This window comes from Tunturiibacter gelidiferens (genome assembly GCF_051013345.1).
GTDB lineage: Bacteria > Acidobacteriota > Terriglobia > Terriglobales > Acidobacteriaceae > Edaphobacter > Edaphobacter gelidiferens_A.
In genome coordinates this window covers 1,317,204-1,547,889 of record NZ_CP132939.1, presented here as the reverse complement: position 1 = coordinate 1,547,889, position 230,686 = coordinate 1,317,204, and the positions used below count along the sequence as shown (strand labels likewise).

General features: G+C 58.0%; 205 protein-coding genes, 4 tRNA genes and 24 pseudogenes (1 of these 233 running past the window's edge). 100 read left to right on the top strand and 133 right to left on the bottom strand.

The annotated features are described in order from the left end of the window. A protein-coding gene (locus tag RBB80_RS07585; protein ID WP_433967596.1) for a class I SAM-dependent methyltransferase crosses the window boundary here: on the top strand, positions 1 to 94 show its final stretch. Its footprint begins 656 nt before the window's first position; 94 of the gene's 750 nt are visible here — the last part of the coding sequence; its start codon lies off the left edge, out of view; the stop codon is at positions 92 to 94. Between the two features lie 38 nt (positions 95 to 132). Here the strand turns inward: RBB80_RS07585 and RBB80_RS07580 are convergent, their stop codons facing one another. The 3 genes from RBB80_RS07580 to RBB80_RS07570 are packed head-to-tail and all read right to left on the bottom strand — an operon-like array spanning position 133 to position 1,356. Then, positions 133 to 699 (bottom strand): PPC domain-containing DNA-binding protein, encoded by a 567-nt coding sequence (locus RBB80_RS07580; protein WP_433967595.1) that lies wholly within the window; start codon positions 697 to 699, stop codon positions 133 to 135. 4 nt (positions 700 to 703) lie between these two features. After that, positions 704 to 934 (bottom strand): hypothetical protein, encoded by a 231-nt coding sequence (locus RBB80_RS07575; RefSeq protein ID WP_433967594.1) that lies wholly within the window; start codon positions 932 to 934, stop codon positions 704 to 706. A gap of 59 nt (positions 935 to 993) precedes the next feature. Then, positions 994 to 1,356, bottom strand: a complete 363-nt coding sequence (locus tag RBB80_RS07570; protein ID WP_433967593.1) for a DsbA family protein — start codon at positions 1,354 to 1,356, stop codon at positions 994 to 996. A 97-nt stretch (positions 1,357 to 1,453) separates the two neighbouring features. Between RBB80_RS07570 and RBB80_RS07565 the strand changes: the two genes are divergently transcribed. The 3 genes from RBB80_RS07565 (at position 1,454) to RBB80_RS07555 (ending at position 5,258) form a co-directional block, all read left to right on the top strand. After that, the gene (locus tag RBB80_RS07565) at positions 1,454 to 2,953 is read left to right on the top strand and encodes a TolC family protein (protein ID WP_433967592.1); all 1,500 of its coding nucleotides are present in this window, start codon (positions 1,454 to 1,456) and stop codon (positions 2,951 to 2,953) included. 181 nt (positions 2,954 to 3,134) lie between these two features. Next, the gene (locus RBB80_RS07560) at positions 3,135 to 4,475 is read left to right on the top strand and encodes an MFS transporter (protein WP_433967591.1); all 1,341 of its coding nucleotides are present in this window, start codon (positions 3,135 to 3,137) and stop codon (positions 4,473 to 4,475) included. A 39-nt stretch (positions 4,476 to 4,514) separates the two neighbouring features. Continuing rightward, positions 4,515 to 5,258 (top strand): hypothetical protein, encoded by a 744-nt coding sequence (locus RBB80_RS07555; RefSeq protein WP_433967590.1) that lies wholly within the window; start codon positions 4,515 to 4,517, stop codon positions 5,256 to 5,258. Between the two features lie 93 nt (positions 5,259 to 5,351). Here RBB80_RS07555 and RBB80_RS07550 read toward each other — a convergent pair whose 3' ends face one another. From RBB80_RS07550 to RBB80_RS07535, 4 genes are all read right to left on the bottom strand, one after another. Further along, positions 5,352 to 5,528 (bottom strand): energy transducer TonB, encoded by a 177-nt coding sequence (locus RBB80_RS07550; RefSeq protein ID WP_433967589.1) that lies wholly within the window; start codon positions 5,526 to 5,528, stop codon positions 5,352 to 5,354. 38 nt (positions 5,529 to 5,566) lie between these two features. Continuing rightward, positions 5,567 to 6,178 (bottom strand): hypothetical protein, encoded by a 612-nt coding sequence (locus RBB80_RS07545; protein WP_433967588.1) that lies wholly within the window; start codon positions 6,176 to 6,178, stop codon positions 5,567 to 5,569. A 67-nt stretch (positions 6,179 to 6,245) separates the two neighbouring features. Next, a complete protein-coding gene (ppc, locus tag RBB80_RS07540) occupies positions 6,246 to 9,182 on the bottom strand; it encodes a phosphoenolpyruvate carboxylase (RefSeq protein WP_433967587.1) in 2,937 nt (978 codons plus the stop codon). A gap of 175 nt (positions 9,183 to 9,357) precedes the next feature. Continuing rightward, positions 9,358 to 9,924 carry a LysR family transcriptional regulator gene (locus tag RBB80_RS07535; protein ID WP_433967586.1) on the bottom strand — a complete coding sequence of 189 codons (567 nt, stop codon included), beginning with the start codon at positions 9,922 to 9,924 and terminating at the stop codon, positions 9,358 to 9,360. 72 nt (positions 9,925 to 9,996) lie between these two features. On the opposite strand from RBB80_RS07535, the gene murJ reads away from it, so the two are divergent. Beyond that, a complete protein-coding gene (murJ, locus tag RBB80_RS07530) occupies positions 9,997 to 11,649 on the top strand; it encodes a murein biosynthesis integral membrane protein MurJ (RefSeq protein WP_433967585.1) in 1,653 nt (550 codons plus the stop codon). Positions 11,650 to 11,778: 129 nt separating this feature from the next. On the opposite strand, the gene iscX is transcribed toward murJ, so the two are convergent. Beyond that, positions 11,779 to 11,994 carry a Fe-S cluster assembly protein IscX gene (gene iscX / locus RBB80_RS07525; RefSeq protein ID WP_433967584.1) on the bottom strand — a complete coding sequence of 72 codons (216 nt, stop codon included), beginning with the start codon at positions 11,992 to 11,994 and terminating at the stop codon, positions 11,779 to 11,781. Positions 11,995 to 12,073: 79 nt separating this feature from the next. Here iscX and RBB80_RS07520 point away from each other — a divergent pair, with 79 nt between their 5' ends. Both RBB80_RS07520 and RBB80_RS07515 read left to right on the top strand, forming a co-directional pair. Further along, positions 12,074 to 13,240 (top strand): PGN_0703 family putative restriction endonuclease, encoded by a 1,167-nt coding sequence (locus RBB80_RS07520; protein ID WP_433967583.1) that lies wholly within the window; start codon positions 12,074 to 12,076, stop codon positions 13,238 to 13,240. Between the two features lie 201 nt (positions 13,241 to 13,441). Continuing rightward, positions 13,442 to 15,199, top strand: coding sequence for a DNA/RNA helicase domain-containing protein (locus RBB80_RS07515; protein WP_433967582.1), 1,758 nt, complete (start codon positions 13,442 to 13,444; stop codon positions 15,197 to 15,199). A 7-nt stretch (positions 15,200 to 15,206) separates the two neighbouring features. Here RBB80_RS07515 and RBB80_RS07510 read toward each other — a convergent pair whose 3' ends face one another. Both RBB80_RS07510 and hscA read right to left on the bottom strand, forming a co-directional pair. Next, the gene (locus RBB80_RS07510) at positions 15,207 to 15,641 is read right to left on the bottom strand and encodes a 2Fe-2S iron-sulfur cluster-binding protein (RefSeq protein ID WP_433967581.1); all 435 of its coding nucleotides are present in this window, start codon (positions 15,639 to 15,641) and stop codon (positions 15,207 to 15,209) included. A gap of 3 nt (positions 15,642 to 15,644) precedes the next feature. After that, a pseudogene (gene hscA / locus RBB80_RS07505) lies at positions 15,645 to 17,590 on the bottom strand (Fe-S protein assembly chaperone HscA). A gap of 387 nt (positions 17,591 to 17,977) precedes the next feature. Between hscA and RBB80_RS07500 the strand changes: the two are divergent. Both RBB80_RS07500 and RBB80_RS07495 read left to right on the top strand, forming a co-directional pair. Beyond that, positions 17,978 to 18,478, top strand: coding sequence for a DUF6597 domain-containing transcriptional factor (locus RBB80_RS07500; protein ID WP_433969560.1), 501 nt, complete (start codon positions 17,978 to 17,980; stop codon positions 18,476 to 18,478). Next, complete coding sequence (locus RBB80_RS07495) at positions 18,460 to 18,798, top strand: helix-turn-helix domain-containing protein (protein ID WP_433969558.1); 339 nt, start codon at positions 18,460 to 18,462, stop codon at positions 18,796 to 18,798. Before RBB80_RS07500 ends, RBB80_RS07495 begins: the two co-directional genes overlap by 19 nt. A 221-nt stretch (positions 18,799 to 19,019) precedes the next feature. Here the strand turns inward: RBB80_RS07495 and RBB80_RS07490 are convergent, their stop codons facing one another. Continuing rightward, the gene (locus tag RBB80_RS07490) at positions 19,020 to 19,529 is read right to left on the bottom strand and encodes a GNAT family N-acetyltransferase (protein WP_433967580.1); all 510 of its coding nucleotides are present in this window, start codon (positions 19,527 to 19,529) and stop codon (positions 19,020 to 19,022) included. Between the two features lie 133 nt (positions 19,530 to 19,662). On the opposite strand from RBB80_RS07490, the gene RBB80_RS07485 reads away from it, so the two are divergent. The 3 genes from RBB80_RS07485 to RBB80_RS07475 all read left to right on the top strand — a co-directional run bounded on the left by RBB80_RS07485 (position 19,663) and on the right by RBB80_RS07475 (position 21,576). Further along, positions 19,663 to 20,157 (top strand): VOC family protein, encoded by a 495-nt coding sequence (locus tag RBB80_RS07485; protein ID WP_433967579.1) that lies wholly within the window; start codon positions 19,663 to 19,665, stop codon positions 20,155 to 20,157. 237 nt (positions 20,158 to 20,394) lie between these two features. Further along, the gene (locus tag RBB80_RS07480) at positions 20,395 to 20,892 is read left to right on the top strand and encodes a DinB family protein (protein WP_433967578.1); all 498 of its coding nucleotides are present in this window, start codon (positions 20,395 to 20,397) and stop codon (positions 20,890 to 20,892) included. Between the two features lie 150 nt (positions 20,893 to 21,042). Beyond that, positions 21,043 to 21,576 (top strand): hypothetical protein, encoded by a 534-nt coding sequence (locus tag RBB80_RS07475; RefSeq protein WP_433967577.1) that lies wholly within the window; start codon positions 21,043 to 21,045, stop codon positions 21,574 to 21,576. Between the two features lie 184 nt (positions 21,577 to 21,760). On the opposite strand, the gene hscB is transcribed toward RBB80_RS07475, so the two are convergent. The 6 genes from hscB to RBB80_RS07445 all read right to left on the bottom strand — a co-directional run bounded on the left by hscB (position 21,761) and on the right by RBB80_RS07445 (position 26,221). Continuing rightward, positions 21,761 to 22,372 carry a Fe-S protein assembly co-chaperone HscB gene (gene hscB, locus RBB80_RS07470; RefSeq protein WP_433967576.1) on the bottom strand — a complete coding sequence of 204 codons (612 nt, stop codon included), beginning with the start codon at positions 22,370 to 22,372 and terminating at the stop codon, positions 21,761 to 21,763. Then, positions 22,373 to 22,873, bottom strand: coding sequence for a HesB/IscA family protein (locus RBB80_RS07465; RefSeq protein WP_433967575.1), 501 nt, complete (start codon positions 22,871 to 22,873; stop codon positions 22,373 to 22,375). 105 nt (positions 22,874 to 22,978) lie between these two features. Beyond that, the gene (gene iscU, locus RBB80_RS07460; protein ID WP_433967574.1) at positions 22,979 to 23,395 is read right to left on the bottom strand and encodes a Fe-S cluster assembly scaffold IscU; all 417 of its coding nucleotides are present in this window, start codon (positions 23,393 to 23,395) and stop codon (positions 22,979 to 22,981) included. A 56-nt stretch (positions 23,396 to 23,451) separates the two neighbouring features. Continuing rightward, complete coding sequence (locus RBB80_RS07455; RefSeq protein WP_433967573.1) at positions 23,452 to 24,732, bottom strand: IscS subfamily cysteine desulfurase; 1,281 nt, start codon at positions 24,730 to 24,732, stop codon at positions 23,452 to 23,454. A 70-nt stretch (positions 24,733 to 24,802) separates the two neighbouring features. Continuing rightward, complete coding sequence (locus RBB80_RS07450) at positions 24,803 to 25,270, bottom strand: RrF2 family transcriptional regulator (RefSeq protein WP_433967572.1); 468 nt, start codon at positions 25,268 to 25,270, stop codon at positions 24,803 to 24,805. 378 nt (positions 25,271 to 25,648) lie between these two features. Beyond that, positions 25,649 to 26,221 carry a CDP-alcohol phosphatidyltransferase family protein gene (locus tag RBB80_RS07445; protein ID WP_433967571.1) on the bottom strand — a complete coding sequence of 191 codons (573 nt, stop codon included), beginning with the start codon at positions 26,219 to 26,221 and terminating at the stop codon, positions 25,649 to 25,651. An 80-nt stretch (positions 26,222 to 26,301) separates the two neighbouring features. Here RBB80_RS07445 and RBB80_RS07440 point away from each other — a divergent pair. Continuing rightward, positions 26,302 to 26,378, top strand: a tRNA-Val gene (locus tag RBB80_RS07440). Positions 26,379 to 26,407: 29 nt separating this feature from the next. On the opposite strand, the gene RBB80_RS07435 is transcribed toward RBB80_RS07440, so the two are convergent. The 8 genes and pseudogenes from RBB80_RS07435 to RBB80_RS07400 form a co-directional block, all read right to left on the bottom strand. After that, entirely contained in the window at positions 26,408 to 29,083 is a 2,676-nt protein-coding gene (locus RBB80_RS07435) for a glycosyl hydrolase 2 galactose-binding domain-containing protein (RefSeq protein WP_433967570.1), read from the bottom strand. A 108-nt stretch (positions 29,084 to 29,191) separates the two neighbouring features. Next, positions 29,192 to 30,718 (bottom strand): efflux transporter outer membrane subunit, encoded by a 1,527-nt coding sequence (locus RBB80_RS07430; RefSeq protein WP_433967569.1) that lies wholly within the window; start codon positions 30,716 to 30,718, stop codon positions 29,192 to 29,194. A gap of 6 nt (positions 30,719 to 30,724) precedes the next feature. Next, positions 30,725 to 33,856: an efflux RND transporter permease subunit gene (locus tag RBB80_RS07425; RefSeq protein WP_433967568.1), complete on the bottom strand. Its 3,132-nt coding sequence runs from the start codon at positions 33,854 to 33,856 to the stop codon at positions 30,725 to 30,727. After that, positions 33,853 to 34,652 (bottom strand): annotated as a pseudogene (locus RBB80_RS07420) (efflux RND transporter permease subunit); the annotation flags it as partial. The pseudogene RBB80_RS07420 and the gene RBB80_RS07425, both read right to left, overlap by 4 nt. A gap of 59 nt (positions 34,653 to 34,711) precedes the next feature. After that, a pseudogene (locus tag RBB80_RS07415) lies at positions 34,712 to 36,822 on the bottom strand (efflux RND transporter permease subunit). After that, positions 36,756 to 37,175, bottom strand: coding sequence for an efflux RND transporter permease subunit (locus RBB80_RS07410; protein WP_433967567.1), 420 nt, complete (start codon positions 37,173 to 37,175; stop codon positions 36,756 to 36,758). The pseudogene RBB80_RS07415 and the gene RBB80_RS07410 overlap by 67 nt, the downstream one beginning before the upstream one ends. Next, positions 37,172 to 37,324, bottom strand: coding sequence for a hypothetical protein (locus RBB80_RS07405; protein ID WP_433967566.1), 153 nt, complete (start codon positions 37,322 to 37,324; stop codon positions 37,172 to 37,174). The genes RBB80_RS07410 and RBB80_RS07405 overlap by 4 nt, the downstream gene beginning before the upstream one ends. Next, positions 37,321 to 38,424, bottom strand: a complete 1,104-nt coding sequence (locus RBB80_RS07400) for an efflux RND transporter periplasmic adaptor subunit (protein ID WP_433967565.1) — start codon at positions 38,422 to 38,424, stop codon at positions 37,321 to 37,323. The genes RBB80_RS07405 and RBB80_RS07400 overlap by 4 nt, the downstream gene beginning before the upstream one ends. A gap of 393 nt (positions 38,425 to 38,817) precedes the next feature. Between RBB80_RS07400 and rpmB the strand changes: the two genes are divergently transcribed. Next, positions 38,818 to 39,006: a 50S ribosomal protein L28 gene (rpmB, locus tag RBB80_RS07395; RefSeq protein WP_179640086.1), complete on the top strand. Its 189-nt coding sequence runs from the start codon at positions 38,818 to 38,820 to the stop codon at positions 39,004 to 39,006. 78 nt (positions 39,007 to 39,084) lie between these two features. Here the strand turns inward: rpmB and msrB are convergent, their stop codons facing one another. From msrB to RBB80_RS07380, 3 genes are all read right to left on the bottom strand, one after another. Continuing rightward, positions 39,085 to 39,495, bottom strand: a complete 411-nt coding sequence (gene msrB / locus RBB80_RS07390; protein WP_433967564.1) for a peptide-methionine (R)-S-oxide reductase MsrB — start codon at positions 39,493 to 39,495, stop codon at positions 39,085 to 39,087. A gap of 52 nt (positions 39,496 to 39,547) precedes the next feature. Then, positions 39,548 to 39,952, bottom strand: a complete 405-nt coding sequence (locus tag RBB80_RS07385; protein ID WP_433967563.1) for a RidA family protein — start codon at positions 39,950 to 39,952, stop codon at positions 39,548 to 39,550. Positions 39,953 to 40,040: 88 nt separating this feature from the next. Beyond that, on the bottom strand, positions 40,041 to 40,622 hold the full coding sequence (locus RBB80_RS07380) for a hypothetical protein (RefSeq protein WP_433967562.1): 582 nt from the start codon (positions 40,620 to 40,622) through the stop codon (positions 40,041 to 40,043). Between the two features lie 313 nt (positions 40,623 to 40,935). Between RBB80_RS07380 and RBB80_RS07375 the strand changes: the two genes are divergently transcribed. Then, on the top strand, positions 40,936 to 41,343 hold the full coding sequence (locus RBB80_RS07375; protein WP_433967561.1) for a YidB family protein: 408 nt from the start codon (positions 40,936 to 40,938) through the stop codon (positions 41,341 to 41,343). Positions 41,344 to 41,464: 121 nt separating this feature from the next. Beyond that, positions 41,465 to 41,857, top strand: coding sequence for a LysM peptidoglycan-binding domain-containing protein (locus RBB80_RS07370; protein ID WP_433967560.1), 393 nt, complete (start codon positions 41,465 to 41,467; stop codon positions 41,855 to 41,857). Between the two features lie 560 nt (positions 41,858 to 42,417). Here RBB80_RS07370 and RBB80_RS07365 read toward each other — a convergent pair. Together RBB80_RS07365 and RBB80_RS07360 are read right to left on the bottom strand one after the other, a co-directional pair. Further along, a complete protein-coding gene (locus tag RBB80_RS07365) occupies positions 42,418 to 44,262 on the bottom strand; it encodes a diguanylate cyclase (RefSeq protein ID WP_433967559.1) in 1,845 nt (614 codons plus the stop codon). Between the two features lie 132 nt (positions 44,263 to 44,394). Continuing rightward, positions 44,395 to 45,405 (bottom strand): VWA domain-containing protein, encoded by a 1,011-nt coding sequence (locus tag RBB80_RS07360; RefSeq protein WP_433967558.1) that lies wholly within the window; start codon positions 45,403 to 45,405, stop codon positions 44,395 to 44,397. A 432-nt stretch (positions 45,406 to 45,837) separates the two neighbouring features. Between RBB80_RS07360 and RBB80_RS07355 the strand changes: the two are divergent. The 3 genes and pseudogenes from RBB80_RS07355 to RBB80_RS07345 all read left to right on the top strand — a co-directional run. Then, a pseudogene (locus tag RBB80_RS07355) lies at positions 45,838 to 47,037 on the top strand (S9 family peptidase); the annotation flags it as partial. Further along, on the top strand, positions 47,017 to 47,871 hold the full coding sequence (locus RBB80_RS07350) for a prolyl oligopeptidase family serine peptidase (protein ID WP_433969556.1): 855 nt from the start codon (positions 47,017 to 47,019) through the stop codon (positions 47,869 to 47,871). The pseudogene RBB80_RS07355 and the gene RBB80_RS07350, both read left to right, overlap by 21 nt. Before the next feature lie 416 nt (positions 47,872 to 48,287). Next, positions 48,288 to 48,443, top strand: coding sequence for a hypothetical protein (locus tag RBB80_RS07345; protein WP_433967557.1), 156 nt, complete (start codon positions 48,288 to 48,290; stop codon positions 48,441 to 48,443). Between the two features lie 26 nt (positions 48,444 to 48,469). Here the strand turns inward: RBB80_RS07345 and RBB80_RS07340 are convergent, their stop codons facing one another. From RBB80_RS07340 to RBB80_RS07330, 3 genes are all read right to left on the bottom strand, one after another. After that, complete coding sequence (locus RBB80_RS07340) at positions 48,470 to 49,156, bottom strand: phosphoribosylanthranilate isomerase (RefSeq protein ID WP_433967556.1); 687 nt, start codon at positions 49,154 to 49,156, stop codon at positions 48,470 to 48,472. A 33-nt stretch (positions 49,157 to 49,189) separates the two neighbouring features. Next, positions 49,190 to 49,792 (bottom strand): indole-3-glycerol phosphate synthase TrpC, encoded by a 603-nt coding sequence (locus tag RBB80_RS07335; protein WP_433969554.1) that lies wholly within the window; start codon positions 49,790 to 49,792, stop codon positions 49,190 to 49,192. Between the two features lie 320 nt (positions 49,793 to 50,112). After that, positions 50,113 to 50,198: transfer RNA gene (locus tag RBB80_RS07330), tRNA-Leu, on the bottom strand. A gap of 257 nt (positions 50,199 to 50,455) precedes the next feature. On the opposite strand from RBB80_RS07330, the gene RBB80_RS07325 reads away from it, so the two are divergent. Next, entirely contained in the window at positions 50,456 to 50,713 is a 258-nt protein-coding gene (locus RBB80_RS07325) for a hypothetical protein (protein ID WP_433967555.1), read from the top strand. Positions 50,714 to 50,734: 21 nt separating this feature from the next. Here RBB80_RS07325 and RBB80_RS07320 read toward each other — a convergent pair whose 3' ends face one another. Beyond that, entirely contained in the window at positions 50,735 to 51,328 is a 594-nt protein-coding gene (locus RBB80_RS07320; protein WP_433967554.1) for a response regulator, read from the bottom strand. 240 nt (positions 51,329 to 51,568) lie between these two features. Between RBB80_RS07320 and infC the strand changes: the two genes are divergently transcribed. The 8 genes from infC to RBB80_RS07280 all read left to right on the top strand — a co-directional run bounded on the left by infC (position 51,569) and on the right by RBB80_RS07280 (position 55,046). Next, positions 51,569 to 52,216, top strand: a complete 648-nt coding sequence (gene infC / locus RBB80_RS07315) for a translation initiation factor IF-3 (protein ID WP_433969552.1) — start codon at positions 51,569 to 51,571, stop codon at positions 52,214 to 52,216. A gap of 457 nt (positions 52,217 to 52,673) precedes the next feature. Continuing rightward, positions 52,674 to 52,853 (top strand): hypothetical protein, encoded by a 180-nt coding sequence (locus RBB80_RS07310; RefSeq protein WP_433967553.1) that lies wholly within the window; start codon positions 52,674 to 52,676, stop codon positions 52,851 to 52,853. A gap of 66 nt (positions 52,854 to 52,919) precedes the next feature. Beyond that, positions 52,920 to 53,096, top strand: a complete 177-nt coding sequence (locus RBB80_RS07305) for a hypothetical protein (RefSeq protein WP_433967552.1) — start codon at positions 52,920 to 52,922, stop codon at positions 53,094 to 53,096. A 60-nt stretch (positions 53,097 to 53,156) separates the two neighbouring features. Further along, positions 53,157 to 53,333, top strand: a complete 177-nt coding sequence (locus tag RBB80_RS07300) for a hypothetical protein (protein ID WP_433967551.1) — start codon at positions 53,157 to 53,159, stop codon at positions 53,331 to 53,333. Positions 53,334 to 53,393: 60 nt separating this feature from the next. Continuing rightward, entirely contained in the window at positions 53,394 to 53,570 is a 177-nt protein-coding gene (locus RBB80_RS07295) for a hypothetical protein (protein WP_433967550.1), read from the top strand. A 60-nt stretch (positions 53,571 to 53,630) separates the two neighbouring features. Further along, positions 53,631 to 53,807: a hypothetical protein gene (locus RBB80_RS07290; RefSeq protein WP_433967549.1), complete on the top strand. Its 177-nt coding sequence runs from the start codon at positions 53,631 to 53,633 to the stop codon at positions 53,805 to 53,807. A gap of 60 nt (positions 53,808 to 53,867) precedes the next feature. Continuing rightward, positions 53,868 to 54,044: a hypothetical protein gene (locus RBB80_RS07285; protein WP_433967548.1), complete on the top strand. Its 177-nt coding sequence runs from the start codon at positions 53,868 to 53,870 to the stop codon at positions 54,042 to 54,044. A 96-nt stretch (positions 54,045 to 54,140) separates the two neighbouring features. Further along, the gene (locus RBB80_RS07280; RefSeq protein ID WP_433967547.1) at positions 54,141 to 55,046 is read left to right on the top strand and encodes a hypothetical protein; all 906 of its coding nucleotides are present in this window, start codon (positions 54,141 to 54,143) and stop codon (positions 55,044 to 55,046) included. Positions 55,047 to 55,154: 108 nt separating this feature from the next. On the opposite strand, the pseudogene RBB80_RS07275 reads toward RBB80_RS07280, so the two are convergent. Next, positions 55,155 to 57,163: pseudogene (locus tag RBB80_RS07275) on the bottom strand (30S ribosomal protein S1). A 359-nt stretch (positions 57,164 to 57,522) separates the two neighbouring features. Between RBB80_RS07275 and RBB80_RS07270 the strand changes: the two are divergent. Next, positions 57,523 to 58,182, top strand: a complete 660-nt coding sequence (locus tag RBB80_RS07270; RefSeq protein ID WP_433967546.1) for an HIT family protein — start codon at positions 57,523 to 57,525, stop codon at positions 58,180 to 58,182. A 417-nt stretch (positions 58,183 to 58,599) separates the two neighbouring features. Here RBB80_RS07270 and RBB80_RS07265 read toward each other — a convergent pair whose 3' ends face one another. From RBB80_RS07265 to RBB80_RS07250, 4 genes and pseudogenes are all read right to left on the bottom strand, one after another. Continuing rightward, positions 58,600 to 59,211 carry a nuclear transport factor 2 family protein gene (locus RBB80_RS07265; protein WP_433967545.1) on the bottom strand — a complete coding sequence of 204 codons (612 nt, stop codon included), beginning with the start codon at positions 59,209 to 59,211 and terminating at the stop codon, positions 58,600 to 58,602. Between the two features lie 176 nt (positions 59,212 to 59,387). Continuing rightward, positions 59,388 to 59,675 carry a putative quinol monooxygenase gene (locus tag RBB80_RS07260; RefSeq protein WP_433967544.1) on the bottom strand — a complete coding sequence of 96 codons (288 nt, stop codon included), beginning with the start codon at positions 59,673 to 59,675 and terminating at the stop codon, positions 59,388 to 59,390. A 15-nt stretch (positions 59,676 to 59,690) separates the two neighbouring features. Next, positions 59,691 to 61,000 (bottom strand): annotated as a pseudogene (locus RBB80_RS07255) (adenylosuccinate synthase). A gap of 194 nt (positions 61,001 to 61,194) precedes the next feature. Then, complete coding sequence (locus RBB80_RS07250; protein ID WP_433967543.1) at positions 61,195 to 62,289, bottom strand: VWA domain-containing protein; 1,095 nt, start codon at positions 62,287 to 62,289, stop codon at positions 61,195 to 61,197. A gap of 303 nt (positions 62,290 to 62,592) precedes the next feature. Here RBB80_RS07250 and RBB80_RS07245 point away from each other — a divergent pair, with 303 nt between their 5' ends. Together RBB80_RS07245 and RBB80_RS07240 are read left to right on the top strand one after the other, a co-directional pair. Beyond that, entirely contained in the window at positions 62,593 to 63,063 is a 471-nt protein-coding gene (locus RBB80_RS07245) for a hypothetical protein (protein ID WP_433967542.1), read from the top strand. Positions 63,064 to 63,200: 137 nt separating this feature from the next. Next, positions 63,201 to 64,628: a spermidine synthase gene (locus tag RBB80_RS07240; RefSeq protein ID WP_433967541.1), complete on the top strand. Its 1,428-nt coding sequence runs from the start codon at positions 63,201 to 63,203 to the stop codon at positions 64,626 to 64,628. A gap of 155 nt (positions 64,629 to 64,783) precedes the next feature. On the opposite strand, the gene RBB80_RS07235 is transcribed toward RBB80_RS07240, so the two are convergent. Then, entirely contained in the window at positions 64,784 to 65,797 is a 1,014-nt protein-coding gene (locus RBB80_RS07235; protein WP_433967540.1) for a cytochrome D1 domain-containing protein, read from the bottom strand. Between the two features lie 98 nt (positions 65,798 to 65,895). Here RBB80_RS07235 and mutM point away from each other — a divergent pair, with 98 nt between their 5' ends. After that, a complete protein-coding gene (mutM, locus tag RBB80_RS07230; RefSeq protein ID WP_433967539.1) occupies positions 65,896 to 66,729 on the top strand; it encodes a bifunctional DNA-formamidopyrimidine glycosylase/DNA-(apurinic or apyrimidinic site) lyase in 834 nt (277 codons plus the stop codon). A 46-nt stretch (positions 66,730 to 66,775) separates the two neighbouring features. On the opposite strand, the gene RBB80_RS07225 is transcribed toward mutM, so the two are convergent. After that, on the bottom strand, positions 66,776 to 67,672 hold the full coding sequence (locus tag RBB80_RS07225) for an ROK family protein (protein WP_433967538.1): 897 nt from the start codon (positions 67,670 to 67,672) through the stop codon (positions 66,776 to 66,778). Between the two features lie 33 nt (positions 67,673 to 67,705). After that, a pseudogene (gene sthA, locus RBB80_RS07220) lies at positions 67,706 to 69,105 on the bottom strand (Si-specific NAD(P)(+) transhydrogenase). Between the two features lie 164 nt (positions 69,106 to 69,269). Between sthA and RBB80_RS07215 the strand changes: the two are divergent. Continuing rightward, positions 69,270 to 69,905: a thiamine phosphate synthase gene (locus tag RBB80_RS07215; protein ID WP_433967537.1), complete on the top strand. Its 636-nt coding sequence runs from the start codon at positions 69,270 to 69,272 to the stop codon at positions 69,903 to 69,905. Here RBB80_RS07215 and RBB80_RS07210 read toward each other — a convergent pair. The 3 genes from RBB80_RS07210 to RBB80_RS07200 are packed head-to-tail and all read right to left on the bottom strand — an operon-like array spanning position 69,902 to position 71,877. Next, on the bottom strand, positions 69,902 to 70,525 hold the full coding sequence (locus tag RBB80_RS07210) for a hypothetical protein (protein WP_433967536.1): 624 nt from the start codon (positions 70,523 to 70,525) through the stop codon (positions 69,902 to 69,904). The two genes, RBB80_RS07215 and RBB80_RS07210, sit on opposite strands and share 4 nt — an antisense overlap. Positions 70,526 to 70,572: 47 nt before the next feature. Continuing rightward, complete coding sequence (locus RBB80_RS07205) at positions 70,573 to 71,103, bottom strand: hypothetical protein (RefSeq protein WP_433967535.1); 531 nt, start codon at positions 71,101 to 71,103, stop codon at positions 70,573 to 70,575. 54 nt (positions 71,104 to 71,157) lie between these two features. Beyond that, a complete protein-coding gene (locus tag RBB80_RS07200) occupies positions 71,158 to 71,877 on the bottom strand; it encodes an MBOAT family O-acyltransferase (protein ID WP_433967534.1) in 720 nt (239 codons plus the stop codon). Between the two features lie 302 nt (positions 71,878 to 72,179). Here RBB80_RS07200 and RBB80_RS07195 point away from each other — a divergent pair, with 302 nt between their 5' ends. Further along, entirely contained in the window at positions 72,180 to 72,503 is a 324-nt protein-coding gene (locus tag RBB80_RS07195; protein ID WP_433967533.1) for a hypothetical protein, read from the top strand. Between the two features lie 918 nt (positions 72,504 to 73,421). On the opposite strand, the gene plsX is transcribed toward RBB80_RS07195, so the two are convergent. The 4 genes from plsX to RBB80_RS07175 form a co-directional block, all read right to left on the bottom strand. Further along, positions 73,422 to 74,426 carry a phosphate acyltransferase PlsX gene (plsX, locus tag RBB80_RS07190; RefSeq protein WP_433967532.1) on the bottom strand — a complete coding sequence of 335 codons (1,005 nt, stop codon included), beginning with the start codon at positions 74,424 to 74,426 and terminating at the stop codon, positions 73,422 to 73,424. Between the two features lie 33 nt (positions 74,427 to 74,459). Next, the gene (rpmF, locus tag RBB80_RS07185; protein WP_125485089.1) at positions 74,460 to 74,645 is read right to left on the bottom strand and encodes a 50S ribosomal protein L32; all 186 of its coding nucleotides are present in this window, start codon (positions 74,643 to 74,645) and stop codon (positions 74,460 to 74,462) included. Positions 74,646 to 74,712: 67 nt separating this feature from the next. Next, positions 74,713 to 75,279 (bottom strand): YceD family protein, encoded by a 567-nt coding sequence (locus tag RBB80_RS07180; RefSeq protein WP_433967531.1) that lies wholly within the window; start codon positions 75,277 to 75,279, stop codon positions 74,713 to 74,715. Between the two features lie 290 nt (positions 75,280 to 75,569). After that, positions 75,570 to 76,511, bottom strand: a complete 942-nt coding sequence (locus tag RBB80_RS07175) for a catalase family peroxidase (protein WP_433967530.1) — start codon at positions 76,509 to 76,511, stop codon at positions 75,570 to 75,572. A gap of 161 nt (positions 76,512 to 76,672) precedes the next feature. Between RBB80_RS07175 and RBB80_RS07170 the strand changes: the two genes are divergently transcribed. Both RBB80_RS07170 and RBB80_RS07165 read left to right on the top strand, forming a co-directional pair. Continuing rightward, positions 76,673 to 77,077 carry an SDR family NAD(P)-dependent oxidoreductase gene (locus RBB80_RS07170; RefSeq protein WP_433967529.1) on the top strand — a complete coding sequence of 135 codons (405 nt, stop codon included), beginning with the start codon at positions 76,673 to 76,675 and terminating at the stop codon, positions 77,075 to 77,077. Positions 77,078 to 77,139: 62 nt separating this feature from the next. Next, the gene (locus RBB80_RS07165) at positions 77,140 to 77,661 is read left to right on the top strand and encodes a hypothetical protein (protein WP_433967528.1); all 522 of its coding nucleotides are present in this window, start codon (positions 77,140 to 77,142) and stop codon (positions 77,659 to 77,661) included. Between the two features lie 121 nt (positions 77,662 to 77,782). Here RBB80_RS07165 and RBB80_RS07160 read toward each other — a convergent pair whose 3' ends face one another. The 3 genes from RBB80_RS07160 to RBB80_RS07150 form a co-directional block, all read right to left on the bottom strand. Next, positions 77,783 to 81,886: a beta strand repeat-containing protein gene (locus RBB80_RS07160; RefSeq protein WP_433967527.1), complete on the bottom strand. Its 4,104-nt coding sequence runs from the start codon at positions 81,884 to 81,886 to the stop codon at positions 77,783 to 77,785. Positions 81,887 to 82,488: 602 nt separating this feature from the next. After that, on the bottom strand, positions 82,489 to 82,890 hold the full coding sequence (locus tag RBB80_RS07155; RefSeq protein WP_433967526.1) for a hypothetical protein: 402 nt from the start codon (positions 82,888 to 82,890) through the stop codon (positions 82,489 to 82,491). 146 nt (positions 82,891 to 83,036) lie between these two features. Next, positions 83,037 to 83,402 carry an aspartyl protease family protein gene (locus tag RBB80_RS07150; RefSeq protein WP_433967525.1) on the bottom strand — a complete coding sequence of 122 codons (366 nt, stop codon included), beginning with the start codon at positions 83,400 to 83,402 and terminating at the stop codon, positions 83,037 to 83,039. A 103-nt stretch (positions 83,403 to 83,505) separates the two neighbouring features. Here RBB80_RS07150 and RBB80_RS07145 point away from each other — a divergent pair, with 103 nt between their 5' ends. From RBB80_RS07145 to RBB80_RS07130, 4 genes are all read left to right on the top strand, one after another. Beyond that, positions 83,506 to 84,354, top strand: coding sequence for a winged helix-turn-helix domain-containing protein (locus RBB80_RS07145; RefSeq protein ID WP_433967524.1), 849 nt, complete (start codon positions 83,506 to 83,508; stop codon positions 84,352 to 84,354). Between the two features lie 95 nt (positions 84,355 to 84,449). Beyond that, a complete protein-coding gene (locus tag RBB80_RS07140) occupies positions 84,450 to 85,295 on the top strand; it encodes a hypothetical protein (RefSeq protein WP_433967523.1) in 846 nt (281 codons plus the stop codon). A 44-nt stretch (positions 85,296 to 85,339) separates the two neighbouring features. Further along, positions 85,340 to 85,756 (top strand): hypothetical protein, encoded by a 417-nt coding sequence (locus RBB80_RS07135; RefSeq protein ID WP_433967522.1) that lies wholly within the window; start codon positions 85,340 to 85,342, stop codon positions 85,754 to 85,756. A 332-nt stretch (positions 85,757 to 86,088) separates the two neighbouring features. After that, entirely contained in the window at positions 86,089 to 88,233 is a 2,145-nt protein-coding gene (locus RBB80_RS07130) for a TonB-dependent receptor (RefSeq protein WP_433967521.1), read from the top strand. Between the two features lie 795 nt (positions 88,234 to 89,028). Here RBB80_RS07130 and RBB80_RS07125 read toward each other — a convergent pair. The 17 genes and pseudogenes from RBB80_RS07125 to RBB80_RS07045 form a co-directional block, all read right to left on the bottom strand. After that, positions 89,029 to 89,355 carry a hypothetical protein gene (locus RBB80_RS07125; protein ID WP_433967520.1) on the bottom strand — a complete coding sequence of 109 codons (327 nt, stop codon included), beginning with the start codon at positions 89,353 to 89,355 and terminating at the stop codon, positions 89,029 to 89,031. A 242-nt stretch (positions 89,356 to 89,597) separates the two neighbouring features. Further along, positions 89,598 to 90,539 (bottom strand): ribokinase, encoded by a 942-nt coding sequence (gene rbsK, locus RBB80_RS07120; RefSeq protein WP_433967519.1) that lies wholly within the window; start codon positions 90,537 to 90,539, stop codon positions 89,598 to 89,600. A 36-nt stretch (positions 90,540 to 90,575) separates the two neighbouring features. Beyond that, positions 90,576 to 91,565, bottom strand: coding sequence for an AcrB/AcrD/AcrF family protein (locus RBB80_RS07115; RefSeq protein WP_433967518.1), 990 nt, complete (start codon positions 91,563 to 91,565; stop codon positions 90,576 to 90,578). 138 nt (positions 91,566 to 91,703) lie between these two features. Then, on the bottom strand, positions 91,704 to 92,165 hold the full coding sequence (locus tag RBB80_RS07110) for a hypothetical protein (protein ID WP_433967517.1): 462 nt from the start codon (positions 92,163 to 92,165) through the stop codon (positions 91,704 to 91,706). A gap of 4 nt (positions 92,166 to 92,169) precedes the next feature. After that, on the bottom strand, positions 92,170 to 92,643 hold the full coding sequence (locus RBB80_RS07105) for a hypothetical protein (RefSeq protein ID WP_433967516.1): 474 nt from the start codon (positions 92,641 to 92,643) through the stop codon (positions 92,170 to 92,172). A gap of 410 nt (positions 92,644 to 93,053) precedes the next feature. Beyond that, positions 93,054 to 93,371, bottom strand: a complete 318-nt coding sequence (locus tag RBB80_RS07100) for an IPT/TIG domain-containing protein (RefSeq protein ID WP_433967515.1) — start codon at positions 93,369 to 93,371, stop codon at positions 93,054 to 93,056. A gap of 28 nt (positions 93,372 to 93,399) precedes the next feature. Next, on the bottom strand, positions 93,400 to 93,732 hold the full coding sequence (locus RBB80_RS07095) for a hypothetical protein (RefSeq protein WP_433967514.1): 333 nt from the start codon (positions 93,730 to 93,732) through the stop codon (positions 93,400 to 93,402). A 50-nt stretch (positions 93,733 to 93,782) separates the two neighbouring features. Beyond that, the gene (locus RBB80_RS07090) at positions 93,783 to 95,684 is read right to left on the bottom strand and encodes a hypothetical protein (protein WP_433967513.1); all 1,902 of its coding nucleotides are present in this window, start codon (positions 95,682 to 95,684) and stop codon (positions 93,783 to 93,785) included. Beyond that, positions 95,641 to 97,098: an IPT/TIG domain-containing protein gene (locus RBB80_RS07085; protein ID WP_433967512.1), complete on the bottom strand. Its 1,458-nt coding sequence runs from the start codon at positions 97,096 to 97,098 to the stop codon at positions 95,641 to 95,643. The genes RBB80_RS07090 and RBB80_RS07085 overlap by 44 nt, the downstream gene beginning before the upstream one ends. Before the next feature lie 21 nt (positions 97,099 to 97,119). Further along, positions 97,120 to 97,185, bottom strand: a pseudogene (locus RBB80_RS07080) (hypothetical protein); the annotation flags it as partial. A gap of 1,019 nt (positions 97,186 to 98,204) precedes the next feature. After that, positions 98,205 to 99,776 (bottom strand): GH92 family glycosyl hydrolase, encoded by a 1,572-nt coding sequence (locus RBB80_RS07075; protein WP_433967511.1) that lies wholly within the window; start codon positions 99,774 to 99,776, stop codon positions 98,205 to 98,207. Positions 99,777 to 99,802: 26 nt separating this feature from the next. Further along, on the bottom strand, positions 99,803 to 100,585 hold the full coding sequence (locus RBB80_RS07070) for a hypothetical protein (RefSeq protein ID WP_433967510.1): 783 nt from the start codon (positions 100,583 to 100,585) through the stop codon (positions 99,803 to 99,805). Between the two features lie 35 nt (positions 100,586 to 100,620). After that, a pseudogene (locus RBB80_RS07065) lies at positions 100,621 to 102,881 on the bottom strand (GH92 family glycosyl hydrolase). Between the two features lie 215 nt (positions 102,882 to 103,096). Then, entirely contained in the window at positions 103,097 to 105,370 is a 2,274-nt protein-coding gene (locus RBB80_RS07060; protein WP_433967509.1) for a GH92 family glycosyl hydrolase, read from the bottom strand. 153 nt (positions 105,371 to 105,523) lie between these two features. After that, positions 105,524 to 105,883, bottom strand: a complete 360-nt coding sequence (locus RBB80_RS07055; protein WP_433967508.1) for a hypothetical protein — start codon at positions 105,881 to 105,883, stop codon at positions 105,524 to 105,526. Further along, the gene (locus tag RBB80_RS07050) at positions 105,795 to 108,188 is read right to left on the bottom strand and encodes a hypothetical protein (protein WP_433967507.1); all 2,394 of its coding nucleotides are present in this window, start codon (positions 108,186 to 108,188) and stop codon (positions 105,795 to 105,797) included. Before RBB80_RS07050 ends, RBB80_RS07055 begins: the two co-directional genes overlap by 89 nt. A 38-nt stretch (positions 108,189 to 108,226) precedes the next feature. Further along, a complete protein-coding gene (locus tag RBB80_RS07045; RefSeq protein ID WP_433967506.1) occupies positions 108,227 to 109,090 on the bottom strand; it encodes a carboxypeptidase-like regulatory domain-containing protein in 864 nt (287 codons plus the stop codon). Positions 109,091 to 109,429: 339 nt separating this feature from the next. On the opposite strand from RBB80_RS07045, the gene RBB80_RS07040 reads away from it, so the two are divergent. Both RBB80_RS07040 and RBB80_RS07035 read left to right on the top strand, forming a co-directional pair. After that, positions 109,430 to 109,774, top strand: coding sequence for a winged helix-turn-helix domain-containing protein (locus RBB80_RS07040; protein WP_433967505.1), 345 nt, complete (start codon positions 109,430 to 109,432; stop codon positions 109,772 to 109,774). Then, on the top strand, positions 109,729 to 111,804 hold the full coding sequence (locus RBB80_RS07035) for a tetratricopeptide repeat protein (RefSeq protein WP_433967504.1): 2,076 nt from the start codon (positions 109,729 to 109,731) through the stop codon (positions 111,802 to 111,804). The genes RBB80_RS07040 and RBB80_RS07035 overlap by 46 nt, the downstream gene beginning before the upstream one ends. Positions 111,805 to 111,850: 46 nt before the next feature. Here RBB80_RS07035 and RBB80_RS07030 read toward each other — a convergent pair whose 3' ends face one another. From RBB80_RS07030 to RBB80_RS07010, 5 genes are all read right to left on the bottom strand, one after another. Then, complete coding sequence (locus RBB80_RS07030; RefSeq protein ID WP_433967503.1) at positions 111,851 to 112,054, bottom strand: tetratricopeptide repeat protein; 204 nt, start codon at positions 112,052 to 112,054, stop codon at positions 111,851 to 111,853. Further along, positions 112,051 to 112,767 (bottom strand): tetratricopeptide repeat protein, encoded by a 717-nt coding sequence (locus tag RBB80_RS07025; protein ID WP_433967502.1) that lies wholly within the window; start codon positions 112,765 to 112,767, stop codon positions 112,051 to 112,053. Before RBB80_RS07025 ends, RBB80_RS07030 begins: the two co-directional genes overlap by 4 nt. A gap of 30 nt (positions 112,768 to 112,797) precedes the next feature. After that, positions 112,798 to 113,205: a transposase gene (locus RBB80_RS07020; RefSeq protein ID WP_433967501.1), complete on the bottom strand. Its 408-nt coding sequence runs from the start codon at positions 113,203 to 113,205 to the stop codon at positions 112,798 to 112,800. Between the two features lie 587 nt (positions 113,206 to 113,792). Then, a tRNA-Pro gene (locus RBB80_RS07015) sits at positions 113,793 to 113,869 on the bottom strand. Between the two features lie 100 nt (positions 113,870 to 113,969). Further along, positions 113,970 to 114,242 (bottom strand): oxidative damage protection protein, encoded by a 273-nt coding sequence (locus RBB80_RS07010; RefSeq protein ID WP_179581140.1) that lies wholly within the window; start codon positions 114,240 to 114,242, stop codon positions 113,970 to 113,972. Between the two features lie 240 nt (positions 114,243 to 114,482). On the opposite strand from RBB80_RS07010, the gene RBB80_RS07005 reads away from it, so the two are divergent. Beyond that, positions 114,483 to 114,722: a DUF1772 domain-containing protein gene (locus RBB80_RS07005; protein ID WP_433967500.1), complete on the top strand. Its 240-nt coding sequence runs from the start codon at positions 114,483 to 114,485 to the stop codon at positions 114,720 to 114,722. A 99-nt stretch (positions 114,723 to 114,821) separates the two neighbouring features. On the opposite strand, the gene RBB80_RS07000 is transcribed toward RBB80_RS07005, so the two are convergent. The 6 genes from RBB80_RS07000 to ychF all read right to left on the bottom strand — a co-directional run bounded on the left by RBB80_RS07000 (position 114,822) and on the right by ychF (position 121,085). Then, positions 114,822 to 116,951: a ribonuclease R family protein gene (locus RBB80_RS07000; RefSeq protein ID WP_433967499.1), complete on the bottom strand. Its 2,130-nt coding sequence runs from the start codon at positions 116,949 to 116,951 to the stop codon at positions 114,822 to 114,824. After that, the gene (locus tag RBB80_RS06995) at positions 116,948 to 117,514 is read right to left on the bottom strand and encodes a hypothetical protein (protein WP_433967498.1); all 567 of its coding nucleotides are present in this window, start codon (positions 117,512 to 117,514) and stop codon (positions 116,948 to 116,950) included. The genes RBB80_RS07000 and RBB80_RS06995 overlap by 4 nt, the downstream gene beginning before the upstream one ends. A gap of 33 nt (positions 117,515 to 117,547) precedes the next feature. After that, positions 117,548 to 117,991: a hypothetical protein gene (locus RBB80_RS06990; protein WP_433967497.1), complete on the bottom strand. Its 444-nt coding sequence runs from the start codon at positions 117,989 to 117,991 to the stop codon at positions 117,548 to 117,550. Continuing rightward, positions 117,931 to 118,371: a hypothetical protein gene (locus RBB80_RS06985; protein ID WP_433967496.1), complete on the bottom strand. Its 441-nt coding sequence runs from the start codon at positions 118,369 to 118,371 to the stop codon at positions 117,931 to 117,933. Before RBB80_RS06985 ends, RBB80_RS06990 begins: the two co-directional genes overlap by 61 nt. A 132-nt stretch (positions 118,372 to 118,503) precedes the next feature. Next, the gene (gene tyrS, locus RBB80_RS06980; RefSeq protein ID WP_433967495.1) at positions 118,504 to 119,760 is read right to left on the bottom strand and encodes a tyrosine--tRNA ligase; all 1,257 of its coding nucleotides are present in this window, start codon (positions 119,758 to 119,760) and stop codon (positions 118,504 to 118,506) included. Between the two features lie 227 nt (positions 119,761 to 119,987). Further along, positions 119,988 to 121,085 carry a redox-regulated ATPase YchF gene (ychF, locus tag RBB80_RS06975; RefSeq protein ID WP_433967494.1) on the bottom strand — a complete coding sequence of 366 codons (1,098 nt, stop codon included), beginning with the start codon at positions 121,083 to 121,085 and terminating at the stop codon, positions 119,988 to 119,990. 255 nt (positions 121,086 to 121,340) lie between these two features. Here ychF and RBB80_RS06970 point away from each other — a divergent pair, with 255 nt between their 5' ends. Then, positions 121,341 to 121,883 (top strand): DinB family protein, encoded by a 543-nt coding sequence (locus RBB80_RS06970; protein ID WP_433967493.1) that lies wholly within the window; start codon positions 121,341 to 121,343, stop codon positions 121,881 to 121,883. Positions 121,884 to 122,444: 561 nt separating this feature from the next. After that, entirely contained in the window at positions 122,445 to 122,981 is a 537-nt protein-coding gene (locus tag RBB80_RS06965) for a DinB family protein (protein ID WP_433967492.1), read from the top strand. Between the two features lie 9 nt (positions 122,982 to 122,990). On the opposite strand, the gene RBB80_RS06960 is transcribed toward RBB80_RS06965, so the two are convergent. Next, positions 122,991 to 123,356 carry a VOC family protein gene (locus tag RBB80_RS06960; protein ID WP_433967491.1) on the bottom strand — a complete coding sequence of 122 codons (366 nt, stop codon included), beginning with the start codon at positions 123,354 to 123,356 and terminating at the stop codon, positions 122,991 to 122,993. An 82-nt stretch (positions 123,357 to 123,438) separates the two neighbouring features. On the opposite strand from RBB80_RS06960, the gene RBB80_RS06955 reads away from it, so the two are divergent. Next, positions 123,439 to 123,897: a DUF1810 domain-containing protein gene (locus tag RBB80_RS06955; RefSeq protein WP_433967490.1), complete on the top strand. Its 459-nt coding sequence runs from the start codon at positions 123,439 to 123,441 to the stop codon at positions 123,895 to 123,897. 102 nt (positions 123,898 to 123,999) lie between these two features. Next, positions 124,000 to 124,746, top strand: coding sequence for a hypothetical protein (locus tag RBB80_RS06950; protein WP_433967489.1), 747 nt, complete (start codon positions 124,000 to 124,002; stop codon positions 124,744 to 124,746). A 252-nt stretch (positions 124,747 to 124,998) separates the two neighbouring features. Here the strand turns inward: RBB80_RS06950 and RBB80_RS06945 are convergent, their stop codons facing one another. From RBB80_RS06945 to RBB80_RS06915, 7 genes and pseudogenes are all read right to left on the bottom strand, one after another. Next, positions 124,999 to 125,958, bottom strand: coding sequence for an IS5 family transposase (locus RBB80_RS06945; protein ID WP_433964127.1), 960 nt, complete (start codon positions 125,956 to 125,958; stop codon positions 124,999 to 125,001). Positions 125,959 to 126,033: 75 nt separating this feature from the next. Continuing rightward, positions 126,034 to 127,884, bottom strand: a complete 1,851-nt coding sequence (locus tag RBB80_RS06940; protein ID WP_433969551.1) for an FG-GAP-like repeat-containing protein — start codon at positions 127,882 to 127,884, stop codon at positions 126,034 to 126,036. A 302-nt stretch (positions 127,885 to 128,186) separates the two neighbouring features. After that, positions 128,187 to 129,422 (bottom strand): hypothetical protein, encoded by a 1,236-nt coding sequence (locus RBB80_RS06935; protein ID WP_433967488.1) that lies wholly within the window; start codon positions 129,420 to 129,422, stop codon positions 128,187 to 128,189. Continuing rightward, a complete protein-coding gene (locus RBB80_RS06930) occupies positions 129,419 to 129,607 on the bottom strand; it encodes a twin-arginine translocation signal domain-containing protein (RefSeq protein ID WP_433967487.1) in 189 nt (62 codons plus the stop codon). The genes RBB80_RS06935 and RBB80_RS06930 overlap by 4 nt, the downstream gene beginning before the upstream one ends. A gap of 145 nt (positions 129,608 to 129,752) precedes the next feature. Beyond that, the gene (locus RBB80_RS06925; RefSeq protein WP_433967486.1) at positions 129,753 to 130,835 is read right to left on the bottom strand and encodes a DNA topoisomerase IB; all 1,083 of its coding nucleotides are present in this window, start codon (positions 130,833 to 130,835) and stop codon (positions 129,753 to 129,755) included. A 586-nt stretch (positions 130,836 to 131,421) separates the two neighbouring features. Further along, positions 131,422 to 132,946: pseudogene (locus RBB80_RS06920) on the bottom strand (asparagine--tRNA ligase). A gap of 29 nt (positions 132,947 to 132,975) precedes the next feature. After that, a pseudogene (locus RBB80_RS06915) lies at positions 132,976 to 133,865 on the bottom strand (sugar phosphate isomerase/epimerase family protein). Between the two features lie 94 nt (positions 133,866 to 133,959). Here RBB80_RS06915 and RBB80_RS06910 point away from each other — a divergent pair. After that, entirely contained in the window at positions 133,960 to 134,325 is a 366-nt protein-coding gene (locus RBB80_RS06910; RefSeq protein WP_433967485.1) for a hypothetical protein, read from the top strand. After that, positions 134,322 to 134,792 (top strand): GDSL-type esterase/lipase family protein, encoded by a 471-nt coding sequence (locus RBB80_RS06905; RefSeq protein ID WP_433967484.1) that lies wholly within the window; start codon positions 134,322 to 134,324, stop codon positions 134,790 to 134,792. The genes RBB80_RS06910 and RBB80_RS06905 overlap by 4 nt, the downstream gene beginning before the upstream one ends. Before the next feature lie 14 nt (positions 134,793 to 134,806). Here the strand turns inward: RBB80_RS06905 and RBB80_RS06900 are convergent, their stop codons facing one another. The 4 genes and pseudogenes from RBB80_RS06900 to RBB80_RS06885 form a co-directional block, all read right to left on the bottom strand. Next, the gene (locus RBB80_RS06900; RefSeq protein ID WP_433967483.1) at positions 134,807 to 135,529 is read right to left on the bottom strand and encodes a DUF72 domain-containing protein; all 723 of its coding nucleotides are present in this window, start codon (positions 135,527 to 135,529) and stop codon (positions 134,807 to 134,809) included. 64 nt (positions 135,530 to 135,593) lie between these two features. Continuing rightward, positions 135,594 to 136,937: a family 20 glycosylhydrolase gene (locus RBB80_RS06895; RefSeq protein WP_433969549.1), complete on the bottom strand. Its 1,344-nt coding sequence runs from the start codon at positions 136,935 to 136,937 to the stop codon at positions 135,594 to 135,596. A gap of 122 nt (positions 136,938 to 137,059) precedes the next feature. Then, positions 137,060 to 137,113, bottom strand: a pseudogene (locus RBB80_RS06890) (hypothetical protein); the annotation flags it as partial. A 110-nt stretch (positions 137,114 to 137,223) separates the two neighbouring features. After that, a pseudogene (locus RBB80_RS06885) lies at positions 137,224 to 137,586 on the bottom strand (beta-N-acetylhexosaminidase family protein); the annotation flags it as partial. Positions 137,587 to 137,892: 306 nt separating this feature from the next. Here RBB80_RS06885 and RBB80_RS06880 point away from each other — a divergent pair. Then, a complete protein-coding gene (locus RBB80_RS06880; RefSeq protein WP_433967482.1) occupies positions 137,893 to 139,167 on the top strand; it encodes an ABC transporter permease in 1,275 nt (424 codons plus the stop codon). A gap of 101 nt (positions 139,168 to 139,268) precedes the next feature. Here RBB80_RS06880 and rplI read toward each other — a convergent pair whose 3' ends face one another. From rplI to RBB80_RS06840, 8 genes and pseudogenes are all read right to left on the bottom strand, one after another. Continuing rightward, complete coding sequence (gene rplI / locus RBB80_RS06875) at positions 139,269 to 139,742, bottom strand: 50S ribosomal protein L9 (RefSeq protein WP_433967481.1); 474 nt, start codon at positions 139,740 to 139,742, stop codon at positions 139,269 to 139,271. 94 nt (positions 139,743 to 139,836) lie between these two features. Then, positions 139,837 to 140,187: a 30S ribosomal protein S18 gene (rpsR, locus tag RBB80_RS06870; RefSeq protein WP_433967480.1), complete on the bottom strand. Its 351-nt coding sequence runs from the start codon at positions 140,185 to 140,187 to the stop codon at positions 139,837 to 139,839. A gap of 166 nt (positions 140,188 to 140,353) precedes the next feature. Next, positions 140,354 to 140,842, bottom strand: coding sequence for a 30S ribosomal protein S6 (rpsF, locus tag RBB80_RS06865; RefSeq protein ID WP_433967479.1), 489 nt, complete (start codon positions 140,840 to 140,842; stop codon positions 140,354 to 140,356). Positions 140,843 to 140,974: 132 nt separating this feature from the next. Then, the gene (gene pth / locus RBB80_RS06860; RefSeq protein ID WP_433967478.1) at positions 140,975 to 141,604 is read right to left on the bottom strand and encodes an aminoacyl-tRNA hydrolase; all 630 of its coding nucleotides are present in this window, start codon (positions 141,602 to 141,604) and stop codon (positions 140,975 to 140,977) included. A 68-nt stretch (positions 141,605 to 141,672) separates the two neighbouring features. Then, the gene (locus tag RBB80_RS06855; protein ID WP_433967477.1) at positions 141,673 to 142,374 is read right to left on the bottom strand and encodes a 50S ribosomal protein L25; all 702 of its coding nucleotides are present in this window, start codon (positions 142,372 to 142,374) and stop codon (positions 141,673 to 141,675) included. 118 nt (positions 142,375 to 142,492) lie between these two features. Then, a pseudogene (locus RBB80_RS06850) lies at positions 142,493 to 143,454 on the bottom strand (ribose-phosphate diphosphokinase); the annotation flags it as partial. Positions 143,455 to 143,899: 445 nt separating this feature from the next. Next, positions 143,900 to 143,973, bottom strand: a tRNA-Gln gene (locus tag RBB80_RS06845). A 42-nt stretch (positions 143,974 to 144,015) separates the two neighbouring features. Then, positions 144,016 to 145,275, bottom strand: coding sequence for a 4-(cytidine 5'-diphospho)-2-C-methyl-D-erythritol kinase (locus RBB80_RS06840; protein WP_433967476.1), 1,260 nt, complete (start codon positions 145,273 to 145,275; stop codon positions 144,016 to 144,018). A 151-nt stretch (positions 145,276 to 145,426) separates the two neighbouring features. On the opposite strand from RBB80_RS06840, the gene ggt reads away from it, so the two are divergent. Then, positions 145,427 to 147,205 carry a gamma-glutamyltransferase gene (ggt, locus tag RBB80_RS06835; RefSeq protein WP_433967475.1) on the top strand — a complete coding sequence of 593 codons (1,779 nt, stop codon included), beginning with the start codon at positions 145,427 to 145,429 and terminating at the stop codon, positions 147,203 to 147,205. A gap of 44 nt (positions 147,206 to 147,249) precedes the next feature. Here ggt and RBB80_RS06830 read toward each other — a convergent pair whose 3' ends face one another. The 5 genes from RBB80_RS06830 to RBB80_RS06810 all read right to left on the bottom strand — a co-directional run bounded on the left by RBB80_RS06830 (position 147,250) and on the right by RBB80_RS06810 (position 156,460). After that, positions 147,250 to 148,266, bottom strand: coding sequence for an alpha-L-rhamnosidase C-terminal domain-containing protein (locus RBB80_RS06830; RefSeq protein ID WP_433967474.1), 1,017 nt, complete (start codon positions 148,264 to 148,266; stop codon positions 147,250 to 147,252). Then, positions 148,218 to 150,482 (bottom strand): family 78 glycoside hydrolase catalytic domain, encoded by a 2,265-nt coding sequence (locus RBB80_RS06825; RefSeq protein WP_433967473.1) that lies wholly within the window; start codon positions 150,480 to 150,482, stop codon positions 148,218 to 148,220. Before RBB80_RS06825 ends, RBB80_RS06830 begins: the two co-directional genes overlap by 49 nt. 115 nt (positions 150,483 to 150,597) lie before the next feature. Continuing rightward, positions 150,598 to 152,598: a beta-L-arabinofuranosidase domain-containing protein gene (locus RBB80_RS06820; protein WP_433967472.1), complete on the bottom strand. Its 2,001-nt coding sequence runs from the start codon at positions 152,596 to 152,598 to the stop codon at positions 150,598 to 150,600. An 88-nt stretch (positions 152,599 to 152,686) separates the two neighbouring features. Beyond that, positions 152,687 to 153,061 (bottom strand): hypothetical protein, encoded by a 375-nt coding sequence (locus RBB80_RS06815; protein ID WP_433967471.1) that lies wholly within the window; start codon positions 153,059 to 153,061, stop codon positions 152,687 to 152,689. A gap of 114 nt (positions 153,062 to 153,175) precedes the next feature. Beyond that, positions 153,176 to 156,460, bottom strand: a complete 3,285-nt coding sequence (locus RBB80_RS06810) for a TonB-dependent receptor (protein ID WP_433967470.1) — start codon at positions 156,458 to 156,460, stop codon at positions 153,176 to 153,178. A 516-nt stretch (positions 156,461 to 156,976) separates the two neighbouring features. On the opposite strand from RBB80_RS06810, the gene RBB80_RS06805 reads away from it, so the two are divergent. The 13 genes and pseudogenes from RBB80_RS06805 to RBB80_RS06745 all read left to right on the top strand — a co-directional run bounded on the left by RBB80_RS06805 (position 156,977) and on the right by RBB80_RS06745 (position 168,983). Then, on the top strand, positions 156,977 to 158,230 hold the full coding sequence (locus tag RBB80_RS06805) for a maltotransferase domain-containing protein (RefSeq protein ID WP_433967469.1): 1,254 nt from the start codon (positions 156,977 to 156,979) through the stop codon (positions 158,228 to 158,230). Then, positions 158,227 to 158,994: a hypothetical protein gene (locus tag RBB80_RS06800; RefSeq protein ID WP_433967468.1), complete on the top strand. Its 768-nt coding sequence runs from the start codon at positions 158,227 to 158,229 to the stop codon at positions 158,992 to 158,994. Before RBB80_RS06805 ends, RBB80_RS06800 begins: the two co-directional genes overlap by 4 nt. Before the next feature lie 116 nt (positions 158,995 to 159,110). Beyond that, positions 159,111 to 160,624: pseudogene (treS, locus tag RBB80_RS06795) on the top strand (maltose alpha-D-glucosyltransferase); the annotation flags it as partial. Continuing rightward, entirely contained in the window at positions 160,598 to 161,653 is a 1,056-nt protein-coding gene (locus tag RBB80_RS06790; RefSeq protein ID WP_433969547.1) for a maltokinase N-terminal cap-like domain-containing protein, read from the top strand. The pseudogene treS and the gene RBB80_RS06790, both read left to right, overlap by 27 nt. 63 nt (positions 161,654 to 161,716) lie before the next feature. Continuing rightward, entirely contained in the window at positions 161,717 to 162,025 is a 309-nt protein-coding gene (locus RBB80_RS06785) for a phosphotransferase (RefSeq protein ID WP_433967467.1), read from the top strand. Between the two features lie 5 nt (positions 162,026 to 162,030). Beyond that, entirely contained in the window at positions 162,031 to 162,399 is a 369-nt protein-coding gene (locus RBB80_RS06780) for a hypothetical protein (RefSeq protein ID WP_433967466.1), read from the top strand. A gap of 23 nt (positions 162,400 to 162,422) precedes the next feature. Then, on the top strand, positions 162,423 to 163,346 hold the full coding sequence (locus tag RBB80_RS06775; protein ID WP_433967465.1) for a hypothetical protein: 924 nt from the start codon (positions 162,423 to 162,425) through the stop codon (positions 163,344 to 163,346). Beyond that, a pseudogene (locus RBB80_RS06770) lies at positions 163,343 to 163,621 on the top strand (amidase family protein); the annotation flags it as partial. The gene RBB80_RS06775 and the pseudogene RBB80_RS06770, both read left to right, overlap by 4 nt. Further along, the gene (locus RBB80_RS06765) at positions 163,579 to 164,643 is read left to right on the top strand and encodes an amidase family protein (RefSeq protein ID WP_433969546.1); all 1,065 of its coding nucleotides are present in this window, start codon (positions 163,579 to 163,581) and stop codon (positions 164,641 to 164,643) included. The pseudogene RBB80_RS06770 and the gene RBB80_RS06765, both read left to right, overlap by 43 nt. Before the next feature lie 158 nt (positions 164,644 to 164,801). Further along, positions 164,802 to 165,833 carry a DUF1338 domain-containing protein gene (locus RBB80_RS06760; protein ID WP_433967464.1) on the top strand — a complete coding sequence of 344 codons (1,032 nt, stop codon included), beginning with the start codon at positions 164,802 to 164,804 and terminating at the stop codon, positions 165,831 to 165,833. Positions 165,834 to 166,038: 205 nt separating this feature from the next. After that, the gene (locus RBB80_RS06755) at positions 166,039 to 167,340 is read left to right on the top strand and encodes an FAD-binding oxidoreductase (RefSeq protein ID WP_433967463.1); all 1,302 of its coding nucleotides are present in this window, start codon (positions 166,039 to 166,041) and stop codon (positions 167,338 to 167,340) included. Beyond that, the gene (locus tag RBB80_RS06750; protein WP_433969544.1) at positions 167,244 to 168,278 is read left to right on the top strand and encodes an FAD-binding and (Fe-S)-binding domain-containing protein; all 1,035 of its coding nucleotides are present in this window, start codon (positions 167,244 to 167,246) and stop codon (positions 168,276 to 168,278) included. Before RBB80_RS06755 ends, RBB80_RS06750 begins: the two co-directional genes overlap by 97 nt. Before the next feature lie 144 nt (positions 168,279 to 168,422). Further along, positions 168,423 to 168,983, top strand: coding sequence for a (Fe-S)-binding protein (locus RBB80_RS06745; protein ID WP_433967462.1), 561 nt, complete (start codon positions 168,423 to 168,425; stop codon positions 168,981 to 168,983). Between the two features lie 12 nt (positions 168,984 to 168,995). Here the strand turns inward: RBB80_RS06745 and RBB80_RS06740 are convergent, their stop codons facing one another. After that, positions 168,996 to 169,436 (bottom strand): hypothetical protein, encoded by a 441-nt coding sequence (locus tag RBB80_RS06740; protein ID WP_433967461.1) that lies wholly within the window; start codon positions 169,434 to 169,436, stop codon positions 168,996 to 168,998. Between the two features lie 814 nt (positions 169,437 to 170,250). On the opposite strand from RBB80_RS06740, the pseudogene RBB80_RS06735 reads away from it, so the two are divergent. After that, positions 170,251 to 170,975 (top strand): annotated as a pseudogene (locus RBB80_RS06735) (aldehyde dehydrogenase family protein). Then, a complete protein-coding gene (locus RBB80_RS06730) occupies positions 170,869 to 171,768 on the top strand; it encodes an aldehyde dehydrogenase family protein (protein ID WP_433969543.1) in 900 nt (299 codons plus the stop codon). Before RBB80_RS06735 ends, RBB80_RS06730 begins: the two are co-directional and overlap by 107 nt. Here RBB80_RS06730 and RBB80_RS06725 read toward each other — a convergent pair whose 3' ends face one another. Continuing rightward, positions 171,769 to 172,248, bottom strand: a complete 480-nt coding sequence (locus tag RBB80_RS06725; RefSeq protein WP_433967460.1) for a hypothetical protein — start codon at positions 172,246 to 172,248, stop codon at positions 171,769 to 171,771. Positions 172,249 to 172,462: 214 nt separating this feature from the next. On the opposite strand from RBB80_RS06725, the gene RBB80_RS06720 reads away from it, so the two are divergent. Next, positions 172,463 to 173,413 carry a VOC family protein gene (locus RBB80_RS06720; protein WP_433967459.1) on the top strand — a complete coding sequence of 317 codons (951 nt, stop codon included), beginning with the start codon at positions 172,463 to 172,465 and terminating at the stop codon, positions 173,411 to 173,413. Between the two features lie 55 nt (positions 173,414 to 173,468). Here RBB80_RS06720 and RBB80_RS06715 read toward each other — a convergent pair whose 3' ends face one another. After that, on the bottom strand, positions 173,469 to 174,974 hold the full coding sequence (locus RBB80_RS06715) for a M20/M25/M40 family metallo-hydrolase (protein WP_433967458.1): 1,506 nt from the start codon (positions 174,972 to 174,974) through the stop codon (positions 173,469 to 173,471). A gap of 167 nt (positions 174,975 to 175,141) precedes the next feature. On the opposite strand from RBB80_RS06715, the gene RBB80_RS06710 reads away from it, so the two are divergent. Next, positions 175,142 to 176,623 (top strand): alpha-amylase family glycosyl hydrolase, encoded by a 1,482-nt coding sequence (locus tag RBB80_RS06710; protein ID WP_433967457.1) that lies wholly within the window; start codon positions 175,142 to 175,144, stop codon positions 176,621 to 176,623. Here RBB80_RS06710 and RBB80_RS06705 read toward each other — a convergent pair. From RBB80_RS06705 to RBB80_RS06655, 11 genes and pseudogenes are all read right to left on the bottom strand, one after another. Next, the gene (locus RBB80_RS06705) at positions 176,620 to 177,513 is read right to left on the bottom strand and encodes a DUF4097 family beta strand repeat-containing protein (protein ID WP_433967456.1); all 894 of its coding nucleotides are present in this window, start codon (positions 177,511 to 177,513) and stop codon (positions 176,620 to 176,622) included. The two genes, RBB80_RS06710 and RBB80_RS06705, sit on opposite strands and share 4 nt — an antisense overlap. A 150-nt stretch (positions 177,514 to 177,663) precedes the next feature. Further along, positions 177,664 to 178,896 carry a glycosyltransferase gene (locus RBB80_RS06700; protein ID WP_433967455.1) on the bottom strand — a complete coding sequence of 411 codons (1,233 nt, stop codon included), beginning with the start codon at positions 178,894 to 178,896 and terminating at the stop codon, positions 177,664 to 177,666. A 175-nt stretch (positions 178,897 to 179,071) separates the two neighbouring features. After that, positions 179,072 to 180,187: a hypothetical protein gene (locus RBB80_RS06695; protein WP_433967454.1), complete on the bottom strand. Its 1,116-nt coding sequence runs from the start codon at positions 180,185 to 180,187 to the stop codon at positions 179,072 to 179,074. Positions 180,188 to 180,442: 255 nt separating this feature from the next. Then, positions 180,443 to 181,428 (bottom strand): annotated as a pseudogene (locus tag RBB80_RS06690) (TIGR00730 family Rossman fold protein). Positions 181,429 to 181,465: 37 nt separating this feature from the next. Further along, positions 181,466 to 181,744, bottom strand: a complete 279-nt coding sequence (locus RBB80_RS06685) for a hypothetical protein (protein WP_433967453.1) — start codon at positions 181,742 to 181,744, stop codon at positions 181,466 to 181,468. Positions 181,745 to 181,924: 180 nt separating this feature from the next. Beyond that, entirely contained in the window at positions 181,925 to 183,586 is a 1,662-nt protein-coding gene (locus RBB80_RS06680; protein WP_433967452.1) for a hypothetical protein, read from the bottom strand. Between the two features lie 157 nt (positions 183,587 to 183,743). After that, positions 183,744 to 183,971: a hypothetical protein gene (locus RBB80_RS06675; RefSeq protein ID WP_433967451.1), complete on the bottom strand. Its 228-nt coding sequence runs from the start codon at positions 183,969 to 183,971 to the stop codon at positions 183,744 to 183,746. Between the two features lie 8 nt (positions 183,972 to 183,979). Then, positions 183,980 to 184,435 carry a hypothetical protein gene (locus tag RBB80_RS06670; protein ID WP_433967450.1) on the bottom strand — a complete coding sequence of 152 codons (456 nt, stop codon included), beginning with the start codon at positions 184,433 to 184,435 and terminating at the stop codon, positions 183,980 to 183,982. Then, complete coding sequence (locus RBB80_RS06665) at positions 184,405 to 184,836, bottom strand: hypothetical protein (RefSeq protein ID WP_433967449.1); 432 nt, start codon at positions 184,834 to 184,836, stop codon at positions 184,405 to 184,407. Before RBB80_RS06665 ends, RBB80_RS06670 begins: the two co-directional genes overlap by 31 nt. Positions 184,837 to 184,969: 133 nt before the next feature. Further along, positions 184,970 to 185,425, bottom strand: a complete 456-nt coding sequence (locus RBB80_RS06660) for a recombinase family protein (protein ID WP_433967448.1) — start codon at positions 185,423 to 185,425, stop codon at positions 184,970 to 184,972. A gap of 467 nt (positions 185,426 to 185,892) precedes the next feature. After that, a complete protein-coding gene (locus RBB80_RS06655) occupies positions 185,893 to 187,404 on the bottom strand; it encodes a DUF4139 domain-containing protein (RefSeq protein WP_433967447.1) in 1,512 nt (503 codons plus the stop codon). 318 nt (positions 187,405 to 187,722) lie between these two features. Between RBB80_RS06655 and abc-f the strand changes: the two are divergent. The 5 genes and pseudogenes from abc-f (at position 187,723) to RBB80_RS06630 (ending at position 193,608) form a co-directional block, all read left to right on the top strand. Then, positions 187,723 to 189,690 (top strand): annotated as a pseudogene (gene abc-f, locus RBB80_RS06650) (ribosomal protection-like ABC-F family protein). A 94-nt stretch (positions 189,691 to 189,784) separates the two neighbouring features. After that, a complete protein-coding gene (locus tag RBB80_RS06645; protein WP_433967446.1) occupies positions 189,785 to 190,105 on the top strand; it encodes a hypothetical protein in 321 nt (106 codons plus the stop codon). A 12-nt stretch (positions 190,106 to 190,117) separates the two neighbouring features. Beyond that, positions 190,118 to 190,813, top strand: coding sequence for an NF038129 family PEP-CTERM protein (locus RBB80_RS06640; protein ID WP_433969541.1), 696 nt, complete (start codon positions 190,118 to 190,120; stop codon positions 190,811 to 190,813). A 124-nt stretch (positions 190,814 to 190,937) separates the two neighbouring features. Beyond that, the gene (locus RBB80_RS06635; RefSeq protein ID WP_433967445.1) at positions 190,938 to 192,131 is read left to right on the top strand and encodes a glycoside hydrolase family 27 protein; all 1,194 of its coding nucleotides are present in this window, start codon (positions 190,938 to 190,940) and stop codon (positions 192,129 to 192,131) included. Positions 192,132 to 192,189: 58 nt separating this feature from the next. Continuing rightward, complete coding sequence (locus tag RBB80_RS06630) at positions 192,190 to 193,608, top strand: MBL fold metallo-hydrolase (RefSeq protein ID WP_433967444.1); 1,419 nt, start codon at positions 192,190 to 192,192, stop codon at positions 193,606 to 193,608. Positions 193,609 to 193,829: 221 nt separating this feature from the next. On the opposite strand, the gene RBB80_RS06625 is transcribed toward RBB80_RS06630, so the two are convergent. After that, complete coding sequence (locus RBB80_RS06625; protein ID WP_433967443.1) at positions 193,830 to 194,582, bottom strand: metallophosphoesterase family protein; 753 nt, start codon at positions 194,580 to 194,582, stop codon at positions 193,830 to 193,832. Positions 194,583 to 194,671: 89 nt separating this feature from the next. Next, entirely contained in the window at positions 194,672 to 195,484 is an 813-nt protein-coding gene (locus RBB80_RS06620; RefSeq protein ID WP_433969540.1) for an ATP-binding cassette domain-containing protein, read from the bottom strand. A gap of 111 nt (positions 195,485 to 195,595) precedes the next feature. Here RBB80_RS06620 and RBB80_RS06615 point away from each other — a divergent pair, with 111 nt between their 5' ends. Both RBB80_RS06615 and RBB80_RS06610 read left to right on the top strand, forming a co-directional pair. Next, the gene (locus RBB80_RS06615) at positions 195,596 to 197,266 is read left to right on the top strand and encodes a hypothetical protein (protein ID WP_433967442.1); all 1,671 of its coding nucleotides are present in this window, start codon (positions 195,596 to 195,598) and stop codon (positions 197,264 to 197,266) included. A 91-nt stretch (positions 197,267 to 197,357) separates the two neighbouring features. Next, positions 197,358 to 197,906, top strand: a complete 549-nt coding sequence (locus RBB80_RS06610) for a hypothetical protein (protein WP_433967441.1) — start codon at positions 197,358 to 197,360, stop codon at positions 197,904 to 197,906. Between the two features lie 27 nt (positions 197,907 to 197,933). On the opposite strand, the pseudogene RBB80_RS06605 reads toward RBB80_RS06610, so the two are convergent. After that, positions 197,934 to 199,594: pseudogene (locus tag RBB80_RS06605) on the bottom strand (acyl-CoA carboxylase subunit beta). 116 nt (positions 199,595 to 199,710) lie between these two features. Here RBB80_RS06605 and RBB80_RS06600 point away from each other — a divergent pair. Then, positions 199,711 to 200,025, top strand: coding sequence for a VOC family protein (locus tag RBB80_RS06600; RefSeq protein WP_433967440.1), 315 nt, complete (start codon positions 199,711 to 199,713; stop codon positions 200,023 to 200,025). A 45-nt stretch (positions 200,026 to 200,070) separates the two neighbouring features. After that, positions 200,071 to 201,390, top strand: coding sequence for a DNA polymerase thumb domain-containing protein (locus tag RBB80_RS06595; protein WP_433967439.1), 1,320 nt, complete (start codon positions 200,071 to 200,073; stop codon positions 201,388 to 201,390). A 101-nt stretch (positions 201,391 to 201,491) separates the two neighbouring features. On the opposite strand, the gene RBB80_RS06590 is transcribed toward RBB80_RS06595, so the two are convergent. Further along, the gene (locus RBB80_RS06590; RefSeq protein ID WP_433969538.1) at positions 201,492 to 201,974 is read right to left on the bottom strand and encodes an EamA family transporter; all 483 of its coding nucleotides are present in this window, start codon (positions 201,972 to 201,974) and stop codon (positions 201,492 to 201,494) included. 57 nt (positions 201,975 to 202,031) lie between these two features. After that, a pseudogene (locus RBB80_RS06585) lies at positions 202,032 to 202,402 on the bottom strand (EamA family transporter); the annotation flags it as partial. Positions 202,403 to 202,650: 248 nt separating this feature from the next. Here RBB80_RS06585 and RBB80_RS06580 point away from each other — a divergent pair. The 7 genes and pseudogenes from RBB80_RS06580 (at position 202,651) to RBB80_RS06550 (ending at position 207,793) form a co-directional block, all read left to right on the top strand. Then, the gene (locus RBB80_RS06580) at positions 202,651 to 203,607 is read left to right on the top strand and encodes an ATP-binding cassette domain-containing protein (protein ID WP_433967438.1); all 957 of its coding nucleotides are present in this window, start codon (positions 202,651 to 202,653) and stop codon (positions 203,605 to 203,607) included. A gap of 76 nt (positions 203,608 to 203,683) precedes the next feature. After that, entirely contained in the window at positions 203,684 to 204,481 is a 798-nt protein-coding gene (locus tag RBB80_RS06575; RefSeq protein ID WP_433967437.1) for an ABC transporter permease, read from the top strand. Between the two features lie 40 nt (positions 204,482 to 204,521). Next, the gene (locus tag RBB80_RS06570) at positions 204,522 to 204,941 is read left to right on the top strand and encodes a VOC family protein (RefSeq protein WP_433967436.1); all 420 of its coding nucleotides are present in this window, start codon (positions 204,522 to 204,524) and stop codon (positions 204,939 to 204,941) included. Between the two features lie 40 nt (positions 204,942 to 204,981). After that, a pseudogene (locus RBB80_RS06565) lies at positions 204,982 to 205,656 on the top strand (sensor histidine kinase); the annotation flags it as partial. A gap of 448 nt (positions 205,657 to 206,104) precedes the next feature. Continuing rightward, positions 206,105 to 206,401, top strand: a pseudogene (locus tag RBB80_RS06560) (response regulator); the annotation flags it as partial. 110 nt (positions 206,402 to 206,511) lie between these two features. Further along, a complete protein-coding gene (locus RBB80_RS06555; RefSeq protein WP_433969536.1) occupies positions 206,512 to 206,718 on the top strand; it encodes a response regulator transcription factor in 207 nt (68 codons plus the stop codon). Between the two features lie 427 nt (positions 206,719 to 207,145). Further along, on the top strand, positions 207,146 to 207,793 hold the full coding sequence (locus RBB80_RS06550; protein WP_433967435.1) for a hypothetical protein: 648 nt from the start codon (positions 207,146 to 207,148) through the stop codon (positions 207,791 to 207,793). Positions 207,794 to 207,856: 63 nt separating this feature from the next. Here RBB80_RS06550 and RBB80_RS06545 read toward each other — a convergent pair whose 3' ends face one another. From RBB80_RS06545 to RBB80_RS06535, 3 genes are all read right to left on the bottom strand, one after another. Next, positions 207,857 to 210,280 carry a DPP IV N-terminal domain-containing protein gene (locus RBB80_RS06545; RefSeq protein ID WP_433967434.1) on the bottom strand — a complete coding sequence of 808 codons (2,424 nt, stop codon included), beginning with the start codon at positions 210,278 to 210,280 and terminating at the stop codon, positions 207,857 to 207,859. A gap of 282 nt (positions 210,281 to 210,562) precedes the next feature. Then, a complete protein-coding gene (locus tag RBB80_RS06540; protein WP_433967433.1) occupies positions 210,563 to 211,306 on the bottom strand; it encodes an RNA methyltransferase in 744 nt (247 codons plus the stop codon). A 77-nt stretch (positions 211,307 to 211,383) separates the two neighbouring features. Further along, a complete protein-coding gene (locus RBB80_RS06535; RefSeq protein WP_433967432.1) occupies positions 211,384 to 212,442 on the bottom strand; it encodes a YXWGXW repeat-containing protein in 1,059 nt (352 codons plus the stop codon). Between the two features lie 486 nt (positions 212,443 to 212,928). Here RBB80_RS06535 and dnaG point away from each other — a divergent pair, with 486 nt between their 5' ends. Together dnaG and RBB80_RS06525 are read left to right on the top strand one after the other, a co-directional pair. Further along, entirely contained in the window at positions 212,929 to 214,566 is a 1,638-nt protein-coding gene (dnaG, locus tag RBB80_RS06530; protein WP_433967431.1) for a DNA primase, read from the top strand. After that, positions 214,559 to 214,732, top strand: a complete 174-nt coding sequence (locus RBB80_RS06525; RefSeq protein WP_433967430.1) for a hypothetical protein — start codon at positions 214,559 to 214,561, stop codon at positions 214,730 to 214,732. Before dnaG ends, RBB80_RS06525 begins: the two co-directional genes overlap by 8 nt. A gap of 576 nt (positions 214,733 to 215,308) precedes the next feature. On the opposite strand, the gene RBB80_RS06520 is transcribed toward RBB80_RS06525, so the two are convergent. Next, positions 215,309 to 215,494, bottom strand: coding sequence for a hypothetical protein (locus RBB80_RS06520; protein ID WP_433967429.1), 186 nt, complete (start codon positions 215,492 to 215,494; stop codon positions 215,309 to 215,311). On the opposite strand from RBB80_RS06520, the gene RBB80_RS06515 reads away from it, so the two are divergent. The 5 genes from RBB80_RS06515 to RBB80_RS06495 all read left to right on the top strand — a co-directional run bounded on the left by RBB80_RS06515 (position 215,485) and on the right by RBB80_RS06495 (position 221,746). After that, the gene (locus RBB80_RS06515; RefSeq protein WP_433967428.1) at positions 215,485 to 216,225 is read left to right on the top strand and encodes a lipopolysaccharide biosynthesis protein; all 741 of its coding nucleotides are present in this window, start codon (positions 215,485 to 215,487) and stop codon (positions 216,223 to 216,225) included. The two genes, RBB80_RS06520 and RBB80_RS06515, sit on opposite strands and share 10 nt — an antisense overlap. A 93-nt stretch (positions 216,226 to 216,318) precedes the next feature. Continuing rightward, positions 216,319 to 216,573, top strand: a complete 255-nt coding sequence (locus RBB80_RS06510; protein WP_433967427.1) for a hypothetical protein — start codon at positions 216,319 to 216,321, stop codon at positions 216,571 to 216,573. Positions 216,574 to 216,780: 207 nt separating this feature from the next. After that, on the top strand, positions 216,781 to 218,490 hold the full coding sequence (rpoD, locus tag RBB80_RS06505; RefSeq protein ID WP_183790495.1) for an RNA polymerase sigma factor RpoD: 1,710 nt from the start codon (positions 216,781 to 216,783) through the stop codon (positions 218,488 to 218,490). A 555-nt stretch (positions 218,491 to 219,045) separates the two neighbouring features. After that, positions 219,046 to 220,584 (top strand): hypothetical protein, encoded by a 1,539-nt coding sequence (locus tag RBB80_RS06500; protein WP_433967426.1) that lies wholly within the window; start codon positions 219,046 to 219,048, stop codon positions 220,582 to 220,584. A gap of 10 nt (positions 220,585 to 220,594) precedes the next feature. After that, entirely contained in the window at positions 220,595 to 221,746 is a 1,152-nt protein-coding gene (locus RBB80_RS06495) for a glycosyltransferase family 2 protein (protein WP_433967425.1), read from the top strand. 45 nt (positions 221,747 to 221,791) lie between these two features. On the opposite strand, the gene RBB80_RS06490 is transcribed toward RBB80_RS06495, so the two are convergent. Then, positions 221,792 to 222,001 carry a hypothetical protein gene (locus RBB80_RS06490; RefSeq protein WP_433967424.1) on the bottom strand — a complete coding sequence of 70 codons (210 nt, stop codon included), beginning with the start codon at positions 221,999 to 222,001 and terminating at the stop codon, positions 221,792 to 221,794. Between the two features lie 215 nt (positions 222,002 to 222,216). On the opposite strand from RBB80_RS06490, the gene RBB80_RS06485 reads away from it, so the two are divergent. Beyond that, positions 222,217 to 222,663, top strand: coding sequence for an NINE protein (locus tag RBB80_RS06485; protein WP_433967423.1), 447 nt, complete (start codon positions 222,217 to 222,219; stop codon positions 222,661 to 222,663). A gap of 117 nt (positions 222,664 to 222,780) precedes the next feature. Here the strand turns inward: RBB80_RS06485 and RBB80_RS06480 are convergent, their stop codons facing one another. Continuing rightward, a complete protein-coding gene (locus tag RBB80_RS06480) occupies positions 222,781 to 223,107 on the bottom strand; it encodes a hypothetical protein (RefSeq protein ID WP_433967422.1) in 327 nt (108 codons plus the stop codon). A 112-nt stretch (positions 223,108 to 223,219) separates the two neighbouring features. Next, complete coding sequence (locus tag RBB80_RS06475; protein ID WP_433967421.1) at positions 223,220 to 224,200, bottom strand: hypothetical protein; 981 nt, start codon at positions 224,198 to 224,200, stop codon at positions 223,220 to 223,222. A gap of 308 nt (positions 224,201 to 224,508) precedes the next feature. Between RBB80_RS06475 and RBB80_RS06470 the strand changes: the two genes are divergently transcribed. Then, on the top strand, positions 224,509 to 225,219 hold the full coding sequence (locus RBB80_RS06470; protein WP_433967420.1) for a PEP-CTERM sorting domain-containing protein: 711 nt from the start codon (positions 224,509 to 224,511) through the stop codon (positions 225,217 to 225,219). 214 nt (positions 225,220 to 225,433) lie between these two features. Here the strand turns inward: RBB80_RS06470 and RBB80_RS06465 are convergent, their stop codons facing one another. Further along, positions 225,434 to 226,069: a hypothetical protein gene (locus RBB80_RS06465; protein ID WP_433967419.1), complete on the bottom strand. Its 636-nt coding sequence runs from the start codon at positions 226,067 to 226,069 to the stop codon at positions 225,434 to 225,436. A 205-nt stretch (positions 226,070 to 226,274) separates the two neighbouring features. On the opposite strand from RBB80_RS06465, the pseudogene RBB80_RS06460 reads away from it, so the two are divergent. Next, positions 226,275 to 226,613 (top strand): annotated as a pseudogene (locus RBB80_RS06460) (alcohol dehydrogenase catalytic domain-containing protein); the annotation flags it as partial. A gap of 44 nt (positions 226,614 to 226,657) precedes the next feature. Here the strand turns inward: RBB80_RS06460 and RBB80_RS06455 are convergent. Then, the gene (locus tag RBB80_RS06455) at positions 226,658 to 227,122 is read right to left on the bottom strand and encodes a hypothetical protein (protein WP_433970147.1); all 465 of its coding nucleotides are present in this window, start codon (positions 227,120 to 227,122) and stop codon (positions 226,658 to 226,660) included. On the opposite strand from RBB80_RS06455, the gene RBB80_RS06450 reads away from it, so the two are divergent. From RBB80_RS06450 to RBB80_RS06425, 6 genes are all read left to right on the top strand, one after another. Continuing rightward, positions 227,102 to 227,254 carry a hypothetical protein gene (locus RBB80_RS06450; protein WP_433967418.1) on the top strand — a complete coding sequence of 51 codons (153 nt, stop codon included), beginning with the start codon at positions 227,102 to 227,104 and terminating at the stop codon, positions 227,252 to 227,254. The two genes, RBB80_RS06455 and RBB80_RS06450, sit on opposite strands and share 21 nt — an antisense overlap. A 150-nt stretch (positions 227,255 to 227,404) precedes the next feature. After that, positions 227,405 to 228,334, top strand: a complete 930-nt coding sequence (gene murQ, locus RBB80_RS06445) for an N-acetylmuramic acid 6-phosphate etherase (RefSeq protein WP_433967417.1) — start codon at positions 227,405 to 227,407, stop codon at positions 228,332 to 228,334. 42 nt (positions 228,335 to 228,376) lie between these two features. Continuing rightward, complete coding sequence (gene ruvX / locus RBB80_RS06440; RefSeq protein WP_433967416.1) at positions 228,377 to 228,871, top strand: Holliday junction resolvase RuvX; 495 nt, start codon at positions 228,377 to 228,379, stop codon at positions 228,869 to 228,871. 101 nt (positions 228,872 to 228,972) lie between these two features. After that, a complete protein-coding gene (locus tag RBB80_RS06435) occupies positions 228,973 to 229,317 on the top strand; it encodes a nuclear transport factor 2 family protein (protein WP_433969534.1) in 345 nt (114 codons plus the stop codon). 58 nt (positions 229,318 to 229,375) lie between these two features. Further along, the gene (locus tag RBB80_RS06430; RefSeq protein WP_433967415.1) at positions 229,376 to 229,576 is read left to right on the top strand and encodes a hypothetical protein; all 201 of its coding nucleotides are present in this window, start codon (positions 229,376 to 229,378) and stop codon (positions 229,574 to 229,576) included. Then, complete coding sequence (locus RBB80_RS06425) at positions 229,573 to 230,544, top strand: glycerophosphodiester phosphodiesterase family protein (RefSeq protein WP_433967414.1); 972 nt, start codon at positions 229,573 to 229,575, stop codon at positions 230,542 to 230,544. The genes RBB80_RS06430 and RBB80_RS06425 overlap by 4 nt, the downstream gene beginning before the upstream one ends. The last annotated feature ends 142 nt before the right edge of the window (positions 230,545 to 230,686 follow it).

The following is a 230,686-nucleotide window of genomic DNA, read 5'->3' as shown; positions in this document are numbered from 1 at the left end:
AGAGATGGGTCAGGCTGGGTACAAGCTGATTGGGACCTACGACTTTACCAAAGCCGACGGGCAGGACTATTTCCTGATCTTTCAGGTTCGGTGAGTTGACCAGTTCGGTGAAGTCGCCGAAGAGGGCCCGGGTTACTTCGCGGGGTCGATGAGCCTGAGGCCGCTTGGATCGTCGCGTTTGTTGAGCGGTGTGTCGTCGGCGGTGACGAAGACCTCCAGCGTCGGGTTGACCCACGCCTCGAAGAGATGACCGCCCGCTGTGGTTCCGTCTTGTTTTCCCAGGACGACGTGGGTGTGAACGATCGGCCTGCCCTGAAAAGAGGCGATGTCGCCGATCATGGAGAGGACCTCGACCTGCTCGTTGACAGGCAGCGGGTGGTAAAGTTTGCGATCTAGATCGAACCATGCGGTGAGGGCGCTGGAGACTGCTCCTATGCCGGTAAAGTGCGCGTCGCCTACGCGATATTGTTTGGCGAAGTCGGTCAGTCCGCTGAGTACCTCGTCGCCTTTGCTGAAGATGACAGCGTAGGTGCGCTCCCCGTTTTGCTGATTCACCAGCTTCACCTGCATGTGCGGTGCGAGGCCTGTCAGAACTGGCCGCGAGGGCTGAATGAACTCCGGGGAGCTTTTCTGGGCGTTCGTGATTGCGACCAAAGACGTCAACAGGAGGCCCAAGAGTGGAAGCTGAGCCCTGGTCATCGATCTACCGTTTCGCTGTCGTGGTCTTCGCTTTCGCCGCTGCGGGTGCAGGATTCTCTGCGATTGCAGTGTCGAGCATGGCGTAGAGCTGGGTGACGTCGTTGACTTCGACGAAGCCCTTGTGGGTGACGATGAAGATGGTCGGGGTCTTGGTGAGACCGACGCGCTCGCCCAGGGTCTGGTCGGCGTGTACCTCTGCAGCGAAGAGCCCGTTCGGGTCGATGACGAACGGCATCACACGGCCGTGAGATTGAAAGTACTTTTGCGTGAAGGCGTTGAGATCTTCTTTTGAGGCTATGGAGATCTGGCTGGCGAAGACGGCGCGGCGATACTCTTCGGCGGCCTGGGGGAGATCTTGTCCTGAATGTAGCGGGCGATCACTGCCGCGTCAAAGCTCCAGACGTGCATCCGCAGAGGGAAGTCGTGGCGAAGGAGAGGGATCTTATATTTGTCCACAGCCGCATGCACGATGGGGAAAGCGTGGGAGCAAGCCGGGCACTCAAGATCTTCAAACTCGTAGATGGCGACCGGAGATCCGGCGGGAGCGCGGAGCATGGAGGTATCTTTGAAGCCCTGAGCGAGGGCCGGGAGGGTGGCCGGAAGGGCGAGGAGCAGGGCGGCGGCGAGGACGATGCGGTTCATTGTTATAAGACGCATAGGATTATCTTTCCTATTTTATCTGAGGGAGGGAGGGGAGGACCGTTTTCTCGTGATTTCTGCATCGCGAGGGAGTGTGGCACTCTAATAAGAGAGCATGAAAGCCCCGATTGGAATTTCAGGAGAAGCGAAGGCGCGGCTGCGGGCTGCGGTGTGGCCTCTGGCGCTGGCTTTGTGGGTTCCCGTGGCGGGCGCGCAGGCCCAGAGTGCTCAGATCCCGAGTGCTCAGTTGCAGAGCGCGGATCTGCCGTCGGCCCCTATGCCCAATCCTGTGAAGCTGCCGGGTGGGGTGATGGTCGAGCAGGCGACGCCGGGTGCGTTGCCTCTGAGCCTCGATGACGCGATCGCTCGCGGAGAGAAGCGCAACCTGCAGATGTTGCTGGTCATCCAGAACGAGAGGCTGGTGCGTGGGCAGGTGTTGACGGTCGAAAATAGTCTGCTGCCGAGTCTAACCGCCAAGGGACAGATTGAGGCGCAGCAGATTAACCTCGCAGCGCAGGGGTTCAAAGGCCAATCGCTGGTGGGGTTGGGTTTGCCTCCGGGAGCGTTCAACGAGATTGTCAAGGTGAATACGGCTTCGGCACAGATGAGTTTGAATCAGCAACTCTTCAATGTACCTGCGTATTATCTGTTCCGGTCGGCGCAGCAGGCCGCAAAGGTGGCTAATCTAACGACGTTGAATCAGCTGGGTGGCGTTACTCTTGCGGTGGGTACACAGTATCTGCTGGCGTTGGCGGATGCTTCGCAGATTGCGAACGCGCAGGCTTTGGAGAAGGCCGACGAGGTGGCTTATCAGCAGGCCAAGGCGTCGCACGAGGCAGGCGTTGGGACCAATCTGGATGAGTTGCGCGCCAGGGTTCAACTCCAGACGCAGCAGCAGGCGCTGATCAATGACGAGAACGCGTTTGCGAAGGACAAGATTTCGCTGAACCGGCTGATCGGACTGCCGGCTGATCAGGAGATTACGCTGACCGATACGTCTCCCTATGCGGAGTTTGCGCAGCTGCCCCTGGAGGATGCGAAGAAGCTGGCGTACCAACGGCGAAAGGACCTGCTGAGTCTGCAGGCGCAGCTTGAGGTTGCGGCGAAGGCGCGGAAGGCGGTACGGGCAGAGCGTCTGCCGGTCGTTTCATTCGATGGATACTACGGCGTGCTGGGTGAGATCGGTTCGCTGTACCACGGCGTGTTTACAGCGACCGGCAAGGTGAGCGTGCCGGTGTTTCAGGAAGGACAGCTTCGTGGGGAGCGCGAGGTGGCGGACGCGCAGATCAGCGGCCTCACGCAGCAGATCGCGTCACTGCGAGTGACCATCGAGCAGCAGATTCGCGCGGCGATGCTGGATGTGCAGTCGTCGAATGACCTGGTGAAGGTGGCCAAGAGCAACGTGGACCTCGCGACCCAGGAGTTGCAGGATGCGACTGACCGCTTCTCTGCTGGGGTGGACGATAATCTGCCGGTCGTGCAGGCGCAGGCCACGCTGGCGGCGGCGCAGAGCAGGCTGGTGAATACGCTGTATCAGTACAATCAGTCGAAGCTGCAACTGGCGCGGAATACTGGAGTCGTCGAGACACAGTACAAGGTTTACCTGGGCCGGTAACGCGGCTTCGGCGCGAGAAACTCCAACGAAAATTCGGCCCGATTGCCTTGAGCCCTGCGGGTCCTGCGCGACGGCGTGTTTTGCTTACAGAGATTGCACAGCATTTCAAGAAGGTGATCGCAGGCACGGAGGTGCTGGGAGCAGGTGACATTTTCGTAACGGAAGTGTGAAAACATAGGGCATGGCGGATGGTTCGGAACGAGTAAAGCTGGCGGAGGAGAAGGATTACCGCTCGGCGTTTAAATCGCGGGACTTTCGGCTTTATCAGACGGCGCGGTTGATGGTGATTCTGGGGGCAGAGGCTCAGTCGGTCGCGGTGGCATGGCAGGTGTATGCGATCACACACTCTGCATTGGACCTTGGATATACGGGACTAGCACTTTTTCTGCCTGGATTGTTTGTGATGCTGGCTGCAGGACATGCGGCAGATCGGTATGACCGGCGCAAGATTATTCTGCTTTGCTACGGGCTGCAGGCTTGTTGTACGGCTGTGTTGCTGTGGTTGTCTTTGAGCGCGACGGCGTTGCAACATGGACGGGTTTGGCCGATCTACGCGGTGTTGGTAGGGATTGGATTGGGCAGAGCGTTCAGCGGGCCGGCGGCGAGTGCCATGCTGCCAAGCCTGGTGCCTAAAGAAAACTTTGTCAACGCGGTGACCTGGGGCGCGACGGTCTACCAGATTGCGAATATGTCCGGGCCTGCGGTGGGGGGAATCTTGTTTACGCTGCCACTGGCGGGTGTCGCAGCACTGTGTAACGGCGCTCCGCTCGTGTACGGCTTCACGCTCCTGATGTTGCTTGGGTTCATCGTGCTGGTCAGCATGATTCGGGCGAAGATGGTGACCACTGAAAAGAAGGCTTTCAGCACGAAGACGGTGCTGGCGGGGCTGGAGTATGTTTGGCGATCGAAGCTGCTGCTGGGGTCGATCTCGCTGGACCTGTTTGCCGTGCTGCTGGGTGGCGCGACGGCGCTGCTGCCGATCTTTGCGACGGATATTTTGCATGCTGGACCGCGCGGGCTCGGGCTGTTGCGGGCGATGCCGTCGGTAGGGGCGCTCGCGGTTTCGCTGGTGATGGTCCTGCGGCCGATCAAGCACAAAGCTGGGGCGACGATGCTGGTGTGTGTTGGACTCTTCGGTGCGGCGACGGTGGTATTCGGGCTGTCGAAGAGCATTTACTTGAGCGCGGCAGCGTTGGTGATCGTCGGTGCGAGTGACATGGTGAGTGTGGTGGTTCGGTCGAGCGTGCTACAGTTGGCAACGCCTCCAGAGATGCGTGGGCGCGTGAGTGCGGTGAACTGGTTGTTCATCGGAGCGTCGAATGAGTTTGGCGAGTTTGAGAGCGGCGTGACGGCGCAGTGGTGGGGCGCGGTGCGGGCGGTGGTAATTGGCGGGATCGGATCGATGCTGGTGACGGCCTCGGCTGCAGGATTGTTCCCGCAGTTGCGCAAGGCAGACGCTCTGACAGCAGACGCTTTGATGGGAGCGGATGAGGAGTTGAGTGTCGCGGAGCCGGTAGATTAGAGTGCAGAGGTTGCTATCTGAAGGGGTAAGGGAGAGTCGATGGAGAATGGGGCGAAGGCGGCGATCGGGGCGACTGTTGTGCTGGTGCTGGCGGTCGGCATTCGGGTTGGGTTGATCTACCGGGAGCGGAATGCTCCGGACAACTCGGTGAAGGCGCCGGCTCGTGAGGTGCTTCCTGAGGACGATCTTGTTTATCTTAAGCAGAAGCGGCCGGATTCCTTGAAGGACATCAAGGATCTGGTGGGGACGACGGTTTGGGTTTCGGCGGGCGGGCAGCTTGAATACTATCCTCTCGTCGGTCATGCGGCTCAGTATGGCAAGGCTGCCGGTACGTTGCTGGGCGCGGAGCCTCTGGTGGTGAAGGACGCGATGGAGCAGGTGGCTCCGAAGGCTGCGACGTTTCGAATTCCCGGCGGCGATAAACAAGTGCTGATGATCTTTACGCGGCCCGATGTTGCAGGCGATACGAAGGAATATGCCGTGCCCGTGGGGTATCGTCAAGGCGGTCAGTACAAGTTTTATACCGACGAGATCCTGTTCTACGACGATCCGCATCAGTTGTATAAGCACTGGGGGCCGGAGATCTGGAAGGCCGTGGATGCGCACCAGGTCATTCTTGGGATGAATGAGCGACAGGTCGAGCTTTCGCTGGGACAGGTCAGTAAGAGCACGAGCAACGACTACGGAAATCGCATGGTGGTGTTTGCGAACCTTGGAAAGCCGATGGCGGTAACTTTTGTTAAGAATAAAGTGACGGCGTTTCGAGCGGATCAGGGGTATTGATACTTCGCTTATGAACGGTTCAAGTTGAAAGGTGCTGCTTGCCGCCGAAACGGACACCGTGGCTTTCTGTAGGTTAACCCAACGTACGGACGGTTAGTGGGCCTCGAAGTTAACGTCAACGTTGAGTTCCACCTGCACAGGCTTACCGTCCTGCATAGCTGGTTTGAAGGTATACCGTAGTACTGCAACTAACGCATCTTCGTCCAGGCCCAGGCCTAACGCGCGAATGATAGCGGGATGGCTTATAGTTCCATCAGGTTCTACGTGCAAATTAACGAGAACGTGTCCCCCATAACTTTGGCTATGTGCTATTTCATTGATTTTTGGTTCAACATAACTAAGAAGTTTCGGCGGGCTGACTGCGCCGCCAATTTTTTTACCTTTGTGTCCCCCAATGTTGAATCAGAGTTTGCAGGAGTTGCCATCGGCGGGGTGACGGAAGCTGGCAAAAAATTCTTTTCCGCATAACTCTTCCAGTAAGTGTGCAACGATGGAACGAGCCTATCAAGACCGTCGGCAAAGATAGCGTCCAGTGCAGGTCCATAGTCGCCATTTGGGCTTGCCGCAATCTCAATATGCATATGCTTGTTAAGTGAGACGCGCTTTTTCCGGTCGCCGGATAATTCAAGACCGACACGGGTACCATCCAGAATGAGCTTGTCCAGCTTAAGATCGATTGCCTTCAGGCCGAAGCCGCAGATCGTAAAAGTGACTGTCCCGGACTTGCCGATGAGTTGGCCGGTGGAATCAAAATGTAGGTCGTCTTCGCGCCAAAATCCGCGCAAGTAAAGTGGCTTGTCTTTCAGCTTGGCTTTGATATCTGCTTCGGTCGATTGTGCGTGGAGGGATGGAAAGAGAGAGGAGGCGAAAATAACGGCAAAGATGTAACGAGCACGAGAAGAACGCAGGATCGGCAGCATGAGTTCGAATCTAGACGAGAAATAAGTCTTCCGAAACAACAAAGATCAGAGTGGCCCTACGGAGTTTTCAGCCCGTGTTGCGGAGGCCGGCGCTGATGCCGTTGATGGTGGCGGAGATGGCGCGGTCCAGATCGGGGGAATGGGTCTCTCCCTTTGCCAGGGCGGCTCGCTTGCGTCGCATCAGTTCGACTTGTATGAGGGACATTGGGTCGACGTAGGGATTGCGCAGGCGGATGGAGCGCTCGAGAACCGGATTGGTTTGCAAGAGCGATTTTTGCTTTGTGATCTCGAGAATCATGCGGTGCGTCAGGTTGAACTCAGCTTCGAGGGTCGTGAAGACGCGGTCGCGAAGGGCTTTGTCTTCGACCAGTGACGCATAAAGGCGGGCGATGCCGAAGTCTGCTTTTGCGAGGGCCATCTCGACGTTGCGGATGATGTCGAGAAAGAGCGGGAAGTCGCAGGCCATCGTCTGAAGCTGCCCGAGGCCGTCGGGTTTGGATTGGATGAATTGATGGAGCGCGTGACCCACGCCGAAGTACGCAGGAACCAGTTGGCGGGACTGCATCCAGCCGAAGACCCACGGGATGGCACGCAGATCGGCCATCGACTTCTTGCCGCTGCGTTTTGCGGGACGTGAGCCGAGGCGGGCGTGTTCGAGCTCTGCGACGGGAGTGGACTGCTCGAAGTAGGTAAAGGTGTCGGGGTTGTCGACGACGTGTTTGCGATAGAACTCGTAGGAGGTAGCCGAAAGCTGGTCGAGTGCGGCCTCCCATTCGGGAAGAATCTCGCCGGTGAGGTGGGGAGTCTCCGCGCCGCGCTGCAGCGTCGCATCAGGGCGGGCCAGTGCGTCGAGGCTTGCGGCGATCATCAGCTCGAGATTGCGTTCTGCGAGCACCACGTCGGAGTACTTCCAGTTGAGAACCTCGCCCTGCTCGGTGATGCGAAGTTCGCCGGTGAAACTGTCGACGGGTTGAGCAAAGATGGCGCGGTGCGTTGGTCCGCCGCCGCGACCGACCGTGCCGCCGCGACCATGGAAAAGACGCAGGTTCACGTTACACTCCCGAGCGACCTGGTGGAGCGCACGATGGGCCTTCCATATCTCCCAGGTGCTGGTGATCATGCCGCCATCCTTATTCGAGTCGGAGTAGCCGAGCATGACCTCCTGATGGCGGTTCCAGCTTGCGAGCAGTGGCACGTAGACTTCGCTCGTCCAGAGCTTGCGCATAATGGCGGGCGCGTTCTGAAGATCCTCGATCGACTCAAAGAGCGGAACGGGCTGCAGGCCTGGGTCATCTACTGTCCCGCCTGGTTGAGGTGTGGTGGCTTCCACCTTGACTCCACCGAGACGCGCAAGCCAGACGACCTGAAGGACATCTTCGGCGCTGGTTGCGCCGCTGATGACGTACTGGAGGATGGACTCCGGGGAGTAGGTCTGCTTGAGTTCAGCGATTGTGCGGAAGGTGTCGAGGACCTCGGCGGTCTGTTCGCTCAGTGCGGATGGGAGGTTGAGCGAATCAGTCGAGTTAGAAGGGCACCATGCGGAGACCTCCGCGACAGCGGCGGCGTGGACACGCGCGTGTTGGCGAATGTCCAATGTCTGCAGGTGCAGTCCGTAGGTGCGAACCTCTATCAGCAACGGGTCGATGAGCATCTCTGCGAGACGAGGGCCGCTATTGTCGATCAGCGAATCGCGAAGGATTGTGAGATCGGAGAGCATCTCGGCAGCGCGGGTGTATGGCTTGAGCGCTGGGTTGGCCGGAACTGGAACGGCGGATTGCGGAGTCGCTCCGAGCCGCATCATGATGCAGGCGATGAGCAGCCGGATGGATTCGTGAGGGAAGCGCTCCCCGAGAGCACTCTGGCCGGCGGTGCGGAGTTGACTGAGGTAGCGGTCGAGCAGCGCGTTTAGTTCTTTGGAGACCGGGACCTGTTGGGTAGAGCTTGCGAGCTGCTCGAAGATGTTTTGCAGGCGGCGGCGGTAGTGCGTGAACAAGAGAGCGCGGGCCATCGTGAGGGCGTCGCGAGTTGCCTGGGGAGTGACGAAGGGGTTGCCGTCGCGGTCGCCCCCGATCCAGGAACCAAAGCGGATCAGTTGAGGAAGATCGGCGATGGAGGATCGAGTTGCCGCAGATCTAGGTTGCTCCGATTTATTTGTAACTAAATCGGAGCTTATGTCGTTGGGGTATTCGGCGGCGAGCGCGGCGGCGACCTCCGAGTAGAGAACAGGGAGGGTGTCGAAGAGACTTGATTCGTAGTAGTCGAGCGCCATGCGGATCTCGTCGAGCACTGTAGGGCGCGCGCTGCGCACGTCGTCAGTCTGCCAGAGCGCTGTGATCTCGGCCAATATATTGCGTTCAAGAGATTCGAGGTGAGGTTCGGGGACAGGGATGCGGTCAAGCTGCTCGAGGAGGTCGGAGATGCGACGGCGCTTGAACATGACGCTGCGGCGGGCGACCTCGGTAGGGTGCGCTGTGAAGACCGGGGAGACGCAGATGCGCGCCAGCAGAGAGTGAACTTGCTCGGCGGTAAGGCCAGCCTGGCGGAGACGGCGGAGAGTTCCGCGCAGATCGCCGCGTTGGATAGAGCTGGACGAATTTGCACTCTGATTGAGCTGCAAGGAGAGGCGCCGGCGCTTGCGATGATTCGTCTCGGCAAGATTGATGAGCTCGAAGTAGAAGCCGAAGGCGCGAGCAAGCTGGTAGGCGGCGGGCAGATCCAGAGTGTGGACGCGGGCCAGAGCCTGCTGAAGATGGGCGGTTGCGACGGCCTGGTCGGCGGCTCCGGTCTGCGGGGCTTCGGCTTCGCGGCGAGCGATGGCTATGCGTCGGAGAGCCTCGACGGCGTCGTAGAGCGGTGCGCCGGCCTGCTCGCGTAGTACTTCGCCCAGCAGCATGCCGAGAGAGCGGACGTCGCGGCGCAGGGGAGCTTCTTTCAGCTCGCCGGTAGGGGCCTGCAGTTCGGCGAGACGCTGGGACCAGTCGGTTGGGGACCAGAGAGACGGCATCCATTGATTATGCCTTGTAAGGCTACGGGAGGGAGCGTCGGTTATTCTCGCCGGGTGCTGTACTCTTTTTAGAACCATATCCTGATGCTGAACTGGAACTGTTCGGCTGCCAGCAATATTCAACGGGGCCGGTACATGTGCTCTTCGGCTTGAAGGGTCGTCGGATCGCGAAGATCTAACGCTTGCGCCATGCGAATTTGAGCGCGGACCAGTCGTTATCAATCGAACACACCTTGTAGTCGACCAGACCTGCGGCGAGGGACTCATCGCGTACATGATTCTGGTTGAAGTCGACGTGGTGTTTGCCGGTGCGTTTTGGATGAACGATCCAGACTGAGGCCTGCCTGGGGAGACGAACCGTCAGTAGATCCAGCGTAGAGGCCAGGTCTGCGAGCGAGCGGATGAAACAAAACGCGAGACTGGTAGTCGGACGGAGGCGCGAGAGCAGAGCCGTCTTCTCTGGGAGATCGCCAAGTAGCTCTTCGAAGCCGTCTGGAGCGGCGATGAGAGCTACCTCCATCCTCGAGTTGATTCCTATTTTTTTAGGAGGGACGTGGTTGAGAAGTCGCGTGGCGGTGCGATGGCCGGAGTAAATGGTGAACAACTGCACCCCAGCCTCTTCCTCCAGCGCACGAATATGCTGACTCACTGCCGGTTGGCTCAGATGCAGCACCTTCGCCGCCTTTTGAAAGCTCATCTCCTCCGCCACCGCCCGAAACACCCGCAACCGAAAGTTCTCCAAACCTCTCTCCTAGCCACGAACCAGCCCCGCCATCCACCAGCATAAGCCCACCCGATAAAATCAAATCAACCCGTGTCCACCAACGAAGATCCCATCCCGGCCTTCAACCCCCTCGAATCCACCACTCTCGAGACCTCCATCGCAGCTTCGGGCAACGACCAGAAGCCCCGCCGCAGCCTACTTGCCCTCCTCCGCCCCTCCTCTTCGCAGACCGCCTTCTCCGCCACCCTCCTCCTGATGCTCTCGACCCTCCTCTCCGGAGTCCTTGGTCTCATCCGCACGAAGTACATCAACCGCATCTTCGGAGCCAGCCCCGAAACCGACGCCTACAACGCCGCCTTCCAGCTTCCCGACATGCTCGCCTACTTCCTCATCGGCGGCGTCGTCTCCATCTCTCTCGTCACCATCCTCAGCCGCTACCGCGCACAAAACGACGAAGAAGGCGCAGACCGCGCACTCTCCATCATCCTCAACGGCATGGCCGCCGTGCTGCTCCTCGGCATCGTCCTGGCCGAAATCTTCGCCCCCTACTACACCCACATCGCCTTCCGCGGCTTCGACCCCCATCGCGCCGCCCTCTGCACCGCCCTCACTCGCCTCTTGCTCCCCGCGCAGTTCTTCTTCTTCCTCGGCGGAGTTCTGGGCTCGCGCCTCCTCGTCCGCAAGATCTTCCTCTACCAGGCCATCAGCCCGCTCATCTACAACTCCGGCATCATCCTCGGAGCGATCTTCCTCCACCAACGCTTCGGCATCTACTCCCTCGCCATCGGCGTGCTCGCCGGAGTCATCCTCGGCCCCGCCGCACTCAATCTCTACGGTGCCTTCCACGGCGGCCTCCGCTATCACCCCATCCTCAACCTCCGCCACCCAGCTTTTCTCGAGTGGCTGCGCCTCACCTTGCCCCTCATGATCGGAGTCTCCCTCGTCACCGCCGACAAGTGGATCCTCAGCTACTTCGCCTCCAACGATGTAGGCGGCATCAGTCTCCTCACCGTGGCCAAGACACTCTTCACAGCCCCCATGGGCATTCTCGGACAAGCCGCCGGAGCAGCCTCCCTGCCCTTCTTCTCCGCCCTCTACAGCCAGAACCGGCTCAGCGACTTCGCCAACGCCGTCAACCGCTCCGTCTCCCGAGTTCTAGCCGCATCCTTCCTCCTCGGAGCATGGATGATCGCCCTCGCGAAACCGATCGTCGATCTCTTCCGCGGCGGCTCCTTCACACCCGAAGACGCCCACGCGACCGCGGTCTACTTCACCCTCTTCACCCTCTCCATCGCCTTCTGGGCCGCACAGGGAATCTACGCGCGCTCCTTCTACGCTGCCGGCAACACGGTCACTCCGGCCACCGCTGGCTGGATCGTCACCCTCGTCTCCATTCCCATCTACGCGCTTCTCTTCCACACCCTCGGCCTCAAAGGCCTCACCATCGCCTCCGACATCGGCATCGTCATCCAAACCCTGACACTAGCCATCCTCCTCAACCGCCGAAAGCTGGTCCGCCTCTCCGGCCTCGAACTTCGCGAACTAGCCGGCGCACTGCTCGCCGCAATCATCAGCTTCGCCGGAGCAGCCGTTGTCGTTCACCTCATCCCCCTCCACCACAGCCACCTCCGCGACGTGGTCATCATCGCCGCAGCCTCCGCAGTCTGGGCAGCGCTCTCAATCGCAACCCTCCATCTAACCGGCTCCAAGCTTCTCCAACAGATCCGCTCCCGAATAGCCTAGCCAGGCTCACTCCCAACCAACGGGAGGACCGCTCACTTGAACCAGCCACGACAAGGTATACAAGTCACGAAGTGACCGCCCCACGCGCAGTGGGCCCGTCCGGCAGGACATACCTTCCGGCCAAAGCATCTACTTCGCATCCTCATACTCTTCATTCCAGGCCGTCTGAATCGCCTCCAGAATCCCCTCATTCGACTTCGCGGGATCACCCACAAATCCCGGCAGCCCCGTCACATACTTATGCAGATCCGTAAACCGCACTGAATAAGGCTCGATCTCCGGATACTTCTCCTGCAACTGGATCCCAATCTCTTCCGAATCCGTCCAATCAAACTCAACCGCCATAGCGCCCCCCAATAAACTAATCTCAGGCGTCAAAGAACCGCCCCACTCGAAAGACTACAAGAAACCCCGCCACAGTTTTATGACGCGCAACCACCAAACCGCACTAATCCCCTGGTCCGCCTCGCTCCTGCGCCGCGATCTCAACGCCCGCGCCCAGCACCTCGCCACCACCAGCAATCTCCTCCACGAGCAGACCACAGGCTCCGAACCCAGCATCCTCTTCGGTCATGAAGAGCAAGCCGAGCAGTCCCGCCACGGCAACTTCCATCCCGCCAGCTACGCCGCCATCTGCGCTAACCCCGCCTGGTCACGCCGCCTCACCAAAGCCCACACCGCCCACCGCCGAGTTCGCGCCCGCGCCGACTGGCAATGGATGGAACTCGACTCCGCCAACAGCTCCGACGCCCTCTTGATGAACATCTTCTGCCATCCGGGAGTCTTCTCCAACGGCCGCCTCAACCCCACCGTCGCGAATCTTCTAGGCGTCCCCTCCGACACCCAACCAAACTTCGGCATTCACCCCGGCGTTCCGCTGAAAAAATCTCCCGCCACCAGAAAGAAAAAACGCGCTCCATCCACCAACAAGATATCGCACCGTCACTCTTCGGCGACGCCGGCATACTCACAGATCCACCACAACCGGACGAATCACTTCACCTCAAAGACCGCACCGAGATCGACCTCCAACTCGGCGCACTCTTCGTCGAAGCCAAGCTCACCGAATCCAACTTCCAGACCGCAAGTCCACGCCTCATCGGACGCTACCGTGATCTCGAAACCATCTTTGCCGTCGAGCGCCTCCCCCTCAAAATCATCACACCACCAGCGCACCCATTGGCAGAGGACTTCTCCGACCTCAAAGAGCTCTCCCCCATCCAACGCCACAAAATTCAAGAGCGACGCATTCCCGCACAATCATCCAGGGCTACCAACTCATCCGCAACGTCCTCGCCGCCTTCGCCTCCGACGCATCCTTCTGCGTCCTCTGCGACGCGCGCCGCCGCGACCTCATCGAGATCTGGTACTCAATCCTATCCGCCGTCCACTACCCCAGCTTCGCCTGGCGCCTGAAGCTCCTAACCTGGCAGGAACTGACATCCACCCTCCCCGAAGACCTGCAACAATTCCTCGAAGCAAAGTACGGAATCCTCCCCACCGTATAAGCTGTTTGGCTTTGGTATCCTGGCCAGACCTGCATGCCTTCTTATTTCCGAGCATCACTTGCAACGTTTTTGAAAACAGATGAGTCAACGATCCTCGCAGAACTCACCCTTGCGTACGCAAACGCCGGCTTTAGGCAGATGCAGACTGAAGCTCCCTCACATGGTGGGACGATCTGGCGTCTCTTCATCACATAGCTGCTGAACTCACCTCAATCAGGCCTTCCGCAAATGAATGGCAGCTACTACTTGAGTTTTCAGTTCCTCGAAAAGAACGAAGACTCGATGTGGTCCTCCTCACCGGCAGCGAAATCATCCTGCTCGAATGCAAGCGTGGAGCAGCCACGTCGGACGCCGTAAAACAAGTCGAAGAATACGCTCTGCTCTTGCATTACTTCCATAAACCCTCTGATAAGCAGCGTATCTGCCCTATTGTTGTTTCCTCTCACTCACACGCGGACCGCTCGGCAGATATCCGGCAAATTGAGCTTCTCTTCCCGACACTTCCTTCCTTTTGGATTGCTCCTACTCAAATCTCGACATGGCGAACGCTTCCAGCATTGATCCTCTCGATAGCCAAATCTTCCGCAGCTTCTCCAGAAGGGGCTCTATGGGACAATGGCCGCTACGTTCCAACACCGACCATCATCGAAGCAGCGCTCGCCCTCCGAACCGGTCTCAATATTAGGGAGATCGCTCTCTCGGAAGCCGCGGAGCACGATATTGGCAGCGTCACTGAAGAAATTCATAACATTATTCAACACGCGCAAACTCACCATCAGCACGCAATCTGCTTCCTCACAGGCGTTCCAGGCTCGGGCAAAACACTAGTCGGCCTAAGCCTTGCACACTTAAGCGAAAGTCGAGCCGACGCGATTCACTTTATGAGTGGCAACGGACCACTTGTACAAGTCTTGCAAGAACTCTTCCGGAGACAAGGAATGCGCGATGGTGTTCCCGCGGCACAGTCAAGCATTCAGGCAAAGACTCTTATTGAAAACGTACATGTGTTCGCCAAAACATACACAGACGAAGATCCCGACCGACCGCCTTCAAACCGTGTCGTCATCTTCGATGAGGCTCAACGTGCTTGGAATCTGAAACAAAACATGAGTAAATTCCGCCGCAATTACTCCGAACCCGAGATGTTGTTGCAAATCATGCAGCGTCACAAAGATTGGTCTGTCGTAGTTGCCCTCGTGGGAGGAGGACAGGAGATCAATAATGGAGAAGCAGGACTGGAGGAGTGGGGCAGAGCCCTTCAGGAGAGTCAATGCGATTGGCACATCTATGCGTCGCCAGAGGTGATCTCAGGAGGTATATCGACAGCCGGCCATAAGCTATTCGGCGATGCGGGTAAAAGCGAAAACATACATCAACGGTCCGCTCTTCACTTACGAACTTCAAATCGAAGCCTGCGTGCGGACGATCTCGCTCAATGGGTCAACTTTGTGCTCGACGGCCAATGGCAGCATGCGATCGAATTGAACATCACACGCCGCTATCCATTATTTCTCTCTCGTGACCTGCAACAAACGCGCTTAAGACTCAAAACCGTCTCGCTCAGCGATAGTAGATTCGGCCTGGCTGGATCTTCGGGATCTGCCAGACTTCGCGCCGAGGGATTGGAGCCTAGTTCCACTTTCCACGCAGACTACCCCTGGCACCATTGGTATCTGGCACCTCGGACGGACATAAGATCCAGCTATGCTTGTGAAGTCTTCGCTACAGAGTTCGAAATTCAGGGCCTTGAGCTGGATTGGGTAGGCCTCTGTTGGGGTGGAGATTTCATCTGGTCGGGCACGGAATGGGTTGCGCGCAATCTGCATCTCGGAAAACAAAGCAAATGGAGCCTCATCGGCAACGCAGATAAGCGAACTTATCGGAAAAACGCGTACCGAGTACTCTTGACTCGGGCTCGACAAGGCATGATCGTCTACGTACCTCGTGGAGACGCCGAGGATCCCACCCGCTTGCCCGAAGAGCTCGATCGCACTGCTAATTTTCTCTTACGGTGCGGAGTCGCCCCCTTGCAGTCTTCTTAGGCTTCGTTTAAGCCCCCGGCCCATGCGAAGGCTTACCTTCCTGCACATAGTTCCGATTCCACTTCGGAATCTCCACCACATACGTCCCCGGCTTCTCAATCACCGCCTGGCATCCCAGCCGCGAGTTCAACTGAATATCCGCCGCCGTCTCCATCCGGTCCAGCTCCAGATCCTCCGCCTCACTGATCCCCTGCGCCCCTTCTCTCACATGGAGATGGCACGTCGTACAAGCACAAACTCCACCGCACGCATGATCCAGAAAGATGTCATAGTTCTCCGCCACATCCAGAAACGACATCGGCAATCCATGCCCCTCATAAGGCAGCGTATCGAACGGGAACTCCACCGTCCTGCCCTCAGGCAAAAATGTCACGCGAACTATTCCCTCGCCCGCAGGCTTCGTCAGATCCACAGCTTCAGCAACCTTCTTCGTCTCACTCATTGTTCAGTCTTCCGTCGACTCTCCGGCCGTAGCCTCATCATGAATTGATTCTTCAATCTTCTTCGTCTCAGCATCAGCGTCTATACGCGAGCTGCTCACCTGCGCCTTCGCAAAAGGGTGCGGAGCCGTTGGTCCCTCTCCCATGCTCTCACCTGCAGCCTCCATCGTCTTGCCCTGCATCGCGCCCGAGACCGCGGTATCCATCATCAACTCCGCAAACCTCCGCGTCGCCGCGTCCAGCCGCTCAATGCCGTTGCGAATCACCTTGTACTCCCCACCCTGCACCGCGGCCTCCAGAAACGAAATCTCCGTCGCAATCTTCTCTATCTCCACGCCCGTCAGCATCTGCCACGCCGCATGACTCTTACCCTTGTTCACCGCACTCAGAATCGTCTCAGCCTCATTCTTCGCCTCGATCGTCTGCCGCTCCTGGATATCGGTCTCCGCGTGATCGAACGAGTCCAGAATCATCGTCTCCACCTGCTCATCCGTGAGCCCATACGTAGGCTTCACCTCAACCTCAGCCTCTTTCCCACTCCTCTGCTCCCGCGCACTCACATGCAGAATCCCATTCGCATCGATCAGAAACTTCACCTCGATACGCGGCAGCCCCGCCACCATCGGCGGAATCCCCTTCAGATTAAACCGCGCCAGCGACCTGCAATCCTTCGCCAGCTCCCGTTCACCCTGCACCACATGGATCGCAACATTCGTCTGCCCATCCACGCCAGTCGTAAAGTGCTCCGTCGCACTCGCCGGAATCGTCGAGTTCCGTTGAATAATCTTCGCCACCACGCCGCCCAGCGCCTCAATCCCCAGCGACAAAGGCGTCACATCCAGCAGCAACAGATCCTCCGTCGCCGCCGACCCACCCGCCAGAATCTGCGCCTGCACCGCCGCCCCCAGCGCCACCACCTCATCCGGATTCAACTCCGTATGCGGCTTCTTCCCCCGCGCCTTCATCTCAAACAGATCATCCACCAACGCCTGCACCGCCGGAATGCGCGTCGACCCGCCCACCAGCACCACCTCATCGATCTGCGCAGCACTCAAACCCGCATCCTTCAAAGCCTGTTTGCAAGGCCCCGCCGTCCGCGCAATCACACCAGCAATCAAGCCTTCAAACTGCTCCCGCGAGATCTGCCGCAGATACCTCTTCCCACTCGGCAGCTCAACATTCAACGTCGCGTTGTCCGCACTCGACAGCAGAATCTTCGCCTCGATCACAGCCTTACGCACCGCCTGCACCGCCTCGCCGTTCCCGCGAACATCCTCACCCAGATCACCGGCAATATCATCCAGCGCAATCGCAATCATCAGGTTGTCGATATCGTCTCCACCCAGGTGCGTATCCCCACCCGTAGCGACCACCTCGAAGATCCCCTCATGCAGCTTCAAAATCGAGACATCGAACGTCCCTCCCCCGAAGTCATACACGGCAATCAAGCCATCTTTGTTCTTATCCAGCCCATAAGCCAGCGCCGCCGCCGTAGGCTCATTCACCAGCCGCAGCACCTCCAGGCCGGCAATCCGTCCCGCATCCTTCGTAGCCTGTCGTTGAGCGTCGTTGAAGTAAGCCGGAACCGTAATGACCGCCTTCGTCACCGGCCCGCCAAAAATCTCTCTGCATTCTTCTTTAATTGCTGCAGCACATAGGCCGAGATCTCCGGCGGCGTCAGCATCAACCCACCCACACTCACTTTCAGCACCTCACCCGGCCTCAACCCCTCCGCCAACTTGAACGGAAACAGTTTCAGCTCCCCCTGCACATCCTCAATATCCCGTCCCATCAAGCGTTTAGCCGAATACACCGCGCTGGCCGAGTCCGCCATCAGCGTCCCGCGCGCCGCATTCCCCACCACCACCCCACTGTCGGTCCACGCCACCACCGACGGCACCAGCCGCTCACCGTCCTCTCCGGGAATCACCACCGGCGTCGCGCCCTCCATAAAAGCCACCAGCGAATTCGTCGTACCCAGATCAATCCCTACAACCCGCTCATCCGCCATCGTTCAAAATCCCCTATTCGTCCATCTTCTATTGTCCTACATCGCCACACGCCTTGCGGTTACGGTCTTTGGATGCGCTCGCTGTCCTGCCGGACGGGCCCGCTACGCGCGGGGCGCCCACTTCGTGGGGTGTATACCTCGGGGCGACAAATGATCCTCCCGTTGGTCGGAATCAAAATTTCAGCCGACCAACGGGAGGCCCTATGCATCTAACTCCACCCAGACCGGTAGACAAGTCACGAAGTGACCGCCCCGCGCGTAGCGGGCCCGTCCGGCAGGACATCCATCTTCTATCTGAGATAACATCAGGCAACCCGAGGCCGAAGCATGCTCTATCTCGAGCACAACCCTCATCCCGCCCTCTCCCCCTTCATCAAATCCCTCTGGTACGCCCGCGACCCTCACGCCGCCCACCGCCACGAGCGCGTTCTTCCCACCGGCAGAGCCCAAATCGTCCTCTCGCTCGCCCGCGACTACCTCACCGACGCCAACAATCCAGTCAGCCCTCTCGACCACTCCCCGCCGGCATCTTCCTCGGCATTTACTCCCACTACCAGCAGATCGACGCCATCGACTTCACCGAGCTCATCGGCGTTGTCTTCCACCCCGGCGGCACCCCCGCCTTCTTCCCCGAAGACGCCTGCGTCTTCACCAACTGCGAGACCTCCCTCGACGACCTCTGGGGACGCGCCTCCCTCAACCTCCGCAACGACCTCCGCGAAGCCCCCACTCCCGAACAAAAGTTCGCTCTCCTCGAATTCGCCCTCCTCACCCGCCTCTCCCTCAGCAAACATCAGCGCCGCGACCCCATCCTCGACTACGCCCTAACCCACCTCCACACCTCACCCGGCACCACGACGATCGCGGAGCTCACCCGCACCACCGGCCTCAGCCCCCGCCGTCTCTCCGAGCGCTTCAACCAACAGGTCGGCATCTCCCCCAAACTCTACTGCCGCATCCAACGTTTCCAGCAAGCCGTCCAACAGATGCATCGCGGCACCGACGTCCGCTGGGCCGAACTGGCCCTCACCTGCGGCTACTACGACCAGTCCCACTTCGCCAACGACTTCCGCGCCTTCTCCGGTCTCAGCGCCTCCGACTACTCCACCACCAACCGCATCTGGGCCAATCACATCCCCCTCGATTAGCGCAGTTCATCTTTAGTCCGTGTAAGAGGAAGTTTTTAAGAGGAAGTTCTAAAAGGAAAGCTTTTCAAAAAGCGAGTTTAGAAAGATCGCCAGCCCGTGCAATGACTCGCATCTCGACCGAAGCAACGAACAGTTTTATCGTTCCTTGCGCAGTGGAGAGATCCCTGTATTTCGTCTCTGCTCCCCACCATCCAACGTGAAAACAGCTTTAGCACCACTCTTCAACCCGCGCCAAGCTGCCTCCCCTCCAAACCACGTCGAAAGAACACCACATCCGCAATCGGATTCTCGTTATACCGCTCGACCCGCACAAATCCCATGGCCTCATACAGCCGGTTCGCCTCCGGCATCGCCGCTGGCACCGTATCCAGATACATCGCCTCAAACCCCGCTCCCTCAGCCCACTCAATCGCCTCCTTCACCAGCCGCCGCCCCAACCCGTATCCGCGAAACGCGCCATCCACCCAAAGGCGCTTCATCTCACATCCTCTCTGCTCGCCTCGCACACGACGCAGAGCCACACACCCTGCCGCCGTCCCATCAACCACCGCCAGCAACAGAACCACGTAAGCTCCCGGCAGTCCCTCCAACTCCTGCCCATACCCCTCAAGGCAGATATTCGCCGCACCCGCAGGATTCGTCGCCAGATACTCTCCATACGCCTGCATCAGCCGTCGCACCGCGGCAATATCTTCTACCCCAACCGCCTCTCGCACCACAATCTCGGCCATAACTCCAGTAGCCTACCACCCATCAGATCGTTCTCCCGCTTCACCGGAAACACGAAATCAAACCCCAAATAAATCTCTTGCACCGCCGAATTTTCCAAGACCACCCCGCCGCTCTCATGGCATCCTTCCAACCATGAACACCCCAGTCAACACCACCCGATCCTCCATCATCCCCAGCCTCCGCTACCGCGACGCGCTCGCCGCCATCGACTGGCTCGTCGCTGCCTTCGGCTTCACAAAACAAGCCGTCTTCGTAGCCAACGACAACAAGACCGTCCAGCACGCTCAGCTCACCTACGGCAACGGCATGATCATGCTCGGCTCCGTTGACAACGGTGGCGAAGCCGGCAGGTTCATGGTCCAACCCGACGAGATCGGCCTACGCGAAACCCAGGGCGCCTACCTCGTAGTCTCTGACGCCGACGCCGTCTACGCCACCGCGAAATCCGTAGGCGCCGAGATGGTTCTCGACATTCGCGACATGGACTACGGTGGCCGCGCCTTTACCTGCCGCGACCTCGAAGGCCACCTCTGGAGCATCGGCACCTACGACCCCTGGCAACCCGAATCATCGCAGCCCAAGCCCGACTCCGCTATCGAGCACGCTCAAGAAAGCGCAGGTCGATGACCGAAACATAGCCGTCGATCCGCAAACGCATCGTTGGCGCAACCGTCGACCTGCAGAGTCCTTTTCCGACCAACGGGAGGCCCCGCACTTCATCGTGCCAAGACCGGTAAACACGTCACGAAGTGACCGCCTCCCGCGCAGGGAGCCCGTCCGGCAGGACTAATTCCCATTCGAATTAACCCAGCGGCCGAAACCAAACTCTAGCCTGCACCCCCACCCCCGTGATACCGTCTCCAGATGGAATTAAACCCCTACGCAAAGTACCTCGACGGCCGCGACCCCATCCCCGTCCTCACCAGCACCGCCGAGCGCCTCCACACCCTCACCGCCAACCTCACCGGCGCGCAGATCAACACCCCGCCCGCCCCCGGCAAGTGGAGCATCTGCAACATCATCACCCACCTCGCCGACACGGAGATGGTCTTCGCCTTCCGCCTCCGCCAGACCGTCGCCCCCGCACCCGACCAGCCCCACCACATCATCCAGCCCTTCGATCAGGAAGCCTGGGCCCAACGCTACGCCGTCTACCACATCGAACCCGCACTCGCCCTCTTCCAGGCCACGCGCAACTGGAACCTCCTCTTCCTCGCCACCGTCTCCGAAGACGACCGCCACCGCACCGCCACCCACCCCGAGCGCGGCACCATGACCCTCTGGACCATCGTCGAGACCATGGCCGGCCACGACATCAACCACATCCAGCATCTGGAACGCCTCACCGCACGCGGTAACTAAACCCCGTTTCCTGGGAACTTCGACGTCAAGTTTTGGATCGTCGTTCGATGAGCGACTTGCCCGGCTGGCGATAGTAAGGCGTAAGATTCTGGTTGCACCTTGAGGTGCCTGCGGGTTCTACCAACGACAGCGATGGGAAGGAGATTATCCGTGATAAGGAAGAGTCTTCTATCGTTCAGCATTGCAGCAATGGTGATTTTGACTGGAATCTGTTGGAGTCAAAGTTCGGCGCAAACCCCGTCTGACAACTCTGCCCAGACCGCCACGGATCAGGATATCGATTTGTTACGGAAGGATGTTCGGTCACAGAAGAGGCGGATCATCGCTTCGAATCTTCAGCTGACTGATCAGGAGGCGTTGAAATTCTGGCCGCTGTATGACCAGTACACCGCCGATCTGGTCAAGATCAACGATGCGAAGTATGCGGCGCTCAAAGAGTTCGCGTCCAGCTACTCCACCTTGACCGACGATCAGGCAATGGGACTGGTACGCAAGATGCTTGGCGTCGATCAATCGGTTGCGGAGTTACGGCTGAGATACACTGCGCTCTTCAACAACGTGATACCAGGAAGGAAAACCGCGGTGTTTTTCCAGTTGGATCGGCGACTGGTGATGTTGATTGACCTGCAGCTGGCTTCGCAGATTCCGATGATCCTGCTCTCTGGCGGAAATCCCAGACAATAGTGCAGAGGCCTTTAGTTTCCGAGCTGCCACTTCTCAGACCCCGGCACCGCGGAAAGCCTGTTCCGTTTTCCTTGTGCCATAAACACCACCTTTAGAAAAATGATTCATATCAGATGGTGTTGCATCGACCGGTTGAGACCGCCGGACTAATCGCCGATTAGTCGACGCACCAACTGCCGGAGAGCTACAGACCCAGAGCCTCATTGACATCCCGCACCAGGTTCCGCAAGTAGCTCCGCTTGTTGAGCAGCACCACCATCGCATCCTTGGCCCGAGTCTTCGCCGCCTCATCCCCGGCGTCCACCCCGAAGTCCCAGACCGACCACAGCTCCTCCAACTCCGCCTGCGTCTCCACCATCTTTGCGTCGAAGGTGTCTTTCGCCGTCATTAGATCGCGCCGCAACTCCGGCTCATCCTCGCCCATCTGATTAGCCGCGCGCATCTCCTGGAGCTGCATATTCAGCTCGAAGACCTCCTCCAGCAACTCAGGAGGAACAATCTGTTTCTTCTGCTCGCCCGACACCCGCGCCGCATCGGTGGCCGCCTTCGACTGCTCTTCCAACTCGACACCCTCGAGCGTCAGCAGATACTGCGTCCGCAAAATCGGATCTTTGAGAGTTCGATACGCATCATTGAGCAGCGAACTCTGCGCCAGCGCTGCCTCCTGCTCCGCCACCGGCTTCGAAGCGAACCGATCGGGGTGCAGCTTGCGGCTGAGCACATAGAACTGCTTCTCCAACGCCACAACATCCAGCGTCAGCTTCCGCGGAAGATCGAAGAAGGAAAAATAATCCATCTACGCCGTAAAGCTCGACCCGCACCCACAGCTCTTGGTCGAATTCGGATTGATGAAGTTGAACCCCTGACGCATCAGTGTCTCTTCAAAGTCCAGCACCATGCCGTGCAGGTAGATAAAGCTCTTCGGATCGACAAAGATCCGTATCGCCGCACCATTCGTAGGATCGCCGGCGGTCGCCAGCCCCTCACCAAACGCATAAACGCGATCCCGTTCCCGAGGCTGCGTATCGAAGCGAATGTTATAGCTCAGCCCCGAGCAGCCGCCGCCCTGAATGCCCACCCGCAGGCCACCCTGCTCCGGCGAAACACCTTCCTTGGCCATCGCAACACGAATCCGCTTCAGCGCCTTCTCCGTAATTTGGATGCCCTTCTGACCCGGCTCCTGCCCCTGCGCAGTCAGCACATTCATCCCGGCCAGCGGATTCTTCGCCTGGCCGGATGTAGCGGCCTGTTGCGCCGTCTCCATCTCCGCCGCGGTTTGTAGTGTCACCATTGCCATATCGCCGTCCCTGCCGCTGCCACTCACTACCAACAGAACACGGTAGCAACGCGACTGAAAAATGCGCCGCTACCGTCGTCTCAACCCTGCACCGCCGCTCAAAATTTAGTGAGCGACAGCAACCGCTGCCGTCTCGGCAACGTTGTTCTTCTTCTTCCAGTCGCCGATCGCCGCGCGGATCGCGTCTTCCGCGAGCACCGAGCAGTGAATCTTCACCGGAGGAAGCGCAAGCTCCTTCACAATGTCCGTGTTCGAGATCGCCATCGCCTCGTCGATCGTCTTGCCCTTCACCCACTCTGTTGCGAGAGAGGAAGAAGCAATCGCCGAACCGCAGCCGAAGGTTTTGAACTTGGCATCTTCGATCACGTTCGTCTCCGGATTCACGCGAATCTGCAGACGCATCACGTCGCCGCACTCTGGCGCGCCTACAAGCCCAGTGCCAACCTCGGCAGCGCTCTTATCCAATGTGCCAACATTTCGTGGATGATTGTAGTGGTCCACTACTTTATCGCTATATGCCATCTTGTTTCTCCTGTCTCTAACTTATTCCAAATTTCCAAACTGCCAATGCCGCCGGATTAGTGCGCGGCCCATTCAATCTTCGTGAGGTCGATACCTTCCTTCACCATCTCATACAGCGGGGAAAGTTCCCGCAGCTTCGAAACCACACCGATCACCTTGTCCGAAACGTAGTCGACTTCAGCCTTCGTATTGAAGCGGCCAAAACCGAACCTGATCGAACTGTGCGCCACATCGTCGCCCAAACCCAAAGCCTTCAATACATAAGATGGCTCAAGCGTCGCTGAGGTGCAAGCAGAACCCGAAGAAACCGCAATATCGTTAATTCCCATCAAAAGGCTCTCGCCCTCGACATACACAAAGCTCATATTCAGGTTGCCCGGCAGATGATGGTCCATGTTGCCGTTCACGTGAACATAGTCCAGCGCCTTCTCGAACTTGGCCTTCATGTAGTCCCGCAGCTCCTGCTCGCGCTTCGCCTCGGCCTCCATCTCCTGGCCCGCAATCTCACAAGCAGCGCCCAGCCCAACGATGCCTGGAACATTTAGCGTACCGGACCGCATGCCGCGTTCATGACCACCACCATTGATCTGTTCCGAGATCTGCACCCTCGGATTGCGACGACGAACGTACAGCGCGCCCACACCTTTCGGCCCATAGATCTTATGTCCCGAGAGCGAGAGCACATCGATATTGTCCTTCTGCACATCAACCGGAATCTTGCCCACAGCCTGGACCGCGTCGGTGTGAAAGATCACGCCTTTCTCGTGGCACAGCTTGCCGATCTCGGCGATGGGCTGAATCACTCCAATCTCGTTGTTCGCATACATGATCGAAACCAGGATCGTCTTGTCGTCGATCGCACGCTTCAGGTCCTCAAGATCGATCAGACCATCCGCCTGCACCGGCAGGTAGGTCACGCGATAACCCTGCTTCTCGAGCTTCTTGCACGTATCCAGAACAGCCTTATGCTCGGTCACCTGCGTGATGATGTGGTTGCCGCGCTCACGATACATCTCCGCGATTCCCTTGAGTGCAAGATTATTCGACTCAGTCGCACCACTGGTGAAGATAATCTCCTTCGCCGTCGCGCCAATTAACCTGGCGATCTGCTCACGAGCCTTCTCAACCGCCTTCTCCGCCTCCCAGCCAAACACGTGGTTGCGGCTCGCCGCATTGCCAAACACCTTGCCAAAGTAAGGCAGCATAGCATCCAGAACCCGCGGATCCATCGGTGTCGTCGCGTGGTTGTCCATGTAGATCGGCAGCGTAACGCCGGCCGGCAATGGTGCTGAGGACTCGCTGATCACTACGCCGTTATTGCTCATCTCGTTGCTCATCGTATCTCCCAAACTGGTGCTTCTAACTCTTCACTAACTCAAACTCTGTCCATCGTCAGTCAGCGCGTGACTAAACCGCGATGCTTACCAGACCGCCGCCCACCGGGGCGCCCGATCCAACCTGTTCCGCATCCCCGGTTTCGATCAGGTCGGAGATACGGAGTCCATTCAGCAGATCCTTGATGCTGTCGTTCACTTTGCGCAATGGTTCTTTGATGGTGCAATGCCCTGCCAGGTCGCAGGTTCCGTGAATCGTAATGCAACTTGTAATGAAAAGCGGCCCGTCAATCGCCCGGATGACCTCAAACGCCGTCATCTCTGTCGCACTTCGCGACAGAGCATAGCCACCATTGGTCCCGGCATGCGAAACAAGCAGTCCAGCCTTCGCTAAAGTCTGTAGAATCTTAGCTAACAGCTGCGGCGGGATGTGATAGGCCTCTGCGATATCCTTTGCGCTGTGCGCGCTGCCGTCCGTCTGCTCCGCCAGATACTTCAGAGCCATCAGACCATAATCGGCTTTTTTGGTCAGACGCAGCATGTCGGCTTTGAGCTCCCGCTCCCTGAAAATTGAGGGTAAATCAGACAATTCCAGTCCTAGATAGTGTACGTCCAAAATTCGGTGCGTGCAACAGGGGTGAGGAGCCCTTGATTTCAGAGTCCCTCCAGAATTTCTCACCAGACAAAAGTCCAGAATCCAGGTTGACAAGGGGTCCGCGGACGCGCAAAATCCATACCATTCACATTTTTCTCCCCCAATGACTGCCATCTGCAAACATCCCATTGTCAAAATCGTCGCCCGCGAGGAAGACGCCGAATTCGTTGAGTGTCAGAAGTGCGGAGAAGTTTTCGATTCGGCTGAATACAGCGACATCGCCATCGAAGAAAAAACCGCCCTCGCCGAGATTCCCTCCGACGACTAAACGGTCTGCTCCGGCGGAGAACTCATCCTGCGCAGCACAATCCATGCATACTGCGCTGCAGAGAGTGGTGCCAGGACCGCGATCGCGCGCACCAGAATATCCCGCAGCGTCGCAAGTTGTTGCGACACAAACAGCTTCTGACAAATCACCGCAATCAGAGCGACGATCTGCACAAACGTGTTCAGCTTTCCAAACACGCTGGGCCTGAAGTCCCGCAGCGTTCCCGTCACAAACAGAAGCGTTGCTATCAACAGAATCCCCACATCGCGGCTGAAGACCAGCACCGTTACGTACAACGGAATCAGCCCAACATGCGTCAGCACCACAAACAACGAACTCAACAGCAACTTGTCCGCAATTGGATCCAGATACTGCCCCAGCGTAGTCTTCTGACTCAGCCACCGAGCCAGTAAACCATCCAGCGCGTCGCTGATCCCCGCAAGCATGAACAACCCAAACGCGACGCCATAGTGCCCATCGAGAATCTCAATCAAAAGGAAGGGGATAATAAAGAGCCGCATCAGCGTAAGCAGGTTCGGTGCGGCGCGAAATTGGCTCAGGAAGGGCACGTTGCGGGGTCAATCCATCCTATCCCAACCCCGTGAAGGTTGCCCCAACACAGATCTCCGTTTAGACTGAAAAGACGCACAGGCGCGTAGCTCAGTTGGTTAGAGCGCTACCTTGACACGGTAGAGGTCAGGAGTTCGAGTCTCCTCGTGCCTACCATCCCTTCAAAATCCATCCCTCGCACCTGGTCATGGTGCTGCCGAGATCATCGGCAGTCCGGTCACGGGCCAATGCTCCACAAGAGCTTCGCCGTTGGTCTCGATCCCCACTCCCGCCGCAGTCCCGGCAACGACCTTGGCATTCCATCCATCCACAACAACCAGCGCGTCCTCGCTCTTCAGGTCCGGCGTCGCCGCCTCAATCGTGATCGTCTTGCTCTCATTCGGCAGCAGAGACACATAGTTATCGCTGTAGTACACCGGCAGCACTCGCTCCCCCGAGCGCTTCCTCCGCAACTGAAGATGTGTCATCAACGCAATCTCTTTGTCGGGATTATGCAGCGTCACCGTGATCAAACTCTTTCCGTCAGCATCGCTACGGCCGACCTTCGCATCCAGCGCGATCGTCGGTAGACGATCAAGCGCCTTCAGATCGTCCTGATGTTCCGGCAGCGCACGCCAATAAAAGTTATCCGAAACCAGCTTGCCCGCGGCATCACGCAGCTCAAGCTTCACAAAGTGAACCACCGAAAGATCCGCGGGCCACGCCACGGATCCAAGCGTAGTCGCCAGGCTCGGGGCAGCAGTCACATCGAAATCGTGCTCATACTTCATTGCCCCATCCATGTTGTAGATCGCCAGATGAGCACGCGCATTTTCAAGTGGACTATCCGCGTTATTGATTACCTGGACCTCGCCGTTCGATTCATTCAGCTGAATATGAACCAGCTCGGCTGCCTTCTTCACCGCGAACAAAGCCGAATTCGGTTCGAGATCGTGGTGATAGATCTGCCACACAAAACTTGGCTGCGCAGGATTACTCATCCACGTGATCACGCCGGTCGTCGGATGAAACAACTTCGCATTGCGTCCCTCATACATCGCGCGGAACGCCTCGTAGTTCGCCAGCTGCGACTTCCGCACAAAGTCCGCAAGGTTCGCCACCTTGCCATACCGATCAGCGATCATCGCCGGATACGTGTCGCCATCCGCCGCGCCCTTGGCAAAGTCATGCTCCGCCCAGTCGTCATTGATCGTCTCCCAATCCTTCTCGGGCATCATGCCGTGAATCGACTCCAGCGTCGGAACCGACACACTTCCGATCTCCGTCTTGTACGCCTCGTCATAGACGTAGAACTCACGTGGCGTCCTCCAGTGATACGGCCCATGCGAATTCACCCCGCGCCCGTCTGCAGAGTTCGCCTGATACAACCTCGTCGGCTCCAGCTCAGTCATCAAAACGCGCAGCGCATCGTCGATCTTCTTCGGCGGATACCCTTCATTCCGAGCACACCACACAACAATCGCAGCATGATTCCGAAACCGCAGAATCTTATCGCGCACATTCGCCATGTACGTATCAAAGTCATCTGGATCTGGCCCGTCAGAAGGATTCGGCTGGAAAAACTCATCCCACACCAGGATCCCGTACTTGTCGCATAGCTCATAAAAGTCTTCGCTCGTACTCTGTCCCACCCAGTTGCGAATCATGTTCATATTCGCGATCTGATGCATCCGAATCTGCGCCTCCAGCCGCTCCCGCGGATTGCGCTTCATCGCTTCATCCAATCCCCAGTTCCCTCCGCGAATAAACACGCGAACACCATTCACCGAGATCGTCAGGTTCTCCGAATCCGGCACGGCATAGGTAAACTTGCGAACACCGAAGCTCACATCTTTGCTGTCCGACGCGTTACCATCCACCTCAAAACTCAAATGCAGCTTATATAGATTCTGCGGACCATAGCCATTCGGCCACCACAGCTTCGGATGCGCCACATGCATCGCCGGCGTACTCTTCGGATCGACCGTAACCGTCTGCGAACTATGCGCCGCCACCTCGACGCTCTGTTCGAACGTCACGTCTCCAAAACTCCCCTTCAACACACCCTTCTGCGGCGTGTCGGTCACGTTTTCAACCCGCGCCTGCACCGCCACATCAGCCGAATCCGTCTTGGGCAACGGAAGATCTGTCGTCACCAGTGGATCTTTGATCACCACCGGCCCACTCGCCGAGAGAAAAACCTTCTGCCAGATCCCCGTGTTCCGATCGCGAATCGCAGGAATCCAGTCCCAGCCAATTGTCGAAAGAAATGTCGGCCCATCAATCGCGGTGATGCCGCCGTTCCTGCCTACGCCATCCCGAATCGTATGTTCATGTGGGTCTCCGGGGTGAGGCTGCGGCGACACCAGCACGGCCAGAACCGCCTTCTTCCCCGGCTTCGTCTGCGCAGAGATGTCAAAGATCCCCCGCTTGAACGCGCCCTTCATCGTGCCCACCTGCGTCCCATTCACCCACACCTGGGCGGAGAAATTAATCCCTTCCAGGTTCAACCACACGTGCTTCCCGGCGTACGTCTTCGGCACCTCAAAGACCGTTCGATACCAGTACGGCGTGCGCGCCAGGCTATCGGGAATCTTGTCGGGCCGATTATTCTCCCCATACAGAGGCTCTGGGTAGACACCTGCATTCACCAGGCTCGTCAACACCGTGCCCGGCACCGTCGCGGAGTACCAACCTTGCGATTTGAAGTTTTTCGAAGCGATCGCATCACCGGATTGAGTCACCTTCGCTGCATCCTGCAACTGCCAGCCAGTTGAGAGCGTTACAGGTTGAGGAAGAGACGAACTAGCTGCCAAAGCCATCGAACCCAATCCCATGGAACCCACAGCAGCCAATGCCAATCCCCAAGCTTTCATTCGCATTCAACCGCACCTTTAATCGTTAGATCACAGAGATTTGCAGCGCGAAAATCACTCCGCGCCAGACATAGAAACCCTACACGATCCTCACGCAAAGGTCACACCTCAGCTTCACCGTTGAATCGTCGTCTCCGCCTTGGTCAGCTTCTCGGAGACCTGTGCCGGCGTAGGCAATTGCGACCGGTCCCATCCTCCGCCCAACGCCTCGATCAACTGCACCGAAGCGGTCATCTCCTGCACTCGCAGATTCGCTACAGACTGCCTATCCGTCAGCAACGTCGTCTGTGCCGTCACCACATTTACATACGGATCGATCCCAGTCTGATACCGCGCAGTCTCCAGCGTCAGAAACTCCTCAGCCGACTTCACTGCCTCTTGCTGCTGTATCTGCTGCTGCGAAAGAATACGCACCGAAGCAAGGGCGTCCTCCACCTGTTGGAATCCCGTAAGAACGGTCTGCCGATAGCTGGCGACATCGGCGTTATAGACCTCTCTAAACTGATTCACCGTTGCCCGCCGCAACCCAGCGTCGAAGACCGTCTCACTCACTGTCGGCCCAATCGACCAGACCCGGCTCGGCCAGTCAAACAGATGTTTGAAGGTAGAGCTCTCGAATCCGCCAGACGCGCTCAACGTCAGATTCGGATAGTACGCCGCAGTCGCAATACCAATCTGCGCATTCGCCGCCGCCATGTTTCGCTCCGATGCAGCGATGTCAGGCCGCCTCTCCAGTAGCGCCGACGGCAACCCAATCGGTATCGGTGGAGGAGTCACACTAGCAGCCCTCACCGGAATAGAAAACGTCGAAGCATTGGCCCCCACCAACAGGGCAATGGCATGCTCAAACTGCGCGCGCGCCACGCCAAGATTGATCGCCTGCGATTGCACATTCTGTAGCGTATTCTGCGCCTCCACCACCGAAATCCGGTCGCCGATCCCAGTCTCATACTGAGCCTGCGTGAACTCAAGCGCCTTCTTGTCCGCCTCCACCGTGTCGTTCAGAATAGCCTGCAAAGCATCCTGACCCCGTATCTCAAAGAAGAAAGTAGCAAGGCTCGCTTGTTCGGTCAGCTTCTCATTCTCAAGATCGGCGGCGCTCAACTGTGCGTTGTACTGCTGTTCGTGAATCGTGCTGCGGACTCTGCCCCAAAGGTCGGGCTCCCACGAAACGGATAGCGGCAAAGATCCGACGGAGCTCGTTGAACCCGTGTTGGCTTGCGACGAACGCCCCAGATTCGCTGAAGATTTGGAACGGCTATACGAAGGTCCCACAGAAGCCGTCGGATAAAGCTGTGCATGCGCCTCCGCAACCAGGGCCCGCGCCTCCATGAAGTTCGCGAAGAACTGCTTGATGTTCTGGTTGTCGATGTTCAATCGCTCTTCCAGCGCATTCAACTCGGAATCGTTGTAGATCTCCCACCACTTCCCGTGCAGCATCGCATCCTGAGGCTGTGCCACCTTCCAGCCATCGGTATCCGGAAACTGCGTGGGCGACTCCTTGTAAGTCACCGGTGGTGCCTGCGCAACGGCCGGCGGCGTGTGATACTTAGGCCCCACCATGCATCCAGTCAAGAGAAGCGCCGCGAGTGCCGGGCAAATCACCAGGGTGAATCGAAGGTTAGTCATAGGTTTAGACATCCAAATCTACTCCGCAGCAACGGCAGCCGAGCCGTCCTCGGGGTTGAAAGTATCGTGCTTACGACCCAACGCGCGCAGGCGCAGGCGATCCAGCGTGAGATAGACAACAGGGGTGGTGTAGAGCGTAAGCATCTGGCTCACGATCAAGCCACCCACAATCGTGATACCCAGCGGCCGGCGCAGCTCAGACCCAGTGCCCGTACCAAACGCCAGCGGCAGCGCACCAAACAGCGCAGCCATTGTCGTCATCAGAATCGGCCGAAAACGCAGCATGCACGCCTCAAAGATCGCATCTTCTGTATTCATGCCGCCCTCGCGCTCTGCCTGTAAAGCAAAATCGATCATCATAATCGCGTTCTTCTTCACGATGCCGATCAACAGTACGATTCCAATAATCGAGATGACATTCAAATCTACTTTGAAGAGCATAAGCGCAAGCATCGCGCCAACACTCGCCGAGGGCAGCGTCGAAAGAATAGTCAACGGATGCACCAGACTCTCGTACAAAACTCCGAGCACAATATAAACCGCAAGCAGCGCCGTAAGAATAAGGAGTGGCTCGGTCCCCAGTGACTGCTGATACGCCAGCAGTGTCCCCGCGAAAAAGCCGTGTACGGAAGTCGGCGTCCCCAGCCGCTGTTGCATCTCCGCAATCTCAAGCGTCGCATCGCTCAAAGACATCCCGGGAGCCAGATTGAACGACACCGTCACCGAAGGAAACAGCCCGGTGTGATTCAGCGACAGCGGAGTCGTATTGGTTGCAGCTGTCGCCATCGTAAACAAGGGGACATTGCCGCTGGCCGTCGTACTGCTGGTGCCCGCAGGATGAAAATAAATATTCTTCAGTCCCTCCGGCGTCTGCCAGTACTCTGGAGCGACCTCAAGCACTACGTAATACTGATTCAACTGCGTATAAATAATCGAAACTTCCGATTGCCCAAACGCGCTGTACAACCCCTGATCCAGCGACTGCGCCGTCTGGCCCAACTTTGCCGCGGTCACTCGGTCGTAGGTCAGCAGCTGATCCAAGCCGCCATTTTGTTGATCCGAGCTCACATCCTGAAAACCAGGGAGGCGCATCATCGCCGTCAGCAGCTTGGGACCCCACAGCGAAAGATCCGTAACGTTATCGGCCTGAATCGTGTATTGATACAGCGCGTTGCTTGAACGTCCGCCGATACGAAGATCCTGTGACGCCTGCAGAAACGATGAGGCCCCCGTCACGCGATTCAACTTCGGACGCAGCCGGTTGATAATCTCCGGCGCTCCGATCTTGCGAACGTTCAGTGGCTTCAACGTCACAAACATATTCCCTGTATTCGTGGCCCCGCCTCCACCAGTAAAGCCGATCACATTCTGGACCGCCGGGTCATTCTTCACGATATTCGCAACTTCCTGAAGTGCCGTATTCATCGAAGCGAACGAAGCATCCTGCGGCCCCCGAACCGCCCCTGCCAGCGACCCCGTATCCTGTTGCGGAAAAAACCCCTTTGGGATCTTGATGACCAGCACGACATTCAAAGCGATCGTCAGGAGCAGAACAGTCAACGTCAGCACCGGATTTTCCAGAACCCAATGTAGGCTTCGTCGATAGATCGAAAGTACCCAGTCGAAAAACCTCTCCGACGCCATATACACCCGGCCGTGCTTCTTCCCATGCTCGTCCCGAAGCAGATAAGCGCACATCATCGGCGTCGTCGTCAGTGAGATCAGCATCGACACAAAGATCGCAGTCGATAGTGTCACTGCAAACTCACGAAACAGTCTTCCCACAATCCCGCCCATCAACAGCAGCGGAATAAAAACCGCAACTAGCGATATGCTGATCGACACAACCGTAAAACCAATCTCCTGCGCTCCCTTTAGTGCTGCGGCAAACGGAGCCATTCCATTCTCGAGATGCCGCGTGATGTTCTCCATCACGACGATCGCGTCGTCCACCACAAACCCGGTCGAGATCGTCAGCGCCATCAGAGAAAGGTTATCGATGCTGTAGCCAAACATGTACATCACGGCAAAGGTCCCGATCAACGAAACCGGAACCGCCACCGCGGGTATCAACGTCGCTCTTCCGTTACGCAGGAAGAGGAACACCACCACGATCACCAGCGCGATAGAGAGCAACAGTGTTCGCTCAACATCACTCACCGACGCACGAATCGTCGTCGTGCGATCCAGCACAATCGTCGTGTCGATCCCCTTCGGAATCGACGCCTCCACCGATGGCAGCTCAGCCCGAATACGATCCACCGTATCAATAATGTTGGCCCCAGGCTGCCGGAAGATGATCAGCATTACAGCCCGTTTGCCGTTCAGGTATCCTGCCGCACGCAGGTTCTGCGTCGAATCGACCACATCCGCCACATCCGACAACCGCACCGCCGACCCATTATTGTAACCAATGATGATCGGCTTATAGTCCTCCGCGTGTGAGATCTGATCGTTTGCGACAATGTCCGCCGAGACATCCCCATTCGTGATCTGACCCTTCGCCAAATTTGAATTCTGCAGACTTACCACTGACTGCACATTCGCCATCGTCATCCCAAAGCTCGCAAGCTTCGTCGGATTCACCTCGACGCGGACCGAAGGCAGCGCACCCCCACCCGGATTGACCTGCCCGACCCCCTCAATCTGCGAAAGCTTTTGCTGCACCACCGTCGAAGCTTCGTCATACAGCTTGTCCGGTCCATATTTATCCGACGTCAAGCCAAGAATCATAATCGGCGCATCGGCCGGATTCACCTTCCGGTACGTCGGATTCGCCGGAAGATTCGCCGGAAGATAAGTCCTCGCCGCGTTGATAGCCGCCTCGACATCGCGCGCAGCGCCATCGATATTCCGGCTCAGGTCAAACTGAATCGTCACCGACGTCGATCCCAGGCTGCTCGAAGACGTCATCTCCGTAACACCTGCTATGTGACCAAACTGCCGCTCCAGCGGGGTCGCCACCGACGATGCCATAATCTCCGCACTACCACCCGGCAAACTCGCGCTCACTGAGATCGTTGGAAAATCCACCTGCGGCAACGGAGAGACTGGAAGCACATTGAACGCAATGGCCCCGGCAATTGCGATCGCAATCGTAAGCAGCGTCGTCGCCACAGGCCGATGAATAAAAGGTGCAGAGATGTTCATGGCTGCTCCGCCGTCTCTAACTCGCCTCCACTTCGCTCCGCCTTCTTCGACTTTCTCGAAAACCGATGTGAAAGATTGTCAAAGAAAATGTAGATAACAGGCGTCGTATAAAGTGTCAGCACCTGGCTGACGAGCAAACCTCCGACCATTGCGATCCCAAGCGGTCTGCGCAACTCCGAGCCGATACCCTGACCAAACGCGAGTGGCAGCCCCCCAGCAGCGCCGCCATCGTCGTCATCATAATCGGACGGAAGCGCAGCAGGCACGCCTCGTAGATCGCATCCGTGGAGCTAAGCCCTCGATTGCGCTCTGAATCGAGCGCAAAATCGACCATCATAATTCCGTTTTTCTTAACGATGCCGATCAGCAAAACCAGACCGATGATCGCCACCACACTTAGATCCTGATGAAAAAGAATCAGAGAAAGAAACGCGCCCACACCCGCCGAAGGCAGCGTCGAGAGAATCGTAACCGGATGAATGAAACTCTCGTAGAGAACTCCGAGAACGATGTACACCGTTACCAGCGCAGCCAGAATCAGAAGTGGCATACCCGAGAGCGAGTTCCGAAATGATGCCGCAGTCCCTTGAAAATCCGCCTGCAGGCTCGCCGGCATGTGCATATCCTTCTGCACCTTCGTAATCTCGGAGATCGCGCCTCCCAGCGCAGCATTGGGCGCAAGATTGAAAGAGACCGTAATCGCCGGGAACTGGCCTTGGTGAGTAATCGAGAGCGCCTCAGTCGTCGTCTCGAAGTGCGAGAACGCGCTGAACGGCACTGCATTATTGAACGCGGAACTCGTCGTTCCCGCCGAAGTCGCGCCCTTGCTTGAGGTTGAAGTCACAGTACTCGAGGTCAGCGCATTGACCGGGGAGTCAGCGTGTTCGCTGAAGCAGTAAACAACACCGAGCTAGTCAGCGCATTGGATCCCGCCGACGTAGAGCCATTGCCCGAGGAGGAAGTTGCCGCTGCGCCGGTAGTCCCCGACGCCGACCCAGACCGAAGGTAGAGATGATTTAACTTGTTCGGATCGACCTGAAACTGTGGCTCTGCCTCGAGAATCACGTGGTACTGATTCAACTGCGTGTACATCGTATTGATCTGCCGCTGGCCGAAGGCGTCATAGAGCGTATTGTCGATCGTCGTCGGCGCCACTCCCAGCCGCGAGGCGGTCGCCCGATCGATCACCAACGAGACCGCCAGCCCGCCCAACTGTTGGTCCGTGGCAACATCTTCCAACTCCGGCAGCTGCTTCAAGCGAGTCACAAATCGGGCTGTCCAATCGTTCAGCTCGTTCTGATCCGGATCCTCCAGAGTGTACTGGTACTGCGTGCGGCTCACCCGATCATCCACCGTAATGTTCTGCACCGGCTGCATGTAGATCTGAATATCCTGCACATCTTGCAGCTTCGACTGAAGCCTCCGAATTACATCGGAGGCGTTCAGATCACGTTCTTCAAGCGGCTTCAAATTGATCGACATTCTTCCGCTGTTCGTAGTGATATTCGTGCCATCCGCACCAATAAAGGAGGACAAGCTCTCGACCGCAGGATCCGCCAGAATTACCTTCGCTACCTCCTGCTGCTTCGCTGCCATTGCCTTCGACCCAATTGTCTGGGGAGCCTGCGTGATTCCCTGAATAACGCCCGTATCCTGCACGGGAAAAATCCCTTGGGGATGATGATGTACAGAAAAATCGTCAACATCAGTGTCGCAAGAGCTACCAGCAACGTAATCGTCTGGTAGCGAAGCACAACCTTCAAAGTCCGTCCGTAGAACGCAATCATCCGTTCGAAGGCGTGCTCCGATGCTCGATAAAAACGTCCCTGCTGCGCTTCAGGATTATGTTTCAAAATGCGCGAAGCCATCATCGGCGTCAGCGTCAGCGAAACCACCGCAGACACTACGATCGTCACCGCCAGCGTCACCGCGAACTCACGGAACAGACGGCCGACAACATCTCCCATGAACAAAAGTGGAATCAACACCGCGATCAGAGAGACCGTCAGAGAAAGAATCGTAAAGCCAATCTGCTCTGCGCCCTTCAACGCCGCCTGCATCGGCGTATCGCCCTCTTCCAGATAGCGCGAGATGTTCTCCACCATCACGATCGCGTCATCGACGACAAATCCAGTCGAGATCGTCAACGCCATCAGCGACAGGTTATCCAGGCTGTAGCCAAGCGCGTACATCGCCGCAAAGGTTCCGATCAGCGACAACGGCACCGCCACACTCGGAATAATCGTTGCGTACAGATTTCGCAGGAACAGGAAGATGACCATCACAACCAACCCGATGGTCAGCATCAGTTCGAACTCAACGTCGCTAACCGAAGCCTGAATCGGCGTCGTAAGGTCGGTGAGCGTCGTGACCTCGATGCCCTTCGGCAGATTGGCCTCGAGCTGCGGCAGCAACTTCTTGATGCTCTTGACCACGCTGATCGTATTTCCACCCGGTTGCCGCTGCACATTCAGAATCACAGCGGGTGTCTGGTTCATCCACGCAGCCTGCGTCGTGTTCTCTACGCCGTCAAGGATGTGCGCAACGTCAGTCAACATCACCGGTGCGCCGTTGCGATACGCGACAACGACGCTTCTGTAATCCTTACTCGTCACAAGCTGATCGTTTGCATCGATCTGGTAGTCCTGCCGCGGCCCGTCGAAGTTTCCCTTCGCGGCATTCACGCTGCTCTGGCTGACAGCCGTACGCAGATCTTCGAGATTGATGCCATACGACGAAAGCGCCGTCGGATTCGCCTGAATCCGCACCGCGGGCTTCTGTCCGCCACTGATGCTCACCAACCCAACGCCGCTCAACTGCGAAATCTTCGGCGCCAACCGCGTGTCGACCAGGTCCTCCACCTGAGACAGCGGCACCGTCTTCGAAGTGATAGCGAGCGTCAGCACCGGCGCATCTGCAGGATTCGTCTTGCTGTAGATCGGCGGCGCGGGCAGATTGGCCGGCAAAAACTCTGCGCTGCATTGATCGCCGACTGCACCTCTTCTTCAGCGATATCGATGTTCAGGCTGAGATTGAACTGCAGCACCACAACCGAAGTCCCGCCCGAGCTGCTCGAGGTCATCTGGCTCAACCCCTGCAACTGGCCAAACTGGCGCTCGAGCGGCGCAGTCACCGTCGTCGCCATCACCTGCGGACTAGCGCCCGGATAAAACGTCAGCACCTGAATCGTCGGATAGTCGACCTCAGGCAACGCCGACACCGGCAGCTGCGTATAACTCACAATGCCGACTAGCAAAATCGCAGCCATCAACAACGAGGTCGCGACCGGTCGCAGAATAAACGGACGAGATGGACTCAAGGAGCGCTACTCCCGGCCGTTGCTGCGGCAGGAATCGGCTTATTCGACACACTGACCTTCGCATTGTCCTGCAACTTGTCGAAGCTGCTATTCGCGACCACATCCCCAGGATTGACCCCGGTCACCTGTGTGGTATTTCCTTCGATCACCCCGGCTTTACCGGGCGCATGTGCGCCGTATCGTTCTGCAGAACATAAACAAACGACGCCGTCCCGTTATGCTGAATCGCAGATGACGGAATCAGCGTCGCTCCCTGCAGCGTATTCACCAGCAGCCGCGCATTCACAAACTCATTCGGAAACAGCGACGAATCCTTATTCTCAAACGACGCCCTCGCCTTGACCGTCCCTGTCGTCGTATCGATCTGGTTATCCAGCGTCAATAACATCCCCGTCGCAATCTGCTTCAACGCCGCCCGGTCATATGCATCGACAGGCAGCTTTGCCTGCTGACGAAGCCTCGGCTGAATCTGCCCCAGGTTATCCTCCGGCACCGTAAAGATCACCGTGATCGGCTGTATCTGCGTAATCACCGCCAGCGTCGTCGTCCCCGAAGCCTGCACCACGTTCCCCGGATCGACCAGACGCAACCCAACCCTTCCCGAGATCGGCGCTCGGATATGACAGTACCCGACCTGTATCTGGTCAAATTGCACCGTCCCTTGGTCATTCTTCACCGTGCCCGCGTCCTGCAGCACAATCTTTTCCTGATCATCCAGCGTCTGCTTCGGAATCGCATTCCTCGACCACGCGTCGCGATAGCGGTTGAGATCCATGGTCGCCTGCGCCAGGAGCGCTTGATCGCGTTCCAGCACACCTTGAGCCTGCAGCAGCGTAGCCTCAAACGGTCGCGGATCGATCTCGATCAGCGGATCGCCCTTCCGCACAACCTGACCCTCCTTGAAGCGCACCGCCACCACCGGCCCAGTCACTTGGCTCGTAATCGAAGCCGTATAAACCGGTGTCACCGTCCCGATCGCATCCAGGTAGACGCCAATATTGCCCCTCTGCGCAGTAGCGGTCGTCAGCGCCACCGCACCACCACCGGCGCCCCGCCGTGGAGCAGCTGCGCTCGTGCTCGCATCTTCGTGATGGCGTAATACGAGAAAGAAACCAACCGCAAATATCAGCAGTAAAACAACCCACACAACAACTCGAACGAGCTTACTTCGAGACGATGGCAGAGGTGGGGCCGGAAGTTGATGGTCAGGCCCGACGACGGGGTGTTGTTCCTTTGATTCAGCTGGCAATACGTCTCCCTTGCCACATCAGAGATTTGTGGACACAAATTTGCACCAGGTCCATAACCCTATCGACGCATGAGCCCGTGCATAAAGACTCAGCTCAGTCCTCGCAACCGTCAAACTTTTATGTTGTCTGGGCCCAATAAGCAGTGACTCCTCAATAAGATGTCTGCGGAAGTCCGCACGATGCCCTCCTCCGGCTCGCCCCATCACCTTACGATTGAGCCCACCGCCCCCTGCATGGTATGATTACGAATCGGCAGACTACCCTTCACCCGGTAGCGGTCAGGAGCTTCCACGCTCCCAGTACCACCCTTCCCCGGCACCGTTTTGAGGCTTCTTTCACTCAGACGCACGTCCCCGGGAACCTTCTGCGACTCAGGATTGGAGCACTTCGTCATGGCACAAAAATGTGATCTTTGCGGCAAAGGCCCGCAGTTCGGCAACAACATCTCTCACGCCCACAACACCACACGTCGTCGTTGGAACGTGAACCTACAGCCCGTCAAGGCTCAGGTCAACGGAGCCAGCAAGCGCATGCGCGTCTGCACCAGCTGCATCAAGACCGGCAAAGTCGTCAAAGGCTAACCGCCTCAAAACCTCCAGAAACACAACGCCCCAGCCGCGTATCAGCCGGCTGGGGCTTTTCCTGTTTTTCAACGCGATTTACTGCTTCTCAAATCCCAGCGAAGCGCTATTGATGCAATACCGCAGCCCCGTAGGCTTCGGTCCATCCGGAAACACATGCCCCAGGTGAGCCCCGCAGGTCGCGCACTGAACCTCAACCCGCCTCATCCCGAGCGAATTATCCTCAATCGAAACAATCGCATCCGGCGAAACCGGGTTCCAGAAGCTGGGCCATCCGCTCCCCGATTCGAACTTCTTATCCGAGGTAAACAGCGGAGCATTGCAAGCCCCGCAGTGATAGACCCCGTCCTCATGGTTATTCACCAGCGCCCCGGTAAACGCCCGCTCCGTCCCGCCCTCGCGCATCACATGAAACTGCTCCGGAGTCAGCAACTCACGCCACTCTGCCTCCGTCTTGTGCACCTTCTCAACCTTCGTCGTTTCGGCCATCGTTCAGACCTCCTGTCGTCCTGTCATTAGATGCCGGGCCGCACGTTATGTTTCAGGCGGCTCCCTTCACGATCACTTCAATCTCCACCAGCGCATCCTTCGGCAGCCCGGCCACCGCCACCGTCGATCGCGCCGGCGGCACCACGCCCTCAGGCGCAAGGTACTTCGCATAAACCTCGTTCATCGCCGCAAAGTCGCTCATCGTTTTCAGGAAAACGGTGGTCTTCACCACATGCCTCAGATCCAGCCCAGCCTGCGCCAGCACGGCCTTCACATTCTCCAGCACCCGAACCGTCTGCTCCGTAATCCCCCCGGCAACCATCTGCCCGGTGGCCGGATCGAGCCCCACCTGGCCCGACGCAAACAACATATCGCCCACCCGTACCGCCTGGGAATAAGGCCCAATCGCCGCCGGTGCATCTTTCGTAGAAACCGCAGTCTTGCCCTGATCGCTCATGGAAGCTAAGTCTATCTCCTTCCCGCGCTGTTGTTAACCAGCAACCGGAACGAACAGCTTTAGCGTCGTCAGCAGAGGCAATCTCGTGTCAACCTTTGTGCGAAAAGGCAGCTTCCGCCGAAGACGCCACCGCCCCGGCGAGCGCGCCAACAACAGCTAATGCTCTTCCACCCAACTTCGCTCCGGTTGCCGCGCCCGTAAGCGCGCCGGAAACGTCAGAAGCAACGACCAAAATCGTCTTGCCATGACGTTTCGCAAATTCGACGCTGTTCTTTGCAATGCTGATGATCGCAACCGTGACTTCTCCGGCTTTTTCCTTCGCCTCCGCATAGATCTTGTCGATCTTGGAGGCCGTCGTCTTCGAATCTGAGAAGATCGCCTCGATCGTCTCTCTCAGCATCGCAGCATCCTGCTCTGAAATCACATCAACCTGCTGGAGCAGGGCGACGAGCTTCAGAAGCCCCTCCTTCGTGCGGATCTCGCTGTCCCCCAGACCATCCGATATCCTCCCCAGCATATCTCCGTGAATCCCTCCGGCATCTGTCGGGGGATAGGGAGGTTTCGGCTCTTGCGCCCGCTCCTGCGCCAATGCACCGGGAATCAGGGTTCCAACACCAACGGAGGACACTGCGGTGGCGAACTGTCGCCGGCTGATCTCTTTCGGCTTCATTCTGCTCTCCTTGCCAGGTCGCTATCGGATTCGCGGCTGATGCTATCACACCTCAGAAACCTGAAGCACCTGCAAAATCAGCCTCTTCAGGCACACGACGATTGCAGTGGAAAAGAAAGTGACAGTCCTTTCAGGGCTGCAATCTAAATGGATGCGTCCCGCCCCTGTCTCGAAATCAGCGTCTCCTTACCCTTCTGCGAGGATTTCTTATTCAGTTGCGAGGATTTTTGTCCCATGAGAAATCCGTAAATATCTGTACCGCCCGACGGCGCTGGAGAAAAATCAGTCATATATTGGGTGCGAGGTGAACAACATGGGAATTATGGACATGCTTCAATCGCTCGCCGGTCAAACCGGAGCCGCAGCCGGCACCGATCAGGCCAAAGTTGCCGGGGGCTTCATTGAAGCTCTCACCCAGCATCCCGAAGGGATCCAGGGGGTTCTCGACGCCTTCAAAAATAACGGGATGGCCGAGCACGTCAACAACTGGGGCGCCGGTCAGGCCACCGCTGCCACACCCGAGCAGGTTCAGCAGGGACTCGGCGGAACCGGCCTCATCGAAAAAACCGCAGAAAAAGCCGGAGTCTCGCCTCAGGTCGTTCAGGTTGCCCTCGCCACCGTACTTCCCATGGTCATCCACCACTTCGCCCCCAACGGACAAGCTACCCCGACCAGCTCCATGGGCAGCGTGGCGCAGAGTCTTCTCAGCAAATTCGTCTAGCCGTTAGTCTCAAGCGTACTTTTTCGAGGCTCGCAGCAATATTCCAGGAGCGCCGGGCCACAGCGCTCATCCCCACAGCATCCCACAACAGTCAGCCAAGCTGACCAAGGAGAGCTACGCCATGGCAGATCTCGACGCTTTGAAGCAAAAGTACGCCGGTGTCATTGAATCGTTGCAAAAGTTCGCTCCCTACGGAGCCACCCTCGACGCAGTCGACCTCGACGGCGAGCAACTCCACATCAAGGGCACCGTTCCCTCCCGGGTCATCCTCGAGCGCGTCTGGGACAGTATCAAAAAAGCGGACCCCACCTACTCCGATCTGCACCACGAGATCGCCAACACCGGCGGAGACACCCAGGCCTACACCGTCAAATCCGGCGACACCCTCTCCGCCATCAGTCTTCTCTTTTACACCAACGCCAACAAATACCCCGAAATCGCCAAAGCCAACAACATCGCCGACCCCAACAAAGTCTCGGTCGGCACAACCCTCCAGCTTCCCGTCATCACCTAACGCAAAGTCGTTTTAGAGCAACGCCGCCGTGGTGTAGAGTCGCTTTCGCTTTTTTGTTTGTCATTCCCCAAAGAAATCTGCGTCTGCAATCTCTACACCATCAGGCAAATCGCCATAGCGGCGACAGTCAGAATCTCCGCAACCTTCTCTTTAGGTACTCCAGGGCTACAGCCCACGAGTCTGCCGGGTGCCCCATGTCTCGATTCTGGGACATGGGTCTAAACCGCGCATCGAACTCTCGATCAACCGGAAACCAGCCCAGGCGCATCCTCGCGGACTGGATCAAGAACCCTGTCAACCCCCACACCATGAAAACCTACGCCAATCCTGCAGATTCGCGTTGCGTAGGAGTTATGCCCAGTTCGCTATACTGGAGTAGAACAAATAAAGGAGCCCCGGATATTCATCCGGGGCTATTTCTTTCAGGAGATAACCCGTTTATTTGCTATATTCTGCAGGCAAGTGCCATGTCATCAATATTTTGCGACCCCCATGTGTCCGCAAGTCAATGATTACAGACATCTTATGCACAGGATACCCGGGGGGAGGGTATCCGCTGACTAGCTTGGAATCGTCGAACCCGCAGCCACCTCAACCCGATTTCTGCCCGCAGATTTGGCCTGATAGAGAGCCTGGTCCGCGGCATCTACCAGCACAGTCGAAACAGAGTCGTGCCCCAGCGTCTGAGTAGCGCAGCCGATGCTCACCGTCACCACCCCGCAAGGATTGCCCGAGTGTGGCAGACCAAGCATCTCGACCGCCCGTCGAATCTGTTCGGCGACCAGTTGAGCACCGTCGCTGTCGGTGTTCGGCAGCACCGCCACAAACTCCTCACCGCCGTACCTTGCGAACAGATCCGAGGAGCGATGAATCACCTCCTGCGCCGTCACTGCAATCTGGCGCAGGCAGTTGTCGCCCAGCACGTGGCCGTAGAGATCGTTGTACGGCTTAAAATGATCGACATCGATCATCAACACGGAGAGCAGCGAACCATCGCGCATCGCCCTGCGCCACTCTTCATCTATCTTTTCCTCGAACCGGCGCCGGTTCGCTACGCCGGTGAGCCCATCCGCCATGGCAAGATTCTCCACCAACCGGAACGTGCGGTTCAGCTCATCCTCAGCGGCTTTGCGAGCGGTCACATCTCGCACCACGCTGACAAATCCGATCGGATCCCACGTCGTCTCGTCGTGATAGAGCCGCATGCTCGCCTCCATCCAGACGTAACTTCCATCCTTCCTCGCGCACCGATAGGTCAACGTTTGCACCTGCTCCCCCTCGCGACAAGACCTCATCAAAGCCTCCAACGCGGCAACGTCGTCAGGATGAACAATCTGGAGGTGAGTATTGCCAATCAGCTCTTCTGCCCCCCACCCCAGCACGGTGGTCACGGCCGGCGAAACATATCGCCGCGTCCCGGAGAGATCCGAGAGAACGATCACATCATTCGAAGCCTCAGCCAAAAGACGAAACAGGGTCTCGCTGGACTTCAGGTTGACCTGCAGCCGCTCGCGCTCTGCAATCACAACCTCAACCACGTAAAGCACCAGTATCGAAACAGCAACGAAGAACTGCAGCAGCAGATCGCCGGTCATCGTCGAGCCCGAAAGCACCAGCGCGATCGGACCGCGCCCCCGGATGGTCAGGTATCCGCCTATGATCGACACAATCAACAATCCAAGCGCAGATCCTGCCAATCGCAGACGCGCGCCAAGCAGCAGGAGCACCGGCAGAAGCAGGAATAGAAGAGGAAAGCGCGTCTGCCAGAAGACACCGACTGCGGCAACGACCAGCAGCGTCAGCAGCCCCACAACCTCAAGCCGGGACCGGCCGGGAAACCGCTCCCTCTCCCGGAACGACAGATACAGCGGCGTCATCACCGCAATCCCTAGTGCATCCGCCACAAACCAGTGTCTGGCTGCGGTAAATCTCGGCAGCGCATGAAGATTCGAGATGCTCAGCTGAGCCAGCGCCGACGCGATCGCCGGCGCGAGCACAACACCATACAGCAGCAGACTCAGCAACTGTTTGCGCTGAGTCAGGTCTGGGTTAGGCGAGATCGTTCTGTACATCAGCGCAGCCGCAATGCCCACCTCTAGCATGTTGCAACCGGCCAGGTAGACCGAGGTCCAGGGCGCGAACGACAGCGCCAGGTTGAGCCCAAGATCGACAGCAAAACCGACAGCCAGGTACGCCGTCCACTGCCGTCGCCTCGAACATAAAAGGACGCCCAGCAGAAGGCCGTTCGAAGGCCAAAGGATCGTTACCCCGCCGTTGTCCCAGCTTCGAATATTCAACAGCAGCGCGGCATAGCCCAGGCACACCAAGACCAGCGCGAGCGAAGTCAGTCGCCAAAGAGAAGATACGCGATCCTCTACGGTCTCATCGAGAGAACCAATACCCATAAACAGCCCGGAGTCACTCTATCGGCAAACGCACGTTCCGCTTCATTGCCTGACATTGGACTCCTAGTATGCTCCTTCCTCAAAAATCTAACGAACACGCCGAACCACGTTGTTCAACTGTCGTTCGGGGCGTCAGTTCGTGCTTGCCGCGCCAGAATCCAGTTCGCCGGCAAAATAGCTCTCGCGAAAGCGGATTCGCGCCTCGGGATAATCCGGAATGCTGACACGTATTCTGTGCATCCCTGACGCAGGCTCTCCGTTGGCCTCGGCGTGAGGCTGGAAGCTCAGCAGATAGTAGTTATGCACGTGATTTGAGAGTTGATGGAGCCCTTCATCGAAGCCTCGTTGCGTGGTGAAGTTGATATACTCGCCGCCCGACAGCGCCGCCAGTTCATGCGCCGCGTTCTTCTTCAACGCGTTGACTGCCATAACGAGAAGTCCGATCGGCCCGCTTCCACCACCGTACTTCAGATCGCTCATAACCTCCGTCTTTCCTGGGCCGAAGGCTACAGAATCAACGACGGTATTGGTTCGCCCAAGCGCGGCCACCACTTCGGCTGGCTTGGCGGTGCTGCCATGATCGCGGGTCTCGCTGATCAGCAGAATCGCGTGGCGATAGTGATTCTGGCGGGCTTCCAAGAGCTTCGTCGCGTACGCTACAGCGTCGAGCGTTGAGGCTTCAGGGTCATCACAGGGCTCGAGCTGCGATAGTGCGTGGGCCATGGCGTCTACGCTGTTGGAGAATTTGCCGAGCAGTAAGGGCGCGGAGCCGTAGGTAACGATGGCGACCTCGCGTGGAGCATCGCCGGCGATGCCGTCGATCATCGAGCCGAGGCCGCTTAGCTTGGGATACTCGTAGCCGGCGGCGCGGCCGCACTGGACGACGACTACGAGAGAGAGACCGAGAGAGTCGGTGTCTTCGTCGACTCGGACAGTCTGCGGAACTCCATTGTCTTCAACGACGAACTGCTCCGGCTTGAGTTCGTAGATCATCTCGCCGTGCTTGGTCTGGACGGTGGTTGGAACCAGGACGACGTTGGACTGCGTTTTGAGGGTGTAGCTTTGGTCGTCCGCCGGCGCGGGGGTCTGAGCCATGGCGGGCAATGTGGCCGAGAGCAGGAGGACGGGGAGGAGAGGCCGCATGGTTTAAGTCTAACCGGAGGAGATTTTGTATTTTCGAGTGGAAAAAAATGGTTTGTGGTGAGGTAGTGGATTTTACTGGGGTTTTTCGTTTTTAAGCGTGTTTTGTGATGGTGAAAACGTGGTGAGACTATGGTGGATTGCGTGGCTGATGTGGTGTTTTGACCGTCAGTTTTTCGGGTGCGAAAGATGCGCCACGTTTCTCAACTTTATTTTCATCTCCCCGGTATGAAGGGAGGTTTCCCATTTTCGTCCACTCAAGAGAAATTGGTATCGCTTCGACAGCGACTTACCGCGGGGTCACTCATCTAAGCTATAGTCCGGCGCGGCAGGCTTGAGCGCCAAATGACCGAAAGTTGAACTGATGACGACGAACTCTGCTGTTGCTTCGCCCTCCCTGAAACGACCTCAGCTCTCACGTATCCAACCGCTCGCAAGGTCGAGCAGACGGATGACTACTTCGGCACTACGGTGAGCGATCCTTACCGGTGGATGGAGGATGTTGATTCGGCCGAGTTGAAGACGTGGGTGGATGCCGAGAATGAACTGACGCAGGCCTACCTCTCGCAGATTCCGGCTCGCGAGGCGATGCAGAAGCGGCTGATGGAGTTGATCAACTTCGAGCGATACACCGCTCCGTCGCGCCGCGGCACGCGGTACTTCTACTCGCATAACAGCGGATTGCAGAATCAGAATGTCATCTACTGGCAGGAGGGGCTGGAAGGTGAGCCGAAGGTGCTGCTTGACCCGAATACCCTCTCGGCAGATGGCACGGTCGCGATCAGCGGGATGAGCATCACCGACGACGGATCGTTGGCGGCGTACTCCATCGCAGATGCGGGCAGCGACTGGGTGAAGTGGCATGTACGCGATGTCACGACTGGCGCGGATCTGCCGGATATCGTGGAGTGGTCGAAGTTCAGCGGAGCCGCGTGGCTGAAGGACGGCAGCGGCTTCTTCTACGAGGGCTACGACCCACCTGAAGCCGAAGCATTGAAGGCGGCCAACTACTTTCACAAGGTGTTCTTTCACAAGCTCGGCACGCCGCAGAGCGAGGACAAGCTGATCTTCGACCGTCCTGATGACAAGGAGTTGAACCTGGGCGCGCATGTGACTGACGACGGACGATACCTGGTGCTTCATCAGTCGAAGGGCACGAATCCGAACAATGAGCTGGCGGTGCTTGACCTTCAAGGGGACTTTCAACAACCTGCATCAGCGATTTTGCGGCTGATCGATACTGCCGACGCGACGTATGCTCCAATCAACAACGACGGCACTCTCTTCTGGCTGCTGACCACCCTTGACGCGCCAAACGGCAGAGTAATCTCGATCGATCTGGATCATCCCGAGCGAGAGAACTGGAAGACGGTTATTCCCGAGAGCAAGAACAAACTGAGCGACATCTCGATCATCGACAATACGTTCATCGCGAACTATCTCGCCGACGCGCAGAGCCTGATCGAACTTCGAAGTCTTGATGGGCAGATGATCGAACGGCTGAAGCTTCCGGCGATAGGCACAGCGTACGGCTTCGGCGGACTGCGGGAGGATACCGAGACCTTCTACCAGTTCACCAACTTTACGACGCCCGGCACGATCTATCGGCTGGATATGAAGACGCGCCGATCGACGCTGTACCGTCAGCCAAAGTTGCTGTTCGATCCGGCGCTCTACGAGACGACGCAGATCTTCTACACCAGTAAGGACGGCACACGCGTGCCGATGTTCGTGAGCCACAAGAAGGGTCTGACGCTGGACGGAAGCGCACCCACTCTGCTGTATGCGTATGGCGGATTCAATGTGCCGCTGATGCCGGAGTTTTCTTCATCGCATGTGATGTGGATGGAGATGGGCGGCATCTACGCGCAGCCCAGCCTGCGCGGTGGCGGCGAGTATGGCGAGGCGTGGCACGAGGCTGGTACCCGCTTGAAGAAGCAGAACGTGTTCGACGACTTCATCGCAGCGGCGGAGTGGCTCATCGCGAACAAGTACACCTCGACAGCGAAGCTTGCTATCTCTGGAGGAAGCAACGGCGGCCTGCTGGTGGCGGCCTGTGAGTTGCAGCGGCCGGACCTCTTCGGTGCCGTGATTGCGCAGGTTGGTGTGATGGATATGCTGCGCTTCGACAAGTTCACGATCGGCTGGGCGTGGAAGGAGGAGTATGGATCTCCTTCAGAGAACGCAGAGGAGTTTGCCGCGATCTACAGATACTCTCCGCTGCACAATATTCTGCAGGGCGCAGCTTGTCCGGCGACGCTGATCACGACGGGCGATCACGATGACCGCGTGTACCCGGCGCACAGCTTCAAGTACACGGCGGCTCTGCAGGCCGCGCAGGCTGGTCAGAATCCGATCCTGATCCGTGTGGAGACGCGTGCGGGGCACGGTGCTGGAATGCCTCTTAGCAAGAGGATTGAGGCGACGGTTGATCAGTATGCGTTTCTGGTGAGGGAGTTGAATCGGTAAGACGCTGTCCTGCCGGACGGGCCTCCTGCGCGGAGGGCGGGCGTTCGCACGCCTTTTTACTGCTTCGCCCGGTCCTCCCGTTGGTCGGTGGAGAAGTTGATTCCGACCAACGGGAGGACCGAAGCAGCTAACCCACCCAAGCAAGGTACACAAGTCACGAAGTGACCGCGCCACGCGCAGTGGGCCCGTCCGGCAGGACAGCAGCGGGGCACTCGTCGAGTAATAACCATTTACGTAATACAGCTTCGGGCACTCGCTTGGAGATTCAAATTTTTACCGCGATTTTGCGGGCGATACTAACTTTGTCCCGCTTCGGTTGCATTGCCAACTGCTCCGCCTTGTGGGTGATTCGCGGAGAAATTTGAATCCGGGAAGATCCTCTACGCGTCTTATATACACGGAGAAAGGTTGCCTGTATGAAGCTAAAAATTTCTATCGGTTTGCTGCTGGCGCTGGCTCCTGTGTTCGCTTCGGCGACACCCAAGCCGCCTACAGCCCATCTACGGCCGCAGTTGTATCACGACCGTTCCCCAAAGGCTCACGTCCAGCATTCCTACTCGCGTCACGCTTAAGTTTTCTTTGCGAGCCGGCGCAGAGCCTAGATCGAGTCGACCTTCGACTCACGTGCCTTCCTGATAAATGCTGCGAGCTTCTCTGGACTCTTGCGGCCCGGCACAGATTCGACACCACTTGCGACATCTACACCCCAGGGATTGAGTCCCTGGATGGCCTCCGATACGTTTTCCGGGCGCAGGCCGCCTGCGACAATCAGTTTGAGTTCAGGTGCGGACTCTCCAAAGATGGCGCGTGCCTGATCCCAATCGAAGGAGACGCCGGTGCCTCCGAGGGCCGCGCCTACCTTCGAATCAATCAGAACATGATCGACTAAACCGTCCGCCGCAATCCTGCGCAGCTCCGCGGCTACGATCGCCGCGCTGCTGCCACTGTCGGTACCCACCTCCCAGTGAACGGTCTGGATCAGGGAGACTTGTCCGGCGAAGAGCTTATGGAGCCGGTGCAGAAGCGCGAAGTCGACACCGCTGTGGAGTTGAACGGCGGTGAGACCGGCCTCGTGTGCTGCGCGAGCGATCTCGTAGGCATCGAGTGCCTGGAAGACGCCTACACGTTCGATGGAGGTTGGGAGATGCGGCGTAATCTTCGCGACCTCAGCAGAGGTGACACGGCGGGCGCTGGGAGCGAAGACGAAGCCGACCGCATCGGCTCCTAGTTTGGCGGCAAGTTGTGCATCGTCGAGGTTGGTGTTGGCGCAGATCTTAATCCACATGGTGTTGACCGGCTCCGTTCACAGGCCTGCGAATTAGATGTCGGAGGAGTACTCACGATCCAGGAGGGTTGCGAGTGCGGCGGCGGGGTCGGGTTGCCGCATGAGCGTTTCGCCGATGAGGAAGGCATCGTATCCCGCGGCTCGCAGCCTGGCGATGTCTTCGGCGGTGCGTATGCCGCTCTCGGCTACGGTGACGGCGTCTTTAGGCATCGATGCGGCGAGCTCGAAGAGGACTTCGGTGCGTACGGAGAAGGTGCGCAGATCGCGGCTGTTGACGCCGATGAGGTCGAAGCCCAGAGCGACGGCGCGCTCCATCTCTTCGCGATCATGCGTCTCGCAGAGAACGTCGAGGCCGCGAGAGCTGGCTTCGTCGCGCAGGTCGCTGAGTGCAGCATCGGTGTGCGCGGAGACGATGAGCAGGATCGCATCCGCTCCGTAGGCGCGCGCTTCGAGGATCTGGAAGGGATCGAGGATGAAGTCCTTGCGGAGGCAGGGAATGTTGACGACGCTGGAGGCCTGCTGCAGGTAGGCGAGCGAGCCCTGGAAGAACTCCTCGTCGGTGAGGACGGAGAGGGCAGCGGCGCCCGAGGACTCGAAGGTCTTCGCGAGGGTGGCGGGATAAAAGTCGCTGCGGATGAGTCCCTTCGACGGAGAGGCTTTTTGATCTCGGCGATGATGGCGGGGCCGTTCTTAGCAGCGGCCTGAAGGCCAGCACGGAGGCCGCGGGGATGTGGGCAGCTGCCATGCTCTCAAGCAGCCCGAAGTCCGCGACCGACTTGCGAGCTCTTACCTGAAGGAGCGTGTGCGCAAGGATCTGATCAAGCTGAGTGGGCATATTCTCTTTGCGATTGCTGGGTGTTAGATGCGGCCTGCAGGGCGAAAGGGCTGGTCTGGATCCGCACTCGGCTGCCGTAGGGCTGCTGTGAGCAGTCTACCTGCAACCGAGGTTGAAACTTTGGTGCCGAAGGGGGACTCGAACCCCCACACCCTTGCGAGTACATGGACCTGAACCATGCGCGTCTGCCAATTCCGCCACTACGGCACGGTGTCATTCGCTCCACACAGATGGCCGGAGCACGCTAACCGCGAGTCTCTAGTTTTACAAACGCGGCTGCTGCTGTCAATGTGCTGCGAGGACGCCACAGATGCAATGTCGCCAGGAATCGAGGCGTCCGCAGGAGGGAGCTTAAGCATCTAACTGCTGAACATCTCGCTTATCATCGAATCTCAATCGAAACCAAGATTGCGAGTCCTCTCCCCGAAAGGCGTCTCGACCCAAAGGAAGGCTGACACCCCTACATGAACGAAGCGAAGGTTCCCTCTCCGGGCCCGAATGTCGAAAAGATTCCAGAAGAGATCTCCGTCGAGATGCGCAAAATTGCACACGACCTGAGCAATGCGCTCGAGATCATTGTGCAGACGAGCTATCTGCTGAGCACCTCCGAGCTGAAGGAACCTGCTTCCGATTGGTTACGCATGTTGGACGGCGGCGTCGAAAAAGCAATGAAGCTCAATCAGTCTTTGAGGAACTACATCAAAGAACACACGTCCAGTTAGCGCCTCGATTCGAAGTGTTGATCAGGACTTCGCGCGACGGCGTGCCGGCTTCGCCTTGATGGAAGTCTTCGCCGCTTTTTTCGCAATGGCCTTCTTGGCGACAGGCTTCTGTCCGATGGCTGTCTTCGCGGTCGCAGCTTTCTTCGGCGGCGTCCTTTTGACGACCACCTTCTTAGCAACCGCTTTCTTTTTGACGGCAGGCTTAGCTGGCTTTACCGCTGGTGAGGTCAAACCGAGGCCGCCAAGTTTTCGCTCGTGGGAGGCGATCAGGTCTTCGATCTGCTGGAGCAGGATGCGAGTGTGCATGGGCTTGACCAGCAGCTGATCTGCACCCATCTCCTGCCAGTCTTCATCGGCGACAGGGAAGGCCGTCAACAACGCGACCGCGGGATGGTAGTTTGCCGAGCGCGCCGCCTTGATCACCTCGATGCCGGCAACATCGTGCTCCATGCGCATATCGGTGATCAGCATCTGGTACTCGCGAGTGTGCAGCTTGGAGACGCCCTCGCGTGCGGAGGCTGCGGTATCCACATCAAAGCCGCTGATCTCCAACACAGCCTTCAGGGTCAGCAGGACAGCGACTTCATCATCGACCAACAGGATACGGCGTCTCATTCGGTTTCCTTTCTGATGGCTTCCGTGCAAACATACATGATCGGGGCTCCGATGCCAAAGTAGGCGGCCCGATGCCGGGAATAGATGCCTTGTGAAGATTGTGCCGCGGGTGCCGGAGGCCCTTTCCTCTTCACTGATTACAGAGGGCTTCGTGTCTGCAGTGTTATACTTTACGTTGCGGTGCAACCTTTCGTGAGATTTGCATCTAAACCCTAAACAAAGCATAGCGGGTGACGAAACCTGCTGTGGAGGCGACTTATTCCACCAATTGATAAACGTTCCGCCAAGTCTTTTATCCGCACCAACGAACGCATCCGCGCCCGCGAGATTCGCGTCATCGACGAAAATGGCGAACAGCTCGGCGTCATGGCTCCTTTTGACGCTCTCAAGATGGCCCGCGAGCGCTCGCTCGACCTGGTAGAGATCTCCCCCAACGCCGTTCCCCCTGTCTGCAAGATTCAGGACTACGGCAAGTTCCTCTACGAGAAAGATAAGAGCGATCGCGCTGCCCGCAAGAAACAGAAGGTCATCGTCATCAAAGAGGTCAAGTTCTCAGTGACGGTGGACGAGCACGACTACCAGACCAAGAAAAACCAGGCAGTTCGCTTTCTGGGAGAGGGCGACAAGGTCAAAGCCTCTCTGCGGTTCAAGGGTCGTCAGATGGCACATCGCGATCTCGGCTACAAGATCATCAATCGCCTTATTCTGGATATCGGCGACGCCGGCCTGGTGGAGTTTATGCCCCGCATGGAGGGCACGACGCTGCACGCTATCCTGGCTCCCTCTAAAAAGGCAGAAGCTGTTCCCAAGAAATTGGCCATACCTGCAGTTCCTTCCCCCAATGCCAAGGCCGCCGAACCTGTAACTCCTACGCCTGCTCAGGCCTGATAAAAGCACCCACTTCGCGTCATTTCAGGGCTGAAGTGGGTGCGCAAAACTTTTCTGCCATCAAGAGTAAAACAACCACAGCCGACGATCATTCGTCCGCTGAAGCCTTTCGTTGTTTTTTCTTCCTTGACCGATTTACGCGGGGTTATCAACCGGCGACTTCGGCCCGTGGCCGCTAACTAGTGCAAAAAACAGGTTGATGCTGCAAGGCTAGTGAGAGGGATTATCTCTCCTGTCAATCGCGGGACGATTTGAGTTTCGAGACAGATCGCCAGTGCCCACGAAGGCATGACCCATCAGCGCGGCTTGATTTATTACTTTAGTAATAAAAATTGTTTGATACTTCTGTATATAGCTGATTCCATTAGACTTAGGCCAACTTGTATCCTATTGTTACATCATCTGGTTTGTCCAGAGAAATCTTTTTACATAAATACAACTTTGGGAGTATCTCCTTATGAAACATATCGTTCGCGCTTTCGTTGTCGTCCTCGTCCTCACCGGTGCAGTCGCTACCTCCCAGACCTCAACGGTCTCTGCGAAGAGCAACAAAGCTACCGTCGCCCGCGTCAGCATGCTCCCTGTTCCAATCTGCGCGCCAGACGATCCTCATGCATGTGGTATGGGCACTCGCTAACCAGTTCGCAGCTAAGTTACCAACGTATTGACAGTTAGACAAACAACAACCTTGAAAGGTTTCCTTATGAAAATCGCCATACGTACCTTCGTCGCCCTCCTCGTCGTCACCGGTGTAGCCGCCACAACCCAAACCTCCACCGCCAGCACCCAGAACAAAGTCACGGTTGCCCGCGTCAGCATGCTGCCAGTGCCGATCTGCGCTCCCGACGATCCGAATGCATGTGGTATGGGCACTCGCTAGTTCGCTTAAATATTTGAATCCATTCATTGTTATCTACCAAAAAAGAATTCCGGGGACTCCATGAAAATTGCCATCCGTACGTTCGTTGCAATACTTGCTCTCACAGGCGCCGCTGCCACCACCCAGACCTCCACCGCCAGCACCCAGAACAAAGTCACGGTTGCCCGCGTCAGCATGCTGCCCGTTCCAATCTGCGCGCCCGACGATCCCCACGCATGCGGTATGGGTACTCGGTAGCCAGCTAAGTACCTTATCTATCAATTAGTGCCACCGAAACCTGGAACTCCAAGGAACCCAATGAAGATTGTTGTCCGTACGTTCGTCGCAATACTTGCTCTCACAGGCGCCGCTGCCACCACCCAGACCTCCACCGCCAGCACCCAGAACAAAGTCACGGTTGCCCGCGTCAGCATGCTGCCCGTTCCAATCTGCGCGCCCGACGATCCCCACGCATGCGGTATGGGTACTCGGTAGCCAGCTAAGTACCTTATCTATCAATTAGTGCCACCGAAACCTGGAACTCCAAGGAACCCAATGAAGATTGTTGTCCGTACGTTCGTCGCAATACTTGCTCTCACAGGCGCCGTTGCCACCACCCAGACCTCCCCCGCAAGCACCCAAAACAAGGTGACCGTTGCCCGCGTCAGCATGCTGCCCGTTCCAATCTGCGCACCTGACGATCCCCACGCATGCGGTATGGGTACTCGGTAGCCAGCTAAGTACCTTATTTATCAATTAGTGCCACCGAAACCTGGAACTCCAAGGAACCCAATGAAGATTGTTGTCCGTGCGTTCGTCGCAATACTTGCTCTCACAGGCGCCGCTGCCACCACCCAGACCTCCCCCGCAAGCACCCAAAACAAGGTGACCGTTGCCCGCGTCAATATGCTGCCCGTTCCAATCTGCGCACCTGACGATCCCCACGCGTGCGGTATGGGAGCCAGATAACTCATTCGCACTTTTTTGCATCGTTCGGCATTAAATTCTGTTGTGTCGGTCCCCGGAATAGGCTAGCCTGATTGAGCCTCTCGAGGGTACGAACGCATGAATAGCTTTATATCCAGTTTTCATTTTGAGTATCTTGAGCCGGTTCTTTGCGGCATGCTGGTTATTTTTCTCGTACGCGGCAAGGCAGTCCGACAGTTCGGTTTTCTTACTGCGCTCCTGTGTGTAAGGCTTACATGCGCGGTAATATGCCTCCCGCTACTGTATTTCAGTCGGCATCTAATCGATAGACATCTGGCGTACCAGGTTTACTTTTATGTTTACTGGGCGAGTTATGCCTTAGAGGCGATCCTCTCCCTCCTGGTGATCTACAGCATCTTCAAGCTCGCGATGGCTCCGTTGAAAGGGCTCCAGACGTTGGGCATGTTGGTATTCCGCTGGGTAGCAGCCATTTCGATCGCAGTCGCGATCGGTGTCGCAGTGACCCCGCATCTGACCGGAATCAAGTTCATGGTCACGATGATCACGCAGCTACAGCAGACCTCAAGCATTCTGACTCTTTGCCTCCTGCTGTTTGTCTGCTTTGCTATTCGACCGATGGGTCTTTCCTATCGCAGCCGCATCTTTGGCGTCAGCCTGGGTCTCGGTCTTCTGGCAGCTGTGAACTTAGTGAACTCCGCATGGATCACTCACTATTCGAGCATGTACTCCACTTTCAGCGTAATCAACGGAATTGCCGTTGGCCTGACGCTTCTGGTCTGGTCGGGCTACTTCGCATTTCCTGAGCCGAAACGCCGCATCATTACTCTCCCGACCACGTCGCCATTCCTTCGGTGGAACCAGATTTCGATGGCTCTGGGGGACGATCCTGGACATGTTGCAGTCGGTGGGATTCCACCGGAGCTCTTTGCCCCGGCTGAGTTGGAGGTTATGCGTCGTGCCTCTGCGAAGATGGCGACCGCAGCGATTGAAGCGCCGGCACCGGCGCACTCTCTCACCGCGTAAAGCAGCATCCGAAGAGCAGCATCGAGCAGCTCTCCTCGGAAAACACATAGCAAGTAAAAAGGCCATCCCGCTCGGGATGGCCTTCTTACTTTGTCGTCCTATGAGAGCTTAGTCACGTTCTGATTCAGAGCGCTTCCAGTTGATCAGGTCACCGAGCGTGGTGCTGCTGCTGTTGCTCGAAGAGGAGGAAGAAGCCGAACCGGAGTTGTTGCCCTTAGGCGACTTCTCGCGCTCCTTGTAGCTCTCGACCTCTGCGCGGCTGGCTTCTTCGCCGACTGCGCGGATGCTCAAGCCTACCTTCTTCTCTTCCTGGTTCATCTTGACGATCTTGAACTCGTGCTCGGAGTCCACATCCATCGAGACTGGCTTACCCTCGGCATTGATCGCCTCGGAGACGTGGCACAGACCCTCGACTCCTTCAGCAATCTCAACGAAGGCACCAAACTGAGCAGTACGCAGGATCTTGCCCTTGATGACGTCGCCCACGCGATGCTGCGCGAAGAACGTATCCCATACATCCGGCTGAAGCTGCTTGACGCCAAGCGACAGGCGGCGATTTTCGGGTTCGACTCCAAGAACGATCGCGCGAACCTTCTCGCCCTTCTTCAGGACTTCCGAAGGATGCTTGATGCGCTTGGTCCAGCTCAGATTCGAGACGTGTACCAGTCCGTCGATTCCATCTTCGATCTCGATGAAGGCACCGAAGTCGGTCAGGTTGCGAACGCGGCCTTCAATGATGGCGCCGGTCGGGTACTTGTCTTCGAGCTGCTCCCAGGGGTTGTCCTGCAGTTGCTTCATGCCGAGCGAGATGCGGCGGTCGTTCGGATTGACGCTGAGGATGATGGTGTCGACCTCGTCGCCGGGCTTGACCATCTTCGACGGATGCTTCATCCGCTTGGACCAGGTCATCTCGGAGACGTGAACGAGACCTTCGATTCCCTGCTCGAGCTCAACGAACGCGCCGTAGTCGGTGACCGACAGAACGCGGCCGCGAACCTGCGCACCGATGGGGTATCGCTCCGTTGCATCGAGCCACGGGTCAGGCGTGAGCTGCTTGAAGCCGAGCGAAACGCGCTGCTTATCTTTGTCGAACTTCAACACCTTCACCTGAATCTCGTCGCCAACGTTGACGAGGTCGCGGGGATGAGTGAGACGGCCCCAGCTCATGTCGGTGATGTGGAGCAGGCCATCGAGGCCGCCCATATCGACGAATGCGCCGTAGTCGGTGAGGTTCTTGACGGTGCCGGTAAGGACGCTTCCCTCTTCCAGGGTGGCAAGGGTGACGGACTTCTTGGCGTTCTGGTCTTCTTCAAGAAGCTCCTTGCGGCTGATGACGACGTTGCCGCGCTTCTTGTTGAGCTTGATGACGCGGACTTCAATCTCGGTGCCGATGTAGCCGTCGAGATTGCGGACGGGACGGACTTCGACCTGCGAGCCGGGCAGGAACGCCTTGATGCCGATGTCGACGGTGAGACCGCCCTTGACACGGCTGAGAACCATGCCTTTGACAGGGGTCTTGTCGTTCGCAGCCTGTTCCAGCTTGTCCCAAACCTTGTGACGGAGAGCCTTGTCGTAGCTGACCAGGTAGCCGCCTTCAGCCTCTTCGCGCTCCACAACAACTTCAACAGTGTCACCTGTCTGGAACTTCGAGACACCATGGATGTCAAGAACTTGTTCCAGGGGATGAGACCTTCAGACTTAAGCCCGATGTCGACAACAACATGCTTGTCGGTGATCTTGACGACGGTGCCGGTAACGATGACCTCTTCTGCGGTCAGGTTCTGGGCAGCGGCGGACTCGGCAGCCTGCTCGCGATCGAAGTTCGCAAGGGCAGCGGCAAAGTCAGCAGCGTCGTAGTTCAAATCATCGTCAGACTCGTCGGCTGCAGCGGTAACCGTGGCAACGGTTCCGTGGTCTGCAGTCTGGTGAGCGGCGGCAGCTGGTGCAACTTGCTGTGCAGCTACACTTGACGCGTCGTGGGCGGTCTCATGCTGTTGGGTTGAGGTGGATTCAGAAGACAGTTCGGTGTGAGCCGCTGTCGCTTCGGGCGCTAGGACTTCCGTTTCGGTGGTCAGGGGTTTGCTCTCGTTGTGGTCAGGATTATGGTTTTCTACCATGGTGAATGCGGACTCCGGGATCCAAGAGATTTCTTCCTCTAAAGCAGCGCGTGAGTGGGAGCAATCCAGCGAATCCGGGAGCGGAGGCTGGCTGCTTTCTCTGTCTCCGCGACAGCTTCGGCAGGATGGAAGGAATCAGGTCTTGCAGAGGAGCTATTGCACTTGGGTCCCACACGCAATAGCTCACTTGTAAAGCATAGAACTTTGCATACGGTACGTCAACAAAAGCCGGGCTGTTCGCCTGCATTTTCATCGCCATGTCATGCTCGGGAGCGGACGAAATTCTCTTGGGTCGTACATAGTTTGATGCAGAGAGTCCCAATTTGATGCAGAGTGTGCTCCAAACTGCGCAAAGTGGAGTGGCAGAATCGGAGCCGCAGGTTCGGACGGCATGTCTGCCCGGCTCCGTCCGCTTCAGGGTATCGCTCCGCTATACTCGCCGAATGGATCGCCTCTGGACGCCCTGGCGTTACAGCTACATCACGCGCGCGGACCCGCAGGCCAGAAGCGGAGTTCCTGCGGCTCTTAGCGCCTGGCCTCCCACCGAGGCCGAGGACAAGCACTGCGTCTTTTGCAACATGATCGCCGCGGTGGACTACGCCGTCGATCACGGGATGGATCGGATCGTCGCTGAAAAAGCGGCGTACATCGTCTGGCGGGGACAGACCTGCTTTATCTGTCTCAACGCCTTCCCCTACTCCACCGGACACCTGTTGCTTCTGCCGTACCAACATCTGGACACGCTGGCCGCGCTTCCAGTAGAGGTTGCGCAGGAGCTGATGGCTCTCGCTCAGCGTTCGGAGCTGGCGCTTCGTGAAGTGTATCGGCCGGGCGGGATCAACATGGGGCTCAACCTGGGCGAGGCCGCAGGAGCCGGCATCGCCGATCACATGCACCTTCACGCGCTGCCGCGTTGGAGCGGAGATACGAACTTCATGACCGTGACTGCCGAAACTCGCGTCCTTCCCGAATCTCTCGACGTGACGTGGGAAAAACTTCGGCTTGCCTTCAAAGATTAAATACAACCAAAGTTTCCGGGTTTCCATCCTACTGATATAGCAGTCTGAGGCCGATGGTCTCGTTCGAGGGCCCAATGTCAAATGTTCCCCAGACACTCCCTGCATCCCTGCGATCAGTCCCGCCTGTCGCGCCGGAGAATCTAAGCGCGCCAAAGCCCGATCGCCGTCCTTATATTGTTCCAGTCCGCAAACCCGCAACTTCGACCCGTAAATATCTTTCTCTTTTTCCGCATGAGTCAGAGGATGCGCGCCTTACCGGCGCCACCCGATCCCTGTATCGCAGACTACTTGCACTGAACCTTCCCCGCCCAGCGGCCGAGTCACCAGAGTTTCCGGCACCGCCACAGCGCGAGGGAAGAGATATGCGGGTATCTGTTGTCGCACCGAAGACTGCATGAGACCTGAGCCACGAAGATCTTACGGAGATTCGTGACGATCCCGAAGTGTGTCAAGAAAAGACCCTGCCATGTGCAGGGTTTTTCTTGGGATGCCGAACTGCAAGAGCCCCAGAGGACCGCTAGGAAGGTCCGTCCTGAGGCACGCCGGCCGCGGCCTTGGGCGCTGCTGCATCGCGATTACCCGAATCTCTCGATCCCGGCACTCTTGTGGCTTCAAAACTCGTGATCTTCCATCCCCCGACGGGAGCCGCTGGTAGACACGTGTGTACCGGTAAGTTCCCTGGACCGCCACGCCTTCGTTGGTTCCTTCTACCTGGGCGCGAGAGGTCACAATGGCGATCGAGCCGACCAGCTTCACCTGCATCTCGCCCAGATCGAGCTTCGTCAGGACGAACTTCCGGGTTCGCATGCGATCCAGTTGCTGAATCTTGGTGTTGACCTGGCCGGTCATCGAGATGCCGATGTAATCGTCGGAGAGAAGTTTGTCCATGGTGGCGACGTCGCCCGCGAGCTGAGCCTGCCGCCATTGCTCCTCGAGCGCTTCGACCTGCCGCTTAGCGTCGTGCTTTTTCTCGTGCAGCGGTTGCATGTGACCCGCGAATGCCGCCTGCGCAGGCCATCCTATCGCCATGGCCACCAGCAACACGCCCGAGCCCATCAGCGACCTACGAATTGGACGACCAGACAAGCCCATAAGCGTACCGGATGGTAGACCGATTTACCGCGTTGAGTCAAAACTACTTTAGTCGTACGCGAGTCTCCACGTATTAGACGGAGCCACACGCAAAGAACCCCGACAGAAAAGCATCAACAAACAGCGGTCAGATTCTCAACCTGACGTTCTCTCATCTTCTGATACAGGCCCCCAATCGCGTACTGATGAAAGTGAGGTGTCCCTCTATGATGCTCCAAAGCCGCGTCATCGACGTACTGTTCGTAGATTAGAACGGTGCAGGCCTCTCCTTCGACCAGATGGGGAATATAGCTGGCGCATCCGGGCTCTTGCCGGGAAGCGGCCGTAAGGTGGCAGAGAATCTCGGAGATCTCGCCACGGTCCGACTGGTCGAAGGTCATTCGCACGGTGAACCTAAGCATAATCGGCCTTTTCTTTTACGCCTTCAACGCATCTTCGAATGCTGGCAAGGTCATAGTCTGGTCGCGGTCCGGGCCGGTGGAGACCATTCCAATCTTCGCCCCTGACTCGTGCTCAATAAATTTTAGATAATCCTGCGCTAACTGCGGCAGCTTTTCGAACTCCGTGATCCCTTCCGTCGAACTGTTCCACCCCTTCAGCTTGGTGTAGACCGGCTCGATCGCGTTGTAACCCGGCATATCCGCAGGGATCAGATCCGTCAGCTTTCCATTGACCTTATAACCGGTGCATACCGGGATCTCGGCGCACTCGTCCAGAACATCCATCTTGGTGACGACCAGCCACTCCGTCCCGTTGATCATGTTGCTGTAGCGCAGCAGCGGAATATCGAGCCAGCCGCAGCGTCGCGGACGGCCAGTGACCGCACCATACTCCTGCCCCCTGGCGCGGAGCAGATCGCTGGTGGAGTCGTGAATCTCCGTTGGGAACGGCCCTTCGCCCACCCGCGTCACGTAAGCCTTGGTGACCCCAATTACGGTGCCGATCCGTGTGGGCCCAATTCCGGTGCCGGTCACTGCGCCGCCAGCTGTCGAAGAAGACGACGTCACAAAAGGATAGGTTCCGTGGTCGATATCCAGCAGCGCACCCTGCGCCCCTCAAACATGACCTTTCCGCCGTTGTCGATCTCGTGGTTCAGCATCACCGCCGTATCGGTCACAAACGGTGCAATCTGCTCGGCTGCGCGCGAGTACTCCTCGTACATCGTCTTGGGGTCCAGAGGCTCCGTGCCAAAGAGAGCGTGAGCAATCGTGTTCTTCTCGTGGCAGGCGTTCTCGATGTGCGTCCGCAGCAGCGCCGAGTTCAGCAGATCCACGACGCGCAAACCGCTGCGATGCATCTTGTCTTCATACGCCGGGCCGATGCCGCGGCTGGTCGTGCCGATCTTCGTCCGTCCAGGCGCATTCTCCGCGGCCAGCTCGATCATCCGGTGGTAGGGCAGAATCACCTGCGCGCGGTTCGATACGAAGAGCTGATCGTCCACGGGCAGGCCAGCATCCTTCAACTTCTTGACCTCGCTCAAAAACGCCATGGGGTCCAGGACAACGCCGTTGCCGATGACGCCTTTGCACTCCGGACGCAGCACGCCGCATGGAATCAGCTGCAGGACGAACTTTTTGCCTTTGATGATGACCGTATGGCCGGCATTGTGGCCGCCCGCATAGCGCGCCACCACGGAGAACTTCTCCGAAAGCACGTCGACGATCTTGCCTTTGCCCTCATCGCCCCACTGGGCACCCAAAATAACCGCTGATTTGCGTTGATTCACGACGAATGTGTTCTCCAAGGATGTTTGTTGGCCGGAAGACGAAGACGTGCACCGCAACAGGCAGACACGCGCTGCTATCTATCATATAGCGTAGCTGGCTTCGGCGTTTCGCGTCGCTGGCTGCGGCATCTGCACCCGAGTAACGTGCTTCTATCGATCAAACAAAGGCCAAATACAGCCCATCCGCCGGGTTTTCAGGGCTGACCGTAGTACAGGTTTCGCGTCCTTGCGGTCACTCCAGGTGTTTCAACGCTGACCGCGACAGAGTGGGACTGATTTGGCCGGTCTGACGGCGTTGCATCCAACGTGAGGGTGTAGAACGCATCGGCTTCCGCAACGCAACGAGTGATCTGTTCCGTGATGTCGTTGCTGGAGTTGAGCGCCTGGCCGCCGCTCTGCCTGGCCAGGACCTGCAACGCAAGATTTCCCGCCTGCGCATCTTTCGACGCGGATACCGGTTTCAGGAACTCCTCGTAGTAAAAGACACGATTCGTAGCAGCATCTTCCACCCCAAGTGGGTCGATGCTGTAGAGCGTGATCCGAGCCTGCCGGAGCGCCGTGGAGAGATACACGATCGACGAAAATAACCCCTGCTCCTCCTTCGTGCTCAGGGTAATATTCGGTCCGCTCAGAATCGGCCAGCCCGGGCTGATCCAGATCATCATCTTCCGTCCCGGTTCCTTCGCCTCAGTGGCAGCAAGCAGACTTAGCCCCTTGAGAGAAAGCGTAAAGCGCTCCGCCGCGCCGTAAAAACCGGTCGAGCGCCGTATGGTTCGGAGCTTCGTCACATGCTGATCGAACTCGGCCAGCAACGCATTTCCATCGCGAGAAGATTCGTTCTGCAACTCAGTTCCTGTGTCGCTGAAGAAGCCCAGGGAAACCGGGTGGGTAAGTTGTCCGCCGTTTCGCAGAAGAAACTTTCTGAGCTGGTCGCGTTCATAAGCAACGCGGGTGAAGGAAGTGTTGACCTCATCCACCATGAGGATGATCTTCACCGGCGGCTCGGCTGTGGCAGCGCCATCAACCTCGCGAAATGATACGATCTTTCGGATCTGGCCATTGTCACGCACGACAAAGTCATTCTGGGTCAGACCGGCTCTGGGCCTTCCCGACCGATCCGTCACCACAACATCCAACACGAGGTGAGGATCTCTGGCTTCGGTGAGCGGCGCCGCAGCGGTCACTGGAAGTTGGTTCGACTGCGGCGGAGTCTGCTGCTGTGAAGATGCGAAGAGAGGGAGAAACGAAAGACAGGAGAGAACCAGCGTGGCCCGATTCAACGTACTCATACTCACCTCAAATACTTCTCTGCGGTTACTTCTCTGCTGTCATGCCCTCTGCCGGTTGAAACGTCTGCCTGCGTAGTTTCGACCCTCGCATGAAGACGGGGCAGCGATCTCAGTAGTTTCAGCAACTAGCAGAGACAGACTATTGAATGCGACTGGCATCCCTGAAAAAACTGCGCCAAGCCATTTTGGTGGCGCAAGATGCGAATCTCTCGATATCCTCCTCCTGCGCTTCGGTCGACGGAGATCAGGCGCGGAGTGACAGCGCTGGCGCTTTGCTTCAACTCGAGACTCTCAGGGCCGAACATGTCTGCATCACGCCTGCTCTACGGCACCACCACCTTCCTCGGCGCATTCCTTCTCTTCCTCGTGGAGCCGATGGCCGCAAAACAGCTGCTCCCGGTGCTTGGCGGATCCTCAGCCGTGTGGCTAACGTGCCTGGTCTTCTTCCAAGTCACATTGCTGCTCGGCTATCTCTACGCCCACTGGATCACTCGCTGCCAGGCCACCACATGGCGTCGGCACGTTTACCTGGTAACGCTCGCTGCAGCGGCACTGGTGCTGGTCGCACAAAGAATCTTCCCAGCAGAGCCTGGCCAAGGCTATGACCAGCCCGTCACGACAATCTTCTCGACGCTCGCCTTCACCATCGGCCTGCCGTTTCTTCTGCTCAGCGCAACCAGTCCGCTTCTGCAGGTCTGGTTCCAGCGCGCCAAGGGCGGCACCATCCCTACCGGCTGTTCGCGCTGTCGAACTTCGGCTCTCTTCTTGCTCTGACCGCCTATCCCTTCGTCGTCGAGCCGCACCTTACCCTGAAGCTCCAGCGGAGTCTCTGGTCCTTCGGCTTCATCGTCTACGCCGTCTTCTGTGCGACCATAACGCGCCAACTGCCCGCACCTGCGCCGGTTGACCCTGTGGAAGAAACACAGGCCCCAGCCCCTGCTCCCGCCAAAGCAAAGTGGCTCTGGTTCCTGCTACCGATGGCCGCCGCGATGCAGCTCTGCGCGGTCACCAGCCACCTCACCGTCAACATCGCTGCGATTCCTCTGCTCTGGATGCTGCCTCTCGCCGTCTACCTGCTCACGTTCATCCTCGCCTTCGAGTTTCCGGCACTCTACCGTCGAGGCATCGTCGTTCGTCTGCTGGTCGTGATGCTGGCCAGCCTCGGCTACGCCATCTCGAAGACCGATGTGAGCCTGCCCATCGGCATCGCTATCCTCTTCTTCCTCGCAGAGTGCTTCGTCGCCGGACTTTTCTGCCACTCCGAGGCCTACGCTCTGCGCCCGGAAAACCCCACCGAGACCACGCTCTTCTATCTGCTGATCGCCGCCGGAGGAGCAGCCGGAACCTTCAGCATCGGCATCGCCAGTCCGATGATCTTCTCCGCCAACTACGATCTTGCCATCTCGTTCCTGGTCACCGCTGCATTGGCTATCGTCGTCACATGGAGCGACGGCTGGCCGCAGCGCCTGCTCTGGTCCACGGCCACCACATTGCTGCTCGTCTTCGCGATCATGCTTCACACCGCCTACGCCCGCGAGGCAATCCTCGAAGTGCGCAACTTCTACGGAACCCTCCGCGTCAAGGAGAGGACCGGCCCGCACGGCGGCACCGAGCGCATGCTGCTGAACGGCACCATCCAGCACGGCACGCAGCTCTTCGCGCCTGGCCTTACCCGAACCCCCACCACTTACTACGCTGACAACTCCGGCATCGGACTCGCCCTTCATCACTGCTGCGGCGAGCGTCCCCGCAACATCGCGGTCATCGGACTCGGCACCGGCACGATTGCAACCTACGGGGTGGCTAACGACCGCATCCGCTTCTACGAGATCAACCCACTGGTGCGCCCCATCGCCCAAAATCTCTTCACCTATCTCCGCGACTCCCCGGCGCAGATCACCTTCGCCGACGGTGACGCACGCACCTCATTGACGCGCGAGACGCCGCAGAACTTCGACGTCATCGCAGTCGATGCTTTCTCCGGCGATGCCATTCCACTCCACCTGCTTACCATCGAAGCGATCGCGCTCTACAAAAAACATCTCGCGCCCGACGGTATCCTGGCCTTCCACGTCTCCAACCAGTACCTCAACCTCGCACCCGAGATCGGGCAATTAGCCCGCGCCGCCAACCTGCAGTCGAAGTTGATCGAAAGCCAGCCCGACGACTCCCTCGGAGCCTATCGCGCCACCTGGATTCTGCTCACCTCAAGCCCAACCTTCTTCGATCAACCCGAGCTCGCAGCCGCCGTCAGCGCCGTCCCCACTGACGCACGCCTGCGCGTTTGGACGGACGACTACTCCAGCATCCTGCCCATCCTGCAGCTATCGCACCACTAGGCCGCCTTCTTTTTGTTTTTGATGAAGAGAGTTGTCCTGCCGGACGGGCCTCCTGCGCGGAGCGCGGTCACTTCGTGACAGGTATACCCCTTCGGTGGTGGTCCCGTTGTTCGCGTCGACAATCTTCCGCCGACCAACGGAAAGCACGAAGTGCGCTACTTCGCCCACGCCAGCCCGTCCGCGGCATCCCCGGCATCGATCAACCGCGCCATCTTCCAATGTTCAAGATCGATCTCTGCCACCTGCTTGCTTCTGAAGCAGGAGACAAACGCAGACTTGCCATCGGGATTCATCAGGATCTCCGTCGGCCCATCCGCAACGTCGATCGTTCGAGCCACCTGCATCGACTTCAGATCGACGACCGCCACCTGATGCGTCGTTCGCAGCGCCACGAGCAGCCACCGCCCGTCGAGTGTCGATGCCGTTCCGTATCCCACACTCGGCAGCGAGACCCACGTCCTGAGCTTGTTGGTCGCGGTATCGATGACCGCTAGCTGCGGCTTGGTCTGGTCGGCGGTGAACACCATGCTATCGTCGCGCGAGATCGCAATCCTCTGCGTATCGGTCGAGATCGGAATGATTGCCAGCGTCTTGCGCGCCTTCATATCAAGCACTGACACCGTGCCCGGTCCAACATTTGCCGTATATCCACGCGAACCATCACGCGACAGCGCCAGCATATGCGACTGCTCCTGCCCGGTAGGCACGCTGCCGACGATCTTCAACGTCTTCGGGTCAATGATGCTGATTGTCTTATCCAGCTCCGTCGTCACGTACAGCATTCCGGTGTTCTTGTCGTAGATCACGCAGTGCGGCCGCACGCCATGTCCGAAGTCGATCGTGTGCACAACCTTGTGGCTGGCAAGATCAATCACGGAGATCTTGCTGCCGTCTGTGCCCGGCTTACCCACGCCCGCACTGCCATAGATCGGCACATACGCCGTGCCTCCATCCGGCGAAGCCGCCACTTCGTGGCCAGTCACACCGTCCACCGGCACAGCAGCCATTTGTTTGCCCGCACCAGGATCGATCAGGCTCAGATCGCGGTCTCCCTGATTCACCACCAGCAACAATGGCTCTACGTTTTTGTTTTGAGCACCCGAAAAACCCGCGGCAACGCCCACCAACCCAAACATCGCCACACAACGTGCGAAGACAGTCTTCTTCATAGGGCGACAAGTATATCCGCTGAATCGCTGCCTCCCCCAATTAAATTCGAAGCTCAAACGAGATCTGCTCTGGCCCGCCTATACTTTCAAAAGATCCCATGCCCGAACTCCCCGAAGTCGAGACGGTCGCAAATGGCGTGCATGCCCGTATCCACGGCCAAACCGTCCTCTCGGTCTGGACCAGCAACAAGCCTCAAACCTTCAAATCTTCCCCGGATCAGATCATCGAAGCTCTTACCGGCAGCCGCATCGAACGCGTCCATCGCGTCGGCAAAACGGTCGTCCTGGATCTGATTCGCTCAAGACAGAACCAAGAGAGGCCAGCGCAGTTCCTCGTCCACCTCGGCATGACCGGCCGCCTGCTCGTCTCCACCCCCGACACTCCGATTCCGCCGCACACCCACGCGATCCTGGCACTCAGCAGCGGAAAGGAGCTTCGATTCGTCGATGCTCGCCGCTTCGGCCGGCTGTCCGTCGTAGAAGCTGCGACTCCAGAGGAGAAGTACGCCGGCCCAGGTGCCGAACCACTCACCATCGGACTCGAGGATTTCATCGCACTCTTCCGTGGCCGCAAAACCCCCATCAAAGCCGCGCTGCTGAATCAGTCGCTACTCCACGGAGTCGGCAATATCTACGCCGACGAGAGTCTCTTCCATGCCGGCATTCGCCCCACGCGCCATGCCGGACGCCTGACACGCGCCGAACTAGCTCGTCTCCACGCGGCATTGGTCAAGGTATTGACCGAGGCGATCAAACTGGGCGGCTCGTCGGTCTCCGATTACGTCGACGCGGACGGAGTTGCCGGCTTCTTCCAACTGCACCATCACGTTTACTCGCGAACCGGCCAACCCTGCCGCATCTGTGACACGCCCATCAAGCGCGTCGTGGTTGGTGGGCGAAGCACACACTTCTGCCCCGCCTGCCAGAAGTAGCTGCTACTGCTGGATCGATGACATTCGAACGAGGACTAACTACCTCTTACCGAACGGCCGCTTGTTCGGCCGAGACCGCAGCGCCGATGACCCGCACCTCCGGCGTATCGTCGACGATCTCCAGCGAGTATCCCTGCAGCGGACTCATCTTCACCATCTGCTGCAGATAATCCTTCAGCATGGACATATCGAGAAACCGCGTGTTGAATCCCGCGATGAAGATCTTCCCCGGCCCTGCCATATGAATCGTAGTCGCCGACGCTGCGGCCAAAGCCTTGTGCCAGAGCCGTTTGAAGTCCATGCAGCGGGCATCGCCCTGTTTCGCCGCATCGAAGACCTCCTCCGGCTCCATGTCGAGGAAGCGCAGACGCATCGCACGATGCCCCATGATCCCTTCCATGTGTCCGCGCCCGCCGCACCCGCAGAAGCGCTCTTTTTCGTCGAGGGTCACCACCGTGTGGCCGCCCTCCCACACTCCGGGAGCAAACGGATACCGCCCGTAGCCGATTCCTACGCCAAGCGTCCACACCCGAATCATGCTGTCCAGCTTGCCGTGCATCGAAGCAAGCCCCGCCGCCATGCCATCGGCATCGTTCACCGCCGTAACGCTTACGTCGAGCCCGTGACTGCGCAACTGTCCGACGAGCAACTCCTGGATCTTCGCGCCCTTCAACTGCGGCAGATTCGGCGCCTCAGCAACCACGCCATCCTTCACCAACCCGGGCAAAGCCACTCCGACCGCCGTGAAATCCTTCGCGCCATCGGCTGCGAGGAGCACCTGGTTTGTGATCGTCTCCACCAGCGCTTCCGTATGCTGCTCCACCAGCGCGTCTTCGTCGTCATGATCTTCAGGAAAACGTCGTACCGGCCCGACGAGTTTGTGATCCACCACCAAGCCGGCCGAAATGCGCTCCGATAAAATTACTCCAATTGTCTTTGCCATTACCCTGTCCGCCTCGTCCTGGGTGCCGCGTCTCTACTCAAATTTGCTGACGCGGTTCAACCCGTTGAAAGCCGCAACTTTATAACATTCTGCGAGAGTTGGATAGTTGAAGACCGTATCCACGAAATAATCCAGCGTTCCGCCCAGGGCCATTACGGCCTGACCGATGTGCAACAGCTCACTCGCACCCTCGCCGATGATGTGCACTCCGAGGATCGCGTGCGTCATCCGGTGGAAGATGATCTTGAGCCGGCCCGTCGTATCGCCGCGAATCTGGCCACGCGCAATCTCGCGGTAGTAGGCCACGCCAACCTCGTACGGCACGTCCTCCTCGGTCAGCTGCTCTTCCGTCTTGCCGATAAAGCTGATCTCCGGAATCGTATAAATTCCATACGGATATAGCCCCGGATTCGACAGGATCTTTTCGTCTCCAAACGCCCGTGCTGCGGCGACGCGACCCTGCTCCATCGACACCGAAGCCAGAGAAGGAAATCCAATCACATCGCCCACGGCGAAGATCGTCGGCACCTTCGTCCTGAAGTCCTTATCCACCGGGATGCGCCCGCGCGAGTCCGACTCGATGCCGACCGCAGCCAGGTTCAACTCATCCACATTGCCCTGACGACCGACCGCGTACAGCAGCGCATCACCTTGAACCTTCTTCTTGCTCTCGAGATTCGCCACGACGGTTCCGTCCGGCATCTCCTCCACCGACTCCACCTCTTCGTTCAGCCGCATCGTCACCCGCGAATCCCGCAGATGGTAGCTCAGCGCCTCGATGATCTCCTGGTCGGCAAACTCCAGCAGCCGCGGCCTCCGCTCAATCAGCGTCACCCGCACCCCGAGGGCTGAGAACATACAGGTGTACTCCACCCCGATCACGCCGCCGCCCACGATAATCATCGTCTTCGGCAGGTTCACCAGCTCCAGTACAAGGTCGCTGTTGATGATGCTGCGTCCGTTGATCGGCACCTTCGGCGAAGACGCCGGCTTGGTCCCGGTTCCGATCAGGATATTGGTCCCCTCATACACGGCTGAGCCGCGCGAGTTCGTCACCTTCACATGCGTCGCATCTTCAAAGCTCGCCACCCCAACCAGCATCTCGATGTTGTTCCGCGAAAGCTGCGCCTCGGTCACGTCGATCTCGGTCTTGATCACGTGCTGCACCCGGAACGCAAGGTCCGCCATCGTGATCCGTTCCTTCACCCGGTAGTTCATCCCGTAGATGGACTTGTAGTTATATCCGGAGAGGTGAAGCACCGCCTCCCGCATGGTCTTGGAGGGAATGGTGCCGGTGCTGATGCAGGCGCCCCCACTACCTCGCGCATCTCCACCAGTGCGACCTTCTTACCCAGCTTGGAAGCGTAAATCGCAGCTCGCTGCCCGGCCGGCCCGGACCCGATAACAATCAGATCGTAAACACTACTACTCATATTGGCACATACTCATGGACATCCACTCCAACGTCTCGGCGGGTCTTGTCCCGTTATCGGCCCCTGCTTGGCGATCGTGAGGGGCCAGTTTCTTGACTGTGTGCGCGTTCGCCTTACTGCCTTGAAACTACCACACCAACATCGCAGACTCCACTGAGGGGGCGTTGGCACCATACACTGATCTCACCATGCTTCGCTACGCCATCACCAGCCGCGCGCTCTACCCTGGCGACGAGCAGGAAAAACAAGCCGCTCTCCTCCACGAGGCCACACGATGGATCGCCGACGGCATCGACCTCCTTCAGCTAAGAGAAAAAGACCTTCCCGCGGGCACGCTCGCGACCCTCACCCGTAACCTGCTGGAAAAAATAGCCTTGGCCACCAGCCCGACACGTCTGCTCATAAACTCCCGCCCCGACATCGCCCTCGCCACCGGCGCTCACGGCGTCCATCTCTCCGCATCGCCCGACGAGCTCTCCCCTGCCCAAATCCGCGACCTCTTCCACTCTGCCCACGCTCCAAAACCCGTCATAACGGTCTCCTGCCACACCCTCGCCGACGTCCACCGCGCCCGCCACGACCAGGTCGATGCAATCCTCTATGCCCCTGTCTTCGAAAAACCCCTCGCGGACGGACAAAAGCTTCCCGGTCAGGGCCTCGACCAACTACGCGCCGCCTGTACCGCCGCCGCTCCTATCCCGGTTTACGCGCTCGGCGGAGTCACCCTCCAGAACGCGCCATCCTGCCTCGAAGCCGGCGCCGCAGGAGTCGCAGGAATCCGACTCTTCCACAGTCCCTAGTCGGCGCTGGCTACTGCCGATGGAACGCAATCACGTGTAGAGAGCGCTGGCGGCAGGTCTGCTTTCAGGTGCAGCAACGGTGTCTGCTGAGCCACCACGCGTATATATGCGTCGGTAAAGACCGTCGCGCAGCCATGACTGAGATGAGAACTCTCCGGCAGAGTCAGGTGCTGCACGGTCGGAAGATCATCAATGTGAATGCCGTTCGTGTGCGTGTACGCGAGCAGCGCGTCCCATCCGCTGGCTCGAGGTATGTGCCTGTCTTCCACCGCACGCAGATCCGGCGCCGAAGGAGGCCGCACGAAGACCACATCGCCACCGCGAGCACGGATCTTATCGACAGCGATCTTTGTTCTTACCAGAATCTCCTGGACATTCTTGTCTTCAATCGGGAAGGGCGGAAACAGCTCATGCCAGACCGTCCGAGCGTGTTCGCTGAGCCGTTGATCATGTTCAAGTCGGCGCCAGATGGAAGATTGCCCGTTCGTGGTCCTCTCCCCTACCTTCCAGACATCGTGATAAGGCCCCTTCACTCCACGCCTCCAATCAGGATCGAGCTGAAAGACAAGCGTGCTCAGTTGATAGCTGTCATCGAGCATCGCCAGGCCAGGTGCGATCACGCGCTGGATCCGGAACGATGCGCGATTGGACGGGGACTCCCACTTGCTCAACGCCAGAGCCTTCTTCGGTCGCGCAACGGAGTACACGGTATCGAAAAATACGGTTTCGGCCATTCCCACGATCGCCAGGCCCTTGAAGTGCGGGTCGTCAGCAATATCCTCCAGGACAGGTAACGCGCTCCCCCTGCGATGCCCAGCTGCAACGGGCGAACTCCGGTCAGTTGCTCCATGCGATCGAGATCGGTGTCATACAACAAACGCGAATCACTGATGATGGCCACGGGTACGTCACGCTTATCCACTTGCCGTCGCAGCTCAGCCCAGGCGTCATAGGTGCCGCTCGAATCCCCGGGGACAAGCTCAAGCCTGCGCATCTTCCACTCCCAGAGGGACGTGAACAGAATCACAAGGACCAGCACGACGAGCGACATTGCCCGCCAGGGCTGATCGGGGATGTCGCGTTCCGGCACCGGCTGCGCAACACCTGGACGGTCGGCTGCGGTAAGTCGCAGACCGGAGGGAAGGGGCTCGCGAACAATGTCGTGGACGGCGCTAGAACTGGAAATAGATGAAGCCATTGCTCTCTCCGTGTTGAATTACCACTGCGAAGGCCATGATGGTCCACAGAGCTGTCAGCGCTGTGGGTGTGCGCGCCCGATCGCCGCCTCGAGCGTCTGGTTGCGCATAAAGCTGTGAGCCAGCAACAAGCCGCCCATGATCACCATCGTGGTGATGATATAAATCGCGGCCAGCACAGGTTCGGCATGCGCATTTCTGCCGAACATACCCCGCAGGATCACGATTGCCTGGTGAAAAGTCTTCGCCCGAAAGAAGACCCATGCAATGTTCACCAGCACGAAGGTCAGCAGCCCGAGCCCGGCAGACGCGATCGGTCCCGGCCGATATCCACGGAACCGTTTGCGCAGCACTCTTTCGACCGACAGGTAGAGACCGTGCAAGCCTCCCCACACTACGAAGGTCCAACTCGCACCATGCCAAAGCCCGCCGATCAACATGGTGGCCATCAGCGAGAAGTAGGTCCGCGCGTCTCCGTGGCGATTGCCGCCGAGCGGAATGTAAAGATAGTCGCGCAGCCAGGCCGAGAGCGTGATGTGCCACCTGCGCCAGAAGTCAGTGAACCCAATCGCCGCATACGGGAAGCGAAAGTTGTCCGAGAGAGCGAAGCCCAGGCAAAGCGCAGCACCGATCGCGGTAATCGAGTAGCCGGCGAAGTCGCAGAAGATCTGTCCGCTGAATGCCAGCGTCCCCACCCAGGCATCCACAAAGCCCGGGACGACTCTGCCGCTATACACCTGGTCGACCACCGGGCCCAGAAAGCCGTCGGCCAGCACTGCTTTTTCAAAAGCCCCAGCGTCATCAGGGCCAAACCAAAACGCAGCTGATCCGGCGTCGCCTTGTGTGGAACTTCAAACTGCGGGACCAACTCGGTTGGCCGCATGATCGGACCGGCGACGAGGTGAGGAAAGAACGTAACGAAGAGCGCGTAGTCGAGGAAGTTGCGCGCCGGCACCGCGCGACGTAGATAAATGTCCAACGTATAGGACATGGTGGCGAAGGTGTAGAACGAGATGCCGATCGGAAGCACAATGCTCGATTGCGGAGGGCTGTATTTGAAGCCCGCCAGCGACACCAGATGGGCGAAGTTCTCGACGAGAAAGTGGCCGTATTTGAAGTAGCACAGCAGTCCCAGGCTCACAATGATGGACAGCAGCATCCACGCACGGCGCTTCCATTGCTGCTCTGCCTGCGCGAGTCCACGCGCTGCGAACCAGTCCACCACGGTCGACAGCCAGAGCAAAATCACGAACGGCGGATTCCAGGCCGCATAGAAGATGTAACTGGCAACCAGGAGGTTGACCTTCTTCACGCTCCAGGAAAAAGGCATCGCGTGGAGCAGGAGAACAATGGCAAAGAAAACAACAAAGACCAGGAATTAAAGACCATGCCTACCTCTTAGGATGTTGAACGGAATACTGGACCCTAAGTGCAACTACTCTCAATTGTGCAATCCCGCTTCGATTCGTTTCGGCTTGGCGCCGACGCGTTAGAAGCTCTCTTAGTTCGTTCAGCCTGCCCGATGCATAACCAGCCGGATATAAATCGTCATCTTGCGCACACTCCCACACTGTCCACACAGCTCACCATCGATCCACAACCGCAGTTGGACTCCAAAGCAAGACATCCAGTAACCAGAAGTCGCTTGCTGCTTGAATCGATAAAAGATTGGCCCGAGGAATCTATTCGAACTACATGCCCACCGGAGGTCCCCAGCTTGGCCCGTTGTGCGAAGAAACCAGTTGGATCCCTGAAGACTCCCGCGAAGGGATGTCGGTAGACAGCGAAGGCAGCTTCGTGGCCTGGGTCACCGAGCCGAGGAACGGTTCGGTCTCAAATGGTTTTTTTTGGAGTGTAACACCCTTTTACAGATTGTCATCAACACCAAAGAGGATGTTCGTTTGCCCCTGGACCATCAGGATACGAAACGGTGAGGCTCCAAAGCTGACCCGGGAACCCCACTGCTCCTCCTCATCATCAACGCACCCGGGTGGCCTTTCAGGCTATCCCAAACGGCCCACCCCAAACTTCTTGTCAAGCCCCCTACGCGCGAAAACCCCGTCAACAGCGGAGAATCGCGTGGCGTATAAGTTAGCTTCGGCGCGATATAATAGCTATAGAGCAAGAAGAAGGGCCTCGGTTACCGGGGCCCTTCGATTTTGCAAAGTCGATTTATTGGTAAGTCTTTTAGTTTGACATATTTGCCAGCAACCTGTTTGAAATGAATAATTTACATCTATGGTTTTTGGTATATCACTGTAAATAAAATAGTTATTCCAAGTAACCCCCGGGGGTGGCAGTGACAGATTGGGGGAGGAACCTAGGAAGACCGCAGCGCGGATTCGATACCGGAGTTCACCTCGGCCTGGGCAAACTCTGCCGCCACACGAACGCCATTCATGATCGCCTTCTCGTTCGACGATCCATGCCCGACGATGCATACCCCGCGCACTCCCAGCAGCACCGCGCCGCCATACTCCGAGTAGTCCAGCCTCTTCTTGAACTCGGCGAAGGCCTTTCGCGAGAGCAGCGCTCCAACCTGCGAGGTCACCGTGGACTTCAACGATTCGCGCAGCGATGCGCTCAGCAACTGCGCCGTTCCCTCAATCGCCTTCAACGCAACGTTACCCACAAACCCGTCGCAGACCGCAACATCACTATGCCCGTTGAACAGATCGCGCCCTTCGACATTGCCTTTGAAGTTGATCCCCGTCAGCGCGCGGAGCAGAGGCAGCGTATCGCGGGTCAGGGCGTTGCCCTTCATGTCCTCTTCCCCGATCGAAAGAAGGCCGACGCGTGGATTATGGATCTTCAGGATGGTTTTGGCGTACATGTGGCCCATCACCGCAAACTGCACCAGGTTGTCCGGATCGCAGTCCACGTTCGCCCCCACATCAAGGAGCAGCGAAGGAATGCGATGGACCGTCGGCAGAATCTGGGCCAGCGCGGGCCGGTCGACGCCGGAAAGCATCCCCAGCACCATCTTCGCGGTAGCCATCGCCGCACCGGTGTTTCCTGCAGTGAAGAATCCCGCGGCACGTCCCTCGCGGACCATCTTCAACCCTACCCGCATAGTGGAATCACGCTTGGACCGGACCGCCTGAGCGGCCTTGTCGTCCATCGTGATCCACTCGCTGGCAGGCACAATGAACACCGGTAGACGCTGTCCACGCAACGCCTGACGCAGAATCGGCCGCAGCTTATCCTCGGGCCCAACCAGGTGCACGCGAACGTCGTACTGACGCGCAGCAAGTACGGCCCCGCGAACCTCTGGCTCGGGGGCCTTGTCGGAACCCATTGCGTCTACAACGATGTCAGTCGGCATCAGCAGGGAAGAGCAGGGTTTGAGGTGAAGATGTTAGCTGGCTTCTTTGGTCACGAGAACGTCGCGGCCCTTGTACGTACCGCACTTGCGGCAGGCACGATGGGGAAGCTTGCGCTCGTGGCAGTTAGGGCACTCCGAGAGGCCGGTGGGGGTCAAAAAGTCGTGGCTGCGGCGCTTGGCAGTCCGTTGCTTGGAGTGGCGCCGTTTTGGATTAGGCATTGCAGTATCCCTTTCAATCGGCCGCGGCAATCACGTAAAAAACGCAGTCGACGAGGCAAAAACTTGATTAGTGCTTCAACTCGAGCTTGTCTGTCAGATTTCCCAGACCCGCAAGCGCATTCCAACGCGGATCAGCCGGAGCCTCTTCGCAGGAGCATTTCGCTTGATTCAGATTCTGACCACAGCGCGGGCAGAGCCCTTTGCAGTCTGCCGTGCAGAGAGTGCGACTTGGCAGGGAGAGTAACACCTGCTCGCGCACCACATCCTCCAGCAAAAGACCACTCTCCTGATAATACCCGATTTCGGTCTCATCCGCAGTAATAGAACGCTCCCCGGCGTCCGCATCCGCGGATTCGGGACGAAAGATCAGGTCAAAATCACCCGAAAGCGGCACCGCAACCGGGTCTACGCACCGGGCACAAAGAATTTCGAAGTCCGCACTGTAATTTGCCCGCAACCGGATATCGTTCACATGCGAACTGGAGCTTCTGTGCTCAATCAGCAAGTCCGCGACGCCATTGACGGGCAACGGACCCACCTGCCGGATGTCGGAGGCATAGTCCAACACCCCTGGTGCGATGACTTCATTGAATTCAAGAGGTTCATCTACGAGTTGGAGCGGAGTAATCAGCACATCATTAAGGGTAGCAGGTTCCCGCCACAGATCAAATACCCTGCTCCTCGCTCCTCAGAGCCTGTCAGAAGCTTATGTCCTGCCGGACGAGCCCACTGCGCGTGGGGCGGTCACTTCGTGACGGGTATACCGGTCTTGGCAGGATGATACGCATAGAGCCTCCCGCTGGTCGGTACAATCTTCTTTCCGACCAACGGGAGGACGGTTGCTTTCCACGCGCCACAACAAGGTATATAAGTCACGAAGTGACCGCTCCACGCGCAGTGGGCCCCTCCGTCAGAACATCGATTCTAAGCAGCTCTTCGCCGCCGCCCGCTCAATAGATAAATCGCCGCTCGCAGCTCCAGCAGCGGATCGTCTGAAGGTTCGATTCCCTCCACCCGAGGAATCGGATCGAAGATGATCTGCTTCTGCTCGTGTGCGTTATCTCCCACCAACGCAGTCAAAGCGAATGTCCCGAATTCTAGAATCTTCCGACCTTCCGGCCAATGAATAGTCGCATCATCTACCACATCGCCATCGTTCGCAAGCTGCACGAGAATTTTGAACCTAATCGGACCTTTACCAACTCGCTCCACAATCTCGTCCATCAGATAGTTCGCGCTCTTAGCAGCAGTTGCAGCATCATCCAGATGATCGTTCCCAGCCTCCGGAACAATCCGATAGCGCCCAAACCGACTAACACCGTCCTTATTTGTGAACTTCATCGCGGTCACACCAAAGTAGCTCTCGCGCGCGAAGCTCGAAGGCGCAGGCTTCGGAGCCTGCACAAACGCCAATGCCTTCGGGTGGGAACCAAGAAACGCCTCCAGCGGAGAACCTGTCAGATTCTTGGGGTCGCTCGTAGCCAACGCCGTCAGCAACTCCAGAAACTCCTGCCCTGTCCTCGTTGGAAAACCATCCGTCGAATGACTGACGATATCGGTATGAACGTGCTCGGCAAGATTGAACCGGATGGCGAATCCACGAGGATTCGCATTCGGATCGTTATCGGGGACCAGGGGAATTCCTGTTGAATCGGAGAATCGCACGGTCACAGGCGTCGACTCCCGCATGATGTGCGGAGCTTTGGTAAGTGTGGCCGCTTCGGCAGAAGGCGTAAACGTCCCAGTCAGCATAATGCCCTTGGCGTGAGCAGGTCGAAAGCCCGGGTTCAATCCGAAGATTGCGTCAAACTGCTGCAGCAGTTGCTGGCTCAGTGCGATGATTTTTTCGTCGGTAGGAAGTGGCATCGTTATTTCTCCTCGTCAGAATCTACTGAACTCTGATTCAACCAAAGTTACAACCGACTCTTCCCTCGGCAAATTTGTTCGCACAAGAGCACACACGTCTGCCCCCGCGGAACAAAGAAAAAGTTCGCATCTTCACCGCCCCCCAACCACGTCCAATACTGATGAGTAAGAAGTGGCAAGCATCGGACATTCCATCGCTCGCAGACAAGCGGGTTGTGATCACGGGAGCGAATAGCGGTATCGGATACCATGCTGCTTTGAAGCTCGCCCGCAAAGGAGCTCACGTAATCTTTGCGTGCCGAGATCGGAAACGAGGCGAAGCAGCCCTGGCTCGCATGGAAGCCGATTCGCCAGGTTTGCACACTGAACTGGCGATTCTTGACCTCGCTTCTCTTACTTCGATCCGACAATTTGCCGCCGCGGAACTCGCGCAACATCGCCCGCTGGACCTGCTTATTAACAACGCCGGAGTCATGGCTCCCCCCATCGCATGGAGACGGCCGATGGGTTCGAGCTTCAATTCGGTACCAATGTTCTTGGCCATTTCGCGCTTACCGCACTTCTGATACCTGCGCTTCAGCAGGCTGCCGTCGCATCTTCTGCTGACCAAGCCGGGAGACCTCGCGTTGTGACGATTGCATCGATTGCGCATAAGCGCGGACGCGTAGACTTCGACGATTTGAACTCGAAGCGAAATTACTCTCCTATGGGCGCTTATCAACAATCAAAGCTCGCCAATCTCCTAATCGCGTTCGAACTCGACCGCCGCCTGCGCGCCGAAAATTCGCGCATCATGAGCGTTGCGGCGCACCCGGGAGTTGCAAATACTAATCTTTTCCAATCGGGCGAATATTCCGCACTTGAAAAGCGTTTACGTATCTTTGCGGGCCATGTTATTGGCATTGCTCTCAACACAGACTCCGAAGGGGCTCTCCCGACGCTGTATGCTTCAACCGCTCTTGAAGTAAAAGACGGTGGATACTATGGACCGCAAGGCTTTCAGGAGATGCGTGGTGAAGAAGTGGGGCCGGCAAAGATAGCGGCGCACGCGAATGACACCGTCGCTGCAACTCGCTTGTGGCAGATCTGCGAAAATTTAACGGGAATGAAAGTCTTTGGAGATGTTGGCGCTGTCCCGACGAGGGTCTGATCAGGATCTCAGCGGAGAAAAGACGGGCTGCATCAACATTCATGGCGAATGACCCTGCTATCGCCAAAACGGCAAGAGGGACAACCGGGGTGCGGTTGTCCCTCTCGCTTGGATCGCTTTCTTATTGGATGGTAACGGTGAGCTTGTTGGAATCCCCGGAGCCCGGGTTCTGACTAGCGAGAGTGATAGTTTGTGGGCTGGCAAGATCGGCTGCCGCGATCGCCACCTGCAGATGCGCATTGTCGACAAACGTGGTGGTTCGCGGAGATCCATTCCATAGCACGACGGCTCCGGGCAGGAATCCGGTTCCCGTAACGGTGAGGTAGAGATTGCCGCTGCCGACCGCTATAGTGGCCTGATCAGTGCTGCTCAGCGTGGGTGCAGGGTTGCTTGTTGCTTCTGCAGGAACCACGAACGGCCCACGCATCAGGAAAATCTGCGGTGTGTTCGAGGTTGTCGTGTTCGGTACTACATAGGCCAGTCCATCCTGCCCAAAGCGAATTCCTGGCAACGACGAGACTGAGTTCCCGGGTAGCTGTATCTGTTGCTCCTGCGTGAAATGCTGAGTATCAAACCGCTCCAGATAGTAGGCAGCCGTACCGGCGGCGTTGACGCCGATGACGAAGGCCTTGGATTCGGCTTGATAAGGGATGACGCCGCCGCCGTAGAGACTGATCGAGGACGCGCCATTCCCCAGAGGAAGAACGGCCACCTGTGAAGGCGGAGTTGTGCTGGGATTGACAATGCCTCCAGACGATCCAAAGACTAGGCCGCCGTCTACCGCCAACTTGCCCCCAAAGCCGCCAAGGCCGTTTAGCGTGGTGCCATCGATTAGCGTTACCCCGGTTGGACCGACGCTGTATCGATAGAACTCTGCGCCAGTGGTATAGGCGTCGTAGGCGTAGAAGTGCGTCGCGTCCGTAAAGACCGGGTTGTCGCCGCTGTAGGGTTGAGAGATGTTGCTGCGGAAGGCACCCGTGCTGCCAGAAATATCGTAGATACCGATACCGTAGAACGAATTGAATTCGACGGCCACGCTCGAATCCGTCCCAGGTACCGCAGCGATACTCGTCGCGGCGACGTCGCCGCTATTGCCAAACGCAGTGGAAACAATAGGAACTGTAACATCCATGGTTTGATTAAGGAGATTGAACCGACTCAGACTCTTGGCTCCGCTAAGACCGATGAAGAGGTAGTTGCCATCGCTGGTCTCAGAGAGCAGGTTCGGCTCGCTGCCTACCGTAATCGGAGTCCCGACGCTCCCGGTAGCCGGGTCGATGGCAACCAGACTGTTGCCTGTGATGCCGGTTGAGGTGCTTGGCAGCGCGGCGTAGATCTTCCGCGTGAAAGGATCGAAGCTGATGACGTTCGCGGGGACATTCAGCAGTTGGTAAATATGCAGCGGGAGGCCGACCGATTGTCCTCCACCCGGCGTGGGGGTAGTGACCGAGACCTGCGCCCAACCTAGGTTCTGGATCAGCGAGGAGTCAACCGTTGCAGTCATCTGACCCGCGCTGACAAAAGTCGTAGGCAGCGTTTGCCCATTCCAGAGAATGCTGGAGCCGGAGGTGAAGCCGGTACCATCGACAGTCAACGTTGTTGTTGAGCTGCCTGCCTGAATCAGAGACGGCGAGATCTGTGTGATGTCGGGCGTCGCGTTGAATACGTTTCCAGTCACTGTAGTGTTTGCATTGGCTTGATTGTTGGAAGAAACCGGATCGAAGCTGACCGAAGACACAGACCCCGTCATCGTGAGCGAACCGGCGACCGTTGGAGTTATGGAGATGGTCACGCTGGCCGAACCGCCGTTTGCGATCGCCCCGAGACTGCAGTAAAGAACTCCGCCTCCGCTGCAGGTGCCTTGTGATGAGGTATAGGTTCCACCGATCACTGAGGCAGGCAGTACAGTTGTGAGAGTGACTCCCGCCGCCGCGTTTTGGCCCAGATTTGCTACCTGCACGGTGTAGCTGAATGCTGTGCCTGTTGTTGCGGTCGCCGGCGCCTGAATGCTGACCGACAAATCAGCCGGAGAAGTAGTGACGTCCTTCACAATAGGACTTTGCAACACATAGAGCTGCGATGCCGTATGGAAGGCCAGACCGTCTTGACCCCAGCGGACCAGATCTGCGGGAACGTTGTTGAACGAAGACGAGGGGTAGGAACCAATGCCTGTGACCGGCATACTACCGGTTGGATTGAAAGTGGTTTCATCGAAGGCCACGACCTGATTGGTATTCGTGGAGAACGAGGAGGGAACGATCCACGCGTGTCCAAGCGTCGAGTCCGATACGATAGGCCCGGCTGCAACAACCGGTTGGTTTGAGCCGCCATTGGTTGACGCCGTGGAGAACTGACCAAGCTGGGAGCCAGAATTGGCGTTCAACACAACTCCGGACGAAAGATAGAGACGTCCATTGTCATACTGAATGGTGTTACCGCCTCCGTTGCCAAGAGGCGTCGCGCCCGTGACGCCGCTTGCGTCGATGGTGAGTGCGTAAAGGTTGGCGCTCGTCGATTGCGAGTTGAGATAAAGAGTCGAAGCGGAGCTGCCGAAGGAAAGGCTGCCAGAATTCTGGTTGAAGTAGACGCTCAGGCCAGTGCTGGTCTTGGCCCGGGCCACGCCGGAGTCGAAGATCGTCACAATCCCATTACTTCCATAGACTGCGACAGAGTTGGGCTGTCCAGGGAGCACCGCGAGGCCCTGCGCCGTGTATGGAGGATTGTAGATACCTGGTCCGCCGCCTAACGAAAACTGGATACCGGCGGTGGCGGTGGCCATATTGACCTGTCGAACCGCGCCTGCACCATTCAGACCGACGAAGAGTTGAGTGCCGTCGCTGGAGAGAGCCATGCGGGTAGGCTCGCTGCCGACAAAGATGGTCTTTACGATAACGCCTGAGGTAGGGTCGATACCGGCAATCGTGTTGCCGAGACCTTCACCCGCGGAACCCGGGATGGATGCGTAGATGAGTCCATCCACCGCGTTATAGACGATGTCATTGATCGGCAGCGCGAGGAAAGTAGTAAAAGGTTGTGGGGGAAGCGTCTGGCCCGGGGACTCTGGAGTGGAAACCTGAATGTTCGCCTGCGCGAAGCCTGAAAGGAAGGAGGCAGGAATAACGGCGGTCAACTGTTGTGCGTTGACATAAGTCGTGGCAAGAGGGGTGTTGTTCCACATCACGACGGAGTCCGCGAAGAAGCCGCTCCCCGAAACGGTGATTGTGGTGTCCGGACTACCGGCCGTTGCATAGTTAGGCGAGATGCTGAAACTCAGCGTCGGCATAACAACTGAGACCGTTGCGGCGTTTGACTGAACTACCGGCGTTCCGGGATTGCTTACAACGAGCTGAATGGATCCTGCAGCCGCAAAGAAAGTTGATGGAACCGAGACGGTGATGTTCGTTCCATTTTGGCTGGTGACAGGAACAAAGGTGCCGTTTGCTTGTACTGTCGCATTCGCCGCAAAGCCACTTCCGGAGATGCTGATCAAGACCGGCACACTGGAAGAGGTGTTGACCGCAACGCTCGGCGGGTTGACCGAAAGGATGGTGGGGACAGATGCCGCAATCACCAGCTCCGTTGGCGTCGTATTGCTGCCTCCGGGACCTGGATTGTTGACCGAGATCTGCCCCGAGCCGAAGCTCTGTAGATCGGCTGCAGTAAGTGAAACCTGGAGTGTTGTTCCGTTGACGAAGGTCGTCGGTCGCGCCGCACCGTTGTACATCACGACAGAGTTCGCCTCAAATCCGCTACCGTTGACAGTAATGGTCGCTGGAACGCCTTGCCGAGTACTACCGGGCGAAAGTCCGGTCACCACTGGCGTTGGGCTCATGATCGAGAATTCCGACGGAGCAGAACTGCCCCCTCCCGGCGAGGGATTCGAAAGCACAAGCTTCGCCACCTGCCCATCTGCGAGCGCGGATGCAGGCACCGCCAGGTGCAGGCTCGTTCCGCTGACATAAGTCGCCTGTAGGGCAGCACCATTCAGGGTCGCGGCAGTGGAGGAGATATATCCGGTACCTGTAACGGTGAGCGTCTGCGAAGAGGAGCCCGCAAGGACTCCCGTCGGAGAGGTGGACGTGATCGTCGGAGCCGGATTATTCGCAGGAGCGACGGGAGGGGCGGCGGGCGGAGTAGTAGAAGAAGATGGAGAACTGCCACTGCAACCAACTAGTATGGAAAGGGTAAGAGTTGATCCAACCAAGAACAGAACACTGTGGCGCACAAGTCCTCCAAAGCAAACAAAAAGTCGTTCCGTAGAACGACCAGCGGAGGTAGACGACTTATGTCCCGTGCTGCTCTGTTTTATCGGAAGCGTTCCGATAGTATCGGGAAACCGCTGCGCTGCCTAGTCATTTTTTAGGACAGATCATCCCTTGAGGCTTGTGGAAGTACTACTAAACTCTCAGTTGTTAATAAATCGACGGGCACCCGCCGAGCTTTCCTGCAAGGCGGACGCATCAACAAGAGTCGTTCCTGGGTAGTTCGAAACGAAGGAATGGGATTCTATTGTAAGCTGCTCAAAACAGGAACAAATAATGGTCGGCCCTAGTGGACGATTTTCGAACTTTTGAGCTTCCGGTCCCCAAGGTTCCGGGGGAATGACCCTGCTATCCCAAGTTTCAGTCTGTCCAGGCCAGCCGCAGAATGAATCGGGTAACTTCCCAATGCGCGATGAGGCTTGCTACAACTTTCTCAATGAGTGAGCTAACTGTTATCAATAGCCGAGCGGGTGACAGGTTTGTGAATCTAAGTCTCTGCTCGCGATCAAGTTTAGCGACGCTGTTATTGATACTGTGCGATGGCTAACTGGGAGACGATCGCACATCACCATGGTTCAAGGGCGGCATATCGAGCCGCAGGACTGATAAATACACGTTGAAATGCGATGGTAGGGAGCACGCCGTCTTCGCGTGGGCGTTGTCCGTTTCCCACCGCATTCATCGGCACGACAAACGAGATTTCGTGAAATCGATGTTTGCCCACTTCCAAGTCCTGCCCCGGGAGAACCGCGAAAACCTGTTCGGTCCCCTCCATCAGGCGCATCAGAGTCGGAGTTCGGCTGTTAAGCATCATCCTCATCTGCGGGTTTGCGACGTGAAGCATGGCCGCGTTACTACCCGAGTCAAGCCTCAGGAGTAGGGGCGCTTTCTGAAAGCTGGATATACTGGCAGCCACAATCATGGGTCCTGTAAACGGCAGGTCATTCGCCGGACCGTAGGGCTCCATGAGAGGAACACGTTCACCTTTGGCAAATAGAGCAAGAGTATTTGAGTCATCCAGGCATAGGATGTGCCTTCGATTATCGATAAGCAGATCGAAATGTTCGAGAAAATTGTCTCCCAGGATACCGCGGATCCGGGGATCGGCTGCCTTCAGTTGGGAGAGATTCTCGATAACGACAAGCAAATCCGGGACGGATTTCTCGCCAGCCCGTAACTGCCCGAGATAGGCGAAATCATATCGGCCATGCGTTGCGGCTCCCCTACGCCAGTAATGCCCTGAACGCTCAGCTGTAATTCTGATGCCAGCGAGGAGTCGACAGTGGTAATCTGGGCACCCGTATCCACCAGAAAATCATAGGGGCCATTCTGGTTGACCCATAGCGGGACGATGATTTGTGAGCCCTGGACGATACGTACGGGCAGACTGGCCACCTTTCCCGGACAGTGCGGTTCAGCCAGGACCGTAAGGGAGAGGGTTGCGAAGCTGACACAGGCAAAGAAGGGGCGGAATGACATACAAGTGTACCTCAGCCGGATGGGCTGGGTGCAATCTCGCAGTACGCTTCCACGCTGTCATGACTGCGTTGTGACGGGTCCCTGAAAAGAGAGTGACGGATTTATGACTGACAATAAGTCGCGTGTTTTCAGATTCGCGGATGTCGAAGTCATAGAGCGTGAGTTTCTTCTAGTCAAAGCAGGCAAGACTGCACCGGTTGAACCGAAGGCATTTCGGGTGTTCCTGTTCCTGCTGGGCAACCCGGGCAGGCTGGTCACGAAAGACGAGATTATCGACGCGGTCTGGAATGACTGCGCAGTCTCGGATAATTCCCTCACAAAGAGCATCGCTACCTTGCGGCGGCTGCTGGGGGATGATCCCCGCGAACCCCAGTACATCGCCACGGTGCAGACTGTCGGATACCGTTTCCTCTGCGATGTGACTGTAACGGAACCGGCCCCAAGACCCTCCTTACCGTCCAAGTCATCGGTAGACATCGCTACCCGTCTGGAATGGCAGCCGGTCCTCAGCGATCCCGAGATTCTTCCCGACTACTCAGTCGCGGTCCTGCCTCGCCCGCCGACCGCCGTTCGTCGGAGAACGATGGTAATCGGGGCAAGCGCCGCGCTCGTCGCTCTCGTCGCAGCAAGAGAATTCATCCAAATCAGAAAGCCTCGCCCGGCCAACGTCGTCGAATCAAGAATCACCGCCAACCCGCAAGATAGACCGGTCATGAGCTCCGCCATCTCACCTGATGGAAAATATCTTGCATTCACCGACAAAACCGGGATGTATCTGCGGCAAGTCGAAGGTGGAGAAACGCATAAGCTCTCGTTTCAAGAAGACTTCCCCGTGCTGATATCGAAGGCTGGTTTCCGGACAGCGTGCATCTTGTTGTCTCCTTGTGGACCGAAGGCACAAAGAATACAAGGAGCCTCTGGCGAGTCTCCACGATGGGTGGAACGCCGATAAGACTGAATGGCGCTGGCTCATTCGCCCGGGTTTCTCCGGACGGATCACAGATAGCCTTCCTTCAAGCCGGGCTCGGTCGAAGTGAACTGTGGTTGATGAGTTCAGACGGCGAAGCGCCGCACAAAATCGTCGGAGCTTACGAATCCGACGAGCAATATCTAAGTCCTGTTGCCTGGTCGCCAGACAGCAGGCGAGTCGCTTACGTCAGGAAAACCATTCATCTGTGGGATAGAGATACTTCAACGATCGAGATCTTTGATCTTGCAAGCGGACGAACAGATCGCTTGATCTCGAATCCGGCCCTCGGCCAATTGCTCGCTTGGCCACAGGAGAACTCGTTGATCTACACACGTAGTGAAGATGTGCCTAATGAAAAAGACTCCAATCTCTGGCGCACACAACCGGACTCGCGGGACTCGGGGGTGCGGATAACCAGCGGTCGTGGATTTATAGGTCAGATCAGCGCCACGAAGGATGGGAAGATATTAGCCGTAAAAAGAGTAGAGTACCAAGCCGATATCTACATTGCAGAGCTGGGAGAAGGCGGCAAAAAGTTACTCTCTCCCAACCGATTGACTAACGAAAAATGGGATGACGAGGTTCATTCCTGGACGCCAGACAGTAAGGCCATCTTATTGATTTCTGATCGTGACGGACGGCAGCATATTTTCAGGCAGGGTATTGATCAGGTACAGCCTGAGCTTCTGATTGGCGGAGACCGCGACTATTCACTTCCTAGACTGACTCCTGATGGAGGCGAGATTCTGTATCTTCAGATGCCAGGGCGAGACGAAGCATCCCATGACATGCGCGTCATGCGTACGCCACTCGAAGGGGAGGACCGCAACAACTGTTGCACGGCCCGGCAATCTGGAACTTGCAGTGCGCACGCATTCCTTCCACACTGTGCATTTACAGTTCGGGGCCACCTTACCAGGTAAAATTTTTCTCCTTCAAGGCGAATTCAGGCGAAAGCGAACGATTCATGGCGTCCAGACTGGCTGACGTCGATTGGCCGAGCTGGTCTCTGTCGGCGGATGGAAAATATCTCGCTGTGAGCGTGACGAAGCTCGGCAACGACACGGCGATTCGCATCCTCTCGACCTCTGGTGATTTCGAAAAAATCATCCCTCTGCCCGGATGGCGCGAAATCAGTGGTGTGGATTGGGCCGTTGATAGTAAAAGCCTATGGGTGAGTGCTTGTACGCACCTCTCTTCCTGGGGTGCATACAGTCCCTGCACCCTGTTGAAAGTCGATATGGACGGCAGATTCACAGTGGTACATGAAGATGGAGACGTGCACTATGTGGCGGCCATACCATCTCCTGATGGAAAGCGCCTCGCGCTCCCGGGCAGCAGTGCAGACGACTCAAACGTATGGCTGGCAAGAAGTATCCCTTGACCGCACTCGCCAAGCAGATTGGAGAAAAAGATTGCCGATCCGAGGTGACCCACGACGGAATGCAAGGAGAGGTCAATGGATACCGCGCAAATTCTGGGCCTTCCTCACGTCGGTCATCATTATTTTGCTCCTGCCACTATCTTCGGAGAGACTGGCAATAGCTCAATCCAATTCACAAACGGTCCTGCATGGGGTGGTGAAGGATGGCTCAGGAGCGGCCATTGCTAATGCTGCTATCGCCCTCGAGGATGACCGCTTACAAACAGTCGCTAATGCGATAACGGATGAGACGGGACGCTACGAGGTAAGCTCCTGCATCGGGCATCTATCGCGTGAGGATTACCGCCGTTACATTCAGCACGTTCATATTTGAGGATCTCGGCCTAAAAGGCGTCAACCTCACTCTTCCCGATGCAATGTTACGGCCTGGCTCTGCCATATTTACAGTCAACATAAGCGCAGCAGCAGCCGAGCTGGCTGGAGGTCAGATCGCTACCGTCGGTCATGTAGGGATCTTCGGCGACGTGCTTCTTCAGGATGTGCCGTTCAGTGTTCAGTCTTACGCGAGCACATTTCTCGTGAACCAGCAGGCTTTGACTTTGACTGACGTTCTGGGCAGCGATGCCGCCTTCGTTTCACCTCAGACTTCTTCCAAGGCGTCGCCGTACGCCGATACGTTCCTGGTTCGCGGGTTCAGACAAGCCACAGGTAACCAGGCGGCGGTGAACGGGCTTTTCGGACTGTACGCTGGCCAGCCAACTATGGAATTCGTAGAGCGTGTTGATGTGTTCCATGGTCCAAGCGCCTTCGTCATGGGCGCCCCTGGATCTGTTGGGGGCGTAGTGAATATGGCGCCAAAGCGGGCAGGTGAGCGACCGCTTCTGATCTTGGAGCCCACTTACCTCAGCAAGAGTGTCTATGGCGGACACGTGGACGCATCCGGCAGAGTCGGCCCCCACAAAGCATTCGGAGGGAGGGTAAATGGGGCCTACCGTGATGGTGAAGGGCAAATCCGCGATTCGCGGCTGCTGCATGGCGCCGCAGCGGTTGGACTCGATTATCGATCCAAGCTTGTGCTGCTCTCGTTGGATGCGCAATACCTTCGCGATTACAATCAGGCTTTTCAATACGTTGTGATACCGGGACCGGGAGTGCCCGACCTTCCTCAAGCGATGCCGACCAATCTATCCACAGTTCCTGTCTGGATGCATATTGGTTTCAACCAGAAAATCATCCTCGGACGTGCGGATATCAACCTCTCGCCAAGCTGGACAGTGACAACGGGCTCGGGTTTCTCTCACTCATTCGGCGGTGTTCCAGCCTATTGCCCGGTTATTCTTCTGGACTACTCGGGCACACTTCTCTGCGAGCAATACAGTCAGGTTTACACCCAGGAAAACTACAGTAATGATGTCGGCGTTCGTGGTGAGTTTAGGACCGGTTCTCTCACCCACTCGGTTGTCGCCGGATGGAACCGTGTCCAACAAACGGGAAGCTACCAAGAAGACCATGACTTCGGTCCATCGCAGCCCTACAATTTGTACACACCGTATCGCCCGACCTCTCCCAACTTTGTTCTTCCCGAATCGACACTTACAGGTCTGGTAGACAGCCACAGCACCAAAGGTTGGTATCTCGGCGACACCATCAGCGTGGTACATGACAAATTGTTAGTGACAGGCGGCTTCCGCAGATCGACTGTGAGGCTGCAGGACAATTTCCGCGATAACATTTCGCCAAGTCTCTATCTTGATAGTGCGTTCACACCTGCGGTTGCGGCTCTGTTTCAAATAACCCCGAATATCTCCCTCTATGGCAATTTCATTCAGGCGCTGGAATCCGGAGCTGTTGCTCCTCCAGAGACAAAGAATGCCGGACAGGTATTTCCGCCAGCCCTCAGCAACCAAGTGGAAGCCGGAGCGAAAGCCCATTTCGGCAGATGGTCTGGAACGATCGCTTTTTACCGCATCAGCGAAGCCTACGGCGTGGTGAGCGCCGTTACCGATCCGCCGACTTTTACACAGAATGGGCGCCAGACAGGTAAAGGGATAGAGATTGGTTTCGCAGGCGATGTCGTTCCCAGCCTTCACGCGATACTCTCCGTAAGCTTCATCAACTCCAGACAGCACTCTACGGGACTTCCAGACACCGAAGGGAAAAGTGTCTCTTCCGTACCGGGCGCAACCGAGCGTGTGGACTTGAGCTGGGAGGTTTTTCACGTCAAAAACCTGATGCTCATTTGCAACTTGATGCAAAATGGGTCCGCCCCATTCGATGACATCAACAGCTATCGCGTGCCTTCGTGGAGGATCCTGGATTTGGGAGCACGGTATGCATTCGGTCGCGAGAAGCGACTGACGGTCTTAGCACAGGTAATAAACGCCTCCGACAGTAAGTTTTGGATCTCAGGTTTTTCGGGCGGACTCGTTCCCGCTGGCCCGCGTGCAGTAAATCTGACCATCTCGAAGACGTTCTAAGGGTCATCTTCGGGATTCCGGATGAGCCACGGGCAATGTGTCCACTCGGCCGAGAGCCAGCTTATTGGACAAGTTTGATTGTTGCCAATTGACTCGTTACAGCCTTCTCAATGAGGGCATAATCGCCGAGGCACTCACTGATAGGTTTTCCTCCAAAGCGAACGCATCAACGAGAGTCGCTCGTGTAGAGTTCGAAATAGAAGAATGGGTTCTACTCTAAGCTGCTCAAAACAGAGGAACAAATAAATGGTCGGCCCTAGTGGACGATTTTCGAACTTTCCGGAGTTTGGAGTTATCTAACTATAGTTAAACCGACAGATGCCGCAAAGATTGAATTAGTCTTTGCCGGGAAACAACCAAGCCGAACGACGATCCGCGGTGCGACGTTCGGCTTGGGCTACTGTGCGTCCTTGACACAGCGGAATCCCAGTGTTCCCGATCGGTCATAACTTGGAGCCATCAAGAGCAGCTTGTCATGCCCGTCGTTTTTGTAGGCTTGCGGGAGGTACCAGATCGGACGCGGCGGGAGCCGAGGGTGCGATGTCAACGATGTGCTGCGGCAGAGCTTGCCACTCATGCGAGTAGCTGGACAAGAATTTAGCCGTCATACTTTTCATCTCCCCATCAACTCTTTCAGCTTCGAATCCGGTTTTCCTTTGGTAGCGACGACTGCTCCGAAGCCGTGGGCTTCTGTCGAAAGGAAAGTACAGCTTGATCGCCCTTCATCCCTGGCTTGAGTTCGGTACCGTGATAGAGATCGAAGTATCGCATACCCTCGTTGTAGGGGACCGTCATCTAATTTCCGTCGACGTCGTACTCATCGCGATTCACGATAGTCCACACAGTCTGGTCGGCCAGCGGCCAGCGGCTTGAGAAGACACCGTAACGGTCGACCGTGTATTTCCCAGTGGCGGGATCGTACAAATAGCGATCAGGCGCCATCATCTGGGGCTGCATAAAGCTGTGCTCGGCCCATTGAAGTTGAGGCAAATTGTAGCGGGACCCATCGTAGCCGATGCGGATGCGGCGCTCCTTACGCCAATGCATACTGTCGGCGAGCCATTCGCGATGAGTCGACGCCGTGCAATCAGTAGCGGCTCCAGGCCGTACCAAGTTGCCCATCGTCAAACACGGCGGCGCAAGAATGAGTTGGCCTGTGGGATTTCCGAACTGTGCGTTGGCCTGCTAGTGAACATAGCAGCGAGGGAACTGAGGCCCGCGGCACTCCACATCGTTCTAAATTCATTTTTCATTTCGTAGTTCCTTTCGTGCAGATAGGTTGTGAGCCATTCACGCGCGAACGCCAATCATGCGATGGCCAATTTCCGGTAGTCCGGTAGCTAGCTAACTACCGCTCGGCGAGGTCACTCGTGCGATTCCTTTTCCATGAACTTCTCTACCTCCGCCATGGTGGGCATCGAAGGCTGCGCGCCTTTGCGTGTTACCGAAATGGCGGCAACTGCAGCCCCAAATGCAGCGCTATCCAGCGGTGATTTTCCGAGCATGAGCCCGGTAGCAAAGCCCGCGTTGAACGCATCGCCTGCGGCCGTTGTATCGATTGCATTGACAAAGAATGCGGGAACCAGACTGCCGATACCATCCCGCGACCCCAAAAAGATTCCATTCGCACCCATCTTCAGTACGACCCCACGGCAGCCATTGGAAAGAAATCTTTGTGCCGTTTCTGCGGGTGTCGGCGGACTTGATTCAGCGTGTTTGTCCGCCAGGTAAAAAGCCGCCTCAGTTTGGTTCGGAGTGAACCATGCGATGTCTTTGAAGATGCTGGGCGGCAGATCACTCGCTGGCGCGGGATCCAGAATCAGTGGCACATTTTCTCGCGCACAGATGCGAGCCAGATATTCGACGGTCTCGAGCGGTATCTCAAGCTGCGCCAGAACCATGCCGGCATCTCTCAGGATGGATATGTTGGCGTCCAAATCTTCGGGTGTGACCTTGGAATTAGCGCCGGGGGCTACCAGGATGCTGTTATCTCCGCGCTCCGACACTACGACCATGGCTACGCCAGAGACGCCATCGCTTGTAGCAACACCGGTCATATCAACACCTGTTGTACGAAGATAGGTTCGCAATTCGGCACCGAAAGCGTCCTTTCCCAAACGCCCAATAAGGCGCACGGGATAGCCTAACCGCGCTACGCAGACGGCCTGATTTGCACCTTTTCCGCCCGGATGAGTCTGAAAGTCGGACGCGATGACAGTCTCGCCTACAGCGGGCATTCTCTTAGTCACCGCTACCAGGTCTGTATTAATGCTGCCGACGACGACAATTGGCTTTTGGGCAGACAATGCGTTTCTCCTCAAAGGTAACGATGAAGGTTGCTATCAAAAGATCGGAGCGCAAGCGACCGCGATCAGACCGCACACGAAGAACAGGAACATCCACTTCAGAATGGTCTTTGAACGAGCCGGCGCAGCGCTGAATTCGTGCCAGACGAATACGCCCCAGCAAGCAGAAATCATGGTGGCACCCTGCCCAATGGAATAGGAGACAGTGGGTCCTACGATGTGAGCCTGCGAAGCCACGAAATTGGCCATGGCTCCCGTGCACCAGATGGCCCCTCCCATGGCCCCCCAGAAATGCCAACTTCCTCTTGCCTTCCAATAGTCATGCATCGAGGCAGGCTCGCGGCCATCGAGAGGAAAGCGCATGAAGAAAAAGTTCACAGGGATCGCACAAACTGCCACCCCGAGAGCGAAGAACAGCAGGGCGGCGTAGGGTCCGGGTGCGGCTTCGACCGTCATTGCTTTTGAGACGAACGGATAGAACGTGCCCATCAAAAGTCCTGCGATCAGACTAATGATGATGCCGCGGCGGCTCATGGCCGCGTGTTCTGTTTCGCGCAACCTATAGGCCAGGGCATCGAACACGATGGCCGCTATCACGAGCGCAATACCACCGAAGAGCAGAAACGGATTTCCTTTCGGCGAGATGATGTAGGTACTGACAGCACCAACAATAAGCGCCAGGCCGATGCCCACAGGAAACGCTACCGCCAACCCCGCAATATCGATCGCAGCTACCAACAGCAGATTCGCGATGTTGAATATGGCGCCACCAGCCATGGCGAGCAGAATGGGATGTATGCCTGTGTGAGCGATGTCCGCAAAAAATGATCGACCGACATTCCCCACACTTCCGAGAGTCACGCCCCACAGAACCGCGCCAGCAATCAAGCCGATAACGTAGTCCCAGTAAAGCAGCTGAAATCTATATCCCGGGCAAAGCTTCATGGAGTTCGCCCATGACCCCCAGCACAACATGCTGACGATCATGAACAGGAGTGCCAGGCCATAGGTTTCTGGCTGATACATACAGTACTTCCTTTCCAATGCGACGCGCCTCAGTTGCGATTGCCTTTAAGGTCTTCGGAAGTGGCGGGCAACGCAGCACCTGCCACTCCCTGATAAACGTCAAGCCGACTCCAAATATTCTCCGCATGCAGCCGAAGATTAGAAGCTTACACGCAACGCGACTTGAACCTGTCTCGCATTTCCAGCAGCGGTAACCTTCCCAAAGACGGCCGACGTGTTTGTCGCAACTGGATTGTTGAAGGGCACATCATTGAAAAGGTTGAAGAAGTCACCGCGCAGTTGAATATTCGCGCCATCGCGCTTCAGGTAAGCAAAGTTCTTCACAAGGCTGATGTCGGTAACAAAGTAGGAAGGACCGACGAGGCTATTGCGTCCGCTGTTGCCGAAGGTTCCGGTTGGAGGCGCGACGTATGCCGCCGTACTGAAGTATCCCTTCCTGGCCCAGGAGTCGCGGCTCCCGCAACCAGCACAGGGACTACCGATCCGATTGAGACGAAGGTTCCCAATATCCCTGCCTGCCCCAAGCCACGGCGCCGCGGCGCCCGTAGTCACCGAGAAGGAGTACCAGTGCTGTAGTTCACAAGCCCTGAAATCTCCCATCCACCTATGAGGAATCGCGCGAAGCCAAGGTTTTTGAACTGTGGGAGATCCATACGCCATTGATGCGAAGTAGGTGTGTTTGATTGAAATCAGATCTGGCGTATTCGGGCTGCAGGAGATTGTAGGGATCTTGCTCTGTAGCACCGTCTGCATCAGCATAGGAACCAACGTCTAGTGACTTCGCGAAGGTATACGCCACTTGCATGGTGTAACCGGCGGAAAGCCGCTTCCGTGCGGTGAGTTGCAATGAGTTGTAATTCGAATAGGCAATATCAGATATTCGCGTGATCCCGGCAAAGTACTGGGGTTCGAAGCGACGACGCGCCTGTGCATTGGATGCGTTGCCTCCAGCGGAGAACGGAGCTGCGTTCGCCTGGTATCCGTACCACAAACGGTTTCCGAGGCCTCCGACATAGCCGGCCTGCACCAGTAAGTCTTTCGGAAATTCATGCTGCAGGTTGAAGTTGAATTGTTGCATGAACGCATTTTTGAGGTGCGGATCCCCATGTCTCAGGAGCTTGCATCCTCCCTTGAGAACTGGAAGAAGCAACCAGCTTTGCCAGTCCGCGGGATTGGGTGTTCGCTAGTCCCCTAGGTACATATGCCAAGGCCGTTACAGCTGACAAGAGGCTTGCCCAAGACGCTATCGCAGCGCTCTTTGTCGATCAACCTGAAGGCACATGAACGGCCTATAGTGTACAGAGTCGGTATTGGACCTTTGTGGCCCTTCACAGAGGTCCAATGGACCTTTTCCAGAATCTAACAGATTGAAAGTAAATGGTCGGCCCTGGTAGACGATTGTCGAACTTTCCGAGATCTAGCAGTAACTACCGGTTCCATTTCGGCGTCACCTTAGAGCTCGACCCCTACGTTCAGTGGGTTAGCAAGCTAGTTAATCGTGATTTGTAGCGCGTTCGATGTCGAAGCGCCGGGATTCGTCGCCACAACGGTTGCAGTTCCCGTGCTCGCGAGGTCGCTCGCCGGGATCGCCACTGCAACATGCGTCGCGTCAACGATCGTGGTCGTGCGATAACTTCCGTTCCACGTGACCGCCACTCCAGGAAGGAAGTTCGATCCTGTCAGGGTGACCATCGTGTTTCCGCTGCCGTGCGTAATCGTCGTGGCGGAACTGGATGTTAGGCTCGCCGCGGAGTTCGTCGTCTCCAGCTCCTGCGGAGCGACAAACGGCCCGCGCAGAAGCATCATCACCACGACAGGTGGATTAACGCCGAAGTTATCGTAAGACAGCAGCGCCAGTCCATCGTGGCCCCAGCAGCATGGTCCAGTTTGACTCAACGCTGGACGCCGAGGCGGGCATGCCGAGAACTGCTTCCGGCAGATAAGTCGTCAAATCGTAGCGCACGAGTCCGTAAGCCCATGTCCCCGCCGTGTTCTCCAGCATCAGAAACTCCTTCTGCAGGGACCGGTCCGGCACGTTCCCCACTCCAGGAGCAGTATCTCCCGATCCGTAGAAGTCAAACAATGGAAGCGTGGCAATCTGCGAGGGAGGTGTGGTGCTCGGATTGGCAATACCACCGGCTCCGCCATACACCAAGCCGTTTGCCAATTGGAACCCTCCACTAGATCCACCCATGCCATCGAGCGTGGTGCCATCAATCAGCGTAAGGCCATTTGCATTGATGCTGTAGCGATAGAATTCTGCTCCGATGTCTGGCTGTCGTAGGCGTACAGTTCCGTCGGGCTTGCGAAGACTGGATTGACGCCTTCATAAATTCCTGACACATTCGGGCGAAAACTTCCGGTGTTACCGTTCACATCAAAGATGCCGAAGTTGTCCCATCCGTTCGAGATGCCGATCGCCAGGGTTGTATCAGTACCGGGCATAGCTGCCAGCGAAAGCGCGGGGGTACTTTGCGAAGCATATGTGAGAGGAATGGTGGCAGCGACACTCCCTGTACGCAAATTGAACTGCGCCAGACTATCCGACCCGCTTAATCCGATGTAGAGATAGTTGCCGTCGCCTGTCTCGGCCATCACCGTAGGTTGACTGCCGACAGCAACCGGGGTTCCCACCGAGCCAGTAACTGGATTGACGGACACCACGGAGTTGCCCGTGAGGTTAGTTGCCGTGCTGGGAATAGTGGCATAGAGGAGTTGTGAATAAGGATCAAAGAGGAGGGCGCTCGCCGGAACGTTGACCACGCCGTAAATCGTCAGCGGTACAATCTGGGACACGCCACCGCCCGGCATGGGATTCGAAACGGTCACTGCCCCCCAGCCATAATTCGCGATCTCTGTTGCGGTCACGGTTGCGGTTAGCTTCGCTGCGCTAACGTAGGTCGTCGCAAGTGCGGTCGTGCCGAGATTGACAGTCGAAGCCGTATTGAAGCCAGTCCCGGTCACTGTAAGGGTAAAGTCCGCCGAACCCGCCTGAACTAGATTAGGAGCGATGGCGGAGATGGCGGGCATAGCGCCGTAAAGGCCTCCCGTTACGGTGGTGCTGGTGGTGGATTGATTGTTGGCGAAGTTGGGATCGTAGCTGGTCGAGGAAGCGTTGGCTGTTCCGGCAAGCGTACCCGTGTTCGTTGCAGTCGCGTTCACCGTCACAATCGCGCTTGCCCCATTGGCCAGGCTGCCGAGGTCACACGTAAATGCAGCACCGGTCCCGCATGATCCCTGACTCGCGGTGACGTTGTTGATGATGAGAGATGGATCAAGATTCATTGCCAGCGTTGTGCCGACCGCGGAATTCGGACCTGAATTGCTGACGGTTGCGACCCAGGCGATGGCTGTGCCGGTTGTGGCCGTGGCCGGCGCTATCAGCGAAACGGAAATGTCACCTGGCGAGGAGGAAATATCCTTCACCAGCGGTGACTGGAAGATGTAGATCTGGTTGGTGGAACTGAACGCACTCGGTATAGTGCTGAGCGCGATGCCATTCTGCCCCCAGCGAACGATCTTCCGGAAGCTTGTCGGGTAGCCCTGAGTGCCAACGCCGTTCACCGGAATACTGCCAGTGAGATTGAACGAGCTTTCATCAAAAGCGAGCACCTGGCCGCTATTGGAAAATGACGATACTCCGACAAACGCACTGCCCAGTGTCGAATCCGAGACAACCGGTCCGTTGGCTGGAGTGCTCGCAGTGCTGTAGAACGTTCCAAGAAGAGCGCCCGTGGAGGCGTTCACGACAGCACCTGTGGAGAGATAGAGTCGCCCATTGTCGTACTGGAGCCAACTCGCTGTGCTCGAAGAATTGTAGATTGTGGTCGCCGCGGTTATGCCGGTGGAGTTCACCGTCAGATCCTGAACGGTGGAACCTGCCACATAGAGATTCGAGGCGGACGAACCGAAGCTGAGCGGTCCCTCGCCAGCACTTGAAGAGCTGGTGGTGCGAGCGACGCCGGAGTCGAAGATGGTCACGCCAGTTCCAGAGGAGAAACTACCCTGAATCGCGACCGCGACCGAGTTGGGAGATCTGGGAACGGCAGCGAGGTATTGGGCGGGGTAGGGAGGGTTATAGATTCCCGGGCCGCCGCCCAAAGAAAACTGATTGACCACTTTGCCCTGCGCCAGATTGACCTGAGCAACGGCTCCCGCGCCATCCAAACCGACAAAAGAGCTGAGTGCCGTCGGTCGAGATCGCGAGCTTGTTCGGATTGGTGCCAACCCAGATCTGGCGCGTTACCGTGCCGGTCAGAGGATCGATGCCTACCACGCAATTTTCGAGGGCTCCTACGGCCTCAGTCGGCACGGACGCATACAGCAATCCGTCGGTGGGGTTGTAAGCGATGTCATTATTCGGGATCAAAATGTAGGTTGTGTAGACCTGAGGAGAGCTGCTTCCACCACCGGGCGCCGGAGTCGTTACGGTCACATTAACATTTCCAGGAATTGCCAGGCTTGAAGCTGGGAAGGTTGCGGTGATCTGCGTTGGGCTCACATACGTGGACGGGATTGTCACGCCATTCAGCGCGACATTCGTATTTGCGGTAAACCCCGTACCAGTCAGCGTAGCGGCTGCTGCTGAATTGATCGGGCCCGCGCTGGGAGAGATGGAAGTCAGGACAGGAATCGGCGGGTTTGTAATGTTCACTGTCACGCCATTGGAAAGCGGCGGGGTCGCGCTCGGCGTCGTGACTGTCACTGTTGCCGTTCCTAACGTGGTGAGGTAGGCGCCCGGCACAGTCGCGATCAACCCAGTGCCATTGTAGGGATAGCTCAGCGTGGCGATCAGATTCGTACCGTTCCACTGCACCACGGAGTTTGCGGTGAAGCCAGTTCCAAACACGCTTATGTCCCAATTCGGTGAGCCAGCAACGATCGAACTCGGGGAAACCGACGTGATGACCGGCGTGGCGGACTGAAGGATGCTGAGATTAGCTGAAGGCGAGGTTCCACCGCCGGGCGCGGGATTAGTCACCGTCACAGCAAGTGTACCTGCAGTAGCTTGATCGGCGACTGTGGCGATGAACGTCAGGGTCGTCGAGCTGACGTAGTTGGTGACACGGGCGCTCCCGTTCAACTGGACAACAGACGTGGGGAGAAACGTATTCCCTGTCACCGTAATCGTTGCCGGTACAGTTGCTCCGGCGGTCAGTGTAGACGGACTGAGGTGAATGGTTCCGACGGCAGGATTGTTGACCGGAAGGCTGATGGCTGGTGAGGTGCCTCCGCCCGGTGTGGGGTTCACCGCAGTCAGAGAGAGACTGCCGGCCGCTGCGACGTCAGCAGCATTCATGGTCACGCTGATCTGAGTTGAACTGGTGAACGTGGTTGTCCGTGCCACACCGTTCACATTCAGGACCGTTGCCGGTGTAAAGCCCGTTCCGATTGTCGTAATGACGGTGGATGCTGCTCCTGTCACTTCACTCGAAGGCGAGAATGACGTGATCGTCGGCGCAGGATTGTCAACCTCCAGGTTGATCGTCGTAGCAGAGCTGCTGCTGCTCAATGACCCATTTGACACGACCACCGATATCTCTGCGCCGCTCGTTAATTGATTAGCTGGCACGGTCACAGTCATCTGAGTGCTGTTGACGTAAGCGGCCGATACCGTTATGCCACCGACTTGGACAACACTTGTGTTCAGAAATCCGGAACCGCTAATGGTCAGGGTCAGGGCACTCGATTCGGGCTGATGGATGTTATGGCCGGCGTCGGAGTAGTGTTGCCACCACCGCCACTTCCTGAGCCGGAACCTGAGCCGGAACCGCCGCCTGCGCAGCCGCTAATGACTACCAGGATGCCGAGTGCCAAAACCAATGCAGAGAAACGAGCAAAAAAGGACATCAATCTACAGGACCCAGGGACTCTCACCGAAGGAGCCTACCTCTCAATAACCGCCGGATGGACTACAGTCACTCAAAATACACGATGAGTAACGTTTTAACTCCTTCTTTTTCTAGCCGGTGCTAAATCGGCGATCTCCCAAGCCTCGGCGAAAAGAACGCTTCCGGATTCGACCTCCCTCGGGTCTGATTCAAGATTCTTCCGGCTTTGGCCAGAGGCTGGGTGATAGCGGAGTGGTGGCTACTCGATGCGCTCTTGGCTATCCAAGGGGTAGTCGCGGATGATGACTTACGCCTTCTTTAGAGAATATTGTTGTCGCTCGTAATAGATGTCGGCAGTGGACACATCCGTGCGGCTGTTCTACGCAGAGAACGACAGTTTTGGTTTACGGTCAGAGTTTTGTGGGGAGGCAGATCGACCAAGAAACCAAACCAAAATAGAAGTTACATGCTTCATATTCGATACACGGGAAATATGTGTCGGATCCGTCGTTCGATGATCATAAGTCGGTATCTTTGATGCGATTGCTTGAAAAGCTTGCTTTCGGAAACTTCTTTGATCACAGATGTTTCGGCCTTCGTCGTGTCGAGTTCGAAAAGAACAAATGGGTTCGCTTGTAAGTGGCTGAAATAACGTAGCAAAAAGAATGGTCGGCCCTGCTAGACGATTTTCGAACTTTTACGCTTCCGAATCCCTTCCAACAGGCACATACATCTCCTTCCGCCTCTTATGTTACTGATGATCTCTCATCGACACTCTGACTTGCCTGGGCGTCTGCATGATGGCATATCACTTCCCTTCAAAGGAGGGTGGCTGATCGTCATCATGCGAGCCGAAACTCTTGTTCGGCGTTCCGAATAGAACGAAGTCAAGAACTCCGCCATGAGCTGCGAAGGACTCAGGTAACCAGGTCTTCGTCGTTGACTTGCCGTTGACCCTCAAACTGCTGACGTATGGTTTATCTGCAGCTGCCCCTGGAGCTCGGATCGTGATGTCCCCATCCGGCCGATGAATCACAATCCTGGAAAAGAGTGGACTGCCCAGAACCAGTTCGGCGCGCCCCGGAATCTCCGGATAAAAACCAAGTGACGCGAACACATCCCACGAGGACATTTCACCAAGGTCATCATTGCCGGGAATACCATTGGGCGCATTCAGCCAGATCGTATTGAGTACCTGCCGCACGAGCTGCTGCGTCTTCCATGGCTGACCAGCAAAGTCATAGAGCCAAGGCGTCTCGATAGACGGCTCATTGTTGAGTTCGGCATGAAGAGGCCCCGCGTTCGTGACGGCAGGAGCCCCTTTCGCGTCGTAGAAGAAAGCATCGAGGCGGGCGGCAGCTTTCTCCTTCCCTCCCATCGCTTCAAAAAGTCCATGCACATTGAAGGGAACCATCCAGACATACTGCGCCGCACTCCCTTCCACGAAACCATCCTCTGTGGAGGGAGTAAACGGATGAGGTGCTTTCTCGTTGTCGTCCTGCACCGTAGCCCAAGTACCGTTTGCATTTCGGTTTTCAAAGTAGCCGCCGTCGGGTGCAGCGTTAGGGTTCCAGATATTGCGCCAATACTGAGCGCGCTTGATAAAGCGGCGGCTTATGGCTTTGTCCCCAAGCCGGTCGGCGAGTGCCGATATCCCAAACTCCGCGCTTACATCCTCCAGGGTATCCGCAGCTGGCCCCCAGCTTGGAGCGCCCACCGGAATATAGTGCAGCTTAAGCCATTGATCGAGTGCCGGGCGCTCCGCTTCGCACAGGACCGGACACCCGGTCTTCGACAAATCAGCAGCAGTTGGCACATCCGCCGCGTGGACAAGTGATCGCAGCGAGGCCCGTGCATCAAAGCCATGACCGCCAAAGGCCCAGATGTCCGCAATGGCTGGCGCCGCTGGATCTCCATTCATTACATGCGTTGCCCCTGAGTTATGCGTCCAGCGATCCCAAGCGCCGCCATTCTGTTGCGACTGATTGAGCAGGCTCTGCGCGATGTCACTGCCAATGGAGGAATCAAGCCATGTGAGAAGCTGCAGCTGAGAGCGATAGACATCCCAGCCGGAGAAGTTTGCGTACTGAGCCTGTTGCGGACCGGCAACGCGATGAACTTTGCCGTCCATCCCGCGATATTCACCGTTGGTGTCACTATAGACGTTCGGCGTCATCGATGCGTGATAGAGCGCGGTGGTAAAGACAGTGCGCTGATCGTCCGTACCGCCTTCGATCTCAATCTGTCCCAGCTTCCGGTTCCATGCTGCTTCCGCCTTTTGGCGTAAAACATCAAAGGTCGTGCCCGAAGGATTTTCAACGGCAAGATTTTCGCGGGCGTTTGCCTCGCTGACGTAAGAGATGCCGACGCGGACCAGCACCTGTCGAGTATGGTCCGGATCGAAGCCTACCCAGACACCAGAGCCATGTTTTTTTCCGGAAATCCTTTTTGGCCAAAACCTGAGCCGCCTTCGGCTTTTATTGCTCCCGCTGTGATCTGCATGTCGTGCCAGGCACCGGTCTGGAGAAAGGGTTGGTCGAACTCTGCAACGAAATAGACCGTGTAGTAACTGCGCCTGTCAGCCTTATCGATATAACCGCAAAAGTTTCCGCTGGTCACCGAACCTGAGACCGTACGGTGTGCTGCATCCACGGTTGTATGTGCGTCGGTCGAGCCTACCTCTGAGTCCGAGGTACGAACCAGAATATTGGCTGGTTTGCCTTCGGGAAAGCTGAACGTGGCAGAGCCTGTATGGAGCGATGCCGTAAGGTCAACACCAATGCCGCTATCCAAAGCCACATGATAGTGACCGGGATGAGCTTGCTCTTTATTGTGTGTGAAGTGAGAGGCATAGGCATAGCGGAAGTCGGAAGAGGGTGATGCACCGATAGCCTCTGCGAGCGGCATAATGGGGATATCGCCCGAGCCGCCACCACAGCCCCAACCCTCTACGTTGGTTAAGCTGAAGCCGCGGATCTTGTCCGATCTGAATTCATAGCCGCCGGGCGCAGCAATGGAGGACTTCAGATTGAAAGGGCTTGTCTCTGGACTGAACTGCACCATGCCAAAGGGCAATACCGCGCCGGGGAAGACATTCCCTCCATTGGTTGTACCGATCAATGGATTCACCCAACTGGCTGGATCGCGTTGTCCCCCTGTTTCAGCATAAAAAGGAGAGACTGCGATCAAAGGACTCAACAGAGTTGCGGCAAGCTTCAGATATCTCATTTCATCCTCTGTAACGAAGTTGCTTGTTCGCTCATTGAGTATGGCTTTTCGAGTTGTTGGATTGACCAGGTCGCATCAACCTTAGGACTCATCACGAAGCGGAGTTCGCCACCGCGCATCAGTTCTTCGTGGCGGACAAAGCTGCGCGTCAATGGCTTGCCATTCAAAGTGACGGACTTTAGATAGGAGTTCGTGTCGCTCAAATTCTCAGCGATGATCACTAAGGTCTTTCCGTTCGGCAAATGCAATGTTGCGCGATCGACAAAAGGGCGTCCGATGACGTACTCGTTCGAACCTGGTGCGACCGGATAGAAACCAAGAGAAGTGAAGACAAACCATGCTGACATCTGTCCAAGATCATCGTTGCCTACCAAGCCATCGGGCGCGGGCCGGTACTGCGAGTCCATGATCTGTTTGAGGCGCTCCTGCGTGCGTAACGGCGCTCCTGCGTAGTTATATAGGTATGCAAGGTGGTGACTTGGCTCGTTCCCATGAATGTATTGGCCAATCATGCCGCTAATGTCTTCCACGTCTGCATATTGTCGAAGATCGACCTTCGCATCGAACATCGCGTCCAGCTTCCCAATAAGTTGATTGTCGCCCCCAAGCAGATTGATCAGCCCTTGGACATCCTGTGGCTGATACCAGGAATACTGCCACGCGTTGCCTTCGGTGAAGCCGCTCTCCGCGCCAGCCCGTGCAGGGTCGAACGGCGTACGAAATCTGCCGTCGGCAAGGCGTGGCTCAACGAAACCGTCCGTGACGTTAAAGTTGTTGCGCCAGTAGGAAGCCCTTTTTTCGAAGGTGTCACCTACGTCTGGTCGACGCATCGCGCGTGCCATGCGAGAGATAGTCCAATCGTCAAATGCATATTCGACGGTCTTTGAGGCGGCTTCTCCGTCATTGTCTACCGGGACGTATCCACGTCGCATGTACTCATCCAGGTCTCCGTAGGGAGCATAGGTTGCACTGGCAACCATGGCGTTGAGCGCATCGCTGGCGTCGAAGCCACGTATGCCTTTTACGAATGCGTCGACGATCTCCGGGACAGCGTGATAGCCGATCATGCACCAGGTCTCGATTCCCTGGAACTGCCAGACAGGCAAGATGCCGAACGGGCTTTCGTGCTGTGATGCCAGCAGCGAGTTGATCAGGTCACTGGTCCGCTGCTCAGGCTCAATCAACGTCATCAGCGGCTGCTCCGCGCGATACGTGTCCCACAAGGACAAACTGGAGACGAAGTGGAATCCTTTCGCGTAGTGGATCTGATTGTCAGGACCACGATAGCCGCCGTCCACATCCATGCTGAGAGATGGTGCAAGTAAAGCGTGATAAAGAGCGCTGTAAAGATTTTTCTCCATTGCGGGCGCTGCCTGGAAGTCGATGGCACGCAGCTCATGATTCCATGAGGCCGTTGCCGCAGCGTGTACAGCGTCAAAGTCAAAGCTGGGCATCTCTGCATTCATATTTGCAATGGCAGAGTCTTCACTGACAGGGGATATAGCGACCTTTACGATCAGAGGTTGCGTGAGCGGCGCAAAATCGAACACACCAATGAGCCCGCGGCCCTCTATTGATTGCAGGCCGTTGGGAGTGGTCCCCGGAGACTTGAATCCCCGATACTCCACTGGCAGAGGTTCACGATCGTAAAGGTTATGTTGCGTGATCGGTTGAGAGAAGCGGATAGCGAAATAGAGCTGTCGGCCGGGTGCCCAGCCACGTGTCTCGCGCATTCCGGTGACTGTGCCATCAGCACGAACGCGCATACGTGACCAGAGCACTTTGCCGGGATAGTTATAGATAGATGAACGAAGATCGAGCAGAACGTGTGCCGGGCTTCCCGACGGATAGGTGTAACGGTGCACACCCACGCGCTGGGTGGCAGTCAGTTCTGCGCGGATGTTGTAGTCGAGAAGACTGACCGCATAGTAGCCGGGTTCTGCCTTCTCACTGTCATGACTGAATCGCGAGCGATAGCCTGACCTGTTTTTTCTATATCACCTGGCTCGAGAAGCACGCCTCCCGAGATCGGCTGCAAGAGCACATCGCCGAGGTCGGAGTGTCCGGCACCGGAGAAGTGGGTATGCGAGAAGCCTAGGATGGTTGTGTCTTCATAACGATATCCTGCAGCCCATTTGTAGCTCTGTTTGAAGCTGCGTATCTGCGTATCTGGAGAGAGCTGCACCATGCCGAAGGGAACTGTGGCCCCGGGAAATGTATGCCCGTCTGGGCCGGTACCGATGAAGGGGTCGACCAACGCGGCCGGAGATTGGGTCTGCGCCGGAAGGGTTTCGCCACGTAGAAAAAATACGCAAAAGATAAGAAGCAATCTTTGTGGAAGGAGCTGCGAAGCATAGCGACGATCGTCTTTCAGCAAAATACACCTTTCGGCTTACAGCAGCCTTTCAGACTATTGAGGCCTATTCTTTGGGCAAGGTCGATGCCCACTTCACCAATGCCTCGAGCGCCGGGTTAAACTTTCGCCTCCGACGACATAGCAAAGACAAGCGTTCCACCTTTTGCAATCACGCTGTGCTCGATACTCGTGTTGGCGAAGGCCTCTCCATTCAATCGGACCCCACGCACAAAGGGCGTAGCGGCATTGTTGCCGGCGGAGTGAATCACGAAGGTCTTGCCACCTGGCAAGTGCAACGTTACCCGATCAAACAGCGGGCTGCCGAGGGTATACTCCGGCCTTCCCGGGCACAATGGGTAAAAGCCTAGGGAGCTGAATAAAAACCAGGCTGACATGGAGCCAGTATCTTCATCGCCTGCGAAGGTGTCTTTGGTGTAAAGCTCCTGCATCACCTTTCGTACCCAGTACTGCGTACGATCCGGACGTCCCGCTGCGGCGAAGACATAAAGCACGTGATGACTTGGCTGATTGCTGTGCGCGTACTGCCCGAATTTCACAGCAGCCATCTCCGACATCTCGTGAATCTCCTGACCGTAAGCACCGACATGGAAGGTCGGCGGCAACGCAAGCGCCTCGTCCAGCGCGGCCACGGCCTTGTCGCGTCCACCCATGACCCCGAACAGCCCCGGCAAGTCATGCGGAACATCCCAGCGATGCTGCCACGCCGAGCCTTCCACATAGGGGCTTCCCCATGCAAAAGGATCGAACGGCTCAACCCAGGAGCCATCTTCATTCTTGCCCCGCAAAAATCCGGTCTTGCTATCAAACAGGTGGCGCCAGTTCTGCGAGCGCTTCGTGAATGCAACGTGGTCTTCCTGCTTGCCCAACATCTTCGCAACCTGTGCGATGCAAAAATCTCCATACGCCGCATCGGCTGTCTCGACGGCGGACTGATCGATGCGATTTGCGGGTACGTAGTTGAGCTTCAAGTAGTACTCAATGCCTACACGACCATATCCTTTATCAGGGTCACCCGGCATAGTCGCATGCTTCTTCAATCCCTCATATGCCGTTGCCAGATCGAAGCCGTTTAGACCTTTGACTGCGGCGTCTCCGAAGACCGCGTCGATCAAACTTCCCGTCATACAGGCGCGATAGCCGGGGCACGGAAATTGCGGCAGCCATCCACCTTCTTTGTAAATATTGACCCACGCCTGAAGGATCTCGCCTAGCCGTTCTGGAAACAGGATGGACATCAGCGGATACCAGGCACGGTACACATCCCAATAACCATGATCCGCGTACATCACCCCCGAAACGACCTTACCTGTGTATGGGCTGAAGTGATGCGGGTTGCCCTGCGCATCCGGCTCATGCCACATACGCGGAAAGAGCAGCGCGCGATACAGGCAGGAGTAGAAGGTCTTCTTCTGGTCTTCTGTGCCGCCCGCGATCTCGATGCGAGACAGATGATCATTCCAGGTCTTCGCTCCCGCATCGCGCAACGCCTCAATCGATCTCTTCCCTAACTCTACGTCAAGATTGTTATTGGCCTGCTCGAAGGAGATAAACGAAGTGCCAATCCGCGCTTCGACTGACTGGTTGGACGCTGCGAATCGCACCACGCCCACCCGATGTCCATGGAGCTGTTTGACCTCAAAGCTCTCCCATCTTTCAGCAAAGCGAATTACATAATAGGCAGCAAAGTTTTCCGGAACACCGCCAGAATTCGCGGTTGATTGGAAGGAAATGGTCTGATTTTCAGCCTCTGGATTCACGACACCGGTCTCGCCTGGAACGTCGAAGAGAAATCCTGGTACAGCATTCTCTACGAATTGTGCATGAATCACAGCACATCGTTCTGTCGGCACAAGCTCCACCTGTGTCTGGTAACGCAATAGGTTGATCTGTATCGAATGAGGAGATAATCGCGCTTCCTCTGGACGATACGAGGATGCTCGCGAGGTCGGCTCCGGGCTAATGTCGCCACTGAACGGTAGAAAGCTGGCGTATCCATAATCGGAGAGCCAAGGACTCAATTGATGCGTGCAGCGAAATCCTTGGAGACGACGCTCGCCAGGCTGAAACATCCATGGCGAGTTCGCACGCGATTGAATCGTCCAGTGCCCCATGCCGAAGGGCAGCGCAGCGATCGGCAGCGTATTTCCACGTGAGAAGACCGGCGTAGAATCCGTTCCCTGCAACAGATTCACCATCTCGACTGGAGTCTGGGATACAGATGCGGCGCCAGGTGCTTCACCTCCGACAACGGTTGCCGCGGTCGCCGCAGACGAGCTGCCAAGAGTTGAGCCGATCGCCGCCAGTCCCGTTGATTTAAGAAAAGTGCGTCTACTCCCCGCCATCGTGCCGATCTTCGACCCTGAACTCATAATTTTTTCCCATGGCCCTTACAACATCTGATAACTAGCGATCCCGCGATGGACTAAGCCGTATGCGATCCAAGCCGCAGCGAGGAATATAAAAGGTGGAAAGGTTGTCTGCGGATTCTATAAAGAATCCGCAGACAACCGGTTTGAACATTGTCAGAAGCTGACTCTGAAGTACGCCTGACCCTGCCGAGGATTGTTGGCCTGACACGGAGCTACAACATATCCAAAGTTTCCGTTGTTCGCTGCGCGGGAGTCGCTCACGTTTTCATCAGAAGGCCCGCAGAGCTGCATGCGATTCAGGACGTTGAAGTACTCCATCCGCAGTTCACCTGTTACCTTCTCCCCGAAAAGAAACTTCTTGGCGAGTGCAAGGTTCTCGTTTGAGGCGAATGGATTACGAAGGTCGCTCTGATTTCGAGCAGCGTCACCTACAGCAAAGCGACCTGGATCGGAGAAGGCAGCCGTATTGAAGACGGGCTTGTTGAGATAGTAGTTCTTGTAGTTCAAATGCACTGGAACACCTGGAACCACATTGGCTCTGTTGCCTCCTGTCTGGAGGGGAGCCTGAGGCGGTAATGCCGAACGGCGTTCCCGATTCATATTGAAAGACACCGCTGAGCTGCCAGCCGCCGATGATCTGCCGGCTGACAAAGCCATGGCCTCCCAAGAACGCTTTGCCCTTCCCAAACGGAAGCTCATAGACACCGCTTATACTAAGTAGGTGCGTCTGGTCCGCCGTCGAAACCGCCCACTCTGCGTTTTGGTTGAACTTGTTCAGCGTGGTTGGTGTGTTCACGCTGAAGCCTTCATCGGCGTTCGACATCGTACGGGAGAGTGTATACGAGGTAAGAAAACTTAGTCCGTTCGTAAACCGCTTCTGAAATTGCACCTGAAGAGCGTTGTAGATCGAAACGCCATTCGTATCGAAGTTGTTCAGCGTATTGCCATTTGAAGTTGGCAGAAACTGCGGAAACTCCACCAGTGCCTGCGAAAGAGTCTGCGTGGGGAAGTCATTGATGAAGTTGGCATACGGGGTATACAGACCTCCCGCCGTGCCGAATCCCAGCGACCGCAACGCGGCCTGTGCGGCAGGGTCGGTCCAGCTCAGCCCCAGTGTCTGCCCCAGGGAGAGAAACTGAGGATTCAATTGATTCGTTGGATTCAGCGCCGAAGGCAGATGAACCCCGTGATTGCCAACATAAGATGCCGACAGGAAGAGGTTCCACGGAAGCTCGCGTTGTATGCCCAGGTTGTACATCTGCGAGTAGGGCTGCGCGATACCGTTCTGCTGAAACACATGCAAGATGCCCGATCCGTTGCCGATGGTTCGCGTTAATGCCGAATTCGTAGGCACTGGCAACTGCGTGGCATCCCAGCTTCCATAACTTGCGACATTAGTACCACTGGAGTTCACCTGGTTGGTACCCGCCAGAATGCTTCCGTAGTTCAGCGCCACCTTATTGGTACCGAACTCGTACGCTCCGCCATCCAGGAAGATGACCGCAAAGCCGCCAAGTACAACGGTCTTTGGGTTCACCTGATATGCGAAGCCTACTCTGGGCCCAACATTCTTAAAGCTCATCGTTGCTCGGTTGAAGCCGGCACACAGTGGACAGTTTGTTCCAAGAGAAGTTGCGGCGCCCAATAGCTGCGTACCGTTCGGTGAGACAGCGCCAGCATTTGGCAGGTTTGGATTGAGGAATACGATGTTGTTATTATTCAACGCCGTGAAGGGCTGAAGAATATCCCAGCGAAGTCCTGCACTCAAGGTAAGGCGTGGAGTGATCTTGATATTGTCCATCACGTAGGGCGAGATTGAGAAGTTACGAAGCTTGGTTTCAAGAGCCTGTTGACGGAAGCTGGAGTCAGCCTGTCCTAAGAGGAAACTGGCAAATGCATTGCCAGTATTGTTCTCGTTCTGAGCGGCTCCCTGGTCCACATTCCCGTTGCTCGTCGTAAGGCTCGAGAAGCCAAAAGCTCCCCCGCAGGAGACACACTCATGATCGTCCTGAAAAGCACGCCTTGCCTCGAAGCCAAAGGTAATCGTCTGTCGTCCTCGCGTGTAGATGTAGTTGTTTGCAATGGCGACGCCAAGCTTGCGGTTTATCGATTCCGTCTCTCCGGCGTTGTTTACTCCCCAGTTTGTCGGTTCATTCGGAGCCAAACCATTGAAGGAGATCGTAGGCAGCACGTTTGAGTTTGCCACGCTACCGAAGTTTACATTCTGATGCTGATTGATCTCGTCGTTCAACTCTCCCAACCATCCCACTCCTGCCGTAACCACCAGGTTCGGCGTCACGGTGTTAAGGTAGGTAAGGAAGAATCCAGAGCCAAGGCGAGGTTCGCTCTTCAGCCCGGAGAGTTCATTGTTGAAGTACGCCTTATTATCAATTTGTGGCGTGTTGTAGATATCTCGCCACTGGCTATAGTGAATCGATTGCTTATCGTTGATGTTGTGATCTACAGTGAACCCCCACGAGGTCTGTCTCGTCTGAAGAACTCCAATCTGGGAGTTGATGTTATTGGTAAGCTGGCCAGGAATGGTGGGGTCTGGAATCTGTGACAGAAGACTGGAGGCTAGCGGGCTGAAGCAGCTCTGCGGAATGGTGTCGTTTGGGAACTCCTGCCCAGGCTTCAGTCCGTTGCAGCTGACGCCCTGTGGCACATAGATCGGACCATATTCGCTGAAGTTGCCCTGCTTGGCTAGCGCAGTCGGAACGTTCATCGTGACTGACGGCTGCTGGTTGAAGGTGTACCACTCCGAGGTCGCGTGCCAGAACGTGCGGTTACGTCCGTCGTAGAGTTTGCCCAGATACATCGGACCACCCACAGAAAACCCGTAGTTGTTCTGCTTGTCTACCGGAACGTGCGGATTGATCTGGACGAGGCCGCGGGCGTCGAAGAAGTTGTTGCGATTGATCTCAAAGACGTCACCATGAAGCTGGTTAGTCCCCGAGACGAACTGGTAGGTTGCAGCCCCTGGCCCAAACCATACTGCGTCGAAAACACCGCGGTCGCCACATTGAACTCACTGACCATCTCAAACGGCGGATTGATGTTTGACTGAAATCCTTCCGTCTCCGACTGAACCGCCGGTATCCCCTGGAACAAAACCTCGTTCGAGAAGTCCTCGCCGCCGCTGATCCGATGGCTGAACTCCCCGCCCTGCACGCCGGGCGCCAGGAATAGAAAGTCATCGATCTGACGACCGCGGGCACCCACACCGCCGTTCACCCCTCCCACCTGATCTGGCAACTCTTCGACAACCTTGTGCTCGATCGTTGCGCCGACCTGCGGCTCGGTCGTCTCTAGGGTGATCGCATTGCTTGTCACCTGCACGGTGGTGTTGACTTCGCCCGGAAGCAGGGAAGCATTCACACTCGACTGTGCGGCGACCGACACTATGACATCCTTATGGACCGATGTCTCAAATCCGGGTGCCGTGATGCTGACGTTATATGGTCCTGGAATCAGTCCGGTGATCGCATAGCTACCCACCGAACTGGTGACAGCATGGCTGACGACTCCTGTCGCTATATTCCTCGCGGTCACTTGTGCGCCGGAAACAGTTGCGCCGGCATTATCAGTTACGGTCCCCTCGATGCCGCTCATTGACTGAGCCCACCCGCTGCCAACCATGCAGCAAGCCTGAATCAGCACTAGCAACGTCATCATTACCCAATTAAGTGTTTTTAGTGTCTTTACCTTTGAAGCCTGCATCAATGGCTCTCCTGAATCGTGTCATGCGCTCCGATTCAGGCAACAGTACATAAGAAGAGCAGGAGTGTAATTTATAGTTATGAAATTTTTATGAAATGAGGTTTACCCAAGGATACGGATTCGATTCATTGGACTTATCAGGTTAAAAGTCTTTTCGGCCGCAACAAAAATTCAGCAACACCCGCAGTCTTCGTTGAACTGTCCTGTGATGGACATTTTTCGCCATCGGTCATAGTATCGAAACAGTTCATCAGCTTGGGGTTATGAAGCGTGTCCAGCGGGGCTTGCTTGGCCGGTTACAAATTTGATAATTGCAGACTCGATCTGGATCGTGGATCCTTGGTCTGCAATGAAGAAGATCATCAACTTCGTTACCAGACCTTCCAGGTTCTGCTCTACTTTCTGCAGCATCCAGGCGTCCTCATTACTAAAGATGAATTGACCGAAGCGATTTGGAAAGACGCCTACGTCTCAGACAATGCCTTGGTCCAGTGCATCGCCGAAATTCGCCGAGCTTTGGAGGATGACCCTAAAAACCCCCGCTTTATTAAGACGATTCCCAAGATCGGTTATCGCTTTCTTCCCGCTGTCATTCCGTGCGAGAAATTCTCCACCCCTCCCTTGCGCTCGAAGAGATCGTGGAACCTTCCGAAGACGCAGAACAGAATACCGTTCCTGCAATAACTCTGGCGGATAGGCTTGGGGATCAGGCTCCTACCTCGCCCTCGGCTTCAAACAGCTCTTATATAGACGGTTCAACTCCCATTCCGTTTCGAAATACCCGATGGATTGCCTCCCTCTGCGTGTTCCTTCTGGTGGCTGCCGAAGTGGGAATTCAATGGAATAGCTTAGGGGCAAGACACGCCATCGCCACATTCGCCACACAGGACCGTGACAAGAGACCCATAGTTGCGGTTGCGTCCTTCAAAAACAGCACTCACCAGCCAAACCTCGACCGCCTCGGCGACGAGCTGGCCAACATGCTAGCCTCCGATCTGGCAAGCTCCGGGCACTTGAACGTCCTCAACAACCAGCAGGTAACTCATCTGCTCGCGAACGCCGACCTCTCTCAAACTCCCGACTCCTCTACCGTCGCCCAGATTGGCCGCGCTACTCACGCCTCAGACGTCGTCCTCGGCACTCTGGCTTTGGAGAACTGGAAGCTGCACCTTAAGACAGAGATACGAGACGGTGCAGACGGGCATCTGATCTCAATCGATGATCTGGATTTGCCGGACACTGGCGAGCGAGCCACACAGGCGAATACGCTGTCGGAGCGGATCCTGTATCACCTCGGCGTCAAGAAACAACTACAACCGACTCTCAGCGAGCTTGGGACTAGTAACGCTGAAGCCTACCGGTACTATTCTTTGGGTGTCGAGAAAGCGCACAGCTTCCAGAATGCAGAGGCGATCAACCTGCTCAAAAAAGCTGTCGCCCTCGATCCAAAATTTGCTATGGCCTATGCCCGCATCGGTTACACCTACGCGGTCGCTGACTTCGTTCCACAGAAAGGCCTGCCCTACCTCAGAAGAGCAAACCAGTTGTCGACCAGTCTTCCTGAAAAAGAAAGACTCTATATAGAAGCCTGGTGCGCAGTTGCCGAGGCCAACTACGTGCGAGCGACGCAACTGTTCAATCACATCGTTGAGTCTTTTCCTGAGGAGGCCGAGGCCTACTATCAACTCGGCCGTCTGCTCGAAGGTCAGGAGAAGAGTGCTGAGGCTGTCGTTGTTCTGAAGCGGGGTCTGGAGTACCACTCGGAGGATAACAGACTCTACAACGCCCTTGGAATGTCGTTGATGGACCTGAACCAATACGGCGCGGCCCTTGAGGCCGAACAGCATTATGTGGCTCTCTCTCCGCAGGACCCCAATGCGCACGACAGTTTGGGTATGTCTTATCAGCGTGCTGGTAACTACGACGCGGCCGTATCCGAGTATGACATCGCGCTTTCGCTGAACCCGGAGTTTGAACCCTCCATCGTTCACCTGGGAGACGTCGCCTTCGAGCAGGGCCGCTATCATGAGGCTGTGCGTGCGTATGAAAGGTACGTCCAGATCGCTCACTCCAGCGATGCAAGGGCCATCGGATACGGCGATATCGCGACCGTCTATCGTGCTCTGGGCGAGCGATCTGCAGCAGAAAAAGCCACAGAAAATGAGATGAAAAACAGCCCAGATGCAGTATGGAATGCGCTTTCACTTGCTTCTGACGAAAAAGACGCTCCGAAGACGGCTCGTTTCGAGGAGATACTACTCCAGCATCTGCAAAATCATGAACGAGGATTACCGCCCGATCTTCGCACACAACTCTACTATCGCGCGTACCTTGATCTGAAGCGAGGAGACTTGCAGCTTGCGATCGCCGAGTTCAAGACCGCTCTGCAGCATCTACCTCCCAGTTCGGCGATCGACTTACATGAAGACTGCCTGGCCAACGCCTACCTGCAATCCGGAATGTTCAACGAGGCAGCCGCCGAATATCGGCGCATCCTGCAAATCAATGCCAACTACCCGCTCGCGCAATACAATCTTGGAGAAACCTACAGCCGGATGGGCGATCAAGCGAAGGCCAGACTGGCCTTCGCTCAGTTCCTGCATTCCTGGAAGTCCGCAGACCAGGACCTTCCCGAGGTTGTCCGAGCAAAGTCCACTTTAGCGACATTTTCTGCCTCAGTTTTCGCCAATCCAACATCGACGGCAACCCGCTGACACTCTTCCCTGCGCCGACGAATTTGCTCTATCGCGGGTGAAGTACTCATGGTTTTGCGGTCTGTGTCTTATAAAGATGATCAATGAGAGCAAATTCGGCACTTGCCTTCTCCACCAAACCCTCACTCCGATAGATCCTACCCAACAGAAAGTGCGCTGCCGAATCCTTCGGCTCAATCTCAACCGCCTTTTCCAACTCATCTTGCGCCTTCTTCAGATCTCCTTGCCTCTTATACAGTCCGCCGATCACGAAGTGAGTTTTTCGTCTCCAGGCGCCAGTTGCTCCCCTCGCAGCAGAAAGGGCAAGCCCTCCTCTGCATGATCTTCCTCCACTAAAAGCTTGCCCAGGTTGATATAGGGTTGTTCACTCGGCTGCTGATCGTTCTTCTGCCACTCGATCGCCTGACGGTATGCTGCTATCGCCTTTTCCGGCTGATAGAGCCCCTCATAAGCCAAGCCAAGATTATTTTCCGCCTTGACAGATCCGGGCATACGCTTGAGCGCCTCTTGAAATGCTCCGACCGCTCTGTCAAATTTCTCTTCGCTGTAAAGTATGCGTCCAAATGCGTACCACGCGTTCCCATTCTCCGGTCTCGAGCGTACCGCTTCTGCCATCCATTTATCCGCATCCTTGTAGTCATGTGCTAGCACATAGTCAAGGGCGACGCTCATCAGATCGTCAGCTTCTGGTCTTCTCAAACGTGCAGCGCTACTGTACTCGGCGAGTGAATCCGTCGGACGGTTTTCATGAAACAACGTACTCGCAAGCAAGTAATGCGCATCCGCAGAATCAGGCCGATCAGCGAGATAGTTACGCAACAGTCTCTCCGCCTCGACCCACTTGCCGGCGTTAAAAGCCTTGCTTGCATCGACCAGACCCGAGCCCTGCCCCTGCGCAATGCTGCAACATAAAATCGAACAAATGCAGATGGCACACTCGAGCCAAGCTTTAGAAAAACTCATGAAGTCACCATCTTTATCCTATCTTTTGGTTTACCACTCACGGAGATTCTTTCTGATCGCGTTCCGTGGATTAAGGAACGCTTTGTATGAGCCCTTGGCTCTGTGCTGGTTGAGGTCCAGTAGGAGAAGTGATGTTGCCAGTTTTCGGTCGGCCTCGGTGAGGGCCCAACCCCGTGCGCAGTCGTACCCGTTGCCAGCCTTGGTGATTCCAAGCTGTGGGTCGCTATCGCCGGACTGGCTGCGTCTCGGCCGCAGGCCGAGATAACAGCCGACATCACAACTTCGCTGGAAGCGCTCCTTGTTGCCCAGTGTCAGCACGAACGTCAGCGCGGTGAGATGTCCGACTCCATAGACTTTGATCAGCGCCTGGGTCTCCGGATACTCGGTCTCGGTGAGTTGCTTAATGGCGCGGTCATATTCCTTGATCTTTGCTTTCATCTCCGCGATCTGCTGGAGCAGAGGACCAAGTGCTTGAGCCAGATCTGGCGGCAGCACCGCCAGGCAACGCTTCGCAAAGGTCAGGGTGGACGAGGCAGGAACGTGTATCTACGAAGTCTGCTGATCGAATGCGCCAACCACATCCTTTGACCACAGGGACGAGACTCCTCAAATTGGGTAAGGCGAAGTGCGGAAAGCCCTCGGGAATGCCACCGAACTTACTGCTGATGGTTTCGATCGGGAAGCGGAACCCCGCCACCAGAGCTGTTGACAGGAAAAGCGCGACGATCGAACCTGGGAGCCGTTTCATTAATCGCGGCCATAGCAAAATGACAACCAACGAGGCCGATTGATGAGTTTTCTTTGTACATCAGACTTCATCGGTCCGCAAGCAGCTAGGTTTCTGGAAGCTCTAAAGTCATTTCGGCTTTGACGAAACCGGCTTTAAATTGATGAATAATCTCCGAGACGCCCAACGGATAGGCTATCGCTCCATAGCGAACGCATCAACAATAGTCGCTTGAGTGGAGTTCGAAATAGAAGAATGGGTTCTGCTGCAAGCTGCTCAAAACAGAGGAACAAATGAATGGTCGGGACGACTAGATTCGAACTAGCGACCTCACCCACCCCAAGGGTGCGCTCTACCAGGCTGAGCCACGTCCCGACTATGGTTTGCGCGTCAGCCCAAGCGGACGACGGCGGGGTATGCTGCAGTCCTAAGTGTACACGACTAGTCCATCTTTGCGGTTATCCGGCGGAACCAGCTACGTCGTCGGGGCCACAAACTCCTTCGGCAAGGAACCACCCTCGCCAAAGAAAAACTCGTTCATTTGTTCCACAAGAAATTCCTGCGCCTCGCGCGTCCACGGCTGCAGGCGGTACTCGTTCAAAAGCATCTTCTGCCGCTCTACCCACTCGCCCCACGACTTTTTCGAGACGTTCTTGAAGATCTTCTGGCCGAAGTCCGAATCGAACGGCGGCTCATCTAGCCCTTCCATCTCGGCCTTGAATCTTGTATCGAACACCATGTGTGCCATTCTCTAAACTCCTTTGGAACTTTTATTTTACGATGCCGTACGAATTATTGCGCAGCATCCGATAACTCCATGACTATTGCTTACGAGATAGTGACGGCGCCGCAACAGCAATGATGGCAGGCAACGAGGTCGCCGTCGCAGCTTTGGTCCATCCGCAACTGGCAAGACTGAGTAGCAGAACGCACGCTGAAGCTGCAGCTCCCATAGCAGCAGCCCTCGGGAAGCGATGCCATTCCGAAATTGCCTGGCGCTCGTACTCCTTATCGTGCAGCATTCGAGCAATCGTCCAATTTCACACGGCCCGGAATGCTGATCGCATGTGCCGCATTTCTCTCGGCCGCAACCATCATTTTCACCGTAACGATGCTCGTGCCGATCAATAATCGGACAGCGAAGATGAACGCCGCACGTCCCTACGACGGTTGGCTCGAAGACCGCGCACGTTGGGATATGCTTCACCGCATACGGGTCCAATGTTAGTTATCTCGGTTCTCCTGCTCTTCACAGGCCTATTCCAGACATCGCGTTGAGAACGGCTCAAACCAATTGCAGCCCCGATTTGCGAAATACCAGAGCTATTCAACGTCGTTTGCCCTTCGATTTCTTATTCCGCTCCCTAGCCTTCGACTTCGTCTTGCCCTTCTTACCCGAACGGTTAGGGCTGGAGTGGGGCCGATCTGAGCTCGTACTGGCAGCGGTCTTCGATTTACGAGGCGATCGCGGAGCGACCTCCCGTTCTGCCGCCAGCAAAGCGAACTGGAGTCGTCGCTGTTGACGATCAATGCGATCGAGCAGCACGTGTACCCGTTGCCCCATCTTGAACACCCGGCCATTCCGCGTACCAACAATTTGCCGATCCGCGTCGCGAAACATGTAGCGATCGTCTTGCAGCGAGGTCAGAGGCACTAGCCCTTCGATGAAAAGACTGTCCAGCTCCACGAAGAAGCCGTACTTCGTGCATGAAAGTATGATGGCGTTGAAGTCCTCACCCACACGGTCCTGCATGAACTTGATCTTCTTCCACTCGATCAGCTCACGCTCTGCATCATCGGCCCGCCGCTCGGACTGGCTCGACTCCGTAGCAATCGCTCCGAGCTCAGCCTCGGGTATCGGCCCTTCTAAAACCGGCCGTTCAGATTTCTCCGCGTGTCCTTTGCCGACCCTTTTCTCTCCCCATGGTTGAGGAGAGTCGGATAGGATCGCCGATCCCTCGGTATTTGCACCACTTTGAATGAGCTCCCGAAGCAACCGATGCACGATCAAATCCGGATAGCGCCGAATTGGCGAAGTGAAATGGGTGTAACTTGGACTCGCCAGCGCAAAGTGCCCCACATTTTTTTCACTGTAGCGCGCCTGCTTCAACGACCGAAGCATGAGGTAGGAGAGGATCCGCTCCTCTGGCTTTCCCGCAATCTTCGCAGTCAATTTCTGATACATCTGGGGCGTTACCGGAATCGACTCCGCCACCTCGTGCGTCTTCGCCTGTTTATTAGTTCCTCGCGCATCACGGCGATCAACCTTCGTTTGAATCCGTTTCACAGGCAGACTGCTGAGGCCGAGAGAATAGCCAAACTGGCTCGCCGTCTCTTCAAAATCGACGATTCGCTTCGGGTCTGGAACCTCGTGAATTCGATATACGCTTGCCACACCTTGCGACTCGATCCAGGTCGCGACGCATTCGTTTGCGGACAGCATGAACTCTTCGATCAATCGGTGCGACCACCCTCGCTGTGACCGAACGATAGCCTCCATGTTTCCATCTGGATCAAATTGAATCACGGGTTCGGGAAGATCGAAGTCGATCGATCCGCGGCGATGCCGTTTCGCATTCAGCTTCAGCGCCAACTCGTACATCCGTTCGAACTCCGGGACCAGTTCGGCGAACTCAGCCCGCGTCTCGACATTGCCATCGATCACGCCCTGAATCTGTGTGTAGGTCATCCGTTTGGCACTGCGAATGATCCCCTCAAACACTTCGTACTTCAACACCTCGCCGCGCCCATCGATCTCCATTAAGCAACTCAGGACTAGTCGATCTTCATCCGGTCGAAGACTGCACATTCCGCTTGAAAGCTGGGGCGGGAGCATCGGAATAGCACGATCTGGAAAATAAACAGACGTCCCCCGCAGCCGAGCCTCAAGATCAAGCGACGTCCCCGGTCTCACGTAATGACTGACATCGGCGATGTGAACCTGTAGCTCCCAGTTTCCATTCGGCAGCGGCTTCACCAACACCGCGTCGTCGAAGTCCCTTGCAGTCTCCCCATCGATCGTTACGATGTTCAGTCCACGAAAATCCCTGCGCCGCGCGATCTCATCCGCGTCCAAACCGGCGACAGTCTGTTCTGCAGACACTGCAGCTTCGGCGAGCACGTTTGCAGGAAATACATGCGGTAAATGGTGTTTGCGAATGATGATTTCTACATCAACTCCGAAAGCGTCCGGTGGTCCTAAGACCTCAATGATTCGTCCACGCGCCGGCCTTCCGACAGTCGGAAAGTCAGTGATCTCCACGTCGACCGCGAGGCCTTCGAGTGGTCTGTGCGGGTCCAACTCTCGCGACCAATGAGACTGTTGCGCCTCGGCCTCTTCCCCTAGAACACGATGCAGTGTCTGCTCCGCCGTCGATCGAATCTCCGCTCCCTCTGGAATCAAAATCGCCTGCGTCATCCGTTCGTCCAAAGGAGTAATGTAGTTCCCGTTGATCATGGGAGCGCTCTCCCAAGGACTTCCCCGCGATGCGTTCTGGCATAGTGAAAGATTCCTACCACCGTGGGATTTCTTCGATTCAGCACGCGGGCAATCCGACCGGATCGCCGGCCATCTCGTCCCAGCGGCGCTTCATCCACCAGGACTTCATCGCCCTGCATCGCACCGTTCAACTCATTCGGCGGAATAAAGAGATCATCGCTTCGATCCACGCTCCCATTCGGCCGCACAAATCCATAACCATCACGGTGAAGATCCAGTCGTCCCGCCAAGAGCCTATCCCGCGTCGCCCGATGCTCCGCCGGCATCTCGAGGGCACCGCGTTTCACACGCTTCGTCTTCTCCGGTGTTGCTGCTGGCAAACTCCACTGCTCACTATCAATCTTCACCAACTCGCCCCGCGCCGCGATCCGTGCGAGCTGCTCTAACAACAGCCGCCGCTCGCGTCCACCTCCCAATCCAAGTTCACGAATCAGCTGCTTATACCCAGCGCGATGGCCGGGTGAGCGTTCAATTAACCGCATCAACTCGCGATCAGTCTGTGGATAGGGAGTGTGTGCCATCGTCTCCGAGCATACAGCGCAGTCATTTTTCGCTTACTTCAAGGTCGCTGTTAGTGATTTGGACATCTCCGCTGCCTGCTCCAGCGTGATCCCATCCGGCATCTGCATAAAATCGGTCTGCACTTCATCCTCCTGCTGCCCGATGCTTTTAAAGAACAGTACCTTGCCCTCGATGTGCACGTGCGTCTCAGTAATCTGCCACATCCCCGGCGTCACCTCTCTTCGTTCCACACGGAACGTCCCACCCCCGCGGAGCCGCCCCAGCAGCCCCCAGCCAAACGTCACATCCTGGGTCAGCCTTCCGCTGATCGTAACGATCCGGTTCTGCCCCTTATTCACCACCAGCTTCCCCGCCATCTGTCCCAGTACACGCCCCTGAAAATCCGGCGGACTAAACTTTGGGTTCGGGTTAAAGTTCAGCGTGATGTTCTCCCCATCATCGCCCTGCATCTTCCAGGTGAAAGCATCCGGCAGCATCCGAAGCAGCTCCTCGGCATTCTTCCCGTCTTGTTGCCCGTCTTTTTCTGCTTCGCAAGTTGAGCCGGATCGTGAATGAAGGTCTTTACCCGTTCATCTTCAACCTTGGCCTCCGCCTCACTCAACGGACGTCCATTCCTGCTGATCAATCGCTTCACCGAACCGTGACCGGTCTCTGCCACGATCGAAACCTTATCGGTCCCGTCGCTCTCTGCATCGCGATAACGCCAATGCGAGTGGTCGTTCAGGTCTGCATTCAATTCTGCCTGCATCGCAACCCGAACGATCTCTCTCGGTTCCTGCGCACGCATCGGCAACAAGCCCGCAGCCAAAAACCCCGCCAACGCCACCAGCCGTACATAGACTTTCGAAATCTTCATAAGACCTACACTGTCTAAGATGCAGATTCTTCAATAACGTTAGCGTTTCTCGACTCTATCAAAATGCTGATGGAGAGGATGTTGTTTATGGCAAAAACAAACACCACCAAATTTACTGAGCCACTCCACCCACTAACTCACCCACTCCACCCGCACACTCTTCTTCCCCAATCGCAGCGCGGGTGACTCCCCCATAGCATCCCTTCCAAATGTCCTGCCCGAGATCTTTTCTCCATTCAAGCTCACCGCATTCTCGGCCAGCTTCCGTGTCGCCTCGCCAGCCGAACTCGCCAGCCCGACGAGCACGAGCAACTTCGGCACACGAACCTCCACCACACCGTCCATCGTGCTCATCAAACCTTCTTCAGCCAGCGACACCTTCACCACTGGCACATCGTCGCTCACACCCCGTTGCTGAAACACCTTCGCCCAGCTATCCGCGGCAACATCAGCCTCATCCTTCGAATGAAAGTCGCAGGTGATCGTCCACGCCAGGTTCTTCTTCGCCTGCATCGGGTGCAGCACTCCGCCCGCAACCTCCGTCTGCATCTGTGCAATCTCCGAGCCCCGCAGGTCCGTGAGCAGCGTCCAGTACTTCCACATCAGTTCATCCGAAATTGACATCAACTTCCCATACATTTCCGCGGCGGGTTCATGAATGCCGATCGCATTTCCGAGCGACTTCGACATCTTCTGCACGCCATCAAGTCCCTCCATGATCGAGGTCATCAATACAACCTGCTGCGGCTGTCCGAAGTGCTTCTGCAGATCCCTTCCACGCATCAGGTTGAACTTCTGATCGGTGCCGCCCAACTCGACATCGCACTTCAGCGCCACAGAGTCGTACCCCTGCGCAATCGGATAGATAAGCTCATGCAATGCAATTGGCTGCTCCTCGTTGAAGCGCTTATGAAAATCCTCGCGCTCCAGCATCTGCGACACCGTGAACTGCGCCATCAGCTTCACCATGTCGTAGTAGCTGAGCTTATCCAGCCACTCGGAGTTATACCGAACCTCGGTATTCTCAGGATCGAGAATCTTGAATACCTGTTCCTTATAGGTCTCCGCATTGGCCGCGATCTGCTCCGGCGTCAGCGGCTTGCGCGTTGCGTTACGCCCAGTCGGATCGCCGATCAATGCCGTCGAATCGCCGATTAGAAAGATCACCGTGTGCCCCAGCGTCTGAAAGTGCTTCAACTTTCTCAGCAGGACGGTGTGCCCCACGTGGAGGTCTGGAGCCGTCGGGTCGAATCCCGCCTTGATCCGCATCGGGACCCCAGTTGCAATCGACTTAGAAATGCGCTCTCTGAGCGCCTCCAGCGGAACAATCTCCGCAGCACCTTTGGTGATCAAATCAAGCTGGTCTTCAAGCGAAGGGAACGTAGACATATCCTCAAGTATAAAGACCCGGGCGTGAGGCCGAAGGAGATCGAGCCATTCGTTCTCGAACCTACGCAGTACGACATTGGTTATGTTCCCAAAATCGATCAGAAAAGACTTAAAAACCACGTCTTACAAATTCGTAGCTTGTGGTTCGACAAGTACATGTATTTAACCATTCAAGTCGCGTCAGAAGCGTCCCGACAGACAAACACTGAGTTACTCAATGACCGCGTCTATACGTTGAACTTGAAGAAGAGAATGTCACCATCTTTCACGATGTACTCTTTGCCCTCGGAGCGAAGTAAGCCTTTTTCCTTGACGGCCTGTTCGGTGCCATATTTGAAGAGGTCGTCGGAGGCGTAGCAGTCGGCCTTGATGAATCCCTTTTCGAAATCGGAGTGAATGACGCCCGCTGCGGCAGGCGCCTTAGTGCCGCGGCGAATAGTCCAGGCGCGAACTTCCTGCACGCCGGCCGTGAAGTAGGTAATGAGGTCGAGCAAGCGATAGGCGGAGTGAATAAGCCGGTTGAGACCAGGCTCGGAGAGCCCCATATCCTTGAGGAATCCGTCGCGCTCAGCGGGTTCTAACTGCGCAATCTCGGATTCGAGGGCACCGCAGATGCGCACAACCTGACTGCCTTCTTCTTCGGCGCGCTTTTCGACGGCAGCAGTGTAAGAGTTGCCTTCAATGAGGCCTGATTCGTCAACGTTCGCCACGTAGAGTTGAGGCTTCGCAGTGATCAGGAAAAGTTCACGAGATAGGATCTTTTCTTCTTCGGTAAGGTCGGCAGTGCGAGCCGGCTTACCAGCATTGAGGGCTGCCAGAAGTTTCTGCAGCATCGCGTGCTCAGCCTTGATCTTGCCATCGCTCGATGCTTTCGCAGCGCGCTCAACTTTTGTGTTGCGCTTTTCGACAGTGTCGAGGTCGGCTAGCAGCAGTTCAGTGTTGATGATGTCGATGTCGTGTAGCGGATTGACCCCGCCGGCCACGTGGATGACCTCGGGATCGTCGAAGCAACGCACGACGTGGGCTACGGCATCGGTCGCGCGGATGTGGCCTAGGAACTGGTTGCCGAGGCCTTCGCCCTTGGAAGCACCCTCGACGAGGCCGGCGATATCGATAAACTCCATGGTGGTGGGAACGAGTGACTTGGGCCTGATAAGCTCAGAGATTTTGGCGAGGCGCTCATCCGGCACGGTTACAACGCCCGTGTTGGGGTCGATCGTGCAGAAAGGATAGTTTGCGGCTTGCGCTTTGGCTGAGGTAAGGGCGTTGAAGATCGTTGATTTTCCTACGTTGGGGAGACCAACGATTCCGCAGTTCAATGGCATTGTGCTGTTTCCTTGTTACGAGGCTTGTTCCGGCGTCGTGGAGTTGTCTTTAACAGGATAGTTCATTGTTGGCTGCGGCCCATAAAGACATCCAATTATCTCGGCCCACTTCAAAGCAAGAGAACGTGTCAGTCGGACCATTGTGTTGCTGTTTCGGTAAGTTTCTTTTGCCCGATCAGAAATGACCGAGCGTTGACAAAAAATATGTGGCCTTGACCGAAGCGCGGGTTAGGCTTGGAGTGCGAGGTGACAGAGATGCAGCAGATACGTTTGATGTGCGTGGCCGCGGGGTTGATGATTTCGGGTACAGCATTGGCACAGGCGCCGGCGGCTCCAGTGGGGCCGAGTGGGCCTGCGGGTGAGGTGCAGCGTGGGTATGCGGCTCAAAAGGGCAACATCTTGAAGGCCGCCGATAAGATGCCGGAGAGCGACTACCAGTTCAAGCCGACGCCAGAGGTACGAACCTATGCACGGGTAGTGAACCATGTCACCGAGGCACAGTTGCGTACATGCGGCGCTGTCAATCGCACAGCTGCGAGCGACCTGGCGAAGGTTCCTGCCGAGACTGCAGACAAAGCAGCCATCGTCGAAGCACTGAAGGCCTCGTTTGCCGAGTGCGATAAGGCGTTCGCCGCTGTAACGGATGCGAATCTGGGAGATATGTTTGAGGTGTTCAACGCGAAGCGCTCGCGCATCGGAATAATGTGGGGAACCGTGTCGCATGACAACGAACAGTATGCGACGCTGGCGCTCTATCTGCGATTAAAGGGACTGGTGCCACCGAGTAGCGAGAAATAATTCACGCTTGTTGCCGTGAAATTTCAAGGATGAACACGCAGCAAGCGAAGTGCGTCCACAGAGTACCCTGTTGCGTTTAGGGGTTTGAGAGTGACCGCAATTGAGTATCTGGTCACGGCTCGCCAGTTGAAAGGCGACCGCGCTTCCTATCTGCTCTCGCAGCGGGCAGCGGTGATGCCTTCGCTTTGAGGGTACCCCCCCGGGGGTACCCCCTTTGTAAGTCTAATCATTGCAGCAGATACAAAAAATGGTATCTGCAAAATATTCATTCGATTGGGGTTGCGGCTAAATATTTCAAAACAAAGGAGAAAGCCCCGGATGACTGTCCGGGGCTTTCTGTTTTTGCTTTCTACATCAAGTATAGCTGAGCGGAGATAACTTATACGCCACGCGAATCTCCTTGTCTGGCGCGGGTTTTTGAATGATTGGGGCTTGACAGAATTCTGAGCGCGACAACGAGTCGCTTTTGCGAACTCATCTGCTGCGGCGCGCGCCGTAGAATGATTCCGTCAAACGGGCCCGCAGTGGATCGATACTTCAAATCGAGTTGCAGGAGATTTTATGAGGCGAGTTCTGGTTGCCCTGATGGTTTTTGTTGTGGTTTCCGGTTTTGCGATGGCACAGCAGGAGAAGCCGATGACCTTGAAGGCAGTTCTGCTGGAGCAGTTGCGGTCGACACATAACAAGGCGGAGTGGTTCGTTCCGGCGAATACGGCGGTGGCAGGGCTGACGCCGGCGCAGGCGAGTTGGACGGACAAGAGTGGGAATCACTCGGTGGGGCAGTTGGCGAATCATCTTGTGTTCTGGGATCGCGAGATGCTGGCGAAGTTCAAAGGCGAGACTCCGGCGAAGTTCGATGGCAACAACGACGAGACGTTCAACAGCTTCGATGCGAAGAGCTGGGATACCACGGTGAAGCAGTTGGACGAGGTGATGACGGAGTGGGAGAACGCGGTGGAGGCGGCCGACGAGGCGAAGGTTTCGCTGTGGGCTTCGAGGATCGCGCACGTTGGAGCGCACAATGCCTATCACATTGGGCAGATGGTGTATGTGCGGAAGCTGCAGGGAGTCTGGGATCCGAATAAGGGGGTGAAGTAGGGTAGACGGTCAGCCGGGCTCCTGGTAGATGCCGAGAACGTTGCCGCCGGGGTCGCGGAAGTGGGCGGTGATCTCTGACGCGTTGGGGTCGATGGGTTGGACGATCTCGCCGCCGTGAGCGGTGATGAGATCGACGGTGGCGACGGCGCTGTCGACCATGATGGAGACGACGATGCCGGGGTGGGTGGAGGGCGGACGGTTGAGGACCCACATGCCGCTGACCTGACCGACGCCGTCGTCGAAGGCGGTGGTACCGTCGCCGTGCTGGCGCAGAGACCAGCCGAAGCAAGCGGCGTAGAAGGCTGAAGAGATGGCTGCGTCCGTGGCGGGGATTTCGAGGTAGCAGATTTTTCCGTTGCCGATGGTGGGGGGCATAGTTGGCTCCTTCGGGGTGAGTCTACTGCAAAGTCAGCGGCTGGAGTGAAGAGTTGTGCGCGAGCGGGGGGAGGCTACAGCGATGAGAGTTGGGGCAGCGAGCGATAACTACGAGCTGGAGAGGTTTGTGGAGGCGCAGGCTGGAGTGTACGAGCAGGCCTGCGCGGAGTTGCGGGCGGGGAGGAAGCGTAGCCACTGGATGTGGTTCGTGTTTCCGCAGATTCAGGGGCTGGGGAGTAGCCCGATGGCGATGCGGTATGCGATCTCTTCGCTCGACGAGGCTCGGGCTTATCTGGAGCATGCTGTGCTGGGGCCGCGGCTGCGGGAGTCTACGCGGGTTGTGGTGGGAGTGCAGGGACGGACGGTGGGGGAGATCTTTGGGTCTCCGGATGATTTGAAGTTTCATTCGAGCATGACCTTGTTTGCGAAGGCTGCGGCGCCGATTGCCAAAACAGCGGCGGATTCGGGGGATGTGTTTGGAGAGGCTTTGAAGAAGTACTTCGGCGGGACGATGGATCAGGGGACGGTGCAGCGGATTTGACGCGAATTCGAAGGCTATTGCGAGTCGTCTCAGCAACTGCACGCTCGTGGACGGCATCTTCCTGTGCAGGGCCCGTCTTCAAACGAACGTAAAGGTGCACGGATGAACCGAGGTCTGAGGGTCACAGTAGTTTTCGTTATTGGTATGGCAGCGCCGATAGTGGCGGCGGGATGCGAGAAGCATGAGGCGCAGGCTACGGCTGCTGCTCCTGTTCCAGTTCCAGCGATGAAGCCCGCGCCGCCTACTCCGATCGACACGAAGAAGGCGGAGGTGGGTGGGCCGACGTGGGATCCGGAGTGGGACAAGATTGTGGAGCTGGCGCTGCCGCCGGCGATGCTGTCGGGACAGGTGCCGCATGATGTGAGGCGATTCTGCCCTGCGTTCTACGGGATGGCGGAGGACGACAAGCGGGCGTTCTGGGCTTATTTCTTTCAGGCGCTGGCGGGAGCAGAGGCGGGTCTGAAGCCGACGGTGCAGGTGAAGCATTCGCAGCCGGAGATGATGGTGAAGGATCAGGTGACAGGGCGACCGGGCCGGACCTCGGGCCTTCTGCAGCTTACGTATGGGGACCAGGAACGATATGGATGCGACTTCGACTGGGAGCACGATAAGAAGTTGAAGGTAGAGGATCCGGATAGGACGATCCTGCAGCCGAAGAACAATCTTGAGTGCGGCGTGAAGATTTTGGATAAGCAGATTATCGAGAAGCGGAAGGCGCTGCTGTCCGCATCGGGGTACTGGTCGACGCTGCGGCCGGGGACGGTGAGCTATCGAGTTTTTGCGAAGCAGATGACGAATGTTCCGGCGGCTTGTCGGGTGGAGAGGGGTGGACGGGTGGCTTCGCGGTGAAATCTGGTTGGCCGTATTCGTAGTACATTGCGAAGGTTAAGAAGGCGGTTCGCGCATGGCGAATGCCCACCTACGTAACTGCATAGATGGGCACCCCTTTTCTGGTTATCTGTTAGGGAACCTCTGCGTAGGCGTCTGACTTTCTGGGGTCAGGGAGTGGGCATGGAAGATGCGCGGGTTTTGGTTGGTTTGATGCTGTTGGAGGGCTAATTGGAACGCGCATCCGCCCGTTTTCCGGGGCTTCCAGGCGCACTACTGCCCAAGGACTGCCAGACGTTTGCGGTGCAGGTACAGGTTCACCAGCGCGAAGTTCGCGCACAGGCGGTGATGGTTCTTCGCGATGCCTCTGTATCTCACTTTGTCGAAGCCGAAGATGCGCTTCAGGATCCGGAACGGATGTTCTACCTTGGCCCGCACCCTCGACTTACTCCGGTTCTTCTTTTTCTGTAACTCGTCGACATAGTTTTTGAACTTCGTCCGCTTGCAGGTCATGTCCTGTGCCTTCGGAGCGGCCTCTTGGATGGCGTCGGTCTGGCCCTGATAGCCGCCGTCGCCCCACACCTTACGCTCTTGGCCGTGCAGCAGTTCCGGTAACATGTGGCAGTCCGCCACGCTGGCTGCGCTCGTCGCCACAGAGTGGACGATGCCCTCCCTCGCGTCCACGCCGATATGCGCCTTCAGGCCGAAGTACCACTGGTTGCCCTTCCTGGTCTGGTGCATCGCCGGGTCGCGCTCGCCACTCGCGTTCTGGGTCGACGAAGGCGCATGCAGGATGGTCGCATCGACAATCGTGCCCGTCGCGATCCGGATGCCCCTGGCATCCAGATGCACGTTCACCGCATCCAGCATCAACCCGCCCAGCTCGTGCCTCTCCAGCAGATGACGGAACCGCAGGATGGTCGTCTCATCCGGCGCAGGCGCAATCCCAAGGTCCACGCCAACGAACCGCCGCAGCGCCGCAGACTCGTACAACGCCTCTTCCACCCCAGGGTCCGACAGATTGAACCACTGCTGCACAAAGTAAGTCCGCAGCATGATCGCCAACCCTACCGGCTGCCGTCCCTTGCCCGCCTTCGCATAGTGCGGTCGTACCAGGGCTTCCAGCGCAGACCATGGAACCACCTGCTCCATCTCGTCCAGAAACAACTCCCGCCGACTCTTCCGCCCGTACTTCTCAAACACACCCTGACTCGACAGACTCTGCTGCTTCATCGCAATCTCCTCGCAGCTATCAGATTAATCAATCAGGCAAGCGATGCAGAACTTGTGCAGACTCTCCTTAGTCGGCTAATTGATCGTTACGCTCGCTGAGACCTGATGAGTGGCAGTCTGGCCGGCGAGGGTTGTCGAACCTGTAATGGTGAAAGGTGTTGTTACAGGTAGAGGTGCGTTGGAGGAAGGTCCTGCAGAACCTCCGCCGCTACAACCCAAAGCCAGACCAAGGCCGGCAGAGGCGAGCAGGAAGGTAACGAGCCGAGCAAATCCTCTGCGGCGAAGTGGGAGGAGGCCTGCCAGAAGAAGTGAAGCGAACGATAGAACGGCACTTTGCCCTACATGCCTACATCCAGGCTCTGCACGACCGTCGTTCGCCGCTATTGTTGTCGTCGTTACATTCACTGTGAAAGTCATAGGTTGCCCGTTCAGTGTGACAGCGGCCGTGCCGCACGACGCCCCCGATGGAAGGCCTGAACAGGTGAAGGTAATGTTGCCGGCGAACGATGCGACTGGCGTGAGGCTGAGGCTATAGCCAGCGGTTGATCCGGGTGACACGGTTTGCGTAGGAGATGCCAATGAAAGCTGAAAGTCAGTGACCGACTCTGCAATGACGCTGCTTGTCGAAGCCAAGTAGTTTTGATCCCCTGCATAGGAGACAGAGAGACTGTGCTGGCCGGTGGCAAGATTGGATATTGAAAATGTTGCCTGCCCACCTGAGTTGAGGGGCTGTTGTCCGAGTGATGTCATACCGTCTAGAAGTGTTACCGATCCTGTTGCTGCCAAGCTTTGCACTCCTGAGACCTGAGCGGTAAGCGTTAGCGGCGTTCCGACGAGCGCCTGATTGGCGCTGCTTGTTAGTGTGACAGCTGGTTTTACTGGCTGTCTTATCGACAGGAAGATCGAAACGTTTTGCGTGAGATAGTTGGTAACGATTATGTCCGGTAGACCGTCGCCGTTCAGATCAGCCAGCTGTAGTTGGTTGGATCCAGCCGGCTGCGCCGCCGTGAAGTCAGGAGCAGTCTGAGGAAATGTGCCAGTTCCGTTGTTGAGAAACACACTGAGTGAGGCAGAACTGCTGTCTGCGACGACGGCGTCTATCTTTCCGTCTCCGTCCATATCAGCCGCTCCTACAACAGGGGGAGCACTTGCTGGAGTCTGGCTGATTGGAGGAGGAGTTGCGAGAATGACGGCTTGAGAGTCGCTGAGCTGAAAGGTTCCGTTGCCATTTCCGAAGATAACGGAAGCTATATTGGCAGACCCAACAAGCAGATCGCGGTTTCCGTCTCCATTGAAGTCGGCTGACGTTAGAAACTGTGGTCTGAAAATATTGCTGGTTTTCAGGGTTGAGGGAGAAGCAAAGGATCCATCACCATTTCCGGAAAAGTACAGGAGACTATTTCCGGTGAAACCTGTAGCAATAAAATCGTCTTTCTTGTCATTGTTGAAATCACCGGCAACGATTCCAAAGAAGATGTCGTTCGGAGGCTGGTTGGCAAATGGCTGCAAACTAAAACCGCCATGACCGTCGCCAAGGTAGACATATAAGGGACCGTTTCCGCCAGCAATCAAGTCAAGGTGGGAGTCGTGATTGATATCAGCAACCGCCGCACCTAAAAAGCCAAAGGAGTTCGGTAGAGCTTGCTGCTGAGTGAACGTCCCGTCTCCATTCCCTGTTAGAAGAATGTCCGCCTGCAGCCCAGCTACAGTTCCAACGATCAGATCCTGCTTCCCATCTTCGTTGAAATCGCCGGCTACTATCGGTCCTACTCCGATAGCGCCTATCTGAAGAGTTGTGGAGATCGGTGCAGCAAAAGTGCCGTTTCCGTTATTGAGGTACACGACGACTCGTTTGTCTACGTCATCTGTGACGACGAAGTCGAGCTTTCCGTCTCCATTAAAATCAGCGACCGCGAGGCCAGTCAGATGTTGAAAGCCGGTATTGATGTCTTGACGGGGGTGAACAACTGGGGCGTGGAGGCGAGGGCCGGGATAGCAGAGAAGGTAAGCAGGCGTATAGCTCTGGATAGTCGCATAATTTGGCAGAGATCGGTTCAGTGGAACAAACGGATAATAACAGCACTCAGCTAGCAGGTCACGAGTAAATGCGGTTCAGCGTTCTGGCAAAGTGGATGGTTTCGCAGACGTTGTCTAGGTCTGGACGCTACGCTAAGAAGCCCCGCCCCACGATGTGATCGCATGAGTGGGGCGCTTGGTTGAGTTGTAGGTTATCCGATGACGCGATAGCCGAGCTGGAAGGGGTTGGCGGCGAGGCTGGCGATGAGATACCAACCGGTTGCTCCGATGTGGAGGGATGGTCCGTAGGTGAAGCCGAAGCCGGTGTCGAGAACGCTGGAGGATGCGACGACGCCGAGGCCGCTGGGGATGACCCTTCCACCTGCGGTCTGGCCGACGCCGAGGATCTGCTGGGCGTGCTCGATGTCTTTGAGGAGTTGAACGGCGCGGGAGATATCCGAGAGGAGAGAGAAGATTGGTTCGCCACCGCGCAGTGCTCTTGCGGTGAGCGCGGCAGAGGTGTGCGCGGTGCCTTCGAGCCAGACTGCATTCGGATCGTTGGCCGTGGTGACGAGACTCGCGGAGGAGAAGGTCATGCCGTGAACGGTTTGCGTTCCGGTGAGGCTGGAGTGTGGTGAGGACGCGGTGTCGGTGGTTTGGAGATTGGCAAGCGCCCAGTCGATGGTGCCGCGAGAGCGGGCGTCGAGGAAGGCCAGGTAGGACCAGGTCTGGCAGTCTTCCGGGATAGGTGAGGGATTGATGGTGATCTGATCGGGCAGAGTGCCGGTGAAGAAGAAGGGCCCTGACGGATTGAGCATCGCAAAGACGAATTGGAAGGCGTGTTGCGCGAGCGCTGCCCACGAGGTGCCATTGTTCGCGTGGCCGCCAGCGGTGAGTGTGTTGAGCATGGTGAAGAAGGCGTAGGTGTCGAGATTACCCTCGGTCGACTTTCCGTTGGGCGAGGGTTGAGATTGATTGAATTGGTTAATGATGGTGCCGAAGGAGTAGCCGCCTGGCCCCTGAGTGTTGTAGGTGTTCGTGACGATCCAGTTTGCAACGAGGAGTGCGCCGGCGAGGAATTGCTTGTCGCCCGTGCGGCGATAGAGTTGTGCGAGGGCCATTCCGGCCCAGGCCTGGTCGCCGACGGAGCTGCCAAAGAAGAAGAATGGAAATGCTGCAGGCGTGATGAAGGCGCCACTGCTGTCTGGTGCGTTGACGAAGTAGGCCTGAGCGAAACGGCCGTCGGCGATGGGGACGTTGGTGGCCTGGGCGTGGAGGAGGCCGAGGCCGAGGATCTTTGCGCGGGAGAGGTCGTCGGGCAGGCCGCGAGAGAGATAGGCGTGGATGGCGACGGCGTTGTCGTAGGTAAAGCCGGTGGCCTGGAGAGCGGCGTCGCTGTAGCTCTGGGAGAGGCGGATGGTTGAGCCGGAGGTGTAGGCGTCCATCATGAGGTTCTGGAAGGTGAAGGCGCGTGCGATGGAGTCGGCGGAATCTTTCGCGGCGGTGAGGGGTTGGACTGGCCGAGTTGTGCTTGAGCCGACTGCGGGGCGAAGATGGATGGCACTGCGCCAGCCACTGCGGCGGTGGAGACCATGCCGAGGAGACTACGGCGCGTGATGCTGTTTGCAGACATGTGGGGAGCCCTCCTTTTGGGCATCGCCACTCTACGCTGGGGTTTGGAAGACACGCAAGATTGTGAGTTGTTTTTTCACGGACATTTTCAGCACGTCAAATGTATGTATTTCAACTGGACGGCGGCGAGCGGAAGCCGGGGATCTTCAGGCAACCGCCAGGTCGACTTGATGGCGCAAAAGATTGAGAAGGTCGAGTTCCTGCTGCTGAAGCGGCTTGGGAAGGTCGGCGTCGGTCTCTTGAACGCGGCGTCTCACTCTGTCCAGCATCGCTCCGCTGATGTAAGAGTCGAGAACGGCGGGATGCACGTAGCATTTTTTGCAGACGGAGGGTGTGTTGCCAAGTCGTGCGGCGACCGATTTGATTGCCTGAACGATGTTCCGTTTAGCTTGCGTTTCGGATTCGAATGCCTCGAACTCGTAGAGCAGCTCGCAAGCGATAACGGTTCCGGCCCAGGTGCGAAAGTCTTTGGCGGTGAAGTCTTGTCCTGAGATCTCGCGGAGGTATTCGTTGACGTCGGCCGAGTCGATGGAGTGCTGTGTGCCGTCTTTGTCGACGTACTGGAACAGCTCGTATCCAGGGATGTCCTGGCAGCGTTGGACGATCTTTGCGATACGGCGATCGGTGATGTCAACGGCATGTTTGACTCCGCTCTTTCCCTGGAAGTTGAAGGTCACGGTAGAGCCGGCGATATCGACGTGTTTATTTCGCATCGTCGTTAGACCATAGGAGTGGTTCTGTCGGGCGTACTCCTCGTTGCCGATGCGGATGAGTGTTGTCTCCATGAGACGAACGATGGTGGCCAGGACCTTTGGGCGAGGCAGGCCTGGGATTGAGAGATCTTGTTCCACGCGCTCTCGAATCGCTGGCAGAGCTGCTCCGAAGATGATCATGCGCTCGTACTTGGTTTCGTCACGTATCTCGCGCCAACGAGGGTGGTAGCGGCTTTGCTTTCTCCCTTTTGCGTCGCGACCGGTGACCTGCAGATGGCCTTTTGGATTGGGACAGATCCATACCGCCGTCCACGCTGGAGGGATGACGAGGGATTTGATTCGAGCTAAGGTCTCGATATCGCGCACTGCCGTTCCGTCGGCGTCGAAGTAACGGAAAGTTTTGCGCCAGGGTTTGCGTTGGATTCCGGGCTTCGTGTCGGTGACGTAGCGCAATCCTGCGGCTTTTGCTGACTCCGCAGGATCGGTGACGATTTGCAGTTGGTTATTTCGCGGCATCAGATGGTCCCAGGTTTTTACCTGAGAATCTTGGATGCAGTTTGCGGAGGCTGAGAGCTTGCCGTGTGAGCAGGATTTGATAAGACGGAAGACGTCCCGTCGCCTGAACGCGCGAGGAGAAGAGGAAATAGAAGAACAAAACTGCGATTAGAACAAATATTGAAAGTAAAGCAGCCAGCCATCGACTGGATTCGGGCGCTCTGAACCTCTTGGCTGAAAGCCTGAATCGGTGGAGGTGGTGCTTGAACTCATCGGGATCCTTCGCTGCGCTCAGGATGACAGCAAAAGCGAGACTCGTCTATGGATAGATGCGGTTGAGCGTTCTGGCGAAGGAGATGGTTTCGCGGACGTGGTCGTGGCCGCCTCTTTTCCTATCTAGATATTTCGGCCGAACGTTTCCTGAACGCGCGAGGAGAAGAGGAAATAGAAGAACAAAATCGCAGTTAGAAAAATATTGAAAGTGAAGCAGCCAGCCATCGACTGGATTCGGGCGCTCTGAACTTCTTGGCTGAAAGCCTGAATCGGTGGTGCTGAACTCATCGGGATCCTTCGCTGCGCTCAGGATGACAGCAAAAGCGAGCCTCGTCTATGGATAGATGCGGTTGAGGGTGCGGGCGAAGGGGATGGTTTCGCGGACGTGGTCGAGGCCGCAGATCCAGGCTACGGCTCGCTCGATGCCCATGCCGAAGCCGGCGTGGGGGACGCTGCCGTACCTGCGCAGGTCGAGGTACCACTGGAAGGCGTCGAGGGGCAGGTTGTGCTCTTCGATGCGGGACTTGAGGAGGTCGTAGCTGTCGATGCGCTGGGAGCCGCCGATGATCTCGCCGTAGCCCTCGGGGGCGAGGACGTCGACGCAGAGGGCCTTGGTGGGGTCGAGCGGGTCGGGCTGCATGTAGAAGGCCTTGAAGGCGGCGGGGTAGCGGTGGATCATGACGGGCTTCGAGAACTGCGAACTGATGTAGGTCTCGTCGGGGGAGCCGAAGTCGTCGCCGTACTTGTGGGGGCTTCGAGCTTGCCTTCGGCGTAGGCCTTTTCGAGCATGGCGTGGGCTTCGTCGTAGCTTAGGCGGGGGAAGCGGTTTGCCGGAGCTGAAGTCGATTGCGCTTCGGGCGAAATGCGGGGTCTCTCCGCTCCGCAACAGACGATGATGCCGTCTGTTGCTCCGGTCGAGATGACGAATCTTTTTCAACTTCAACATCAGGGTGAGAAACAGCGGAATCAGTGGCGTCGGGGGTGGCTCCGATTCCGATGACGGCTTCGAGTTTGGCGATGTCTTTGCCGATGACCTTGAGGTCGGCGCGGTGCGACTCGAGAACGCGCGTGACGATGTGGGTGATGAAGCCTTCGGCGAGGTTCATGAGGCCGTCGAGTTCGAGGAAGGCGACCTCGGGTTCGATCATCCAAAACTCGGTGAGGTGGCGGCGGGTTTTGGATTTTTCTGCGCGGAAGGTGGGGCCGAAGCTGTAGACCTTGCCGAGTGCGAGGGCGGTCGCTTCGATGTAGAGCTGGCCGGACTGGGTGAGGTAGGCCTTGTCGTCGTCGAAGTAGTCCATCTCGAAGAGCTCGGAGGTGCCTTCGCAGGCGTTGGGGGTGAGGATGGGTGGGTCGGTGCGGATGAAGCCGTTGGTATCAAAATACTCTGAAGCCGCGCGCATGATGGTGGCCCTGACGCGGAGGATGGCGGATTGGCGCGGGGTGCGGAGCCAGAGGTGGCGGTGCTCCATGAGGAAGTCGACGCCGTGCTCCTTGAGGGTGATGGGAAAGGGAGTGTCTTCGGGGACGCGCTGGAGGACTTCGATGCTTTCGACGTCGAGCTCGTAGCCGGAGGGGGCGCGGGAGTCGGCGCGGACTTTGCCGGTGACGGCGAGGCTGGACTCAAGGGTTAATTCTTTTAGAGTGTTGAAGACCTCTTCGGAGACGGCTGCTTTGGGGACGATGCCCTGAATGGTGCCGGTGCCGTCGCGGAAGATGGGAAAGAGGAGCTTGCCTGAGGCGCGGAGGTTGTAGAGCCAGCCGCGGAGAGTGATGGTCTGGCCTTCGTGCTGGGAGAGAGAAGAGATGGTGGCTATGGGTGCGGAGGTTGTGCTTGTGGTGACTACAGATTCGCTCATTGGTTCCTTGTTTGTGCCTATGACAGGTGCTAATTGCTCCGGGCTTTAACTTCGGCGGCTCGTTTGAGGAGGTCGAAGGCCTGGGTGGCTTTGGTGGTGGCGGATTCGGGGGTCTCTTCGAGTTCGTGGGCGATCTCGAGGATGCCGGGGGTGTTGGCCGGGAGCGTGGCAATGTGTTTGGCGATGTTGTGCCAGTCGATGCCCAAACCTCCAGGGCCGGCGGTGCCGGGCCAGAGGTGGTCGTCTTTTTGGCCGAGGTTGTCGTGGAGGTGGAGCTCGGCGATGCGGGGCTTCAGGAGTTCGAAGGCTTCGTCGATGCCCTTGTTGTTCTCGGAGGCGGCGAGATGGGCATGGCCGATGTCGAGGGTAACGCCGACGCGGTCGAAGTGGCCGACTTTGAGGATCTCGAGGAGGTGCTCGGGGTGGTGATCTCGTTCTGGAGATTTTCAAGCAGGATGCGGACGCCGAGTGGATGCGCGAAGGCCTTGAGGTGCTCGATGGCGGTGAGGGAGTTCTCGAGGGCGCGGGGGTTCCAGGCATCGTCTTTGTTGCCAAGGTGGAGGGTGCAGGCGGTGATTGGAATCTGCTCGGCGGACTCGAGGGCGCGCTTGACCTCGTCCATGGCGGAGATGCGGCGTGATTTTTCGGGGTCGATGAGATTTGAATTTGGGGCGACGTGGCGGGACCACTGGGCGTCGGCGCGATCGGCGATGTAGAGGGGCTGGTGAAGTGTGGCTCCGACGCCGGTGTTGCGGAACCAGGTGGCGATGTCGCGGACGGCGGCGCGGTCGGCGTAGTCGAAGTGATGGCGGGCGGCGAAGAGCTCGATGACCTGAGCGCCGGATCTGTGGAGAGCGTCGAGCAGGCCGGGGTGCAGGCGCTGCGGGAGGAAGACGTGGGTGGAGAGTCCGGTTTGCATCACCTCTTAAGGTACAGCAGAGGGAGGGTTAGCGGCGTAGCGGAAGGGGTTCTGTGGGTGTTCGGCTAGAATTTGAGTCGGGAGGAGGGTTTAGATGAAGCTTGCTGTGCGGGTGGTTTTAGCGGGGTGTGTCGCCTGGGGGAGTGGGATGGCGCAGGGGCAGGTTGGGGGTACAGGTACGGCTGAGGGAGCTCCTACGCCGGCTCAAACTCCGGCGGTTGTGCAGACTCCGACTCCGGTGCCTCCGGTTTCGACACCGGAGGAGACGGCGAAGGAGATCGCCGAGATGGAAGCGAAGCTGGCGGACTGGCCGCAGTTGGGACGATATCGGGCGGAGAACGCAGCGTTGTCTCCGGTGGCGGCGGGGGAGCAGCGGGTGGTGTTTTATGGGGACTCGATCACGGATAGCTGGGGGCGGCTGGCGGGTACGGGGAGTTCTTTCCGGCGAAGCCGTATGTGAATCGCGGGATCAGCGGACAGACCACGCCGCAGATGGTGGTGCGGTTCCGGCAGGATGTGATCGATCTGCATCCGGCAGCGGTGGTGATTCTGGCAGGAACCAACGACGTCGCTGGGAACACGGGGCCGATGACGCCGCAGATGACTGAGGACAACTTCCGGTCGATGATCGATCTGGCGAAGGCGAATGGGATTCGGGTGATTGTCGCGTCGATTCTGCCGGTGGCAGATTATCCGTGGAAGCCGGGCCTGGCACCTGCGCCGAAGATCAAGGCTCTGAATGACTGGCTGAAAGGATACTGCGTGAATCATTCGGTGACTTACCTCGATTACTACGCGGCGATGGTGGGGCAGGTCGGCGGAATGAAGGCCGGCATCAGCTTCGATGGCGTGCATCCGAATGCGCGGGGGTATACGATTATGGCGCCGCTGGCGCAGGCGGCGATCGATAGGACTCTGGGTCGGTAGGTCGGTTCGGCGAGTCAGGCGGCTGAGAGGAGACGCTGAAGGATCTGTGCGTCTCCGAACGCTGCGCCTGAGGCTGTGTTGTCGAAGACGCACCACGTCTCTTTTGTTTTACGGGCTGCGATGGCTGCGGCGAGTGACCGGAGATAGGACTCCGGGTAGGCGGAGTAGTAGGTATGTGGGCTGCCGTGGAGTCGGCAGTAGATGAGTTGACTCCAACCGGCGGCCTGGGCGGCTGCGGGGACACAGGCGGGATCGGCGGCCACTCTTGAGATGTGGAAGTTCTTGAGAAGGTCGTCGGCTTCGGTGGCGAACCAGGTGGAATGCCGAGGTTCGAAGACGACTGCGCCTTGGTGGAGATCGCGCAGCCTGGTGAAGAAGGCTTTGGCGACGGCCGGGTTGAAAGCTAAGCTGGGCGGGAGCTGAAAGAGGATGGGGCCCAATTTTTGAGCGAGGGTGTTTGCTTCGGTGAGGAAGATTTGTAACTGCGCGGGTTCGCAGGCGAGGTTCGCTTCGTGGGTAATGGCCTTTGGAGCTTTGACGGAGAAGCGGAAGTCTTCGGGGACGGAGTCTGCCCACTTCGCCCAGGTGGAGAGGCGATGGGAGCGGGAGAAGGAGGAGTTGATCTCGGCGCAGTTGAAGATTTGCGAGTAGCGGGCGAGATGGGTTCCTTGCGGCGGGATGTCCAAATATCGCTTCGCGATGCTCCAGCCGGCGGTGCCGATGCGCAGGTGACTCATGCTTTGGTTCGATGCCATTGGGCTTGTTGCGGCTTGCTGTCCAAAGGCCGGCTATGCCTCCGGGCTAATGCTTTCCGGCGGTATCGATCAGTTGTTGTAGCGGTGGGAGTATGACGAAGTCGGTTAGCTCGGAGTGGTCTGCGGCTGTCTTCAGGAAAGCGCTTTGCGCTTCGATCCAGGCTGTCGTTGGTGGGGTGTGGGACTCGATGGCTGTGAGAGATTGGATTCCCAGCTGGCCGAGTTGAGGCAGTTGGGCGCGGCGAAGAGTGAGTTGGTTCAGCTTCGGGTGCTCGGGGGCGAGGGCGTCGAGCGCTGGGCCAGAGGCGATCCACGACTGGAAAAGAGTTTGAAGTTGCTGGTGCGCGGCGACGTGCTCGGCCGGAGAGCTGCTGTTCACGTAGCGGTCGACGAGGAGACGCAGGTCTTCGCGGAGGGGTGGGTCGGGGCGTGTGTAGTCGACGGCGTTGCCCATGGGAGTGAGCTGTGAGGTCTTCTGCTGCGCGTAGCGTTCGTGGAAAGGGACCGGGGAGAGCGTGGAGATGAGGACGGCGAGCTGGGAGGCTGCGGCTTCGCTTCCTGCGAGCTGGCGCAGGCCTGATTCGGGGGCGGAGATGTGGGTGAGGCCAAGGCCGTCGAGGCGGATGGATTCGATCTCGAGGCGACGATACATGTCGGGGACGTCGCGGGTCTGTCGGGGCGACCAGAAGCGTTCGGCCAGAGCGGCGGTGCGAGGCCAGACGCGGGAGTCGACGGTCTGCGCAGTGATTTGTTCGGCCCACATGCAGACTTCGCCGCCGAGGATGAGCTTTTGCTGGTCGGCGGTGAGGGTGGAGTTGTCGGGGATGGGATCGTCTAGATACATCCGCTCGGCGGTCTTCATGGCGTCGAGATAGTAGGGCGCGGAGAGGATGCCGCGGTTGCCTTGTCTGGCAGCGACGGCGAGCGACTCAACGCCGCGCCAGCTCTGGATGACGGCGTCTTTCGGAGTGCCGGGGGTGAGGATCTCGTCCCAGCCGACCATCTGTTTGCGGTGTTCGTGGACGAGCGCGAGGACGCGGGTGCTGAAGTAGGTTTGCAGCTCGTCGGTGGACTTCATGTTGTGTGCGTGCATGAAGGCGACGATGGAGGGGTTGGCCTTCCAGTCGGCTCCGTTGCTCTCGTCGCCGCCGAGGTGGAGGTAGTCGTCGGGGAACAGCGCGGCCATCTCGCCGATGAAGGCATCGAGGAACTTGTAGGTGCTATCGCGGGTGGGGTCGAGTGCGCCGTCCCAGATGCCGAAGGTTCGGGAGATCTCGTAGGGGCGCTGGACACTGCCGAACTGCGGCATACCGACGAGCCAGCTGGTGACGTGGCCGGGGATGTCGAACTCGGGCACGATGCGGATGCCGCGGGCGCTGGCGTAGGCGATGACGTCGCGGACCTGATCCTGGGTGTAGAAGAGGCCGTCAGACCCCTTGGCTGTGAGGAGAGGAAGCGCTTGCTTTCGATACGAAAGCCCTGGTCGTCGGTGAGGTGCCAGTGGAAGACGTTGAGTTTGACGGCGGCCATGGCGTCGAGCGTGCGATAGACAACCGGCAGAGGCATGAAGTGTCGGCTGACGTCGAGCATGAAGCCGCGCCAGGGGAACCGGGGGAGTCGTTGATCTCCACCGCGGGAAAGACATAGTGGCCGTCTTCGGCCTGCACGAGTTGCTGGATGGTTTCGAGGCCGTGGAGGGCCCCGAAGACAGTTTGGGCCCGGAGGATGATTTTGCTGGAGGTTGCGCTGAGGGAGTAGGCTTCGTCGGTCTCAAGCGTGGGGCGCGTGCCAGTGGAGTCCTGCACCTGAATAGTCAGGGTGGGGCTTGGGGACTGGAGATCTTTGCCGATTGGAATGCCGGTGTTTCTTTCGAGGCTATTGAGTACGCGGCGAGTGGCCGCTTCAAGAATAGGGTTGTGCGCACCGCTGAGGGAGACTGTGAAGTCCTTCGTGATGGAGAGGGAGCCGGTGCCGGCGATGATGTTTGATGGCGCCGGAAGGAGCGTGTTTTGGAAGGTTTGCGACTGTGCGGTGGCCATAAGCGAGGCGAGAAGGCAGAGTGACCCGAGGCTGGTTGCTCTGGCACGAAAAAGGGCCAGAGTCGATGCGTGATTCATTCTTGCTCCTTGTGGGTGGGCGGTGAGTCCCGGCACTGTTCGGGCTCGAGCTCCCCTGCTATCGTGGTGGCCGCCCGACCACATCCTGATGGCCGATCAACCGATGGGCGTCGCTAAGTCAAACCGAGTCAAACCAGGATAGTTTATAGCTCGAGACGCCACGTTGGTTCGGCTAGCAGGAAAGCATGCACCGCTGAGATACTGTTAGGCGTCTAATGGTTTAAGCCAATGGCGACGACAAACCTTCCCAAACCGAGCTCATTCGACCGTACGCTGGCCAGCGCGCGCTCGACCATGATGTTCAGTGAGGTCGCTAGACTTGCCGTCGACAGCTTCCGCGCAAGCAAGACGCGGTTTCTGCTCACCATGCTGGGTATGGTCATCGGCTCTATGTCGATTATTCTGGTTGCGACTCTCGGATCGACAGGCAAGCAGTACGCCCTGGACCAACTGACCAGCATCGGGCCTAACAAGGTGGAGCTGCAGTACGGCGGCGGGAACATCAGCGGTCCGGACAACACGAGCACGCCCGACTACATGACGCTCGACGACATGCGTGAAGTCCTGGATCAGGTGCCCGGAATCGTTGCATCGTCTCCGATGTTGGAGTTTTACGACAATGTGAGTCTGGGCGGCGGCGTCACGAAGCAGACGACCCTGCTTGGAGTCTCTCCGGAGTATCGGATTGTGCGCAATCTCGTTGTGGTGTCGGGGCGCTTTTTTGACGATCAGGACGAGCTTGCCCATGAGAAGGTCGCCGTGATGGTCAAGCCGTTCGCAGAAGAGTTGTACGGAAACGTGAACGAGGCGGTGGGAAAAACGATCAGCATCAAGGGTATTCCGTTTGTCGTCATCGGAGTCTTCAAGGAAGCGTTCGATACCTACGGGCAGTCGGAGATCAGCGATCACACGATGCTCGTGCCCTACCCCGTCATACGTTACTTCACTGGAAGCAACTCGCTGAAAGAGCTGTTTTTCACGATGCGTAGCGCGACCCTGGTGGTACCGGCGAGTGAACGTATTCTGGCGATCGTTCGGTCGCGGCACTATGCCGGCTCGGTTTACACCGCGGCAACGCTCACCGATCTACTCAGCAGCATGGCGAAGATCGCGGATATGCTCACCATCGTTCTCACTCTTGGGGCGGGCATCACGATGATTGTCAGCGGCGTCGGCATTATGAACAGCATGCTGGCAAACGTTCAGTCGCGATTGAAGGAGATTGGGATTCGTAAGGCGCTCGGGGCCACAAGTCGTGAGATTCGACTGCAGTTCCTCACCGAGGCGATCTTTCTTTCGCTGAGCGGCGGATTAATCGGGACCGTGCTTGGCCTTGCACTGCCGCTGACACTGGGCCTGCTGACGCCGTTCAAGATCCCGATTAATCCGTGGTCGCCGGTCTTCGCTCTGGGGAGTTCGGTGCTCGTTGGAGTTCTCTTCGGGACCCTTCCGGCGAATCGCGCAGCGCGGCTCGATCCGGTTCAGACGCTCAAGTATGAATAGCGTTTTCTTCGGTCTGACCGTTGATAGTTACAAACAAAAATGCATTGCCCTTCGCAAAATCTGCTCAGGGCAATGCGTTTTCTCGTTTCGACGATCGCGAACTAAGCGGTGGGGGCCGTTTCGGCTTCGGGCTGATCGGCTTTGACCGTCACCTTGACGTGGCTGGTGACTTCGCGGTGCAGCTTCACGGGAACGTGATATTCGCCGATCGTTTTCAGAGGCTCCTCGAGGGAGATCTTGCGACGATCGATGGTGAAGCCCTTCGCCTCGAGCTGTTGCGCGATGTCGCCCGAGGTGACCGAGCCGAAAAGGTGCTCGTGCTCGCCAACCTTGCGCTCGAACACAAGCTCAACCTCGGAGAGCTGGGTGGCCAACTGCTCGGCCCCGGCCTTCTCCTTGGCGGACTTGCGAACCGCCGATGCCTTCATCTGGTCAATGACTGCCTTATTGGCGAGGGTCGCTTCGATGGCGAGCTTCTCCGGCAGCAGGTAGTTGCGCCCGTAGCCGTCAGCGACCTTAACCACGTCGCCGCGATGTCCGAGCTTGTTTACGTCTTCCTTCAGAATGACTTCCATTGCATTTCTCCGATTTCGTCTCTGGCTCCAGGGTGCCGCCAGTCTTGCGTATCCAATAGTTCCGCCCGCAGCCAGTCCGCTGCAACGGAAGAAGTTAGAAGCGTGCAGCGAAGGCGAGCAGGGCGATGTTGCGCGACTGCTTGATGGCCAGGCTGAGCTTGCGCTGGTGGCGAGTGCAGACGCCGGTCAGGCGACGGGGAACGATCTTGCCACGCTCGGCAACGAAGCCCTGAAGCAGGCGAACGTCGCGGTAGGAGATGGCGTCGATCTTCTCGGTGCAGAACTTGCAGACTTTCTTTCGACGGAAGAACTTGCGACCGCCAGGACCGCCACCGGGTGCGCCGGCGGGGCGTGGGGTGCGAGGACCCGCGCCAGGGCCAGAGTGCGCCGGGCGAGGTGTTGGTGCGTGGTGCTCAGTGGAGTGCGTGCTGGTTTCGTCAGCCATGATATTTCCCTCTCAGGTACGTTGTGCCTCTCCTCGCTCCAGGTTCGCGTTGGAGCCTCTGAACAACCGACGAAGTGCAGTCGAGTTGGAAGCGAAGATCGGTGATCGTAGTGCGTTGTGCGATGCGGTTTTGAATCTCATCGCGAATGTTCATGCGAAGCAGAGCTTAGACCGCGGTGGAGACAGACTCGGGTGGCGCGTCGGATGCGACGTGCTCGACTGGAGCTGCTGCAACTGGCTTCTTCTCTTCCTCGGTGTCGGCATCGGACGGCGCGGCCGGGGCCTGGACAGGAGCTGCGATCGGCTGCGCGCTGCGCTTGACCTTGGTGTCGCGGATGGCCTTGACCTTGGCGAGACGCTTCTCTTCTTCGTCCATGCGGACGGTGATGAACTTGATGACCTGCTCGGAGACGCGGAGGCGACGCTCGATCTCGGTGATCAGCGAGCCAGCTGCGGCAACGTTCAACAGGATGTAGAAGCCGTCATTGAACTTGCGCACGGTGTAGGCGAGCCGGCGGCGGCCCATCTTTTCGACGCTTTTGATTTCGCCGCCACCGTTGGTGACGTTCGCGGAAAAGCCTTCAATCAGCTTGTCGAGTTCGGCTTCTTCAACATCCGGACGGACGATGAACATGATTTCGTAGGTGCGATTCATTCGATTACTTCTTTCTGCGAAGTTCTGCTTCGCACCGTGCTGGCGTCTGTTCTGCCAACCCGGTTTGGAATTTCGACTGCGTCTAGTTTCCGTAACAACACTTTGCTGACTAACAACCAACTAGTGACTGCCTTACTTCTCCTTCGGCTGATCCGATCCGTTCTCCAGATCTTCGGGCCGACGGTTGAATCTGTTCATCGCAGCGCTGACCCCTTCGGTCAACACCGCTTCGACAGCGTCTTCTACTCTGTCGAGTACTTCATCCAGCACTACAAGCTCCTGCTTGCGAAACTGCGACAGCAAATAATCTCTGCCGCCAGCCTTGATCTCTCTGCCATCCTCAAGCGCCGGCTTCCCGACACCGATGCGGATGCGCAACCACTCTTCCGTGCCAAGCGCACCGGAGATCGACTTTACTCCGTTGTGCCCGTTTGCCCTGCCATTCGCGCTGATGCGTAGTCTGCCCAGCGGAAATGCCAGCTCGTCATAGAGGACGATCAGGTCCTCCGACGGGATTGCAATCTCGAGCTCCTGAACCAGCGCAGCTACCGAAAGCCCGCTCAGATTCATGTAGGTCTCAGGTTTGGCCAGCAGAACTTCGTGTCCTGCGAGCCTCGCCTTTGCCGTGAGAGCCCGTCCCCGGCGATTGGAGAGGACCACGCCGCAGTCGTCCGCGATGCGATCCACTGCGAGAAAGCCTGCGTTGTGCGGCGTGAACTGATACTCGATACCGGGGTTGCCGAGACCGACAATCAACTTCACGCTTTGTTTCCCTTTCCAGCAAACTCAGGCGGCCCGCAGATCCAAAGGAATCAGCAGGCCGCGCAAAACTACTTCTTCTTCGCGTCCTTGGCATCGGCAGCAGGAGCAGCAGCAGGAGCGGCTGCATCTGTCTTGCCCTTCTTGGCAACTTCCGGCTCGGCCGGAGCGGCAACCACTGCGTCGACTGCCACAACCTCTTCCTTGATGATCGTGACGTGCGCAACCGTCGCATGCTCTTCGGCGAGGAACTTGAGGCTACCCGAGTGCGGCAGATCGGAGACGTGGATGAGGCCGTGCAACTCGAGGCCGGAGACGTCCACATCGAGGTGGCTCGGAATATCGTTTGGCAAGCACTCAACTTCGACTTCGCGCATGACGTGCTCGAGAATGCCGCCCTGCGACTTGACGCCGACAGGAACGCCAACCAACTGGATCGGCACGGAAACGATCATCATCTTGTCCATCGCGATGCGCTTCAGATCGATGTGCAACAGGTTCCCCTTGATCGGCTCATGCTGCCAGTCGACGATCATGGCCTTGACGACGGCGGAACCCTCGACGTTCAGATCGAAGATGGTGTTGTGACCGGAGTCGGAGTGGAGAATTTTGGTGATGACCTTGGGGTCGACCGCAACGGCGACGGCGTCCTGTCCGGCGCCGTAGACGACCGCGGGAATCTTGCCGGCGACACGAACGCGACGAGCGGCGTTCTTGTTGAACTTGCCCTCGCGGGGCGTTGCGACGACTGCTTCCATAGTGGATGATGCCATGATGAATCTTCCTTTCGGGCACAGAGTTGAGCTCCGCTCCCTTTGTCTCTTGATGCCAAGCTGCTTGGGTTAATCCAAGCCGCCCTGTTTCATACCGCGATCCAGTGCTACAGCTGCTTCAGTTGAACAGCGTACTGACGCTGGTCTCCATGTGAATACTCTCGATGGCGCGGCCCAGGAGCCCCGCAATCGAAAGCACTTTAATCTTCTCCACCTTCAGCGCGTCTTCACGCAGAGGGATGGTATTGGTCACGATCAACTGCTGCAATCGTGAGGCCGCGATACGCTCGACCGCCGGGCCCGAGAGCACCGGATGTGTCGCACACGCATAAACTTTTCCCGCGCCCTCGGCCAGCAGCGCATCCACCGTCTTGACCAAAGTTCCGGCGGTGTCGATGATGTCGTCGAGGATCAAGCACGTCCGGCCCTGTACATCGCCGATCACGTTCATCACCTCGGTGACATTGATGTCGGTCCGCCGCTTGTCGACGATGGCCAACGGTACATCCAGCTTCTTGGCGAAGAATCTCGCCCTCTCCACTCCCCCGCATCTGGCGAGACTACCGTCAGATTGGGCAGGTCAAGCTCCCGGAAGTAGCTCACCAGCACCGGGCTGGCAAACAGGTGGTCTACCGGAATATTGAAAAATCCCTGAATCTGGGCTGCATGCAGATCGACCAGCAGAGCGCGGTTTGCACCGGCGGTGGTCAGAAGATCGGCAACCAGCTTCGACGTAATCGCAACGCGCGGACGGTCTTTTCTGTCCTGCCGGGCGTAGCCGTAGTAGGGAATGACAACCGTGATTCGTCCGGCTGAGGCGCGCTTGAGCGCATCCATCATGATCAGCAGTTCGACAAGATGCTGATCGACCGGGAAACACGTAGGCTGCACGAGAAAGACGTCCGCACCGCGAACGTTCTCAAGCAGCTGAAAATGAACCTCGCCGTCGGAGAATCTCTGCAACCGGGTCTCGCCCAGCGGCACACCGACGAACTTGCAGATCTCCTCGGCCAGAGGCTTATTGGACGATCCGCAAAAAATCTTGATGCGCTTGTCATCTGCCAGCCGGCCGGAGCGCTTTTTTCCGGAGCTGGACCCTCTGGCGGTAATCGTGTTGCCGGAGGGGAAGTCGGTCCCTGGGGACCTTTTGGTTGTCCGCCTTGCGAAGAAGGCGCCAGCGCAGGCTGAGAGATTGTTTCTGTCTCTTCAGCCTGCTCTGAAATAGGGGAAAGAACCGCAGTCGTGTTTCGGTCGTTCACGTGAAACCCTCCGAGGCTGGTTGACCTTGAATGTTCCTGCTGCACTGTCTTGCGAAGCCTTGTTGCGGCTCCGTTACTTCTTCTGAAATCCTTGTTGCGGACTACTCAAAAAAACTAAAAGACTTCGGTTCTTCAAACTTCGTACTTCTTTCTCCGCGCTGTTCTCCGCGGAGTCCAAATCGTCTTCATCCTGCGGCAAGTTGTTGCTGCCGCCTGGGATCCCTAAGACTCCCTAATCTGTCCTGTCGCATCTGGCGTCGACTGTTTGGTTGGGCGACTAGGATTCGAACCTAGACAAAGTGCTCCAAAGGCACTTGACCTACCGTTAGTCGATCGCCCAGTACATCGCCGGATGCAGTTTGATTTTACTCGACCGGCGAGGTCACTCCGCGAACATTCTGTCCCAGTACTCCGACCGGGGCAAGGTCTCCGTCACGAAGACCTGTACCGCAATCCCCGCTTCAGCCGAAGCCGCGGCGGACTGGACGCGCTGTTGAGCAGCCTTGGCATCCCGATCGGACCGGTAAAGTCCAAACAGAGCAGAGCCAGAACCTGATAGAGCCGCGTAAATCGCAGGGCGATCTACATCAGAACTACCCAAATCACTACCCATCAATTGACGCTTGGTTATTCGCAAGGAGGGATACTGAGGAAAGACGACCTCTTCAAAGTCATTCTGAAGACCATCGCTTCCAATCCCGGTGCGGACAAGCGCGAGAAGGGTATTCTCGGCCAGATCGTTCCTCGCGTCAGCCTGATTCTCACCAGGCAAATCCCGTTTTTTCCCGGGACTAAGATCGCGAACGATACCGGAGGTGCCGGGCCTACTATCTTCTTTCTTTCCGGTCAGGCTGACGCCTGTTGGGGCAGAGAGGGATGAGTAAGCAAGACTCAACTCCTGTAGCTTATCAATTTGGGGTCTGGACGTCAACCCAAGGGCTCGCGTCACCCCGTGGCCCTCTCCCAACTCGCCCTCCGCGGACTCGCTAACCAGCCCATCATCAGCGCTATGCGGATTCGATTCTTCCGCCCGCGGTAGAGACTTGCCACTTAAGCTGACCGCTTCCGCCGCTCGCCGTCTATCCCACTCTTTGAACGCTGCAGGCGTGGAAACCCCCACCGAAGGAACCGCCACGACGCACCAGGTCTTTGGGAGGTCCGGCATGGGCACCACCTGCTCTCCTCTTCCGAGCCCGAGAACGGCGCCACCTAACAGAAACAAAGGCACATCCGACCCAATCTCGGCTGCGAGCTTCAGCCTCTCGACCCCCGGCAGAGCTTCACCAAGCTCCCGCTCCAGCGCCAGCAGTGCTGCCGCCGCATTGGCTGAGCCCGCTCCCATCCCTCCCTGAACCGGCAGTCTCTTCTCTATATTGATCTCGACCTCTGCGGCTACTCCCAACCGTGCCAGTGCACGTTCCACCATCCGCCAGGCCGTGTTCCGCCCATCGCGGGGAACAAACGGATGATTGGTCGTCAGCGAGATCCTGGTCGAAGATCCGCGTTTAGCCCTAACCGAAACCAGATCATGCAGATCGAGCGTCTGGTACAACGTCGTGAGGCCATGAAATCCATCGGGCCGGACCGGTCCAATCGCGAGCCCCAGATTGATCTTCGAATAGGAACGAACACGTGTAGACATGACCTCTGATTCTACCCAACCGCAAGAGCGAAGAATCCGCCTCCTTTCAGCCCGCAACCTCGGATTCCGGCAGCAACTATTTCGGACGCCCTTGATCTCGAACCAGCTATGCTGATCTCAGCACCCATCCACAAACTTTCTGGAGCCCTGAATGCCCGCTGGCACCCGCGTCTTCGCAGCTACTGTCGGACTCGCACTCCTCGCAAACTCGCTTGTCGCGCAGACAGGCGGTCCAGCCTCCGAAGAGCCGGTTCGCGCGAAGCATGCCATGGTCGTCACGATTCACCATGACGCTACCGATGCCGGCATCGCCATTCTCAAGCAGGGCGGTAACGCGATCGACGCAGCCGTAGCCGTCGCCTTCACGCTCGCCGTGGTTTATCCGCAGGCGGGCAATCTCGAGGGCGGCGGTTTCATGCTGATCCGGACAAAGCACGGTCAAACCCACTTCCTCGACTATCGCGAAAAGGCTCCCGCGGCTGCGACCCGCGACATGTATCTGGACGAACAGAAGAACGTCGTTCCCGGCCTCTCTACAGTTGGTTACAAGGCCTCGTGCGTCCCCGGTACCGTCGCCGGACTCGTCTATGCGCAGAGCCACTTCGGCAAGCTGACCCTTCACCAAGACATGGCGCCAGCCATCCACCTCGCCACAGACGGGTACGTTCTCTCCGCGGAAGAGGCGCAGAACCTTCACAGCAAGATGCTCACTCGTTTCCCGACCTCCGCGCACATCTTCCAGCGCGATGGCGATTTCTATAAAGAAGGCGATACCTTCAAACAGCCTTTGCTCGCCGCAACACTCACGCGCATCGCGGCGAATCCGGACGACTTCTACAAGGGCGAGATGGCAAGACAGATAGCCTCGTTTGAACAGGCTGGCGGTGGTCTTATCACTGCTGCCGATCTCGCGGGTTACGAGGTGAAGGATCGGGAGCCGGTAAAAGGTGCCTACCACGGTTACAAAATAATCACTGCGCCTCCGCCCTCATCCGGTGGCATCGTTCTGTTGGAGATTCTCAACATACTCTCGACCTACAATCTGCCCAAGCTAGGTCCGGACCGGTCGGCACCCCAGGTTCACATCATCACCGAAGCCTTTCGCAGAGCATACATGGACCGCGCCGACTATCTCGGCGATCCTGACTTTACGCCGCAGCCGCTGAAAGAGATGTCGAACGCTGCCTACGCGGCTGCGTGGCGAAGCTCCATTCAACCCGCGTCGCCGACGCCGTCCAAGGATCTGGTTCGGCCTGCGGGCTTTATGCCGGCTCCTCCACAGCTTCAGCCTGCCGCGCACGAATCCACCCAGACCACCCACTTCTCCATCATCGATGCCGAAGGCAATACCGTCTCCAACACCTATACGCTCAACGGCACCTTTGGATCGGGAGTTACGGTGGAGGGTCTCGGCTTCTTGATGAATAACGAGATGGACGACTTCGCCTCCAAGATGGGAGTGCCGAATATGTATGGCCTCATTCAAGGTCCCGCTAACTCCATTGCTCCAGGCAAACGCCCGCTCTCAGCGATGACTCCAACTATCGTCACGACGAAGGGTGGTCTCTTCCGCCGCGCGAGAGTGGCCTACGTTCTGGGTACTCCAGGCGGTTCGACCATCATTACCACCGTGGCAAATGATCTGCTTAGTTGCGTCGACAATGGCCTGAACATTCAGCAAGCTGCCGATGCGCCGCGCTTTCATCATCAGTATCTGCCGGATCGTCTCGACCTCGAAAAGAAGTTCTCTCCAGATGTAGCTGAACAACTCAAGGCTATGGGATATAACGTAAACCGCCTTGCCATCGCCGATGAGCACAACCCCGGCACCTGGGGCGATAGCGAGCTCATTGCTGTCGATCCAAAGACCCATGAGCTACTCGGTGGCCATGATAACCGTCGCGACTACGGTAAAGCTGCGGGCTATTGAGGAGCGGTTGCCGACGGCAAACACTCCCTCTCTTCAACTGTGTCTTAGTTGCCATCAACCGAAAAGTTGTAGCTTCCTGAGCCGATCTCACGCGCCACGGATCCATCTTTGTAAGGTGTGGTGATATGTTCTCCGTCCTGCTTTGCGATGCTTGTCGGCGTTGCTGGGAGGACGACGGTGGCCGTTGTATTCGCTGGTATTTTGACGTTCAACTGAAGCTGGCCATCTGGCTTCTTCGTCCAATCTGTCACGATCGTTCCATACACGGAATCGTACTCGGTGTGCATGTGCGATAAACCCGGCTCCACATGCGGGCTGACGAGAACATGGTGGAAGCCTGGCATCGCGGGATCTGCGTCGATACCACCCACGCGCCGAAAGACCCATGCCATGACGGAACCAAACGCGTAGTGGTTATAGGAGTTCATCGCAGGGTCGCCGGTGTCTCCATTCCAGCGCTCCCACCACGTCGTTGCGCCCTTATCGACCATGTATCCCCAGGAGGGATAGGTGGTTGTCAAAAGCAGGTTGTACGCTACGTCGGAGCGGCCTTGCGCTTCGAGCACGGAGAGCAGGAACGGCGTGCCGAGGAAACCCGTCGTCAGGTGAGTCTGGTGAGCCTGAATGTCGCGTACTAAGCGATCTGTCATCGACTTCTCCATCGCTTTCGGAGCGAGTCCTGCATACATTGTCAAAACATACGATGTCTGCGTGTCGCCTGCGACCGAGCCGTCGGCGTGTAGGTATTTCTGCTGGTACGCGGCCTCGATGCGAGAGATCAGTGTTGCGTACTTGTCCGCGTCTGCGGTCCGACCTAGTGCGGTGGCCATCGTCTGCATCTGGCGCGCGATGATGACCCAATAGGCCGTCGCGACGAGGTCAGACGGAGTATGCGGATCGGGCGCGAGCCAGTCGGCAAAGTTCGCTCCCAGCTCCTTCTCGCGAACGTAGTTCGGATTCGCGTGCAGGATAAAGTCCATCCACCGCTCCATGTCCGGCCAACTTCGCTCGATCACGGAAGAGTCTCCATATTGCAGCCACGTCGCGTACGGAACCAGCACGCCCGCGTCGCCCCAACCGGGAGCACCGGGATGTCCGTCCCTTCCTGCAAAAGATTCGGCGAGATGTTGGAGAAGGCGCCGTCTGGACTTTGCGCATCGATAACATCGAGCATGAACTTGTGCGAGAAGGCGTCGATGTCGAAGTTGTATGAGCCTGTGCGCCAGAACGCACCAGCGTCGCCCATCCAACCCATGCGTTCGTCGCGCTGCGGACAGTCGGTGGGGATCGAGACAAAGTTGCCGCGCTGTCCCCACAGCCCGAGCTCGCTCATCTTGTTCAGCAGCGTGCTGGAGCTCTCAAAACGGATCGCTGGTGAAGCGGGAAGGCTGTTGAGCACCTGACCTTGCAACGCCGACAAGGGAGGCTTGCCGCCGTAGCCGGACACCTGCACGTAACGAAAGCCATGAAAGGTGAAGACCGGAGTCCACTCCTCGTCTCCATGACCGCTTAGGGTGTAGTAGTCGGTTGCATCGGCGTCGCGCAGATTTTCTGTGTAGACGGTGCCGTCGGGATTCAGTCGTTCCGCAAAGCGAAGCTTCACAGTAGTTCCCCGCGCCCCGTGCACATGGAGGCGCGCCACGCCGACCATGTTCTGGCCCATGTCGAAGACTGCGTCCTGCGTCTTGCCCGAACCGACCATACTGACGGCGACCGGCGAGACCGTCTGCGCGGGCTGCACCGGTGTATCCGGCTGTGCAGTGACGAGTAGGCCAGTGTTCGCGTCATCGACAACCACCGGCGTCCAGTGAGCGGCGTTGGGAGACGAGGACGTGTTCCATCCCGGAACGTCAAGCCGCGCGTCGTAGGCTTCTCCGCCATAGATCTCCGAAGAGACAATCGGCGAAGCAGCCGTCTCCCAGCTGGAGTCCGTCGCGATGACCTGATGAGTGCCGTCGGCGAAGGTCAGCTCGAGCTGCGCGCGCAGACGATCCGGACCGGGAAACAGGCGCGAGCCCGACCACAGGAGCGGACTGCCGTGCCATCCCGCCCCAAGGATTGCCGCGAGCGTGTTACGCCCTGGCACCAGCAAAGAGGTGACGTCGTAGGTTTGATACAGGACGCGCTTTCGATAGTCCGTAAACCCTGGGGTGAGCCTGAATTTGCTCACTTCTTTTCCATTCAAATAACTTTGATAGCTGCCCAGCGCAGTTACATAGAGACGAGCTGAGACCACCTTGCGAGGCGGGGTGAACTGCTTTCGGAGCAGAGCGGTGCTCGACTCGATCACCGTGGGATTCTGTCCTCGCGATTCGCGATCGGTTCCGACGCCGAAGTTAAGATCCGCAAACGCACCGAGCTTTTTCGCAGGAGACCACTCTGTCGCGTCAGCCGGCTTGATCGAACGAGCCTGCCACGCGTCACCGCTTTCAATCCAGCGTGCCTTGCCCGCATCATCGGTCAACTTCAAAGCAGCGGCTAAGGCAACGCGATAGGTCTTACTGGATTCGTTGGATCTGGGGGTCTCCACTTGGACGACGATGTCGTTGTCTCCGACGTGGAGTTGGTCGCGAATATCTTCGCGGTCGAATGCTCCCCATTGATCCTTATGCCCTGTAACTGTGCCGTTGACCTTCGTGGTAAAGATGCCGCCGGCCAGAAGGTGAAGACTGGCTGAGCTGGGAACTTTGTCCAGATGGAGGTTGTACCGGAACTCCGCCTCCGTGCCCTGTGGGACACGCTCGGAGTCGCCTTCCGGTAGCCAGATCCACGAGGTCGTCTTCAACACCTCCGCCTCTACGTGATTGTCGCGCCGAATCCACTGAGCCTTCCAGTCGGAGGGTTGAAGCAGGCCCATCTCCCACCATGCGACCTCGGACGACCGCTCCTCTTTTTCCTGGGCATCCCAGGTTTGAACGGCCCAGTAGCAGCGCTGATGAGACGTCAACACTGGTCCGGCATACGCCACATTCACAGACTCTGAAGACATCTGCTTCCCGCTGTCCCAGACGTCGCCGTGCCCTTGGCGCAGCGTGGCGGGTGAGTTGGCAACAAGAATGCGGTACGCCGACTGGCTCCAGTTGCGTGTGGTTGCATCGCTCTGCCAGGACAGCGTGGGGTGCGCCGAATCGATGCCCAGCGGATCGATACGCTGATCCACGCGAAGATGGACCGGTACAGCAGACGCTGTCGCAGCACAAAGAGATAAGGCCGCTACGAACGAAGCACGCTGCGCCGGTAAGGCGAACAGAGGGATTGCGAGGCGCAGGATTTTCATGAATTGACTGTCCAGGACACTTTGGGTTGCATACAGAATTAGATAACGGCTTCGCATCATTTGCCTAACGAGCGCTGCGACAGACTGCCGATCTGCAGCAGTCTGTCCAGACTCATCACGCCATCGCAGTGACCTGTGGGTAGCAAGTAAACTCTTCTTCCGATATCTTCCAGTACGGCACAAACTTTTGACCGTCGTTGCCTCGAACAGTGAAGTGAAGCGGTGAGCCATCGACAGGCTCCAGATGGTTCGCTAGATGCTCGGCTTCGTGGCCCTTGTCCACAGTGAGACTGGCGGTCGGAGATCCGACAGCAGCCAGCAGAATAGGACCGTACTCGACCGAGTATCTTTTCTTCCCCGCAATCTGGTCGTCCCCGTTGTAACGGCGTACTCGAATCTCCGCGGGAAGCACAAATTCGATGACGTCTCCGTCGCTCCACTTACGATTGAGCGCAAGGTAGGTGCCCGGTTTGCCCGAGCCCGCTGCTTTACCGTTGACCGAAACCGCCATCTCCTTCGCCGCCCAGGATGGAACGCGGATCCTGAGATTGGCCTGTGTCGGCGCCGATACCTTCACTGCGCCACTCACGTGCGTGTCATAGGGGAAGCGAGTCTTCATCTTCAACTCCATCGGCTGACCTGCCTGCTGCCAACGAATCGTAGAGGGCTCGTAGAGGTTCACATAGATTCCATCGGGGGCGATGGAGTAGATGTGCTCCGGCAGCGTCCCAAGCAGCCTGGTTCCCTGTCCCTCGCAACACGTATTCTCGTGGGTGGATTTCTCTTTCTTGCCTTCCATGATCGTGTGATAACGAAGACCTGCGCCGCCGTCCTGGTTCGCCATGCCGACGTTGTAGATCGACTTCTCGATCTCGGTGGCATAGCGCTCCTCATCGGGATTCAGCAATTGAAAACGCTGGCTCAAGAAGACCCAGAAGCTACTGCCGCAAAGCTCTCCCAGTTTTTGGTGGAGATAATTGCTGTTGGGCGGATCCTTCTCGAACTCGATGATGGAGATGCTTCCGCCGGCCTGCTGCCAGTGTGCGCGATAGAGCTCCCATGCTCCGAGAACTCCGTCTCGATAGCGCACGTCGCCGGTGGCGAGATACATATCCAGATACGCTTCGAGATTGGTCAGCAGATAGCAGTGCGGGCGGTCATACGGATACTGCCACACCTGCTCCTTCTCCTGCTTCGCCAAACCCTCCATCCAGCCGTCTTCCTGGTAGTAGCGCTGAATTACCTGCGCGTCGGCAGGCTTTCCAACCGGACTTGTGCACATGCGGGTGTTCGCGACCATCCCCTGGCCGCCTTGAATCGCACCGCGCAACATGTCCGGCAGGAACGGCTGCTGATTGAACCAGTCGTAGTATCCGCGCAGCATCGGTAAAGCCTTGGGGTTACCGCCGTATGCGGCTTCGAGCAGTCCGTGGGTAAGCCATGCGCGAGTGTAGGCTGCGCGCTCCGAGTAAAAGATCGTGTCTTCCGGGTACGCCATGATGTATCCGTTCGGCTGACGGCACTCTTCAATACCATCGACCACAACATTCAGGCGGCGGTGCAGCTCGGGATCGTCAATCCAACGCAGCGTGTTGCCGGCGCCCATCAGGAAACGTCCGGCGTTCGAGCCCGCAAGATCTTCCTCCCAGAAGACCTGCGAACCGGTCGGTTTGAAGTTTTTGATCTTGCCTGTTCTCTCGTAGAACTGACGCAGAAGATCGTCCGTCGTGTACGAGTTCAGCAGATACTGAATGTTGTTTTGCATCGCCTCCTGAAAGACGCCTCCCTCCAGAGTCACTCCCGTCTTCGGCGCTTCGGCTTTGTACTTCGCCGGCTTCCAGCTTGCGGGGTCTGTCACCGCGTGTGGATTGTCGACGCGGATTCCCTCTCCGTCCTGCCGGGGTGGCCGCGTGAGTTGCGCTAGAAGGTCGCTGTTTCCATACTTCTCATCCGCCGTCACCTTGCAACCCACGGCAACATCGTGGCCGCCGGAGATAATGGCCATCTTCGCAACCATCAGCGTGTAGTCGGGGCTGTCCTGGGGCTCTTTGCCTAGCGGGGTGCTGTCTGTAGCGACCGCTTTTACAGGCCGAAGCCGCGTTGCCGTCAACCGCACATACCGGCCATTAACATCGTGCGCCGCGTACTGTGTAATGTTGTCTTTCAGATCCGGAAAGTCGGATTGCGTGAAGTCCGCGATGGTCTCAACTTTTCCGAAGTTCGCATCGTCGGAGGCTTCCAGCCGGAATCGCAGAGGAACCCCTCGCCTCCGTAGTATTGGTCGCGGCCCGGATACATCCGCTCGGAGGCAGGGAATAACTGAATCGCAGAGATTGGAATACTTTTTTCAGATCCACCTGAACCCAGGTAGTCACATCGGGTGTTGCAACTACTTTCGAACGATAGGCGCGATAGTTAGTAGCCGGCGTCGCGGCCATTCTGATTCCGGTCAGGTAAGGTGCCATCTCCTTTTCGTTCGCCTGGGCCAGCAGAGCGATCGGCTTCATCGCTCCAATGACGGCAAACCCTGCGCTCGCGTAGGTTGAGTCCAACAGAAACTTACGTCGTGTTACAGCCATCACCAGTCTCCCGTGTCCCGCTTCCATAAGAGGAAGTAATTTTCGTCGAGCAATCCTAAGCTGTGAGGGGGCGTAAGGAAAACCATCGCCCCTCGTGGTTAATCGGTTCAATTGCTAAAACGCGTAACGCAAAGCGAGTTGCAGCACTCGCTGACCTACAGTTTCCTGAGTAAGCAGGCCGGCAGCGGGGTTGGTGATGCTGGTGCTGCCGGTAGAGAAGTTGGGGTGATTGAAGACGCTGAACGCCTCCGCACGGAACTGGAGTTGCTGCCGCTCGGTGATCGCAAACGCCTTCTGAAGGCTCAGGTTCGTCGTGTCGATGCCAGGCTGATGCGGTCCGCTTCTGGCTGTTCCGTACTGACCGGTTGCGGGCTGCACATAGCAGGACGGATCGAAGAACTGCAGACGGGGATGTCCCGTAGGAGGATTCCCCGCGCAGATCCTGTTTGCGTACACACTATGCACCGAACTGGTATCCGCGTTGTTGTTGGCCGTGATCTGGATCGGCTGGCCGGTGGCAAACTGTTGAACTCCAGAGAGCTGCCAGCCGCCGATGATCTCGCGGTTGATCAGGTTATTGGAGTTCAGAAACTTCTTTCCGGGACCGAAGGGCAACTCATACACCGCGCTGATAATGAGATTCTGCGTGCGGTTGAAGCCAGCAGGACCATAGGTGAGCCCTGGGTTATAGAGATCTTGAATGTCCGCATTATCGCCGTCCAGGATGTCCATCGCCTTGGAGTAGGTATAAGCCCCAAGGAACTGCAGACCGTTGGTGTAAGTTCGTTCCACCTTGACTGCGAGTGCGTTGTAGTTTGCCGAGACCGCGTTGAGTTGGCCGTCTGTGGTTCCGACGTGTGCATTCGGTCTCAGGTCGAGGATGCCGCTCGTGTTTCCAGGTGTCAGTCCAAATGGCTGGTTGAGATCGGCACGCGCGGACTGATGCCGAGTGGCGTTCCCAATATAGCCGATGGTTAACAGAGTGTTGTTGCTGAGTGACCGTTGGATATTGAGATTCCAGTCCTGAACCGATGTGTCTTTCAGGGTTTTGGTAAGTGTGTAGTTCTGCTGTCCGGCCAGCGATGGATTAGGAACAAAGAGGTCCTGGATATCCACGGGCCCCGCTATGTTGAAGGAATAAGACTGATTCACGAAGTTCGGCGAATAGAGCAATTGGAACTGCAGATTGTTGTAAAGAATTGGCGCGTAGTATATTCCATAACCAGCGCGCACGACGGTACGGTCGTTCACCTGATAGGAGAGGCCAAACCGTGGCGCCCAGTCGTTGTAGTTCGTCTTCCACGTGCCGGGAATGACCCGGTTCGACGCGACATCGAATTGGCCGCCGTGTCCGTTCTTGTCGTTCGGTGGATTGTCGAAGTCATATCGCAGGCCAATGTTGAGGGTCAGCCGAGGCAGCGCCTTCCAGTCATCCTGCACATAACCTGAAACGTCCGTGCCTCGAAAAGCGCCCACTGTCACGCCGTTGGCAGCATTGGCGGTTCGAGGGAATCCGAGTTCGAGATCAGCCAGCGAGTTGCCCTGATCGGTAGCGCTGCGCACACCGCCAACGTAAGCCGAGGTCGAACTGCCGTCGAAGTTGTAGATGCCGTTGTTGCCGACGACCCAGTTGCCATCAAACTGTGTCCTGACGTAATCGCCGCCGAACACGAAGGTATGGTTGCCTAGCTTCCAGCTCACTTCGTCGGTGTACTGGAAGCGATTCTGAATTGCACCCTGAGGAGAGTAAGGATCTCCCAACGAGGTGTAGTTGCCGGTGTTGAGGTTGATCGCGGGAGGCGTCCATTGGGAAGGCTGAGGATTAACGTTCGCCAGGCCATACTGCGCCGCATAGTTGAGAGCTCCTTCGCCCTGCTGCGTGCGGAATAGATTACTGCGGTTGTAGCCAATCTTGAAGACGTTCACTACGTTCGCGTTGAATACATGTGTCTCCGCAAGGGAGATATTCGTTCCTTTGAGCGCGTCGAATATACCAAAGAGGCCTGGCGTAATGCTGTCGTTACCGAACTGGCTCTCCAGCCTTGCTACCGTGCCGAACAACAAATCTCGTTGCGAGATGTTGTAGTCGACACGGCCAAGGTACTCGTCGTAGTTACTGATCTGCGGCAGATTCACAACGTAGTTGACGTTGTTCGCATCGAGTGTTGTGTTGGGTTTGGGATAGTTCTTCAACCACTGCTGGGCAAACGGACTAATCGCAGTGAGCTTATTTCCCGCAAAAGGCTGGCTCGTTCCTGTCGTGGGATCGTAGGTTGAAGGATCGTAGAGGGTAATTCCGTCTGCCGAGAAGTCTCCGTTGCGCTCCGCGTCCGTTGGAACTCGGTCGCGGTTGACGTTCGCCGTGTGGCTCCGCAGACCCGAATAGTCAAAGAAGGCAAACAGCTTGTTCCTCCAGAGTGGAGCGCCGATATTGCCTCCAAACTGGTTATAGCGTTTCGCAGGCTTCGTCGTAGCGAACCAGTTCTTGGCATCGAAGTCATCATTCTGGAGAAAGTCGTACGCCGTTCCGTGAATCTGGTTCGAGCCGCTCTTGGTGATGACGTTGATGATCGACGGCTGGCTGAAGCGCGCAGGAGCGCCGTTCAGGATCGTCGTGACCTCCTGGCTCGCTTCAACCGACGAAAGGATATTCACCGTCTGCGTCAGCAGGTTTGTGTTGTCGACGCCGTCCTGAAGAAATGCCGTGTGAGCGTTACCAAGCCCCGAGATGATGACCGAATTTGCGGTCTGCCCGTAGAAGCCTTCGTCTCCACCATCAACTCCAACATCGGTTCCCGCCTGCGAAGCCGGCCCGAGCGTCGCAACGTTCAGGATGCTTCGGCTGTTGTTCGGCAGGTTGACCAACTGCGTCGGCGAGACGGTGGTCACTAACTCGTGGTTATCCGTCTGCAAACTCACGGAGCCGGACTCGGAGGTAACCGTCACCTCCTGCTGCACATTGCCCACAGAGAGTTGCAGGTTGGCGGTTGCGCCATTCGTGGTCACGTCCACGGTCGTCACCAGGTGTTTGAACCCGGGTGCCGTAGCCGAAACGGTGTAAGGCCCCACCGTAAGGGAAGGCACGTTGAAATAACCATTTTGATCTGTCGTGACGCTTCGCGTCGTGGACGTTCTGGCGTTTTTGATCTCGATCTGACAATTAGGAACCACAGCCTCTGCGCTGTCGCGAATCGTTCCTGAGAGGGAGCCGAGATCGGTCTGGGCAAACGTTACCCTCAGCGGACCTATGCCTGCGACGACCAGCAGTACGACTAAGGTTTGGAGCGCCCGAGAGAGTCTGGTCTTCCGAAAACCGCTTGACCGGTTGAAGTCCTTGCGATGCGTTCCGCCGTTATCTATCGGCTCTGAAGGAGCGTTGGTTTTGCTTAGGTGTGCCATGCGAGATTCCGCCTCCCTGTAACGCCCGCAAGTCGAACAGAGGCGTCAACCGATTGTCAAGGGGAAAATTATTTCAATTGGAAAATAACCTTAAAATTTTGCCGTCTGGATGCACCTAGAAAAACAGCCTTTCCGCAGAACAAAACGGCCTAACCACGGGCATGGAATCTGTTACCTCGACGGCGAAGTCGAGAAGATTTCCAACTGGGGAATCAGAGAACAAGCACGGACGCCACAGCCGCCCAACAGAAGCAAAGGTGCGGGCTTTGAAGGGCGACTGTGGATGCGAGATCTGGATAAAACATCCCTCCTCCCGGAACCCCTCGGTTGCGCGTCGCCAGCCTCAAAATGAACCTGGAACTGCGCGATTCCCCAGCTTCCCCATAGCCAGCAAACATATGCGGCTCAGCCTGCATCTTCCTATCCAGGAGTAGCCATTCATTCCGTTAGCGGTATTTCGAGCGCGGCCTGTCGGACTACTATAGGTACGAAAGCTAGTCTGAAGATCTGAGTGATATGAAACCTATCGAAGGCCGTAAGCGAGTCGTTATTGAAGAGGTCAACCCACAAGTCGATTGTGGACGCTATCCAACCAAGCGGATTCTGGGTGACACCGTCACCGTAACCGCAGCTGTATTTGGCGATGGCCACGACCATGTCACAGGACGTTTGCTCTACCGCCCCTCGAGCGAGAAGGACTGGCAATCCACTCCGCTCTCCCCGCTTACCAATGATCTTTGGTCCGCCAGCTTCATCGTAGATGCGCTGGGCGATTGGCTCTACACCCTCGAGGCATGGGTTGACCACTTCGACACGTGGTCTGCCGATCTAGAAAAACGGCTGGCCGCGCAGCCCGGTCAGCCTGGCATGAGTCCTTCGGCCGAATCACAGGATATCCCGCTCGCGTTGCGTTCCGGCGCCCTCCTGCTGGAACAGGCCGCGGCGCGCGCCAACGGGCCCGATAGCAAACGTCTAGCGAATGAGGCTGCGCGTCTCCTTAAACTGGCGGAGGCAAAGTCTGAAACCTACGACAATCCTTTGACGGACGAGATCGTCGCGCTCGTCGCACAATACCCTGATCTCACGCTGGCGACCCGCTATCCGCAGGATCTGCACCTGTGGGTTGACCGCGAACGGGCGCGCTACTCGACATGGTATGAGCTTTTCCCCCGATCCACCTCGCCCGACCCTGCGCGGCACGGCACATTCGCCGACGTACAAGCGCTTCTGCCAACCATCGCCGCGATGGGCTTCGATGTGCTCTATCTGCCGCCGATTCATCCCATCGGCAAAGCGTTTCGCAAAGGCCCGAACAACAATGTCACCTCGATGGAGAACGATCCTGGCAGCCCCTGGGCGATTGGTGCAAAAGAGGGCGGCCACAAATCCATCCTCGCTGCACTGGGCACCCTACGAGACTTCGACGCTCTCGTCGCCGCAACCCGCGAACATGGGATGGAGATGGCTCTCGACATTGCCTTCCAATGTTCCCCCGATCATCCCTGGGTCGCCGAGCATCCCGACTGGTTCAATAGCCGCCCCGACGGCTCCATCCAATACGCGGAGAATCCCCCAAAAAATACCAGGACATCTACCCGCTCAACTTCGAATCGCTCGATTGGCGCGGTCTGTGGGAGGCTCTGCGCGATGTCTTCACCTATTGGATCAAGCGCGACATCAAGATCTTCCGTGTCGACAATCCCCACACGAAGGCACTCTCTTTCTGGGAGTGGTGCATCGGCGAAATCCATAAAAAATATCCCGATGTGATCTTTCTCGCCGAGGCCTTCACGCGCCCGCACGTTATGTACTCGCTGGCCAAGGCTGGCTTTAGCCAGTCCTATACCTACTTCACCTGGCGGAACACGAAGGACGAGCTGCGGGAGTACTTCGAGGAGATCACCAAGCCGCCCGTGACGGACTTCTTTCATCCGAACCTCTGGCCCAACACACCCGACATCCTGCACGCCACACTTCAAAACGGTGGGCGTCCCGCTTTCATGCAGCGCCTGATCCTCGCGGCAACACTTGGCGCAAACTACGGCATGTACGGCCCCGCCTACGAACTCGGCGAGAACCTCCCCGCCAAACCGGGCAGCGAAGAATATCTCAACAGCGAGAAGTACGAGATCCGTCGATGGGACTGCAGCGCGAGCACAAGCCTCGCACCGCTTATCACGAAGGTCAATCAGATCCGCCACGCCAACCCCGCACTCCAAAGCGACGGCTCGCTTCACTTCCACAACGTGGATAACTCCAACATCCTCTGCTACAGCAAATGGAGTGGGCAGAATCAGATTCTAGTTGCCATCAATCTCGATCCAACGCAGGAGCAGGCAGGATGGATCGATCTCGACCTCAAGGAGCTGGCGATCCCGCACAACGAAACTTTTGACATAGAAGATCTGCTTACTGGCGTGCATTATCAATGGCACGATCGCAGCAACTACGTCGCTCTGCGCCCGGACGTGATGCCCGCGCACATCTTCCGTCTACTCCGCAGATCAAACGTCGAGACCACGCAGACTCCGTAAGCAAAACATTCACCACATAGCTCCGCACGAGGACGAAGAGTGAAAAAGTCTCCAGCGCTACCGATCCCCTTTGGTACAAGGACGCGATCATCTACGAGATTCACGTCCGAGCCTTCATGGACTCGAATGCAGACGGCATCGGCGACTTTCCCGGCATCATGTCGAAGCTCGACTACCTTCAGGATCTGGGCGTCACCTGTCTGTGGCTGCTGCCCTTCTTCCCTTCGCCACTGCGCGACGACGGCTACGACATTGCGAACTACGTCGACGTCAACCCCAGCTACGGAACCCTCAACGACTTCAAGCAGTTCCTCGACGCCGCCCACCTTCGCGGCATGCAGGTGATGATCGAGCTCGTCATCAACCACACCAGCGATCAGCACCCATGGTTCAAAGCTGCGCGCCTCGCCCCCAAAGGTTCCCCGAGCGCGATATGTACGTCTGGAGCGACACGGACAAGCTCTTCGAGGGGGTCAGAATCATCTTCACCGACACAGAAAAGTCGAACTGGACCTGGGACGATGTCGCGCAGCAGTACTACTGGCACCGCTTCTTCTCTCATCAACCAGACTTGAACTTCGACAACCCGCGCGTGATGGAGGAAGTTCTCACTGCGATGCGCTTCTGGCTGGACATGGGCGTCGACGGCCTGCGACTGGATGCGATTCCCTATCTCATAGAACGCGACGGCACAAGCTGCGAGAACGTGCCCGAGACCCACGTCAAGATCAAGCAGATTCGCGCAGTGATCGATGCGGAGTATGAGAATCGCCTGGTGCTCGCCGAGGCCAACATGTGGCCCGCAGACGTCCGTCCCTACTTCGGCGACGGCGACGAGTGCAACATGGCCTTTCACTTCCCACTCATGCCGCGCATCTACATGGCGCTCCGCCAGGAAGACCGCCTCCCCATCACCGACATCATGGCGCAGACCCCCGCCATCCCGGACAACTGCCAGTGGGGACTCTTCCTTCGCAACCATGACGAACTCACCCTCGAGATGGTCACCGACGACGAGCGCGACTACATGTACTTCGCGTACTCCGCCGACCCCCGCATGCGCATCAACGTTGGCATTCGCCGGCGCCTCGCGCCTCTGGTCGATAACAACCGCCGCCGCATTGAGCTCCTCAACTCGCTCCTGCTCAGCTTTCCCGGCACGCCCATCCTCTACTACGGCGACGAGATCGGCATGGGCGACAACATCTATCTAGGCGATCGCAACGGCGTCCGCACGCCCATGCAATGGAACTCCGACCGCAACGCAGGCTTCTCCAAGGCTGTTCCGGCTCAGCTCTACTTCCCCGTCATCATGGACCCCATCTGGGGCTATCAGTCGATCAACGTCGAGGCCCAGCAGTCCGATCAATCGTCCCTGTTGCATTGGACGCGCAACATGATCGCCCTGCGCAAACTCTTTCACGTCTTCGGACGCGGCACGCAGGACTTTCTCAGTCCGGAAAACCGAAAGATCCTCGCTTACATTCGCCAGTACGAAGAGAACGGCAACTGCGAAACGGTTCTTTGCGTCGCGAACCTGTCGCGTTTTTCGCAGCCTGTCTCGCTCGACCTCTCTAAGTTTTCCGGCATGGTTCCGGTTGAGATGCTGGGATACGTCAACTTTCCGACCATCACGGCACAGCCATACCCACTCACGCTTTCACCCTATTCCTTTCTCTGGCTCGAGCTGCAGTCTGCACCGGCAGCGCCTGAGCCAGTAGAGGTGCCTGTAGACGAGCCGATCGTGCACATGCTCAGCCGCGGCATCGAAGGCGTTCTGTCCGGAGAAGGCTTAACTCGTCTGCAGCATCTGCTGGCCAGCTACCTTCCGCACCAGCGCTGGTTTGGAGCGAAATCGCGAACCATCAAGACCGTCGAAATTCTCGACTCAGCGGAGCTTCCCGGCCTCAACGCAATGATTCTCTTTCTGCATCTGACCTACGAAGACAACAGCACCGATATCTATCAGCTTGCGCTTACCATTAGCACAGGCGAGGTTGCAGAAATGGTCCGCGCTTCAGACCCGGCGAGCATCGTCGCGACCGTTTCGACCTCTGACGGTCCCGCTATCCTCCACGATGCGGTCGCGCGCGAAGACGTTCGTCAGGCTATCCTTCACCTCATTGAGACCAGCGGTGAACTCCCCACCCGCAACGGAAGCCTGCAGGGACACAGCAGCAGCGCCTTCGCGGAGGTTCGTGGAACCAATCCTCTGCCAGCTCGCACGGGATCGGCCGAACAGTCCAACACCTCCATCCTTTACGATGCGAAGCTCATCATGAAGCTTTTTCGCCGGCTCCAGCCCGGTGAAAATCCTGACACCGACATCGGCCGCTTCCTCACCGAGACAGCACACTTCCCCCGTATCGCTCCGTTTCTCGGGGACATCACACTCCATTCCAAAACCGGCGAGCCCACCACGATCGCGATGCTCCAGGCCCTGGTCGAAAACGAAGGAGACGGCTGGCAGTGGACTCTCGACGAACTCTCGCACTACTACGACAGCGTCGCCATTCTTCCCGCTCTTCACGACCTCGGCACTCCCCCTCCTTCCTTTCCAACAATGAAATACCCGCCCTGGCCCGCGAGCACGCAGGCCTCTATCTCGACGCAGCCGCGCTGCTTGGCCGCCGCACCGCGGAGATGCACCTGGCACTAGCCACCCCTACTCACGACCCTGCCTTCATGGCCGAAGACTTCACTACTGCCGATCTCGTCGCCGATGCCGACCGCATCGACGCGCAACTCTCTCACACTCGACGCCCTCAAGCGCGGCATGTCGCACATTACCGAGATCACTGCCGATAACGCAGCACTCGTTCTCAGCCGCCGCATCGAGCTCTTCGCCCGCGCTCGCGCTATCGCCTCTGCAACACCTACCCAGGCCGGTCAGCGTATCCGCATCCATGGCGACTACCACCTCGGCCAGGTTCTTCGATCTCGCGGCGACTACGTCATCCTCGACTTCGAGGGCGAACCCGCACGCAGCCTCGCCGAACGCCGCGCCAAGCAATCCCCCTGCGCGATGTAGCTGGCATGCTGCGCTCCTTCAGCTACGCCGCACACGCCGCGCACAACGCCTTCGCGCAGCGCCGACCCGACGACGCAAAATATCTCGAGCCCTGGTCCACCCTCTGGCAGAACTCCGTCTCCACGGAATTTCTCCGCGCCTACCACGCAACGATTCTGGCCAAAGATCCGGACCTCATTCCCAAAGCCAAGCAGGCACAACTTCTGCTCAGCGCATACTTGCTGGAGAAATCCCTCTACGAGCTCCTTTACGAACTCAACAATCGCCCCGCGTGCGTCAGAATCCCCTCGCAGGCATCCTGTCCTTGCATCTGTAGATATTTCCCTGGCCTCTCTTCACTCCGGTACAAAATCCATTCTTTTTGCTCTTGTTAAAAAAATCCACGATAGTCTGAATTATGGCTCCAGTGAAGCTGATCGTTGTCTTTGCCGCACGCCTCGCGTTACCGCCGGTCAATCCACCTTCAACCGGACATTTTCTTTTGCCGAAGCGCGGCGCTGCATCCGACCTCGAGATCGTCGGCATGGCCGCAGATATCGCACCCGGCACAGTACGCTACATCTCCTACGATCGACTCGCGAGCCTTCCACAGACAACGGTCACAGTCACAGGCGATGACAACTTCCGCGAACTCCCTCAGCAAAAGCTAACCGTTACCGGCGTCTATCTCGACGTCCTCGAGAGCTCCCTCGGCGCTCTTCCCGGATCGAATCTACTGACCGCACTATGTTCCGATGGCTATCGTGCAACCTACACTGGAGACTATGTGAAGATGCACCGTCCAATCCTCGCGTTAAAGATTGACGGCCTGCCCGTTAAGGCTTGGGTAGCTCAGACGCACAACGACGACCCTGGCACCTACTTCATCACCCATGCAGACTTCACGCCGTCCTTCAGCGTCCTCTCTTTTTCGGAGATCCCCAAGATCCCGGCGAAGATAATTCGGCTGGAGTTCGGCACAACCCGGCAGGTCTACGGGGCCATCGCGCCGCATCAAGGAGATGCGTCCAACCCGGAGGTGATCGACGGCTTTCGCATCGCCCAGCAACACTGTTACCGCTGCCACAATATGGGCAGCTATGGCGGCACAAAGGCAGGCAGGTCGTGGCACACTCTAGGCAACTATGCCGCCTCGTCGCCATCGACCTTCGAACGCTACCTCCGCAATCCAAAATCCATCGACCCGAAATCGGCCATGTCTCCTAATCCACAGCTCGATGAGTCCACTGCGAAAGTTCTCCAAACCTACTTCCAGACCTTTGCCACGATGCCCACTCATCCTCAGTCTTCGCGTCGCATTTCTGCATTCATCAAGCCATGACAAACGCCCCTTCCCCACTCACCTTGATGCGACACGCACTCGCATCGTCTGAGAGCGATCCCCACACCACAGCCATCGCTGCAGCCGACAGAGCGAACAGCAACGCCTCGCACAACACCTACCTGACCCTCACAACAATCGAATCGCTTCGTCGAGCCGAACAACTCCCGAACGCCTTTGCCGACGCTCAAAAACGGCCTCCGCTTTACGGCATTCCAATCTCGATCAAAGACTGCTTCGATGTAGCAGGGACGAACACAAGCTGCGGCTCCCGCTACTACCAGCAACTCCATCCCGTGGCCGAAAAAACTCATGGGTCGCGCAACGCCTTCTCGATGCGGGCGCGATCATCCCAGGAAAAACTCATCTTCATCCACTTGCGTACGGCATCACGGGCGAAAACCCGGACTACGGAGACTGCGTCCAGCCACGCGACTCAAGTCTGCTCACCGGAGGCTCCTCCAGCGGCGCTGCTGCGAGTGTGCAGGAGGGATCTGCGCTCGCAGCCATCGGCACCGACACCGGCGGCTCCATTCGCGTTCCCGCTGCACTCTGCGGACTGGCTGGCTATCGCGCCTCTCATGGCGTCAGCCACGGCGAAGAACGCTGGTCGGGCGCGGCTCACCTTGCACCATCCTTCGACACCCTCGGCCTGCTCTTCCGCGATCTCCGCGATGGTCCCGCGCTCGCCAGCGCCATCTACGACATCCCCTCCGTCCCCGCACCAACCCAACTCCGCATCGGCTATGTTGGCGACGAGTTCACACACGATTGCGAACCCGAGGTCCTCTCCGCCTTCGCGGCATGGAAGCAGCGCCTCACCGAACGCCCCGCAACCCTGACACCGATCGACACCACTTTCTGGGTCGACAGTTTAGAGATCTTCGCGTCCATACAGGCAAGCGAAGCGGCCCAACTTCACCGCGGCCACTATCAACACTTCGAGCGCGCGATCGCGGAACGCCTGGCCTGGGGAGCATCCATCACCACCGATCAGCTCAGGCTCCTTCATCGTCGCCTCGAAGACTTCCGCTCAAAGATGTCGTTGCTCTTCCGGCAGGTCGACCTCCTCCTAATCCCCTGCGCTCCCGTCAGCAAACTCTTCGCAGGCCAGGACCAGTCGCACGTTCGCCAAGAGATTCTGCGCTACACCACACCCGTAAGCCTCGCGGGGCTGCCCGCCGTCACTCTGGCCGGTGAAGCTATCGGCGCACCCTTCGGCACCGGCATGCAGCTAGCCGCCGCTCCCATGCAGGACGGGGCGCTCCTATCCTTCGCGGCCTCTCTAATCGAATAGCTACAGTTCCGACGGGATCGGCGAACGCGTCCGACTCGTCGTCGAGAGACTCCTGATCCAATTCTGCCGCCGGAGGGCATCAACTTTACAGACGCGCTCCCATTGACGATGATGTTAGGGCCGGATGCATACCCTCCGGCAGTCACGGGGAATTAACAATGAGCACAAACAACGGCGTACTACGCGAAACACTCGACAAGATCATCGGTACCGAACGCACGGAACACCTCTTCAAACTCCTGGTCATCCATCCCGAGATCGCCTCCGCCACCGGCCCGCAAGTCTCTCGCGCCGTCCTCGCACAGGCTCTCAACATGCTCCTCTTTGAGGACCTTCTTCGCCGCGTCCCTAGTGCAAAAACATACGCCGACTACACCCTCAACAAAGGGCGGCAGATCCTGCACGATCACGGCGCCGTCCGCACCGTCGCACTCGAGGGGATGGGCGGCCTTCCCGCTGGACAGGAGGCCATCACCCGCATCCTGCGTCCGCTCGGTTACGCGCTCAACGGCGTCTACCCGCTCGAGCGCCTCAAGATGACCGGCCGCTCCCACGCCCAGGCCGACTACCCCGAAGAGATCGCCCAGTTCTTCCTCAGCGAGCTTCACCCCGAGCGCTTCTCGCCCGAGTTCCAGACCGCCGTCCAGCGCGTCACCGCGACTTCAAAGGACCCCGTCACCCCACAGGCGAAATCCCTCCTCGACAAACTCGAATCCACCGGCTCCCTCAGCGTCGACGAGTCCGTAGCCTTGCTTCCAGTCCTCGCCTCGGTCTTTGAGCGTCAGCACACCGAACCTACCCTCTCCGACTACGAGATTCTCCTCGCCGAATCTCCCGAGATGGCCTGGATCTCTACCGAAGGCAACGCCTTCAACCACGCTACCGACCGCGTCCCCGACGTCGACCAACTCGCTGAAGAACAGAAAGCCCTCGGCCAACCCATGAAGGCTGCCGTCGAGACCTCGCAATCGGGCCGGGTCCGCCAGACAGCCTTTCTAGCCGCAAAGGTTCAACGCAAGTTCCACACCGCCGAAGGCGCTCTCGTTGCAAAGGAGGTAAACGGCTCGTTCTACGAGTTCATCACCCGGCTCCCGCTCCCCGAAGAAGACGGAAAACAAAAGCTCGATCTCGGATTCGACAGCTCCAACGCGCAAGCCATCTTCAAGATGACCGCCACCGGCAAAGCCTGAAGAACCCACTGCGCGTGGGGCGGTCACTTCGTGACGTGTATACCGGTCTTGGCGGAATGAGCGGCAAGGGCCCTCCCGTTGGTCGGAACAATCATCCCTCTCCCGACCAACGGGAGGGCCGCCAAAAGGGGTACACAAGTCACGAAGTGACCGCCCTCCGCGCAGGAGGCCCGTCCGGCAGGACACCCATCGTATAGTGAGCACTATGTCCACCTCCCCATTCGTCGTGCTGCCCAGCTCCCACGCCCGCGCACACGACACCTTCGCCGCCTCCGACGAGCTCGCCTCGCTCCTCCGCGAGCAGATCCGCGGCGAAGTCCGCTTCGACCCCGCCTCCAAAGCTCTCTACTCCACCGACGCCTCCAACTATCGCCACATCCCCATCGGCGTCGTCATCCCACGCGACGAAGCCGACGTCATCGCCACCGTGGCCCTATGCCGCCGCTTCAACGCACCCGTCCTCACCCGCGGAGCAGGCACCTCGCTCGCCGGCCAGGGCTGCAACGCCGCCGTCGTCCTCGATTTCTCCAAATACATGAACGGCATGGGCGAGATCGACGTCGAAAACCGCACCGTAAAAGTCCAGCCCGGCATCGTGCTCGACCGCGTCCGCGACGCCGCCGAAAAACTCCATCTCACGTTCGCTCCCGACCCCGCCACCCACAGCCGCTGCACCATCGGCGGCATGATCGGCAACAACTCCTGCGGCGTGCACGGCCTCATGGGCGGCAAAACCGTCGACAACATCGCCACCCTCGACCTCCTCCTCTACGACGGAACCCGCCTCACCGTGGGCCCCACCACCGAAGCCGAACTCGCCGCCCACATCGCCAACGGCGGCCGCACTGGCGAGATCTACGCAACCCTCAAATCCCTTCGCGACACCTACTCCACCCAAGTCCGCGAAAAATTCCCGAACATCCCCCGTCGCGTCTCCGGCTTCAACCTTGACGAGCTGCTCCCCGAAAACTCCTTCAACGTAGCCCGCGCCTTAGTCGGCAGCGAAGGCACCTGCGCCATCATCCTCAGCGCCACCCTGCAGCTGGTCCAATCCCCACCCTGCCGCACCCTCGTCGGCGTCGGCTTCCCCGACGTCTTCCTCGCCGCCGACCACGTCCCCCAAATCCTCGAGCACAAACCCATCGGCTTCGAAGGCATGGACGGCCTGCTGCTCGACGCCATGCGGCGCAAAGGAAAGTTTGTCGAAGAGCTCGCACTCCTCCCCGGCGGCAACGGCTTCCTCATCGTCGAGTTCGGCGCCGACACCCAGGCCGAAGCAAACACTAAAGCCCGCGCCCTCGTCGCCTCACTCAAAACCATCGCGCCGGAGGCAACCAGCCGCATCTACACCCCTCCGAAGCGAAAAATGTCTGGCGCATCCGCGAGTCAGCCCTCGGCGCCACCGCCTTCATCCCCGGCGTCGGCACCGGCTGGGAAGGATGGGAGGACGCCGCCGTCGATCCCCACCAACTCGGCAGCTATCTCCGCGCCATCTTCGCGCTCATGAACGAGTACGGCTACCGCAGCCCCATGTACGGCCACTTCGGCCAGGGCTGCGTTCACATGCGCCACAACTTCGACCTCCAAACCGAAGCCGGCATCCTCAAATTCCGCCAGTTCATGGAGCACGCCACCGACATCGCCCTCGCCCACGGCGGCTCCCTCTCCGGCGAACACGGCGACGGCCAGGCGCGCGGCGCTCTCCTCCCCAAGATGTTCGGCCCCGAACTCATGCAGGCCTTCCGCACCTTCAAACATGTCTTCGATCCCACCAACAGCCTCAACCCGAACAAGCTCATCGACGCCCACGAGCCGCACGAAGACCTCCGCCTCGGTGCCGACTACAACCCCTGGCATCCCAAAACTCACTTCGCCTACGCCGAAAACAACGGCAGCTTCGCCGATGCCAATCTCCGCTGCGTAGGCGTAGGAGCCTGCCGCAAAACCGATGCCGGCACCATGTGTCCCAGCTTCATGGCCACCGGCGAAGAGCTCCACTCCACCCGCGGCCGCGCCCATCTCCTCTGGGAGCTCATGCAAGGCGAAGTCCTCCCCGACCAATGGCGCAACAAGCAGGTCAAAGAGTCCCTCGACCTCTGCCTCGCCTGCAAAGCCTGCAAGTCTGAGTGCCCCGTCTCGGTCGACATGGCCACCTACAAATCCGAGTTCCTCGCCCACCACTATGAGGGCGAATCACGCCCGCTCTCCCACTACGCCTTCGGCCGCATCGACGTCTTCGCCCGCCTCGCTTCGTACGCGCCGCACCTCGTCAACACCATCAACCACACCCCGCTCATCAGCACCGTCATGAAGAAGCTTCTCCACATCCACCCGAACCGAACCTTCCCTTGCTTCTCCAAACCCTTCACTCCCGACCGCCGCCTCGCCCGTGACGCAAACCGCCGTCGCGGCGACCGTCGCACCCCTGCCATCCGACGCCCCTGAGGTCTTCCTCTGGGCCGACACCTTCAACAACTACTTCCACCCCGCCGCCATGCGCGCCGCCCACCAGGTCCTCACCACCGCCGGCTTCCGCGTCACGCTTCCTACGCAACACCTCTGCTGCGGCCGCCCCTCTACGACTTCGGCATGCTCTCCACCGCCAAAGACTACCTCCTCAAAACTCTCAACGCCCTCACCCCGCAGCTCCTCGCCGGCACCCCCATCGTCGTGCTCGAACCCTCCTGCGCCTCCGTCTTCCGCGACGAACTCACCAACCTCCTTCCCCACGACCCACGCGCACAAAAGCTCCGCGACCAGACCTTCCTCCTCAGCGAGTTCCTCGTCAAACGCGCTCCCAACTACCGCCCGCCGCAACTTGACGAAAAGATCCTCGTCCACGGCCACTGCCACCACCGCGCCACCATGGGCATGCACGACGAGATCGCTCTCCTCCGCCTCACCGGAGCCGACGTTGAACTACTCGACTCCGGCTGCTGCGGCATGGCTGGCCCCTTCGGCTTTGAAAAAGACAAGTACACCGTCTCGCAAACCCTCGCCAACCGCGTCCTCCTCCCCGCCGTCCGCAACAAAGCCGCCAGCACCATCCTCGTCACCGACGGCTTCAGCTGCGCCGAACAGATCACCCAGAACACCTCCGCAAAACCCATGCACCTCGCCGAAGTCCTCGCGCAGTCCCCTCAGGACTAACAACCCGCCGGACTAGGTCTTATCCGGCGGCAGAGATCCTCTCTCTCGCAGAACAGACACCAGATCTTCGTGATTCAAATAGAAGACGATCTTCAACCCATCATCCGATCGATACAGCACAAACGTCGAACGCAAAGTAAGATCGTCGCCAGGCCCGCTTTCTCGATCAAACTTCATCAGCCACTCGGTCTTCAGCAAAACGTATCGATCATCCAGCCTCATCTGCTCTACCGAGACCAGCGCAGTTGCTCCGCCTCCCACACTCTCAAACAGCTTCTTTCGCTGCGGGATCGCCATCAGGAGCTTCGAAGACGGCACTGCACGCGCCCCGCTTGGATCGGCGGACATAAAGACATCGGCAAACTGCTCCACAATCTCATCAACACTCCTGCCATTAGCGTTTATCTCGAATCGCTTGAGAAAGTCTTTCACCTCTGGATGCAGATTTTTCATCACGGCTCCTTAAATCGCTTATCAAATGATTGGCCTTCCCCCTGTCGCGTTTGCGGCAAGGTGACCTTTAGTATTATATCACATTTTTGGTTACAAATCAAGCGGCGCGATCGAGGAGAAGGCCTCCTCCTCAGAATCAAGGCCCTCGCATCACGATCAAACGTCCTGTTTACACACACCCGAAAACACCAAGCCAGGCCGACGGCCTCCAGCCTCCAAAACATGCATCGCGCCCAAACGTTTGCTACGCCAATCCCCAGTGAAACTCGTAGACAAGGTCCCTCCCGTCGTTGGGTTGCAGTTGTCGTTGCAGTTGCAGTCGTCGTTGCAGTTGCCGTTGCGGTTGCAGTTGCCCGTTCTTGCCGTCACCCTGAGCGTAGCGAAGGGTCCCGACGCACCCCACCTGCCCATACCACTGGAACCTTTTCAACCTACATTCAACCCCTGAGCATGCCACCCTCCCACGCTCCCGCGACCCCATTAAACCTGTCAAGCCCCCAAACCGCTAAAACCCGCGCCAATCCAGCACATTCGCGTGGCGTATTAGTTACTCTCCAACCGCTATACTGGAATCAGACCTTGAAAAGCCCTCGCCGCAAGAGGGCTTTTCTATTGCAAACCCGTAACCCCTTTCGTAAGACGAATTTGCCTGTAAACCCTTTGCTATGACGATTTTGCAAATCATGGTCAAACGCAAGTTGCTGATTCAAAATAATTTACACGATCATATGGGGGAGGGGTACCCCCATCCGGCAACTTGCCACTCCTGACCAGAACCATCTACGCTAGCCCTCGAGAACAATCCAGACAAACCATGACGATCAGAAAAGAAGTCGAAGCTATCCTCGCGCACCTCGGAGTCACTGCCACCACCGGCAACCTCACCGTCCGCACCCCCATCACCGGCGAGGTCATCGCCCAGATCGCCACGATCACGCCAGAGGCCGCCAGTAAAGCTATCGCCCAGGCCCACTCCGCCTACCTCGAGTGGCGCAACGTTCCCGCCCCCAAGCGCGGCGAACTCATCCGTCTCCTCGGCGAAGAGCTTCGCGCCAACCTCGAACCCCTCGGCCGCCTCGTCACCATCGAAACCGGCAAGCTCCTCTCCGAAGGCCACGGCGAAGTCCAGGAGATGATCGACATCTGCACCTATGCCGCCGGCCTCTCCCGCCAGCTCGCCGGCCTCACCGTCCCTTCCGAGCGCTCCAAACACCGCATGATGGAGACCTGGCACCCCTCGGAGTCGTCGGCATCATCTCCGCCTTCAACTTCCCGGTCGCCGTCTGGAGCTGGAACGCAGCCCTCGCCCTGGTCTCAGGCGACGCCGTCGTCTGGAAGCCCAGCGAGAAAACTCCCCTCACCGCCCTGGCCACCCAGGCCATCTTCGAGCGAGCTGCGAAAAGTTCGGCGGCGTTCCCCCGGCCTCGCAACTCTGCTCATCGGCGACGCCAAGGTAGGCGAGCAGCTAGTCGACAGCCCACTCATCCCGTTGGTCTCCGCCACCGGATCAACCGCCATGGGCCGCGCCGTAGCGCCTAAGCTCGCCGCCCGCTTCGCCAAAGCCATCCTCGAGCTCGGCGGCAACAACGCAGCCGTCGTCGCCCCCACCGCCGACCTCGATCTCACCCTCCGCGCCATCGCCTTCTCGGCCATGGGCACCGCGGGCCAGCGCTGCACCACGCTCCGCCGCCTCATCGTCCACGCCGACGTCTACGACAAGCTCATCCCGCAACTAAAGAAGGTCTACGGCTCCGTCGTCATCGGCGATCCCGGCGCACAAGGCACCCTCGTCGGCCCACTCATCGACGAGCGCTCCCACAACGCCATGCAAAAATCTCTCGATGAGGCCCGCAGTGCCGGCGCGACCATCACAGGAGGAGAACGCATCTCCACCGCGAACCCCGAAGCCTTCTACGTACGTCCTGCTCTCGTCGAGGTCGGCTCCCAAACCGACACCGTCAAGCGCGAGACCTTCGCCCCCATCCTCTACGTCCTCAAATACTCCGACTTCGCCGACGCCCTCGCCCTCCACAACGACGTCCCCCAGGGCCTCTCTTCGTCGATCTTCACCATGAACCTTCGCGAAGCCGAACTCTTCCTCTCCGCCACCGGCTCCGACTGCGGCATCGCCAACGTCAACATCGGAACCTCAGGCGCAGAGATCGGCGGAGCCTTCGGCGGCGAAAAGAGACCGGCGGAGGCCGCGAGTCCGGCTCCGACGCCTGGAAGCAGTACATGCGCCGCGCCACCAACACCATCAACTACGGCACCGACCTGCCCCTTGCACAAGGAGTCAGCTTCGACATCAACTAACCACGAACACCCGCGCTGACTACGCTGCGAGCCCCAAGGTCGAATTCACCGTAGCCAGCGCGGCCTTCTCCTCATCGGAAACCAGAGTTCCTCCGAAGCCGAGAAATCCACCTTCCTTCGTGGCCTCTGCGGTCGCTTTGGCAACGCCTGCCAGCCACTGCTTCACCTCGGTTGCTTCTTCAGGCGACGCCTTCTGCGCGAGCAGATTCGAAGTTCGCTTCAGGATCTCGGTTGCCGCTCCCTGCACCTGCGCGGGCGTGGCACCAGCGGGCGGCTTTGGAATCGACATCTTCTCAGTCAGGTCCTGCGCAAGATCTTTCAGCAACGGCGTCTGCGCTGATCCGGCCGCCTGCAAGATCATCTTGCCCGCAGCTGTAGACTCCTGGACGAGTCCGATAGGTCCGCTCGGGCTCGCCGCCACCACCAGGATGCTCGCCATAAAAGGAGAGGAACGCAAGAGGTCCCACTCATCAACGCTGAAATCCGCTCGTGTGCTCATAAGTCCAGCCTTCCGCCCCATCGCATCGCGTGCGTCGCCGACGAGGGCTCGTGGGATTCGGACAGCAAAAAGATTGGCCCACCAATCACTGCCGGACTTCGAGGCTATCGAGCCGGCTGTGCCCTGTCAATCGAAGCACGATGAATTTTCAAGAGAACACGCACGTCGCACTGAGACATGTACGATGGCTCCGACGAGAGGACTGAAACTCCAGATGAATCGAAGCAAGCGACTGGCAGCGATCTGCACCATCGTCTTCACCTGCGCGCTGACAATTCAGGCCCAAACCGCACCAACTCGTCCCAAGATCCTCGGCATCTCGCACGTCGGCTTCTTCGTCTCCGATCTCCCCAAAGCGCTCGACTTCTGGCACGGCCTCCTCGGTTACAACGAGTCCGCTGAAGATAAGAATCCAGATGGCTCCATCACCGACGCGATCCTCAAGATCAACGACCACCAATTCGTTGAACTCTCCAACCTGCAGCCGCCCCCAGGCTCTGGTCATCTGAATCGCATCGCCTTCACCGTCTCCAGTGCCGAACAGATGCACCTCTACCTCATATCCCGTGGCATCCAAGTCGCCACTCCGGTTCTCAAAAACGTAACAACCGGCGACCTAACTTTGACGATCAAAGACCCGGACGGCAACCTCGTCGAGTTCGACGAACCTCAACCCGACGGCCTGGAAGCTCGCACAACCGGGAAGTTCCTTCCTGCCACACGCATCTCCGACTCCATCTATCACCTCGGCTTTCTCGTCGGCAACAGCGAGAAGTCCATTAAGTTTTACGGCGACCTACTCGGCTTCCAGGAGTTCTGGCGCGGCAGCTCCAACGGAACGCAACTAAGCTGGATCGACATGCAGGTGCCCGACGGCAAAGACTATGTGGAGTTCATGCTCTACCGCGATCTCCCGCCACCCGACAAGCGCGGCGGCCAGGAGCACATCTCTCTTCTCGTGCCCGATGTGGCAAAGTCCATCAACGTACTCGAAGCTCGCCCCGCCTTCCAAACCTACGGTAAGCCAGTGGCTCCTCACACGGGTGTCAACGGCAAACGCCAGCTCAATCTATTCGACCCCGACGGAACCCGTGTCGAACTGATGGAGTCCGAAACAGCAAACGGCAAGCCGGTGCCACCGTCCACCGCTCCGCCGCCAAACTAATCTCACAAAAAATGGCTGCAGCGGAATACTCGCCACAGCCATCCCCTTCTAACAACTACTTCGCAGGAGCAGCGGTCTTGCCTGCCAAGTGCCCATCCATATCAGCCAGCACATACGCCACCACAGCCAACATAGCCGCATTCTTGCGAAACTCCTTCGGGTCGACCTTGTCCAGCGTATCCGCCTCGGTGTGGTGCCAGTCGAAGTAGTGAAGATCCTCCGTCCGCGGAGCCAGCGCCGGTACGCCGTCGCCCGTAAGCGGCTCGATGTCTGACCCTCCTCCACCCGGCAGCACCTTATCGGCGCCAATCGGGCCCAGCAGCGAAGCGATGTCCTGGAGCGCCGCGAACGACTGCTGCTGAGCCGGCGGCAGCTTGTTCAAATCAAATGGCGCCGCACCAGGCATCATCGACTCGAACCCGCCATATCCAATCCCCAGCGGCTTCTCCGCTCCTTCATCCATCTCGATCGCCGCGACCTGTTCGCCGATCTTCGCGCCAATCATCTTTCGATAAGCCTTCCCACCCGCCTCGCCATTCTCTTCATTCACCCAGAACACCAAACGGATCGTCCGCTTTGGCTTCAGTCCCAGCTTATGAATCAGCGTCACCGCTTGAAACGTTCCCATAATGCCAGACCCATCGTCCTGCGCGCCTTGCCCAACATCCCACGAATCAATGTGGCCGCCAATCACCACCACCTGCTCCGGATGCTCGCTGCCAACAATCTCACCCATCACATTTCCGGCCTTCACGTCGGCTTCCATATGAGCGTCCATCTGCAGGTGCACCTTCACCGGCCCTTCTTTGCACAGCCTCTCAATCATCAGCGCATCCTCGATCGAGATAGCAGCCGCCGGAATCTTCGTCACCTTCTCGTCGTAGTAGAGCGAGCCCGTATGCGGCGTCTGCATCGCAAGCCCGGTAGCCGACCGCACCAGAACACCCACCGCACCCTTTGCCGCAGCCTTCGACGGCCCGAGTGCGCGATACGTCACGTTCGCCCCGTAGCCGTGCCAGCCCGGATTGAACACCACGATCTTCCCCTTCACCTGCTCCGGCGTCATCGCATCCAGCGCCGCAAAGCTCGGCACGAACACCGCATCCGCCGTAAGGCCATCTTTCGGCGTACCGACGCTCATCCCCAGACCTAGCATGTGAAGTTGCCGTGTTATCGATCCCGACTCGCCCTTGTAAGTCATCGTGGCCGACTCATTTCCCCTCACCCAATGCGGCACCATTACCGGCTGCACAGTTACGTTCTGCAGTCCTGCCTTCCGCATCAACTCGGCACCCCATTCAACCGCGGTGTTCAGCTGCGGCGAACCACTCAGCCGCTTGCCGATGTGGACGCACAGATAAGTCAGCGCTACATACCCATCGTCGTCGGTCTCGCCAGCCCTCAATATCCGATCCGCATCGGCCTTGTACTTCGCCGCCAACGGCCCATTAATACCCGGCATTGAAACAGGTGGCGGCGTATCCGGTGCACCCATCTGCGCCATCCCCGTCTGAACAAACAACAGCGCAGCCCCTATACCCAAAGCGGCAAAACCTTTCATGTGAATCTCCTTTTTTATTTGCACCGGATTCATTGACCATAAAACCTCGCATCGTCAAACACAAGAAACTGAGCAAATATCGGCGCCGCAACCTAGCTCACAGTGGGGCCTGACATGCCATCTCCCCGCGCTGGAGCCATCTCGCGTAGCATCTCAATAACGAGCGCATGATCAACTTTCACCGAACGCCCCGCCGACCTCTCTCCCTCTGCTTCGCCTGCATCCTCATCGCAGCAACTCCATTCGCCGCAGCTCAAACCCTCGCCCGCCCCGGCTGGGCCGGCTCCGGCATCACCACCGACCTCTGGTGGAAGCGCGCCATCATCTATCAGGTCAACCCCGCCGACTTCAACCCGACCGACGGTAGCGGCCTCCACAGCATCACACAGCGCCTCGACTACATTCACTCCCTCGGCACCGACGCCGTTCTCCTCACGCACCTACAGCCCGACCCCACTCATGCCGAGACCATCGATCCCGCCCTCGGCTCTCTCGACGACTTCGACGACCTTCTCCGCGAAGCCAGCAGCCGCCACCTCCGCGTCCTGCTCGACCTCGACCCCGCCATCCCCGCCGCCGACCTGCCCAACGTCACCCGCTTCTGGCTCAATCGCGGCATCGCGGGTTTTCACGTAAGTGGCGTCAATGAAGCCGCCCGCGATCAGGCCGCAACTCTCCGCTCTACGGCCGCCGGCTACCTCGGCCAACGAATCCTCATCGCCGATGCGGACCCCAACCTGACCGCAACTGCCCAACCTCAGCCACAGCCACAACCCGCCACGCGCGGCCGCCATCACGCGCACGCACGCTCTCGAAAGCAATCAAGCACCGGCACCACGACCCACGACTTCACCACACTCGACACCCAATCCCCGCAGCTCCTCCTCGATGACCGCATGGGCGCCATTACCACGCTCAACGCCGCTGCCATTCGCCCGATCATCGACCGCCTCCAGGAGATCCAGCAAGCCGGACACAGCCTGCCGCTTCTCGCCACCGACGGTCCCTCCTTCACCCGCAGCATGAGCCGATACGCCGACGGACACCATGATCTCGCGATCGCCAAGCTTCTCGCCACCCTGCTCTTCACCACCCGCGCCGAATCGCTCATTTATTACGGGCAGGAGCTCGGTGTCCGCACCTCATCTTCAGCTGACGCGCCCACACCGCTGATCCTGTGGGATGCACCACCGCCTGCAAAACCGGCACCCGTCAGCGAAACCTACGTCCCGTACAAGCCCCCCACGACCGCCGCGGGTACTCCTCCTGATGCCACGCCGAACGCCGCACTGGAAGACGCCGACCCTGAGTCTCTCCTCAACTGGTATTGGCGGCTCAGCACGCTTCACCACGGCAACTCCACTCTGGCCTCGGGCACCAGCCTTACCGTCAACCGCGACGACCAGAACGTCCTCGTCCTGATCCGCAAACCGAAGGTTATCTCCGCCAACTCTCCCGTCCTGGTCCTGCTCTTCAATCTCACCGCACAGCCGGTACAGCTCTCGCTCAAAGCCGACACCACCAAACTCGGCCTGCGCGGCAGCTTTCTCCGCACCGTTCTGCGCTCAGACAACGGCATCGGCACCATGCATCTCGACGACATGACGCTCGCACCCTACGCCGCATACATCGGCGAACTTCGTTACTAGAGGGTCGTAATGCTTACATCTCCATCAGAGGCGTGAATGCTGAACGGAACGCCACCGCTATTCAAATGTCCGTGGAGATGGTGTCCGCCCGACTCTCTACTGTCGTAGTGATCCATCGTGAGCGGAAGCGTGCAGTTCAGATGCCCATCGCCGGTAGCCACATCCATATCCGCAGAGAGAGCCTGTGGCAGCCGAATGGAAACCCGCCCATCCGAACTCTTGATTCGTGAAGCACCCGTAAGCTGCGAACCTGGCGCGAGCGTAAAATCGAGGTTTCCATCGCTCGTCTCAAGCTGAACCATCGTGAACTGACCATCGATCTTCATGTTGCCATCAGAGCCTCGAGCGTCAATGGTCCCAACCGCGTTGTGGAGGCTGACACTGCCGTCCGAAGCAACCAGGTGCACATCCCCCTTGATGTTGTCGAGCTCAACCGACCCGTCGCCGGCATGAATCTGAACCCTGCCCGTCAGGTCGCGCGCAGACAAATTACCATCCGCCACCTTGGCATCCAGATCCAGCTTCGCCGGAGTCTCCACCGTCACCTTCGTCCTCCGGCTCTCGTTCCATTGAATATGGAAGGTGTGCGGCTTCTCTTTGATTGCGAAAGAGACATGATCTCCCTCCTGGTGCTCCTCGATGGAATACTCGCTCAGCTTTTGAGTGGACTCCACATGAACTCGAATCTCCTTGCAATCGCCGCAGGAGTGAACCTCAAGTCCACTATCGCCCGTCTCTACAGTGAGGGATGCACTCCCTCCGCCCACCGTGTAAACCTTCTGCCACTCGTGATCTGAGCTCTGGGCGAGCACCGTGGAAGACGGAAGAGAGAGCACAACCGCCGCGGCCGTAGCGACGAATCCTGTTGAGCAAGTACCTGCAAACGACATAGTGATCTCCTGAGGGCGACAGTGGCAAAGGAATGTACGCGCCCCGAGCCCGTCTGGTTCCACGTCCGCAAACAAATCGACTAGAGCCGGTAAACAGAGCGCGTATCTGGGAAGCCTGCCGTTTCTCAACCAGGTAGCAGACGACCCCTGTCAATCGCTTCCGTCATCCTTGAGTGCCGGTTGCGTCAACTCACCAGCCTTCAATCCAGCCCCGCTCACCGCCAGCGCCGTTTCATACCCGGCGTAGACCCGATCGAACACCGCATCCCAGCTGCACCCCAACGCATACTTCCGCGCCTTCAGCCGCATCCCATCCAGCCGCGCCCGATCTCTCACAAGCTCCGCAACCGCCGCTGCGAAATCGTCATCCTCTGTTACAAATCCCGTCTCGCCGTTCCGCACGATAAACTTCGGTCCGCCATCAGGGGTCACCACCGCAGGCACCCCGCTTGCCAGCGCCTCCAGCACTACATTCCCAAACGTATCCGTATGCGAAGGAAATACCAGCACATCCATATTTGCGTACGCCTGTGCCAGCGCAGCTCCCCGCAGCACGCCCGCGAATTCGGCCTCTGCCAGCTCTCGCCGCAGCTCCGCCTCGTCGCTGCCATGCCCGACGATCAAAAATCTCACCCCACCCACTCCCATCGCCGCAAGTTCTCTCTGCACCCGCGCCAACAGCTTCACATTCTTCTCGATCGAAAGCCTTCCCACGTATCCCAGCACCACCATCCTGTCGCCCACCTCGCGCGTACGATGCACCGGCGAAAACCACTCCGTATCCACGCCACGCTGCATCAGATAGCAGGGTCTTCCTGTTGTTCTCTCCAGCATGCGGCAAAGCTCTTCGTTCGGCGCAAACAAAACCTTCGCCAACTGGTAAAACCGCGAAGTAGCCCACAGCGCCCCCGCCTCCACGCCGTGCTCCGTCGCAGCGCCGGCCCGCGCCGACAGCCTACCCGTCAACCACCCCATCCGTCGCGACGCGTACTCATGCACATTCGTATGCCAGGAAGCGGCCAGCGGAATCGCCATCTCCCATGCAAAGTAAGCGCCAAACATCCCCAGCTCGCTCGGCCCGGTAATGTGGATTACATCCGGTCGAAAGCGCTCCAGCTCCCGTCGAATTGCTCCACCGTGCCGCCAGAACAGCGTGTCGAACTCGAGATCCTTCTCCATTCGCACCGACGTGCGACTCCGCCCCAGCTCCAGCGTCCTCAGCTCCCCTGCCTGCTCGAACGCTCCCGCTCGGCCCCCAGCGCGCACGCAAAGAAACGGAAGCCCATGCCTCTCCGCATACGCCACAAAGTTGCGACTGGTATGCGCGACGCCATTCACTTCATGGAACGAGTCCGGAAAGTAGGCAACACGCGGCACACGCATCGCTTTAGACTATCCTCGCGCTCCGCAGTCCGGAAAGATTTTAAGCTACGACAAGAAGTCGAAAGTAAGATGAAGCCGACCAACGGGAGGCCCGAGGGCGAAGCCGGTACACCCGCCACAAAGTGGCCGCCCTCCGCGCAGGAGGCCCGTCCGGCAGGACAGCAGCCTCTACCCCTTAGGCGTCCAGCTTCGCCAAAGCAGCCCGCATCTCGCCACTCTCATTCCACGCCATCCGGAGCCCACTCGAAACCGGCCCTGCGCCCATCATCCGAACGATCACCAGCACCGCCCGAAAGAACGCCGGAGCATGTCCGGTCGTCCACAACTGCGTCATCGGCCGAATCACTCCCTCGGCGTCGGGGTGGTAGACCCGCTCATCCCACAATCTGGACCCCTCGGGAAAGTCCGGATAGTTCCTTATCGTATCCAGCGTCGACTGCAGAATCCTGTGTTTCCATGGTTCGGCATACTGCGGCATAAAGAGCACATGGCTCTCGCGCTCGCGCCTTACCTCGTGCACAAACTCGTTGAAGCTCGTCGCTCGCGTCAGGTTCACATTGGCATTCGGCTCAACACCATGCCGGTCGCCGCCGCTGATCACCAACTGGTTCCACTTTCCCGCCAGCATGGAGGCCTCGCGGTTCTCCTTCCACGAGCGCAACCCGTTCAGCTCCAGCGCGTGGACGAACTGCCCGTACACCGCCAGAAACTCGTTCACCAACACCTCGTGCTTCTCCATGCCCACCCGGTACAGATCCCACAGCGGGTGGTTGAACACAATCAGCACTCCTGGCAGTTCATCGAGTTCCGCCAGCATCTCCGTCAGCAGCTTTGGCGCTCTCGTCGCCACTGGAATGGCCGTAAACGCTGCCATCCGTTCCATCCACTGGGCCCCAGTCGCGCTCGGCAGATTGTGAATCCCCAGGTGAAATGCGGTGGCTCCAAACGGCACCGTCCACTCTACCGATACCGGAATATGCCGCGACGAAGGCACAGTTCGCAGCAGCATCGGCGCGTTGATATCATCGTGATCCGTGATCGAAACCAGTCCCTGAATCTGCAGCTTGTTCTCGATCTGCTTTCGCTCCAGATCAAACGCCAGGCTGGGCGTCAACGGTGGCGTCCAGTAAGCCCGCGCATAATCCGCGTCGATTCCCGTCAGCCGCTTGCTCCTTCGCTCGCCCCACCGTATGACCGGCTGCAGAAAACTCCAGTCCTTCGACAGCTCCGAGATGAAATCCAGCGTCTCCTTCGACTGATTCGTATGGCTATGCAGCGATACGCCCGTCATGAAGCCCTTCGCTGCCTCCGGTTCCCGCCACAGGTATGAAACGCTCGACTGGCTCATCGGGTGACCCCCAGGTTCTCAGGCTGCTTACGAGGGCAGTATGGAGCCGCTATGTGACGAGGGTGTGACTGCACCAATAATGCAGCTTCAAAATCCCTAAACCCCGTATCTACAATGATTCCCCAGAGGTCGTAGAACCCTCTTCTCCTGCGAATCCGCTCATCAGACGCTGCACGCACGCGTCGATCGGCGGTCTGGTCAGCGCGTCTTCGCGATATCCGGGCCCATCATCTCCTGCACGCTCGGCGCAGGATCATCAGGAATCTCCTGTTTCTCCAGCCTAGCCTGCTCCCGTTCATAGTCCGACTCGAGATGATTTTCCGTCAGCCCCTTCTTCAGCAACGCAAACGCCTCCTCCGGCGTATCTGCAAACTGAAACAGCTCAAGGTCAGCCTGCGCAATCGCGCCCTTCGCCGCCAGCAGCTCCATATTGATCACATTCTTCCAGTAGCTCGACCCATAGACGACCACCGTGATCTTCTTCGCCAGTTTTCTGGTCTGCGCCAGCGTCAGCAGCTCGAACATCTCGTCCAGCGTCCCAAAGCCGCCCGGAAAGACCACGAGCGCCTTCGCCAGATAAGCGAACCAGTACTTCCGCATGAAAAAATAATGAAAGTCGAAGCTAAGCGCCGGCGTAATGTACGGGTTCGGATGTTGTTCGAAGGGCAATTTGATATTCAACCCGATCGTCTTGCATCCAGCCTCATACGCCCCGCGATTGGCCGCCTCCATAATCCCCGGCCCGCCCCCTGAGGTCACCACAAATCTGTGCCGCCGTCCGGGCAGCGTCTTCGACCACGTAGCCATCATCCCTGCCAGCCGCCGCGCATCCTCGTAATACTGAGCCATCTCCACCGCAGCCTCAGCCAGCCGCAGCTTCTGTGCACTGGCCTCTCCGCTCGCTATCTCCTCAGGGCTTGCGGGCTGCTCCGCCTCGGGTGCCGGCTCGCTCGAACCCGTATTCGCCAAAAGCTCCAGCTCTGAACTGGCCACGTCCAGAGCGCGAAACCGAGCCGACCCAAAGAACACCACCGTGTCCTGAATCCGCTCCCGCCGAAACCGCGCCATAGGCTCCTGATACTCCGCCAGGATCCGCAGCATCCGCCCATCCGGCGAGCTCAAAAATCCGCATTCTCATACGCCAGCGGAGCCTGCTCCAGCGCGTCCGGTACCTTTGGGTTCATAGTCTTGTCATCCAGTCGATCAAAAATCTAGCGTCGCTCATCCCCGGTAGTCGCGGTAGTGCACCGCCTCGGAGATGCCGATCCAGATATCCAGCAGTCCCAGCCCGGAGATCATCCCCCGCACCGCGCCGTTATGCAGCACCGCCGTCAGCCACGGCCTCGCCAGAATAAACTCGTTCCGGTCCCATATCCGCGTCCACCACGGAAGCACCATGACCAGCACGCCCAGGTACACGCAGAACAACACCAGCACAAACAGCGACAGCCGTTGCAGCCACACTGGCGCTGATCTCTTTGCAGGTTCTCCCTGGCTCACCGGTGGCTCTTCCACAGTCGGCTCAGGGTTCGGAAATAGTTGTGGCTGTCCGGACATCAAACTCCGCATCAAACGTTCTGCGCAAAACCTCTTCTGCTCGAATAACTCTCAAGTCTGACACTAGCAGAGCGCTTCGTCCTTGTCTCTCCAACAGAAGCACCATGCGAAGCTCCCCTTCCTTCACTTCGCTGATTTTGCGGGAGTTGGCAGCGCGGCAGGAGCATGGGTGTCATGAGGAAAATCCAGCCGCAGATCGTACGTCGACCGCGACCCGGTGACCTTGACCGGAAGCTCAAGCCCCGCACCATTTTTCTTCAGCAGCTTGTCGAATGGAGTCAGCAGCATACTCTTCCACCCCGTCGTCATCTGCGACGCCGTCGCCTGTGTCTTCACCGTTCCGTGAAACTCAAACGTGCTCGCAACCAGTTGCATCTGCCCGTCCGCCAGCATCTGCGCCCCAGGCATCTGGTAGTCCAGGTCCTGCACATCCAGCACCGCATTCGCAATCGTAAACTTTCCACTCAGCGCCGAACCCACCACTTCCGCATCCTGCGCATTTGCCTGCTTCGGCTTCCCCTGCGCCCTCATACTCAGCGCATCCATCTTCGCCTGCATCTCGGGATTGTTCATCATCGCGTCCTTGATCGCGAACGTGCCCTCAAGCCGCATCTTGCGCGACACGCTTACCGGCCCCGCCGGATCGTAGAAGTGCACCTTCGCCGCCAACGCCCCGCGCATCAGCGGTGGGTTCGACTTCAACACGAGGCTAAAAATATCCTCAAGTCGCCCCTTCTCGATCAGCACATTGAGATCGGTGTTATGCCCATTCACACCCACCGCCCTCGTCACCGCACCTCGTGCCGTAATCTCAGTCCTGCCCAGTCTCGCCCGCACAGGGTCCAGCCAGGTATCCCCCGTCGTCCCATCCACCACCGCATGAAACTCCGTATGCAGAGGCACCGGATGATCGCTGATATCCAGTCGAAAGTCCGGGGTCTCCGTAGTCCCATCCGCAGTCAGGTTCCCCAGCGTCCCGCCAAACCTTCCCGTCGAAGACAGCATCCCGCCCAACCCATGAATCGAAGACAGGTCCGCATGAGTGAACGTGTAGTCCCCGTCAAGCGGCGTATCCCGCGGATTGTCGTCCTGCCATGGCCCAAAGTGCCCCGTCGACTGCACTTCCCCCACCGGCTTCGGATTCACCAGCAGCGCCGTATAGTTCAGCGGCTTCTTCGCCCCCACATCGGTCAGCACAAGGCTCTTGATAGCAAACTCCAACGGCTTCTTCCCCGGCTTGTTCGTCTCGAGCGTCACCTTTGCGTCCGTGCACTCGATCCGGTCGACCACAATCCCCAGCGCCGACTGCCCCTTCCGCCTCGGATCATCAGGCACCTGCCCACGATCTCCCTTCGGCGGAATATCCACCCGAAGCCCCCGCACCTTCACCGTGACTAGTCGAGTCGTAGGCCGCAGCAACTCGCGCCATCCTGTCCTGAACTCAAAACTATCGACGACCAGCATAGGCGGCGCATTCGGCCTCGCATCCGGCTTCGTCGGTCCCGCCAGGTAAAGAATCCGCAGCCCTCCACCCGTAACAATAACGTCTCTGCTCATCGAAAGCTCCAGCCGATCCAGCTCCACCGGGCTATGAAACCGCGCCGAAAGCGTCTCCACAACCTTCTTCCGCAGCATGGGCTGAATCTGCCTCAGCCCCCATTCCACCGCCACAGCACCCACAATCGCCACCAGCACAAACACCGCACCCATCCAAAAGACCCAGCGCCACCCCCACCATCGCTGACGCTCCACCGGCACCACGGTCTCCGTATCAGTCTCGCTCAAATTGTTCCTCTGCTGGTTGGACGCTCTTGCACCGTCAAAAGCCGGAGCCCACCCAAAAAATACCGTAGAGACGAAGCTTTCGCGTCGTCGCAAGTTTTCCCAATCCCGCAAAGCTCCATCCCCGCCCAGGGCTCATTCTTCACAGCGTCAATCCCGCCTACTTCTTCTTCGGCGTAAGACACGTCTGTCCGAATCGATCGTTCAGGCACAGCGTCCACCCGCTTGCCTCTTGATCGATCTTGTAGTGGTACTCCGTCTTGCTGAGATCCGTAGCCGCCTCAACGGTCACGCCGGCACATTGATCCTTTTTCGTCTCCGTTCGTCTCGCCGGCATAAGGTCCATGGTCGAACCCTGCGCGGACACCTGCCCAAACTCCTGTTTCATCGTCGTGATCAAACACTTGCCGTTAGCCGAACCATGGATGTCCGTAAAAAATACTCGCCGGCTCGCATCATCTTCCACCGCGGAGGAGCAAACGTATACAGCACCGAGCGTACCGAATGCACTCCCCCACTATCAGACTGCTGAACCAACTGCCACTCTCCAAGCAGATCGTCCGGCATCGCTGGACCACCTGATTGCGCCACCAACGCCGACATCGCCATCTGCACCAGGAACAACACCGGGCTAAAGAGCACAAAGAGAATCAGCGCAACCGTAGACCGCCCCTTCGACACCTGCATCAGCTCGCGATAAGCTCCCCAGACGCAGAAGATCCACACATAGGTAGCAACGAACCCCAGCCCCAGGAAGATAATAAAGATCTTGAAGCCGCCGCTTGCCATCAGGCCCGCCGCATCGGCGGCGTTTCCGCTCATCACCTGTTGATACCCAACCCCATCCAGCACCTTGAAAGCTCCCGCTCCCACCAGCGAGAAGAATAGAAACAGCAGAGTCGACACCCCCGAAAAATAACAGGTAGCGGCAACAACCTTCTTCCACGCCAGCTTTCCCCCACCACTCTCCAAACCAGGACTGCCAGCACAACATTCAGCGCAAAAGCCAGTGCAGACTGCACAGCGAGGATGCCGAACAGCACCTCTTTGCTCTCCTTGCCGAAGAAAAGCGGAATCTGTGCAAGAAAAGCTATCCCGAAACACACAGCCACAAACGTGAAAGCCTCTTCCAGCGCCGAGTCCGACTCAAGGTCCAGCGCCAGAACAGCGCTCTTCGGAGCAGGAAGCAGCGCCACCAATCTCCGCCCAAAGAACGGAAGTGCACCCACCAGCTTCTCAATGATCTCTTTCACTCAGAACGCGCCTCTGGCCGTCCACTCTAATCCCTGGTCTCTTGATCTCCTATAGAAATCACACCTCTGCCACCGCTTTTGAGTCAGCCTCCGAAGAGTGGCACAGAATCATCGATCGAATCGGGCAGCATAGCTAAAGCCCCTCAGGACTCTTCAGCTGGGTCAATCTCTTCTCCCGCCCCTTCCACTCCTCCGACGAAAACAGCCTGGGTCCCACCTCGATCAGCCGCGGCATCATATTGAACACCGCCACCCGGTTCCACGGCCCGCCGTTCCGCATCCGGAACCCCTTCTCATTCAGGTCGCTGACGATGCTCGAGTACGAAAAGTCCTGCCCCAGCAGCTCCATCATCAACATCAGCGTCTGATTCTCCCTCGGCTGCACCTCCAGCCGCGTGCAGTCTTCAGAGATCCGCAAGCCATAAGGAATCTCCTCCCCAAACACACCCTCCGTCGGAGCCTCCTGGTCCGGCATCTCCCGTCTCCACTCGATCGACACCAGTTGCCACCCGGCAGCCGTACGCTGCCTCATCATCTCAGGGCTAAACGGCCCCGAGACCACATCGCGAACCCGTTCGAAATAAGCCATCACCAGCCTCCGCAAGCGAAACTCCACCCAGCAGAACGGGCAATTCCCCTACCAAACTCCGGGCTCAATGCGAAACCCGTAACCCTCAGACCCAGCAAAACATAACGACTATCGAATCGACGAACCCCGCGTCCACCACTGTCCAAACACACAAAATACTGTTCGTTTTCGAACTGCTTCAGAAGGGCGCCCTGCGCGGGCGGCGGTCACTTCGTGACGCGTGTACCGGTCTTGGCGAGATCAACCTCGACGGTTCTCCCGTTGGTCGAAATCAATCTCTCCCCGACCAACGGGAGGACCAGCCGAAGGGGTATACAAGTCACGAAGTGACCGCACCGCGCGCAGCGGTCCCGGCCGGAAGGCCACATCTCCTATCGCGCGAGGGCAGCACAGCCGCATGCAGCGCCATCACCGCATTCCCTAAGGCGGATTCCTCTCGACTCGAGCCAGGAATCCACTTCGCCGTTCTACCAGCTGTAGTGCACCGTGTAGCTAAGGATGGTTTCGCCTTTCGCTGGCACCGTCACGGGAAAGTCGATCGTGGAGCTGTCACGTTTGGTGTACTCAGAAGACTTCGCTGCGATCTCCCAGTTCTCTCCGCGGCCCATATGTTCCACGGCGTGAATCGTCACCGCCTGCGCCTTCTGGTTAGAGAGCTTGATCTCAAAGCTCTCGTCCATTACCCGCTTCATATTGTCAACCTTGAAGTCGGTCTGACGCCGCGCCGCAGTCAGGTCGAATGCACTCCCGCTGATCACCTTTACCGTCTGCTCGGCCGGCGTGTGCATGATCATGTTCTCTCCCACAAACTGCATCTGGCCACCGGTATCGCGCCGATACAACCGCAGACGGCCCGCGGGCAAAGGCATCCCGAGATGGTTCGACTCCGAGTTCTTGATCTCTTCGAAGATCGAAACGCGGGTGTTGCCGGAGTTCGAAAATCCGATCTGATCGTTATGGTATCCAGGATAAAAAGCCTGCTCGACAGGGCCGTTTCCTTCAAACTGATAGGTGCGCCGAACGCTCACATTCGAGGCCTCTAGAAACTGCACCTGCTTGGTTTCTTCGTTGCGAAGAGAGACCGTGCGATGCAGATCGTAAAGATGGAAATCGTCAAATGCCTTTTGTGTGACCTGACCTACCCCGCCCATAATCGCAGCGTTCTGGCTCATAGCCATTTCGGTCCTGTAAGCGTGGGTCCGCAGATCCTGGATCTTTGCCACGTCCCCCGCCATCAACTGCAACGTAGCCTGAGGAAAGTCAGTCCCCGTCTTGTTCTCGATGGTCACCCAGCCGATAATCTCCGCCAGCTCCGGCCCCGTCGTATCGGCTGTCTCCGGCACCACCACGTTGTAGGTGGCCTGCCAGTTCATCCCGTGCGTAATGTAATCAAGCTCCGCGGAAAACCGCGCCGCTTTCTCGGCATCGATCTGCCATCGCAGCGTAGGCTTCAACAACAGACCGTCTGTCGTCGCCGGAAACAACGGCGTCCCAGGCATGGAAAACTGCATCTTCCCGCCAACTTCGACTAATGGCTGGTTATAGGGATATCCATTCGCCGCCTGACCGCCCGCTCGAATGATCCGGCCCTCGACGGTTCTCGCCGGAATCACCTGCCGCTCACCCGCGGCGCTCTCCACCACCTGCGGTCCCTGGATCTCGAAGTCGATCGTCTTTCCCTCGTACTTCTCCATCATCCACTGCTGGTCCACCACCGCCGCGTCGTAGTTCTGCTCGGCCACACGCACAAGGTTCCGACCACTCGGGTCGCGAAGCACCACCGAATCCGGCTCAAGCTGCCTTGTCACATTCGTCGTCAGAACTTCGTTCGTTCCCGCGTGAAGATCGAGCGGAACCGTAGTGCGGGCAACCGCAAAGTCCTGGTTGTAGATGGTGAGCCGGGTCGGCGCGATCGTGGGCTCTTGCGCCACGACATAAGAGAAAGCAAGCAGAGGCAGAAAAACGAAACATCGGATCATGAGGTATCCCTGGAGCACAGTATGAGTATGAAAACACACCGTTAGACGGAGAAGAACAGCAAACCTGGACACAATTATCTAAATTCTGTCCTGCCGGACAGGCGCCCTGCGCGGGCGGCGGTCACTTCGTGACTTGTGTATCGGTCTTGGTTTGGCTCACCCCTTGGGCCCTCCCGTTGGTCGGCACAGACTTTAGCCTGCGACCAACGGGAGCACCACGCAAAGCAATCACAAGTCACGAAGTGACCGCCGCCCGCGCAGGGCGCCCGTCCGGCAGGACACCCGCATTTCACACACCAATGAGAAAATAGAAGGAGCATGCTCCAACTCTCAGCAGCCGGCAAACGCTTCGGCCAAAAACTCCTCTTCGAAGACGCAAACTGGCTCATCAACCCAGACGAGCGCACCGGCCTGGTCGGCGGCAACGGCACCGGCAAATCCACCCTCCTCAAGATCATCGGCGGCATCGAGTCCCTCGACTACGGCACCATCACCCGCAACAAAGGCGTCACCCTCGGCTACCTCCCGCAGGACGGCCTCGCCCTCCGCGGCCGGACCGTCTTCTCCGAGTGCCTCTCCGTCTTCGACCACCTCCACGAGCTCGAGCGCGAGTCCATCGAACTCACTACGACCCTCTCCGAAGCCGACCCAAAATCCAAGCAGTACCTCGCCGCCGCCGAGCGCTACTCCGACATCGCCGACCAGCTGCACGTCCACGACATCTACAACCTCGACTCGCAGGTAGGCGCGGTCCTCGGCGGCCTCGGCTTCTCCAAAGAAGACTGGGACCGCAACACCGAAGAGTTCTCCGGCGGCTGGCAGATGCGTATAGCGCTGGCGAAGCTCCTCCTCCAAAAACCCAGCCTCCTCCTACTCGACGAGCCCACCAACCACCTCGACATCGAATCCCGCAACTGGCTCGAAACCTACCTCCACGACTACCCCAACGCCTACATCCTCATCTCGCACGACCGCTACTTCCTCGACGTCACCGTCAACAAGACCGTCGAACTTTGGAACAAGCGCATGCACACCTACCACGGCAACTATGAAAAGTACGTCGTGCAGAAAGATGAGCGCCGAACGCAGCTGATGAACGCCTACAAAAATCAGCGCGACCGCATCGACGCCCTCGAAGCCTTCATCAATCGCTTCCGCTATCAGGCCACCAAGGCCAAGCAGGTTCAGTCCCGCATCAAAGAACTCGAAAAGATCGAGCGCATCGAAGTCCCCGAAGACGAGTCCACGATCCACTTCTCCATCCCGCAGCCCCCGCCAGCGGCCGCACCGTCATCGAAGTGAACAACCTCAAAAAATCTACCCCACGCCAACCGACGGCGAAAAACTCATCCTCGACGACCTCAGCTTCACCATCGAGCGCGGCGACCGCATCGCCCTCGTAGGCGCAAACGGCGCAGGAAAATCCACACTCATCCGCCTCCTAAGCCGTCAGGAAGAAGCCACCGCAGGCACCATCCGCGAGGGCCACAACGTCCTCTCCGACTTCTTCGCGCAAGACCAGTACAAAGTCCTCGACCCCGCCGCCGGCATGCTCGACGACATCAGCGGAGCCGCCCCCAAAGTCCCCGTCGTCGAACTTCGCTCCCTCCTCGGCTGCTTCATGTTCTCCGGCGACGACGTCTTCAAAAACTCGGCGTCCTCTCCGGCGGCGAACGCAACCGCTACGCCATGGCCAAGATGCTCGTCTCGCCATCTAACTTCCTCCTCCTCGACGAGCCCACCAACCACCTCGACCTCCGCGCCAAAGACGTTCTCCTCGACGCCATCCGTAACTTCACCGGCACCGTCCTCTTCGTCTCGCACGACCGCTACTTCATCGACGGCCTCGCCACCCGCGTCTTCGAAGTTGAAGACCGCCGCCTCCACATCTACCCCGGCAACTACGAGGACTACCTCTGGCGCAAACAGGGCGGCCCCGAAAAAGTAACTGAACAGATTACAAACTCACTGGCCGCGGCACCCACACCTCCGCCTGTAATCGAAATCCCAGCGCCCACCACCGAACCCACACCCAATGCAAACATCAAACGCCTCAACCCAATCAAGCTCAAGCAGCTCGAAGACCGTCTCCATCACGCCGAAGAAGAGATTCCCCGCCTCGAATCTCTCATCGCCGCCGCCGAAGAGCGTCTCGGCAACTTCACCTCCGCCGAGCAATCCCAGAGAGACGCCGCCGAGCTCGACGACCTCCGCACAAAACGCACCAGCCTCCTCACCGAATGGGAAGAACTCTCCCTCACCCTCGAGGAGCAGCAGCTAGCCTAGCCGATCTCTTCCCGCAGCAGACAAACCCACCTCTCCACACGCAGTCAGAACTTAATCCAAAGAGCATGACGCAAGCACGCCCTCCCGTGCTACCGTGTCTGCACCTCCGGAATCCGAGTTCCGCGTCTTCACCAGCCCCGGCTTCGTCTACAGCCGAGTCAACAACACCTACAGCGGAACCCTCACCGTCACCAACACCACCAGCTCCGCCATCTCCGGCCCACTCCAAATCGAATTCACCAACCTTCCCGCAAACATCACAATCGCCAATCTCACCATTCCAAAGAGCGAAGGCTTCTTCACCATCCCTGGCGGACTCCCCGCGGGCAAATCCGCGCAGATCCTCGTCCGTTTCAATAACCCCTTCAACTCCGGCATCACCTACACCCTCGTCGCTTACACGGGAGCGCTCTGACATGAAAACTGCATAGCCACCAGGACCCCACGCAGCTTCCTCGCCCATACAGCTGCACTCCTCGCCGTGGCCATCCTCTCTTGCACCCCCGCGGCTCACGCAGACACTTACTCCATCTCCATCGACACCTCCACCCTCCCCAGCGGTGACCTCAACGAGTACTTCCTCGATCTGCAGTTCAACCCCGGCCAGCTTCCCGGCACGCAACTCGCCACCGCAGACGCCTCCGTGCCCACCTGCTGCGTCAACTACGGCTTTGCCCTCACCGGAGACGTCTCCGACGGCTTCGGCGGCGGCCCCACCGACATCAGCTTCGACAACCAGACGCCCTACAACGACGCCTTCGGCGGCATCTATCTGCCCTCAGCCGGCGTTCCCATCACCTTCACCGTCTCGCTCGGCGGTCCCGCAGTCGACTCCCCCAACGGCACCTCCGTCTCCGGCAGCACCTTCGCCATCAGCCTCTTCGACGGCAACATGGCGCCCATCCTCACCGCAAATCCTGACGGCTTCCTCGGCCTCCTCAACCTCAACACCAACGGCACCGTCACCACCCAAACCTTCCTCGACTCAACCGGCGGCCCATCTGCCATCACCATCACCGATCTCACCCCGCCGCCTGCGGTGCCAGAGCCCAGCACTCTCGTCCTGCTCACGACCGGCCTCACCGGAACTCTCACACTCGTCCGCAGAAGATCCCGAAGCTAACCTTCGACCTCCTCACCCGAGGCTCGATGAACCGGAACGCTCCGAGATCTCAATGGCCAGAGAGCATCTGCGCACGAGAGAATCGTCCGGCGTTATATGCTTCTCTAGTTCTCGGAGGCAAAGGATGATTCTTCGCAAAGTAGTCCTGATTCCGTTCGTTCTTCTCTGTATCGCGCAATCTCCAACCATGCGCGGCCAGACCACCCTCGCCGCCACCCCGCCGATGGGCTGGAATAGCTGGAACCACTTCGCAGAGCACGTCACCGACGCCGACGTCCGCACCGCAGCCGATCTCATGGTTTCCACCGGCATGCGCGACGCCGGCTACATCTACGTCAATGTCGACGACACCTGGCAGGGCACACGCGACGCCAACGGAGAACTCCATCCAAACAGCCGCTTCCCCGACATGAAAAAACTCGGCGACTACATCCATTCAAAGGGTCTCAAGTTCGGCATCTACTCCTCGCCCGGCCCCAAAACCTGCGGAGGCTACGAAGGCAGCCTCGGCCACGAGGTCCAGGACGCACAGATGTACGCCAGTTGGGGCGTCGACTTCCTCAAGTACGACCTCTGCTCCATGCAGGACCCCATGCGCGAACTCACCGCAAAAAATAACGGCAACACCGACGCCGCCTTCAAAATGATGATCGACGCCTTTCGCAAGATGGGAGACGCACTCAAAGCCACCAATCGGCCCATCCTCTACAGCCTCTGCCAGTACGGCATCGCCGAACCCTGGAAGTGGGGTCCCAGCGTCGGCGCACAAATGTGGCGAACCACCGACGACATCAACGACACCTGGGGCCGCATGACCATCATCGGCCTCGAACAAGCCGATCTCGCCCCCTTCGCCGCACCCGGTCACTGGAACGATCCGGACATGCTCGAAGTCGGCAACGGCCACATGACCACAGACGAGTATCGAACCCACATGAGCCTCTGGGCCCTCCTCGCCGCGCCTCTGCTCGCAGGCAACGATCTCAGCAAAATGTCCCCCGAAGACAAGAGCATCCTCCTCAACAAAGAAGTCATCGCCATCGACCAGGATCCACTCGGCAAACAACCCACTCGCCTCTACCAGCGCGGAGACTTCTCCGTCTGGACCAAACCGCTCGCCGACGGAAGAGTGGCCGTCGGCATGTTCAACACCGCTCTGGACTCCCGCGATGTAGCTCTCGACCTCACTCAGATTGGCTTCGCTCAAGGGGCGACTCTCCATGACGTCTGGGAGAACAAGGATTTGGGGAAACGTACCGGCATCTACTCCCGCAATATCCCAAAGCACGGCGTCGTCCTGCTTATCCTGAGCAAATAACGCTCTTCGTCCCACCCGGTAACCGCATGTTGGCCGTCGTAGTCTCGAAGGTGATCGTATGATTCTGAAACAGTACTACCTGGGCTGTTTGGCCCACGCCTCCTACCTCGTCGGAGACGAGGCAAGCTCGACGGCTATCATCGTCGACCCGCAGCGCGATATTCAGCAATACCTCGCCGACGCAGAAAAGTTTGGCCTCCAGATCCGCGCCGTATTCCTAACCCACTTCCATGCAGACTTCATCGCCGGTCATCTCGAGCTGCGAGACAGTTGCGGCGCAACCATTTATCTCGGCTCTCGCGCGGAAGCCGAATATCCCTTCGTGCGGATCAAGGACGGCGACACGCTAAACTTTCCCGGACTGCGCCTACAGGTCCTCGAAACCCCTGGCCACACGATCGAATCCATTTCGATCCTGGTCTTCGATCTCGAGAAAAATCCCACCACGCCTTATGCAGTCCTCACCGGCTATACGCTCTTCATCGGCGACGTTGGCCGACCCGACCTGCGAGCTTCCCTCGGCTGGACCGCAAACCAGCTCGGCGGACACCTCTACGACTCCCTGCACAACAAGCTGATGACGCTCCCCGACGAAACCCTGGTCTACCCAGCGCATGGTGCAGGATCGCTCTGCGGTAAAAACCTCTCCTCCGACACCGTCTCCTCTCTCGGTGATCAACGACGCTTCAACTACGCCCTCCAGCCAATGTCGAAGCGAGAGTTCATCCGCATCGTAACCGCCGACCAGCCCGACGCCCCCGCCTACTTCACCTACGACGCAGTCCTCAACACGCGCGAGCACGCCACACTCGACAACAACCTCCAGAAGGTTCTCCAACCGGTCGATCTCAACGACGTCCTCGCGATGGGAGATGCCGGCGCTCACATCCTCGACGTCCGCGACGCTGCCGAGTACGCCAAGGGACACCTTCCCGGCAGCATCAACATCGGTCTGGGCGGCCAATATGCAACCTGGGCAGGCACAATTCTCGATCGGACCAAACCCATCGTCATCGTCGCAGAGCCAGGCCGCGAGCAGGAAGCTGCCCTGCGCCTCGGCCGCATCGGTTTCGATCACGTCAGAGGCTATCTGTCAGGCGGCATGGAAGCGCTCGCCAACAGACCGGACCTCGTGTGGCCAACAGAACGCGTGACCGCCCAGATAGCAGCAGAAGAACTCAGGACAACAACTCCGCCTCTCGTGCTCGACATCAGAAATCCTCGAGAGTGGACGACCCGGCATATCGCCGGCAGCCTAAACATTCCGCTAGGCCACCTGCAGGAGCGCATTGCCGAAATCCCACGCGACCGCCGCATTGCAGTCCACTGCGCCGGAGGCTATCGTTCTTCCATCGCCGCCAGCATCCTCCACCAGCACGGAATCACAAATCTAATCGAGGTAGCAGGCGGTCTCGCCGCCTGGGAAGCAGCCAAACTCCCAGTCGTTTCGGAAACCCAGGAACAGCACACTGCCTAAGCTGCTCTCATCCGTCGTGCCCAGCGGCTCCCGACCGCAAGCAAAGACGAACCGCCCTTCAAAAAATAAAGTTGAAAAAACTGGCGTATCTTTTGCCACCACGAAAGCGTGCGTCAACTTACCACGTTTCACCAGCAGGAAACCACGTTCTCACCAACCAGAAACCACGCTTTACGCCCACATTTTCGCAAAACCCCCACCAAAAACCACCTCAGGAAAAATTATCTTCCCTCACGCAGCCGAGCCGCCAGCCGCTCCGGCAACCCCGCCATCAAAATCCTTCCCTGAGCCGCCGTCAGGTCATACGGCACGCGATGATAGACAATCTCCCGCGCCTCCGAGTCATAAATTACAAACGCTGCCCGCCAGTCCGAATCCCTCGGCTGCCCCACCGATCCCGGATTGATCAGATGCCGCGTCCCCTCTGGAATCAGCATCTTCCAGCTCTCCGCCGCGTTCCTCGTCTGGAGCTGCGCCCTGATCTCGTGCCATTCATGACCTTTCTGCGAAAACCCACCCTGCAAATGCGTATGCCCAAAGAACGTGATCGCCGTCGCCGCCTGCTGCAAAGGAGCCCACGCATCCCGCATGCTCAAAATGTACTGATCCTCATTCAGCGGCGACCCATGCACACAAGTCACGCCCGGCTCCTCAGGAACCACCGGTCCCTGCGGCATCGCCTTCAGCCAGACCAGATTTTCCTCAGTCAATTCAGCCTTAGTCCACTCCGCAGCCGCTCTAGCCACAGGATTAAACCCCACCGCCGAGGTCAACCCGCAGCACACCCGATCGTGGTTTCCGCGCACGCTTACCTGCGCCTTCGCCCGCATCAGCGCCACAACTTCATTCGGACTCGCGCCATACCCCACCACATCGCCCAGGTTCCAGAGCACGTCATACGCCTCTGCCGCGGCAAGAACTGCGTTCAATGCTTCGAGGTTCCCGTGAATGTCTGAAATAACCAGCGCGCGCATACAGTCAAATTGGCCCTAAACGACATAAGGCACAATTCTCAAGTCTATAGACATTCACTCATTCAGGGAAATAGCCAACTTCCGCTCCGTCAAACCGAAGCCAGCGGTTTCGACCGGTCCGTCCTCATCGTCGGAGCGGAAGCCAGCAGCCTGCGCGTATAAGCATGCTGCGGATTCAGAAACAGCTTCGCCGCCTCCGCCTGCTCCACAATCTCGCCATGCTGCATCACCGCAACACGATCGGCCACCTGCGACACCACCGCCAGATCATGCGATATGAACAGCATCGCCAACTTATGCTCCCGCCGTAACGCCTTCAACAGCTCCAAAATCTGCGCCTGCACCGTCACATCCAGAGCCGTCGTCGGCTCATCTGCGATCAGCAATCTCGGCCGGTTCACAATCGCCATAGCAATCAGAATCCTTTGCCTTTGCCCTCCCGAAAACTGATGCGGATAGTCCTTCGCTCTCCGCTCAACATCAGGCAACCCAACCTCTTCCATCGCCTCCAGAACCCGCGCCCTCACCGCTCTCCGCCCCATCTCCGGATGATGCGCCGCGACCGCCTCAGCAATCTGCGCCCCCACTGGCATCACCGGATTCAGTGCCGTCATCGGCTCCTGAAAGATCATCGCAATCTCTCGCCCCCGACGCCTCCGCATCGCTTCTTCAGACAGCGCGAGGAGCTCCTCCTCATCGAATCGAATCGACCCACTCACCCGCGCACTCTCCGGCAACAACCTCAGCACCGCCAGCGAGGTCGCCGACTTCCCAGACCCCGACTCCCCCACCAATCCCAACGTCTCACCGGCCTCTATCTCGAACGAAATCCCTTTGACAGCCTCATGCCGTCCAAAATCCACCGACAACTCTCTGACTTCCAGCAACATCGCAGAACCCATAGCATGCATGGTAGCGAACATCCTCGCCACTGGTCGCTCAACTTCAAATGTCCCTCCGCAATCAGGTAGGACTTTGACTCGCAGATAGCGTCTAATCTCGATGACAGGCCTATGAGATACCTCCCCCATCGCATCCTTTTTGCCGCTCTGATTCTCACCGGCCCGATCTGGGCCCAGATGCACAAGGTCGCCAAGCCCGAACAGGTCGTCCGCGCAGTCGGCGTCTACGAGTGGACCGGCGACTTCGTCAAGCCCACCGCCAGCCGTCTCATTCCCGTCTCCCTCTTCATCGACGGCAAGCTCGAAGATGCCGGCATCTACGTCGCACGCCCCGTACCCTTCGCCCTCCTCAGCGGAAACGTCTACGAACTCCAAACGGCAGGCATCGACAAGGGTTATCTCGATCTCGCCTATGCAAGGCATCTACAAGCCGTCGAGGCCACCGGCGACCTCGCCTACGACGACGGCTGGTTCGGCTACGGCAGCGTCAAGCCCCTCACCGCGCCGAAGAAGGCCGCAGCCCTCAAGCCCTCGAAGACAGTGCCAGTACTCACCAGTTCCAAAGACGACGCCAGCCATCATCCCGCAACCAAAACCAACACCGACACAGCCACCGATAACGACGACCCGAATCGCCCAACCATGAAGCGTCGTTCCGATACTTCGACTAGTTCGACCACGGATACCTCCAGCGCAGGCACAACTCCTTCTTCAACAACCTCAACTGCTTCCACCCCCACCGACGACCCTGATCGTCCCACCATGAAGCGCCGCTCCGACAGCTCGGCCACCGACAACACAACCGCATCAACCGGCAGCACTCCCGCCGACGACCCAGACCGCCCAACCATGAAGCGCAGGTCTGACAGCACTGACAACTCAACGACCACATCGAATACATCCACAGACGATCCCGACCGTCCCACCATGAAGCGTCAAACCTCCGACACTCCCACCACAAACACCGGATCGACAACCGCAAGCACCTCAACTCCCTCCGACGACCCCGACCGTCCAACCCTCAAGCGCCACTCCGCCGAAGATGCAAAGAGAGCGCACGACACCAACTCGGTCACCGGCACCGGTGCACTCAACGACGATCCCAACCGCCCCAACCTTCATCATGGCAAGCCAACCAGTGCCATGACCGAGACCGATCTACCCAAGCTCGTAGGTATCCCCCAAAATCTGCACCAGATGGTAGCAGTCTCCGACGCCGCCAACCGAGACCCTCACGCCTTCACGCTCGAGTGGGAGGACGCCGCCCAGCATGCCGCCGTTCTCGCCAAGATGCAGGCCATGGCCCAGGCGCAACTCGCCGCATACACTTCACCGGGCACCAAACCTTCCGCAGCAACCCCGGCCCAGGCAATAAAGAAGACAACGACCACCACGCGCACCCACCGAGCCGCCCCTAACACTCCGCCACCGGTTCTTCTGTCGGACGAAGAGCTGAAAGCCTACACCCTCAGCTACGGCGGCGCCGCCACCTATGTCTACTCCGCCCACACCGCCGGCACGGGAGCAGCTCTCCGCTACGTCACCATCGTCGCGCAGGACAACGGCCTCGGCGAACTCAGACCCGCCATTCAAAGTGTCACCGACGCCGCCCACCTCGACCGCACTCCGCTCATGCGCTTCGTCGATGTCGTCGACGCCGAGGCCAGCAACCGCGCCAGCCTGCTCTTCGAACTCCGCGGCCAGAACGCCCGCCAGTTCGGCCTCTACCGCGTCATCGCCTCGCACTCCGAGCAGATCTTCCTCACTGGCACAACCCAGTAGCCGCCTAGCCGGACCGACCTCTTCTTGAACACCTCGCGCAAGCGGGAGTAATGTTCTTAGCAGCAGCAGGCTGGGATACAGGAGGTTTCGTATGCATCGCCTCTCCGCCGCCCTCTTTCTCTTCGCAGCGATCACCGCGCTCGCACAGTCTCAGACTATGATTCGCAGCGGCTCCAACGGCTCCCCCGTCGTACTTAGAAATATCCCCGTCGGAACTGGTTGTCCCATCGGCTTTCGCGCGGATCGTCAGTCGACTGCGCAGATTCTAACCGCAGGTACCACGAAGAAGAAGGAGCCTGCACTCGGCCTGCACCTCAGTCTCGACCGCCAGACCGCACCCGCCATCGAAAGCATTGAGGTAACCGTCTACGGCGTCTCTTCAAAGGGCCGAATCCTTCCCACAGATCTTCTCACCACTCAAGACAGCGCAAGCGACACCGTCTCAAAGTCGTTCGACCTTCAACGAAGCGCCGGCAACGAGACCCTCAGCAACGCCGACGTCTGGATGAATAAAGTAGGAGCTCTTCGTTGGGTGGACTTAAATGAGATCCGCTACGCCAACGGCACCAGCTGGCGTCCATCAGCATCCACAAAATGCCGAGCCATTCCCAGCAACTTCGTCCTGGTCGGTCAGCGCTAAGAAGAGGGGATCGGACAATCAGCCCATTTACAGCGGGATATTGCCATGCTTCCTGGCAGGGTTTTTCTCCCGCTTGGTAGCCAACATATCCAGCGCAGAGTTCAACCGTCGCCGCGTCTCACTAGGCCGAACCACCGCATCAATGTATCCTCGCTCCGCCGCTACATAAGGATTCGCAAATCGCTCGCGAAACTCCTCCACCTTGTCCTTTCGAGCCTCAGCGAGAACCGCCAGCTTCTCCTCTTCCGTAAACGTCTTCCCCTGCGGCCACATCGCTTCGGCCCGCCGCAGAGTCAAATCAAGCTCCCGTTTGTAGACAATATTCACCGCACCCTCAGGCCCCATCACCGCGATCTCCGCCGTAGGCCAGGCCAGGTTCAAATCCGTACGAAGATGCTTCGAGCTCATCACGCAGTACGCTCCGCCGTAGGCCTTGCGCGTAATCACCGTAAGCTTCGGCACCGTCGCCTCTGCGAACGCATACAGCAGCTTCGCTCCATGACGAATAATGCCGCCATGCTCCTGCTGAATCCCTGGCATGAATCCCGGCACATCCTCAAACGTAATCAGCGGAATGTTAAATGCATCGCAGAACCGCACAAACCTTGCGCCCTTCACACTCGCGTTGATATCCAGCACGCCTGCAAGAAACGCCGGCTGATTTGCAACGATCCCCACCGGCCGCCCGGCCATCCGCGCGAAACCCACCACGATGTTTCGTGCAAAGTGCTCGTGCACCTGAAAGAAGTAGCCGTCGTCCACCACACGCGAGATCACATCCACCATGTCGTACGGCTGGTTGCTCTCTTCAGGAATGATCGTGTCGAGCGCAGCATCCGCACGCCCCGGATCATCCTGCGTAGGCCTCCTCGGCGCATCGTCGAGATTATTCGACGGCAGAAAACTCAATAGCTCGCGCACCGTTGCCAGGCACTCCTGATCGTCATGCGCCATAAAGTGCGCCACGCCGGAGATCTCGTTGTGCGTCACCGCACCGCCAAGCGCCTCCTTGGTCACATCCTCGTGCGTCACCGTCTTGATCACGTCCGGCCCGGTCACGAACATGTAACTGGTCTTCTCCGTCATCACCGTAAAGTCAGTAATCGCCGGCGAATAAACCGCGCCCCCGCACAAGGCCCCAGAATCGCCGAGATCTGCGGCACCACCCCACTGGCCAGCGTGTTTCGCAGAAAGATATCCGTATACCCAGCCAGCGAAACCACGCCCTCCTGAATGCGCGCCCCACCCGAGTCATTCAGTCCCACCACCGGCGCGCCCACGCGCATCGCCATATCCATAATCTTCACGATCTTCGCGGCATTCGCCTCCGACAGCGACCCGCCAAACACCGTAAAGTCCTGCGCAAATACAAACACCACCCGTCCATGCACCCGCCCGTAGCCGGTAATGAATCCATCCCCAGGCACACGCTGCTCGGCCATGCCAAAGTCCGTCGCCCGGTGCGTGACGAACTTGTCCGTCTCCTCAAACGTGCCCTCGTCGAGCAGAAATTCAATCCGCTCCCTCGCCGAAAGCTTGCCCGACCTCCGCTCACGCTCGCGCCGTTCCTCGCCCCCGCCCTCTTCGGCGATGGCGTGCCGTGCGGCAAGCTCTGCGAGTTTGCGTTGATGATTGAGTGACTTCGCCACAGGGACGTCTACTTGAACCGGATACTCAGCTGCTGCCATAGAACGGAATTCTAGCAGCGAGCGGCCAGCGCAGTCCTTCTATCGAGAAATACACTGGACAGCTTCCATCCCGAAGTGATTACATCGACATCCTATTCGAAGGGAGGGTGCCCAGAATGTCCAAGTCATCCGACTGTGTCGCCATCCATCTGAAGGACATCACGGCAGCCGAGAACTTCTACACCAACGTGATGAAGTTCACCCTCGTCAATCGCTCTGAAACTCGCCTCGAATACGACACCGGTCTCTTCCGCCTCTGCGTCGATCAGGCGCTCAACACGCGGCCTCCTCTTCCGAGCTTCACCGTTCAAGACATCGGCATCGTAAAGACAGGCCTCGTCGCAAACGGCTGCGTCATTCTCCGTGAGAGTCAGAACTGCCTCAACTTCAGCGACCCCTTCGGCATCACCTACGCCATCGTCCAGGCTTGAGAACGAAAAGCAAATAAAAGGCGAATATAATCCTCAGTACGAGCCGTGTCCGCCCACGTCCAACCCGACCGCTTCCACTTCCTCCACATCGACCTGAACAGCTTCTTCGCGTCGGTCGAGCAGCAGCTCCACCCCGAATATCGAGGCCGTCCGCTCGCCGTCGTCCCCACCATGGCCGACACCACCTCCTGCATCGCCGCCAGCTACGAGGCCAAAGCCCTCGGCATCAAAACCGGAACCCAGGTAGGCGAAGCCAAAAGAATCTGCCCCGACATCATCCTCATCGCCGGCAACCACACCGAGTACGCGAAGTACTCCCAAGAGATTGCCAAAGCCGTCGAGCTAGCCTGCCCCGTCTCCCACACCCCCTCCATCGACGAGATGGTCTGCGAACTCATCGGCCGCGAGCAGGAGCCACCCCGCGCCCGCAAGATCGCCCTCGAGATCAAGCAGTCCATCTACAAGAACGTAGGCGAAGCTCTTCGCTGCTCCATCGGCATGGCCCCCAACCGCTACCTGGCCAAGATCGCCAGCGACATGCAGAAGCCCGACGGACTCATCGGCCTCCTCCCCTCGCAACTCCCCCGCGCCATCGCCCACCTCGAACTTCGCGATCTCCCCGGCGTAGGCGCCCGCACCGAACTCCGCCTCAACGCCAAGGGCATCACCACCATGGAGCAGCTTCTCGCCCTCGACCGCACCGGCATGCACAAGCTCTGGGACTCGGTCTGGGGCGACCGCCTCTACCACTGGCTCCGCGGCGCCGACACCGGCGACGACGGCGCCCCCGTCTCCTCCGGCATTCAGAAATCCCTCGGCCACTCCCACGTCCTCGGCCCCGAACACCGCTCGCACGAAGGCTCCTGGGCCGTCGCGCACAAGCTCCTCCACAAAGCCGCCATGCGCCTGCGAATGGAGAAGTTCTACACCAACTCCCTCACCGTCACTATCCGCTTCGCCCTCACAAAAGAGCAGACCGCCCGCATTAAATCCAAGCGCCACACCAGCGGCATCAAGCACTCCGGGTGGGCCATGGAAGCCCGCTTCCGCGAGTGTCAGGACACCCTCACCTTCCTCGAAGCCCTGCGCGGCGTATGGTCCCAGCGCCCCCAGGGCTCCGACTTCACCAAGCCTTTCTTCGTCGGCGTCACCCTGCGCAACCTCATCCCCGAAGACGAGCATCAACCCGAGCTCTTCGCCGACCCCGACAACCGCGCTGATCTCTCCGCCACCATGGACAAGCTCAACCTGAAGTACGGCCACACTACGCTGCACTTCGCCGGCATGCTTCCCGCCCGCGAGTCCGCGCCCACGCGCATAGCCTTCACCCAAATCCCCGTCCAGTACGGCGTCGACTACATGTAGCCTCGCTCATCCACAAAACAAAAGGCGCCGAAGGCGCGTCAGCCTCGATGGCAGATCGCGCCGTGCGCGCAGCACGCCTTTAATCTCCTAACCAGCCGCAGTCAACCCTCCTGTTTCTTAGCCGTAGTGATCAACACCACGCTAACTAAAACAAACGCAGTCCCCAAAACAGTCCGCATTCCAAGCCCTTCGCCACCCACAAAATATCCCAGCACCACCGCCACCACTGGATTCACATAAGCGTAAGTCCCAACCTTAGTAGGCGACTCATGATGAATCAGCCACACATAAGCCGTAAACCCAATGATCGACCCGGCAACAATCAGATACGCCAAAGCGAACCAGGCCCCACGCGAAACACTTTCGGGATGAAAGTTACGAAACTCCCCCACCCCAGCCGCCACAACCGCAAGCAGCAATCCCCCGGTCAGCATCTGCGCCCCCGAGCTCATCACCTTCGACTCCGGCAGCGGCAGCACACGCGAAAGCACCGAAGCGACCGACCAACTCAGTGATCCCACAATCAGAGCCACCGCGCCCCTAGTCTCGATCGCAGCCCCACCAAGGTTCAGAGAGTGGCTCATCAGCACAGCCACCCCTCCTATCCCGATCAGCAGCGCAAACGCCAGACGAATCGTAAGCCTCTGCGTCCCCAGAAACACAATCTCAGACAGCGCCATGAACACCGGGATCGTAGCCATCATCACAGCCGCGATTCCCGAAGCTACGCGCTGCTCAGCCCAGAACAACAGCCCATAGTCGACCACGAAGATCAACAGCGCGATCAACGATATCGAACCCCACTGCCGCACATTCGGCAGGCTCTCCTTTTGGCAAGCATCCACCCAAAGAGCACAAGCCCCGCAACCACAAACCGCATCGCCGCACAGAGGAAAGGCGGTATATCATGCACCGCCACGCGAATCGCAAGAAATGTCGATCCCCACACAAAATAAATAATCGCGAACGCCAACAAGGTCTTCCACGCAGGACGATCAGTAACGGCTTCCATCGCCAATTTCTACCACGCACCCACGCCCAAAAATGTCAGTAGCCTCAAGTCCCACACACTCTCCTCCCCGATAAACAGCCGTTCGCCTCGCCAAACGCAATTCGCACCCTCCGCGAACAAGCAGTTCAGACATCCCCCTCGCCACCAGGGGACATGACATCTGTCACCCACAACTCCTGACGTCCCACACTACTGCCGCCGCGCAGACCATCGCATCATCATCCTGTAAACCAAACAGGAGACCGATCATGCCCTTGACCTCCATCGCTTACGAGACCGAAACGCCGCCGTCCATCGGCCCTCAGATCGCGTCGAAACAGCCGATCGCCACCCTCACCGGCGTCACCAAGCGCTACGGCAGCATCTCGACCCCCACCTTCGCGTTGGACCGCCTCAATCTCGCCCTCCGCCCAGGCGAGATCGTCGCTCTACTCGGCCCCAACGGCGCAGGCAAATCCACCGCCATCAAACTTCTCCTCGGCCTCATCGCCCCCACCTCCGGCAGCACCCGCGTCTTCGGCAGCGATCCCCGCGAAGCCGCCACCCGCACCCGCGTCGGAGCTATGCTGCAGGTCTCACGCATCACCGAGATGCTCAAGGTCCGCGAGCACCTCGACCTCTTCCGCAGCTACTACCCCAACCCTCTGCCTATCCCGGACATCCTCCGAATCGCCCAGCTCCAGGGCATCGAAGACCGCCTCTTCGGCCAACTCAGCGGCGGCCAGAAGCAACGTGTCCTCTTCGCCCTCGCCCTCTGCGGCAACCCGGACCTCATCTTCCTCGACGAGCCCACCGTCGGCATGGACATCGAAGCCCGCCGCGGCCTCTGGGCAGAGATCCGCGTCCTCGCCGCTCTCGGAAAAACAGTCCTCCTCACCACGCACTATCTCGAAGAAGCCGACGCTCTCGCCGACCGAATCATCGTCATCAACAAAGGCCGCGTCATCTGCGAAGGCACCCCAGCCCAAATCAAACGCAACAGCGGCGGACGCCGCATCCGCTGCCACACAACTCTCTCAAGCGAACTCCTGCAAGCTCTCCCCAGCGTAACCAGCGTCGAGCGCAACGGAGAGACGACCATCGTCACAGCCGTCAACGCAGAGAACGTAGTTCGCGAGATGCTGCTGCGCGACGAAACCCTCAGCGGCCTGGAGATCGCGAGCCCCGCTCTCGAAGACGCCTTCCTCGCTCTAACAAGAAGCTGATGACGACGCAGACTCTATCCAGCTCTTGCTCTTCGAACTTAGGCCGCAACCAGAACAGATCGCCAAGGAGAACATCATGTCCACCTCCGCCATCATCCTTCCAGCACCAACGAACTCCGCCCGCACCATTCGCATCTTTCGCAAAGAAGCGAAGTACGAGTTCGTAAAACTCATCCGCACCCGCTCCTTCTCTCTCGCAACCATCGGCTTCCCGATCATGTTCTATGTCCTCTTCGGCGTCGCCAACCGCCACACCTACGAAGGCGGCATACACCTCGCAAAATATATGCTGGCCGGCTACGCCTGCTTCGGCCTTATCGGTGCCGCGCTCTTCGGCATAGGCGTCGGCCTCGCCTCCGATCTAGCCGCCGGCTGGCTCGAACTCAAACGCGCAAGCCCCATGCCTGTCTCGGCTTATCTCTTCGCCAAGTGCGCCTCCGCCGTTGCCTTCGGCCTCATCATCGTCACCATCCTTACCATCGTCGGAACCTCCTTCGGAGACGTACACCTCTCCGCCGCCGAACTGTTCAAGATGCTCGGCATGACCGCCGTCGGTTCCATCAGCTTCGCCAGCATGGGCCTCCTCATCGCACTCCTGGTCCCCGCAAATGCCGCACCCGGCATCATCAATCTCATCTACCTCCCCATGTCCTTCCTCAGTGGTCTCTGGGTTCCCATCAAGTTCATGCCCCACTGGCTGCAGGGCATAGCGCCACTTCTACCGACCTACCATCTCTCCCAGCTCATGCTCAGCATCTTCCACTACGGAGACTCGATGTCCCTCACCACCCACTGGAACGCACTCATCGGCTTTACCCTCTTGATGCTGGGAATCAGCCGCCTCCTCTTCCACCGAAAGGAACAGAACGCATAGCGCGTAAAGCGATACACTTTCGGCATCGGACGATACGTCGATGAGCCTTCCCGCCGAGTGCATGATGGGAAAAAATCAATGCAATGAAAAGAAGGTACCCCCGATGATCTTTGGCGCACACGTAGTCTTATACAGCACGGATGCAGCCGCCGACCGCGCCTTCCTGCGCGACGTCCTGGGGCTCGCCTCAGTGGACGCCGGCCATGGATGGCTCATCTTCGCGTTGCCTCCCGCAGAGGTCGCCATTCATCCAGCCGAAGCGAATGGCCGACACGAACTCTATCTCATGTGTAACGATCTCAGTGCCGAGATCTCAGCACTCGCAAACAAAGCTGTCCAATGTTCGGAAGTGCACGAAGAGAGGTGGGGTTCTATCGTCAGCATCCGCCTTCCCGGAGGAGGCGCGCTCGGCCTCTATCAACCCAAACACCCAACAGCCATCGGCGATTTTGCAAACTGACACGCGGCCGCAGGCTAAAACAGACCAGCAACGGACGAAGATGAGCGATAGACCACAAAGAACGATGGACGGCCTGCACATCGGCACCCAGAGAGGCTCCGGCTACATCTGGCTCGCCTATTCGGGCTTCTTCTTTATTGATCCCATCCTGAGCCACAATCGTCACCTCTGGGTCCAGTCCGCCATCCTCTACGCGGTCTTCCTCGCCATCTACATCCACTACATGAAGGCCCGTTCCCTCAACCAGCGTTACGTTCTGCTGGGAGCCTTTTATCTCCTCGGCATGATCGGCTACCCGATCAACACAGGCTCCTCCTGTTTCTTCGTCTACAGCGCCGCCTTTCTTCCCTTCGTCGTTGCCTCGGAGACAGTTCTCATCGCCGTCCTCCTGACTCAGATGCTCGGCTTTCTGGTAGCTGGTTTGCTCCTGCACGTCAACCTCATTGGTCTCACCCTCACCATCTTCCTCATGGGTATCGTGACGGTGAGCAACACATTCATCGCCAGGCAGAAACGCGCCGACATCAAGCTGATTAGAGCTCAGGATGAGATCGAACAGCTCGCCGCCGTAGCCGAACGAGAGCGCATCGCGCGCGACCTCCACGACGTCCTCGGCCACACCCTCTCGGTCATCGTCCTGAAATCCGAACTCGCCGGCCGCCTCGTCGAACTTGACCCCCAGCGCGCTGCCAGGGAGATGGCCGACGTAGAACGAACCGCACGCACAGCCCTCACCGAAGTTCGCGAAGCCATCGGCGGCTACCGTTCCCGCGGCCTCACCGCCGAGATGGAGCAAGCCCGCAACACCCTACAGGCCGCAGGCGTCGCCCTGGCCTGCGAGTCACCCGTGCCTCAACTCAACGCAACCGAAGAGACCGTGCTCTGTCTCGCCGTCCGCGAAGCCGTCACCAACATCGTGCGCCACGCCCAGGCCACACACTGCAGCATCCGCTTCACGCGATCTGAAGACGGCTATCACTCTCTCCTCATCACCGACAACGGTACCCACCCCAAACTCTGCGAGGGCAACGGACTCCGCGGCATGCGCGAGCGCGTCCAGTCCCTCGGCGGACGCCTCTCCATCACGACCAACCCCGGCGTCTCTCTCCTCATCGAGCTCCCGCAATCACCCCCGCCACGGTCAGTGCGCCCTGCGTGGTCGTATGAGCCCCTCCATACGCGTCGTTCTCGCCGAAGATCAGGCCATGGTGCTGGGCGCCCTCTCCGCGCTCCTCGAGCTCGAGGCCGACATCTCCGTTGTCGCCACCACCGCCAACGGCCGCGACGCCTTCGAAGCCGTCGGTCGCCTGAAACCAGACGTCCTCGTCACCGACATCGAGATGCCTCACATGACCGGTCTCGAACTGGCCGCAAACCTGCGCACCAGCCAACCCAACATCCGCACCATCATCCTCACCACCTTCGCCCGTCCCGGCTACCTCCGCCGCGCCCTCGACGCCGGAGCCCGCGGCTATCTCCTCAAGGACCGCCCCGCCAAAGAACTTGCCGACGCCGTCCGCCGCGTCCACCGGGGCATGCGCGTCGTCGACCCGGCCCTCGCCGCCGAGGCCTGGAACGCCGAGCTCGACCCCTCACCGACCGCGAGCGTCAGATCCTCCAACGTGCCGGCGACGGCCGCAGCAGCACCGAAATCGCCAACGAACTTCACCTCTCCGAAGGCACCGTCCGCAACTACCTCTCCGAAGCCATCGCCAAGCTCGGCGCCTCCAACCGCGTCGACGCCGCCCGCATCGCCCGCACTAAAGGCTGGCTATAAACTTCGCTGAACTCGCAGCTAGACTAAAGTCGAACTCTCGCATCTCGCCTTCGCGTTTGCCGTTGCAGTTGCAGTTGCCGTTGCCTGCTCTTTTGCTTGTCATCCCGTAGGGATCTGCGGTTGCCTCGCCCCACTCGGCACTCGTTATTTCGACCGAAGCGAATTAAGGTCTCACCGTGGTTCGCCCACGGAAACCCCCGTATTTAGTCTTTGCCGTTGCAGTTGCCTGCCGGGTACTACAAGGACTCAGCCTTGGGCCTCTCAAGCGCAAGCAAAAGGTTTGATGGGGGAAGCCCTCCCGCTACTACGCTTAGTTCGATGCGGATAAACAATTATTTCACCGATCGCAAGCAACCAATTCTCGCGATGACCCGGCGCAGCTCTCCTGCATCCCACCCAATTGCAGAAAAAAGACAGGAGATTTCAAATGCTCACCTACGCCATCCGCACCACCCTCCGCACCGCCGCACTCTGCACCGCAGCAGCCCTACTCGCCACTGGCTGCAACAAAAAATCCGACAACACCATCAACTTCACCAGCGCCATCAACACCTACTACTCCGCCCACCCCGCCTGCCTCTGGTCCGAGCCGGTCAAATTCCCCGTCCAGGCCGACACCTCCAACAACAGCAAAACCTCCAACTACGACGCCCTCGTCGATCAGGGCCTCCTCGTCCGCACCACCGCCGAAAAGAAGGTCCTCATCATCGCCAGCAAGCAGGTCAACAACTACGATCTCTCCGACAAGGGCCGCGCCGCCTGGACCGCCGACACCACTCAACCCGGCTACGGAAACTTCTGCTACGGCCACCGTAAAGTCTCCAGCATCGACAGCTCGACTCCCACCACAAGCGACCCCGGCGCCACCACTCAGGTCACCTACCACTACAACGTCCCCGACGCAGCCGCCTGGGCCACCACCGCCGAAACTCAAAACGCCTACCCGCAACTCCAGACAGAACTCGCAGCCCCCCAGAACGCCCAGGCCACCCTCACCAACACCAGCAACGGCTGGCAGGTCTCCTCAGCCAAGTCCACCACCACCTCCAGCAACGACGGCAAGATCGTCGAATAATCGCGCAAAGAATAGGCCGGCAGAGCACATCACTCCGCCGGCCACTTGCATTTTTCGGTACCCTTACTGATCATCCTCCGCATCCTCAGGCCCCGACCGCATCGCCGCCATCGCCGCAGCGTACGACTTCATCTCGTACTCAGGCGGCGGCACATTCCCCGCAAGGTTCTTCACAAAATAATCCCACCGCCGCCGCGTCATATACTGAGTCGCCTCGCCATACCCATGCGCCACATTCGGAATGATCAGCAAATCAAAGTCCTTATTCGCCCTGATCAGCGCGTCCACTACCAGCAGCGTGTTATTCAGCGGCACATTGTTATCCATCGAACCATGCGCCAGAAGCAGTTTCCCCTTCAGATTCTTCGCCACATTCTGATTCGCCTGGCTGTCATAGTTCGTCGTCCCATCGCCATTCTTCACCAGCAGCCCGTTCCACTTCTCCGCCCAGTCATCTTCATAGTCGCGTTGATCGTGATTCCCACTCTCCGCAATCCCCACCTTGAAGAACTCCGGATAATGAAACATCGCCGCCGCCGTGGCATTTCCACCGCCCGAGTGACCATACATCCCCGCCTTATCAATATCGATCCACGGATACTTCGCCGCCAACTCCTTCATCCCCGCCACCTGATCCGGAATCGTGTTGTCTCCCAGGTCGCCGAAGTAAAACTCATGAAACGCCTTCGACCGGAACGGCGTCCCCATTCCGTCGACACACACCACCACAAACCCAAGCTCCGCCAGCGACTGCCAATCACGATGCGCCGCCGCAAACCCGCGCCCACCGCACGAACCCGTCTGCGGCCCCGGATAAACACTGTTCACAATCGGATACTTCTTCGACGCATCGAAGTTCGTCGGCTTGAACATGTAACCGTACAAGTCCGTCTTCCCATCCCGCGCCTTCACCGTAATCGGAACCGGTGGCGCCCATCCAGAAGCCACCAGCTTACTGATATCCTGCTTCGCCACATCGACCACAACCCTGCCGCTCTCATCCCGCACCACCGCCGTCTGCGGCTGCACAGCGGTCGAGTACACATCGACAAAGTACCGCCCATCCTGCGACACCGTCACCGCATGATCCTCATTTTCCGGCGTCAGCAGCTTTATCCCCTTCCCGTCAAACCCCACGCTGTAGAAGTGCGAAAAATAAGGATCGCGCCCCGCCTCCTTCCCCACACCAAGAAAGTAGACCTTCCGCGCCGTCTCATCCACCCGCAGCACCTGCGTCACATTCCCATCGCCACGCGTGATCTGATTCTTCAGCTTGCCCGTGTTCGTGTCATACAGATACATCTGCCCCCAGCCATCTCTTTCGCTGAACCAGAGCAGCTCATTCGCCTTCGACAGATACTTCCAGTTCACCTTGTCATTGCCGCTCTCAAAAAACTTCGCCGTGGTCTCGCCCATCACCTCGCGGACCTCGCCCGTCGAAGCATCCGCAATCCGCATCCATTCCTGCTTATGATCGCGAGACGTAGAAACAAAGGCCAGGGTCTTGCCATCCGCGCTCCACTGCACGTCGTCCCACCCGCTCCCACCGCGGCAGCTGATGTCATCGCACAAAGTAGACCGGTGCTGATCCGGCGGCATCTTAATCCGAATCACCCTCAGGCCGCCTGATGCTGCATCCACATCAATGATCACCCGCTCAATCATCGTCACATCCTTGTCGCCCACCAGCGGATACTTCCACGCCTTCAGCTCCGGATGTCCATTCGTCACAGGAACCATATACATCTCGCCCGTCTTCCGCTGGTCCTGTTGGAAAGTAGCAATCTTCTTCGAATCAGGCGACCACACTAAAATCGCGTTATCGCTCATCTGCCAACCGGCGTTATCGGTCGCATACCCATAGTCCTTCACGCCATCAGTCGTCAGTTGCGTCTCTTTACCTGTTGCCGCATCGCGCACCCAAAGATTCCACTCGCGAATAAACGCGACCTTGGTCTTATCCGGCGAAAGTTCTCCGTGCCCCCTGTTTTGCGCACCGTTCGCCTGCTCCCCACCCGACGCTTTCGCACCCGGCTCAACCGCTTCAGTGCAAACGCCCGCACCACTAAGATCACAACGAAACTTCCGCGAGCCGTTCCCTACAACAACCGTCTTATCTCCATCCGAAAACTCAATCTCGGAGATCACCAGGTGCTGCGCGTCCGCCTTCATCTTGCCGTCCGTCGCACTCGTCAGCGCCGCCGCCAGCTTCTTCTGATCGAACGCCGGCGTCTTCGTCCTCTTCACCGGATCGACCACCATAAACGTAATTCCATCCGGCCCATTGTCGCGATACCAGAACCGTCCATCCGCCATCCACATCGGCCGAGCCACGCCGTGATACACCAGCGAGCTAACGTTGTACCCCATAAACTTCTCAGCCCGTGCATAGTCTTCAGTAGTAAGCTGCCTCCCCTGCGCCATTCCACTGGCCGTAAAACAGCACCCCAACACAACACCAGCCAACAAATGCGTCTTCAAAAACATGCTCAAGACCTCCGGACGTTCGCGCCCTTCAAAGAGTACGAATGACGCTTAGTCTACAGTTCTTACCCGCTCCGGTGATATATGAAATTGCAACCCGTCGCAGCTGCTGTTGCCGTTGCTGTTGCTGTTGCCTTGTCTTTTTGTTGTCATCCCGTAGGGATCTGCGGTTGCCTTTGGATTTTGCCTCTCTCGTTGCAGAGCGTTTGCATTCCTGTTGCCGTTGCCTTGTCTTCTTTGTTGTCATCCCCGAAGGGGATCTGCGGTTGCAGTACCCACCGCACCTCAACTTCCGCGCACCTTCCACAACACCTGCCGCAAAATCCCCATCCAAACCGGCGCATCACCAGCCGTCAAACCCATCCTCAAAACCAGCCGCCGCACTTGAGCCTCATCGCAGTTTGCAGGATGCCGCTTCGTATATCCAGTCGCCTCCAACACCTCAGTCAACAGCACCATCAACCGCTCCACCTCACCCGCACCAGCCGCCGCATCCGTACCGCCCCCAGCGACCGGACCCCGCCCACGCACCAGCTCATACAAACAAACCGCCACCGCCTGCCCAAGATTCATCGAAGGATGCCGAATCTCCTCCTGCTCCTCCATCGGAATCGTCAGCAGCCAATGACAGTGGCTCAACTCATCGTTGCTGAGCCCCGTCTTCTCCGAACCGAACAGCAGCGCAACTCGTCCCTCGCCCGCCAGCTCCAGGCCCATCTTCTCTACCGCATCCGGCAACACATGCAGCGAATGCTGCAGCACCCGCTCGCCCACCGCCGTCGTCCCCACCACCAGGGTGCAATCCGCAACCGCCTGGCCAACGCCGGCAAACACCCCCGCCCCCGCCAACACCGCTGAAGCATCCACCGCCGACCGCGCAGTCTCGAACGGCACCGCATACTCATTCACGATCCGCAGATGGCGAAATCCAAAATCATGCATAGCCCGCGCCACCGCCCCAATGTTATTCGGGTTCCGCGCACGTACCAACACCACCACAACTCGATCCAACTGTCGCTCGTTCTTCATCAAATCGATTCTAGGCGCGAAGCAAAAAGGCCGGCGAAGAAATCTCGCCGGCTCACTCCTTCTACTTCAGCTACGACCTACCGTTTCGGATCGTGACCGCCGCCACCATGCTCGCCACCACCATGCCCACCTTCGGCATGCGGCTGAGCCTGTCCGTGCTCCAGTTGCTGAGCCTGCGCATGTTGCTGTTGCTGTGCCTGCGCGTGCTGCTGCTGCTGTTGCTGTTGCTGTGCCTGCGCATGCTGCTGTTGTTGTTGCTGTGCCTGCGCCTGTGCCTGTGCATGCTGCTGTTGTTGTTGCTGTGCCTGGGCCTGTGCATGCTGCTGTTGTTGTTGTTGATACTGAGCATGTTCCTGTGGTGCAGCATTCGCATGAGCACCCGCCTGCTGAGGCGTGTGCTGACCACCCTGTTGCCCGAAACCGCCGCGCTGCTGTACGGTCGCGTGATACTCACTCGTTGTCCTGGCCGCTGCATATTGCGGATGGCCGCCGTTCGCGGAAGCGAAATTACTCCGATCCGCATGCGCCATCTGCACGTGGTTCTGCTGCTCAGCAGTCGCGGCAATATGGTTCTCCCGTGCGAACGAAGCCTCCTGTGACGATGGACGAGCCTGAAGGCCGCCGGTCCCTCCGTTGAAGCTCGTGCGATTGTTGATCGTCGTGTGGTTGATCACCGTGTTATCGATGTACGTGTTGTGGATCACCGTCCGATTCACATTGACGACCGCGGTGTTATACGCAAAGTGGCCACCCTCCCAACGCCCGCCGCCAAAACCGGCGCCGCCGTAGCCGAACCCATAGTTCACACCGCCATAGAAGCCCACATGCGGTCCCCAATAACCAGCGTGGAAGAGGTAAGCTCCACCGCCCCATCCCCAGTAGCCCGGCGTCCACAAAAGCCCAACCTGTGGCGGACGAACCCACACACCCGGGACCCAGTAGTAGCCCTCATCGCCATACGCCCAATAGCCGGGATTCCACAGATATCCATCGCCGGGGCAGATCGGCTGCGTATAAACCGGCAACACCGGCGGAGCAAAGCCCACCGAAATGAACACTCCCGCAAAAGAAGCAGCAGGCAGAAGCGCAAGGGCCGCACCCACCACAAACTTACGGACTAAATTCGTCAATCTCATACATCCATCCTTTGGTTGGCCTCACGGCACCTTGGCCGGGGCACTCAAGTTGTTGAATAGCCAAAGATCTCAGCTGGCTATTCGCTCTCTACCCACCGTACAAACACATGCCTTCGACGGAAGTTCCGCACATGTACCGTAGGCCCATGCTAATTCACGAAGATATCCCTCAATCGTTGTACCCAGGCGCCAAGCTCTGCCTAAAACAGGAGAGGAAAAATAAAGTTCGAATTCATGACGCATTTTTTCGATCTCAAAAGTGCACCGCTTTTTTCCACGTCCACCATGCAGCACACCACGTTGTGACCATCAAAAAACTATGGTCAAACACGTCAATCTGTCCCAACCCCTTCAAAAAACCCACGCAAAATCGCTAAAGTCCAGGCCGCACCACGACCAAAAAAATTCTCCGGCTAAACTCATAAACAGGTACCAAAAACTCCCACCGACTCCCGCGACGTCAATTTATCCACCCGCGCACCACCCATGTCCGACAACTTCGCACAAACCGTCAAGCAGCAGGCAGACATCGTCCGCATCATCGGCGACTACATCAAGCTGCGGAAATCCGGCGCTCAGAACTACACCGGCCTCTGCCCCTTTCACAAAGAAAAGACAGGTTCCTTCTCCGTCAACGCCACCCACAACTACTTCTACTGCTTCGGCTGCCACGAAAAAGGCGACGTCTTCACCTTCGTCATGAAGCTCGAAAACATCAGCTTCCCTGAGGCCATTCGCGTCGTAGCCACCAAGTGCGGAATCCCTCTGCCGAAGCGCGAATTCAGCTCTCCCGAAGAGGCCCGCGAAGCCGGCATTCGTCGCCAACTCATCGACATCCACGAAGCCGCCACGCAGTATTTTGAAGCCGCACTCAAAGCTCCCGAAGCCGCTCGCGCCCGCGAATACCTCACCGGACGCGGCGTCACGGCCGAGACCATCGCCAAGTTCCGCATCGGCTACGCCCCCGACGACTTCAATCACATGCGCGAGCAGCTAGCGAAGCACTTCAATGACGAAGTCCTCCGCACCAGCGGCCTCTTCAGCGCCAAAGAACAAAACGATGGCAGTCAGGGCCAGCTCTACGCCCGCTTCCGCAAGCGCATCACCTTCCCCATCGCCAATGAACAAGGCAAAACCATCGCCTTCACCGCCCGCGCCCTCGACGCCGAAGACGAAAAGGGCCGTCCCATCGCAAAGTATCTCAACTCCCCCGAAACCGCGCTCTACAGCAAAGGCCAGGTCCTCTTCAATCTCGACAAAGCCAAAGCCGACATCCGCGCCCTCGGATTCGCGCTGCTGGTCGAGGGCCAGATGGACTGCATCTCCGTCTACATGGCCGGAATCAAAGGCGTCATCGCCACTTCCGGCACTGCCTTCACCGAGATGCAGATTCGACTGCTCAGCCGCTTCACCAAACGTGTCATCGTCAACTTCGACCCCGACACCGCCGGCACCACCGCGACGGAAAAATCCATTGCCCTCCTCACCGAAGAGGACTTCGAAGTAAAGATCGTCACCCTCGAAGGCGGCCTCGACCCCGACCGCTACATCCGCGAGCAAGGCGTCCAGCAGTACATGGCGGCCCTGCGCAATGCGAAGCGCCACTCCGACTACCTCATCGACCGCGCCCGCGAACAGTTTCCTCCCCGTACGGCAGACGCTAAAGTCAAAGCCCTTAATTTTCTTCTTCCTCACATCCGCCGCATGCCCAACCGAATACAACGCGACGAGTTCGCTGCGGATGCTGCACAAAAACTCGGCATCGACTCCGCCCTCCTTCGCCAGGAGCTCAAACAGGCAGCCACTCACCGGATTGAGAGTGTCCGGAGTGTGCAAAACCATAAGCTAGACGAGGATGAGAGAGTGCTACTAACAGCACTTGTTCAACCATCTAGCGATCCCGCTAGACTTTTGGCTGCAGAGCAACTCTCTCAACATCCGCAATGGTATGAAGGGTTGCTTTGCGCATCTCTCTTTGAAGCTCTTTGCGATGTATCTATATCTGGCAATCCGTTGGACGCGGCGCCGGACGCGCAGAGCAAGACGTTGCTAGCGGCGGCCTTGATAGAACCGATGGAACCGACGCTTGGATATTCTCAGGAGTCAAAAAATACCCTTGCTTGAACAAGTTGAGCATTCGTTACATACGTTGGAGCATCGCCAGATGGAACGCCGTCAGAGGGAGCTGCGAATTTTGATGTCGGAAGCAATTCGTCGTGGTGACCATGAGATGCTGACTAAGCTCACTGCAGAAAAGCTTCAAATTGATCGGAAACTGCGCGAGCACTAAAACCTTCCTTCGTAGAGTTCTCAGGAACATCCAAACCAGCGGGTTATAAGAAAGTAGACTTGCCCTAGGAAACATCTAGGAAACAAATCTCACGTATGAGTATGGACATCTCTACAAAGCGAAGGCTGATGCTCGGCTTCTTGACCAACTGGGTGGGGAAACTCTCCTCTACCGTGATTCAGTTCGTCCAGATCCCGGTCTTCCTCCACTTCTGGAGCGTCCCCTCTACGGCGAATGGATGATCGTCAACTCCATCCCCGCCTATCTCAGCTTCAGCAATGTGGGCTTCGGCTCTGTCGCGGGCAATGAGATGACGATGCTGGTGGCCCGCGATGACCGTGCTGCCGCTCTCCGCGTCTTCCAGAGCTGTTGGTGGCTTATCGCCATCATCTGCACAGCGACAATCGTACTGCTCTCCGGAACCCTCTACTATCTTCCGGCCTCCCGCCTCCTCAAGCTCACCACGCTGGGTGAGTCCGATACCAAATGGATCATCTTTTATCTAGGCGTATCCGTCCTGCTCGGGCAATTAGAACAACTCCTGCAATCTGCCTACCGAGCCATCGGCCGCTATCCCTACGGCACCTTCCTCAAAAACATGTTCTCCCTCTTCGCCTTTGGCTGCATGATCGCTTCAGTCACACTGGGCGCAGGCGCACGCACGACAGCGTTGGTCTTTGCCTCGGTCAACGTCGCCATCACCATTTTTTCTGCATTCTCGTCCGCCGCGATATCCCCTGGATCGAATATGGTTGGCAGCACGCCAGCTTCGCCGAGATTCGCAAACTCGCCCGACCGGCCTTCGCCTACATGGGATTCCCCTTGGCAATGCCCTCAGCCTCCAAGGCAGCCTGCTCGCCGTCGGATACGCTCTCGGGCCCACCGACGTCGTCATCTTCAGCACCGCCCGCACTGTCTCGCGGGTCGCCCTGCAGATGGTCCAAATGGTCAACAACACCTTCGAACCGGAGATGTCGATCGCCTTCGGAGCCCGAAACTACGAACTCACTCGAACTCTGCTCCGCCGCGCCTGCCAGTTGGCCCTTCTCGTAGCCCTGATCCTCGTTATCGTCATGCTTGGCTTCGGCCCATGGTTTCTGGTTCATTGGACCGGTGGCCACGTCCCGCCCAGCCGCCCCCTCCTCAGCATCCTTCTCGCCGTTGTCGTGCTCTACGCGCTGTGGTCCACCAGCGGGACTCTAATGACCTCCACCAATCAGCACCAGCGGCTCGCCACCTATTACATCCTCGGCACCAGTGTCGCCTGCGTTCTCTGCTACGTCCTGGCGCGAGCCTACGGCCTCTATGGAGCAGCCGCCTCACTCCTGATCTCAGAGATCGTCATGAATCTTTACGTCGTACCTGCCTGCCTGCGCATCGCCCACGATACCCTGCCCGCCTTCCTGGCGAGCATGCTCCACTACCCATCCTCCCTCCGCCCTGCGTCCCTGGTAGCCAGGATCCGCCGCTCAAAACCGGGCTTCGAAAGCTGAACTTACACCTGGGAAGCGCTCCGTTCGGCTTACAGTCGTTAGCGATCACGAACTAACCCCTTATTCATCAAACACACCACGCCATGCAAAAAAATGAGCACATTTCAGAGCACCACCCCCGGATACAAGAACAAACACGGCCAGATCGTCATCTCCCGCACCGGATTTCCCGCAGAATCCTTCCCCGGCCAGACCATCTACCACTTACGTTGCAGCCACTGTCACCACGACTACGGCTCCGCTGGCAAAGACATCTACTTACGACGCTGTCCCCGCCACCAGAACGGCGTCCGAGGCGAGCCACTTCGCGACGCTGCCCCGAATCTTTTTTCCTCGGAAAGCGTCTAAATATTGTGGTATCCTGTGATTCGCTGGGGACGTGTGCCTTCGAATGCCCAGACCCTCTATAGGGTCACCGGGCTTGCCAACGCGGTCTAAACCGCAATCTGCTCCCTGCCGATTACGTTACAACCAAGGGACATGTCCGCCTGAATACCACAATCTTCACCAGCGGCATCCCAATTATCAGAATCTTTCGCAGGAGTGCGCACAGCCGTGGCTGAAGAAATTGACAAGTACGAAGACGATATAGACAAGCTCATCGACACAGGGAAAGAAAAGGGATATCTCACCTACGGCGAGGTCAACGACCTCCTCCCAGGCGATATCACCACCCCCGACGACCTCGATGACCTTCTCACCACCATCAACACCCAGGGCATCGACGTCCTCTCCGGGGAAGAACGCGCCAGTGGCCGCGACAAATACGAGCCCGAAGCCGGCGAAGAGTCCGACGACGTAGAGCTCGACCTCTCGCCTGGAACCCTCGAGAAGACCAACGACCCCGTCCGCATGTATCTCCGCGAGATGGGCACCGTTCCCCTGCTCACCCGCGAGGGCGAAGTCGAGATCGCCAAGCGCATCGAGCGTGGCCAGCTCCGCGTCATGAAGGCCATCTCGCGCTCGCCCATTGTTATTCGCGAGATCGTCGGCCTCGGCGAAGACCTCCGTCGCGGCGTCCGCAACATCAAGGAAGTCGTCACCTTCGACGAAGAAGAGCTCACCGAAGAGATCCTGCAGGCCCGCGTCCGCGCCACTGCCGGCCGCATCGACGTCATCGTCAAGCACCAGAAGAAGCTCCATGGCCTCGAAGAAAAACTCGAAGCGCCCGCAGGCAAAGACGCCAAGGCCAAGGCCAAAGAGACCCGCAAGACCCGTTGGCTCATCGGCCGCGAGCACGTTTACATCAACCGCATCGTTCGCGAGCTGAAGTACACCAACGGCGAGAAGAAGCGCCTCCTGGACAAGGTCAACAAGACCGTTGACGCCATGCGCACCCTCGAGCGCCAGATCAAGACCCTCGAGACCAAGCACGAAGCCTCGAAGTCCGAAGAGCTGCGCAAAGAGTACCGCCGCCAGCAGAAGAACTGCCGCACCGACCTGGAGCGTGTCGAAGCTGACGCCGGCATCTCGCTCGTCGATCTCAAACGCACGCAGCGCGAGATGATCCAGGGCGACATGGACGCCGAGCGCGCCAAGCGTGAGCTCATCGAGGCAAACCTTCGCCTCGTCGTCTCCATCGCGAAGAAGTACACCAACCGCGGTCTCCAGTTCCTCGACCTAATCCAGGAGGGCAACATCGGCCTCATGAAGGCCGTCGACAAGTTCGAGTACCGTCGCGGTTACAAATTCTCGACCTACGCCACCTGGTGGATCCGTCAGGCCATCACCCGCGCCATCGCAGACCAGGCCCGCACCATCCGCATCCCGGTGCACATGATCGAGACCATCAACAAGCTCATCCGCACCAGCCGTCAGCTCGTGCAGGAACTTGGTCGAGAAGCCTCATCCGAAGAAATCGCCCGCCGCATGGACATCCCGGTCGCCAAGGTCCGCAAGGTCCTCAAGATCGCCCAGGAGCCCATCTCCCTCGAGACCCCCATCGGAGAAGAGGAAGACTCGCACCTCGGAGACTTCATCGAAGACCGTATGGCCGTCTCCCCGGCTGACGCCGTCATCAGCGTCAACCTGAAGGAGTACACCTCGCAGGTCCTCCGTACCCTGACCCCGCGCGAAGAGCGTGTGATCAAGATGCGCTTCGGCCTCGAAGACGGCTCCGAGCACACCCTCGAAGAGGTCGGCCAATCCTTCCAGGTAACTCGCGAGCGCATCCGCCAGATAGAGGCCAAGGCGCTCCGCAAGCTCCGCCACCCAAGCCGCAGCCGCAAGCTGAAGGCCTTCGTCGACGGCGTCAAAGACATGTAACTTCAACCATCACAATTTGAAATAACAGAGGGCGCCAACGAAAGCTGGCGCCCTTCCCTTTGCAGCAAACAAGCGCCATCTCCCGACCAGCGGGAGGGCCAACCGAAGGAGTATACAAGTCACGAAGTGACCGCCCCGCGCGCAGCGGCCCCGTCCGGCGGGACAAAAGATTTACAGCTTCTTTCCTCTCTTCTGCGATGATAAAAAAGATCGATCAGTACACGGAGGACCTCCCCACCGCATGACACTCCCCACGCCGGAGCCCAACCGTCTCCCCTACTGGCTGCGTCGTCTCTGGCCCATCTACTGCTTTCTCGCCGCTCTCGTCACCTTCGGCTACGCCCTTTACGATCCCTACCAGATCGACGGCGATGCGGTCTCCTACATGGACATCGGCGACCTCATCCGCGCCCACAACTGGCACGCCGTCATCAACGGCTACTGGAACCCCTCTACCCCGCCGCCCTCTCGCTCGGCCACACGCTCTTCCATTCCAATCGCTACAACGAGCTCCACGCCTACTACATGGTCAACTTCAGCATCTTCCTCCTGGAGATGTTGGCCATCGTCGCCTTCACCGACGCGCTCGTCCAACTGCGTGAGCTCCGCGAAGCAGCCACATCAGCCGCGACACCTTTCCTTCTCGATCGCTACACCCTCCGCTACCTCGGCGTCGCCCTTCTGATCATCTCCACCCAGCGCGAACTCAGCATGGGCAAGGTCCGTCCGGACGCGCTCCTTCAGGCCCTCCTGCTTCTAGGCGTAGCCGCGCTCTTAAAACATCTCGCCACCAGCCATCTTCGTTATGCCGCGCTCATGGGCATCGCCCTCGGCCTCGCCTACCTCACCAAATCGTTTGCCTTCCTCTTCACTCTCCTCTGCATCCTGGCGCTGATCCTCTTCCGCGCCTTCTGGCAACGACACGAGCCTGCCCGCATCGCCGCCGCCGCCGCACTCGCTCTCATCTGTTTCACCATTGTTGCCGGTCCCTTCATCGCCGCTCTCTCCAAACAAAAAGGACGCTTCGACTTCGGCGACTCCGGCAGCCTCAACTACGCCTGGTTCATCAGCGGAACCGAGAAGATGCACCTCCAACCTAACCAGACCTCTCTCTTCGGCGCATCCGATGTCCATCTCAAGCATCCCGAAACGCAGCTTCTGCAGTCGCCCAGTATCTTCAGTTACAAAGAGCTCCCCTACGGCACTTATCCCGACTGGTTCGACAACTCCTACTGGAACGATCAGGTTAAGGCGCACATGAATCCGCATCTTGAGATCGTCGTCATCGGTCAATGCATCGTGCGCATCATCCGCTACATCGCGAATCACCCCGAAGCCTGGCTTCTTCTCCTCGTCCTGCTCCTCCTGGGAGGCCGCCTACGAAAGGACTGGAGTCCCTCAGCCAATGCCTTCTGGCTAGCGCCTTTTCTCCTCGGCGTCGGCATCCTCGGCATCTACGGCATGGTCAATATCGAAGACCGCTACATCACCGTCGGCCTTCTCGCGATCCTGTTGCCCCTCTTCGCCGCACTCCGTTTCCCCTCTTCGGTCCAGACCGCCGCAACCCGCAACGCCGCCTCAGCGGCAGTCGTTCTTCTCGCACTCCTAGTTATCGGCGAATCCGCTCGAACCGTCGGAGAGCTCCGCCGCGAACTCCCATTCGCCGGGCTGCCAGTCGGCTGGTATAACCGCGACATCTTCGGAGCGGCCCACGCCCTAAACGATCTCGGCATAGGCCCCGGCGACACCGTCGCCTGCATTGGAACGACCGCCTGCCTCTACGATCCCTACTGGGCGCGGCTCGCTGGCGTCCGCGTCCTCACTGAGATCTACGAGCCCACTGTCCCTCTCTACCCCAGCTTCGCCGCCATGCCCAACCGCGCCGAGGCCATCGACGTCGTACGCCGTCAAGGCGACAAAGTCCTCATCGGCTACTTCACCCCTGGCCTCATGACCGGCACCAATCCCATCTCCGCGGGCTGGCGCGAACTGGACAGCTCCCCTTTTACGCTCTTCCCCTCAACCTGCCCGCAACAAATTCTAGAGAAGACACCCGCCCCTGACCCCGCAAGTCCCACACCATCACTTTGGTAGCATGCAAACAATGAGCGATCTGACCGTAACCATCCTTATGCCGTGCCTCAACGAAGCAGAGACACTAGCCTTCTGCGTTCGCCAGGCGGTCACCGCTCTCCGCGAGAACAACGTCGCCGGAGAAGTCGTCGTCGCGGACAACGGCAGTACCGACGGCTCCCAGAAGATCGCCACCGACGAAGGTGCTCGCGTCGTCAACGTCCCGGTCCGTGGCTACGGGGCAGCACTCATCGCTGGTGTTGAAGCCGCCCGCGGCAAGTACATCCTGATGGCCGACGCCGACGCCAGCTATCACTTCGAACATCTTCCCCGCTTCCTCCCCAAACTGGACGAAGGTTACGACCTCGTCATGGGCAACCGCTTCTCCGGCTCCATCGAACCCGGAGCCATGCCCCCGCTCCACCGCTACCTCGGCAACCCAGTCCTCTCCTCCATCGGACGCATCTTCTTCCGCATCCCCGTCCGCGACTTCCACTGCGGCCTCCGCGCCTTCCGCCGCGATCCCATCCTCGCGCTCAACCTCCGCACCACCGGCATGGAGTTCGCCTCAGAGATGGTCGTAAAGTCGTCCCTCGCCGGCCTTCGCATGACCGAAGTCCCCACCACGCTCTCGCCCGACGGCCGCAGTCGCCCGCCCCACCTTCGCTCCTGGCGCGACGGCTGGCGTCACCTGCGCTTCCTCCTCCTCTTCAGTCCCCGTTGGCTCTTCCTGATCCCCGGCGTCGTCACCTTCTTCGTGGGCGTTCTTCTCTCGCTCTGGCTCATCCCCGGCCCCCAGACGGTGGGTCGCTGGACCTTCGATGTCGACACCCTCACCTACGCTCTCGGCCTGGTTCTCATCGGAGCCCACATCTCCGTATTCGCCGTCAGCGCGCGCGTCTTCGGCACGCAGGAGGGCTTCCTGCCGCCCAATCCGAAGTTCGAGCGCATCTTCAATTACATCAATCTTGAGGTTGGCCTCTTGTTCGGCGCCGCTCTCTTGCTTGTCGGCCTGGGAATCCTCGGTTACGCCATCCACATCTGGCACGGCGCAGGATTCGGCAACCTCTCTCCACAGCGCATGCTTCGACTCACCTTGCCCTCGGCAACCTGTTTCATGCTCGGCGTCGAAGCCATCTTCGGAAGCTTCTTCCTAAGCCTCCTCGGAATGAACCGCCGCTAAAAAATCCGCGTCTCAATATCAGGTGAACTTCACAAATCCAATCATTCAAGCCTGGGCCGCCGGTACAAAACCGTCGCATCCACTAATAGGCGAAACCTTAAGGTGCAGCGCCGCATGCTTCGGATGACCGCACTCGTCCAGTAGATCCGCATCCGCCTTCTTGCTTTCAAGTATCGTGACCAACACCGAACTCTTCGCGTGATGCTCGCCAAAGTGATTGCAAAGTCCGCACTGTCCGTTATGAACTGGCTGCATGACTACCTCCTGCTTCCTCTAAGTGAAATTACCGATCGCGCGGCGCCGTTGCATCGCACATCACGATGGCCCGAACTCTACGCCCCACGAAATCCTTTGTAAATTGCGACCGGTCGAGTCGCAGTGATACTTCGCACTCATGGTCTCCCAGCTGATTGGGAACCACAACGTGCTTCGCATCGTACCTATCCTCGCAGCATCATGAGGAACACATCATGCAGATGACCGACCCTCTCTACACCGCCAGCATGACCGACCAGCAGCGCACCTGGTTTTACGCCGAGTACGAACGCGCCCACAAGGACGAGGTTGTCGGCTTTCTCCTCGCGCTCTTCCTTGGCGACTTCGGTATTCACCACTTTTACCTCCGCCGAAACACTGCCGGCATCATCTATCTCATCTTCTTCTGGACCGGCATCCCTGCAATCCTGGGTGTTATCGAATGCTTCTTCATGCCCGGCCGCGTCCGCCAGTACAACGCTGCTCTGGCGCTCTACATCTCCAATCAGATCCTCGCCAGTTCGATCCCACACGGCGAACCGGCCCCTGCAACCTCGCACTGTCCCGACTGCAGCAGCCCCATCGACCCTTCCGCATCCTTCTGCCCCCATTGCGGAGCCGCAGTCACCCACAATCACCCGATCTCACAGGCCGCGACCTAAACCCATCGACACGACCCAACCCACGATCCCAACCCACGATCCCAGCGCAAAGGAAAAGGGCCCCCAAAGGAGCCCCTCTTCTCAACCCATCGGAATTCAACCGCTGCGTCTCTGCATCTACGCGCCGGTGTTGTGCTTCACCGCAGCCTCATATCCAGCGGTAAAGTTCGAGCGGTACTCATCCCGAGCCGCGGCCTTCACCGGTGGGTGAACATACCGGTGAGACGCCTTCGCATCAATCTTCCGCTTCGCCGCTATGTCGAGCTGGGCGGATTCAACTCCATCACGGTAGGCCGACTGCGCCTGCTCCGTGCCCGGAGGAGGCGTATTCCAGCTCCGGCTCTCTGTCGTGGGTGCCTGGTTCGCCTGAGCGTGTGCGAAAAATGGTGCACCGCTCATAAGTGCCACTGCCATCAGTGGTGTTGCAATTCGGGTTAGCTTCATCGTGTTTCCTCTTTCCTTTCAGGTGAATAGATGACCTGAAGGCCAGAGGGAAGTTACCATAACCCAGTAATTACTGGCAAATTCACGACGGGATGCTGCCCCCCCGCAAACACTACATGTTTGTATGGCCGCCGCGCATCTCTTCATTGAACGTAGGCTTGATGAACGCCAGCGCATGCGCCAGCTCAGCCGAATACTGCGCTCGATGCCCCATCAGAGCCTCAGTTGGCGTGGCATACTCTGTATCAGCCGCCAGGTGAACGAGCCCCTCACCCGCCAGTGCCGCCACCGTCTTCTTCAGCTCCTCCACGGTCGAGTTCAGATACTGCGCATCCCGAGGATCCAGCAGCCACACCGGCTGTCCACCACCCAGCACACCCGACAACCAGAACACCTTCGCCGCCAGATACTCCTGCCGCTGCCCCTCAGTCGTGTCGTTGAAGTTGAAACGCTTCTTCCACGGACTGTAGAATCGCGTCGTCACCGGAACAGGCTGCCGATTGCCGCTTTTCACCAGCTCCAGCTGCCCCTGATCCATAGTTTTCCGCACTGCGTTGTAGATAAACCCTTCGGCAAACGGCTGCTCCGGAGCCTTCACGATCTCCGCAAACGTCACCGTCATCGATGCCGCCACCTTTGCGTGCAGCGGATTGTCTTCACCATCCTGCAGCCGAACCTCGCCATGCACCAGGAACGTATCCGCCCCCGAGGTCGACTCATGGAACGGCCACGTAAACTTCTCGAAGCTCAGCGGCAGCCCATGCAGTGTGAGGTAGCAGTCCGGCCGCGGATTCTTCAACCGCTTCGCCGCCTCTGCCAGGTAAACTCCAACTTCGGCCAGCATGTCGGCTCGGCTGAAGTCGAATTTATCGCTCAGTTCCAACACCTGCGTCTTCGTCATCGGAGCGGAGATGCCAGGAACCTCGCTATGCGTCAGCACCTGCTTCTTCGCTTTATCAGCAACCAGCGCTAGCAAAAACCGCGTCGTCGGATTACCGGAAAAATCCTGTCCAATCGCACTCGAAACCACTACCAGTCCGGCTACCTTCGCCGCAGCGTCTACCTGTCCAGCCAGTACTTCTTGCGTCCCCATTACCATTTGCCTCAATCACTCTTTTCTTATCTCTCCATTTTACGGCCTATCCGGCATTTCGCCCATTTTTGCCTAAGCACCAATCCCATGTGGACAGCCTTGCTATCCGCAAACGGTAAGTGCTGATAGAAGCCGACTTGCGAAAAGCTCTATAGAGCAAATCAATTCCTTTTTTCTGCAATTCTTTGCACATCCCACCGGGCAACCTTCCATCTCCAAAAGGTAACAACGGCGATACAAACGACTACTCAGTGACGACCAGAGCCCTGCGATGGCCCCCAACCTGCACCTAAGTAACTCGTAACCGCTTGTATTTCGGCCCAACGGAGAAGCATCTTGAAAAAAATCGTAAATATCTCACTGCCTTGGTTGCCCTTGTCTTCGGGACCTTTTTCACCGCCCACGCCGACACCCTCTCACTCGCCAGTTACTCCGGATCTTCTGCCGCGCCCTATGTAGCCAACACCGCAACGACCTACAACTCGGCCGCCTCCATCGTTAACAGTGGTTCCACCTCTACCTTCGACATCGCTTCAGGTTCCGTTTGGCATTCAGCCCTGGGCAGCTCAAGTTGGGTCTCCTTCAATGCTCTCACCGGACCCACCTCCGGCCTGGTCGTCCCCAATGGTGATTATGTCTACAACACGCATTTCAACCTTGGGGCCTCTGCTTCAAACTACGTTGGCTCTCTCAGCGTTCTCGCCGATGACACGGTTTCGATCTACCTCAACGGCAAGCTCATCCTCGAGGCAGCAGGTCCCCTAAGCGCAAGCAATGATTACTCTCATTGCTCCGACGTAGGTCCTAACTGCGTTACGCCGCTCACCTTCAGCTTCACCGGATTCGACCAGGGAATGAACGACCTCACCTTCGACGTAAAACAGGTCGCCGGAGTCGACGAAGGTCTCGACTTCGCCGGCACCATCTCCTCCGTACCCGAACCGGCCTCCCTCTTGCTGTTTGGTACAGGTCTGCTCGGCATCGTCGGAGTGACACGACGCTATGTCGCGGAAAAGTAATCGACCTCGAGTTGGAAGATGTGCCACAACATCGCCATCTTCCAACTTCGCCGGCTGAAAGATCATGGATGCCTCGCGGCTAGAGCCTTGTCTCCCGCCGCCACAGGTTTTCTGAACTCATCGACGGCTGGAACCTCGCTCCCTCAAAGACCGCGCCACCTGAACGTCTTCCATCCGGCCAAAACGCTTGCAAGGGAAAGAAAACAGATCTTCGCTAAGGATGTTTTGCCGCCGCAGCCTTATCAGCCGCAGCCACCGCCTTCTTGAACTCATCCACCGCAGGAACGTTATGCGAACGAAGCCCATCCTTTGCGAGGTACCTCCAGCCCGACGGGCTGTCCAAAGGATGATCCGTATCGCCGTTGTAAACAGTGAACGAATCGTCCACGGCTCCAATCTCCATCTGCGGATGCGGCGCCCCCTGCTCACTCGCCGCAGGAACGCCTGCCCCGGACAGCTCCGGCTGCCTGCCGTGCTGGGCCCCCACCGACACCCCATTCGCCCCTGGATCGATCATTCCCACTCGGTTGTTCTGCCGCGGATCGCTGGTCGTCGTGTCCACCACGCCCTTGTGCCCCTTGCGAATCACGATAATCAGGTCCGCGCCCTGAGTGCCGATCGTTGGCTTAAACCTTCCCCAATTCAACAACGCCGTCTCAACGTCTTTTTGCGCTACTTGATTGGCCCGCGGATCGTCAACGTCAATTCCTGCTTGAGGATCGATCATCACAGCAACAGTCTTCGCGCTGAGAATGTAGTCAGGCACACTCTTCTCAGCCTTGTTCTTCGCACCCGCGAAGGTCGTCATCAGCAAGCCTGCGATCAGAGCCACAAACATTCGCCTCGGCATATCCCCTCCTTCATCCTCGGCAAGATTTTACGCCGCCGGCGCAAAGACAACGCAGACGGCTCGATGAACACCGAACCTGCTGAAGCGAATTGATTCCACGTACCCCAGCCCTCAATTCAGCATCGAACCACAAGAATCAGTAACAACCAACAAAGATCAACGAAGCGTGGCCCCGATCTAACCCAGTCCCATCGCGAAGGTGCTAATGAGAGGCGCCGTTCTACGATCTGCCGGCCAGCCTCTTTCCATGGAAGAGGTCGCCATACCCATCCTCGCCGAGGGCCATCTCCTCCTCCGCGTTCTCGCCTGCGGAGTCTGTCGCACCGATCTCCATATCGCTGAGGGCGACCTCTGTCTCCTCCACCGGCCGCTTATCCTCGGCCATCAAATCGTCGGCAAAGTCGTCGACGGCGCCACAACGGATCGCCCCAACGACATGCGCGTCGGCGTCTCCTGGATCGGAGGAGCCGACGGCACCTGCCCCTTCTGCCGCCGCGGCGAAGAAAACCTCTGCGACAACCCCGTCTTCACCGGCTACACCATCAACGGCGGCTATGCCGAGTACGTCCTCGTCCGCTCCGACTTCACCTACCCACTCCCCGAAGCCCTCGACGACACCCACGTCGCTCCCTCCTCTGCGCCGGCATTATCGGATTTCGCAGCCTTCGCGTCGCCGGCACTCAGCCCGGAGAGCGCGTCGGTCTCTTCGGCTTCGGCTCCTCCGCCTCGCTTGCCATCAGCGTCCTGCGCCGCTGGAACTGCGAGGTCTACGTCTCCACCCGCGGCGAAGCCCACCGCGCGCAAGCGACTACTGCGGGCGCACAGTGGGTCGGCACCGAAGACGACAAGCCGCCCGTCCCGCTCGACCGCGCCATCACCTTCGCGCCCAGCGGTGCTGTCGTCGTCAGCGCACTTTCCAGCCTCCGCAAAGGCGGCGTCGTCGCCATCAACGCCATCCACCTCGACCAGATGCCCGCCTTCGACTACGACAAGCTCCTCTGGGGCGAACGCCAGATCCGCAGCGTCGCCAACATGACTCGCCAGGATGCCCACGACTTCCTCCAGATCGCCGGCGAGATCGGCCTGAAGCCGCAGATCCAAACCTTCCCGCTGGAGAAGGCCAACGAAGCCCTGATAGCCGTCAAAGATGAGACCGCCAAAGGCTCATGCGTCATCGTCCCATAGCGATCTTCACCTGATCGCGATGTCGCTTCGACCGAAGCCACGCGCACAGTTTGCAAGTTGCGAAGCGGAGAAATCCGCTGTTCTCTTCCGCGTCAACGCTCTCCAGCCGACTGAGGCATACTTGCAGTTAGGAAAGTGAACCGCTAACGCATGGAAACCAAGTCGACCCTCGCCAACCTCGCCACGGAAGCCCGCAACCCCCGCACCGAACACATCGACGAACTCCCAACTCTGGACATGCTCCGCCTCATCAACGAGGAGGACGCCAAGGTCGCCGCTGCCGTAGCCGCTGTTCTTCCGGAGGTCGCCAAAGCCATCGATGCCATCGCCCAACGCTTCATCAGCGGCGGCCGCCTCTTCTACGTCGGAGCCGGCACCAGCGGCCGTCTCGGCGTTCTCGACGCCAGCGAGTGCCCCCCAACCTTCTCCGTTCCACCCACCCTCTTCCACGCCATCATCGCCGGCGGTGACACCGCCCTCCGCAGATCCAGCGAACAATCCGAAGACTCCCCCGAGCAAGGAGCAGCCGACCTCGCTAACGCAGGCTTCGCCCACAGCCCCGACGGAACCGCAATCCCCGACACCCTGATCGGCATCGCCGCCAGTGGACGCACACCCTACGTTCTCGGCGCCCTCGCCCACGCCCGCAACATCGGCGCTCTCACCATCGCCCTCACCTGCGTACAAAATTCGCAAGTGGCCGCAACCGCCGACATCTCCATCGCTCCCATCACCGGCCCCGAGATCCTCACCGGCAGCACCCGCATGAAAGCCGGCACCGCCACCAAGCTCGTCCTCAACATGATCTCCACCGGCGTCATGATCAGGACCGGCGCGGTCTACGGCAACCTCATGGTCAACATGCAGGCCAGTAACGTCAAACTCGTCGATCGCGCGCAGCGCATCATCATGGCCGCCACCGGCATCGACCAACCCTCCGCCGCCGCTCTGCTTGAAATTGCCTGCACAATCAAAACCGCCATCGTCATGCAGAAGCTCTCCATCGACCGCCCCGCCGCCGAAGCAGAACTGAAAGCCCACCACGGCAATCTCTCCGCGCTCCTGAATCGGAAGTCCTGAAGCGCACATCTTTGGCGGCAGAGGCAGCGGTAGACTGAGGGGATGAAGACCGGCCGCGTGATGGCGTTGGACGTGGGAAAGATTCGTGTGGGCGTGGCCCTCTCCGACCCACTCGGATACACGGCGCAGCCCCTGTTGACCCTATGGCGCAAGACCAGGGGCGAGGATCTGCGCAGCCTCCTACGACTGATTCGCAAGCATGAAGTAGTAAAGATCGTGGTGGGCAATCCGCTGCACATGTCAGGCGATGTAAGCCCCTGGGCCGCGAAGGTCCATGAGTTCGCCGAGGAGTTGCAAAAACGCTCCGGCCTTCCCGTCCAGCTCTGGGATGAACGCCTCACCTCGGTCGCAGCACACGAGATCCTCAATGAAGCCGGGCACAGTCCCCGCGACCGTAAGTATGTCATCGATCAGGTCGCCGCCGTCGTCATCCTGCAAGGTTGGATGGAGGCCACAGCACAGGCAGAAGCAAAAGCTGCGCTGCAGCAAAGCGATCTCAGAGCCATAAGCGATCAGGACACTCGTGAAGGGGAATAACATATTGCACGTTGAGAGCCGCATCTGCTATCCCTTTTTGCCATATGGTCGAACTCACAAACGATGCTGTTCGACAGATTGAACAGATCCATTGAGACTGGATCGCGTACGAAGTCGCCGGAGAAGATCACAGATTGATGGCATTGTGCGACGATGACATCGAACTGTGGCCACCTGACGCGCAGCCTCTGCTCGGTCGCGCCGCAGTCTCAGCGCAGATAACACGCGGAACCGCGAGAGTTCACTCCATTGAGATCACCGACCGTCGTATTCGAGGTTCAAACGAGATCGCCTACCTAACCGCAAGCTACAAAACCACGTTCTCCTCGGCAGAAGACTCCACTCCGAGACAACTCCTCGGAAGCCATCTATGGATACTGCGAAGACGAGCCAGCACATGGAGTGTTCATCTCATAACTTGGTCGTCGTGGGACCGCGAAGCGTGAATCTGCAACCCACTCGCATTCACACCCCGGCAACTTCAACCCCATATCATGGTCCCTCATGTTAACCTCCACCCGAACGGTTTTATCTGCCGCAAGCCTCCTCCTCACCACCGCAACCCTCACCGCCCAGCAGGCCTCCATGCAAAATCCCTTCCTCGGACTCATGACCGCCGCCGGCCAGCACGCCAGGGCGCATAACGCCCAGACTCCGGTGCTCTCCCCCTCGATGCAACCCTTCTGGGCACAAATCCCCCTGTGAACGTAGCCGAACTCCACAAAGCCGGCTTCAAGGTCGTTCCCTGGACCACCAACGACCCGGCAAAGATGCGCGCTCTCATCGGCCTCCGCGTCGACGGCATCATCTCGGACCGACCCGACCTCCTTCAACAGGTCGTGAAGGAAGAGGCCGCCGCTCACCCCGACGAAGCCGCTTACTTCAAGAGCTTCGACGTGTCGGCCCATCGTGGAGGCCGCGGCCTGCGCCCTGAAAACACACTGCCATCTTTTGAGGACGGCCTCGACCATCTCAGCACAACGCTCGAAACTGACACTGGCGTTACGACCGATCACGTCTCGCTCATCTGGCACGATCAGTTCCTCAGCCCGGAGTCGTGCCGTCGAGTGGACGGTACTCCTTACACCCTGGAAAACCGCGTCTACACTCGCGATATCTCGCTTGCCGAAGCGCAGAGCACCTTCATCTGCGACAAGCTGCATCCGCAGTTCCCCGACCAGAAAAACGATCTCGCACTCTCACCTGTCGCCGTAGCCTTCGCGGCACAGGAGCACCTCATCAGCCCCTATGTTCCGACTCATGCCGAGCAACTCTTCCGGTTTACGCGCTTCTACGCCGAGTACTATCGCAGCGGAGCTGGCAAGTCCCATCCCGACGCGGCTGCGCGCGCGGCCAACGCGGAGAAGGTTAGGTTCAATCTCGAGACGAAGATCCTGCCTCTGCCCAATGATCCCACCGGTCCGAACCCGCCTCTGGCCAACGCTCACGCCGAACCGACGAGCAATCACACAGTTGCCCCGCAGACCTTTGTAAACACGCTGTGCGGGACGATTGTCCGGAACCACATGGAATCGAGGGCTGAGGTGCAGAGCTTTGACTTCCGCACTCTCATCCTCGTCGAGGAACAGTTTCCGAAGATCCCCACCTACTACCTGACCGAATCGCCAAAGATGCTCAGCTTGGAGTTCGTCCCGGTTGCCTTGCGTCAGTAAATCTTCGGCGTACCCAAAAAATAAAGTTCAAAAACGTGGCGCATTTTTCCGGCACCAAAAACGTGGCGTTTCCAGCCACACATTCACCACGATCTACACCACGTTTACCATGCCAAAACACCACGTTACGCAACCACAATTT

Coding starts and splice junctions, on each gene's coding strand:
- RBB80_RS07580 (WP_433967595.1), bottom strand. CDS start 699: ATGACCAGGGCTCAGCTTCCACTCTTGGGCCTCCTGTTGACGTCTTTG.
- RBB80_RS07575 (WP_433967594.1), bottom strand. CDS start 934: ATGCCGTTCGTCATCGACCCGAACGGGCTCTTCGCTGCAGAGGTACAC.
- RBB80_RS07570 (WP_433967593.1), bottom strand. CDS start 1,356: ATGCGTCTTATAACAATGAACCGCATCGTCCTCGCCGCCGCCCTGCTC.
- RBB80_RS07565 (WP_433967592.1), top strand. CDS start 1,454: ATGAAAGCCCCGATTGGAATTTCAGGAGAAGCGAAGGCGCGGCTGCGG.
- RBB80_RS07560 (WP_433967591.1), top strand. CDS start 3,135: ATGGCGGATGGTTCGGAACGAGTAAAGCTGGCGGAGGAGAAGGATTAC.
- RBB80_RS07555 (WP_433967590.1), top strand. CDS start 4,515: ATGGAGAATGGGGCGAAGGCGGCGATCGGGGCGACTGTTGTGCTGGTG.
- RBB80_RS07545 (WP_433967588.1), bottom strand. CDS start 6,178: ATGCTGCCGATCCTGCGTTCTTCTCGTGCTCGTTACATCTTTGCCGTT.
- ppc (WP_433967587.1), bottom strand. CDS start 9,182: ATGCCGTCTCTCTGGTCCCCAACCGACTGGTCCCAGCGTCTCGCCGAA.
- iscX (WP_433967584.1), bottom strand. CDS start 11,994: ATGGCGGTTGAGTTTGATTGGACGGATTCGGAAGAGATTGGGATCCAG.
- RBB80_RS07520 (WP_433967583.1), top strand. CDS start 12,074: ATGACGCGCAACCACCAAACCGCACTAATCCCCTGGTCCGCCTCGCTC.
- RBB80_RS07510 (WP_433967581.1), bottom strand. CDS start 15,641: ATGAGTGAGACGAAGAAGGTTGCTGAAGCTGTGGATCTGACGAAGCCT.
- RBB80_RS07500 (WP_433969560.1), top strand. CDS start 17,978: ATGCTCTATCTCGAGCACAACCCTCATCCCGCCCTCTCCCCCTTCATC.
- RBB80_RS07490 (WP_433967580.1), bottom strand. CDS start 19,529: ATGGCCGAGATTGTGGTGCGAGAGGCGGTTGGGGTAGAAGATATTGCC.
- RBB80_RS07485 (WP_433967579.1), top strand. CDS start 19,663: ATGAACACCCCAGTCAACACCACCCGATCCTCCATCATCCCCAGCCTC.
- RBB80_RS07480 (WP_433967578.1), top strand. CDS start 20,395: ATGGAATTAAACCCCTACGCAAAGTACCTCGACGGCCGCGACCCCATC.
- hscB (WP_433967576.1), bottom strand. CDS start 22,372: ATGGATTATTTTTCCTTCTTCGATCTTCCGCGGAAGCTGACGCTGGAT.
- RBB80_RS07465 (WP_433967575.1), bottom strand. CDS start 22,873: ATGGCAATGGTGACACTACAAACCGCGGCGGAGATGGAGACGGCGCAA.
- iscU (WP_433967574.1), bottom strand. CDS start 23,395: ATGGCATATAGCGATAAAGTAGTGGACCACTACAATCATCCACGAAAT.
- RBB80_RS07455 (WP_433967573.1), bottom strand. CDS start 24,732: ATGAGCAACGAGATGAGCAATAACGGCGTAGTGATCAGCGAGTCCTCA.
- RBB80_RS07450 (WP_433967572.1), bottom strand. CDS start 25,270: ATGCTGCGTCTGACCAAAAAAGCCGATTATGGTCTGATGGCTCTGAAG.
- RBB80_RS07435 (WP_433967570.1), bottom strand. CDS start 29,083: ATGCGAATGAAAGCTTGGGGATTGGCATTGGCTGCTGTGGGTTCCATG.
- RBB80_RS07430 (WP_433967569.1), bottom strand. CDS start 30,718: ATGTCTAAACCTATGACTAACCTTCGATTCACCCTGGTGATTTGCCCG.
- RBB80_RS07425 (WP_433967568.1), bottom strand. CDS start 33,856: ATGAACATCTCTGCACCTTTTATTCATCGGCCTGTGGCGACGACGCTG.
- rpmB (WP_179640086.1), top strand. CDS start 38,818: ATGGCACAAAAATGTGATCTTTGCGGCAAAGGCCCGCAGTTCGGCAAC.
- msrB (WP_433967564.1), bottom strand. CDS start 39,495: ATGGCCGAAACGACGAAGGTTGAGAAGGTGCACAAGACGGAGGCAGAG.
- RBB80_RS07385 (WP_433967563.1), bottom strand. CDS start 39,952: ATGAGCGATCAGGGCAAGACTGCGGTTTCTACGAAAGATGCACCGGCG.
- RBB80_RS07380 (WP_433967562.1), bottom strand. CDS start 40,622: ATGAAGCCGAAAGAGATCAGCCGGCGACAGTTCGCCACCGCAGTGTCC.
- RBB80_RS07375 (WP_433967561.1), top strand. CDS start 40,936: ATGGGAATTATGGACATGCTTCAATCGCTCGCCGGTCAAACCGGAGCC.
- RBB80_RS07370 (WP_433967560.1), top strand. CDS start 41,465: ATGGCAGATCTCGACGCTTTGAAGCAAAAGTACGCCGGTGTCATTGAA.
- RBB80_RS07365 (WP_433967559.1), bottom strand. CDS start 44,262: ATGGGTATTGGTTCTCTCGATGAGACCGTAGAGGATCGCGTATCTTCT.
- RBB80_RS07360 (WP_433967558.1), bottom strand. CDS start 45,405: ATGCGGCCTCTCCTCCCCGTCCTCCTGCTCTCGGCCACATTGCCCGCC.
- RBB80_RS07350 (WP_433969556.1), top strand. CDS start 47,017: ATGAAGACGCGCCGATCGACGCTGTACCGTCAGCCAAAGTTGCTGTTC.
- RBB80_RS07345 (WP_433967557.1), top strand. CDS start 48,288: ATGAAGCTAAAAATTTCTATCGGTTTGCTGCTGGCGCTGGCTCCTGTG.
- RBB80_RS07340 (WP_433967556.1), bottom strand. CDS start 49,156: ATGTGGATTAAGATCTGCGCCAACACCAACCTCGACGATGCACAACTT.
- RBB80_RS07325 (WP_433967555.1), top strand. CDS start 50,456: ATGAACGAAGCGAAGGTTCCCTCTCCGGGCCCGAATGTCGAAAAGATT.
- RBB80_RS07320 (WP_433967554.1), bottom strand. CDS start 51,328: ATGAGACGCCGTATCCTGTTGGTCGATGATGAAGTCGCTGTCCTGCTG.
- RBB80_RS07310 (WP_433967553.1), top strand. CDS start 52,674: ATGAAACATATCGTTCGCGCTTTCGTTGTCGTCCTCGTCCTCACCGGT.
- RBB80_RS07305 (WP_433967552.1), top strand. CDS start 52,920: ATGAAAATCGCCATACGTACCTTCGTCGCCCTCCTCGTCGTCACCGGT.
- RBB80_RS07300 (WP_433967551.1), top strand. CDS start 53,157: ATGAAAATTGCCATCCGTACGTTCGTTGCAATACTTGCTCTCACAGGC.
- RBB80_RS07295 (WP_433967550.1), top strand. CDS start 53,394: ATGAAGATTGTTGTCCGTACGTTCGTCGCAATACTTGCTCTCACAGGC.
- RBB80_RS07290 (WP_433967549.1), top strand. CDS start 53,631: ATGAAGATTGTTGTCCGTACGTTCGTCGCAATACTTGCTCTCACAGGC.
- RBB80_RS07285 (WP_433967548.1), top strand. CDS start 53,868: ATGAAGATTGTTGTCCGTGCGTTCGTCGCAATACTTGCTCTCACAGGC.
- RBB80_RS07280 (WP_433967547.1), top strand. CDS start 54,141: ATGAATAGCTTTATATCCAGTTTTCATTTTGAGTATCTTGAGCCGGTT.
- RBB80_RS07265 (WP_433967545.1), bottom strand. CDS start 59,211: ATGGCGATAGGATGGCCTGCGCAGGCGGCATTCGCGGGTCACATGCAA.
- RBB80_RS07260 (WP_433967544.1), bottom strand. CDS start 59,675: ATGCTTAGGTTCACCGTGCGAATGACCTTCGACCAGTCGGACCGTGGC.
- RBB80_RS07250 (WP_433967543.1), bottom strand. CDS start 62,289: ATGAGTACGTTGAATCGGGCCACGCTGGTTCTCTCCTGTCTTTCGTTT.
- RBB80_RS07245 (WP_433967542.1), top strand. CDS start 62,593: ATGTCTGCATCACGCCTGCTCTACGGCACCACCACCTTCCTCGGCGCA.
- RBB80_RS07235 (WP_433967540.1), bottom strand. CDS start 65,797: ATGAAGAAGACTGTCTTCGCACGTTGTGTGGCGATGTTTGGGTTGGTG.
- mutM (WP_433967539.1), top strand. CDS start 65,896: ATGCCCGAACTCCCCGAAGTCGAGACGGTCGCAAATGGCGTGCATGCC.
- RBB80_RS07225 (WP_433967538.1), bottom strand. CDS start 67,672: ATGGCAAAGACAATTGGAGTAATTTTATCGGAGCGCATTTCGGCCGGC.
- RBB80_RS07205 (WP_433967535.1), bottom strand. CDS start 71,103: ATGGCTTCATCTATTTCCAGTTCTAGCGCCGTCCACGACATTGTTCGC.
- RBB80_RS07195 (WP_433967533.1), top strand. CDS start 72,180: ATGGGCGAAGTTCTCGACGAGAAAGTGGCCGTATTTGAAGTAGCACAG.
- plsX (WP_433967532.1), bottom strand. CDS start 74,426: ATGCCGACTGACATCGTTGTAGACGCAATGGGTTCCGACAAGGCCCCC.
- rpmF (WP_125485089.1), bottom strand. CDS start 74,645: ATGCCTAATCCAAAACGGCGCCACTCCAAGCAACGGACTGCCAAGCGC.
- RBB80_RS07175 (WP_433967530.1), bottom strand. CDS start 76,511: ATGCCACTTCCTACCGACGAAAAAATCATCGCACTGAGCCAGCAACTG.
- RBB80_RS07170 (WP_433967529.1), top strand. CDS start 76,673: ATGAGTAAGAAGTGGCAAGCATCGGACATTCCATCGCTCGCAGACAAG.
- RBB80_RS07155 (WP_433967526.1), bottom strand. CDS start 82,890: ATGGAGCCCTACGGTCCGGCGAATGACCTGCCGTTTACAGGACCCATG.
- RBB80_RS07150 (WP_433967525.1), bottom strand. CDS start 83,402: ATGTCATTCCGCCCCTTCTTTGCCTGTGTCAGCTTCGCAACCCTCTCC.
- RBB80_RS07145 (WP_433967524.1), top strand. CDS start 83,506: ATGACTGACAATAAGTCGCGTGTTTTCAGATTCGCGGATGTCGAAGTC.
- RBB80_RS07140 (WP_433967523.1), top strand. CDS start 84,450: ATGAGTTCAGACGGCGAAGCGCCGCACAAAATCGTCGGAGCTTACGAA.
- RBB80_RS07135 (WP_433967522.1), top strand. CDS start 85,340: ATGGCGTCCAGACTGGCTGACGTCGATTGGCCGAGCTGGTCTCTGTCG.
- RBB80_RS07125 (WP_433967520.1), bottom strand. CDS start 89,355: ATGGGCAACTTGGTACGGCCTGGAGCCGCTACTGATTGCACGGCGTCG.
- RBB80_RS07115 (WP_433967518.1), bottom strand. CDS start 91,565: ATGTATCAGCCAGAAACCTATGGCCTGGCACTCCTGTTCATGATCGTC.
- RBB80_RS07110 (WP_433967517.1), bottom strand. CDS start 92,165: ATGGGAGATTTCAGGGCTTGTGAACTACAGCACTGGTACTCCTTCTCG.
- RBB80_RS07105 (WP_433967516.1), bottom strand. CDS start 92,643: ATGCAACAATTCAACTTCAACCTGCAGCATGAATTTCCGAAAGACTTA.
- RBB80_RS07100 (WP_433967515.1), bottom strand. CDS start 93,371: ATGATGCTTCTGCGCGGGCCGTTTGTCGCTCCGCAGGAGCTGGAGACG.
- RBB80_RS07060 (WP_433967509.1), bottom strand. CDS start 105,370: ATGAGTTCAGGGTCGAAGATCGGCACGATGGCGGGGAGTAGACGCACT.
- RBB80_RS07050 (WP_433967507.1), bottom strand. CDS start 108,188: ATGTATCTGGGCAAACTCTACGACGGACGTAACCGCACGTTCTGGCAC.
- RBB80_RS07045 (WP_433967506.1), bottom strand. CDS start 109,090: ATGCAGGCTTCAAAGGTAAAGACACTAAAAACACTTAATTGGGTAATG.
- RBB80_RS07025 (WP_433967502.1), bottom strand. CDS start 112,767: ATGAGTTTTTCTAAAGCTTGGCTCGAGTGTGCCATCTGCATTTGTTCG.
- RBB80_RS07020 (WP_433967501.1), bottom strand. CDS start 113,205: ATGAAAGCAAAGATCAAGGAATATGACCGCGCCATTAAGCAACTCACC.
- RBB80_RS07010 (WP_179581140.1), bottom strand. CDS start 114,242: ATGGCACACATGGTGTTCGATACAAGATTCAAGGCCGAGATGGAAGGG.
- RBB80_RS07000 (WP_433967499.1), bottom strand. CDS start 116,951: ATGATCAACGGGAACTACATTACTCCTTTGGACGAACGGATGACGCAG.
- RBB80_RS06995 (WP_433967498.1), bottom strand. CDS start 117,514: ATGGCACACACTCCCTATCCACAGACTGATCGCGAGTTGATGCGGTTA.
- RBB80_RS06990 (WP_433967497.1), bottom strand. CDS start 117,991: ATGCTGCCGGATGCTTTCACCTGGAAGATGCAGGGCGATGATGGGGAG.
- RBB80_RS06985 (WP_433967496.1), bottom strand. CDS start 118,371: ATGAAGATTTCGAAAGTCTATGTACGGCTGGTGGCGTTGGCGGGGTTT.
- tyrS (WP_433967495.1), bottom strand. CDS start 119,760: ATGTCTACGTTCCCTTCGCTTGAAGACCAGCTTGATTTGATCACCAAA.
- ychF (WP_433967494.1), bottom strand. CDS start 121,085: ATGCCATTGAACTGCGGAATCGTTGGTCTCCCCAACGTAGGAAAATCA.
- RBB80_RS06970 (WP_433967493.1), top strand. CDS start 121,341: ATGCAGCAGATACGTTTGATGTGCGTGGCCGCGGGGTTGATGATTTCG.
- RBB80_RS06965 (WP_433967492.1), top strand. CDS start 122,445: ATGAGGCGAGTTCTGGTTGCCCTGATGGTTTTTGTTGTGGTTTCCGGT.
- RBB80_RS06960 (WP_433967491.1), bottom strand. CDS start 123,356: ATGCCCCCCACCATCGGCAACGGAAAAATCTGCTACCTCGAAATCCCC.
- RBB80_RS06955 (WP_433967490.1), top strand. CDS start 123,439: ATGAGAGTTGGGGCAGCGAGCGATAACTACGAGCTGGAGAGGTTTGTG.
- RBB80_RS06950 (WP_433967489.1), top strand. CDS start 124,000: ATGAACCGAGGTCTGAGGGTCACAGTAGTTTTCGTTATTGGTATGGCA.
- RBB80_RS06945 (WP_433964127.1), bottom strand. CDS start 125,958: ATGAAGCAGCAGAGTCTGTCGAGTCAGGGTGTGTTTGAGAAGTACGGG.
- RBB80_RS06935 (WP_433967488.1), bottom strand. CDS start 129,422: ATGATGGACGCCTACACCTCCGGCTCAACCATCCGCCTCTCCCAGAGC.
- RBB80_RS06930 (WP_433967487.1), bottom strand. CDS start 129,607: ATGTCTGCAAACAGCATCACGCGCCGTAGTCTCCTCGGCATGGTCTCC.
- RBB80_RS06925 (WP_433967486.1), bottom strand. CDS start 130,835: ATGCCGCGAAATAACCAACTGCAAATCGTCACCGATCCTGCGGAGTCA.
- RBB80_RS06910 (WP_433967485.1), top strand. CDS start 133,960: ATGAAGCTTGCTGTGCGGGTGGTTTTAGCGGGGTGTGTCGCCTGGGGG.
- RBB80_RS06900 (WP_433967483.1), bottom strand. CDS start 135,529: ATGAGTCACCTGCGCATCGGCACCGCCGGCTGGAGCATCGCGAAGCGA.
- RBB80_RS06880 (WP_433967482.1), top strand. CDS start 137,893: ATGGCGACGACAAACCTTCCCAAACCGAGCTCATTCGACCGTACGCTG.
- rplI (WP_433967481.1), bottom strand. CDS start 139,742: ATGGAAGTCATTCTGAAGGAAGACGTAAACAAGCTCGGACATCGCGGC.
- rpsR (WP_433967480.1), bottom strand. CDS start 140,187: ATGGCTGACGAAACCAGCACGCACTCCACTGAGCACCACGCACCAACA.
- rpsF (WP_433967479.1), bottom strand. CDS start 140,842: ATGAATCGCACCTACGAAATCATGTTCATCGTCCGTCCGGATGTTGAA.
- RBB80_RS06855 (WP_433967477.1), bottom strand. CDS start 142,374: ATGGCATCATCCACTATGGAAGCAGTCGTCGCAACGCCCCGCGAGGGC.
- RBB80_RS06840 (WP_433967476.1), bottom strand. CDS start 145,275: ATGTCTACACGTGTTCGTTCCTATTCGAAGATCAATCTGGGGCTCGCG.
- ggt (WP_433967475.1), top strand. CDS start 145,427: ATGCCCGCTGGCACCCGCGTCTTCGCAGCTACTGTCGGACTCGCACTC.
- RBB80_RS06825 (WP_433967473.1), bottom strand. CDS start 150,482: ATGAAAATCCTGCGCCTCGCAATCCCTCTGTTCGCCTTACCGGCGCAG.
- RBB80_RS06815 (WP_433967471.1), bottom strand. CDS start 153,061: ATGGCTGTAACACGACGTAAGTTTCTGTTGGACTCAACCTACGCGAGC.
- RBB80_RS06810 (WP_433967470.1), bottom strand. CDS start 156,460: ATGGCACACCTAAGCAAAACCAACGCTCCTTCAGAGCCGATAGATAAC.
- RBB80_RS06805 (WP_433967469.1), top strand. CDS start 156,977: ATGAAACCTATCGAAGGCCGTAAGCGAGTCGTTATTGAAGAGGTCAAC.
- RBB80_RS06790 (WP_433969547.1), top strand. CDS start 160,598: ATGCTGGGATACGTCAACTTTCCGACCATCACGGCACAGCCATACCCA.
- RBB80_RS06785 (WP_433967467.1), top strand. CDS start 161,717: ATGCCGACCGCATCGACGCGCAACTCTCTCACACTCGACGCCCTCAAG.
- RBB80_RS06780 (WP_433967466.1), top strand. CDS start 162,031: ATGCTGCGCTCCTTCAGCTACGCCGCACACGCCGCGCACAACGCCTTC.
- RBB80_RS06775 (WP_433967465.1), top strand. CDS start 162,423: ATGGCTCCAGTGAAGCTGATCGTTGTCTTTGCCGCACGCCTCGCGTTA.
- RBB80_RS06760 (WP_433967464.1), top strand. CDS start 164,802: ATGAGCACAAACAACGGCGTACTACGCGAAACACTCGACAAGATCATC.
- RBB80_RS06755 (WP_433967463.1), top strand. CDS start 166,039: ATGTCCACCTCCCCATTCGTCGTGCTGCCCAGCTCCCACGCCCGCGCA.
- RBB80_RS06745 (WP_433967462.1), top strand. CDS start 168,423: ATGCTCTCCACCGCCAAAGACTACCTCCTCAAAACTCTCAACGCCCTC.
- RBB80_RS06740 (WP_433967461.1), bottom strand. CDS start 169,436: ATGAAAAATCTGCATCCAGAGGTGAAAGACTTTCTCAAGCGATTCGAG.
- RBB80_RS06725 (WP_433967460.1), bottom strand. CDS start 172,248: ATGAGCACACGAGCGGATTTCAGCGTTGATGAGTGGGACCTCTTGCGT.
- RBB80_RS06720 (WP_433967459.1), top strand. CDS start 172,463: ATGAATCGAAGCAAGCGACTGGCAGCGATCTGCACCATCGTCTTCACC.
- RBB80_RS06715 (WP_433967458.1), bottom strand. CDS start 174,974: ATGAAAGGTTTTGCCGCTTTGGGTATAGGGGCTGCGCTGTTGTTTGTT.
- RBB80_RS06710 (WP_433967457.1), top strand. CDS start 175,142: ATGATCAACTTTCACCGAACGCCCCGCCGACCTCTCTCCCTCTGCTTC.
- RBB80_RS06705 (WP_433967456.1), bottom strand. CDS start 177,513: ATGTCGTTTGCAGGTACTTGCTCAACAGGATTCGTCGCTACGGCCGCG.
- RBB80_RS06700 (WP_433967455.1), bottom strand. CDS start 178,896: ATGCGTGTGCCGCGTGTTGCCTACTTTCCGGACTCGTTCCATGAAGTG.
- RBB80_RS06695 (WP_433967454.1), bottom strand. CDS start 180,187: ATGACGGGCGTATCGCTGCATAGCCATACGAATCAGTCGAAGGAGACG.
- RBB80_RS06675 (WP_433967451.1), bottom strand. CDS start 183,971: ATGAAACAGGAGTTTGGGCAGGTGTCCGCGCAGGGTTCGACCATGGAC.
- RBB80_RS06660 (WP_433967448.1), bottom strand. CDS start 185,425: ATGGCTTATTTCGAACGGGTTCGCGATGTGGTCTCGGGGCCGTTTAGC.
- RBB80_RS06655 (WP_433967447.1), bottom strand. CDS start 187,404: ATGATCCGATGTTTCGTTTTTCTGCCTCTGCTTGCTTTCTCTTATGTC.
- RBB80_RS06635 (WP_433967445.1), top strand. CDS start 190,938: ATGATTCTTCGCAAAGTAGTCCTGATTCCGTTCGTTCTTCTCTGTATC.
- RBB80_RS06630 (WP_433967444.1), top strand. CDS start 192,190: ATGATTCTGAAACAGTACTACCTGGGCTGTTTGGCCCACGCCTCCTAC.
- RBB80_RS06625 (WP_433967443.1), bottom strand. CDS start 194,582: ATGCGCGCGCTGGTTATTTCAGACATTCACGGGAACCTCGAAGCATTG.
- RBB80_RS06620 (WP_433969540.1), bottom strand. CDS start 195,484: ATGGGTTCTGCGATGTTGCTGGAAGTCAGAGAGTTGTCGGTGGATTTT.
- RBB80_RS06615 (WP_433967442.1), top strand. CDS start 195,596: ATGAGATACCTCCCCCATCGCATCCTTTTTGCCGCTCTGATTCTCACC.
- RBB80_RS06610 (WP_433967441.1), top strand. CDS start 197,358: ATGCATCGCCTCTCCGCCGCCCTCTTTCTCTTCGCAGCGATCACCGCG.
- RBB80_RS06600 (WP_433967440.1), top strand. CDS start 199,711: ATGTCCAAGTCATCCGACTGTGTCGCCATCCATCTGAAGGACATCACG.
- RBB80_RS06590 (WP_433969538.1), bottom strand. CDS start 201,974: ATGAGCCACTCTCTGAACCTTGGTGGGGCTGCGATCGAGACTAGGGGC.
- RBB80_RS06580 (WP_433967438.1), top strand. CDS start 202,651: ATGCCCTTGACCTCCATCGCTTACGAGACCGAAACGCCGCCGTCCATC.
- RBB80_RS06575 (WP_433967437.1), top strand. CDS start 203,684: ATGTCCACCTCCGCCATCATCCTTCCAGCACCAACGAACTCCGCCCGC.
- RBB80_RS06570 (WP_433967436.1), top strand. CDS start 204,522: ATGAGCCTTCCCGCCGAGTGCATGATGGGAAAAAATCAATGCAATGAA.
- RBB80_RS06550 (WP_433967435.1), top strand. CDS start 207,146: ATGCTCACCTACGCCATCCGCACCACCCTCCGCACCGCCGCACTCTGC.
- RBB80_RS06545 (WP_433967434.1), bottom strand. CDS start 210,280: ATGTTTTTGAAGACGCATTTGTTGGCTGGTGTTGTGTTGGGGTGCTGT.
- RBB80_RS06540 (WP_433967433.1), bottom strand. CDS start 211,306: ATGAAGAACGAGCGACAGTTGGATCGAGTTGTGGTGGTGTTGGTACGT.
- RBB80_RS06535 (WP_433967432.1), bottom strand. CDS start 212,442: ATGAGATTGACGAATTTAGTCCGTAAGTTTGTGGTGGGTGCGGCCCTT.
- dnaG (WP_433967431.1), top strand. CDS start 212,929: ATGTCCGACAACTTCGCACAAACCGTCAAGCAGCAGGCAGACATCGTC.
- RBB80_RS06510 (WP_433967427.1), top strand. CDS start 216,319: ATGAGCACATTTCAGAGCACCACCCCCGGATACAAGAACAAACACGGC.
- RBB80_RS06500 (WP_433967426.1), top strand. CDS start 219,046: ATGTTGGCCATCGTCGCCTTCACCGACGCGCTCGTCCAACTGCGTGAG.
- RBB80_RS06495 (WP_433967425.1), top strand. CDS start 220,595: ATGAGCGATCTGACCGTAACCATCCTTATGCCGTGCCTCAACGAAGCA.
- RBB80_RS06490 (WP_433967424.1), bottom strand. CDS start 222,001: ATGCAGCCAGTTCATAACGGACAGTGCGGACTTTGCAATCACTTTGGC.
- RBB80_RS06485 (WP_433967423.1), top strand. CDS start 222,217: ATGCAGATGACCGACCCTCTCTACACCGCCAGCATGACCGACCAGCAG.
- RBB80_RS06480 (WP_433967422.1), bottom strand. CDS start 223,107: ATGAAGCTAACCCGAATTGCAACACCACTGATGGCAGTGGCACTTATG.
- RBB80_RS06475 (WP_433967421.1), bottom strand. CDS start 224,200: ATGGGGACGCAAGAAGTACTGGCTGGACAGGTAGACGCTGCGGCGAAG.
- RBB80_RS06465 (WP_433967419.1), bottom strand. CDS start 226,069: ATGCCGAGGCGAATGTTTGTGGCTCTGATCGCAGGCTTGCTGATGACG.
- RBB80_RS06450 (WP_433967418.1), top strand. CDS start 227,102: ATGACTCGCCAGGATGCCCACGACTTCCTCCAGATCGCCGGCGAGATC.
- murQ (WP_433967417.1), top strand. CDS start 227,405: ATGGAAACCAAGTCGACCCTCGCCAACCTCGCCACGGAAGCCCGCAAC.
- ruvX (WP_433967416.1), top strand. CDS start 228,377: ATGAAGACCGGCCGCGTGATGGCGTTGGACGTGGGAAAGATTCGTGTG.
- RBB80_RS06430 (WP_433967415.1), top strand. CDS start 229,376: ATGTTAACCTCCACCCGAACGGTTTTATCTGCCGCAAGCCTCCTCCTC.